This window comes from Bacillus sp. 22190, from assembly GCF_052045575.1.
Lineage (GTDB): Bacteria > Bacillota > Bacilli > Bacillales > Bacillaceae > Bacillus > Bacillus altitudinis.
In genome coordinates, this window is record NZ_JBQEPF010000003.1 from 57418 (window position 1) to 288103 (window position 230686).

Annotated in this window: 231 protein-coding genes, 1 pseudogene, 1 riboswitch and 1 other annotated feature (1 of these 234 cut by a window edge); of the genes and pseudogenes, 217 read left to right on the forward strand and 15 right to left on the reverse strand. The window is 41.6% G+C overall.

All coding sequences use genetic code 11. From position 1 onward, the window contains the following. Nucleotides 1-212: 212 nt before the first annotated feature. Entirely contained in the window at nucleotides 213-593 is a 381-nt protein-coding gene (locus tag ACTJKA_RS05020; protein ID WP_223255627.1) for a hypothetical protein, read from the reverse strand. A 317-nt stretch (nucleotides 594-910) separates the two neighbouring features. On the opposite strand from ACTJKA_RS05020, the gene ACTJKA_RS05025 reads away from it, so the two are divergent. Beyond that, a complete protein-coding gene (locus tag ACTJKA_RS05025; RefSeq protein WP_003212464.1) occupies nucleotides 911-1030 on the forward strand; it encodes a GapA-binding peptide SR1P in 120 nt (39 codons plus the stop codon). A gap of 43 nt (nucleotides 1031-1073) precedes the next feature. On the opposite strand, the gene ACTJKA_RS05030 is transcribed toward ACTJKA_RS05025, so the two are convergent. Then, a complete protein-coding gene (locus tag ACTJKA_RS05030; RefSeq protein WP_250026536.1) occupies nucleotides 1074-2546 on the reverse strand; it encodes an aminotransferase class I/II-fold pyridoxal phosphate-dependent enzyme in 1473 nt (490 codons plus the stop codon). A gap of 190 nt (nucleotides 2547-2736) precedes the next feature. Here ACTJKA_RS05030 and ACTJKA_RS05035 point away from each other — a divergent pair, with 190 nt between their 5' ends. Then, on the forward strand, nucleotides 2737-3006 hold the full coding sequence (locus ACTJKA_RS05035; protein ID WP_265154733.1) for a UPF0223 family protein: 270 nt from the start codon (nucleotides 2737-2739) through the stop codon (nucleotides 3004-3006). Between the two features lie 31 nt (nucleotides 3007-3037). On the opposite strand, the gene ACTJKA_RS05040 is transcribed toward ACTJKA_RS05035, so the two are convergent. Continuing rightward, a complete protein-coding gene (locus ACTJKA_RS05040; protein ID WP_035392176.1) occupies nucleotides 3038-3673 on the reverse strand; it encodes a DUF1054 domain-containing protein in 636 nt (211 codons plus the stop codon). Nucleotides 3674-3960: 287 nt separating this feature from the next. Here ACTJKA_RS05040 and ACTJKA_RS05045 point away from each other — a divergent pair, with 287 nt between their 5' ends. The 6 genes and pseudogenes from ACTJKA_RS05045 (at nucleotide 3961) to ACTJKA_RS05070 (ending at nucleotide 8159) form a co-directional block, all read left to right on the forward strand. After that, complete coding sequence (locus ACTJKA_RS05045) at nucleotides 3961-4149, forward strand: hypothetical protein (RefSeq protein WP_008345085.1); 189 nt, start codon at nucleotides 3961-3963, stop codon at nucleotides 4147-4149. Nucleotides 4150-4282: 133 nt separating this feature from the next. Further along, complete coding sequence (locus tag ACTJKA_RS05050) at nucleotides 4283-5089, forward strand: inositol monophosphatase family protein (RefSeq protein ID WP_035700627.1); 807 nt, start codon at nucleotides 4283-4285, stop codon at nucleotides 5087-5089. 183 nt (nucleotides 5090-5272) lie between these two features. Beyond that, complete coding sequence (locus ACTJKA_RS05055) at nucleotides 5273-7126, forward strand: hypothetical protein (RefSeq protein WP_265153976.1); 1854 nt, start codon at nucleotides 5273-5275, stop codon at nucleotides 7124-7126. Continuing rightward, nucleotides 7116-7379: a hypothetical protein gene (locus tag ACTJKA_RS05060; protein WP_336749757.1), complete on the forward strand. Its 264-nt coding sequence runs from the start codon at nucleotides 7116-7118 to the stop codon at nucleotides 7377-7379. The genes ACTJKA_RS05055 and ACTJKA_RS05060 overlap by 11 nt, the downstream gene beginning before the upstream one ends. Further along, nucleotides 7379-7899, forward strand: a pseudogene (locus ACTJKA_RS05065) (RNA polymerase sigma factor). Before ACTJKA_RS05060 ends, ACTJKA_RS05065 begins: the two are co-directional and overlap by 1 nt. Further along, nucleotides 7896-8159 carry an anti-sigma factor family protein gene (locus ACTJKA_RS05070; RefSeq protein ID WP_234703956.1) on the forward strand — a complete coding sequence of 88 codons (264 nt, stop codon included), beginning with the start codon at nucleotides 7896-7898 and terminating at the stop codon, nucleotides 8157-8159. The pseudogene ACTJKA_RS05065 and the gene ACTJKA_RS05070 overlap by 4 nt, the downstream one beginning before the upstream one ends. 58 nt (nucleotides 8160-8217) lie before the next feature. On the opposite strand, the gene ACTJKA_RS05075 is transcribed toward ACTJKA_RS05070, so the two are convergent. Next, nucleotides 8218-8853, reverse strand: coding sequence for a hypothetical protein (locus tag ACTJKA_RS05075; protein ID WP_017359387.1), 636 nt, complete (start codon nucleotides 8851-8853; stop codon nucleotides 8218-8220). Between the two features lie 273 nt (nucleotides 8854-9126). Continuing rightward, the gene (locus ACTJKA_RS05080; protein WP_008345070.1) at nucleotides 9127-9306 is read right to left on the reverse strand and encodes a DUF5325 family protein; all 180 of its coding nucleotides are present in this window, start codon (nucleotides 9304-9306) and stop codon (nucleotides 9127-9129) included. Nucleotides 9307-9419: 113 nt separating this feature from the next. Here ACTJKA_RS05080 and typA point away from each other — a divergent pair, with 113 nt between their 5' ends. Then, the gene (typA, locus tag ACTJKA_RS05085) at nucleotides 9420-11258 is read left to right on the forward strand and encodes a translational GTPase TypA (RefSeq protein WP_008345068.1); all 1839 of its coding nucleotides are present in this window, start codon (nucleotides 9420-9422) and stop codon (nucleotides 11256-11258) included. Between the two features lie 96 nt (nucleotides 11259-11354). Next, nucleotides 11355-11636, forward strand: a complete 282-nt coding sequence (locus tag ACTJKA_RS05090; protein WP_045034298.1) for a YlaH-like family protein — start codon at nucleotides 11355-11357, stop codon at nucleotides 11634-11636. Nucleotides 11637-11665: 29 nt separating this feature from the next. Here the strand turns inward: ACTJKA_RS05090 and ACTJKA_RS05095 are convergent, their stop codons facing one another. Together ACTJKA_RS05095 and ACTJKA_RS05100 are read right to left on the reverse strand one after the other, a co-directional pair. Further along, nucleotides 11666-11896 (reverse strand): YlaI family protein, encoded by a 231-nt coding sequence (locus ACTJKA_RS05095; RefSeq protein WP_008345063.1) that lies wholly within the window; start codon nucleotides 11894-11896, stop codon nucleotides 11666-11668. Nucleotides 11897-12001: 105 nt separating this feature from the next. Then, nucleotides 12002-12619 (reverse strand): YhcN/YlaJ family sporulation lipoprotein, encoded by a 618-nt coding sequence (locus ACTJKA_RS05100; RefSeq protein ID WP_019743435.1) that lies wholly within the window; start codon nucleotides 12617-12619, stop codon nucleotides 12002-12004. 140 nt (nucleotides 12620-12759) lie between these two features. On the opposite strand from ACTJKA_RS05100, the gene ACTJKA_RS05105 reads away from it, so the two are divergent. Next, nucleotides 12760-14082, forward strand: coding sequence for a PhoH family protein (locus ACTJKA_RS05105; protein ID WP_025207279.1), 1323 nt, complete (start codon nucleotides 12760-12762; stop codon nucleotides 14080-14082). 15 nt (nucleotides 14083-14097) lie between these two features. On the opposite strand, the gene ACTJKA_RS05110 is transcribed toward ACTJKA_RS05105, so the two are convergent. Beyond that, entirely contained in the window at nucleotides 14098-14580 is a 483-nt protein-coding gene (locus tag ACTJKA_RS05110; RefSeq protein WP_008345056.1) for a hypothetical protein, read from the reverse strand. A 120-nt stretch (nucleotides 14581-14700) separates the two neighbouring features. On the opposite strand from ACTJKA_RS05110, the gene glsA reads away from it, so the two are divergent. The 5 genes from glsA (at nucleotide 14701) to ACTJKA_RS05135 (ending at nucleotide 22516) form a co-directional block, all read left to right on the forward strand. After that, complete coding sequence (gene glsA / locus ACTJKA_RS05115) at nucleotides 14701-15630, forward strand: glutaminase A (protein ID WP_440607650.1); 930 nt, start codon at nucleotides 14701-14703, stop codon at nucleotides 15628-15630. A gap of 122 nt (nucleotides 15631-15752) precedes the next feature. After that, nucleotides 15753-16034 carry a YlaN family protein gene (locus ACTJKA_RS05120; protein ID WP_003212509.1) on the forward strand — a complete coding sequence of 94 codons (282 nt, stop codon included), beginning with the start codon at nucleotides 15753-15755 and terminating at the stop codon, nucleotides 16032-16034. Nucleotides 16035-16244: 210 nt separating this feature from the next. After that, nucleotides 16245-17456, forward strand: coding sequence for a putative lipid II flippase FtsW (gene ftsW, locus ACTJKA_RS05125; protein ID WP_008345051.1), 1212 nt, complete (start codon nucleotides 16245-16247; stop codon nucleotides 17454-17456). Nucleotides 17457-17535: 79 nt separating this feature from the next. Continuing rightward, on the forward strand, nucleotides 17536-20982 hold the full coding sequence (gene pyc, locus ACTJKA_RS05130; RefSeq protein ID WP_048001592.1) for a pyruvate carboxylase: 3447 nt from the start codon (nucleotides 17536-17538) through the stop codon (nucleotides 20980-20982). Nucleotides 20983-21082: 100 nt separating this feature from the next. Beyond that, a complete protein-coding gene (locus tag ACTJKA_RS05135) occupies nucleotides 21083-22516 on the forward strand; it encodes a cryptochrome/photolyase family protein (protein WP_050827234.1) in 1434 nt (477 codons plus the stop codon). 39 nt (nucleotides 22517-22555) lie between these two features. Here ACTJKA_RS05135 and ACTJKA_RS05140 read toward each other — a convergent pair whose 3' ends face one another. After that, entirely contained in the window at nucleotides 22556-23479 is a 924-nt protein-coding gene (locus tag ACTJKA_RS05140) for a COX15/CtaA family protein (protein WP_008345045.1), read from the reverse strand. A gap of 389 nt (nucleotides 23480-23868) precedes the next feature. Here ACTJKA_RS05140 and cyoE point away from each other — a divergent pair, with 389 nt between their 5' ends. The 6 genes from cyoE to ctaG all read left to right on the forward strand — a co-directional run bounded on the left by cyoE (nucleotide 23869) and on the right by ctaG (nucleotide 30053). Then, entirely contained in the window at nucleotides 23869-24786 is a 918-nt protein-coding gene (cyoE, locus tag ACTJKA_RS05145) for a heme o synthase (protein WP_024720296.1), read from the forward strand. Between the two features lie 278 nt (nucleotides 24787-25064). Next, the gene (coxB, locus tag ACTJKA_RS05150) at nucleotides 25065-26132 is read left to right on the forward strand and encodes a cytochrome c oxidase subunit II (RefSeq protein ID WP_008345042.1); all 1068 of its coding nucleotides are present in this window, start codon (nucleotides 25065-25067) and stop codon (nucleotides 26130-26132) included. Between the two features lie 188 nt (nucleotides 26133-26320). Next, entirely contained in the window at nucleotides 26321-28192 is a 1872-nt protein-coding gene (gene ctaD, locus ACTJKA_RS05155; protein WP_007499823.1) for a cytochrome c oxidase subunit I, read from the forward strand. After that, on the forward strand, nucleotides 28192-28812 hold the full coding sequence (ctaE, locus tag ACTJKA_RS05160; protein ID WP_007499822.1) for a cytochrome c oxidase subunit III: 621 nt from the start codon (nucleotides 28192-28194) through the stop codon (nucleotides 28810-28812). Before ctaD ends, ctaE begins: the two co-directional genes overlap by 1 nt. A 2-nt stretch (nucleotides 28813-28814) precedes the next feature. Next, on the forward strand, nucleotides 28815-29144 hold the full coding sequence (gene ctaF, locus ACTJKA_RS05165; RefSeq protein ID WP_003211520.1) for a cytochrome c oxidase subunit IVB: 330 nt from the start codon (nucleotides 28815-28817) through the stop codon (nucleotides 29142-29144). Between the two features lie 30 nt (nucleotides 29145-29174). Continuing rightward, on the forward strand, nucleotides 29175-30053 hold the full coding sequence (gene ctaG, locus ACTJKA_RS05170) for a cytochrome c oxidase assembly factor CtaG (protein ID WP_008345036.1): 879 nt from the start codon (nucleotides 29175-29177) through the stop codon (nucleotides 30051-30053). Between the two features lie 31 nt (nucleotides 30054-30084). On the opposite strand, the gene ACTJKA_RS05175 is transcribed toward ctaG, so the two are convergent. Next, nucleotides 30085-30450 carry a YugN family protein gene (locus ACTJKA_RS05175; protein WP_008345035.1) on the reverse strand — a complete coding sequence of 122 codons (366 nt, stop codon included), beginning with the start codon at nucleotides 30448-30450 and terminating at the stop codon, nucleotides 30085-30087. A gap of 161 nt (nucleotides 30451-30611) precedes the next feature. Between ACTJKA_RS05175 and ACTJKA_RS05180 the strand changes: the two genes are divergently transcribed. The 9 genes from ACTJKA_RS05180 to coaD all read left to right on the forward strand — a co-directional run bounded on the left by ACTJKA_RS05180 (nucleotide 30612) and on the right by coaD (nucleotide 35674). Beyond that, entirely contained in the window at nucleotides 30612-31034 is a 423-nt protein-coding gene (locus ACTJKA_RS05180) for a CBS domain-containing protein (protein WP_034646433.1), read from the forward strand. A 122-nt stretch (nucleotides 31035-31156) separates the two neighbouring features. After that, nucleotides 31157-32200, forward strand: a complete 1044-nt coding sequence (locus ACTJKA_RS05185) for a CAP domain-containing protein (RefSeq protein ID WP_008345031.1) — start codon at nucleotides 31157-31159, stop codon at nucleotides 32198-32200. Nucleotides 32201-32309: 109 nt separating this feature from the next. After that, nucleotides 32310-32723 carry a YlbD family protein gene (locus ACTJKA_RS05190; protein ID WP_046343473.1) on the forward strand — a complete coding sequence of 138 codons (414 nt, stop codon included), beginning with the start codon at nucleotides 32310-32312 and terminating at the stop codon, nucleotides 32721-32723. Between the two features lie 19 nt (nucleotides 32724-32742). Further along, nucleotides 32743-32991, forward strand: coding sequence for a YlbE-like family protein (locus tag ACTJKA_RS05195; protein ID WP_017359376.1), 249 nt, complete (start codon nucleotides 32743-32745; stop codon nucleotides 32989-32991). A 73-nt stretch (nucleotides 32992-33064) separates the two neighbouring features. Further along, on the forward strand, nucleotides 33065-33472 hold the full coding sequence (locus tag ACTJKA_RS05200) for a hypothetical protein (protein WP_116306819.1): 408 nt from the start codon (nucleotides 33065-33067) through the stop codon (nucleotides 33470-33472). 57 nt (nucleotides 33473-33529) lie between these two features. Then, on the forward strand, nucleotides 33530-33979 hold the full coding sequence (locus ACTJKA_RS05205) for a YlbF family regulator (protein WP_007499807.1): 450 nt from the start codon (nucleotides 33530-33532) through the stop codon (nucleotides 33977-33979). A gap of 65 nt (nucleotides 33980-34044) precedes the next feature. Continuing rightward, on the forward strand, nucleotides 34045-34317 hold the full coding sequence (locus ACTJKA_RS05210; protein WP_008345023.1) for a YlbG family protein: 273 nt from the start codon (nucleotides 34045-34047) through the stop codon (nucleotides 34315-34317). A 313-nt stretch (nucleotides 34318-34630) separates the two neighbouring features. Continuing rightward, a complete protein-coding gene (gene rsmD, locus ACTJKA_RS05215; RefSeq protein WP_007499805.1) occupies nucleotides 34631-35188 on the forward strand; it encodes a 16S rRNA (guanine(966)-N(2))-methyltransferase RsmD in 558 nt (185 codons plus the stop codon). Nucleotides 35189-35191: 3 nt separating this feature from the next. Further along, nucleotides 35192-35674, forward strand: coding sequence for a pantetheine-phosphate adenylyltransferase (coaD, locus tag ACTJKA_RS05220; protein WP_007499803.1), 483 nt, complete (start codon nucleotides 35192-35194; stop codon nucleotides 35672-35674). A gap of 13 nt (nucleotides 35675-35687) precedes the next feature. Here coaD and ylbJ read toward each other — a convergent pair whose 3' ends face one another. Then, nucleotides 35688-36896, reverse strand: a complete 1209-nt coding sequence (ylbJ, locus tag ACTJKA_RS05225) for a sporulation integral membrane protein YlbJ (RefSeq protein ID WP_440607651.1) — start codon at nucleotides 36894-36896, stop codon at nucleotides 35688-35690. A 156-nt stretch (nucleotides 36897-37052) separates the two neighbouring features. Here ylbJ and ACTJKA_RS05230 point away from each other — a divergent pair, with 156 nt between their 5' ends. Together ACTJKA_RS05230 and ACTJKA_RS05235 are read left to right on the forward strand one after the other, a co-directional pair. After that, entirely contained in the window at nucleotides 37053-37832 is a 780-nt protein-coding gene (locus tag ACTJKA_RS05230) for a patatin-like phospholipase family protein (protein ID WP_017367186.1), read from the forward strand. Between the two features lie 4 nt (nucleotides 37833-37836). After that, entirely contained in the window at nucleotides 37837-38865 is a 1029-nt protein-coding gene (locus tag ACTJKA_RS05235) for a SepM family pheromone-processing serine protease (RefSeq protein ID WP_017359372.1), read from the forward strand. A gap of 33 nt (nucleotides 38866-38898) precedes the next feature. Here the strand turns inward: ACTJKA_RS05235 and ACTJKA_RS05240 are convergent, their stop codons facing one another. Beyond that, on the reverse strand, nucleotides 38899-40146 hold the full coding sequence (locus ACTJKA_RS05240) for a nucleotidyltransferase (protein ID WP_419715763.1): 1248 nt from the start codon (nucleotides 40144-40146) through the stop codon (nucleotides 38899-38901). Between the two features lie 206 nt (nucleotides 40147-40352). Between ACTJKA_RS05240 and ACTJKA_RS05245 the strand changes: the two genes are divergently transcribed. The 3 genes from ACTJKA_RS05245 (at nucleotide 40353) to gerR (ending at nucleotide 41744) form a co-directional block, all read left to right on the forward strand. After that, entirely contained in the window at nucleotides 40353-40871 is a 519-nt protein-coding gene (locus tag ACTJKA_RS05245; RefSeq protein WP_008345010.1) for a YceD family protein, read from the forward strand. Nucleotides 40872-40892: 21 nt separating this feature from the next. Next, on the forward strand, nucleotides 40893-41066 hold the full coding sequence (gene rpmF / locus ACTJKA_RS05250; RefSeq protein WP_008354700.1) for a 50S ribosomal protein L32: 174 nt from the start codon (nucleotides 40893-40895) through the stop codon (nucleotides 41064-41066). 138 nt (nucleotides 41067-41204) lie between these two features. Further along, the gene (gene gerR / locus ACTJKA_RS05255; protein ID WP_017359370.1) at nucleotides 41205-41744 is read left to right on the forward strand and encodes a sporulation-specific transcriptional regulator GerR; all 540 of its coding nucleotides are present in this window, start codon (nucleotides 41205-41207) and stop codon (nucleotides 41742-41744) included. Nucleotides 41745-41797: 53 nt separating this feature from the next. Here the strand turns inward: gerR and ACTJKA_RS05260 are convergent, their stop codons facing one another. Continuing rightward, a complete protein-coding gene (locus ACTJKA_RS05260; RefSeq protein ID WP_007499784.1) occupies nucleotides 41798-42277 on the reverse strand; it encodes an N-acetyltransferase in 480 nt (159 codons plus the stop codon). 210 nt (nucleotides 42278-42487) lie between these two features. On the opposite strand from ACTJKA_RS05260, the gene ACTJKA_RS05265 reads away from it, so the two are divergent. From ACTJKA_RS05265 to ACTJKA_RS05555, 59 genes are all read left to right on the forward strand, one after another. After that, on the forward strand, nucleotides 42488-43381 hold the full coding sequence (locus ACTJKA_RS05265; RefSeq protein ID WP_336749764.1) for a 2-dehydropantoate 2-reductase: 894 nt from the start codon (nucleotides 42488-42490) through the stop codon (nucleotides 43379-43381). A 64-nt stretch (nucleotides 43382-43445) separates the two neighbouring features. After that, complete coding sequence (gene bshC, locus ACTJKA_RS05270) at nucleotides 43446-45065, forward strand: bacillithiol biosynthesis cysteine-adding enzyme BshC (protein ID WP_008345002.1); 1620 nt, start codon at nucleotides 43446-43448, stop codon at nucleotides 45063-45065. 127 nt (nucleotides 45066-45192) lie between these two features. Beyond that, entirely contained in the window at nucleotides 45193-45624 is a 432-nt protein-coding gene (gene mraZ, locus ACTJKA_RS05275) for a division/cell wall cluster transcriptional repressor MraZ (protein WP_003211163.1), read from the forward strand. Nucleotides 45625-45690: 66 nt separating this feature from the next. Continuing rightward, a complete protein-coding gene (gene rsmH, locus ACTJKA_RS05280) occupies nucleotides 45691-46623 on the forward strand; it encodes a 16S rRNA (cytosine(1402)-N(4))-methyltransferase RsmH (protein ID WP_007499781.1) in 933 nt (310 codons plus the stop codon). A gap of 36 nt (nucleotides 46624-46659) precedes the next feature. Further along, nucleotides 46660-47007, forward strand: coding sequence for a cell division protein FtsL (ftsL, locus tag ACTJKA_RS05285; protein ID WP_008344998.1), 348 nt, complete (start codon nucleotides 46660-46662; stop codon nucleotides 47005-47007). Nucleotides 47008-47014: 7 nt separating this feature from the next. Further along, nucleotides 47015-49165 carry a penicillin-binding protein gene (locus ACTJKA_RS05290; protein ID WP_336749885.1) on the forward strand — a complete coding sequence of 717 codons (2151 nt, stop codon included), beginning with the start codon at nucleotides 47015-47017 and terminating at the stop codon, nucleotides 49163-49165. Nucleotides 49166-49290: 125 nt separating this feature from the next. Continuing rightward, the gene (locus ACTJKA_RS05295) at nucleotides 49291-51210 is read left to right on the forward strand and encodes a stage V sporulation protein D (protein WP_017359366.1); all 1920 of its coding nucleotides are present in this window, start codon (nucleotides 49291-49293) and stop codon (nucleotides 51208-51210) included. A 211-nt stretch (nucleotides 51211-51421) separates the two neighbouring features. After that, nucleotides 51422-52897 (forward strand): UDP-N-acetylmuramoyl-L-alanyl-D-glutamate--2,6-diaminopimelate ligase, encoded by a 1476-nt coding sequence (locus ACTJKA_RS05300; protein ID WP_440607652.1) that lies wholly within the window; start codon nucleotides 51422-51424, stop codon nucleotides 52895-52897. 136 nt (nucleotides 52898-53033) lie between these two features. Continuing rightward, complete coding sequence (gene mraY / locus ACTJKA_RS05305; protein WP_007499771.1) at nucleotides 53034-54008, forward strand: phospho-N-acetylmuramoyl-pentapeptide-transferase; 975 nt, start codon at nucleotides 53034-53036, stop codon at nucleotides 54006-54008. 9 nt (nucleotides 54009-54017) lie between these two features. Continuing rightward, nucleotides 54018-55364 (forward strand): UDP-N-acetylmuramoyl-L-alanine--D-glutamate ligase, encoded by a 1347-nt coding sequence (murD, locus tag ACTJKA_RS05310; protein WP_440607660.1) that lies wholly within the window; start codon nucleotides 54018-54020, stop codon nucleotides 55362-55364. A gap of 59 nt (nucleotides 55365-55423) precedes the next feature. After that, nucleotides 55424-56524 (forward strand): stage V sporulation protein E, encoded by a 1101-nt coding sequence (gene spoVE, locus ACTJKA_RS05315; RefSeq protein ID WP_007499768.1) that lies wholly within the window; start codon nucleotides 55424-55426, stop codon nucleotides 56522-56524. Nucleotides 56525-56722: 198 nt separating this feature from the next. Next, nucleotides 56723-57817: an undecaprenyldiphospho-muramoylpentapeptide beta-N-acetylglucosaminyltransferase gene (murG, locus tag ACTJKA_RS05320; protein ID WP_268357801.1), complete on the forward strand. Its 1095-nt coding sequence runs from the start codon at nucleotides 56723-56725 to the stop codon at nucleotides 57815-57817. 30 nt (nucleotides 57818-57847) lie between these two features. Continuing rightward, nucleotides 57848-58759 carry a UDP-N-acetylmuramate dehydrogenase gene (gene murB, locus ACTJKA_RS05325; protein ID WP_007499764.1) on the forward strand — a complete coding sequence of 304 codons (912 nt, stop codon included), beginning with the start codon at nucleotides 57848-57850 and terminating at the stop codon, nucleotides 58757-58759. Nucleotides 58760-58895: 136 nt separating this feature from the next. Further along, a complete protein-coding gene (locus ACTJKA_RS05330; RefSeq protein WP_035392138.1) occupies nucleotides 58896-59675 on the forward strand; it encodes a cell division protein FtsQ/DivIB in 780 nt (259 codons plus the stop codon). Continuing rightward, nucleotides 59672-60361, forward strand: coding sequence for a DUF881 domain-containing protein (locus ACTJKA_RS05335; RefSeq protein WP_035392136.1), 690 nt, complete (start codon nucleotides 59672-59674; stop codon nucleotides 60359-60361). Before ACTJKA_RS05330 ends, ACTJKA_RS05335 begins: the two co-directional genes overlap by 4 nt. Nucleotides 60362-60381: 20 nt before the next feature. Next, a complete protein-coding gene (locus tag ACTJKA_RS05340; RefSeq protein WP_171465305.1) occupies nucleotides 60382-61107 on the forward strand; it encodes a DUF881 domain-containing protein in 726 nt (241 codons plus the stop codon). Continuing rightward, complete coding sequence (locus ACTJKA_RS05345; protein WP_003210988.1) at nucleotides 61107-61475, forward strand: small basic family protein; 369 nt, start codon at nucleotides 61107-61109, stop codon at nucleotides 61473-61475. Before ACTJKA_RS05340 ends, ACTJKA_RS05345 begins: the two co-directional genes overlap by 1 nt. A gap of 159 nt (nucleotides 61476-61634) precedes the next feature. Further along, entirely contained in the window at nucleotides 61635-62957 is a 1323-nt protein-coding gene (gene ftsA / locus ACTJKA_RS05350; RefSeq protein ID WP_007499754.1) for a cell division protein FtsA, read from the forward strand. Nucleotides 62958-62990: 33 nt separating this feature from the next. Continuing rightward, the gene (gene ftsZ / locus ACTJKA_RS05355; protein WP_007499752.1) at nucleotides 62991-64136 is read left to right on the forward strand and encodes a cell division protein FtsZ; all 1146 of its coding nucleotides are present in this window, start codon (nucleotides 62991-62993) and stop codon (nucleotides 64134-64136) included. Between the two features lie 300 nt (nucleotides 64137-64436). Then, nucleotides 64437-68756: a S8 family peptidase gene (locus ACTJKA_RS05360; RefSeq protein WP_171465306.1), complete on the forward strand. Its 4320-nt coding sequence runs from the start codon at nucleotides 64437-64439 to the stop codon at nucleotides 68754-68756. A gap of 248 nt (nucleotides 68757-69004) precedes the next feature. Next, nucleotides 69005-69934: a sigma-E processing peptidase SpoIIGA gene (gene spoIIGA, locus ACTJKA_RS05365; RefSeq protein ID WP_017367198.1), complete on the forward strand. Its 930-nt coding sequence runs from the start codon at nucleotides 69005-69007 to the stop codon at nucleotides 69932-69934. A 59-nt stretch (nucleotides 69935-69993) separates the two neighbouring features. After that, nucleotides 69994-70713, forward strand: coding sequence for an RNA polymerase sporulation sigma factor SigE (sigE, locus tag ACTJKA_RS05370; RefSeq protein WP_007499746.1), 720 nt, complete (start codon nucleotides 69994-69996; stop codon nucleotides 70711-70713). Nucleotides 70714-70857: 144 nt separating this feature from the next. Next, nucleotides 70858-71637, forward strand: a complete 780-nt coding sequence (gene sigG, locus ACTJKA_RS05375) for an RNA polymerase sporulation sigma factor SigG (protein ID WP_171465307.1) — start codon at nucleotides 70858-70860, stop codon at nucleotides 71635-71637. A gap of 150 nt (nucleotides 71638-71787) precedes the next feature. Further along, nucleotides 71788-72726 carry a sugar-binding transcriptional regulator gene (locus ACTJKA_RS05380; protein WP_007499742.1) on the forward strand — a complete coding sequence of 313 codons (939 nt, stop codon included), beginning with the start codon at nucleotides 71788-71790 and terminating at the stop codon, nucleotides 72724-72726. Between the two features lie 243 nt (nucleotides 72727-72969). Next, nucleotides 72970-74214, forward strand: a complete 1245-nt coding sequence (locus ACTJKA_RS05385; protein ID WP_008344966.1) for an NAD(P)H-dependent oxidoreductase — start codon at nucleotides 72970-72972, stop codon at nucleotides 74212-74214. A gap of 12 nt (nucleotides 74215-74226) precedes the next feature. Beyond that, a complete protein-coding gene (locus ACTJKA_RS05390) occupies nucleotides 74227-74658 on the forward strand; it encodes a transcriptional regulator GutM (RefSeq protein ID WP_008354650.1) in 432 nt (143 codons plus the stop codon). Between the two features lie 17 nt (nucleotides 74659-74675). Next, entirely contained in the window at nucleotides 74676-75206 is a 531-nt protein-coding gene (srlA, locus tag ACTJKA_RS05395) for a PTS glucitol/sorbitol transporter subunit IIC (RefSeq protein WP_003210918.1), read from the forward strand. Nucleotides 75207-75219: 13 nt separating this feature from the next. Further along, entirely contained in the window at nucleotides 75220-76230 is a 1011-nt protein-coding gene (gene srlE, locus ACTJKA_RS05400) for a PTS glucitol/sorbitol transporter subunit IIB (RefSeq protein ID WP_024720315.1), read from the forward strand. A gap of 26 nt (nucleotides 76231-76256) precedes the next feature. Further along, nucleotides 76257-76613 carry a PTS glucitol/sorbitol transporter subunit IIA gene (locus tag ACTJKA_RS05405; protein WP_007499733.1) on the forward strand — a complete coding sequence of 119 codons (357 nt, stop codon included), beginning with the start codon at nucleotides 76257-76259 and terminating at the stop codon, nucleotides 76611-76613. A 129-nt stretch (nucleotides 76614-76742) separates the two neighbouring features. Then, a complete protein-coding gene (locus ACTJKA_RS05410) occupies nucleotides 76743-77519 on the forward strand; it encodes an ABC transporter ATP-binding protein (protein WP_017367201.1) in 777 nt (258 codons plus the stop codon). Nucleotides 77520-77598: 79 nt separating this feature from the next. Continuing rightward, nucleotides 77599-77835 carry a YlmC/YmxH family sporulation protein gene (locus ACTJKA_RS05415; RefSeq protein ID WP_008344958.1) on the forward strand — a complete coding sequence of 79 codons (237 nt, stop codon included), beginning with the start codon at nucleotides 77599-77601 and terminating at the stop codon, nucleotides 77833-77835. A gap of 212 nt (nucleotides 77836-78047) precedes the next feature. Continuing rightward, nucleotides 78048-78911, forward strand: a complete 864-nt coding sequence (gene pgeF / locus ACTJKA_RS05420; protein WP_156060494.1) for a peptidoglycan editing factor PgeF — start codon at nucleotides 78048-78050, stop codon at nucleotides 78909-78911. 6 nt (nucleotides 78912-78917) lie between these two features. Next, nucleotides 78918-79607: a YggS family pyridoxal phosphate-dependent enzyme gene (locus ACTJKA_RS05425; RefSeq protein WP_175580589.1), complete on the forward strand. Its 690-nt coding sequence runs from the start codon at nucleotides 78918-78920 to the stop codon at nucleotides 79605-79607. A gap of 1 nt (nucleotide 79608) precedes the next feature. Continuing rightward, entirely contained in the window at nucleotides 79609-80067 is a 459-nt protein-coding gene (gene sepF, locus ACTJKA_RS05430) for a cell division protein SepF (protein WP_017359354.1), read from the forward strand. Nucleotides 80068-80073: 6 nt separating this feature from the next. After that, on the forward strand, nucleotides 80074-80355 hold the full coding sequence (locus ACTJKA_RS05435) for a YggT family protein (RefSeq protein ID WP_017367203.1): 282 nt from the start codon (nucleotides 80074-80076) through the stop codon (nucleotides 80353-80355). Nucleotides 80356-80409: 54 nt separating this feature from the next. Then, nucleotides 80410-81186 carry an RNA-binding protein gene (locus tag ACTJKA_RS05440; RefSeq protein WP_025207303.1) on the forward strand — a complete coding sequence of 259 codons (777 nt, stop codon included), beginning with the start codon at nucleotides 80410-80412 and terminating at the stop codon, nucleotides 81184-81186. Between the two features lie 26 nt (nucleotides 81187-81212). Next, a complete protein-coding gene (locus ACTJKA_RS05445; protein ID WP_008344947.1) occupies nucleotides 81213-81707 on the forward strand; it encodes a DivIVA domain-containing protein in 495 nt (164 codons plus the stop codon). 59 nt (nucleotides 81708-81766) lie between these two features. Beyond that, nucleotides 81767-82004, forward strand: a binding site (T-box leader). Nucleotides 82005-82063: 59 nt separating this feature from the next. After that, nucleotides 82064-84829 (forward strand): isoleucine--tRNA ligase, encoded by a 2766-nt coding sequence (gene ileS, locus ACTJKA_RS05450; protein WP_007499722.1) that lies wholly within the window; start codon nucleotides 82064-82066, stop codon nucleotides 84827-84829. A gap of 160 nt (nucleotides 84830-84989) precedes the next feature. Next, a complete protein-coding gene (locus tag ACTJKA_RS05455; protein WP_144610134.1) occupies nucleotides 84990-85364 on the forward strand; it encodes a TraR/DksA family transcriptional regulator in 375 nt (124 codons plus the stop codon). 94 nt (nucleotides 85365-85458) lie between these two features. Beyond that, nucleotides 85459-85926, forward strand: coding sequence for a signal peptidase II (gene lspA, locus ACTJKA_RS05460; RefSeq protein WP_008344942.1), 468 nt, complete (start codon nucleotides 85459-85461; stop codon nucleotides 85924-85926). Further along, nucleotides 85923-86837 carry an RluA family pseudouridine synthase gene (locus ACTJKA_RS05465; protein WP_074042037.1) on the forward strand — a complete coding sequence of 305 codons (915 nt, stop codon included), beginning with the start codon at nucleotides 85923-85925 and terminating at the stop codon, nucleotides 86835-86837. The genes lspA and ACTJKA_RS05465 overlap by 4 nt, the downstream gene beginning before the upstream one ends. Nucleotides 86838-87007: 170 nt before the next feature. Then, on the forward strand, nucleotides 87008-87550 hold the full coding sequence (gene pyrR / locus ACTJKA_RS05470) for a bifunctional pyr operon transcriptional regulator/uracil phosphoribosyltransferase PyrR (RefSeq protein ID WP_007499718.1): 543 nt from the start codon (nucleotides 87008-87010) through the stop codon (nucleotides 87548-87550). Between the two features lie 155 nt (nucleotides 87551-87705). Further along, nucleotides 87706-89034: a uracil-xanthine permease family protein gene (locus ACTJKA_RS05475; RefSeq protein WP_144625892.1), complete on the forward strand. Its 1329-nt coding sequence runs from the start codon at nucleotides 87706-87708 to the stop codon at nucleotides 89032-89034. A 130-nt stretch (nucleotides 89035-89164) separates the two neighbouring features. Further along, the gene (locus ACTJKA_RS05480) at nucleotides 89165-90088 is read left to right on the forward strand and encodes an aspartate carbamoyltransferase catalytic subunit (RefSeq protein ID WP_017367206.1); all 924 of its coding nucleotides are present in this window, start codon (nucleotides 89165-89167) and stop codon (nucleotides 90086-90088) included. Beyond that, entirely contained in the window at nucleotides 90072-91358 is a 1287-nt protein-coding gene (locus tag ACTJKA_RS05485) for a dihydroorotase (protein WP_008344934.1), read from the forward strand. Before ACTJKA_RS05480 ends, ACTJKA_RS05485 begins: the two co-directional genes overlap by 17 nt. Next, nucleotides 91355-92449: a carbamoyl phosphate synthase small subunit gene (locus ACTJKA_RS05490; RefSeq protein ID WP_019743288.1), complete on the forward strand. Its 1095-nt coding sequence runs from the start codon at nucleotides 91355-91357 to the stop codon at nucleotides 92447-92449. The genes ACTJKA_RS05485 and ACTJKA_RS05490 overlap by 4 nt, the downstream gene beginning before the upstream one ends. Continuing rightward, entirely contained in the window at nucleotides 92434-95649 is a 3216-nt protein-coding gene (carB, locus tag ACTJKA_RS05495) for a carbamoyl-phosphate synthase (glutamine-hydrolyzing) large subunit (protein WP_035700695.1), read from the forward strand. Before ACTJKA_RS05490 ends, carB begins: the two co-directional genes overlap by 16 nt. Next, nucleotides 95646-96422, forward strand: a complete 777-nt coding sequence (locus ACTJKA_RS05500; RefSeq protein WP_322536383.1) for a dihydroorotate dehydrogenase electron transfer subunit — start codon at nucleotides 95646-95648, stop codon at nucleotides 96420-96422. Before carB ends, ACTJKA_RS05500 begins: the two co-directional genes overlap by 4 nt. Further along, nucleotides 96416-97348 (forward strand): dihydroorotate dehydrogenase, encoded by a 933-nt coding sequence (locus tag ACTJKA_RS05505; protein WP_017359348.1) that lies wholly within the window; start codon nucleotides 96416-96418, stop codon nucleotides 97346-97348. Before ACTJKA_RS05500 ends, ACTJKA_RS05505 begins: the two co-directional genes overlap by 7 nt. After that, the gene (pyrF, locus tag ACTJKA_RS05510; protein ID WP_017367211.1) at nucleotides 97320-98024 is read left to right on the forward strand and encodes an orotidine-5'-phosphate decarboxylase; all 705 of its coding nucleotides are present in this window, start codon (nucleotides 97320-97322) and stop codon (nucleotides 98022-98024) included. Before ACTJKA_RS05505 ends, pyrF begins: the two co-directional genes overlap by 29 nt. 7 nt (nucleotides 98025-98031) lie before the next feature. Then, nucleotides 98032-98670, forward strand: a complete 639-nt coding sequence (gene pyrE / locus ACTJKA_RS05515) for an orotate phosphoribosyltransferase (protein ID WP_017359346.1) — start codon at nucleotides 98032-98034, stop codon at nucleotides 98668-98670. A gap of 159 nt (nucleotides 98671-98829) precedes the next feature. Beyond that, a riboswitch (SAM riboswitch) is annotated at nucleotides 98830-98932 on the forward strand. A gap of 74 nt (nucleotides 98933-99006) precedes the next feature. After that, a complete protein-coding gene (locus ACTJKA_RS05520) occupies nucleotides 99007-99153 on the forward strand; it encodes a YezD family protein (protein ID WP_008344920.1) in 147 nt (48 codons plus the stop codon). A 45-nt stretch (nucleotides 99154-99198) separates the two neighbouring features. Beyond that, nucleotides 99199-99900, forward strand: a complete 702-nt coding sequence (locus ACTJKA_RS05525) for a phosphoadenylyl-sulfate reductase (RefSeq protein WP_008344917.1) — start codon at nucleotides 99199-99201, stop codon at nucleotides 99898-99900. Nucleotides 99901-99913: 13 nt separating this feature from the next. Beyond that, on the forward strand, nucleotides 99914-100978 hold the full coding sequence (locus ACTJKA_RS05530) for an inorganic phosphate transporter (RefSeq protein WP_008344915.1): 1065 nt from the start codon (nucleotides 99914-99916) through the stop codon (nucleotides 100976-100978). 57 nt (nucleotides 100979-101035) lie between these two features. Beyond that, nucleotides 101036-102172: a sulfate adenylyltransferase gene (gene sat / locus ACTJKA_RS05535; RefSeq protein WP_045034247.1), complete on the forward strand. Its 1137-nt coding sequence runs from the start codon at nucleotides 101036-101038 to the stop codon at nucleotides 102170-102172. Nucleotides 102173-102185: 13 nt separating this feature from the next. Then, on the forward strand, nucleotides 102186-102779 hold the full coding sequence (cysC, locus tag ACTJKA_RS05540) for an adenylyl-sulfate kinase (RefSeq protein ID WP_345912252.1): 594 nt from the start codon (nucleotides 102186-102188) through the stop codon (nucleotides 102777-102779). A 28-nt stretch (nucleotides 102780-102807) separates the two neighbouring features. Next, on the forward strand, nucleotides 102808-103563 hold the full coding sequence (cobA, locus tag ACTJKA_RS05545; RefSeq protein ID WP_008344909.1) for a uroporphyrinogen-III C-methyltransferase: 756 nt from the start codon (nucleotides 102808-102810) through the stop codon (nucleotides 103561-103563). 76 nt (nucleotides 103564-103639) lie between these two features. Beyond that, entirely contained in the window at nucleotides 103640-104425 is a 786-nt protein-coding gene (locus ACTJKA_RS05550) for a sirohydrochlorin chelatase (protein WP_125588900.1), read from the forward strand. Next, on the forward strand, nucleotides 104406-104909 hold the full coding sequence (locus tag ACTJKA_RS05555) for a precorrin-2 dehydrogenase/sirohydrochlorin ferrochelatase family protein (RefSeq protein ID WP_345912253.1): 504 nt from the start codon (nucleotides 104406-104408) through the stop codon (nucleotides 104907-104909). Before ACTJKA_RS05550 ends, ACTJKA_RS05555 begins: the two co-directional genes overlap by 20 nt. Before the next feature lie 31 nt (nucleotides 104910-104940). Here the strand turns inward: ACTJKA_RS05555 and ACTJKA_RS05560 are convergent, their stop codons facing one another. Further along, a complete protein-coding gene (locus tag ACTJKA_RS05560; protein ID WP_100324967.1) occupies nucleotides 104941-106650 on the reverse strand; it encodes an Rqc2 family fibronectin-binding protein in 1710 nt (569 codons plus the stop codon). A 165-nt stretch (nucleotides 106651-106815) separates the two neighbouring features. On the opposite strand from ACTJKA_RS05560, the gene ACTJKA_RS05565 reads away from it, so the two are divergent. From ACTJKA_RS05565 to spoVM, 17 genes are all read left to right on the forward strand, one after another. Then, nucleotides 106816-109491 carry a calcium-translocating P-type ATPase, SERCA-type gene (locus ACTJKA_RS05565; RefSeq protein ID WP_224559773.1) on the forward strand — a complete coding sequence of 892 codons (2676 nt, stop codon included), beginning with the start codon at nucleotides 106816-106818 and terminating at the stop codon, nucleotides 109489-109491. Nucleotides 109492-109574: 83 nt separating this feature from the next. Next, the gene (locus ACTJKA_RS05570; RefSeq protein WP_007499682.1) at nucleotides 109575-110450 is read left to right on the forward strand and encodes a YicC/YloC family endoribonuclease; all 876 of its coding nucleotides are present in this window, start codon (nucleotides 109575-109577) and stop codon (nucleotides 110448-110450) included. Nucleotides 110451-110526: 76 nt separating this feature from the next. Further along, nucleotides 110527-110796, forward strand: a complete 270-nt coding sequence (remA, locus tag ACTJKA_RS05575) for an extracellular matrix/biofilm regulator RemA (RefSeq protein WP_008344898.1) — start codon at nucleotides 110527-110529, stop codon at nucleotides 110794-110796. Between the two features lie 9 nt (nucleotides 110797-110805). Continuing rightward, nucleotides 110806-111420 carry a guanylate kinase gene (gene gmk, locus ACTJKA_RS05580; protein WP_007499680.1) on the forward strand — a complete coding sequence of 205 codons (615 nt, stop codon included), beginning with the start codon at nucleotides 110806-110808 and terminating at the stop codon, nucleotides 111418-111420. 3 nt (nucleotides 111421-111423) lie between these two features. After that, nucleotides 111424-111627, forward strand: coding sequence for a DNA-directed RNA polymerase subunit omega (rpoZ, locus tag ACTJKA_RS05585; RefSeq protein ID WP_008344896.1), 204 nt, complete (start codon nucleotides 111424-111426; stop codon nucleotides 111625-111627). 115 nt (nucleotides 111628-111742) lie between these two features. Next, nucleotides 111743-112960, forward strand: coding sequence for a bifunctional phosphopantothenoylcysteine decarboxylase/phosphopantothenate--cysteine ligase CoaBC (coaBC, locus tag ACTJKA_RS05590; RefSeq protein ID WP_058213789.1), 1218 nt, complete (start codon nucleotides 111743-111745; stop codon nucleotides 112958-112960). Beyond that, nucleotides 112957-115365 carry a primosomal protein N' gene (priA, locus tag ACTJKA_RS05595; protein ID WP_171465319.1) on the forward strand — a complete coding sequence of 803 codons (2409 nt, stop codon included), beginning with the start codon at nucleotides 112957-112959 and terminating at the stop codon, nucleotides 115363-115365. The genes coaBC and priA overlap by 4 nt, the downstream gene beginning before the upstream one ends. A 15-nt stretch (nucleotides 115366-115380) precedes the next feature. Beyond that, nucleotides 115381-115863: a peptide deformylase gene (gene def, locus ACTJKA_RS05600; RefSeq protein WP_017359337.1), complete on the forward strand. Its 483-nt coding sequence runs from the start codon at nucleotides 115381-115383 to the stop codon at nucleotides 115861-115863. Between the two features lie 5 nt (nucleotides 115864-115868). Continuing rightward, nucleotides 115869-116822, forward strand: a complete 954-nt coding sequence (gene fmt / locus ACTJKA_RS05605; RefSeq protein WP_336749775.1) for a methionyl-tRNA formyltransferase — start codon at nucleotides 115869-115871, stop codon at nucleotides 116820-116822. Next, nucleotides 116809-118152 carry a 16S rRNA (cytosine(967)-C(5))-methyltransferase RsmB gene (gene rsmB / locus ACTJKA_RS05610; RefSeq protein WP_336749777.1) on the forward strand — a complete coding sequence of 448 codons (1344 nt, stop codon included), beginning with the start codon at nucleotides 116809-116811 and terminating at the stop codon, nucleotides 118150-118152. Before fmt ends, rsmB begins: the two co-directional genes overlap by 14 nt. A gap of 3 nt (nucleotides 118153-118155) precedes the next feature. After that, the gene (rlmN, locus tag ACTJKA_RS05615) at nucleotides 118156-119244 is read left to right on the forward strand and encodes a 23S rRNA (adenine(2503)-C(2))-methyltransferase RlmN (protein WP_007499669.1); all 1089 of its coding nucleotides are present in this window, start codon (nucleotides 118156-118158) and stop codon (nucleotides 119242-119244) included. 3 nt (nucleotides 119245-119247) lie between these two features. Further along, nucleotides 119248-120018 carry a Stp1/IreP family PP2C-type Ser/Thr phosphatase gene (locus ACTJKA_RS05620; protein WP_034647887.1) on the forward strand — a complete coding sequence of 257 codons (771 nt, stop codon included), beginning with the start codon at nucleotides 119248-119250 and terminating at the stop codon, nucleotides 120016-120018. Then, nucleotides 120012-121967, forward strand: coding sequence for a Stk1 family PASTA domain-containing Ser/Thr kinase (gene pknB / locus ACTJKA_RS05625; RefSeq protein WP_039963598.1), 1956 nt, complete (start codon nucleotides 120012-120014; stop codon nucleotides 121965-121967). Before ACTJKA_RS05620 ends, pknB begins: the two co-directional genes overlap by 7 nt. 12 nt (nucleotides 121968-121979) lie before the next feature. Beyond that, nucleotides 121980-122876, forward strand: coding sequence for a ribosome small subunit-dependent GTPase A (rsgA, locus tag ACTJKA_RS05630; protein WP_007499664.1), 897 nt, complete (start codon nucleotides 121980-121982; stop codon nucleotides 122874-122876). A 3-nt stretch (nucleotides 122877-122879) separates the two neighbouring features. After that, on the forward strand, nucleotides 122880-123530 hold the full coding sequence (gene rpe, locus ACTJKA_RS05635) for a ribulose-phosphate 3-epimerase (protein ID WP_007499663.1): 651 nt from the start codon (nucleotides 122880-122882) through the stop codon (nucleotides 123528-123530). A gap of 59 nt (nucleotides 123531-123589) precedes the next feature. Beyond that, complete coding sequence (locus tag ACTJKA_RS05640) at nucleotides 123590-124234, forward strand: thiamine diphosphokinase (RefSeq protein WP_440607653.1); 645 nt, start codon at nucleotides 123590-123592, stop codon at nucleotides 124232-124234. Between the two features lie 71 nt (nucleotides 124235-124305). Beyond that, on the forward strand, nucleotides 124306-124386 hold the full coding sequence (gene spoVM / locus ACTJKA_RS05645) for a stage V sporulation protein SpoVM (protein WP_008354550.1): 81 nt from the start codon (nucleotides 124306-124308) through the stop codon (nucleotides 124384-124386). A gap of 69 nt (nucleotides 124387-124455) precedes the next feature. Here the strand turns inward: spoVM and rpmB are convergent, their stop codons facing one another. Beyond that, nucleotides 124456-124644, reverse strand: coding sequence for a 50S ribosomal protein L28 (rpmB, locus tag ACTJKA_RS05650; RefSeq protein ID WP_003212514.1), 189 nt, complete (start codon nucleotides 124642-124644; stop codon nucleotides 124456-124458). A 271-nt stretch (nucleotides 124645-124915) separates the two neighbouring features. Here rpmB and ACTJKA_RS05655 point away from each other — a divergent pair, with 271 nt between their 5' ends. The 105 genes from ACTJKA_RS05655 to ACTJKA_RS06175 all read left to right on the forward strand — a co-directional run. Then, nucleotides 124916-125278 (forward strand): Asp23/Gls24 family envelope stress response protein, encoded by a 363-nt coding sequence (locus ACTJKA_RS05655; RefSeq protein ID WP_008344871.1) that lies wholly within the window; start codon nucleotides 124916-124918, stop codon nucleotides 125276-125278. Nucleotides 125279-125293: 15 nt separating this feature from the next. Further along, nucleotides 125294-126967 carry a DAK2 domain-containing protein gene (locus tag ACTJKA_RS05660; RefSeq protein WP_008344868.1) on the forward strand — a complete coding sequence of 558 codons (1674 nt, stop codon included), beginning with the start codon at nucleotides 125294-125296 and terminating at the stop codon, nucleotides 126965-126967. A gap of 149 nt (nucleotides 126968-127116) precedes the next feature. Further along, entirely contained in the window at nucleotides 127117-127779 is a 663-nt protein-coding gene (sdaAB, locus tag ACTJKA_RS05665) for an L-serine ammonia-lyase, iron-sulfur-dependent subunit beta (protein WP_008344864.1), read from the forward strand. A 20-nt stretch (nucleotides 127780-127799) separates the two neighbouring features. Further along, nucleotides 127800-128702: an L-serine ammonia-lyase, iron-sulfur-dependent, subunit alpha gene (gene sdaAA / locus ACTJKA_RS05670; RefSeq protein WP_024720342.1), complete on the forward strand. Its 903-nt coding sequence runs from the start codon at nucleotides 127800-127802 to the stop codon at nucleotides 128700-128702. After that, a complete protein-coding gene (gene recG / locus ACTJKA_RS05675) occupies nucleotides 128680-130728 on the forward strand; it encodes an ATP-dependent DNA helicase RecG (protein ID WP_336749781.1) in 2049 nt (682 codons plus the stop codon). The genes sdaAA and recG overlap by 23 nt, the downstream gene beginning before the upstream one ends. Before the next feature lie 112 nt (nucleotides 130729-130840). Further along, complete coding sequence (gene fapR, locus ACTJKA_RS05680) at nucleotides 130841-131407, forward strand: transcription factor FapR (protein WP_017359102.1); 567 nt, start codon at nucleotides 130841-130843, stop codon at nucleotides 131405-131407. Between the two features lie 15 nt (nucleotides 131408-131422). After that, entirely contained in the window at nucleotides 131423-132421 is a 999-nt protein-coding gene (gene plsX / locus ACTJKA_RS05685) for a phosphate acyltransferase PlsX (RefSeq protein WP_017359101.1), read from the forward strand. A 15-nt stretch (nucleotides 132422-132436) separates the two neighbouring features. Then, a complete protein-coding gene (gene fabD, locus ACTJKA_RS05690) occupies nucleotides 132437-133381 on the forward strand; it encodes an ACP S-malonyltransferase (protein ID WP_045034254.1) in 945 nt (314 codons plus the stop codon). Continuing rightward, complete coding sequence (fabG, locus tag ACTJKA_RS05695) at nucleotides 133381-134124, forward strand: 3-oxoacyl-[acyl-carrier-protein] reductase (RefSeq protein ID WP_008344855.1); 744 nt, start codon at nucleotides 133381-133383, stop codon at nucleotides 134122-134124. The genes fabD and fabG overlap by 1 nt, the downstream gene beginning before the upstream one ends. 81 nt (nucleotides 134125-134205) lie before the next feature. After that, nucleotides 134206-134439, forward strand: coding sequence for an acyl carrier protein (gene acpP, locus ACTJKA_RS05700; RefSeq protein WP_003212028.1), 234 nt, complete (start codon nucleotides 134206-134208; stop codon nucleotides 134437-134439). 184 nt (nucleotides 134440-134623) lie between these two features. Next, the gene (gene rnc / locus ACTJKA_RS05705) at nucleotides 134624-135367 is read left to right on the forward strand and encodes a ribonuclease III (protein WP_017367233.1); all 744 of its coding nucleotides are present in this window, start codon (nucleotides 134624-134626) and stop codon (nucleotides 135365-135367) included. A 105-nt stretch (nucleotides 135368-135472) separates the two neighbouring features. After that, nucleotides 135473-139033, forward strand: coding sequence for a chromosome segregation protein SMC (smc, locus tag ACTJKA_RS05710; protein ID WP_171465322.1), 3561 nt, complete (start codon nucleotides 135473-135475; stop codon nucleotides 139031-139033). Nucleotides 139034-139054: 21 nt separating this feature from the next. Further along, the gene (gene ftsY / locus ACTJKA_RS05715; protein WP_017359097.1) at nucleotides 139055-140041 is read left to right on the forward strand and encodes a signal recognition particle-docking protein FtsY; all 987 of its coding nucleotides are present in this window, start codon (nucleotides 139055-139057) and stop codon (nucleotides 140039-140041) included. Further along, nucleotides 140025-140306, forward strand: a complete 282-nt coding sequence (locus ACTJKA_RS05720; RefSeq protein ID WP_224559766.1) for a hypothetical protein — start codon at nucleotides 140025-140027, stop codon at nucleotides 140304-140306. The genes ftsY and ACTJKA_RS05720 overlap by 17 nt, the downstream gene beginning before the upstream one ends. 77 nt (nucleotides 140307-140383) lie before the next feature. Beyond that, the gene (locus ACTJKA_RS05725; RefSeq protein WP_008344844.1) at nucleotides 140384-140716 is read left to right on the forward strand and encodes a putative DNA-binding protein; all 333 of its coding nucleotides are present in this window, start codon (nucleotides 140384-140386) and stop codon (nucleotides 140714-140716) included. A 13-nt stretch (nucleotides 140717-140729) separates the two neighbouring features. Next, complete coding sequence (gene ffh / locus ACTJKA_RS05730) at nucleotides 140730-142070, forward strand: signal recognition particle protein (RefSeq protein WP_171465323.1); 1341 nt, start codon at nucleotides 140730-140732, stop codon at nucleotides 142068-142070. Nucleotides 142071-142175: 105 nt separating this feature from the next. After that, entirely contained in the window at nucleotides 142176-142448 is a 273-nt protein-coding gene (gene rpsP / locus ACTJKA_RS05735) for a 30S ribosomal protein S16 (protein ID WP_008344841.1), read from the forward strand. Then, nucleotides 142448-142693: a KH domain-containing protein gene (locus tag ACTJKA_RS05740; protein WP_012009937.1), complete on the forward strand. Its 246-nt coding sequence runs from the start codon at nucleotides 142448-142450 to the stop codon at nucleotides 142691-142693. The genes rpsP and ACTJKA_RS05740 overlap by 1 nt, the downstream gene beginning before the upstream one ends. Nucleotides 142694-142796: 103 nt before the next feature. After that, on the forward strand, nucleotides 142797-143183 hold the full coding sequence (locus ACTJKA_RS05745) for a YlqD family protein (protein ID WP_008344839.1): 387 nt from the start codon (nucleotides 142797-142799) through the stop codon (nucleotides 143181-143183). Nucleotides 143184-143191: 8 nt separating this feature from the next. Beyond that, entirely contained in the window at nucleotides 143192-143716 is a 525-nt protein-coding gene (gene rimM / locus ACTJKA_RS05750) for a ribosome maturation factor RimM (RefSeq protein ID WP_008344836.1), read from the forward strand. After that, nucleotides 143713-144447 carry a tRNA (guanosine(37)-N1)-methyltransferase TrmD gene (gene trmD, locus ACTJKA_RS05755; protein ID WP_007499635.1) on the forward strand — a complete coding sequence of 245 codons (735 nt, stop codon included), beginning with the start codon at nucleotides 143713-143715 and terminating at the stop codon, nucleotides 144445-144447. Before rimM ends, trmD begins: the two co-directional genes overlap by 4 nt. 137 nt (nucleotides 144448-144584) lie before the next feature. Next, nucleotides 144585-144932, forward strand: coding sequence for a 50S ribosomal protein L19 (rplS, locus tag ACTJKA_RS05760; protein ID WP_008344834.1), 348 nt, complete (start codon nucleotides 144585-144587; stop codon nucleotides 144930-144932). A 90-nt stretch (nucleotides 144933-145022) separates the two neighbouring features. Further along, nucleotides 145023-145871: a ribosome biogenesis GTPase YlqF gene (ylqF, locus tag ACTJKA_RS05765; protein ID WP_007499632.1), complete on the forward strand. Its 849-nt coding sequence runs from the start codon at nucleotides 145023-145025 to the stop codon at nucleotides 145869-145871. A 76-nt stretch (nucleotides 145872-145947) separates the two neighbouring features. Continuing rightward, nucleotides 145948-146712, forward strand: a complete 765-nt coding sequence (locus tag ACTJKA_RS05770) for a ribonuclease HII (RefSeq protein ID WP_046526651.1) — start codon at nucleotides 145948-145950, stop codon at nucleotides 146710-146712. 28 nt (nucleotides 146713-146740) lie between these two features. Next, nucleotides 146741-148477 carry a glycosyltransferase gene (locus tag ACTJKA_RS05775; protein ID WP_138825735.1) on the forward strand — a complete coding sequence of 579 codons (1737 nt, stop codon included), beginning with the start codon at nucleotides 146741-146743 and terminating at the stop codon, nucleotides 148475-148477. After that, nucleotides 148474-148749 carry a FlhB-like flagellar biosynthesis protein gene (locus tag ACTJKA_RS05780; protein ID WP_008344827.1) on the forward strand — a complete coding sequence of 92 codons (276 nt, stop codon included), beginning with the start codon at nucleotides 148474-148476 and terminating at the stop codon, nucleotides 148747-148749. Before ACTJKA_RS05775 ends, ACTJKA_RS05780 begins: the two co-directional genes overlap by 4 nt. A 176-nt stretch (nucleotides 148750-148925) precedes the next feature. Continuing rightward, a complete protein-coding gene (gene sucC, locus ACTJKA_RS05785; protein ID WP_008344824.1) occupies nucleotides 148926-150086 on the forward strand; it encodes an ADP-forming succinate--CoA ligase subunit beta in 1161 nt (386 codons plus the stop codon). A gap of 22 nt (nucleotides 150087-150108) precedes the next feature. Then, a complete protein-coding gene (gene sucD, locus ACTJKA_RS05790) occupies nucleotides 150109-151011 on the forward strand; it encodes a succinate--CoA ligase subunit alpha (RefSeq protein WP_007499624.1) in 903 nt (300 codons plus the stop codon). Between the two features lie 63 nt (nucleotides 151012-151074). Beyond that, complete coding sequence (gene dprA, locus ACTJKA_RS05795) at nucleotides 151075-151977, forward strand: DNA-processing protein DprA (protein WP_017367240.1); 903 nt, start codon at nucleotides 151075-151077, stop codon at nucleotides 151975-151977. A 194-nt stretch (nucleotides 151978-152171) separates the two neighbouring features. Then, the gene (topA, locus tag ACTJKA_RS05800; protein ID WP_008344821.1) at nucleotides 152172-154247 is read left to right on the forward strand and encodes a type I DNA topoisomerase; all 2076 of its coding nucleotides are present in this window, start codon (nucleotides 152172-152174) and stop codon (nucleotides 154245-154247) included. Nucleotides 154248-154317: 70 nt separating this feature from the next. Then, on the forward strand, nucleotides 154318-155622 hold the full coding sequence (trmFO, locus tag ACTJKA_RS05805) for an FADH(2)-oxidizing methylenetetrahydrofolate--tRNA-(uracil(54)-C(5))-methyltransferase TrmFO (RefSeq protein WP_007499618.1): 1305 nt from the start codon (nucleotides 154318-154320) through the stop codon (nucleotides 155620-155622). A 62-nt stretch (nucleotides 155623-155684) separates the two neighbouring features. After that, complete coding sequence (xerC, locus tag ACTJKA_RS05810; RefSeq protein ID WP_007499616.1) at nucleotides 155685-156602, forward strand: tyrosine recombinase XerC; 918 nt, start codon at nucleotides 155685-155687, stop codon at nucleotides 156600-156602. A gap of 14 nt (nucleotides 156603-156616) precedes the next feature. Next, on the forward strand, nucleotides 156617-157162 hold the full coding sequence (gene hslV, locus ACTJKA_RS05815) for an ATP-dependent protease subunit HslV (RefSeq protein WP_007499614.1): 546 nt from the start codon (nucleotides 156617-156619) through the stop codon (nucleotides 157160-157162). Nucleotides 157163-157178: 16 nt separating this feature from the next. Next, complete coding sequence (gene hslU, locus ACTJKA_RS05820; RefSeq protein WP_008344818.1) at nucleotides 157179-158579, forward strand: HslU--HslV peptidase ATPase subunit; 1401 nt, start codon at nucleotides 157179-157181, stop codon at nucleotides 158577-158579. A gap of 34 nt (nucleotides 158580-158613) precedes the next feature. Beyond that, on the forward strand, nucleotides 158614-159393 hold the full coding sequence (gene codY / locus ACTJKA_RS05825) for a GTP-sensing pleiotropic transcriptional regulator CodY (RefSeq protein WP_007499612.1): 780 nt from the start codon (nucleotides 158614-158616) through the stop codon (nucleotides 159391-159393). Between the two features lie 288 nt (nucleotides 159394-159681). Beyond that, on the forward strand, nucleotides 159682-160071 hold the full coding sequence (gene flgB, locus ACTJKA_RS05830) for a flagellar basal body rod protein FlgB (protein WP_017359092.1): 390 nt from the start codon (nucleotides 159682-159684) through the stop codon (nucleotides 160069-160071). Continuing rightward, nucleotides 160071-160523, forward strand: coding sequence for a flagellar basal body rod protein FlgC (gene flgC, locus ACTJKA_RS05835; protein WP_007499610.1), 453 nt, complete (start codon nucleotides 160071-160073; stop codon nucleotides 160521-160523). Before flgB ends, flgC begins: the two co-directional genes overlap by 1 nt. 11 nt (nucleotides 160524-160534) lie before the next feature. Then, nucleotides 160535-160852 (forward strand): flagellar hook-basal body complex protein FliE, encoded by a 318-nt coding sequence (gene fliE, locus ACTJKA_RS05840; RefSeq protein ID WP_007499609.1) that lies wholly within the window; start codon nucleotides 160535-160537, stop codon nucleotides 160850-160852. 50 nt (nucleotides 160853-160902) lie between these two features. Then, nucleotides 160903-162495 (forward strand): flagellar basal-body MS-ring/collar protein FliF, encoded by a 1593-nt coding sequence (gene fliF, locus ACTJKA_RS05845; RefSeq protein WP_007499608.1) that lies wholly within the window; start codon nucleotides 160903-160905, stop codon nucleotides 162493-162495. Nucleotides 162496-162506: 11 nt separating this feature from the next. After that, nucleotides 162507-163523 carry a flagellar motor switch protein FliG gene (fliG, locus tag ACTJKA_RS05850; RefSeq protein ID WP_008344808.1) on the forward strand — a complete coding sequence of 339 codons (1017 nt, stop codon included), beginning with the start codon at nucleotides 162507-162509 and terminating at the stop codon, nucleotides 163521-163523. Next, entirely contained in the window at nucleotides 163516-164280 is a 765-nt protein-coding gene (gene fliH, locus ACTJKA_RS05855; protein ID WP_017367245.1) for a flagellar assembly protein FliH, read from the forward strand. Before fliG ends, fliH begins: the two co-directional genes overlap by 8 nt. Next, nucleotides 164277-165593, forward strand: coding sequence for a flagellar protein export ATPase FliI (gene fliI, locus ACTJKA_RS05860; protein ID WP_008344803.1), 1317 nt, complete (start codon nucleotides 164277-164279; stop codon nucleotides 165591-165593). The genes fliH and fliI overlap by 4 nt, the downstream gene beginning before the upstream one ends. 8 nt (nucleotides 165594-165601) lie before the next feature. Beyond that, nucleotides 165602-166045, forward strand: a complete 444-nt coding sequence (gene fliJ / locus ACTJKA_RS05865; RefSeq protein ID WP_350386069.1) for a flagellar export protein FliJ — start codon at nucleotides 165602-165604, stop codon at nucleotides 166043-166045. Nucleotides 166046-166057: 12 nt separating this feature from the next. Next, nucleotides 166058-166744 carry a MotE family protein gene (locus ACTJKA_RS05870; protein ID WP_017359089.1) on the forward strand — a complete coding sequence of 229 codons (687 nt, stop codon included), beginning with the start codon at nucleotides 166058-166060 and terminating at the stop codon, nucleotides 166742-166744. After that, nucleotides 166745-168067 carry a flagellar hook-length control protein FliK gene (gene fliK, locus ACTJKA_RS05875; protein WP_171465325.1) on the forward strand — a complete coding sequence of 441 codons (1323 nt, stop codon included), beginning with the start codon at nucleotides 166745-166747 and terminating at the stop codon, nucleotides 168065-168067. It abuts the gene before it with no gap. Then, nucleotides 168067-168513 (forward strand): flagellar hook assembly protein FlgD, encoded by a 447-nt coding sequence (gene flgD / locus ACTJKA_RS05880; protein WP_171465326.1) that lies wholly within the window; start codon nucleotides 168067-168069, stop codon nucleotides 168511-168513. Before fliK ends, flgD begins: the two co-directional genes overlap by 1 nt. Nucleotides 168514-168530: 17 nt before the next feature. Beyond that, the gene (gene flgG, locus ACTJKA_RS05885) at nucleotides 168531-169325 is read left to right on the forward strand and encodes a flagellar basal body rod protein FlgG (protein WP_171465327.1); all 795 of its coding nucleotides are present in this window, start codon (nucleotides 168531-168533) and stop codon (nucleotides 169323-169325) included. Nucleotides 169326-169362: 37 nt separating this feature from the next. Beyond that, a complete protein-coding gene (locus ACTJKA_RS05890) occupies nucleotides 169363-169578 on the forward strand; it encodes a flagellar FlbD family protein (RefSeq protein WP_008344794.1) in 216 nt (71 codons plus the stop codon). Beyond that, complete coding sequence (gene fliL, locus ACTJKA_RS05895) at nucleotides 169575-170003, forward strand: flagellar basal body-associated protein FliL (RefSeq protein WP_007499592.1); 429 nt, start codon at nucleotides 169575-169577, stop codon at nucleotides 170001-170003. The genes ACTJKA_RS05890 and fliL overlap by 4 nt, the downstream gene beginning before the upstream one ends. Before the next feature lie 32 nt (nucleotides 170004-170035). After that, complete coding sequence (fliM, locus tag ACTJKA_RS05900; RefSeq protein WP_008354483.1) at nucleotides 170036-171034, forward strand: flagellar motor switch protein FliM; 999 nt, start codon at nucleotides 170036-170038, stop codon at nucleotides 171032-171034. Beyond that, nucleotides 171024-172145: a flagellar motor switch phosphatase FliY gene (fliY, locus tag ACTJKA_RS05905; protein WP_007499588.1), complete on the forward strand. Its 1122-nt coding sequence runs from the start codon at nucleotides 171024-171026 to the stop codon at nucleotides 172143-172145. The genes fliM and fliY overlap by 11 nt, the downstream gene beginning before the upstream one ends. A 27-nt stretch (nucleotides 172146-172172) precedes the next feature. Next, a complete protein-coding gene (locus ACTJKA_RS05910; RefSeq protein WP_007499584.1) occupies nucleotides 172173-172535 on the forward strand; it encodes a response regulator in 363 nt (120 codons plus the stop codon). 18 nt (nucleotides 172536-172553) lie between these two features. Beyond that, on the forward strand, nucleotides 172554-173213 hold the full coding sequence (fliZ, locus tag ACTJKA_RS05915; RefSeq protein ID WP_024720357.1) for a flagella biosynthesis regulatory protein FliZ: 660 nt from the start codon (nucleotides 172554-172556) through the stop codon (nucleotides 173211-173213). Further along, complete coding sequence (gene fliP, locus ACTJKA_RS05920; protein WP_007499580.1) at nucleotides 173206-173871, forward strand: flagellar type III secretion system pore protein FliP; 666 nt, start codon at nucleotides 173206-173208, stop codon at nucleotides 173869-173871. The genes fliZ and fliP overlap by 8 nt, the downstream gene beginning before the upstream one ends. Before the next feature lie 16 nt (nucleotides 173872-173887). Then, complete coding sequence (fliQ, locus tag ACTJKA_RS05925) at nucleotides 173888-174157, forward strand: flagellar biosynthesis protein FliQ (protein ID WP_003211206.1); 270 nt, start codon at nucleotides 173888-173890, stop codon at nucleotides 174155-174157. Between the two features lie 6 nt (nucleotides 174158-174163). Beyond that, nucleotides 174164-174943: a flagellar biosynthetic protein FliR gene (gene fliR / locus ACTJKA_RS05930; protein WP_007499578.1), complete on the forward strand. Its 780-nt coding sequence runs from the start codon at nucleotides 174164-174166 to the stop codon at nucleotides 174941-174943. After that, nucleotides 174940-176028 carry a flagellar biosynthesis protein FlhB gene (gene flhB / locus ACTJKA_RS05935; RefSeq protein ID WP_007499576.1) on the forward strand — a complete coding sequence of 363 codons (1089 nt, stop codon included), beginning with the start codon at nucleotides 174940-174942 and terminating at the stop codon, nucleotides 176026-176028. Before fliR ends, flhB begins: the two co-directional genes overlap by 4 nt. 29 nt (nucleotides 176029-176057) lie before the next feature. Next, nucleotides 176058-178091, forward strand: coding sequence for a flagellar biosynthesis protein FlhA (gene flhA / locus ACTJKA_RS05940; RefSeq protein ID WP_008344782.1), 2034 nt, complete (start codon nucleotides 176058-176060; stop codon nucleotides 178089-178091). After that, on the forward strand, nucleotides 178091-179209 hold the full coding sequence (gene flhF / locus ACTJKA_RS05945; protein ID WP_345912257.1) for a flagellar biosynthesis protein FlhF: 1119 nt from the start codon (nucleotides 178091-178093) through the stop codon (nucleotides 179207-179209). Before flhA ends, flhF begins: the two co-directional genes overlap by 1 nt. Continuing rightward, complete coding sequence (locus ACTJKA_RS05950; protein WP_035392057.1) at nucleotides 179206-180111, forward strand: MinD/ParA family protein; 906 nt, start codon at nucleotides 179206-179208, stop codon at nucleotides 180109-180111. Before flhF ends, ACTJKA_RS05950 begins: the two co-directional genes overlap by 4 nt. Beyond that, nucleotides 180108-181190: a protein-glutamate methylesterase/protein-glutamine glutaminase gene (locus tag ACTJKA_RS05955; RefSeq protein WP_440607654.1), complete on the forward strand. Its 1083-nt coding sequence runs from the start codon at nucleotides 180108-180110 to the stop codon at nucleotides 181188-181190. Before ACTJKA_RS05950 ends, ACTJKA_RS05955 begins: the two co-directional genes overlap by 4 nt. 5 nt (nucleotides 181191-181195) lie before the next feature. Next, entirely contained in the window at nucleotides 181196-183223 is a 2028-nt protein-coding gene (locus ACTJKA_RS05960; RefSeq protein ID WP_113747346.1) for a chemotaxis protein CheA, read from the forward strand. A 24-nt stretch (nucleotides 183224-183247) separates the two neighbouring features. Further along, nucleotides 183248-183709 carry a chemotaxis protein CheW gene (locus ACTJKA_RS05965; protein ID WP_008344771.1) on the forward strand — a complete coding sequence of 154 codons (462 nt, stop codon included), beginning with the start codon at nucleotides 183248-183250 and terminating at the stop codon, nucleotides 183707-183709. A 12-nt stretch (nucleotides 183710-183721) separates the two neighbouring features. After that, nucleotides 183722-184348 (forward strand): chemotaxis protein CheC, encoded by a 627-nt coding sequence (locus tag ACTJKA_RS05970; RefSeq protein ID WP_007499567.1) that lies wholly within the window; start codon nucleotides 183722-183724, stop codon nucleotides 184346-184348. Further along, nucleotides 184348-184848 carry a chemotaxis protein CheD gene (locus ACTJKA_RS05975; RefSeq protein WP_007499566.1) on the forward strand — a complete coding sequence of 167 codons (501 nt, stop codon included), beginning with the start codon at nucleotides 184348-184350 and terminating at the stop codon, nucleotides 184846-184848. The genes ACTJKA_RS05970 and ACTJKA_RS05975 overlap by 1 nt, the downstream gene beginning before the upstream one ends. Before the next feature lie 24 nt (nucleotides 184849-184872). Next, entirely contained in the window at nucleotides 184873-185640 is a 768-nt protein-coding gene (locus tag ACTJKA_RS05980) for a FliA/WhiG family RNA polymerase sigma factor (RefSeq protein WP_007499565.1), read from the forward strand. Nucleotides 185641-185661: 21 nt separating this feature from the next. Then, nucleotides 185662-186201 (forward strand): hypothetical protein, encoded by a 540-nt coding sequence (locus ACTJKA_RS05985; RefSeq protein WP_017367254.1) that lies wholly within the window; start codon nucleotides 185662-185664, stop codon nucleotides 186199-186201. A 154-nt stretch (nucleotides 186202-186355) separates the two neighbouring features. After that, nucleotides 186356-187090: a 30S ribosomal protein S2 gene (rpsB, locus tag ACTJKA_RS05990; RefSeq protein WP_007499561.1), complete on the forward strand. Its 735-nt coding sequence runs from the start codon at nucleotides 186356-186358 to the stop codon at nucleotides 187088-187090. A gap of 91 nt (nucleotides 187091-187181) precedes the next feature. Beyond that, nucleotides 187182-188063, forward strand: coding sequence for a translation elongation factor Ts (gene tsf, locus ACTJKA_RS05995; protein WP_007499558.1), 882 nt, complete (start codon nucleotides 187182-187184; stop codon nucleotides 188061-188063). 134 nt (nucleotides 188064-188197) lie between these two features. After that, nucleotides 188198-188920, forward strand: a complete 723-nt coding sequence (gene pyrH / locus ACTJKA_RS06000) for a UMP kinase (RefSeq protein ID WP_008344767.1) — start codon at nucleotides 188198-188200, stop codon at nucleotides 188918-188920. A 1-nt stretch (nucleotide 188921) separates the two neighbouring features. Continuing rightward, a complete protein-coding gene (frr, locus tag ACTJKA_RS06005; protein ID WP_008344764.1) occupies nucleotides 188922-189479 on the forward strand; it encodes a ribosome recycling factor in 558 nt (185 codons plus the stop codon). A 129-nt stretch (nucleotides 189480-189608) separates the two neighbouring features. Then, nucleotides 189609-190391 (forward strand): isoprenyl transferase, encoded by a 783-nt coding sequence (locus tag ACTJKA_RS06010; RefSeq protein ID WP_007499552.1) that lies wholly within the window; start codon nucleotides 189609-189611, stop codon nucleotides 190389-190391. Nucleotides 190392-190403: 12 nt separating this feature from the next. After that, a complete protein-coding gene (locus ACTJKA_RS06015; RefSeq protein ID WP_007499550.1) occupies nucleotides 190404-191198 on the forward strand; it encodes a phosphatidate cytidylyltransferase in 795 nt (264 codons plus the stop codon). A 39-nt stretch (nucleotides 191199-191237) separates the two neighbouring features. After that, entirely contained in the window at nucleotides 191238-192389 is a 1152-nt protein-coding gene (dxr, locus tag ACTJKA_RS06020; protein ID WP_017367255.1) for a 1-deoxy-D-xylulose-5-phosphate reductoisomerase, read from the forward strand. A 6-nt stretch (nucleotides 192390-192395) separates the two neighbouring features. Next, nucleotides 192396-193661: an RIP metalloprotease RseP gene (gene rseP, locus ACTJKA_RS06025; protein WP_007499546.1), complete on the forward strand. Its 1266-nt coding sequence runs from the start codon at nucleotides 192396-192398 to the stop codon at nucleotides 193659-193661. Nucleotides 193662-193741: 80 nt separating this feature from the next. Then, nucleotides 193742-195439, forward strand: coding sequence for a proline--tRNA ligase (locus ACTJKA_RS06030; RefSeq protein WP_050827265.1), 1698 nt, complete (start codon nucleotides 193742-193744; stop codon nucleotides 195437-195439). 75 nt (nucleotides 195440-195514) lie between these two features. After that, nucleotides 195515-199828 (forward strand): PolC-type DNA polymerase III, encoded by a 4314-nt coding sequence (locus ACTJKA_RS06035; protein WP_217608979.1) that lies wholly within the window; start codon nucleotides 195515-195517, stop codon nucleotides 199826-199828. Nucleotides 199829-200205: 377 nt separating this feature from the next. Next, nucleotides 200206-202098: a glycoside hydrolase family 9 protein gene (locus ACTJKA_RS06040; protein ID WP_017359075.1), complete on the forward strand. Its 1893-nt coding sequence runs from the start codon at nucleotides 200206-200208 to the stop codon at nucleotides 202096-202098. A 17-nt stretch (nucleotides 202099-202115) separates the two neighbouring features. Beyond that, nucleotides 202116-204224 (forward strand): glycoside hydrolase family 48 protein, encoded by a 2109-nt coding sequence (locus ACTJKA_RS06045; RefSeq protein WP_017359074.1) that lies wholly within the window; start codon nucleotides 202116-202118, stop codon nucleotides 204222-204224. A gap of 79 nt (nucleotides 204225-204303) precedes the next feature. Then, entirely contained in the window at nucleotides 204304-205530 is a 1227-nt protein-coding gene (locus ACTJKA_RS06050) for an endo-1,4-beta-xylanase (protein WP_046343548.1), read from the forward strand. A 20-nt stretch (nucleotides 205531-205550) separates the two neighbouring features. Next, nucleotides 205551-206681, forward strand: a complete 1131-nt coding sequence (locus tag ACTJKA_RS06055; RefSeq protein ID WP_322536393.1) for a glycoside hydrolase 5 family protein — start codon at nucleotides 205551-205553, stop codon at nucleotides 206679-206681. Between the two features lie 241 nt (nucleotides 206682-206922). Continuing rightward, nucleotides 206923-207396, forward strand: coding sequence for a ribosome maturation factor RimP (gene rimP / locus ACTJKA_RS06060; RefSeq protein ID WP_008344744.1), 474 nt, complete (start codon nucleotides 206923-206925; stop codon nucleotides 207394-207396). A 32-nt stretch (nucleotides 207397-207428) separates the two neighbouring features. Then, nucleotides 207429-208544, forward strand: a complete 1116-nt coding sequence (gene nusA, locus ACTJKA_RS06065) for a transcription termination factor NusA (RefSeq protein ID WP_003211013.1) — start codon at nucleotides 207429-207431, stop codon at nucleotides 208542-208544. 15 nt (nucleotides 208545-208559) lie between these two features. Beyond that, a complete protein-coding gene (gene rnpM / locus ACTJKA_RS06070; RefSeq protein ID WP_008344742.1) occupies nucleotides 208560-208844 on the forward strand; it encodes an RNase P modulator RnpM in 285 nt (94 codons plus the stop codon). Then, nucleotides 208837-209139, forward strand: coding sequence for a YlxQ family RNA-binding protein (locus ACTJKA_RS06075; RefSeq protein ID WP_007499528.1), 303 nt, complete (start codon nucleotides 208837-208839; stop codon nucleotides 209137-209139). The genes rnpM and ACTJKA_RS06075 overlap by 8 nt, the downstream gene beginning before the upstream one ends. Nucleotides 209140-209158: 19 nt before the next feature. Beyond that, nucleotides 209159-211279, forward strand: a complete 2121-nt coding sequence (gene infB / locus ACTJKA_RS06080; protein WP_007499526.1) for a translation initiation factor IF-2 — start codon at nucleotides 209159-209161, stop codon at nucleotides 211277-211279. Then, complete coding sequence (locus ACTJKA_RS06085; protein ID WP_017359071.1) at nucleotides 211276-211554, forward strand: DUF503 domain-containing protein; 279 nt, start codon at nucleotides 211276-211278, stop codon at nucleotides 211552-211554. Before infB ends, ACTJKA_RS06085 begins: the two co-directional genes overlap by 4 nt. 17 nt (nucleotides 211555-211571) lie before the next feature. Next, nucleotides 211572-211922 carry a 30S ribosome-binding factor RbfA gene (gene rbfA, locus ACTJKA_RS06090; protein ID WP_007499525.1) on the forward strand — a complete coding sequence of 117 codons (351 nt, stop codon included), beginning with the start codon at nucleotides 211572-211574 and terminating at the stop codon, nucleotides 211920-211922. A 68-nt stretch (nucleotides 211923-211990) separates the two neighbouring features. Continuing rightward, nucleotides 211991-212920: a tRNA pseudouridine(55) synthase TruB gene (gene truB / locus ACTJKA_RS06095; protein WP_048002817.1), complete on the forward strand. Its 930-nt coding sequence runs from the start codon at nucleotides 211991-211993 to the stop codon at nucleotides 212918-212920. 18 nt (nucleotides 212921-212938) lie between these two features. Next, nucleotides 212939-213889, forward strand: coding sequence for a bifunctional riboflavin kinase/FAD synthetase (ribF, locus tag ACTJKA_RS06100; protein WP_025207344.1), 951 nt, complete (start codon nucleotides 212939-212941; stop codon nucleotides 213887-213889). A gap of 155 nt (nucleotides 213890-214044) precedes the next feature. Then, nucleotides 214045-214314, forward strand: coding sequence for a 30S ribosomal protein S15 (gene rpsO, locus ACTJKA_RS06105; RefSeq protein ID WP_008354438.1), 270 nt, complete (start codon nucleotides 214045-214047; stop codon nucleotides 214312-214314). A 183-nt stretch (nucleotides 214315-214497) separates the two neighbouring features. Further along, on the forward strand, nucleotides 214498-216615 hold the full coding sequence (gene pnp / locus ACTJKA_RS06110; protein WP_007499522.1) for a polyribonucleotide nucleotidyltransferase: 2118 nt from the start codon (nucleotides 214498-214500) through the stop codon (nucleotides 216613-216615). Nucleotides 216616-216740: 125 nt separating this feature from the next. Next, entirely contained in the window at nucleotides 216741-217694 is a 954-nt protein-coding gene (locus tag ACTJKA_RS06115; RefSeq protein WP_017359068.1) for a polysaccharide deacetylase family protein, read from the forward strand. Between the two features lie 33 nt (nucleotides 217695-217727). Continuing rightward, nucleotides 217728-218957: a M16 family metallopeptidase gene (locus ACTJKA_RS06120; RefSeq protein ID WP_007499520.1), complete on the forward strand. Its 1230-nt coding sequence runs from the start codon at nucleotides 217728-217730 to the stop codon at nucleotides 218955-218957. 73 nt (nucleotides 218958-219030) lie between these two features. After that, a complete protein-coding gene (locus tag ACTJKA_RS06125; RefSeq protein WP_129548287.1) occupies nucleotides 219031-219951 on the forward strand; it encodes an aminoglycoside phosphotransferase family protein in 921 nt (306 codons plus the stop codon). Between the two features lie 69 nt (nucleotides 219952-220020). Further along, nucleotides 220021-220293 carry a YlmC/YmxH family sporulation protein gene (locus tag ACTJKA_RS06130; protein WP_008344726.1) on the forward strand — a complete coding sequence of 91 codons (273 nt, stop codon included), beginning with the start codon at nucleotides 220021-220023 and terminating at the stop codon, nucleotides 220291-220293. Between the two features lie 287 nt (nucleotides 220294-220580). Then, nucleotides 220581-221483, forward strand: coding sequence for a dipicolinic acid synthetase subunit A (gene dpaA / locus ACTJKA_RS06135; RefSeq protein ID WP_017359065.1), 903 nt, complete (start codon nucleotides 220581-220583; stop codon nucleotides 221481-221483). Further along, the gene (gene dpaB, locus ACTJKA_RS06140; protein ID WP_017359064.1) at nucleotides 221480-222073 is read left to right on the forward strand and encodes a dipicolinate synthase subunit B; all 594 of its coding nucleotides are present in this window, start codon (nucleotides 221480-221482) and stop codon (nucleotides 222071-222073) included. Before dpaA ends, dpaB begins: the two co-directional genes overlap by 4 nt. A gap of 139 nt (nucleotides 222074-222212) precedes the next feature. Beyond that, nucleotides 222213-223232: an aspartate-semialdehyde dehydrogenase gene (gene asd / locus ACTJKA_RS06145; RefSeq protein WP_322536394.1), complete on the forward strand. Its 1020-nt coding sequence runs from the start codon at nucleotides 222213-222215 to the stop codon at nucleotides 223230-223232. Nucleotides 223233-223324: 92 nt separating this feature from the next. Beyond that, nucleotides 223325-224539: an aspartate kinase gene (gene dapG, locus ACTJKA_RS06150; RefSeq protein WP_025207348.1), complete on the forward strand. Its 1215-nt coding sequence runs from the start codon at nucleotides 223325-223327 to the stop codon at nucleotides 224537-224539. A 30-nt stretch (nucleotides 224540-224569) separates the two neighbouring features. Then, nucleotides 224570-225436, forward strand: coding sequence for a 4-hydroxy-tetrahydrodipicolinate synthase (gene dapA / locus ACTJKA_RS06155; protein WP_008344717.1), 867 nt, complete (start codon nucleotides 224570-224572; stop codon nucleotides 225434-225436). 171 nt (nucleotides 225437-225607) lie between these two features. Then, nucleotides 225608-227275: a ribonuclease J2 gene (rnjB, locus tag ACTJKA_RS06160; RefSeq protein WP_008344715.1), complete on the forward strand. Its 1668-nt coding sequence runs from the start codon at nucleotides 225608-225610 to the stop codon at nucleotides 227273-227275. Nucleotides 227276-227600: 325 nt separating this feature from the next. After that, entirely contained in the window at nucleotides 227601-228329 is a 729-nt protein-coding gene (locus tag ACTJKA_RS06165; protein WP_008344713.1) for a ClpP family protease, read from the forward strand. Beyond that, complete coding sequence (locus tag ACTJKA_RS06170) at nucleotides 228326-228562, forward strand: YlzJ-like family protein (protein WP_048002209.1); 237 nt, start codon at nucleotides 228326-228328, stop codon at nucleotides 228560-228562. The genes ACTJKA_RS06165 and ACTJKA_RS06170 overlap by 4 nt, the downstream gene beginning before the upstream one ends. Nucleotides 228563-228672: 110 nt before the next feature. Continuing rightward, a protein-coding gene (locus ACTJKA_RS06175) for an FtsK/SpoIIIE family DNA translocase (RefSeq protein ID WP_241511905.1) crosses the window boundary here: on the forward strand, nucleotides 228673-230686 show its 5' portion. It continues 362 nt past the right edge of the window; the window shows 2014 of its 2376 coding nt (coding positions 1-2014); its start codon is at nucleotides 228673-228675; its stop codon lies beyond the right edge, outside the window.

The window sequence follows — 230686 nt, forward strand, 5'->3', positions numbered from 1 at the left end:
CCTAGGAAGGACGAGTACTGGCGCGGAGCGAATTTGACATTCGTGAGCACCAGCACGCAGGACTGACAAAGAATGCGAGGGTTTGTCTACACGCTGAACCCCTCTCCACACGGAGAGGGGTTTTTTATGTATGTGAAACGTCGCTGAAAACCAAAAGCCCTCATGAGCTGAGGGCTTTTTTCATATGGATATATAAGTGCAAAGTCGAACCGTTAATTTGTATTCACTCGATCTAATGCTTGGCATATGGGTGATAAGATATCCTCTTTACTTCGGACATTACCTTCCACCTTCACAATGACCTTTTCATTATTGACAAGTAAAATAGCCGGCAGTTCGTCTACTTCATTTTTCCAGCCTTTACGATCTTCTTTGACAATCATCTTGGACATTTCCTTCGGATATTCATTTTTTAAATCGAGCACTGCGTCATAATAAGGACTTTCTTTATCAAGATTTTCTGCATCAGTAAAAAAGAGAATTCTTGGCTTTTGAATATGACTGACCTGGTCTGTCTGATTCGGTATGATATACGCAAATGAGCATGAACTAAGTACAAAGAGCATAGGGAATATAATGAGAAGGGTCCTCATAAAATTCAATCTATTCACCTCAAAATCCTTTGGGGTTGTACCAACATTTTTAGGAGCCAGTTCCCTGTTAGTCACTCTAGTGTATCACGTCCTTTTTGACAATTTTCGATTGTTACTTAATTGTTACAGAATTGATATGAAGCAAAATACATTTGAAACGTTTCCTCAATATGATGAGAAAAAAGCATATATTTATAAAAAATGATTAAATGTGTCATACAATTAACCGTTGACAACTTAAATGTGACATCATATTATAGAGATATGAAATAGATTAAACGCTTTCAAACTTTGAGTAAAGAAAAGGGGAATGTACTGTGGGTACAATTATTTGTCAAGATTGCAATGAAACCATTGATCAATTTGAAAATGAAAAAGTGACAACACTTTATGGAACATGTGGTCACTGTCATTGCTGTGATGAAGCCTCTGAATAAATAAAAAAGCATGCAGCTCCAATGGGGGCTGCATGTTTCTTTTTTATAAAATGGCTTTTTGTTCTTTAATGACACGAATCATATCTAGTGTGGAATCTTCTGGTCCTTGAACAGGAAGACCGATTTCGATATTTTTAAAGATATAGGAGATATTTTCTTCTGTGATGATTTCTCCTGGTATAAAAATAGGAATACCAGGCGGATAAACCATGACAAATTCTGCAATGATACGGCCAGCCGCTTCTTTAAATGGAATGACTTCCGTTGTTGCGTAAAAAGCGTCACGCGGCGTCATCGCAAGCGAAGGGATCTCAGGCAGTAACACTTCTGTCACGGCTTGTTTGCCGCCTTGACGTGCAGAGATGGCCGCAATTTCCTTCATAGCCGTTACAAGCGTATCAATCGTCTCATCACAATCGCCAGGCGTCACGATACATAAAATATTGTATAGGTCAGAGAGCTCTACTTCAATTCGGTAGCTTTCTCTTAGCCATTTCTCCACATCATGGCCATTGAGACCAAGGTCTTTAATGGAGATGATTAATTTTGTTGGGTCATAATCGTAAGTAGAAGGTGAACCGAGAATTTCTTGACCAATACAAGTAATACCTTCAATTTCGTTTAAACGAGTTCTTGCTGATTCAGCTAATCGAATGGCTTCATCTGCAAGTGCCTTTCCTTCAGTCGCTAATCGCTTTCTAGCGACATCCAGGGAGGCTAAAAGCAAATAAGAAGTAGACGTAGTTGTCAGCATGCTTAAAATAGATTGTACTCGATCCTTTGAAACAAGCCCTTCTTTTATATTTAAAATCGAGCTTTGGGTGAGAGAGCCACCAAGTTTATGCACACTTGTTGCTGCCATATCAGCTCCCGCCTGCATCGCAGACAATGGAAGCTCATCGTGAAAATGAATATGCACACCATGTGCCTCATCTACAAGAACAGGTACGTCATATGAATGAGCAATGTCTACAATGGTTTTTAAATCAGCTGAAATGCCAAAATACGTTGGGTTAATCACAAGCAGCCCTTTCGCATCTGGGTGTTTAGTCAGCGCTTTTTTAGCTGACTCTGGCGTGATGCCATGAGAGATGCCAAGCTCTTTGTCAATTTCCGGGTGAATAAAAACAGGTACTGCACCAGAAAATACAATAGCAGACATAATCGACTTATGGACATTACGTGGAACAATAATTTTGTCTCCAGGACCACAGACGGTCATCACCATTGTCATGATCGCGCCGCTTGTTCCTTGTATAGAGAAAAACGTATGGTCGGCACCAAATGCTTCTGCTGCAAGCTCCTGTGCTTCTTTGATCATTCCTCGAGGCGAATGTAAATCATCAAGAGGTTCTATATTAATAAGGTCAATGCTTAATGCATTGTCTCCAATGAATGCTCTAAATTCAGGGTCCATTCCGGCTCCTTTTTTATGGCCTGGAATGTGAAATTGGACTGGATTGGTTGAAGCGTGTTTTTTTAGTCCAGTGTATAAGGGTGTATCATGTTGTGACAATTGCTTTCCCACCTTCATCGAAATACCTGCTATTATTATCCCAATAACAGCAGATTTCATTGCATAAAACAAAAGAATTATATTATGAACTGATCGGAATGTAAAGCATAAAATCAATCGGATTCTGATCAAACAGATGCTATAATAAAAGTTCAAATAAGAAATGTGGATTAAAGTGAGGGACAAGTAAATGGAATATCAATATCCAATGGACGTCGACTGGACAACTGAAGAAAAGATGGCGGTCATTTCATTTTTTCAAGCCGTTGAAAAAGCCTATGAAACAGGAATTGCGAAACAAGCGTTACTAGAGGCTTATAAACGATTTAAAGAAGTTGTACCATCAAAAGCAGAAGAAAAGACGCATTGTACGGCGTTTGAAAAGGGAAGTGGGTATTCCCCTTATCGCACAGTAAAAAGCGCAAGAGAGGCTGAAGAAACAGCTATGATACGGATGTAAAAAACGAGCCTATATAGATAGGCTCGTTTTTTTATACAGATTCTTTTTGTGTAAAGCGGTATAGATAAGTTACTGTGCGGAAGGCATCTTCAATTTTTGATAAGAATTCTTCATTATTCATTTGAACAACTTCTTCTCTAGGAAGCTGGATGCCGCAAAGGAGTTCGGCCTTTTTGACTGTTTGAACACGTTCAAATAGTGTTCTCAGCTGTTCAGCATCAAGTTCGCTGTGGCGGAGGACGTCCGGTTTCATATGATCCTTAGACCAAACAAAGTCTTGCGGTATTTTCTTTTGGATCGTGTCCAGCTCTTTTTCGAATAATTGCCCATATTCACCTTTTACTGGAGATTCATAAATGAGCGCAAACCATACAAATACATGAGTTTTCCAAAGCCCAATTTGAAAATGAGGGAGCTTTTTATACCCACGCTTACTGTTAGCGAAAGCCACCCAAGTGTCATTTGGCGGGTTGACTGATCTTCTTGCATGTTTTGCCACGTGGACAAACATTTCGTCTCCTGTAATAGAAGAAAGAAGCGGTGCAAAATGTTCACCAAGTGCTTCAAGCTTTGGACGGACTCTCTCTTTTAATACGGCCATACGTTCATCTAAACCGTCTACTGTGAATGTTTCAAAATCTTCATCTCTAAAACGCATTTCACTCATGTTATGCCTCCTGTATCTTTTCGCTGATCATATTTTATCATAGCTTGGGTCAAGCTCAAAAAAAGATGCACTTTAAAGAGAAAGATAGCAGGGATCTTGGTTCGGCGTTTAAAAACATCGATTTTGTGGTACATAACAAATAGGTAAAAACACAATTTTCAGAATGTCGTTGCGGTTATGCGATCGCTTCATACGATATAAGCAAGAACCATTTCTCTTATCGATTGTATTTTTTATCAATGAAAACTGACAAGGAATGAATCATTCTCTGGAAGGGGCGTTGACCAATGAAGCAAATCGTGAAGCATGGGTATAGACAAGAGAAGAAGAATCGCATCGCTGTGTGGAGATTAGAGGTTGATTATGAACTTTCTACGCTTCATGAAGCCATCGAGCAAAAAGATGATATCCAAGTAGAACGCAGCAAACGAAAGCTTGAGCGCCTAAGAAAAGAATGGGAGCAGCTTCAAGGGTAAAACAAGGTGAGGTAAAAACGAACCAATTTATCGGTTCGTTTTTGTATGAAGCTGCTTTTTTCTTGCTTTTACGTACATAATATCAGTATGCTAATACAAATAGGTACTACATAGAAAAGAGGTTTACAGTCCGATGACAAACTGGGTGGAAATTGACCGACTTGCAAAGCTTTGGGTAAAAGAAGCGGGTAGCCGCATTAAAGAATCCATGCAGGAAGGTCTATCAATTGAAACAAAATCAAATCCAAATGATCTTGTCACAAACATCGATAAAGAAACAGAACGTTTCTTCATTGAAAAGATACAGTCGACATTTTCAGATCATCATATTTTAGGAGAAGAGGGCCAAGGGGAAGAAGTGACCTCTCTTGATGGGATCGTATGGATCATTGATCCAATTGATGGCACCATGAACTTTGTCCATCAAAAACGAAATTTTGCCATTTCAATTGGGATATTTGAACATGGTGTGGGGAAAATCGGTCTTATTTATGACGTCATCCATGACGAGCTCTATCATGCAGTCAAAGGAGAAGGGGCGTATATGAACGATATCTTACTCCCGCCTTTAAAAGATGTCGCCATTGAAAAAGCCATTGTCGGCATTAACCCAACATGGGCGATTGAAAGCCCCCATTTTGACGCTAAGCCGTTTGCCCGTCTCGTACGCGATGTGAGAGGAACAAGAACGATTGGATCAGCTGCACTTGAACTGGCTTATATTGCAAGCGGAAGAAGCGACGCATATGTCACGTTAAGGTTAGCGCCTTGGGATTATGCTGCTGGATGTGTGTTACTTGATGAGGTAGGCGCTGTTTACTCGAATATTCACGGAGAACGCTTGACGTTTCTAGAGAAAAATAGCATTGTTGCTGGAAATCGATCCGTCTGTGAAAAAATCTTGCATGATTACATAAAGGGAAGCGGAAATAAAAAATAAACAACATCACTTCATGAGAATGAAGTGATTTTTTGTATTTGATGAAACTTTTTGACAAGTCAAATGTCTATACGAACGAGGCCTTAATTTGAAGTAAAGGATTGTGTAGCGATGTTTGATTTGTTTAGTGATTTATCCCTCCATTTTGAAAGGTTTTTTATTTTAAATGAGTACAGTATCCACATGATTCAATGGTGTGTGCTTGGACTATTTGTCCTTTTCATTACACTTCCCATATGGAAAGAAAAGAAGAGTCGTTATGTATTTTATGCTGGAATCGTATTAAGAGTAGTTCTGCTAGGGAGTATGACACTTGAGATGATCCATCAAGTGCTAGCTAGACAGTATACGATCGAAACATTTGAAGTGCTGACAGATTTCATGCAATTTCTCATCTATGGATATGTCTTGCTTGCATCACTTTTCTATGTGATTTCTCTTCCTTATTTAAAAAATAGGGGCATGTTTTTTGCGTTTGATTTATCTGTGTTACTTCTGCCCTTATGTCAAACGATATTTATTGTGTTAGTTGAAAGCAAAAAGTTCTTTCTCAGCGGTGATACGGAGCTGATATGGAGAGATTTGATCATCATTTTGCTTATGATTGGCTTTGCCGCTTTGGTACTTCACCTATTCTTTCGTTTGTTTTGGCACCAGAAGTGGAAAGAATTGCTGTTTTTCTATGGCTTGATTTTCACTGCGCTGCTGTATATTTTTTATCCTTCTATTTCGAAGTATGAGCTGCAATCTTCGTTTAAGTCCATAGTGATTTTAGTGGCGGCCGCAGGAAGCTTTATGACATTACATTTGTTATGTGCGTTAATACAAAACAAGGTAAAGTTGAGACAGTGGGGTGCTGGGGGGATTGTCGTCTTTTTTACGCTAATGCTGAACCCGATCCTAAATCTCCCACATATCATGTTTCAATTTACTAAAACGGAACTGACAGATACTTTCTCAGAAGAATATCGACCTTTATCTGAAGCAAGTGCGAAAGCATTCGCTTTAAAGTTTGTACCATCGAACACTACATTATATTCAACGACTAGTAAACAGCCGATCTCTTATAACTATGTGTTTGCAGCCGATCAATATGAAGTGAATGTTTCTGCGTTTACAGGTGAATTAAACAGCTATTTTTATCATGGTCGCTCAAAGGGTCAGCATTTGACCGATAAAGAATATAGGGAAAAAACCATTGAATTTTTTGAAAGAAGCGGCCGATCCATTGATCTAGAGCACATTCATATCGTCGTTGAAAAAGAAGACGGGGAGACAAGCGTTCTTCTTTTGCCAAAAATGTCTCAGAATAAAGATGAGAGCCTAGCGTTTGCCACATGGAAAAAAGAGACGCTTCGACAAGCGCAATATGGGAACGCCATCTTTCAATTAAAGGATATAGACGGGATCAATTTAACAAACAAAGAAATGAAAACGAAAATTAATCGTATTTATAAAAAGTTAAATTTACAGCCACCAGCTTACCAGATCACAGACGTTGATGCTTTTTATTTTGAATGGCAGCATGAAGTGGCGGTAAAGACAGCCGATCAATCTGAATTTCTGTTTAATGGTTCAACGAAAGAATTGCTGAAAATACAGCTATCAAAAGCGATTCTTCAACAGAAAAAAGGAAATATCAGTGACGAAGATTTGTTTGAAATGATAGGGGAACAGTCAAAAGACGTGAAGACAGAAACAGGAACTCGTGAACACAAACAATATACTTTTCACGGGTCATCAAATTTACTTCATGTGACGAGAGATGCCGATGGAATTGAGTTGAATTGGCAATCAGACTCTTCTTTACCGCATATGGTATCGAATCAAGAACGTGATGAAGTCTATCAGCAAGTTCTCAAAAAGTATGAACCTTATGCCATCTATAAAAAACAAATCAAGCCGGTGAGAATGATCGACAAAGAGGGGAAAATGCGCATTTCGTGGTTTGTGATCATTCAAACCTTCGGATCGAATGAGCGGAAAATATATGAAGTAAATGGACGAACAAAAGAGGTGCAACGTTTTGACAGATAAAGAAAAACAAGCCATCTTTCAAGACTTATATGAATTGTATCAGGAAGGGGAGCTTGGAGAAGAGGCTTCTAACTGGATGAAGACGCATGAAAAGAAGTTTCAGCATTCTGTTAAGGGAAATGAGTTTGCTCCTGCCCACACTGAGGATCAGAACGATTATCTCGAATTAAAACGCATGAAGGGGTTTATTTCTTCGTTATACTTCTTTTATATCGTTTTATCAATTTGGATGACTGTGTGGTTTTATTTTTGATGTCTAGACCGACCAATCAAATTGAAAAAATATATGAAGAATATTTTCAGGAAATCACCAAATATTTATATCGCAGAACGGGAAATGTCGAAACAGCCAAGGATCTTGCGCAGGATGTATTTATCAAGGCACTGCATGGATTATCCTCTTTTATAAAGGACATTCAAGCATTAAAACATGGCTTTACAACATTGCTTATCATACATTTGTCAACGACTATCGCCGAAAAGTAAAACGAACTTTTACGGATGTAGAAAAAGCAGATTTTTTAGAGCAGCAGATATTCATGACACCTGAAGACCATTTAGAAACGCAAGCTGATATTCAAAGGCTGTGGAGCCAGATCAATCAATTGAAGGATTCTTACCGAGAAGTCCTCATTTTAAGAGATATCCAGGAATTATCGTATGAAGAAGTAGCGGAAATTTTGAATTGGACCTTATCTAAAGTAAAGACAACCCTTCATCGAGCTAGATTAGAGCTGAAACGAAAGCTACATTGTGAGGAGTTCAACAAATGAGCTGTTATTTGATTGAAGAACTATTACCACTTTATATAGAAGGGGACACGAGTGAAGAAACAAATCAATTAGTGGATGAGCATTTACGTTCATGCAAAAAATGCCGTTATCTATATGAAGAAATGAAAGAACCAGTCTCTATTGCAAAGTCAACAGATTTTATACCGTTCATAGATGAAAAAGAAGAAAAAAGAAAGTTTGAAAAGCGCTACTATGGAAAAGTATCGTTTTTAGTATCGTCTATCTCATCATGCTCTTGATCTATTGGATATAAGAAAGAACCCCCATCTGGATGAACCGGATGGGGGTTTTTTGAGCTTAGTTCAATTTTTCTTTAGCAATTTGAACTGCATCATAGAACGTTTTTAATTGCTCTTGAGGAATTTTCTTAAGCAATTGGTTGAAAACAAGTAATTCAGTAGAGCTGAATCCAAGACCTTTAGCGATTTTAGAATCAATTACAACGTTTCCTTTTTTGTCTAGAACAAGTGCATCACCAGCAAGATCAGCAATTCTGATCACTGATTTGAAAAGCTTTTCGAATTTAGTTGCTTCTTCTTTAGTAAGACCAAGTTCAACAGCTTTTTCTGCATCAAAAACTAATTTTCCTTTTTCGTTTTTAGTGATGCTTTCACTGAAAACGATTGTAAGAACAGCTGCGCGATCTAAGAATTTCTCAGCAGTCGCCGCTTCTTCTTCAGTCAGACCGAGCTCAACAGCTTTTTTCACATCAAATGTGTAGTTGTTGTCTTCCTCAACAAATGAATTGATGAGAATGCTGATAACACGCTCGTTTTTCTCCAATAAATCTTTAATAATTTGTTGCTGCTCAAAAGGAATCCCTTTGAAAGTTGCAGCACTTGCTTGCCCAGGAGCTACTGTTGTGAAAGTAAAAATGATAGCTAAAGCGAAAAATACAACAGAGCTGAGCGATTTGCTCAAAAACTTCTTCATGCTTCTTTTCTCTCCCTTTTCTGTTAAATTTTGTTGCAAGAACAGCATACCATGAGAAACTTTGTGGAAGAATAGGAAAAATGTAACTTTGTGTTTGATTTTGGAGAACTATAAAAGTTCTTGTCGAAAAATGGAGGAGTTCAGATTGCTTAGATTTGCCAACACTATATGAAATTTTTAGTTGAATCATTAGTGTTACATAGGTGGTTGGTCTTGTTTTTACCCAAAATAAAAGCCTTCTACATGTAAAATGTAAAAGGCTTTTCATAAATTTTATGATTGCACGTTTAATTTTCGTTTTAATGTAAATCCTGTACCCATGAAAATCATGGCGAACACAATACTTAAGCATGTTCCCAGTATGCTTTTTTCTGCAACAGACACTCCAATAAACGCCATACTGACGACGGCAAGTAATGCACATAATAATAGAAGCCATTTGATTTGTTTCATTTGTCTCCATCCCTTTTTTTAGAGTTAATATAAGTTTACAGAAAAACGATCGGCATTTAAAGGGGATTGTGATATAATATGAAAGTTATCTAATTATTTTAGGAGATGAAAATGTGAAACTTCGAAAAGACCTTCGCAACATCGCAATTATTGCCCACGTTGACCATGGTAAAACGACGCTTGTTGACCAATTGCTCCATCAAGCTGGTACTTTCCGTGCGAATGAAAATATCGCTGAGAGAGCCATGGATTCAAATGATTTAGAGCGAGAGCGCGGTATTACGATCTTAGCTAAAAATACTGCGATCCATTATAAAGATACACGCATTAATATTTTAGATACACCAGGACACGCCGATTTCGGTGGTGAAGTTGAGCGTATCATGAAAATGGTAGATGGTGTACTTCTCGTTGTGGATGCATATGAAGGTTGTATGCCTCAAACACGATTCGTGCTAAAAAAAGCACTTGAGCAAAACTTAACACCAATTGTTGTTGTCAATAAAATTGACCGTGACTTTGCTCGTCCAGCTGAAGTAGTTGATGAAGTCATTGACTTGTTCATTGAATTGGATGCAACAGAAGAACAGCTTGAATTCCCAGTTGTATATGCATCAGCAATCAATGGTACAGCAAGTAACGATGCTAGTAAGCAAGATGAAAACATGGAATCGTTGTTTGAAGCGATTGTCAACCATATCCCATGCCCAGTCGACAACCATGAAGAGCCGCTTCAATTCCAAGTGGCGCTACTTGATTACAATGATTATGTTGGAAGAATTGGAATTGGCCGTGTATTTAGAGGAACGATGCAAGTAGGACAGCAAGTTGCTCTAATGAAAGTGGATGGCAGTGTAAAACAATTCCGCGTGACAAAGATTTTTGGTTTCCAAGGGTTAAAACGAGTGGAAATCAATGAAGCGAAAGCTGGAGATCTTGTCGCAGTATCTGGTATGGAAGACATCAACGTAGGTGAAACAGTCTGCCCGGTAGAACACCAAGAGGCTTTGCCGATCCTTCGTATTGATGAGCCGACACTTCAAATGACATTTGTTGTCAATAACAGCCCGTTTGCAGGCCGTGAAGGAAAGTACGTGACATCACGTAAAATTGAAGAGCGTTTAGAACAGCAGCTTCAAACAGACGTAAGTCTTCGTGTAGATCCAACGGATTCACCTGATGCTTGGGTCGTATCAGGACGCGGTGAGCTTCACTTATCAATTCTGATTGAGAATATGAGACGTGAAGGATTTGAACTCCAAGTATCGAAGCCAGAAGTTATTGTAAAAGAAGTAGATGGTGTTCGATGTGAGCCTGTAGAGCGTGTTCAAATTGATGTACCTGAAGAGCATACTGGCTCTGTTATGGAATCAATGGGTGCAAGAAAAGGTGAAATGATTGACATGATCAATAATGGTAACGGTCAAGTTCGCCTGATCTTTACAGTTCCATCACGTGGTTTAATCGGATATACAACTGAATTTCTTTCATTAACTCGTGGTTTTGGTATTTTGAACCATACATTTGACAGCTACCAGCCGATGCAGTCTGGTCAAGTTGGCGGACGCCGTCAAGGTGTACTTGTTTCAATGGAAACAGGTAAAGCAACTGCTTACGGAATCCAAGGCGTTGAAGAGCGCGGTGTGATTTTCGTTGAGCCGGGTGTTGAAGTATACCAAGGAATGATTGTTGGTGAGCATAACCGTGAAAACGATCTTGTTGTCAACGTGAGCCGTATGAAACAACAAACAAACGTACGTTCAGCGACAAAAGATCAAACGGTTAGCATGAAAAAACCACGTATTATGTCACTTGAGGAATCTCTTGAGTACTTAAATGAAGACGAATACTGTGAGGTTACACCGGAATCGATCCGTTTAAGAAAGAAAATTTTAGATAAAAACGAACGTGAGAAAGCTGCGAAGAAGAAAAAGCTAGCAGGATTATCTTAATTCCATGAAGAATTAAAAAGATAGAACCCTGAAAGATAAGGGGAGGGAATCTTTTTGAATGATCAGGAAGTAAGTGAGAATCTATCCTTTTTCGCGATGCTGTTTCGTGTCGATGAAAATCCGCAAACAGGGATGTGGCTCCTATATGGCACCATCCTTGTTTTAGCGATTATTGTTTTTAAACTCGGCTTTGCTAGACGTTTACCGATTTTAAAAGCACTTGTCATTTATTTGTTTTTGATTTTTGGCTGCACGTTTCTCACATTTCTAGGAATCTTCTTGCCAGTAGCAGAAGGCCTGGTTGTGGCAGCTGTCATTTTGATTATTTATAAAATACGGCTGCATCGTGCGAAAAAAGAAGGAACAGTGAGTACGTAAAAAAGACCTGAACTTGTGTCAGGTCTTTTTTATGTCTTCTGTTCTTTTTTTCCTTTTTTCTTCTTTTTCTCTTTCGTCGCAGGATCTTGATAAAGAGAGAATCTGCCAGTTTTGATGCGTGCCTCTGTCTTTACTTTAATTCTTTCTTGGCAGTCATCGCACATATATGTATGAATCGGTCGATTTCTTAACCGTTTAGCAACAAGTGTATCATCATTAATGGTTTCAAGCTTTTCACATAATGAGCACTTCACTCTCATCATTTTCACCTCACTTTGGTCATGCCTTGATTATAGCATGTTTTTTGAGCTACTTAAAATCAGCATAAAAAAGGCTTATATCACAAGAGATATAAGCCGTTCTCATTATTTCTTCTGATTCATATGATGGTTTGATTGATCGTTTTGGTTTTTTTCTAATTGCTTTTGATCTTGTTGTTTGAGCTGATGATTCGGATCATTCGTCGGATCTGTTTCGTTACGGTCGATTTCATTTCGAGGCATTTCTGGCATAACACGGCCCACAATGGCTGCTAGTTCGTCCATAATTCCGCTTACTGGTCTGCCAGCTTGAATTTCTTTGCCCATTTCCTTTAAACGGCTCACTGTATCTGGATCAGCGACGACAACAGCATTCGCACCTTCTGGGTCATTTTTCAGCGCTTTGGCGACTGAATATTTAATGGTTTCAACTTTGCTTCTATCTAAATCATCTTTTACATCAATGCCAACGACAGCGTACTTGCCGATGACGATCGCTGTTGCGTCATTTACATCTGCCACATGCTCAGTCACATTCACTAGGTGCTGCGCCACATCTGTTGATGGGCGGGCTTTGTCAGTGTTTTTCTTGGATGAGTCTGATACTCTTACTAAATGCTTGTTTCCGTCTTGATGTTCTTGTGCCAAAGGCTTCTCTTGATGCTGGCAAGCGCCTAATAAAAGAATGGTTTGAACCATGAATAACGTCAAAAATAGTCGCATGTGTATTCCCTCCTTCACAAACTGCATGATTTATTTTATTGTTGAATTAACCTTCTAACTTTATTCATGAAAACATATATTTTAACAATCGTTTTTGGAAAGACAAGGATGAATGAAACCCCGATCAGGAGGCGAAGGACCTGAGTAAAATTTATGTATTAGACACAAATGTGTTATTACAGGATCCGAATTCAATCTTTTCATTTGAAGACAACGAGGTCGTGATTCCGGCCGTAGTGTTAGAAGAAGTAGACTCGAAAAAAAGATATATGGACGAGGTTGGGCAAAACGCACGACGTGTCTCACGTTTAATCGACGGGTTGAGATCGAAAGGGAAACTGCATGAAAAAATTACGCTGGAGTCAAAAGGAACGCTGCGTATTGAGCTGAATCATCGCTCTTTCCATGAACTTCAAGAAATTTTCATTGAAAAAACAAACGATAACCGGATTTTGGCTGTTGCTAAGAATTTGAGCTTAGAGGAAGAAACAAAACCAGATGGCCGACCTGTTATTTTGGTCAGCAAAGATGTCCTAGTGCGAGTAAAGGCGGATGCCATTGGTCTGCAAGCAGAGGATTTCTTAAGCGATCGTGTGCTGCAAAATGAAGACATTGATAACGGCTATCACGAGCTCTATATTCCGACTGAGCAGCTGAATACATTTTATAAGCAAAATCAGTTACCGATAAAAGACGTCACCCAAACGCCATTAAACCCTCATCAATTTGTTATTATGAAGGGAAATGAGGGTGGTTCTGCTTTGGGGATGCTTGATCAAAAAGCAGAGCATGTGAAACGGCTTATTTATGACCAAGAACATATTTGGGGAATTCGCCCAAAAAATGTCCAGCAAACGATGGCGCTTGAGTTACTTTTACGCCGCGATATTCCGCTTGTGACACTTATCGGAAAAGCGGGAACAGGAAAGACACTGCTTGCACTTGCTGCTGGATTAATGCAGACAGAGGACCTCGGCATGTTTAAAAAGCTCATCGTGGCCCGCTCTATTGTTCCTGTCGGTAAGGACTTAGGGTATTTGCCAGGCGAAAAAGAAGAGAAGCTCAGACCGTGGATGCAGCCGATCTATGACAACCTAGAATTTTTATTTAACACAAAAAAACCTGGTGAACTCGATGCGATACTAGCGGGCATCGGTTCAATTCAAGTGGAAGCTTTAACGTATATTCGCGGGAGAAGTATCCCTGATCAATTTATCATTATCGATGAGGCGCAAAACTTAACAAAACACGAAGTAAAAACATTATTAACGCGGGTTGGTGAGGGAAGTAAAATTGTGCTGATGGGAGACCCAGAGCAGATTGATCACCCTTATTTAGACAGCTTAAATAATGGGCTCACATATGTCATTGAGCGTTTCAAAGGGCAGCAAATATCTGGACATGTCAAGCTTGTCAAAGGAGAAAGGTCTGGACTTGCACAGCTTGCAGCTGATTTATTATAGTCCAGACCCGCCATCTTATGTAATGATTAACTCTTTGACGCCTTTAATCGGCTGAGTGATGTTGGACTGATCCTCGAAATAAACGTGGATTGGTCCTTCTTCTGTTATAGGTTTTCCATTTTGGCTGAAATGGGCAATGCTATCCATCGCCTTAGAGAGCGGAACAGCAATTGTTTCTGTTTCTGTGACAAATTCACACGTCTCCGCTTGTTCGAGCGGTTCTGCATTTTTTATCATGTCGCCAAGTTTCATCCCGAAGCTGCCTGTGACAAGTCTTTCTTTTTCGTATTTTTTCTCTGTTTTTAATGTGGGTGGAAGTGTTTGACCTTCTCTTATGACCCGCTCTTGATCAAGCTCCTGATCTAGCTGCTGCTCTTCGTTTGCTGCACTTTTCTCAAAAAATGAATCCATTAAAAATTTACGGTCATCAAAAATCCATACACTCGGATCAATGGTGATCTTGTATTGTACGTTCCCCTTAATTTGAATAATGCTCATGTTCAAGACAACCCCTTTCCAACATAAATTATAGAAGTTTTCGCCCGCTTTGTCACTTTCATAAACATGCACCTCCTTGTACAAACTACGATTAGACGAAAAATAGGGAGGATTTTGGGCATGGCATGTCGTGACAATGAAGAGCTTCAGCGATTTGTAGAAGAGGCAAAAAAGGTGGCCAAAAATGGAAAGGTAGCATCCTATATTCCGGCACTCGGTAAAGCGGATCAATCGGATTTATCTGTCGCTGTTTATCATGTGAGTAATACGTGCCACTCAGCAGGAAATGTTGATAAACGATTCACCCTTCAAAGTATTTCAAAAGTATTAGCACTGGCGCTCGTGCTCTCAGAAGAAGGACCGAAAAAAGTGTTTCAATATGTTGGACAAGAACCGACTGGCGACCCGTTTAATTCGATGATTAAACTAGAGACAGCAAGCCCAAATAAGCCGCTTAACCCAATGATTAATGCAGGAGCGCTTGCCGTTACAAGTTTAATAAGAGGGGCAACGCCGCAAGATCAGCTGAACCGGCTGCTTGGTTTTATTAGAGAGCTTGCCAATGACACAACCATTACATATTGCAAAGAAACCGCTGCATCCGAATTTGAAACATCAATGATTAACCGCGCAATGTGCTATTATATGAAGCAATATCATATCATTAAAGGGAATGTAGAAGAGGTGATGGACGTCTATACGAAGCAATGCGCCGTCAGGATGAACAGCCTGGATTTGGCGAAGATCGCATGTGTTTTTTCATTAGATGGCAGGCATCCAGAGACAGGAAAGCAAATCCTTTCGAAAGATGTCGCTAGAATTTGTAAAACGTTTATGGTTACATGCGGTATGTACAATGCGAGCGGGGAATTTGCGATCAATATCGGAATCCCTGCTAAAAGTGGTGTTTCAGGCGGAATTATGGGGGCGGCGCCATACGACTTTGGGATAGGTATATTCGGACCTGCTTTGGATGAAAAAGGGAATAGTATTGCGGGTATTAAGCTGCTTGAGCTCATGAGTGAAAAATATGAGATGAGTATCTTTTAATAACGAATGGCTTCTTTTTATTTTTACAGAGCGAACTGTACAAATCTGCTTGCAATTTTGGGCGTTTCGCTTTATGATAAATAGAAGAATTAGGTACTCGCCTGGGGAACGGAGGGATACTTTTGGCGTCAGAAATTTTAGTCGATCATCGGCAAAAAGCACTGGCTTTATTAAAATTGGATGCAGATAAAATTTTAAAATTGATCCAAGTGCAAATGGACAACTTAACGATGCCGCAATGTCCTCTTTATGAAGAGGTTTTAGATACTCAAATGTTCGGATTATCGAGAGAAATTGATTTCGCTGTCCGGCTTGGATTAGTTGATCAACATGAAGGCAAAAAACTACTCGATAAACTTGAGAGAGAACTATCCGCACTTCATGATGCGTTCACAAAAAAATAATGATTGAAAACTCAAACTTCCACAACATAAGTTTGAGTTTTTTTGTCCGCCTTTTTATTTTGATTGATGCCAAACGGACTTGATTGTCTCATGAAAGACGAACAATATAAAGAGGTAAAACGGGATCAAACGGAGAAAATGTAGTAGAATAAGAACAGCTAAGAGAAGAGAATATCAAGCAGTAGAAATAGACGTTAGGAAGAGGATTATATGTTAAAGAGAATGCTAAAATCGTATGACTACTCATTATTGTTCGCCATTATATTAATTAGCGCATTCGGCTTGGTGATGGTGTATAGCTCAAGTATGATTACATCTGTGATCAGATATGATGCTGCGCCAGATAATTTTTTCAAGAAACAGCTTTTATTTATGATTGTCGGGGCGGTCATCTTGATTTTTACAGCCCTCATTCCGTATCAGCTGCTCTTAAATAAAAGATTCCAAATTGTGATGCTTTTGCTATCTGTGTTTTCTCTCATTTATGTGTACTTTGGCGGTCACATTGCAGGGAATGCTAGAAGTTGGATCAAATTTGGGCCTTTTAGTCTTCAGCCAGCGGAATTCGTGAAGATCGTTGTCATCATTTATCTTGCTGCTGTCTATGCAAAGAAGCAGCATTATATTGACCATATTTTAAGAGGGGTTACACCTCCAATTGTGGTTGTCTCCATCCTATGCGGATTTATTATTTTGCAGCCAGACTATGGGACAGCTTTTATCATTGGTATGATTGCCCTTGCGATGATTTTATGCTCAGGGTTTAGCGGTAAAACGCTGGCCAAGCTGCTCGCTTTATTTAGTGCGGTGATGGTTGTTGTGACACCGTTTATTATTCTTTTTTGGGATAAAATTTTCACGCAGAATCGTCTTGGACGTTTTGAGAGTTTCCAAGATCCATTTAAAGACGCAGGCGCTTCTGGGCATCAATTGATTAATTCATATTATGCGATTGGATCAGGCGGCTTTTTTGGTCTTGGTCTTGGAGAGAGTGTACAAAAGTATGGATACCTTCCAGAACCGCATACAGATTTTATCATGGCAATTATCTCGGAAGAGCTTGGTTTTTTCGGTGTATTTTTTGTCCTTGCTCTCCTTGGCTTTATTGTCGTGAAAGGTTTTTACATTGCGAGAAAGTGTGAAGATCCGTTTGGAAGTTTGCTTGCAATAGGAATTTCTTCAATGATTGCCATCCAAACGTGTATTAATTTGGGCGGTGTTTCAGGGCTCATTCCGATCACTGGGGTTACACTTCCGTTTATCAGCTACGGGGGATCCTCTATCATTTTACTGAGTGGATGTATGGGAATATTGCTGAATATCAGCATGTTCACTGAATATAAAGAGCGTTATAAAAAGAAAAAATCAATCAGCAAACCATCGATTCAAAAAAATGGATTGCAGAAAACTTTGAATCTTTAGAAAACAAAAGTGTACAGTTTTCATTTCTTCCTTTATTATAGAGTACATATAAAATTTTAAGGGATATGGAGGAGTGAGAATGTCACAGAGAACAATTCAAAAGGTTCTAGTTGCAAACAGAGGGGAAATCGCTATCAGAGTCTTTAGGGCCTGTACGGAGCTCAACTTACGTACAGTGGCCATTTACTCCAAAGAAGACTCGGGCTCTTATCATCGCTATAAAGCCGATGAAGCATATCTAGTTGGAGAAGGTAAAAAGCCGATTGATGCCTACCTTGATATCGAGGGGATCATCGAAATTGCAAAACGAAATGACGTGGATGCGATTCATCCAGGATACGGATTTTTATCTGAAAACATTCATTTTGCAAGACGATGCGAAGAGGAAGGCATCCAATTCATCGGCCCAACTTCTCAACATTTAGATATGTTTGGAGATAAAGTAAAAGCGAGAGATGAAGCGAAAAAAGCTGGAATTCCAGTCATTCCAGGAAGTGACGGGCCAGTTGATTCGGTCAAAGAAGTCGAAAAATTCGGTGAAGAATATGGTTACCCGTTTATTATTAAAGCTTCACTTGGAGGCGGCGGCCGAGGTATGCGGATTGTCAGATCAAAAGAGGAGCTGAACGAAGCCTATGACCGTGCAAAGTCAGAGGCGAAAGCGGCTTTTGGAAATGACGAAGTATACGTTGAAAAGCTGATTGAAAATCCGAAACATATTGAAGTGCAGGTGATTGGAGACAATCACGGCAATATCATTCATTTATATGAGCGTGACTGCTCTGTTCAAAGGCGTCATCAAAAAGTCATTGAGGTTGCACCAAGTGTGTCTCTTTCTAATCAATTGCGTGAAGACATCTGTGAAGCGGCTGTTCAGCTGGCGCAGAATGTATCGTATATCAATGCAGGGACTGTAGAATTCCTAGTGGCAAATGGGGAGTTTTATTTTATTGAAGTCAATCCTAGGGTCCAAGTGGAACACACGATCACAGAAATGATCACAGGTGTCGATATCGTCCAAACCCAAATTCTTGTCGCAAAAGGACATGACCTTCACAGCAAAGAAGTCGGGATACCAAAACAAGAAGATATCTTTACACATGGATTTGCCATTCAATCAAGGGTCACAACAGAAGATCCTTTGAATGACTTCATGCCAGATACAGGAAAAATCATGGCTTACCGTTCAGGCGGTGGTTTTGGTGTACGTCTTGATACAGGGAACAGCTTCCAAGGTGCGGTGATTACACCTTATTACGATTCACTGTTGGTCAAGCTGTCTACTTGGGCACTTACATTTGATCAAGCTGCGGCTAAAATGGTCCGAAATTTACAAGAATTCAGGATTCGCGGCATTAAAACAAATATCCCGTTTCTTGAAAACGTCGCAAAGCACGAGAAGTTTCTAAGAGGGGAATATGATACATCGTTTATTGATTCAACACCTGAGCTATTTAACTTCCCTAAGCAAAAAGACCGTGGAACGAAAATGCTTACTTATATTGGTAACGTTACCATTAATGGGTTCCCTGGTATTTCGGAAAATAAGAAGCCTCATTTTGATAAACCAAATGTGCCGAAACTTGCTGTCCATGAAACGATTCCTTCTGGAACAAAACAATTGTTAGACAAGCATGGACCTGAGGGGCTCGCCAATTGGGTGAAAGAGCAAAGCGGTGTACTTTTAACGGATACAACCTTTAGAGACGCACATCAATCCCTGCTTGCAACACGCTTTAGAACACACGACTTAAAGAAAGTTGCGCAGCCAACAGCAGGTTTATGGCCAGAGTTATTCAGTATGGAAATGTGGGGCGGCGCTACATTTGATGTGGCATATCGTTTCTTGAAAGAAGATCCTTGGGAAAGATTGAAAGAGCTTCGTCAAGAAGTGCCAAACACTTTGTTCCAAATGCTATTAAGATCATCAAACGCTGTCGGATATACAAACTATGCGGATAATGTGATTAAAGCATTTGTAAAGGAATCGGCAGAGGCAGGCATTGACGTCTTCCGTATTTTTGACAGCCTAAACTGGGTCAAAGGCATGACGCTTGCCATTGATTCTGTTCGTGAATCAGGCAAAGTGGCAGAGGCAGCGATTTGTTATACAGGTGATATTCTTGATCCATCACGTCCGAAATATGATTTGAAATATTATGTCTCTCTTGCGAAGGAGCTTGAATCCGCAGGCGCTCATATTTTAGGCATTAAAGATATGGCGGGATTATTAAAACCGCAGGCGGCTTATGAACTTGTATCTGCTCTAAAAGACGAGCTCACGATTCCAATCCATCTTCATACACACGATACGAGTGGAAATGGACTCTTCACCTATGCAAGAGCGATTGATGCAGGTGTTGATATTGTTGATGTTGCAGTCAGCTCTATGGCGGGGCTCACATCACAACCAAGTGCGAGCTCATTATATTATGCTTTAGACGGACATGAAAGAAAGCCCGAAATGAATGTTCAAGCGGTTGAACGTCTTTCTCAATATTGGGATTCCGTCAGAAAATATTACCATGAGTTTGAAAGCGGAATGAATTCACCGCATACAGAAATTTATGAGCATGAAATGCCTGGTGGCCAGTATAGTAACCTGCAACAGCAGGCGAAAGGGGTCGGCCTTGGCGACCGCTGGAATGAAGTAAAAGAAATGTACAGACGTGTAAATGACATGTTTGGTGACATTGTGAAAGTGACACCGTCTTCTAAAGTGGTCGGAGATATGGCACTTTATATGGTGCAAAACGATCTGACAGAAGAGGATGTTTATGAAAAAGGAGCAACACTGGATTTCCCAGATTCGGTTGTTGAATTGTTTAAAGGCTATTTAGGACAGCCTCATGGCGGATTCCCAGAAAAATTGCAAAAGCTGATTTTAAAAGGGGAGGAGCCGCTTACTGTCAGACCAGGTGAGAAACTGAAACCAGTGGACTTTGAAGAAATCAAAAAGCAGTTCAAAGAATCACATGACTTGACGTTAACAGAACAAGATGCCATTGCATATGCTTTATACCCGAAAGTCTTTTCTGAATTTGTTCAAACAGCAGAAAGCTATGGAGATATCTCTGTTCTTGACACACCTACCTTCTTCTACGGCATGAGACTTGGTGAAGAAATTGAGGTAGAAATTGAGAAAGGGAAAACCCTCATTGTCAAACTCGTGTCCATTGGAGAACCGAATCCGGACGCTACAAGAGTGCTTTACTTTGAACTGAATGGACAGCCGCGTGAAGTGGTCATTAAGGATGAAAGCATCAAATCCTCCGTTCAAGAAAAAATGAAGGCAGATCGCTCAAATCCAAATCACATTGCGGCATCAATGCCAGGCACTGTCATCAAAGTACTTGTTGAAAAAGGACAGAAAATTTCCCAAGGTGAGCATTTGATGATCAATGAAGCGATGAAAATGGAAACGACGGTACAAGCACCGTTCTCAGCAGTCGTGGATGAAATTCATGTCACGAATGGAGAAGGGATTCAAACTGGAGATCTGTTGATTGTCTTAAAGCCTGAATAATGAGTGAGACACATCCATTTGGATGTGTCTTTTTTTGAGCGCATTAAAATGTGCAGCCGGCCGATAGAGTGATTACACTATAGAATGAGGTGAAGAAAGAGTGGAAATTGTCGTGATTTGGTTTCGCCGAGATATGCGATTGGATGATCATATCGCCTTATCAAAAGCGATCACATATGCAAAAAAACATCAGTACCGATTATTTGCTTTTTATCATCTAGATCCGTTTTTTACAGAAATGGAACTGGATTTGAACAACGAACATTTCTTTCAAAACTTGGCCAATTTCGTCAAGGAAGCGAGAGAATCTCACATGTATGTTCATCTCATTCATGATGATATTTTGTTCGCTTTTCAAAAGCTCCTGGATGCTTATGACATCAATGCGGTCTTTTTTAATGAGGACGAAGTAGGAAATGGTCGAATACGTGATGAGCAAGTGACCCGTTTCTTAGAAGAAAAGGGCATTCATGTGTCAAAGTGGCAAGATACGCATCTGCATGGGGCGAGAGATATTTTAAAAGCGGATGGGTCTCATTATCAAGTGTTTACTCCATACTATCAAGCTTGGAGGAAGCAGGAGAAGCAGTCTGTGATAAAAGTTGACAAATCATTTCTGAGCAGCAAGCATACGATTTGTGATGAGTCACTTTCTGAAAAGGGAGATGCGAAACTAAGGGACATCATTAAGAAATGTACAAGGAAATTCGATCAGATTGGGTCAGACAAAGCGAGAAGCACGCTAGGCGGCTTTATTCAAGAAAGATTGACGCGTTATCATGAGAAACGAGATATTCCGTCTGTTTTTGGGACGAGCAAGCTGTCTCGGTTCTTAAAAACCGGGACCATTTCTATTCGCACAATCTTTCATGCGGTCAATGAGGAAGAACTTGTTAAAGATGAGGGCAAGGAAACATTTATCAAAGAGCTGGCATGGCGTGATTTTTATCATATGATCTTTGCGCATTATCCAGAGATGAAAGAAAAAGAAATCAACGCCTCCTTTCAACATATAAAATGGAATGATGATGAGACACTTTTTGAAGCTTGGTGTAAAGGACAAACAGGCTTCCCGCTCGTTGACGCTGGGATGAGACAGTTAAATGAAGAAGGGTGGATGCATAACCGTTTGAGAATGGTGACGGCTTCATTCCTGACAAAAGATTATCTCATCGATTGGAGAATGGGCGAAGCGTATTTTGCGAGAAAACTTGTCGACTATGATGAGGCTTCGAATATTGGAGGATTTCAGTGGGCAGCCTCCGTCGGAACGGATGCTGTTCCTTACTTCCGTATTTTTAACCCAACGACCCAGTCGAAACGATTTGATCCAAGCGGAGAATATATTAGAAGGTATGTGCCAGAACTTAAGCATGTGAATGAAAAATGGATTCATGAACCGAGTAAAATGCCGATAGATGATCAAATGAAATCGGGATGTGTGCTGGGGGATACATATCCTCTGCCTACAGTCGATCATCAAGAAAGACGGAAAAAAGCCATTTCGCTATTTGAAGAAGCGAAACAAACATAAAAGAAATCCCCCTTTTCGGATGAAAGGGGGATTGTATGTTTATCTGAAAGGCTCTCTATTTTCATATTTAAACCGGGCAATGAGTAAGCAGAAGTAGCATAGTACCCCAAACAAACAAGAAATAAAGAATGAATGAGCAAGCGCATAACCGAGTGCGAGCTGAGAATAAACAGACATGACACCAGAAATCGCTTGAAGTGTAATCAGAATGGCTGAAATGATCCATCCATAATACAGCTGCTTTTGTTCTTTATAATGTTTAAGGGCATGGAACATCGCAACAAATATCCAAACGAATAAAAGAAGGGCTGCTGCTCGGTGAGACATTTGAACCCATTGATTAAAATACGCTGGAAGTGCGCCGTCTTTTGAACAAAATGGGAAGACAGAGCATGCAAGACTTGATTTTGTATGTCTCACATAGGCGCCCGTATACACCACAATATACGTATATGTGATCAACCCATAAATATGGAACTGCATTCTTTTGCCGATATGAAGCGGCTTCACAAGCTTTGTTTCAGATCTGGTGGCTTCAAACACAAGCAGTGCCAGTAGTAAAATGGAAGCAAAAGAAATCAGTGAAATACCGAAGTGCAGTGCCATGACAAGTGCGTTAGAACCAAACACAACGGCGAGTGCCCCTAACAGCGCTTGAAGCAGTAAGAATATAATGGACATGATGACCAAAAATTTGGTTTCACGGAATACTGGACTGATTTTTTTCCAGCATAAGACCGCCAGTGCCAATACAAGAATGGTGGAAACTCCTGTTGACATGCGGTGGCTCCATTCGATAATGGAAGCAGGGTTCATTTCTGGAAAGAAACGACCGTGGCAAAGGGGCCACTGTCTGCCGCAGCCAAGACCGGAGCCAGTTTTCGTCACAAGCGCACCGCCAATCAGAACGATCAGCATCACAAATGTTGTGACAACGCTCAATAACCTTAAAGCAAATTTCATCAAATGATTTCACCTTCTCTAAATAACTTCTGATCTAAATGAAAACCTCACATGTTCTCAAGTTTAAGCCAAATGCGTGTTCTGTTGCAATTCATAATGACCAAAGTTCACAAAAAAATGATATGTTAGTTCACAAAGTTTACAGATTTAGAGTGCTTGATCTTTCTTTGACAGTCTGATAGAAATAGAGGAGAGAATATTTCATTTTGCACCGCCTTCTGAAACGCACATCCTAATAAATTCACGAAAAGTTCACAAATAACTTCAAGTTTGTCGTTTATTATTTAATAGGATGTTTTTTTACAGCTCTTTATCTTGTATGATAGAGTTGTAACGATTTTACGTTTTATTCGTTCGTTTGAAGGTTTGGGCAAGGGAGGTTATACACATTGGCAAATTCCAAAACAGCCGCGGAAGCAGCTATTCATGGACAAATAGAAGAAACAACCGCTTTAAAAGATTTTCTTGCTCTTATTAAAATGGGCATCGTCAATTCCAATTTCATTACAACTTTTACTGGAATGTGGCTTGCTTTTTATTTTACAGGTATGAGTTTCCTTGGGAATCTTGATATTGTGCTGTTAACAATGATTGGTTCTTCTCTTATTATTGCCGGTTCATGCGCCATTAATAATGCGTTTGACCGTGATATTGATATACTAATGGAAAGAACAAAAACAAGACCGACGGTGACAGGTAAAGTTCAGCCAGGTCAAGCGTATGCATTTGGTATTCTGCTTGTTGTACTTGGACTGATTATGCTTCTGATGACAACTGTTACATCAGCAGTGATTGGATTTATCGGTGTGTTTACTTATGCAGTTCTATACACGATGTGGTCTAAACGCCATTACACCATTAATACAGTCATTGGGAGTGTATCTGGTGCGGTTCCGCCATTAATTGGCTGGACAGCTGTTACAGGCACCATCGACACAACGGCTTGGGTCCTGTTTATGATTATGTTCATCTGGCAAATTCCACATTTCTTATCACTTGCGATTAAGAAAACGGAAGATTACCGCAAAGCAGGTATTCCAATGCTGCCAGTTGTTTACGGCTTTGAAGTCACAAAACGCCAAATCATCATTTGGACAGCATGTCTTCTTCCGCTTCCATTTTTCTTAGGTGGATTAGGATGGCCGATTGTCGCACTTGGCACATTGCTGAACATTGGATGGCTCGTCATTGGTCTTATGGGCTTTAAAATGAAAGATATCATGAAGTGGTCTACACTCATGTTCGTTTATTCATTAAACTACTTAACGATCTTTTTCGTTGCGATGATTATTATTACACTATTCTAGAGTGAAATACACTTTGATCACATCAAAACAATGGCTATATCTTATAACACAACATTTTCTTACAACTATGAAAGCCGCCTGATATTCAGTTCTATTTAGGCGGCTTTCTGTTTATACATAGATGGTATTTTGAGTAAAAACATCATTTTTTTATGAAAAGAGGAAATGTAAGTGCTTTTATAAGAGGCGGGGGTTATGGATGGGTGAAAGGTGATTTTATAAATAAGAGGTAAAACCGAAAGGCAAAGGAGATCAAGCAAAAGGGGTTGGGACAAATTATGATAAGAAAATGGCGTGTTTATTCACTGTTTCTCTTACTGACGCTCGTTTTGGCGGGCTGCGGTGAACCATACTTATCAACACTCAAGCCAGTTGGGGAAGTAGCAGATAAACAGTTTTTCCTAACGGTACTGAGTACACTTATTATGGTTCTTGTCGTTATTGTTGTATCGATCATTTTCTTTTACGTCATCATTAAATTCAAACGTTCTAAAGTGGGAGAAGATACGATTCCTAAACAGGTAGAAGGGAACCGTAACCTCGAAATTACGTGGACAGCGATTCCGATACTTCTACTCATTATTCTCGTTGTACCTGTTGTGGCATACACGCTTGAGCTAGGGGATACAAGCGCTATGGATAAGAAAAAACGAGATCCTGAAAAAACACTTGTTGTGAATGTAAGAGCCAGCTTATATTGGTGGGAATTTGAATACCCTGATTATGGGATTGTGACAAGTCAGGAATTGATTGTTCCAACTGACCAAAAGGTTTATTTTAAGCTGAAAGCATCCGATGTGAAACACTCTTTCTGGGTTCCATCGGCTGGGGGTAAAATTGATACAAATACAGACAACGAGAACAAGTTTTATTTAACATTTGACTCAAAACGAACGAAAGATGCTGGAGAATATTTCTATGGGAAATGTGCGGAGCTTTGTGGTCCATCACATGCTTTAATGGACTTTAAAGTTAAAACGCTTTCTCAAGATGAGTTTTTAGGCTGGACGAAAAAGATGGCAGATTATAAGAAGCCTGCATCTACGTCAGATCTAGCCCTTGAGGGTGAAAAACTTTTTAAAGAGAAAAACTGTTTAAGCTGTCACGCGGTAGAGCCTGGAGATGAACGGCCAGAGGCGGCAAGGACTGCACCAAACCTTGCAACCTTCGGAGAGCGGACAAAAGTAGCTGGAATTAAAGACATGAACAAAGAAAATGTCAAAGCATGGCTGAAAGATCCAGAGAGCTTTAAACCAGGTAATAAGATGACAGGGACGTACCCTAAACTAAATGACTCAGAAGCAGATGCACTCTACGAGTATTTAAAAGGTCTTAAAATACAGTAAATGCCTTGAGCAGCTTGAAGTTGCGCACATTCAAAAGGGTATACGATCTATGTGAAGTTTTTGTTAAGAGCTCCCGAATAAGTCTCTACATCCAAGAATAAGTCATCTGTCAGATATAGTCTGTTTTTAGAACGTGAAGATAGACATTGATATGAAAAGGGGCAAATGGGAGATAAGAGGGGGATTTCATGGTGAGTACAATAGCTAAAAAGCGGGGGTTTGGCGCTGTCTTATGGGATTACTTAACGACGGTTGACCACAAAAAAATTGCCATACTATATTTAGTGGCAGGGGGATTTTTCTTTTTAATTGGTGGCCTGGAAGCGATGATTATCCGTATTCAGCTAGCCATCCCTGAAAATGATTTTGTGAGTGCAGGGTTTTACAATGAAGTCATGACGATGCATGGAACAACGATGATTTTCCTTGCAGCAATGCCGCTTTTATTTGCATTAATGAATGCGGTTGTACCCATTCAAATTGGTGCACGTGACGTAGCGTTTCCATTTGTGAATTCACTTGGTTTTTGGCTGTTCTTTTTCGGTGGTATTTTCTTAAACCTTGGATGGTTTATGGGCGGGGCACCTGATGCAGGCTGGACTGCCTATGCGTCGCTCACGCTGAATTCAGAAGGGCACGGCATGGATTTCTATATTTTAGGGTTGCAGATAGCGGGTATTGGTACGCTAATTGCCGGAATCAACTTTCTTGCAACGATTATTAATATGAGAGCGCCAGGTATGACGTATATGAGAATGCCGCTCTTTACCTGGACGACGTTTGTGGCATCTGCACTAATTTTATTCGCATTCCCGCCGTTGACAGCAGGGCTTGCGATGCTGATGCTTGATCGAATGTTTGATACGAGCTTTTTTAATCCAGAGCTCGGCGGAAATACAATCATCTGGGAGCATTTGTTCTGGATTTTTGGACACCCGGAAGTGTATATCTTGATTTTGCCGGCATTTGGGATTTTCTCTGAGATCATTCCAGTGTTTGCAAGAAAAAGATTGTTTGGTTATTCGTCCATGGTGTTTGCGACTGTATTAATTGGTTTCCTTGGATTCATGGTGTGGGCGCATCACATGTTCACAACAGGACTTGGTCCAATTGCCAATGCGATCTTTGCCGTAGCCACAATGGCGATTGCGGTGCCAACTGGAATTAAAGTATTTAACTGGTTGCTCACCATATGGGGCGGTAATGTGAAGTTTACAACGCCGATGCTATATTCAGTTGCGTTCATTCCGTCATTCTTACTTGGCGGTGTAACCGGCGTCATGCTTGCAGCAGCAGCAGCGGATTATCAGTTCCATGACACGTACTTCGTTGTGGCGCATTTCCACTATGTCATTATCGGTGGTGTGGTCTTCGGTATTTTAGCAGGTGTGCATTATTGGTGGCCGAAGATGTTTGGGAAAATATTGAATGAGAAGCTTGGGAAAATTGGCTTTGTGCTGTTTTTCGTCGGTTTCCATTTAACGTTCTTTATCCAGCATTTTCTCGGTCTATGGGGCATGCCGCGCCGAGTCTTTACGTTCTTGCCAGGTCAGGGTCTAGACCTTGGGAACTTGGTCAGTACGATTGGGGCACTGTTCATGTTTGTAGCAGTTGTGATCATGCTGATTAATATCATCTGGACGACAGCAAAAGGGGAGCGTGTATCGGGCGATCCTTGGGGAGATGGTAGAACGCTTGAATGGGCAGTATCTTCACCTCCGCCAGAATATAACTTTAAGCAGCTGCCTCTTGTACGGGGACTTGATCCATTATGGATTGAGAAAATGGATGGTAAAAAAGGAATGACAGCATCTGAACCGCTCGATGATATTCACATGCCGAATAATTCCATCTTGCCTATCATAATCTCATTCGGTCTATTTGTGTCAGCGTTTGGTTTTATGTATCGTCAAGAGCACAGCTGGGGTCTACCGGTGATCTTCATTGGTCTTGGCATCACGTTTGCGACCATGCTCGTTCGCTCTCTTAAAGATGATCATGGATACCATATTCACAAAGAAGATTTGACGGATGACGATGACAAAGGGGTGAAAGCATAATGGAACCACAAAAAATGACAGCGGAAACCTTTCCGGCTTCTCCTGAGAAAGCCACGTTAGAAGGAAAGAATAAGTTCGTCGGGTTCTGGTTGTTTCTTGGGGGAGAAACGGTTCTGTTTGCATCTTTGTTTGCCACTTATTTGGCGCTGAAAAATTCAAATGCAGGCGGCGCAACAACAACTGAAATGTTTGACCTCACACTTGTCTTTATTGCCACAATGCTTCTGTTAACGAGCAGTTTAACGAGTGTGTATGCTATGTATCATATGAAAAACTTTGCCTTTAAAAAAATGCAGCTTTGGCTAGGTGTAACCGTTCTTTTAGGTGCTGGATTTTTAGGGGTAGAAATTTATGAGTTTTATCATTATGTGCATGCGTATGAATTTACCATTACGAGCTCTGCACTTGGCTCTTCCTTCTATACGCTTGTTGGAACACACGGGGCTCACGTTGCATTCGGGCTATGCTGGATCACCGCTCTGATGATTCGGAATATGAGACGCGGACTCGATTTATACAATGCACCAAAATATTATGTGGCAAGCCTTTATTGGCACTTCATTGATGTTGTGTGGGTCTTCATCTTTACCGTTGTATATTTGATGGGAATGGTGGGATAAGAATGGGAAATAAAAACACAAATCAGTCCAAAGTCGATCTTGTCTATCGGAAAAAGAAAAATGCCGAAGAAATGAAGCATCAGCTCATTTCTTTCGGCTTGATGATTGGTTTAACGTTTGTTGCCTTTTTAACAATCGCCTCTGAAGACGTCGGAAATTGGTTCGCTGTCCCTTTTATTTTACTGCTTGCAGTGATTCAGGTGGCTTTTCAGCTTTATTATTTTATGCACATGAACCAAAAAGGGCATGAAACACCCGCGTTGTTTCTTTACTCAGGTGTGTTTGTCGCGTTTATTACCGTTTTAGCCTTTTTGACCATTATTTGGTGGTAAGCTCGCTTTGCCCTTGAAGGAGGCGCAGCAATGGAAAACTTAGAGATATTTGGATTTCGTGCATTATGGAGTCCTTACTATTTGACATGTATTGTAGTAGCAGCCGCTTTTTATCTGCTTCTCGTGACGAAGGGCAAGCACCGTGCGACGGTGAAAGAGAAAACGCTATTTCTCACGGGGCTTGTGTTGCTTTATGCAGTGAAGGGGAGCCCGATTGATTTAATGGGGCATATTATGTTCAGTGCGCATATGGCGCAAATGGCAGTGCTCTATTTGGTCATCCCGCCGCTTCTTATTACAGGTTTACCTGCGGCGATTTGGGAGCGGATCATTCAAACACGGGGCATTCAGCCGATTTTCCGCTTGTTTTCTAAGCCGTTGATTGCCTTGCTCGGATTTAACGGGTTGTTTTCGCTGTATCATATTCCGCTTGTGTTCGATTTTGTCAAAACAGATCCGTTTTATCACGCATTGATGACGGTTGTCATTTTTATCGCTGCCTTTTTCATGTGGTGGCCGCTTGTCCATAAAGTGCAAAGTCAGCCGCAGATTACAGGCATTTTAAAGCTTGGATATATTATGGCAGATGGGATTTTAATGACACCTGCCTGCGCACTCATTATGTTTAGTGAAGCGCCTATCTATGCCACTTATTCAGATGCCGGCGCATGGATACAAGCACTGCACCTATGCGTACCGAGTGATATGCTTGCTGGTCTTGCGCTTACAGGACCTGACATGTTTCATACATTGCCGCTGCTAGAAGATCAGCAGCTAGGTGCTATTTTGATGAAAATCATTCAAGAGATTGTATACGGATCGATTCTTGCTGTTGTCTTCTTTGACTGGGCAAGAAAAGAAAGAGCGAAAGATGCCGTACCAGATGCGCTCATTCCGAAATATGAATAAATGAAAAGCACAGCCGCAGGGGCTGTGCTTTTTATGCTTCAGCAGTTATCGCTTCTAGTTTTTCTTTTAATTGGTTCAGCGTTTTTTTGCTTGATTGAATAAGAGATTTAGGGAAATCTTCGCCTTCTCCATATTCAACACCATGTGGATAATAGTGTTTTCCAAGTAAAGGTGTCAGCAGCTGGATGTGAGCTTTTTTGGAGCCGACATCTCCCTCAGTGGCGTAGCCAGAGATCCGTAAGTAAAACGTCCCCTCTACCATGTTATACTTCCTGTCGTACGTCACACGCTCATAATCCCATTGATCGGCTCGTACAAATCCTTCACTTTCCATAATGAAATCTAATTTATTTAAGTCAGCTGATACCTTCTCAATCCCCGTACCTTCAAACTTCACCCAAAACCCCTCCTTATAAAAATTCCCTTTACTGACAATCATAGTATGAAAGCGTTAAACTTTCAACTGTGAAAGGTATGTTCTTTTATAAGCTGGTTACAGTAATAAAGAAAATAACGGATGGAGGAATCAACGTGAAAACGAAAAAAATCAAAGATATCATGACGAAAAAAGTAGTGACGTTGCAAAAGGACGACAATGCGTATGAAGCGGCAGTCAAAATGAAAGATGCTGACATTGGTGCCATTCCAGTAGTCGACGGAGATCAGCTTGTTGGTATTGTCACAGACCGCGACCTTGTACTTAGAGGTATTGCTGAGAAAAAGCCGAACTCACAAGAGGTTGGTGCCATCATGACGAAGGAAGTATTGACAGCTGAAGAAGATGCAACCCTAGAAGAAATTGTCCGGTTGATGTCAGAACATCAGCTCCGCCGTATCCCGGTTGTCAAAAATGGGGCACTCACAGGAATCGTAGCCCTTGGGGATTTATCAGTTGAAGATTTATCAAACGATCGTGCAGGTGATGCTCTGACGGAAATCTCTCAACAAGACCAGGATCATGGCCAAGGATTTCTTCATTAGGAGGGGCATATTTTAAATTCGTGTTAAATAGGCTGTATTGTCGTTGATAAATGGAGCAAGTTTTGTTTAAATGACAGTAGAAGGTACTTTTTGTACCTTGCCAATTTAACGGAGGTGTTTATTTGAAAACTGTGCTGAAAACACTCTTCATCCTCCTGATTATATCTGGAACGTACGTTCTGTTTATTCAATATGGATCTTCACCAGAAAAAGAAAACAGCAATGAGCCGAAGGTGTCTAATGAAGAAACATCTAGCGATAAGCCGATCAACATTCCGAAAAAAGGGCTCATGTCCTTTATGGGGAAGTCTTCAAACGAAGTGCTTAAACAGCTAGGGGAACCAGATCGCATTGATCCTTCCGCATATGATTATGACTGGTGGATATACAATCAATCGAAGAAACACTATATTCAAGTAGGGGTAAAGGACAGTAAAGTGGTGACCTTGTTTGCGACAGGGGATGGGCTGAATGTTGAGCCGTTTAAAATCGGTCAAGCCACAAGTGAAGTATTTAAAAAAACACAAATCGCTCCTTACATTCATGTAGAGGACGAGGGAAATTCATATCGCTTTGAATTCTCAGAAGATGATATGAATACCAGGCCGACGGTGAAAGTGGGAGATGATGTGTATGTCCAGCTCTACATGGATAAGTTTGAAAGCACTCTTTCGAGTATTAGAGCCTTTAACGCAGATACATTTGTCAAACAAAAGCCGTATGAAGTCGTCTATCGAGGCCAATTAATTGAACCTGAGGCGATATCAGGTGAAAAATGGAAGGATATTGAAGCGTCGAGTCAAAAACAAATTTTTGATATGACCAATATTATCCGCCATAAGTACAAACTGCCGACCTTAAAGTGGGACGATGAAACCTCTGAAGTGGCATTCATGCATAGTGAGGACATGAAAGATCATCATTATTTCTCCCATGAATCTAAAAAATACGGCACGCTGAAAGACCGGTTAGAAAGAGGCGAGGTCGCATTTCAGCTTGCGGGCGAAAACATTGCATATAATTATGTTGATGGCCCTGCAGCTGTAGAAGGCTGGCTGAATAGCGAAGGTCACCGGAAGGCATTGTTAAATCAAGATTACACGCACCTTGGCGTTGGTGTGAAAGAAAAGTACTATACACAAAACTTCATTAAGAAAACGTCTTAATCCTCTAAACAGCTGCGCACAGATAGCGGCTGTTTTTTTATGAAAAGGGCTCACCAAAATAGACCCAGATGTATATAGTATAGTAGGCATTTGTATGGGGGGTGAGGATATGACAAATAAGCAAAAGCAAACATCCATTGATGAATTTAAACAGTTCGTCAGACGCCATCCGAAATTAATTCAAGAAGTGCAGACGCAAGAAAAAAGCTGGCAAAGTTTATACGAGAATTGGGTCATGTTTGGTGAGGAAGATGACATGTGGTCTCCTTACCGGCAAACACAAACGGAAGAAGCAAAAGAAGAAAAAGCCACTAAGCAAAGTGAACCGGGAAAAGCAGATTTTATGTCTAAAATGGTTTCTGCAGTGAAAAAAATGGACGCTGATCAAATGAATGAACAAATTAATAAAATGAGCCAGTCTATTTCCTCTTTACAAAGCTTACTCGGTCAATTTTCATCAAATGGCTCAAAGAAGGGTTCATCTGGAGGCAGCCAGCACCCATTCTCCTTCAGGAAAGATTAATTGAAAGGGGATGCTTTTGGTGCGGAGAGAAGTACAAGAGTTTGTCATGGCCGAAGAGGATCGAATCAAATTCATCAGGCAGCGCCCACTCTGGTATAGACAGTTAACGCGGCATCCTGAAAATGTCACTTCGTTTGAATTAGATAAAATGAACTTTTACGAAAAAACCATTCCTCATCGTGTGAGCCAGTTGAGCAATAGTGTCCAAATGGCTGAAATGATGATCCAGATGTTCCAAGCAATGCGCAATCAAAATGGAGCCGGGTGAGGCTTTTTTTGAGTTGATTAAGATGTCTATTTCATGAGCATCCTATGAAAGTAGACGAAAGGAGAATCAGAACATGAAATGGATGCTGTCGATATGCGCATTGCTTTTTCTTCTCACCGGATGTCAAAGTCAACATGATCAAGAGCAAGTAACTAGGCAAGAACCAGCAATACCAGTCATGCAGCAGACGCAAAGTGAAATGAAGCAGCAAGGCTTTTTAAAATACAAAGTGCAGGGATCTGTTGTGTATATAGAAAGTACACTTCAAGATTTTCACCTTGAACCTTCACCCCTGAAAAAGGATAAGAAGACAGGGTATTTTACTGTGTATGTAGATGGGAAACGGGCAGGAAACGAATATACTGCGGCGTTTGTGGTCAAGCACCTTTCAAAAGGAAAGCATAAAATGACCGTTGTGCTAAATTCTCGTCACCCTGAATATAAGCAGAAAAGAGAGACATGGGATGTATTTGTCACGTAAAAGCATTTTCTGATCCATAGGTTTCGTGGTAAACTATGAATTGGAGGTGCAACATTTATGTATGCGACAATCGAATCTGTGGAGCTCCAAGAGGAAGCAAATCAATTGGCTGCCATGATTCTTCAGTCGGAGGAGGCTGAACATTACCGCAACTGCTTTAAGCGTCTCCAGCAAGACGAAGAAGCCCAACAAATTATTGCCCATTTTACAAAAGTAAAAGAGCAATATGAAGATGTGCAGCGGTTCGGCAAATACCATCCGGACTATAGAACGATCTCAAAAGAAATGCGTGAGGTCAAAAGAAAGCTAGATCTTCACGATACAGTGGTTGATTTCAAAAAAGCAGAAACAGCGATTCAATCCATCTTAGATGAGATTAGTATTGAAATCGGTCAAGCTGTATCAGCATATATTAAAGTTCCAACAGGGAACCCATATTTTGATGGTCTATCATCATGCGGCGGTGGCTGTGGATCAGGAGGCAGCTGTGGCTGTAAAGTATCTTGACGAGACTTGAACGTCTCGTCTTTTACATAATGAACGGAAAGAATTGAAAAGCGGCAGGTGAAAAGATGGATACCAAACGTCAAGGGATGGTCGTTTGGCTGCATTCGTTAAAGCAGTCAAAAGCGCTAAGGAAATTTGGGAATGTTCACTATATTTCAAGGAAAATGAAATATGCAGTGATTTATTGTGATATGAATGATCTTGAGCGCCACATGGCAAAGCTCAGTTCATTACCATTTGTGAAACGTGTTGAGCCTTCCTATAAACCTTTTATTAAATTAGAGTACGAATCGAAATTGGACAAAGCAAAAGAGTATGACTATAAGGTGGGCTTTTAAAGACACAAAAAAACCCCCGCGGCATCACCCGCGGGGTCCTTCTATTCTTAATGATTCATTAAGGAGAAGGCAAAGGGAGAGGAGAAACCGGAGGAAGAACTTATGGGGAAACGTAAGTCTTCTCCGCGGTTGGCAACAGCACCACATCAGATGCTGTTAACAGTAGTATGACCCTCTCTTTTGTGATCTATACATAGAAAATGAATGGAATTCAGTGCATTGTCCCATGTGGAGTGGATATGGTAAGATAATGTTGAATTTTTTGTCATCAAACAATATTCAATAGATGCAAGCAGAAAAAGTGGTGGAAAAAATGAGAGTGATTTCTGGAACAAAAAAAGGCCGCACGCTGAAAGCCGTACCCGGCCAATCAACAAGACCAACAACAGATAAAGTAAAAGAATCCATTTTTAATATGATTGGACCGTATTTTGATGGGGGATGGGCCCTTGATTTATTTGCTGGAAGTGGTGGTTTAGGTATTGAAGCGCTTTCTAGAGGGTTCGATCATTGTATATTTGTGGATCGAGATATGAAGGCGATTCAGACGATTAAAGGCAACTTGAATCAATTGTCGCTGATGGATCAAAGTGAAGTGTTTCGAAATGATGCAAACCGTGCACTCGCTGCTGTAGTGAAGCGAGAAGAATCATTTCAAGCCATCTTCCTTGATCCGCCGTATAAAGATCAAAAGTTGAAAGCACTTCTTGATACGATTGATGAGCATTCCTTATTAGCAGATGATGGCGTCATTGTGTGTGAGCACGATAAAGATGTGACACTGCCAGAGGAAGCAGGACAGCTACATATCTCAAGGCAGGAAATGTACGGAATGACTGGCATTACGATCTATAGAAAGCGGGGAAATTAAAGCATGGGGAATATAGCCGTTTGTCCGGGTAGCTTCGATCCAGTCACATTGGGCCATTTGGATATTATCAAAAGAGGGGCAAAGATTTTTGATGAAGTATATGTGTGCGTCCTTAATAACTCGTCAAAAAAGCCGTTGTTTACTGTTGAAGAGCGATGTGAACTCATTCGTCAAGCAACAAAGGAGCTACCAAATATCAAAGTGGAATCCTTTCATGGACTGCTCGTTGATTATGCGAAACAAAAAGAGGCGAAAGTCATTTTGCGCGGACTTAGAGCGGTGACGGACTTTGAATACGAGATGCAAGGGACATCAATGAACAAAGTGTTGAATGATGACATTGAAACGTTCTTTATGATGACAAATAATCAATACTCCTTCTTAAGTTCAAGCATTGTTAAAGAAGTAGCGAAATATCATGGATCAGTCAAAGAGCTTGTACCGCAAGAGGTCGAAGCTGCGCTGAAAGAAAAATTTAATGGATGAGTGCATTGTGCACTCATCCATTTTTTAATTTCTGATAATAGAGCGCAATATACACGATCAGACTGAACAAGGTGATGAGGGGACCAGCAGATACAAGCTGATTCCATAACACGCTGCTAAACATCACGACTTGCTCGCTTGTTTCAAATGCCCCTGCTGGAAGCGCCATGTCTGCTTTAGAGACGTAAAGGGGTTTGAATAACAAAAAGGCAAAGACGGCTGCGTAAATACCGTGAAGCAAACGGGCGAAGAAAAACGGTTTAAAGCGTATATCGGTGGCTGCCAATATCCCAGCTACCTGAGCTTGAACGGAGAATCCGCTAAATCCTAAAATAAAGCTGACCACAATCGTTTTAGCGAGCAGGGAAACCTCTTGTGACCCTGTGAGTTGACTTCCTAATGTGATTTCAAATAGACCCGCAATCATGGCTAGATCTAATTCTGGCGGAAGATGCATCGTTATCAGTATATAACCGATCCCGATAGAGAGAAGATCTGTTACATGCACAACAGCGAGCATTTGACTAAAGACAGAAAATAAAATGATAAAGCCGCCAATCATAAAGAGCGTTTGAACAGATGACATGACAGCGTCACTTAATATTTGGCCAAGTGGTCTTTTTTCTGCGAGTCTTGCCGTATGAAGAGCGCTGAATGCTTCTCGAATTGGAGGCAATAAAAATCCTTTTCGGCTTCTGAGGTGCGCATCATGACGTGCTTTATATCCGCGCATCGTCACCCCAACCGCGAGATTTCCTAAATAATGTGAACAGGCTAACACAATGCCTAAAGCTGGGTGATGAAAAAATCCTACAGCCACTGCTCCAAAAATGAACAAAGGGTTTGAAGAATTGGTAAATGACACAAGGCGTTCTGCTTCAATTCTTGTCAGCTGTCCTTCCTGCCGAAGTCTTGTCGTCAATTTAGCGCCAGAAGGAAAACCAGAGGCCATTCCCATCGCCAGCACAAATCCGCCGACACCAGGCACCCGAAAGATAGGCCGCATAAATGGCTCTAATAATACGCCGACAAATCTGACAATCCCGAAACTGATTAATAGCTCGGACAAAATAAAAAAAGGTAGCAGCGATGGAAAAACCACTTCCCACCACATTGCAAGTCCATTTTTCGATGCTTGCAAAGAGGCTTGTGGATGTGTAATCACAGTGGCTGTTAAAAAGATAAAAAAAGCAGCGATGAACAGAGTGTTCCATTTTTTCATGGAGATGTCGCCCCTTGCCGTTATAATCTATTGGCGAGCTCGTGATTAAAGAAAAAGAGATGCTAGCCGAGCCTGTCTTCTATTACTATACGATGAGAAGGGGCATGTTTAGACCTATAGATTCGTATATATGCATAGAAAGAGGAGGGTGGATTCATGAAACGACCGATTATCGGGCTTGCGCTGGGCTCCGGGGGTGCCAGAGGGATGGCGCATATCGGGGTTTTATCTAGTCTTGAGAAACAAGGAATTCAGGTGGATATGATCGCAGGAAGCAGTATTGGTGCTCTTGTGGGGAGCTTTTATGCGGCAGGACAAGACGTAGAAAAAATGAAAAAACTTGCACTTGTCTTCAGAAGAAAGTATTATGCTGACTATACACTGCCAAAAATCGGTCTGTTAAAAGGAAATCGAATTTTGCAGCTGATTCACACGTTTACATATGGGAAGAATATTGAAGAAATGCGCGTGCCTCTTGCGATTGTCGCCTGTGACCTTCAGACAGGGGAGAAGGTTGTGTTCAAAGAAGGGTCTGTCTCACAAGCAGTCAGGGCAAGCATTAGCATTCCGGGTGTGTTTGTTCCGCATGAAATAGGCGGCAGGCAATTGGTGGATGGAGCGGTAGTGGACCGCATTCCTGTCTCTGTTCTCAAAGAAATGGGAGCAGATCTCATTATCGCCTCTGATGTATCAAGGGTGAAAAAAACAGAAAAGGCAACGAGATTATCGGATGTCATTATGCAAAGTTTGGACATCCTTCAAAATGAATTGGTTCGTCACCAAACCATTCATGCAGATCTCATGATTCGGCCGAAGCTCGAGACCTTTAGCTCTAGTGCGTTTACACAGGTTCAAGAAATGATTGAAGCAGGTGAACTCGCCGCCGACCAACTAAAAGGAAAACTGAAAGATGTCATTGATAAATGGGAGTGTTAATCGAATGAAAAAATTAAATATTCGCTGGCTCAGCTTTTTTGCTGTTGTTCTAGTCTTATTTGGCTTAACTTTTGTGAAACTGCCCTATTACGTCACAAAGCCAGGTGATGCAACAGAAATTGCGCCACACATTCAAGTAGACGGAGGATATGGCGAGAAGGGCAGCTTTTCTCTTATGACCATTAAAGTAGGTCCAGCCAATCCATATACGTATTTGCTTGCAAAAATGAACAAGTATGACGAAATCGTTCCAGAAGAAAATATTAAAGCGGACGGAGAGTCTGATGAGGATTATATGAAACGGCAGCTGCAGCTCATGAAAAGTTCTCAAGAAAATGCGATGATTGCCGCTTATACAAAAGCAGGGAAAAAAGTAGATTATACGTTTAATGGGGTATATGCGAGCTATGTGATGAAAGGAATGCCTGCATATGGGAAGATTGAAGTGGGCGATAAGATCAAAAGCGTCGACGGTCATACATATGAGTCAGCAGATAAAATGGTTTCGTATATCAGCAGTAAAAAAGCAGGCACGACTGTCCGTTTTGTACTTGAACGTAATGGCAAAGAAATCACGCAGAACGTGACGTTAAAACCATTTAAAGAAGAGCCAAAACGAGTGGGAATTGGCGTATCACTATTTACAGACCGTCATGTGAAAGTGTCTCCTTCTGTGAAAGTGGATATTGAAAACATCGGCGGTCCATCGGCTGGTTTAATGATGTCACTTGAAATTTACAATCAGCTGACAAAAGAAGATGAAACACATGGCTATGCGATCGCAGGAACTGGAACGATTGATGCAGATGGTACAGTCGGACCGATTGGCGGAATTGATCAAAAGGTTGTTGCAGCAGACAAAGCAGGAAAAGACATCTTCTTTGCACCGAATGATAAAGGTGACCCAAACTCTGACTACAAAAATGCAGTCAAAACAGCAAAAGATATTAAAAGTGATATGAAAATCGTTCCTGTGGATACCATGCAGGACGCACTAAACTATTTAAACAAATTAAAAGAGAAAGCATCATAAAAAAGAGCAGCCTGACTTGCAGGCTGCTTTTTTCTATCGAGATGAAAAGAGTCCGCTCTCTTCATCATATCGAATCGGTGATGTTTTAAACTCTGCTTTCGTTAATTCTGTTTGCATGGGTTCACAGATGGGAAGGCTGAACACCCTTGAAGCGCGAATATCAAGATCAAGGGCGGGATGTGAAAAGGAAGACAGTTTACTCACAAGTGGTGCATCCAACCCTTTTTTTACAAGAGACAGGTACTGTTGTCCTTTCCTTGTCATTCCAAGTAAACGAATATAGGGCGCTTTTTTCTCTTCAAGCAGCTCGTGCATCGTCTTTTTCTTCACGTTCATTAATAGATGCGTATTCATCCGCTGTAACCTTGTCCACGTATATCGTTTTGTTTTGACAAGTGATAGATACTCCTCGTAGGAAGATGCATGTGTCATGGCTTTTTGCATGCGGTGTTCAATGCCTTCTTCAATTTCATAGATGCCCTCTAGTTCATTCGTATCCATTGTATGAAAAACATGTTTCAGAAAGCGAAAATAGGCTTCTTGCGTATGTAAAAGACCATATGAAGAATGATAGTCGTGTAATTGCTTTAAAGTAGCGTCCGGGAGATAGGGCGTGACTGCTTGAAATGAGCTCTGTTCTTTTAATGCTTTTCGGATACTTGTGGCGCTTGCGATTTTTTGGTTGTCAGGCAGTTCTTCATCATGATAATCAGATGCAATTCTTTGAGACGTAAAAGGCTGCATGTGAGGAGCTCTCTCTAAGATGGCTTTAACATAATGAAAGCCTAAAATGTTATTTGGTTTGGACAAATCCAGTAAGTGTTCAGAATGAATGGCCTCTTGAAACGCACCTGCTGCGGCGGCGGGATAACTAAGACCTTCTTTCACCTTTTCTTTTGTTAAAAGATCAATCTCTGCCTTTTTTTCATACCAAGCGTGTGCTGTGCGCTCAAATGCGTTGATCTCTCCATCCTCACTGCCGAAAAAAAGAGAATGGCATTTTAATGCATCAAGGATGGACACAGCGCCATTGGCGAAGGTTTCTGCCTTTTGTACGGCATATATGTATGGAAGCTCACACACAATGTCTACGCCGTTTTGCAGTGCCATTTTTGTACGTGCCCATTTTGAGACGATGGCAGGCTCCCCGCGCTGGAGGAAAGAACCGCTCATAACGGCAATTGCAACATCTGAGGAGGTTTGTTTTTTCGCCTGATTCACATGATAGGCATGCCCATAATGAAATGGATTGTACTCGACAACGACTCCCACTGCTTTCAATAGATGTTCCGCCTTTCTTGCTATGGTTAAATGGTCTGTGCTACAGTAGCATAAGGGAAAAATGAAGTCCATTTTTTTCAGTTTAGGCATTCCGAGAACTGATGTCAAACAGCCCTTTGACGTCATGAAGGACTGTAAAGAAAAAATATTGACAAATAGCATGATGAAAGCTATAATCATGTTTGTTGCTCTTAGAGGTGATACAATTGAAATGGACAGTTTATCAGTTACATCAAAAAGCTAAAAACAGCTTCGATTTTCATGAGACGGTTGACTTAAATGAACTTACTAGCCTTCATTCAGATATACGTCGTATTTCACCAGTAGAGGTGAAAGGGACTGGAGTGATCGAATCAAAGCAAGTCGCATTTGATTTAACCATCACAGGTGAAATGACATTGCCTTGTTCAAGAACGCTTGTTGATGTAAATTATCCATTTGCGATTTCAACAAAAGAACTATTTGTACTTCATAAGACAGACGATATAGAAGATGAAGACGTATCTGTTGTAGAAGACGATATCATCGACTTAACGCCTATAGTCAAGGAAGAAATTCTTCTTGAAGTGCCCATGCAAATCTTTTGCGACCAAGCTGACGTAAAAGGTGCTGCACCACAGGAAGGGAATGACTGGGCGGTCATTTCGGAAGATGCACATCAAAACCGAATTGATCCTCGTCTGGAAGGCTTGAAGAAGCTCTTAGAAGAAAATAATGAATCTTAACTCTTTAAGGAGGTGGGAATAATGGCTGTACCTTTTAGAAGAACTTCTAAAATGAAAAAAAGATTGCGTCGTACGCATTTCAAACTACAAGTACCTGGTATGGTAGCTTGCCCAGAATGCGGTGAAATGAAAATTTCTCATCGTGTCTGCAAATCTTGCGGAACATACAAAGGCAAAGACGTAAAAAGCAACTAATGCTTGATAAAAAAACGTGAGGGAATCTTCCCTTGCGTTTTTTTATTGATCTATTTTTTAGGTTTCTCTCCTGCAAATAGTCTATCTACTCTAGTAAGCGCATATGATGTGGTATTCAGATTCAGGGGGGATGATGAGTTGACGATTACACGGCAGGACGCATGGACACAAGATGAAGATTTACTTTTAGCAGAAGTTGTCTTAAGGCATATCCGAGATGGCGGTACCCAGCTTTCAGCATTTGAAGAGGTTGGAAAAGCATTGTCAAGAACAGCAGCAGCATGTGGATTCAGGTGGAATTCTTACGTCAGAAAGCAGTACCAGGCGGGCATTGAGCTTGCCAAAAAACAGCGAAAAGAACTGCGTAAAAAAATTGGTATCCATTCTTCGGGTTTACCGCAGCATGCGTTCACCATAGAGGAGAAGGCATCTTCTGATCAGACTGAACTGACGCTTCGAGAAGTAATTCGGTTTCTAGAGCAGCTTGAGAAAGAACCATCTGGTCCAGCTTATTTACGGGAGGAGCTTAAAGATGCACAGCATCAATTAAAATCACTCACCGAAGAAAATGAACAGCTGAAACGTCAATTAAAAATGACAGAAGAAGATTACCGGGCACTTATTGGTATTGTTGAAAGAGTCAAACAGAATATCAGCTTAAAAGATTACGCAAAATAAGAAAACGCCCCTCACAGATGGAAAGAGGGGCGTTTTCTTATTGATTAAAATGATTAAGCGGACTCACCTGTGTTCTTTTGTATATGTGCAGGCTCCCAAATGAGTGGGTTTTCTCCTTTATCGCGTTCCATATCATATTTCACCGCTTCAAAGCCCATTTTATCCCAAAAACCGGCAGATTTGACGCGTGGATTCGTTCGAATTGGAAGGCCAAAAGATTTTGCGAAATCAACAAGCGCTTCGCCGTATCCTTTACGCTGATATCCTGGCAGCACTTCTAGCTTCCACAGCTCTAGATAATCATGATTATGGTCAAAATACGTCGTCGTCGAGCCATCTACTTGATAGAGGCTCATACGTGCCACAAGCTTATCTCCAAAGTAAATCCCATAAAATGGAGAGTTGCTGTCATTTTCAATCATATTACTTTCTAGGTCTTCAAGCATGGAAAGTTCTTGTATGCCATATTCCTTAAATTGTTTAAATTCCTCTAATGTTTTGTAGTTAATCAGAAGACGTTTTACTTGTGTCATGTGATCTTCCCCCTTACACACATAATGTCGACAGTGATGTCATTGAAGGCGTTTTCATCCCATCCGCCTAAAAAAGTTTTTACACTTATTATTATAGTTTTTTAATTAAAAAAATTCAATCATAGCGCGTTATCTGCTTTTTGCATCGTAGCACGAAACTGGTAAAATAGTTGATAACATGAAGTAAACAGAAAAAGGGAAGTGCGGCAATTGAAAATTGGAATCATTGGCGGTGGTGCGATTGGTCTGCTTTGTGCCAGTTATTTATCAGAGCATCATGACATTACCGTCTTTACAAGAAGAAAACAGCAGGCAGAAGAAATTCGAGCATTAGGCATCGAACGAATGGTAAGAGGGGAAACCATTCAATCAGCTGTTGGGGCCGATACGGGGGTCAAAGGAATATTTGATTTGCTGATTGTGACAGTGAAGTATCATCATCTGCAAGATGTTCTAGGGGAATTATCGGGACTGCCTCGTCAGCGGATCTTATTTTTGCAGAACGGAATGGCCCACCTCGTCGATTTAAAGAACTGGAAAACGGCACATCAGTTATATATTGGTGTAGTAGAGCATGGCGCAATGAAGGTGTCTGATCGCGCAGTAAACCATACAGGAATTGGTGTCATCAAGTGGGGAGCATTTCTGCATGAGGAAAAAGGACCTATGAGTAATGGATTGTCAAAAGGCGATTTTCAAATGATTTATACAGATGAATGGAAAAAGATACTGGAGGAAAAACTGCTCGTCAATGTGTGTATTAATCCGTTGACGGCTTTATTACATGTGAATAATGGGGAATTGGTATCGAACCCGTCATATGAACATATGATGACATGTGCATTTGAAGAAGCGGTTTCCATTCTAGGGTTGCTTGAGAAAGATCGTCTATGGGCTCATGTGAAATCAATTTGCCATCAAACGGCTGCCAATCAATCGTCGATGCTGCAAGATATCGTCAAAGGCCGCCAAACTGAAAGAAAAGCAATCATTGGCTACCTTTTAAAAAAAGCTCAAGGTCAAGGGATGACGCCGCCATTCCTCACTTTCTTGAATAGAAGCTTGGAAGTATTGGAAAAAAAGCAAACAAAATCTTTTGAGTGAGCTCATTTACATGCTATACTTTTTCGGGAAACTAACTATTTATTGAAGAAAGGAAGTTCTAAACATGCAATTGACTGAACTTTCCATCCGAAGTCAGAATTTATTCATACGTGATTATATAGAAGAAAAAAAAGAGATGACTGCTTTTTTTGATTATGATATACATTCTGAGCACACATGGAAAAAGAGATACGACGATCTCATGGAAAGGAGCTTCCCGCGCGAGGCTTTAGCGGATTATATGAGCGCATATCATGCAAAATTTGATTCGGCTGCGATGCGTGAGAATATTGAGAAGATCCGTGATGAACGGAGCGTCATGGTGGTTGGAGGACAGCAGGCAGGCTTACTGGCAGGTCCGCTTTATACCATACATAAAATCATTTCCATTATTCAGTTTGCCAAAGAAAAAGAATCAGCGCTTGGCGTTCCTGTTATTCCGGTCTTTTGGGTAGCGGGTGAAGATCACGATGTAGACGAAATTAACTTTGTGTACACGTCTGGCGAAAAAGGCCCAGTCAAACAAAAGCTTCCATTACATCATGTGAAAAAAACAGCTGCGAAAAGAACACCTCTCCACCAAGAGAAAACAGAGAGATGGCTTCGTGATGTATTTTCAACCTATGAGGAATCTGCTTACACAAATGACTTGTTTGATCAGCTTCTTCGATGTTTACGCAAATCAGAAACGTTTACTGATTTCTTTGAGTGGATTGTTTGCGATCTATTTGAAGAAGATGGACTCCTGTTATTGAATTCAGGAGACTTCGGCGTGAAGCCACTTGAACGTACGTTATTCAAGCAAATTGTGGAGTCGAGTGATGCGATCGTGGCTCGCTTAAATAACACGCAGGCTGCCATGAAACAAGCGGGGTATCAGCCGATTATTGAAGCTGGTGACCATCAAGCCAACTTGTTTTACGAATATGATGATGAGCGTTTCCTCATTGAAAAAGAGAATGGCCAATTTTCTATATCCGAAGTGGGGCTTACTTGGACAAAAGATGAGCTTTTGCAGGAAGTCGAGGAGCACCCAGAGCGGTTTAGCAATAATGTGGTGACCCGTCCATTGATGCAGGAAACTCTTCTTCCAACGCTTGCTTTTATGGCTGGACACGGTGAAGTGAACTATTGGGGTGAGCTGAAAGGCATCTTCGAGTACTTCGATGTCAAAATGGCACCCGTTCTTCCAAGACTGCACGTCACCATTCTTGAAAGGCACATTGATAAGAAGCTGCCGATAAGAGAATTGTCGGTTGAAGAAGTGCTGACAAAAGGCGTGAAAGAAAAGAAGGATGCGCACTTTCAGCAAAGTCTTCCAGACAGCTTTGTTGAATCGGTTCAACATGCCAAACGTGAATTAGCGAATGTTCATGAGGCAATGAGACAAGAAGCGCTAGAGATCGAACCAAGCTTTGAACAGCTATTAGATAAAAATGCCAAATTTATAGAAGACCAGCTTCAATTTGTTTATCAAAAGGTTGCAAAGCGTGTGGAAGAGAAGGAAGGATACATCCTTCGAGATTTTGAACGGATTGAAAATAGTTTAAAACCACTCGAAGCACCACAAGAAAGAATTTGGAATATCATGTACTTTTTAAACAAATATGGTCCAGAATTCTTCAAAACGTTCAAAAATCTGCCATTTTCATTTCAAAACAAGCAACAAATTGTCAAACTTTGAAATAAAGTTTTAATGAACCCTGACTAGTTCAGGGTTTTTTTTTATGTAGAAACAGTGTAAAATAAGTTTTGTGGAGAGAAGTGGTGGATAGTGGAGAGTATGGGTGAGAAAGTGGGGCTCTGATATCATGTTCATGGGTGAATACCAACATACGATTGATACAAAAGGGCGCATGATCATCCCTGCTAAATTTAGAGACGGTCTCGGAGAACAGTTTGTGCTGACGAGAGGGCTTGATCAATGTTTATTTGGCTACCCTATGAGTGAGTGGAAACTAATTGAAGAGAAACTCAAAGCACTGCCGCTAACGAAAAAAGATGCACGTGCGTTTACCCGGTTCTTCTTCTCCGGCGCAGTTGAATGTGATCTGGACAAGCAGGGGCGCATTAACATCGCATCCAACCTACTCCAATATGCAAAACTCGAAAAAGAATGTGTGGTCATCGGCGTTTCAAATCGAATTGAGTTGTGGAGTAAGTCGATCTGGGAACAATATACAGAAGAGCAAGAAGATTCTTTTGCTGAAATTGCTGAAAACATGATTGGATTTGATATATAATAATCCCTTGTGCAGCAAGCTTTCTACACATTCATTTCTATTTGAAAAAGGTGGGACCATATCATCATGTTTCAACATGAGACAGTATTATTAAAAGAAACAGTTGACGGTTTAAACGTCAAAGAAGACGGTACATATGTGGACTGCACGCTAGGCGGCGCAGGTCATAGCTCATATTTACTATCTCAATTATCAGAAAAAGGTACATTGATTGGGTTTGACCAAGACGATGCTGCACTGGATCATGCACGAGAGAAGCTCGCACATGTTAAAGCGAACATTCTTTTCATAAAAAGCAACTTCCGATATTTAAAAGAACGTCTGAATGAACAAGGAATTACAAGCGTAGACGGTGTGATTTTTGATCTTGGGGTTTCATCACCTCAGCTTGACACACCAGAGAGAGGCTTTAGTTATCACCATGATGCACCTCTTGACATGCGAATGGATCAAACCGCTGCTTTGTCGGCAAAACAAGTGGTGAATGAATGGCCATTTGAAGATCTAGTTCGGATTTTCTACAAATATGGGGAAGAAAAATTCAGCAAGCAAATCGCACGCAAAATTGAAGAAGCCAGAAAAAAAGCGCCAATTGAAACAACAGGTGAGCTTGTCGACATTATTAAAGAAGGAATTCCCGCACCTGCAAGACGAAAAGGCGGACATCCAGCGAAAAGAGTGTTTCAAGCGATCCGAATTGCCGTAAATGACGAATTGAAAGTATTTGAAGAAGCACTAGAACAAGCAATAGAGTTACTCAATCCGAAGGGGAGAATTTCTGTCATTACATTCCATTCACTTGAAGATCGGATTTGTAAAAGTACATTTAAAGAAATGTCTTCTCTTCCAGAACTTCCGCACGGACTACCAGTGATTCCAGAAGGACTTGAACCAAAACTGAAGCTGATCACGAGAAAACCAATCGTTGCATCAGAACAAGAGCTGGAATATAACAACCGTGCCCGTTCAGCGAAGCTCCGAATTGCAGAAAAAAAGTAAACGACACCATAGATGATGATAAAAAGGAGGTTTCTTATGAGTAATTTGGCTTACCAAAGAGAAGTAAAGCAACATCAAACCGAACAGCAGGGTCAATCGGTTGTGATTAGAAGAAGAGGTTCTATTACACTTGGTGAAAAAATCTTACTTGTCATGTTTGTCATGGCTCTCATGTGCAGCTCGATCCTCATCATTTCTAAAGCCTTTGCTGTTTATCACGCAAATATCGAAGTGCAGAAGCTAGAACAGCAAGTGTCTTTAGAATCGAAAAAGATCACTGAACTGCAAAAGGAAAAAGACTTACTAAGTGAACCAGAGAGAATCATTGAAGCCGCTAAAAAAGCGGGCTTAAGCATATCGAAAGATGTTAAGAAGGTCGATTAACATGGCGATGCCTAAAAAGAATAAAATGATGAACAGAGGCGCGGCAATTGCGAGTATTTGCTTCGCCCTGTTTTTCTTTATCATCCTTGCACGTTTTATTTATATTCAGATTACGGGAACCGTTGATGGACAAGTGTTAGCTGCAAAAGCCAATGAACAATATCAATCGAAAAAAACACTTGAAGCCAAAAGAGGGTCCATTTTAGACAGAAATGGCAATGTGATTGCGGAAGATACATCTGTGTATAAGCTAATTGCAATCATGAGCAAGAAAATGACGGTCGATCCAAAGCATCCGATGCATGTCGTTGACAAAGAAAAGACAGCAAAAGAGCTGTCAAAGGTCATTGATATGAGTGAGAGTGAAATTTTAAAGCGTCTGAATACAAAAGATGCGTTCCAAGTCGAGTTTGGTAAAGCCGGAAAGGATATTAGTTTTTCAACAAAGGAAAAAATTGAAAAGCTAAAACTTCCTGGGATCGCCTTTGAAAAAGACACAAAGAGGTATTATCCAAACGGCATGTTTGCTTCGAACTTAATCGGTTATGCTAGATTAGATGAAGCAACGAAGGACATGTCAGGCGCAATGGGTCTAGAAAAGGCTCTGAATAAATATCTGAAAGAAAAAGATGGCTATGTAACATATAACAGCGACAGAAGCGGATGGGCACTTCCGAATAGTAAAGAAGACATCGTTGCCCCGAAAGACGGGAAAAACGTCACGCTGACTATCGACCAAAAAATTCAAGCATTTCTTGAAGAAAGTATGACGCAGGTCGCTAAAAAATATAAGCCGAAGAAAATCATTGCGACAGTCGTTGATCCGAAAACTGGAAGAGTTCTTGCAATGGGACAGCGGCCAAGCTTTAATTTAAATGAACTCGACATTACGAACTATAACAACGATGTCATTTCTTACGCATTTGAACCAGGTTCAACGATGAAAATTTTTACACTCGCTGCTGCTATCCAAGAAGGGGTGTACCAAGGCAGTGACAAGTATCAGTCTGGTACTTATAAAGTAGGCGGCGGTCTTGTAAGAGACCATAACAACGGAAATGGCTGGGGGAAAATTGATTTTCATGAAGGTGTTCTACGTTCTTCAAACGTAGCTTTTGCGAAACTGGCAAAAGAAAAGCTAGGTTTCACACGCTACGAACAATACTTGCAAAAATTCCATTTCTATGACAAAACAGGCATAGACTTGCCGAACGAAGCGTCTAGTAAAATCAATTTCAGATACGAATATGACAAAGCATCGACGGCTTATGGTCAGGCGTCTGCGATTACCCCAATTCAGCAAATTGAAGCGGCGACAGCCATTGCCAACGGTGGAACGATGATGAAGCCATATGTAATTGATCATATTACAGACCCGAACACAAACAAAACAATTTTACAGCACGAACCAACCGTGGCAGGAAAACCAATTTCTTCTGATACAGCGAAGCAAGTCCGTGACATTTTAGGTGAGGTCGTTTCCTCAAAAATTGGCACAGGACAGCCATATCAAATCAAAGGTTTTGATGTCGCTGGGAAAACAGGTACAGGACAAATTGGCGGTGCTGGCGGCTACCTTCAAGGGAGAAACGATTACGTCTTTTCATTCATGGGAATGGCACCAAAAGATGATCCGAAGCTACTCGTTTATGTCGCTGTCCAACAGCCTCAGCTATCTGAAACACAAACAGGCTCTGCCCCTGTTTCAGAAATCTTTAACCCTGTGATGAAAAATAGTTTGCTCTATCTAAATATCGCACCAACAAAAACAGACGATAAAAAATCTGGCAAACAGAAAATAAAACAAGAAACAATGCCGTCATTCCTAGATTTAGAAGTGAAACAGGCAGAAACAGAAGCAAAAAACAAAAAGTTATCACCTGTTGTCATTGGTGACGGTCTATCCATTAAACGCCAATGGCCAAATGCGGGCTCTGAATTCTCTGAAAGCCAGAAAATCTTTTTGAAAACAGCAGGGAAAACCATTAAAATGCCTGATATGACAGGCTGGTCCAGAAGGGAAGTTCTTCAATATGCGTCTATTTCAGGTGTGCATATTGAAACAAATGGACAGGGATATGCTGTCAAACAAAGCGTGAAAAGTGGAGCGGAGATTTCAGATAAAGTCGTCACAGTGACCTTCAAAAGTCCAAATTAACTTGAAAACCTAGCAAATCATTTGCTAGGTTTTTTTCTTTTGCTTGAGCGATGGACGAGATCGTTCTATAAAAAGACGAGCCTGCATATGATGAAAACAAGCCATATGTAAGGAGTGAACCGGGCGTGCGAGTGTCAAGTGTAACAGTGAGAAAACGATTGCTTTTCGTGCTGCTGTTTGGGGTGATCATTTTTTTCATCATAGATACTAGATTAGGATATGTGCAGTTTATTATGGGCGAGAAGCTGACAAGTTTAGCGAAAGATTCATGGAGCCGTAACCTCCCATTTGAACCAGAACGAGGAGATATTTTGGATCGAAATGGAGTGGAGCTTGCGACGAACAAAAGTGCTCCCTCTATTTTAGTCGTGCCGCGGCAGGTGAAAGACCCAGCAGAAACAAGCAAAAAATTAGCAGCAGTGCTGAATATGTCTGAGGAGAAAGCGTACAAGCATGTCACCAAGAAAACGTCTATAGAACGAATTTCCCCAGAGGGGAGAAAAGTATCTCATGAAAAAGCAAAAGAAGTCAGAGAGCTTGATTTAGATGGAGTCTATGTAGCAGAGGACAGCATCAGACATTACCCGTTTGGAAGTTTCTTATCTCATGTATTAGGTTTTGCTGGAATTGATAATCAAGGCTTACTTGGGCTAGAAGCGTACTATGATGATGACCTAAAAGGTGAAAAAGGCTCTGTGAAATTTTATTCTGATGCAAAAGGGCAGAAAATGCCAGATGAAGCAGATGATTATACACCGCCTAAAGATGGGCTTGATATGAAATTAACCGTTGATTCAAAAGTGCAAACCATCATCGAACGAGAACTAGACAATGCTCAGGCAAAATATAACCCAGATGGCATGATTGCCATTGCCATGAATCCGAAAAATGGTGAGGTGCTGGGAATGTCGAGCAGACCTGACTTTGATCCGGCTGACTATCAATCAGTTGATTCAAAAGTATTTAACCGAAACTTACCGGTGTGGAGCACATATGAGCCAGGATCGACGTTTAAAATCATTACACTGGCAGCTGCCCTGGAAGAAAATAAAGTAAATTTAAAACGTGATCATTTTTTTGACAGCGGATCTGTGACAGTGGATGGCGCAAGACTCAGGTGCTGGAAAAAGGGAGGACATGGATCACAGTCGTTTCTAGAAGTGGTACAAAACTCTTGTAACCCAGGATTTGTCGAGCTAGGCGACCGTCTTGGAAAAGATAAACTATTTTCTTATATTAAAAATTTCGGCTTTGGTCAAAAGACAGGAATCGATCTTCAAGGAGAAGGTAGAGGAATTTTGTTCCCGCTTGATCGTGTTGGTCCTGTAGAACAGGCAACAACAGCCTTTGGTCAAGGTGTATCTGTTACGCCGATTCAACAAGTAGCTGCAGTGGCAGCCGCAGTAAATGGAGGAACGCTTTACACGCCGTATATTGCAAAAGAATGGATCGATCCAATTACAAAAGAGGTAGTGAAAAAGCAATCACCAATTGCCAAGAAGAAAGTCATTTCAGCGGAGACGTCTAAAGAAATCAGGTATGCCCTTGAAAGTGTAGTCGCTCAAGGAACTGGTCGGAATGCATTCGTTGAAGGATATCGGGTGGGCGGAAAAACAGGAACAGCACAGAAAGTAAAAGACGGAAAGTACATGGAAAATAACCACATTGTGTCATTTATCGGTTTTGCGCCTGCGGATGATCCAAGCATTGTTGTATATGTAGCAGTAGATAACCCAAAAGGCACGATTCAATTTGGTGGGACAGTAGCAGCACCTATTGTGGGCCATATTATGCGAGACAGTCTGCCTGAAATGGGCGTGAAAAAAAGAAAAGGACAAATTGAAAAGAAGTATCAATGGCTGGACACAAAAACCATTGAGGTACCGAATCTTGTAGGAGGATCTGTTTCTGACCTTGAATCACTCCTGATTAATTTAAAGATTGATGCTTCAGGAACTGGCAGTAAAGTGGTGAAGCAATCGCCTGCTGCCGGCACAAAGGTCAAAGAAGGTTCCACGATCCGATTATACTTAAATGATGAATAATAAAGAATGAACAGAGGGTAGCCGCACTCATTCGGCTGCCTCTTTTTGTTGAAAGTGAAGGGTCGCTTTAAAAAAAGAGCATAAAGTGTGTTTTTTCCAAGAGAAACTTAAGGAATACGCTGGATGTATCCTTTTTTTTACGATAAAATATAGACTGTGTGTTTTTTTCACAAGACATGCACGTGAACGAATTTGAGAGGTTTGATATGAAATGAAATTACAAGAACTCCTTACATACTTTAAAAGTGAAAACAGTGAACTGATAAACGAAAATCCGGAGATTACTTCCATTGAAATGGATTCAAGAGAAGTGAAAAAAGGGAGTCTTTTTGTCTGTATAAAAGGCTATACAGTAGATGGACATGATTACGCTGAAAAAGCTGTGAAAAGCGGGGCTGCAGCGATTGTAGCAGAACACCCACTTCACCTAACAGATGTACCAGTCATTATTGTAAAACACTCTCAAAGAGCACTTGCAAGAATAGCAGATGCTTTTTACGAACAGCCAACTCATAAACTCAATCTAATTGGTATTACAGGAACGAACGGAAAAACGTCCACAACACACATGATTGAGCAAATCATGAGAAAAGCCGATAAAAAAACAGGTTTAATCGGTACGATGTATATGAAGGTAAACGATGAAATTCTCGAAGTGAAAAACACAACACCTGAGAGTGTCACCCTTCAGAAGACCTTTAAGCAGATGCTTGATCAAGATGTAGATACGGCCATTATGGAAGTATCATCACATGCTTTGCATCTTGGGCGTGTTCATGGATGTGATTATGATATTGCCGTCTTTACAAATCTTACCCAAGATCATTTGGACTACCACAACACAATGGAAGAATATAAACATGCAAAAAGCTTGCTCTTTTCCCAGCTCGGAAGTGCCTTTCAGCATGATAAGCCGAAGCATGCCATTTTAAATGCAGATGATGAAGCGTCTAGTGATTTTGAAAAAGTCACAGCTGCTGAAATTATGACGTATGGCTTAGAGCAAGAAGCAGATGTAATGGCAAAGAACATTCAAATCAAACCAAAGGGAACACAATTTGATTTGATCACCCCAATCGGCACAAAAAATGTGACGGTTGCCCTTATTGGGAAATTCAATGTGTATAACATTTTAGCAGCTGTATCAGTAGGAATTGTATCAGGCTTAACGTTTGAAACGATCGTTAGTGCCATTGAAGAACTTGAGGGAGTCAAAGGAAGATTCGAACTTGTGAATTTTGATCAAGACTTCCCAGTCATCGTTGATTATGCGCACACACCTGACAGTTTAGAAAATGTACTGACTACGTGTAGAGAATTAACAGAAGGTAGAATTTTCTGTGTAGTTGGCTGCGGGGGCGACCGTGATAAAACCAAGCGCCCTCAGATGGCCCAAATCGCTGTGAAATATGCAGATGAGCCTGTTTTCACATCAGATAATCCAAGAAGTGAAGATCCATCAGCCATTTTGAAAGACATGGAAAATGGCGTGCCAAACGCCTATTATCACAGCTTTGTGAACCGGAAACAGGCCATCTTTTTTGCCATTGCCAATGCAAAAAAGGGCGATACAGTCTTAATAGCTGGAAAAGGCCATGAGACGTACCAAATCATTGGTGATCAAGTCTATGACTTTGATGATGCCAAGGTGGCAGCGGACGCTATTTTAGATCTAAACAAATCTTAAAAATGATGAAAAGAGTGTAATGAAATGAAGCATTTTGTACAAAAACAACATACGAAAGACACGAATGAATATCATAATAATGAATGCTATTTTCTAATGGAAAACGGCTTTGGAAATTCGGAAGGAGTAAAGAACAATGCTTGAACAGGTGATATTGTTTACAATCATAATGGGATTTTTAATCAGTGTTCTTTTATCCCCGATTTTTATTCCGTTTTTAAGAAGACTTAAATTTGGTCAAAGTATTAGAGAAGAAGGACCTCAGTCTCACCAAAAGAAATCTGGTACCCCAACAATGGGTGGAATTATGATTATCTTTTCTATTACAATTACAACGATCGTGATGATTAACAAATTCTCTGAGATTAGTCCAGAAATGTTTTTATTGTTATTTGTCACCCTTGGCTACGGATTATTAGGATTTTTAGATGATTATATTAAAGTAGCGATGAAGCGAAATCTTGGCTTAACATCGAAACAAAAACTGATCGGGCAAATTGTGATTGCTGTGATTTTCTATGCAGTCTTCCATTATTATGAGTTTGCAACGACAATTCGCATTCCAGGAACAGATGTCAGCTTTGACTTAGGATGGGCATACTTTATCCTCGTCGTTTTCATGCTTGTCGGTGGTTCTAATGCGGTAAACCTTACGGATGGACTTGATGGTTTATTATCTGGAACAGCTGCTATTGCATTCGGAGCTTTTGCCATATTGGCTTGGAATCAATCTCAGTATGATGTGGCGATCTTTTCGGTAGCAGTAGCAGGCGCTGTCCTTGGGTTCCTTGTCTTTAATGCGCATCCTGCAAAAGTATTTATGGGTGATACGGGATCGCTTGCTTTAGGCGGTGCCATAGTGGCCATTGCCATTTTAACAAAACTTGAGATTTTACTCGTCATTATTGGAGGAGTATTTGTTGTTGAAACGTTATCCGTTATCCTTCAAGTCATCTCCTTTAAAACAACTGGAAAAAGAATCTTTAAGATGAGCCCGCTTCACCACCACTATGAGTTAGTTGGCTGGTCTGAGTGGAGAGTAGTTGTCACCTTCTGGACAGCTGGTTTATTGCTTGCTGTTTTAGGAATTTACATCGAGGTGTGGTTATAATTGAATAGGATGCAAATGTTAAAAGACGAACATGTACTAGTACTAGGCCTTGCAAAAAGCGGATATGCGGCAGCCTCAATTCTTCACGAGCACGGAATAAACGTGACGGTCAATGACCAAAAAGCTTTTGAAGAAAACGAGCCTGCTCAGCTACTTTCTGAAAAGGGGATTGATGTCATTTGTGGCAGTCATCCTCTTCGTATGTTCGACGATAAAGAAATTACGATTTTAATTAAGAACCCTGGAATTCCTTATGAGAATGTGATGGTTCAAGAGGCGCTTCGCCGAAAAATTCCAGTTTGGACTGAAATAGAATTGGCGTATCATTTGACCTCGTCTCCTTTTATTGGGATTACCGGATCAAATGGAAAAACGACCACGACCACTTTGATTTATGAAATGTTGAAAAAAGACAGCCAAAAAACATTGGTAGCAGGTAATATCGGAACGGTCGCAAGTGAAGTTGCCGCGCGTGCAGCGGGCGATGAATGGATCGTAACTGAGCTCTCTTCATTTCAGTTAATGGGAACCGTTGAATTCAGACCTAAAATCAGCTTAATATTAAATATTTTTGACGCACATTTAGACTATCATCACACGCGTGAAGAATACGAAAAAGCAAAACAGAAGGTGTATGCACATCAACTGGAAGATGACATAGCTGTGGTTAACCTAGATGATCCATCTGTTGTCAAACTAGCAGAAGATTCGAAAGCGCAAAAAGTGTTTTTCTCAGTTAAAGAGCCGGTAGCACATGGAGCGTTTATTAAAGGTGATGCCATCTACTATATGAATGAACATGTCATTGACCTCAAGGATGTTGTTCTTCCTGGTGAGCATAACCAAGAAAATATTCTAGCAGCTATTTGTGTTGTAAAAAATGCAGGCTGCTCAAACGAAGCGATTGCGCAAGTTCTTACTACATTTAGTGGAGTGAAGCATCGTTTGCAATTTGTGGAGACGATTCAAAATAGAAAATTTTATAATGACAGTAAAGCGACCAATATACTGGCAACAAGTAAAGCTTTGTCTGCCTTCAAGCAGCCGACCATTTTACTAGCAGGTGGACTGGATCGTGGCAATGAATTTGATGAATTAAAACCTTTTATGAAGAATGTAAAAGGAATAATTACATTTGGTGAGACTGCGCCTAAGTTTGTGAAGCTTGGTGAAGAGCTGGGAATACATCACGTAAAACATGTCGATAATGTTGAACAAGCAGTACCTGCGGCGTTTAGCATATCTGAAGAAGAAGACGTGATTTTATTGTCTCCAGCTTGTGCAAGCTGGGATCAGTATAAAACATTTGAAGAACGTGGAGACATGTTTGTAAACGCCGTGCATATGCTTAAATAAGGGCTTGTCTCTCATATGACTGACAGCCCAAATGAAATTATGCTTGGGGTGTCGGTCTCTTGACGAATAAGAAAACTTCTCCGGATTTTTTGCTTGTTGTCATTACGTTACTTTTATTGACGATTGGTTTAATTATGGTGTACAGCGCAAGTGCTGTGTGGGCATCGTATAAATTTGATGATTCGTTTTATTTTGCAAAAAGACAGCTTTTGTTTGCCGGAATCGGAGTTATCGCAATGTTTTTCATTATGCGGGTCGATTATTGGACGTGGCGGACTTGGTCAAAGATACTGATTGCAGTGTGTTTTCTCCTCCTCGTGCTTGTCTTGATTCCTGGTATCGGTATGGAGAGAAATGGTTCAAGAAGCTGGATTGGTGTCGGTGCGTTTAGTATTCAGCCCTCTGAATTTATGAAGCTTGCGATGATTGCGTTTCTTGCAAAATTCTTATCTGAAAAGCAAAAGAATATCACATCCTTTCGTAAAGGTTTTGCCCCAGCACTAGGCATTGTGTTTTCTGCATTTGCTATCATTATGCTGCAGCCAGACCTAGGTACAGGAACGGTTATGGTTGGAACCTGTATTATTATGATATTTGTTTCAGGTGCGAGAATCGCTCACTTTATCTTTCTCGGTCTTTTAGGGCTTAGCGGATTTGCCGCACTTGTCTTATCAGCACCCTATCGAATAAAACGAATTACATCTTATTTAAATCCTTGGGAGGATCCACTTGGCAGCGGGTTTCAAATTATTCAATCCTTATACGCTGTCGGTCCAGGCGGTCTGTTTGGAATGGGGCTAGGTCAGAGTAGACAAAAATTCTTCTATTTGCCTGAGCCTCAAACAGACTTTATCTTTGCTATATTGTCTGAAGAACTTGGATTTATAGGTGGATCACTCATTTTGCTTCTCTTTAGTGTTCTATTGTGGAGAGGCATTAGAATAGCCCTCGGGGCACCAGATTTATATGGAAGTTTCTTGGCAGTGGGTATCATCTCAATGGTTGCCATTCAAGTAATGATTAATATCGCAGTTGTCACTGGTCTCATCCCTGTGACGGGCATCACACTCCCATTCTTAAGTTATGGCGGTTCATCACTGACATTAATGCTGATGGCAATTGGCGTACTTTTGAATGTAAGCAGATATGCTAGATATTAATGTGCTGATAGTTCATGAAACCATATAGACTTTTATTTTGCAAAAGTATGAAAAAATGATTTGAAGAGTGAAAATGGCAGTTTCTGTTTCGAAAACATGATGATTGACTCTTCTTTACAGGTTTTGACGGAGCCCTGTTGTTTAAAACAGGGTTTATACTTTGTTCAGAGCAGAAAAAAATTGAGGGGAAATGGTATAATGCGTATAGTTATTAGTGGAGGCGGAACAGGCGGGCATATTTATCCTGCACTAGCTTTTATTAAAGAAGTGAAAAGACTGCATCCTGATGTGGAATTTTTATATATTGGCACTGAGAATGGGCTTGAAAAGAAAATTGTAGAAAGAGAAAATATCCCTTTTAAATCAATTGAAATTTCAGGTTTTAAGAGAAAGCTTTCGTTTGATAATGTAAAAACAGTGATGAGGTTTCTAAAGGGCGTCCAAAAAAGTAAATCTTATTTAAAAGAATTTAAGCCGGATGCTGTTATTGGAACAGGTGGTTATGTGTGTGGTCCAGTTGTTTATGCTGCGTCTAAGCTAAAAATCCCAACGATCATTCACGAACAAAATAGCCTGCCAGGCATCACAAATAAGTTTCTGGCACGGTATGTGAATAAAGTAGCCATCTGTTTTTCTGAAGCAAAGGAACACTTTCCTTCAGAAAAGGTTGTTTTTACGGGAAACCCAAGGGCCTCTGAAGTCGTCTCTATTAAAGAGGGAAAATCTCTTAAAGAGTTCGGGCTGGATGAGAAGAAAAAAACGGTTCTCATTTTTGGCGGGAGCAGAGGTGCTGCTCCCATCAATCGAGCAGTGATTGACATGCAAGATGAATTAAAGACAAAGAACTATCAGCTTTTATATATTACAGGTGAGGTTCATTATGAAAAAGTGCTGAACGAATTAAAAGAAAAAGGTGAAGCACCGAATATGATCACAAAGCCTTTCTTGCATCAAATGCCGGAGTATTTAAAATCAATTGATGTCATTGTTGCAAGAGCGGGAGCCACAACGATTGCTGAAGTGACGGCACTTGGAATTCCGACCATCTTCATTCCAAGTCCATACGTGACCGCAAATCATCAAGAAATTAACGCAAGATCACTTGAAAAACATGATGCTGCGATCGTTTTAAGAGAATCAGAGCTTTCTGGAGATCGCTTGCTTCATGCAATTGATGAAATTGCTGGTAATGACGAGAAACTACATCAAATGAGCCGTTTAACAAAAGAACTCGGAGTACCAGATGCGGCCACACGTTTATATAATGTGTTAAAAGAAATTACGACTTCATGATGAATGATATGAGGTAAGGCGGAGGGTAATATGGAGAACTTGAAGAATGAATTATTAGAAGCGCAAGTTGGTAAAGTACTTGAAAATGAACCGCTTGCAAATCATACGACAATGAAAATAGGCGGACCGGCCGATCTATTAGTCATCCCTAAAGATGTCGATGCTGTCAAAACAATTATGGATCAGGTGAAAAAACATGATACTCAATGGACGGTCATTGGAAGAGGGTCCAATTTACTTGTTCTTGATAAAGGAATTCGCGGGGTCGTTTTAAAGCTGGGTGCTGGGCTTGATCACTTAACTGTCAATGATGAAGAGATTACAGTTGGCGGAGGCTATTCAGTTGTAAGACTCGCGACGTCTCTTAGTAAGCAGGGGCTGTCAGGATTGGAATTCGCAGCTGGTATTCCAGGTTCTATTGGTGGCGCTGTTTATATGAACGCAGGGGCACATGGATCTGACATCAGCAAGATTCTTGTGAAAGCGAGAGTCTTATTTGAAGATGGAACGATCGAGTGGTTAACTAATGAGCAAATGAACTTTAGCTATCGAACTTCTGTGCTTCAAAAGGAGCGCCCTGGAATTGTTCTCGAAGCAGTGTTCAAGCTTAAACAGGACGAACGTGAGAAAATCACAAAGAAAATGCAGCAAAATAAAGATTATCGCAAGGAAACACAACCGTATAATAAACCATGCGCCGGCAGTATTTTCCGAAATCCATTACCTGAATATGCAGGACAGCTTGTAGAAAAGGCGAATTTAAAAGGATATCAGATTGGCGGCGCTAGAATTTCTGATATGCACGGAAACTTTATTGTCAACGCTGGTGGGGCGAAGGCTCAAGATGTGCTCGACTTAATTCAGTACATTCAAAAGAAAATCAAAGATGACTACAATGTAGAGATGCATACAGAAGTAGAAATTATTGGTGAAGCAAATTAAAGGCTACTACTTATGAATGATGGTATCACAGGAAAACAAACGGCATTTTTTCATGCCGTTTGTTTTCTAATCAATATGAGATAAAGAATGATCCAAAGGTGCGGACAAGCAGCTTTGAATGAGGTGAAGAGTATATATGCGGCCTGATCATGAAAATGAAAAGATCGTCAATATAGAAGAGCGAATCCCTAAAATTAAAGAACAAAGGAAGCAGAAAGCGAATCGGAGATTAATCTCTTTTATTTTGCTGTTTTTTATCATGGTTTTAATTATTGTCTATTTGCAAACACCAATCAGTAAAATTTCTTCTTTAACCATTACCGGTAATGAACATGTACCAACAAAACAGCTCGTTAAACTTTCGCAAATTAAAGAAGGCGAGACAGAGTTTTGGAATTTAAATAAAGATATGACAGCAGACCATATAAAGCAAAATAAATTGATTAAAAGTGTCAATATCAAAAAACATTTCCCTAATAAAGTCAGTATTGCTGTCAAAGAGTATGCAAATATTGCGTATCTGCAAAAGGGACATTTTTATTATGAGCTTCTTGAAAACGGGACGGCTTTGCCAGATGAAGTAACGCCAAGTCACGCAGGACCTATTTTTGTCGATTGGGACAATAAAGAGAAATTGAAGCAAACAGTGAGAGCTCTGAATCAACTGCCGGCTTCTATTCAGGAACTAATCTCAGAAGTATATTACGTACCGACTAGCTCCAATCAGTGGCTCGTTAAATTTTATATGAATGATGGAAACACCGTTATTGCATCAATTAAAACATTCGCAGATAAAATGACGACGTACCCTGCCATTGTCAAAGAGCTTTCGTCCTCTGAGAAAGGTACGATTCATATGGAAGTAGCTACGTATTTTGAAGCTTTTAAATCTAAGAAAAAGGAAGATGAACGTTGAGAGGCAAAACCGTCATATTCTCAATTGTAATGCTTGTTCTTGGATTTCTGATTTCTTTTTCATACCAATATACGAAGCAGCATCAAGCAGATGTCAATCGAACCGAACAATGGAAAAAAGAATATTCTTTGAAAAGTCAGCTAACAAAACAAGAAAAGGCGAATCAAAAACTTGAAAAAGAACTTTATCGTCTTCAATCAAAAGTCCAAGAAACAGAGTTTGGTTTGAAAAATGAAAAAGAGCAGTATTTCAATGTTTTGGAAGATGTTGAGAAATACAGAATGTTTACAGGAGAAATAGGTGTAAAAGGGAAAGGGGTAAAAGTATCTCTTGAAGATGCATCTTATATCCCGAGTGGACAAAATGTCAATAATTACATTGTGCATGAGAGCCACATTTTCCATGTGATAAACGAACTATTTATATCAGGGGCATCTGCTGTAGCTATAAACGGACAAAGAATCACACACCAATCATACATACATTGTAACGGTCCAGTCGTCACGGTTGATGGTGTTCAACATCCAGCACCATTTGTCATTTCTGCTATTGGAGATCCAGCTGTTTTAATTCCTGCATTAAACATTGCAGGCGGGGTGGTTGATCAGCTGACAAGTGATCATATTTCCATGACGATTGAAAAGAAGGATATTCGTATGAATCCTCTTCTAAGAAACAAAGATTAAATGTGAAAAGGTGAGTGGTGTTGAGGAAAAAGAAGCCATTACTTAGTTTGACAGTCCTGATGGTCATATTTGGCATCATGGTCTCCATCCAGTTTAACTCTCTACAAAAGCCTAAAGTTCGCGATACTCGAGACGTTTGGGAATTAAGAGAGGATTTATCTGCATCTAAAAGTAAGGAACTGGATTTGTTGAAAGAAATTGATAAATATGATGAAATGCTAAAAAAGTATGGCAACCAAGAAGATCAATCCAAAGAATCACAATTAACAAAAACGTTGAAGGATTTGAAAGAAAAGGCTGGTTTTACAGAGGTAACGGGTGAAGGAATCGAAATAGAAATTACTCAGCTTTTTTCTAAGGAACTTACCGGAGAAGAAGTCAAAAATATACCACCTGATCTTCTGAAAAAATTAATCAACGAAGCCAATATGTTTGGGGCAAAACATATTTCCATTAATGAACACCGGGTGATTAACACCAGTGTTATTCGAGATATTAATGGTACGACGAAAATGGATGGTTACAGCATAGATGGTGATACAGTCACGATTAAGATGGTCAGCGAGCAGGCCGATAAATTATACAGCCGTTTAAATGTATCAGATATTGGTGATTTGTTTGCTCAGGAAAATTTCAGTTTGAGTATTAGACCGCCGAAGAAAAAAATTCATTTAAAAGCATTTGACGGTACAATTCAATTAAATGAATTGAAGCCTCTTGACGATGTAAAGGAGGGAAAATCTTAATGTGGCTTCCTGTACTTGGTTTAATCATAGGAGTTGCGATCGGTTTCTTAACGAATTTTACGATACCGAATGAGTATTCTAACTATCTTTCCCTCGCTGTACTTGCTGCGCTTGATACATTGATTGGTGGAATCAGAGCACATCTGCAAGGGGCATACGATGAACTAGTGTTTGTATCAGGTTTCTTCTTTAATATTATACTCGCAATAAGTTTAGCTTTTCTGGGCGTCCATCTTGGTGTAGACTTGTATTTAGTCGGAATGTTTGCATTCGGTGTTAGATTGTTTCAAAATATCGCCGTTATTCGAAGAATTCTACTAACAAAATGGACAATTTCTAGAGAAAAAAAGAAAAAAAGTGAGTCATAAAAAAGGATATACATATGATGTAACGAATATTTTCAGTAATCCTAATAAAAAATGTTGATTTTTTAAGTTTTGTTACACACTTGTAAAAACACATTCATTGTATTGTTGTTCAGCAAATAATAGAATAGAAAGTATTGATATGTGAGGAGGTGCCATAGAATGAACAACAATGAAATTTACGTCAGCCTTGACATCGGTACATCCAATATAAAAGTCATCGTCGGAGAAATGGCGGATGATTCGCTTAACATTATAGGTGTTGGAAATGTCCCTTCAGAGGGGTTAAAAAAAGGATCGATTGTTGATATAGATGAAACAGTTCATTCTATTAGACAAGCATTTGAACAGGCTGAGAGAATGGTAGGTTTTCCTTTACAAAAGGCGATAGTCGGAATTAACGGAAACCACATTCATATTCAGAATACGAGCGGCGTGGTCGCAGTGTCTAGTGAAAATAAAGAAATACATGCTGAAGATGTGAGACGTGTCTTGGATGCTGCACAGGTAGTATCTATTCCTCAAGAACATCTCGTAGTAGACGTCATTCCGAGACAATTTATCGTCGACGGAAGAGATGAGATCACAGATCCGAAAAAAATGCTAGGTGTACGGCTAGAAGTGGATGGATCGTTAATCACAGGTTCTAAAACGATTCTACATAACTGGCTCCGATGTGTAGAGCGGGCTGGTATTGAAATTATGGATATTTGCTTGCAGCCACTCGCATCGGGTTCAGCAGCGTTATCGAAAGATGAAAAAAATCTAGGGGTAGCTCTTGTCGATATTGGCGGCGGCTCTACTACGATATCCGTATTTGAAAACGGGCATCTCTATTCTACTCACAGTATCCCATTGGGCGGAGAGAACATTACAAAAGATTTGTCTATAGGACTTAGAACTTCCACTGAAGAAGCTGAACGAATCAAAAAGCAATTTGGGCATGCATTCTATGATGAGGCATCGTCTGAGGAGACATTTGAAGTTTCCGTCATCGGTACGGACCAAAAACAGACGTATACACAACTTGAAGCAGCCAATATCATCGAAGCACGATTGGAAGAGATTCTGCTTTTTGTGGCAGAGGAATTACGCAATATGGGTGTCCATGATTTGCCTGGCGGATTCGTTCTAACAGGTGGACAGGCAGCTATACCAGGTATTCTTTCTCTGGCACAAACGGTCTTACAAAACAATGTAAGAATCGCAAGTCCTAATTATATTGGGGTCAGGGAACCTCAATATATGACAGGAGTGGGCCTGATCCATTTTGCTTATCGCAATGCAAAGATTCAGGGCAGACAGGTTGGATTCCAAATGCCGGATGAAGCATTTCATGAAGTAGGCGCGTCCATGGAGCCGGTTTCTTCTACACCACAAGTAAAAGAAGCTCAGCCAAGACCGAAAGTGAAACAAAAAGCGCAACAAGAGACAAATAAAAAACCGGGCAAAATGAAAAAACTATTTAATATGTTCTGGGAATAGAACTAGATTTTCGACGGATTAGGAGGATTCAGCATGTTGGAGTTTGAAACAAATATAGACGGCCTAGCATCAATTAAAGTAATCGGTGTAGGTGGCGGTGGAAATAACGCTGTCAACCGAATGATTGAAAATGACGTACAGGGTGTCGATTTTATTGCAGTGAATACAGATGCACAGGCGTTAAACTTATCAAAAGCAGAAACAAAAATGCAAATCGGTGCTAAGCTGACAAGAGGGCTTGGAGCAGGTGCGAATCCTGAAGTCGGTAAAAAAGCTGCTGAAGAAAGCAAAGAACAAATTGAAGAAGTCCTAAAAGGCGCTGACATGGTCTTTGTGACAGCCGGTATGGGCGGTGGAACTGGTACGGGTGCTGCACCTGTCATTGCGAAAATCGCAAAAGATTCTGGAGCCTTGACAGTTGGAGTTGTGACTCGTCCTTTCACATTTGAAGGAAGAAAGCGTCAGCTTCAAGCAGTTGAAGGAATTGCTTCTATGAAAGAAGCAGTTGATACGTTAATCGTGATTCCAAACGATCGCCTGCTTGAAATTGTCGATAAAAACACGCCAATGCTTGAAGCATTCCGTGCAGCAGATAACGTGTTAAGACAAGGTGTTCAAGGGATCTCAGATCTCATTGCAACACCAGGTTTAATTAACCTTGACTTTGCTGACGTGAAAACGATCATGTCTAACAAAGGTTCAGCTCTTATGGGAATTGGTGTCGCAACAGGCGAAAACCGTGCTGCTGAAGCAGCGAAAAAAGCCATTTCTTCACCACTTCTTGAAACAGCGATTGATGGAGCACAAGGTGTTATCATGAATATTACTGGTGGTACGAACCTTAGTCTTTATGAGGTACAAGAAGCAGCGGATATTGTTGCATCAGCCTCTGATGAAGATGTCAACATGATCTTTGGATCTGTCATTAATGATAACTTGAAGGATGAAATTGTGGTCACAGTCATCGCAACCGGTTTTATTGAGCAAGAGCCCGAAGTGACAAAACCTCAAAGAAATCCATTAGGACAAGGATTAAAGCAAAATCAATCCATTCCACAAAAGCGTGAAGTAAAACGTGAAGAACATCAGCAAACATCATCACAACCAAGACAAAATACACAGTCAAGTGATGATACATTGGATATCCCAACGTTCTTACGTAACCGCAATAAACGATAAGCAAGCACGATTCAACCCCTTCCTTTGGAAGGGGTTTTTTTATGTCTGCATGGTGAGAAGATCCTGAACCTGATTGATATAAAAGTCTTATTTCCTCGTGTTATTTGGAACTATTGTATGTGTTTTGGCTTGAGTTTTTTAAGTCAAAAGAATCATTTTTAATTTCCTTTACAAAAAACGACAAAATGTTGAACTTTATTTGACTACATTAATGAGAACACCAAGAAACTTGTCATGATCAAAAAGAAGGGGGAGGGGCAGGATACACACTGTTTGACCATTTGAGGAGGAGGGATTTTATTGAAAGTGAAGTTTCGCAAAACCGCCGTCTATCGTTTCATAAGTCTTTTGGTGATTGGTACTTTAACGATGACAAGCTTTGGGATGGTTCAAGCAAAATCGACTTCTACCTCATATCAGGAGGAAGCCGTTTCCTCTAAGACAACAAAAGCCAAGATTTCTTCGAGATTAAAGAAGCAGTTTCAAAAGGAAGATAAGGTGACCTTCTTAGTCAAAATGAAGGAACAAACGAATGTACAAAAAGTAGCAAAAGAAGCTGTATCAAAAGCAAAAAAACAAAAATTAACCGCGGCTAAAACGCAGTACACAAAAAGATCAGCCGTTGTATCTGAGCTGAGAGCAACATCTGATGAAACGCAGCAAGCGCTCCTAGCGTATTTACAAAAGGAAAAAAAGAATAAGCAAGTGAAAGATATTCATTCCTACTATATTGTGAATGGTCTAGCTGTGACGGCAACAAAAGAAGTGATGGAAAAGGTTGCTTCTTTTCCAGAAGTAGCTCAAGTGCTGCCGAATGAAACACGTCAACTTCATCGTCCTGTTGATTTGAAGCATGCTAAGCCAAACAAACAAATCAAAGCAGTAGATGGAGTTGAATGGAATATTGCTCAGGTGCATGCACCAGAAGCGTGGGATTTAGGCTATGACGGGACTGGAACCGTTGTGGCAAGTATTGATACAGGTGTCGAATGGGATCATCCTGCGCTAAAAGAAAAATACCGCGGGTTTGACCCTGCTCGTCCGAACGAACCATCTCATGAACTGAATTGGTATGATGCCACGACAGGATCTGAAGTCCCTTATGATGACTTGGAGCATGGGACCCATGTGACAGGCACAATGGTTGGTTCTGAGCCAGACGGAAAAAATCAAATTGGGGTCGCACCGGGAGCAGAATGGATTGCAGTGAAAGCTTTTTCAGAAGATGGCGGTACAGATGCTGATCTGTTAGATGCCGGTGAGTGGATTTTAGCACCGAAAGATCAAAACGGAAATCCTCACCCAGAAAAGGCACCTGATGTTGTGAATAATTCGTGGGGCGGTGGCCCAGGTCTTGATGATTGGTATAAAGATGTAGTGAATGCTTGGAGAGCAGCAGACATCTTTCCAGAATTTTCAGCCGGTAATACCGATTTATTCAATCCAGGCGGCGCGGGTTCGATTGCAAATCCCGCTAACTATCAAGAAGCCTTTGCTACAGGCGCAACAGATCAGGACAACAAGTTAGGGTCTTTCTCCCTTCAGGGTCCTTCTCCATATGGCGTAATGAAACCAGATATTGCTGCTCCGGGAGTAAACATTCGTTCTTCGATCCCGGGAAAAGGATATGAGGATGGGTGGAATGGTACATCGATGGCAGGTCCGCATGTCTCGGCTGTTGCTCTTCTTCTCCGCCAAGTGCAATCAGACCTTTCTGTTGATGAAATTCAGCAAATTCTCATTGAGACAGCGAGACCACTGACAGATCAGCAATTTCCTGAATCCCCTAACAACGGCTATGGGGCAGGGTTAGTTGATGCAAGAGAGGCGATTACTGCTTTAACCAATGGAATCGGTACGATTGAAGGTCAGGTGACAAAAGAGGGAGAAGATACAGAACCACCTGTTTTTTCACATAAAGGTCCGAATGAAATTTTTACTGCAACGCCAACCCCATTGACCATCACTGCAGAAGATGGGATAGCAGTGACAAATGTTTCCTTGACTTATCGAGTAGATCAAGGTGAATGGGAGACGCTGCAAGCCAACCGCACGGATGGAAATCATTTAAAAGGAACCTATACGGTGCAGCTCCCTGAACTTGAGGGGGAATACGTGACGTACCGATGGATTGTGAAAGATTTTGGAGAAAATGAAGCGGCATCAGATCCTTATACACTTCCAATTAAAACATCCATCACCACTGGCTACTCACAAGATTTTGAAGCATGGCCAAGTGGATGGTTCAGTGGTGGAACAAAAGATCCGTGGCAGTGGGGAAAACCGTCCACAGGTCCAAAACAAGCATTTAGCGGGGAGCATGTCTACGCCACCAATTTAGACAGTCCTTATGAAAATAAAACGGACGCCAATTTGTCTATGCCGCTCATTGCTGTACCAGATTCAGGTTCTTCCTACCTGCAATATCAATACTGGCATGATCTCGAAGCCAATTATGATTATGTGCATGTCTATGTACAGCCAGAGGGTGAAGACGCCGTTCAAGCGACAGCTTATACGGGAAAAACAAATGCGTGGACAGCAGGCGAAGTTGATTTATCTGCTTATAAAGGTCAAAAAGTGAGAGTCCTGTTTCAGATAAGAACAGATGGCAGTGTCACAAAAGATGGCTTTTATTTAGATGATGTGAAAATCACAGATGAGGCTTTGTCTCAACAAGCCAAGAACCAGCTGGGTGTGATCAAAAAAGAAAAATCCACAAGCCAGAATAAAAAATCAGTTGATCCAAAAAAGGCAAAGCCTGCTAAAGTAAAAAATAAACATGTACAAATTCAAAAGCAAAACAGTCATGATGCTCCGTCTATTCAAGCTCTTCCAATGAGAGCGCAAATCAGTGTTCTAGAAAGCGGAAAATCAACTTCCACCGATGAAGCGACAGGGAAATATCAGCTGTCTCAAGGAGCAGGAGAATGGACAGTGAAAGCGGAAGCTTACGGCTTTGAATCACGGTCCCAAAAAGTCAAAGTGGCATCAAAAGAAACAGCAGAAGCGAATTTCTCCTTACAGCCGCTAGAGAAACGAACGATCTCCGGCACGGTCGTCAATGAAACAACTGGTGAAAAGGTGAAGAATGCAACTGTTTATCTTGTGGAGGACGCAAAAATTGAGCCGGTGAAAACAGATGAATCCGGTGAATTTTCTCTAGAGGCATTAAGCGGTGTCTATACAGTCAAAATTTTTGCGAAGGGGTTTAAAGGCTATACGTTTACAGCGGATGTGACGGAAAAGCCGCTTGAAAAGTCAGTGAAACTTGAGCCTTTTATCGGTTTTCCGGGAGAGATTGGCTATGATGATGGAACGGCTGAAAATGCACGGGCTTTCTACGATCCTGGCAATGGTTGGGCTGTGAAGTTTTCATTAGAAAAAGGAAAGAAACAAGCACAAGTCACAGGTGGTCTTTTCCGGTTTTGGACATCAGAATGGCCAGCTCCTGGAGGCGATGAATTTGCTGTTGAAGTATATGATGCTTCTGGGAAGGGTGGGGCACCAGGTGAGAAAATCGCAGGACCTTTAAAAGCAAATGCGCTGCGTAATGGTGAATGGACAAAAGTAGATTTAGAAGATCAAGCCATTACAGTGGATGGCGATTTCTATCTTGTTTATATTCAAACGAAAAAGAATACCGAATCTCCGGGACTTGCCACAGATGAAGATGGCCCTAATGCTGAAAGAAGCTGGCAGCTGACGAGCGGTGCTTTTTCTCCTTCTCCGAAAGAAGAGGGGAATTATATGATACGTGCGCTCGTAAACTATGAAGCAGATGTACCAGAAATCACTTCTCCAAAGGAAGGAACCATTACAAATCAAGGTGAATTGACGATTGAAGGCACAGCCTCTCCGGGACTCGATGTGGCCATTTATCAGAATGATGAAGAGGTGGCCAACGTCAAATCAGATGAGTCGGGTACTTTCAAAGAAAATGTATCTGTTCCAAGTGGAGAGCATGTCTTCACGGCGGCGACTGTAACGGATAAAGGCTCAACAAAACATTCCAAGCCAGTCAAGGTGATCATCGATCAAACAGCACCGACATTGACCATTGATACACCGAAAAAAGGCGACAAGTCTAATAGAGAATCACTCACGGTGGAAGGGAAAGTAGCGGATGATTATCTAGATCAAGTCACAGTCAATGGAAAAAAAGCGACCGTAAAGGATGGGGCATATTCTGCAAGGGTGCTGCTTGAGAACGGGAAAAATACAATCAAAGTGACAGCAAAAGATGCGGCTGGAAACAAAACGACTAAAAAGGTCGACATCGATGTACAATATGATGCACCTATCATTTCTGAATTAACGCCAAAAGACAATATGAATCTATCATCAGGTGAATCGGTTAAGATTTCATTTAAAAGCAGGGAAAAGCTAGATGCCACCTTTGTTCTTCATATGCCGCTGACAAATGCTAGATCAAAACTTCAAAACACAACCGAACTGCCGATTCGTGAAGTAGCACCGGGAACGTATGAAGGCTACTGGACGGCGACATCTATTGCAAAAGCAAAAGGTGCAGTGATTGAAGTCATTGTCAAAGATGATTATGGAAATGTCACAAGACAGAAGGCAGAAGGAACACTCACCATCAATGAGAAAGAATGACAGCGAAAAAGACACGACTCTTCGGAGCGTGTCTTTTTTGTGCAATTGATAGAGGAGACACTTGTCCAACAAATCATCCTGATGTTCTTTCTGTTTCATACGTCGACAAAAACGATAACAATCCACCAAAAGTTCTCTATCATCCCCTACAAGAATTGACAGACTTCCATCCTATGACTGTTTTATACTGGTACAAACAAGTGCAAGTACTGCTTTTGATTCTTTGTTTCAGATGAAAGGAGCAGAAGGTGGTCATTTATTTAGATGTGATTTGGCTGTTAAACTTTTGTTTTGATCTATTGCTGCTCTTACTCACGGCATTTATTCTCAAACGACAAGTGAAAAAAAGGCGATATATGTTAGGAGCTCTCATTGGATCGAGCATTGTTCTCTTGCTCTTTACGCCATTTGCAATGATTGTGTCGCACCCTTTAGGCAAACTGCTTTTTTCTGTCTTGATCGTGCTTGGAACCTTTGGCTTTCAAAGATTTCGTTCCTTTTTTCAAAACCTGTTTGCTTTTTACTTTGTCACATTTTTGATGGGAGGGGGCATGATCGGGGTTCATTCGTTTTTGCAGACAAATACAGTCATTCAAGATGGACTGCTTATTTCACAAAATGATGGATTTGGTGATCCCATTAGCTGGCTTTTTGTTCTCACTGGCTTTCCGGCCATTTGGCTGTTTTCAAAGAAACGATTAGGAGAGGTTGGTGCGAAAAAAAGACAATATGACGAACAAGTACTTGTGGAGATACACATTCAAGGAGAAACGATCCGCTTAAATGGTCTGGTCGATTCTGGAAATCAGCTGTATGATCCATTGACGAAAACACCTGTCATGATCGTCCAGCTCGATCAGCTCACATCTATTTTCGGAGAGCCATTTATAGAAAAAATGAAACAGTTTCATCCTGTTGAAGTGATGCAAAAGCTTGATGACCATTTTCCGCTGCTTGATCGTTTAAGACTCGTTCCATATCGCGCAGTCGGTCATGATCACGGGTTTCTACTATGCTTTAAACCAGATACGGTCGTCCTTTATACAAAAACGCATATGATCCAGCCAGCGAAGTGTTTTGTTGGGATGAGTCTAAGTGGATTATCAGCAGATCAGGAATTTCAATCCATCATTCATCCAGAGATGTTAGACGGAAAAATGATACAAGGGGTGTCGTAGTTTTTTTGTGATGTCTTTTATCTTACGAAGTCAACTGGACATTTAGAAGGGAGAAGAAGATGAAAAAATTAAAATTTAAACTCACTTACTACTGGTATAAACTCCTCATGAAGCTAGGGCTAAAGAGTGATGAGATTTATTATATTGGTGGAAGTGAGGCACTGCCTCCGCCGTTATCAAAGGATGAAGAACAAGAATTGCTCGTTAAATTACCAAAAGGTGATCAAACAGCACGAGCCATTTTGATCGAAAGAAACTTGCGATTGGTCGTTTATATCGCAAGAAAATTTGAAAACACAGGCATTAACATTGAGGATTTGATTAGTATCGGAACGATAGGCCTCATAAAGGCAGTAAATACGTTTAATCCAGAAAAAAAGATCAAACTGGCCACATATGCGTCTAGGTGTATTGAAAATGAGATTTTGATGTATTTACGCCGAAATAATAAAATCCGTTCAGAAGTATCCTTTGATGAACCGCTTAACATCGACTGGGACGGCAATGAATTGCTTTTATCAGATGTACTTGGGACAGATGATGATATTATCACCCGGGATATTGAAGCAAATGTCGATAAAAAATTACTGAAAAAAGCGTTAGAACAATTAAACGATCGTGAAAAACAGATCATGGAACTGAGGTTCGGTTTAGTTGGCGGTGAAGAAAAAACCCAAAAAGATGTTGCCGACATGCTTGGTATTTCTCAGTCCTATATTTCAAGGCTCGAAAAAAGAATTATTAAACGATTGCAAAAAGAATTTAATAAGATGGTCTAAAAAAAATTTTTTTGAAAGCTTTATCCCTGTACTGTCAAAGGGATCACCATTTTTTCACATCTTTCTCGTCATAGACCGTGCATATTTTTCCATCCCACGGAGATACTGAACTTTGTACAACAGCTCCTGTAGGGAGGGAAAAAAGTGTCCAGAAATAAAGTGGAAATCTGCGGAGTCGACACCTCCAAACTGCCTGTTCTGAAAAACGACGAGATGAGAAAATTATTCAGACAGCTGCAAGATGAAGGTGATGATACAGCAAGAGAAAAGCTAGTCAATGGCAATTTGCGGTTGGTTTTAAGTGTGATTCAGCGTTTTAACAACAGAGGCGAGTATGTTGATGATCTCTTCCAAGTAGGCTGTATCGGATTAATGAAATCAATTGATAATTTTGATTTAAGCCACAATGTCAGATTTTCAACTTATGCGGTCCCTATGATCATAGGAGAAATCCGTCGATACTTGCGCGATAACAACCCTATCCGGGTGTCTCGTTCACTAAGAGATATTGCCTATAAGGCGCTTCAAGTCCGTGAGAGACTAATTAGTGAGACAAGCAAGGAACCAACGGCAGAAGACATTGCCAAAGTGTTAGAAGTCCCTCATGAGGAAATTGTTTTTGCCCTAGATGCCATTCAAGATCCTGTTTCTTTGTTTGAACCGATTTATAATGACGGAGGAGATCCGATTTATGTGATGGATCAAATTAGTGATGAACGGAACAAAGATACACAATGGGTAGAAGAATTGGCCTTAAAAGAGGGAATGCGCAGATTGAATGATCGAGAAACAATGATTCTTCGTAAACGCTTTTTCCAAGGCAAAACACAAATGGAAGTGGCAGAAGAAATCGGCATTTCTCAAGCACAAGTATCAAGGCTTGAAAAAGCAGCAATCAAACAAATGAATAAAAATATTTTTTAAAGCCGCCGCTGATGTGCGGCTTTTTTCATTCTTTTTAGAGAACCCATCTCTAGTATTGACTCTGTTATTTTTTTCATTTAATCTGTTTTTAACAAATGTTATTTGAAATATCATTTGTGAGGGAATAGAGAAGCGGAAAGAAGGGTTATTATGACATTCCATGATGAAAGAAGGCTGCTCATTAAGGTTGCGCATATGTACTATGAAGAAGGCGCCACTCAATCTAAAATTGCAGAAGCTGTTGGGGTTAGCCGTTCGCTCATATCGAAATATTTGGCAAAAGCACGTGAAGCAGGAATCGTGGAAATCATTATTCATGATGAAGTAAATCAACAATATGGTTCGTTAGAAAGAAAAATAGAGCGAAAATACGGGCTGCGAGAAGTCGTGTGTGTGGAATCTCTCAGTCAAGAAACAACAAAAAGTCGAATAGGAGCTGCGGCTGCGGGCTTTTTATTAAAAGTCATGAAGGATGGACAAGTCATCGGTTTTTCATCAGGGACAACCTTGCATGAAATGGCGAAAGCGCTTACGTCTGTTCAGCATTTTCCGTCTGTGACATTTGTTCCGCTAGTCGGAGGCGTCGGAAATGAAGATGTTGATATTCATGCCAACTATATTATTGGAAGATGCTCAGAAGCACTCAAATCCAAATGTGAGTTTTTACATGTGCCTGTCATGCTTGATACGAAAGAAGCGAAAGATGTACTCATTAGACAGCCGTCGATCAAAAAAGTCATTGAATTAGGAGAATCATCAAATATCGCAGTCGTAGGAATAGGCGGGGTTCCGCAACATTCAACGATGGTGAAATCCTATATGACAAGTGGTGAGGAAGATATCCTGCAAGCGAAAGATGTCGCGGGTGACATTTGTTATAACTTTATTGATCATAAAGGTGAAGTGTATCCGCATCCGTGGAACGACCGGGTGATGGGGATCAGTCCTCAAAAATTGAAAGAGATCCCGCTTGTGATTGGTGTCGCTGGAGGAGAAGAAAAAATTGAAGCGATCAGGGCAGCGTTAGAAGGTGGATTAATTCATGTGTTAATTACAGATGAACAAACCGGAGATGCCCTATTAAAGTAACTACCTAAGCCGATTAGGTAGTTTTTTTGAGTCTTTAGACTCAAAAAGATTGAAAATTTTATCGATTTTATCTTGACACAAAGTTGACACATCATATAAACTAAGTTCATAACAAATGATAAATAAAATAACAAATGTTACAAGAAACAGATTTTTGTTAATTTTTATAACATTTGTTAAAAGTTTCAGATTATTTTTCTAGCAATCTATTGTGAAGCAAGAAAACCTGAAAGGATGATTTAGATGTCAATTTATCAACAATTGTTAGCACGAGAACGCAGCGGAGATCCAATCAAAGTTGGGATTATCGGGGCAGGCCAAATGGGCTTTGGACTCATTTCACAAATTTCTAAAATTCCAGGTATGATTGTCGCAGGTGTTTGTGATATTCATCTTAGTGCAGCTGAGAAAGCAGCGAATTTTTACAAGCAACATGCGAAACCACATCAAATGGTCGTCACAAATGATTACAGAGAAGTGATTCAATCAGATTCTGTGGAAGTCGTTGTGGATGCAACAGGTGTTCCAGAGGTCGGAGCAAACATTTCTTTGGAAGCGCTTAATTCAAAAAAACATCTCGTTCTTTTAAATGTAGAAGTCGATATTACGATCGGTTTGGTCATGCATAAATTATTCACGAATGCAGGACTTGTTTACTCTGGATCAGCTGGAGATGAACCAGCAGCAACGCTAGAACTATACGAATTTGCAAAAACAATGGGGCTTGAAGTATTGGTTGCTGGGAAAGGTAAGAACAACCCATTCTTCCCAGAAGCAAACCCAGATACGTGTAAAGCTGAAGCAGATAGTAAACATATGAGTGCCCACATGCTGGCAGCATTCCAAGACGGAACAAAAACGATGGCAGAAATGAACCTATTAAGTAATGCAACAGGACTTTTGCCTGATAAAGTCGGCATGCACGGAGTAGAAGCGAATTTAGAAAATGTAGCAGATAAATTAAATCAAAAACAGCAAGGCGGCGTACTGGATAACTTCGGAGTCGTTGAATATGTAAACGGACTGGCACCAGGTGTCTTTGTCATCGTCAAGAGTGATCTTGAGCCAGTAGATGAAGAGCTTCGTTACTTAAAAGTTGGAAAAGGTCCTCACTACACACTGTATCGTCCTTTCCACTTAGCAAGCCTTGAAACACCAGTGACGATCGCAAAAGCAGTCTTACAACACGATTCTTCAATCCATCCAATTGGTGTACCAGTATCAGAAACTGTCGCTGTGGCGAAAAGAGATATTAAAGCAGGAGAAACACTTGATGGTATTGGCGGATACTCCGTAAGAGGTGTACTTGAAACACATCAAGACATGAAAGCGAACGGCCACATCCCAATTGGCTTAATCAGCGGAAAAGTGGTAGCGAAAAAAGATATCAAATTGGGGCAATTCCTATCTCATGATGATGTAGAACTTGATTCAAACACAACGGTCTGGAAGCTGCGTTCATTACAAGATCACTTATTTCAATCATAAGGACGTGAGGCTATGGAAAAATTAGCAATCGTACTTTGCATTATTCTGATTGTGCAGTATGGTTTATCGTTTATTCAAATCAAGTACTACCGCAAAAGCATGGATTCACTGATTGACGACTATAAAGGGAAACAAGGCTATCACTTGTTTTCAGGAATGGAGCGGCGCAAATTTGGTCCTGGAGCCATTGCGCTCATCATTGTCGATGAATCATACATCATTCAAAAGTGTCATGTGCTGGGTGGCGTCTCGATTTTGTCTAAATTTAAGGAACTGCCTTCCTATGAAGGAAAACATGTGGGGGCTGTGCTTGATGAGCATCACATGATGAAACAAACATTGAAAAAGCGCAAAAGGGGACCAGCTGTCATGCAAGCACTCTCCATGGCAGCGGAGCAGGCGCTTGTCTCGATTTCTAAAAAAAATATAACAAATGTGAACTAAGAAAGGGGAGATGAAACATGGAATGGATTCAATGGTTTGGAGAGCACTTTATCGGGATGTTTGAAGCCGGCGGAAAGCAATTCATGGGTCTTGTTACAGGTATCGTTCCAACGCTTGTTGTGTTACTTACTTTCACTTATGCTGTCATGAAGTTTATTGGAGAAGAGCGAGTGAATAGAGCGATTCAGTTTGCAGCGAAATATACCATTTTGCGCTATACGTTAATGCCGATCTTATCCGTTCTTATTTTGACAAACCCAATGGCTTATACGTTTGGCCGCTTCTTACCTGAAAAACAAAAACCAGCATTCTATGATTCAGCTGTTTCATTTGTTCATCCGGTGACATCGCTGTTCCCGTATGCCAACGCAGGAGAACTGTTTGTCTACTTAGGAATTGCGAACGGGATTAAAGAAGCTGGATACTCTATGTCAGAGCTGGCTGTTCGTTACTTCTTAGTCGGGATCGTTGTCATTTTACTTCGCGGAATCATTACGGAATGGATCACAAAGTACTTAGCAGGAAAAATGAAAGCGAATTCACAATAGGGGAGGGTTAGACATGACAAACCACAAAGTATTTGTTGCAAAAGGTGCTGGCGGATGGGGAAAAGGATTAGAGCTTGAACCAACCGGTAAAAGAAGAAAGGTCGTTTCCATTACAGGAGGAGGCATTCACCCAGTTGCACGTAAAATTGCAGAAATGACAGGGACAGAAGCATGTGATGGTTTTAAAAATTCTATACCAGAAGATGAAATGATGTGTGTTGTCATTGACTGCGGAGGAACAGCGCGAATCGGACTTTATCCAATGAAACGTATTCCAACTGTCGATGTGCTGGCATCCTCTCCTTCTGGACCGCTTGCAAAACACATTACAGAGGATATCTTCGTATCAGGTGTCACAGAAAAAGATATTTCCTTTGCGGAAGCATCTGATAGTGAAGGGAATGTAGAAGGTCAAGAAAGCAGCGGCCCAATTGACAAAGAGAATTTCAAAGAAACCTATTCAAAACTGAAAGAGGAAAATATCGAACGTCAAGAAAAAGGGAATTTCCTCATGAGATTCTCAAGAGGAATCGGGAAAGTAACCGGCACATTCTATCAAGCTGGTCGTGATTCTGTTGATATGCTCCTTAAAAACATTATTCCATTCATGGCCTTTGTCAGTATGTTAATTGGAATTATCAATTATACAAAAATCGGTGATCTGATTGCCCATTTCCTTTCACCTTTGGCAGGATCTTTATGGGGGCTCTTACTGCTCGTTGTTGTCTGTACCTTACCGTTCCTATCGCCTGTCTTAGGACCTGGGGCAGTCATTGCACAAGTCATCGGTGTTCTCATTGGTAGTCAAATTGCACTAGGGAATATTCCGCCTCAATTTGCTCTTCCAGCACTGTTTGCGATCAACGGTCAAGTAGGGTGTGACTTTATCCCGGTGGGGCTATCACTTGGTGAAGCGAAGCCGGAAACGGTACAATATGGGGTACCAGCAGTTTTGTATAGCCGTCTCATTACAGGCGTTCTATCTGTTGTGATCGCATACGTTGCCAGCTTCGGTATGTATTAAACGTATTAAAGGAGGAATCGAGATACATGGTAACACAATCTGTCGTAAAAGAAATTGGGATCTTAGTCCCGCAGTTTAAAGAAGATAAGCTGATTGTTTTATTTGGACCAGCAGCGCCGCAGGAATTAAGAGATATGTCTGTCATTCATGAGTTTGAACACTTAGAAGAAGAGCCGCTGAAATTAGGCGGAACGATTCAAGTGGGCGACCAAACTTATACCATTACTGCTTTAGGCAATAAAGCAAATGACAACTTTAAGGAACTCGGCCATATTTCGATCTACTTCCAAGAGCCGTTTGATGATGTATTACCGGGAGCTGTCTTTGCATCCCCGCATACGTTTCCTGACATTAAAGAGGGCGTACGAATTGAAATTTCGTAACCATGCAAAAAAGCTGTTCCTTAATAGGGAGCAGCTTTTTTGCGTTAGGTTTACTGATTGAAACATTTGCGATATGCTGTAGACGTTATTATTTGTATATTCAGAATTTTTATTCAGGGGGAAAAGATCGTGTCGCTTGACTTGAAGGATGTTTCTTTAAAACGAAATGGAAAATGGCTGCTTCGTTCTATTGACTGGCAGGTGAAAGACCAGGAACACTGGGTGCTTTATGGTTTAAATGGTGCTGGGAAAACGGCTTTATTAAATATGCTTTGCTCATATTATTTTCCAACGTCAGGTGAGATGACGGTGTTAGGCCATGTGTTTGGCAAGGAAGCGCTTGGTGAAAAACTAAGGAAGAAAATTGGTCTCATCTCTGCTGGTCTTGAAAAGAAGCTGCACAGAGATGACAATGCATTTGAAATTGTTTTGAGCGGGGCATTTGCTTCCATCGGACTTTATGAAACACCTACAGATGAGATAAGAGAGAAGGCGATTGATTTATTAAAAACATTTGGATCGTTTCAATATGCCAATCGCACGTATGAAACCCTGTCGCAAGGAGAGAAACAAAAAGTGCTCATCGCAAGAGCTTTAATGAATGATCCGAAGCTTCTAATATTAGATGAACCTGTGACGGGTCTTGATTTTTTAGCAAGAGAACAAGTGCTGGAGACGATCTCATTGATTGCATCAAAACCAGATGCGCCCACATTGCTCTATACGACCCACCACGCAGAAGAGATTCTCCCGATTTTTCAGCACACCTTATTATTAAAAGAAGGTACTGTTTTTCATAAAGGGGAGACAAAGCAGATGATGACAAGTGACTTGCTTTCTTCCTTTTTTGAATGTCCAGTCGAAGTCATGTGGCAAAACGGCCGTCCTCACTTAAGTAAATTGTAGATAAGAGAAACTATTGGTCTGCTTCCCTGCTTTTCCATCATACATATTATAGTAGAAAACGAAAGGCGGGGAAGGACAGATGATCAGTATTTCTGAATTCCAAATCAAAGATGTTGTCGATGTGTCCAGCGGAAAAAAATTAGGTACCATTGGAGACATCGATATCAATGTCACGAGCGGTAAAATACAAGCGATTATCATAGGCGGTACAGGTAAAATGATGGGATTTTTCGGAAAAGAAGAGGAAATGATTGTCCCGTGGCGAAATATAGTAAAAATTGGCGAAGATGTGATACTTGTCCGTTTGTCTTCTTAATTCGTGTAAACTCCTCAATCAATAGATCAAATTTTCCTTGAAACAAGCTCTCCATTCTCAGCAATCAATGTCTTTTTCGGGTAAAAAGATTACGTTTTCATATCAATTTGAAAAAAAACCTGTAGAAAGGGCACATTTGAGTGTAATATTTAATGAATCCCACTAACTGTCTTTGCACGTCTTGTGGTAAAATAGGAGCGATATAAAGAGAGATGAATGAAAGGTGGGAGGCAGCTTTGATAGACAAATATGACCCCTTTCAGCAGAAATCACCTTATACAATGATGATTCATGATTGGACGAACATGACATGTTCTGGAAAAGAGATATTGGCCGGTTTTACGACAAAAAATGGCGGCTTTAGTCTTTCTCCATATCAATCAATGAACACTGGACTCCATGTAGGAGATGATGCTTCTAGTGTCCAAATGAATCGGCAAGTCATTGCAGATGCTACTGCTGTGCCGCTCTCTAATTGGGTGTTTGCTGACCAAACACACGAGGATCGCATCATGAAAGTCACAAAGGAACAAAAGGGAAGAGGAAGTCTTCAGTATGATGAAGCACTCTCTAGAACAGATGGTTTATACACCTCTGAACCAAACATCATGCTCGCTCTTTGTTTCGCTGACTGTGTTCCGCTTTATTTTCTAGCGCCGCAATCTGGGCTGATTGGAACGGCTCATGCCGGCTGGAAAGGAACCGTCAAACAAATTGGCGCCAACATGGTTGATGCATGGGTTCGCCAAGAAGGCGCTGATGCCGATCATATACAAGTCGTCATTGGACCATCCATTGGCAGCTGCTGCTACATAGTAGATGATGTTGTCATAGATCAAGTGAAACAGCTTCCTTTTTCAACAGAGGATGTGTATTCCGAGATGTCACAAGGACAATACAAAATTGACTTAAAAACACTAAACAAAAACGTATTACTTCATGCAGGATTAAAAGAAGAAAACATACATGTCAGTTCGATGTGCACAAGTTGCAATGAGCAGCATTTCTTCTCACACCGGCGTGATCAAGGGAAAACAGGACGTATGATGTCTTTTGTCGGGTTTAAGGAGGCATAAGTGCAATTGAATGTACGAGAGAATCTCAGACAAATAAATGAACAAATCAACGAAGCATGTAAAAGAGCAGGTAGACATCCAGACGATGTATCGGTTGTCGCTGTCACAAAATATGTCTCGATTGAACGAGCATTAGAAGCAAAGGATGCCGGAATTTTGCACTTTGGTGAAAATCGTGACCAAGGGTTACTTGAAAAACAGGCAGCCATAACCGATGAAAACATTAGCTGGCACTTCATCGGCAGTTTACAGACGCGAAAAGTGAAATCTGTCATTCAGACCATTGACTACTTACATTCGCTAGACAGAATGTCCCTTGCGAATGAAATTGAAAAAAGAGCGGATCACACGGTTCGCTGTTTTGTACAGGTGAACACATCACTTGAGGAGTCAAAACACGGTTTACAAAGCGAAGACGTGATTCCATTTGTCAAACAGCTGGCTGATTTCAAACATATTGAAATTGCTGGACTCATGACGATGGCTCCATTTACAGATGATTATACTGTGATACGAAACTGTTTTAAAACATTAAAAAGCCTTCAACAAGAGGTAAAACAACTGAACCAAGTAAATGCACCTTGTCAGCATTTATCGATGGGCATGTCAAACGATTTTGAAATCGCAATTGAAGAAGGTGCGACATTTGTTCGGATTGGCTCTTCACTTGTTGGAAATGAAACAGGAGGTGCGTGACATGAGCATAAAAAATAAGTTTAAAAGCTTCTTCACACTCGATGATGAAGAGTATGAGTACGAATATATTGATGAAGAAAGAGAACCAGCACAAGAAGAAAAAAACACAAAAGATAAAGCGGCATTTCAAGAGCGTCCTCAGGCAGGAAAACAAAATGTCGTCAGCTTGCAAAGCGTGCAAAAATCCTCTAAAGTGGTGTTAAGTGAGCCGCGTGTTTATGCAGAGGCTCAAGAGATTGCAGATCATATTAAAAATCGGCGTGCAGTCGTCGTCAATTTGCAGCGCATTCAGCACGATCAAGCAAAGCGAATCATCGATTTCTTAAGCGGAACGGTTTATGCAATCGGTGGAGACATTCAGCGTATTGGCTCGAATATATTCCTCTGCACTCCTGATAATGTGGATGTATCTGGCACAATATCAGAGCTATTGACAGAGGAAGAACCTCAGAGGTGGTAAACCAAAGTGATTCTATATTACATTTTTCAGTTTCTACAGACTGTATTAACGATTTACTCATTCGCGATCATTATTTACATCTTTATGTCATGGGTACCATCTGCAAGAGAAACAGCGATTGGCCGCTTCTTGACAAACATTTGCGAACCGTATTTAGAACCATTCCGTAAAATTATTCCGCCAATTGGCATGATTGACATCTCGCCAATTGTGGCATTGCTTGTGATTCGTTTCGCATCATTGTATGGACTAACTGGTCTTTATAATATGATTGTACGATTCATGTAAACAGGCTGCCGGGCTTGGCATCTGCCAGGCTCTTTTACATAAAAGGGGAACAAAATGAGCGATATTTATCAACATTTTAGAAAAGACGAACAGCCATTTGTCGACCAAGTATTAGGCTGGAAAAACATCGCACTCGATCAATATCGAATGAAATTAACAGACTTTCTTGATCCGCGTGAGCAGTTCATTACCCAGTCCGTGATTCAGCATTCTGATGAACTGGGTCTCATGTTTTTTGGCGGGTATGAGGAAGCAGAGCGAAAAAGGGCTTTGATCTATCCTGATTATTTAGCACCGTCTATACAGGATTTCGAGCTGACTTATTTTCAGGTGAACTATGCGAAAAAGTTTATTTCGATAGAACACCCCAACCTTCTCGGTTCGCTCATTGGGACAGGCCTGAAGCGTCAAAAATTCGGTGATTTGTTGTTTTCAGAGGACAATGTGCAATTTATTTGTACAAGCGATGTTGCCGATTTTGTTCGGGCTCAGCTGACGCATGTCGGCAGAGCATCTGTTTCATTAGAGGAAATTAGCAAGGCAGATCTTCAGCCAGTCATCAGCAAAACCGATATCAAAGAAGATACGATTTCTTCACTGCGGCTTGACGCTGTATGTGCTGCTGTCAGCCGTCAGTCTCGGCAAAAAGCACAACTTTTGGTCAAAAATGGTCTTGTCAAAGTAAACTGGAAAGTCACTGAAGACCCTTCCTTTACAATTGGTGAAGGTGATCAGCTCTCTGTCAGGGGATTTGGCCGCTTTAGCTTAAAAACAATTGATGGGAAGACAAAAAAAGATAAATTCAAAGTAACATTTGAGCTTCTGACATAACGAATTTGAATCTGGAGGTGGCAAGATTGCCATTAACACCTAATGATATTCATAATAAAACGTTCACAAAAAGTTTTCGCGGCTATGACGAAGATGAAGTAAATGAGTTTTTAAGCCAAGTACGTAAAGATTACGAGATCGTACTTCGCAAAAAGAACGAGCTTGAAGACAAAGTCAACGAGCTTGATGAAAGACTAGGCCATTTTGCAACAATTGAAGAAACATTAAACAAATCCATTCTTGTGGCGCAAGAAGCAGCAGAAGACGTGAAGCGTCATTCTGATAAAGAAGCGAAATTGATCATTCGTGAAGCTGAGAAAAATGCAGACCGTATTATCAACGAAGCGTTATCAAAATCAAGAAAGATTGCAATGGAAATCGAAGAGCTCAAGAAACAGTCGAAAGTCTTTAGAACTCGTTTCCAAATGCTCATCGAAGCTCAGCTTGATCTTCTGAAAAATGATGATTGGGATCATTTGCTGGAATATGAAGTTGACGCTGTCTTTGACGAAAAAGAATAAGCGCATCATCTTGACATGACGTGCTCATGTTGCATATAATACCATCATAAATTAACAAGAGATAAACGTTTGAAAGGGACACTCGCAGTTGTCACATGCGTAATTAAGCGAATCAGGGACGGTGGAAGCCTGACATTACGGGACGCTGCAATGAGATCACCCCTTTAGTTCCTTTTCTGAAATGAATGAGTAAGAAAAGGCGTCTGATCACGTTACGATTTTAGAGTGGATAAGCGGCAATTTCAAAGCGCTTGTCTAAAAGGGTGGTACCGCGAGACAAGCCTTCTCGTCCCTTATGGGATGAGAGGGCTTTTTTTATTGTTTTTTAATACGAATTTGCATGTGGAGGAATAGGTATGAACTACAAAGACACCTTATTAATGCCAAAAACAGAATTCCCGATGAGAGGGAACCTGCCGAACAAAGAGCCTGAAATCCAAGAGGAGTGGGCAGAAAAAGACATCTATCAAATGGTTTTAGAGCGGACAAAAGGACGCCCAACCTTTATTTTGCATGATGGACCTCCATATGCGAATGGTGACATTCATATGGGGCACGCACTCAATAAAATCCTCAAAGATTTTATTGTCCGTTTTAAATCAATGAATGGATTCCATGCACCGTACGTACCGGGCTGGGATACACATGGCTTACCGATTGAAACAGCCCTTACGAAAAATAAAAAAGTCAAACGCAAAGAAATGTCGACAGCAGAATTCCGTAAACTATGTGAGGAGTATGCTTGGAAACAAATCGAAGGTCAGCGCAATCAGTTTAAACGTTTGGGCGTAAGAGCAGACTGGGACAATCCATATGTGACATTGAAGCCTGAATACGAAGCGCAGCAAATTCTTGTCTTTGGTGAAATGGCGAAAAGAGGCTATATTTACAAAGGTCTTAAGCCTGTTAACTGGTCTCCATCAAGTGAATCAGCACTTGCTGAAGCAGAAATTGAATACAAGGACAAACGTTCACCATCGATTTACGTATCATTTAAAGTGAAAGATGGCAAAGGCGTACTTGAAAACGGCGAGCAGTTCATCATCTGGACAACAACACCTTGGACACTTCCTGCAAACCTTGGCATTTGTGTACATCCAAACCTAGAGTACAGTGTGCTTCAAGTGGGTGCTGAGCGATATGTCATCGCATCTGAACTAGTTGAACAAGTGGCAAAAACACTTGGCTTTGAAGAGTACGAAGTTGTGAAAACGTTAAAAGGTAAAGAATTAGATAAGGTCGTTGCAGTACATCCAATTTACGATAGAGATTCTCTTGTGATGCTTGGCGATCACGTCACAACAGATGCAGGAACAGGCTGTGTTCACACAGCGCCAGGTCACGGGGAAGATGACTTTATCGTAAGTATGAAGTACGGTCTTGATGTGCTATGTCCAGTAGATGAAAAAGGTGTGATGACAGAAGAAGCACCTGGTTTTGAAGGACTATTCTACGAGGATGCCAATAAAGCCATCACAGAACAGCTTGAAGCAAAAGGCGCATTGAAAAAACTCGACTTTATCACGCACTCCTATCCGCATGACTGGAGAACGAAAAAACCAACAATTTATCGTGCAACTGCTCAGTGGTTTGCTTCCATTAAAGATTTCAGAGAAGCGCTATTAGATAATATTAAAGAAACGAAATGGGTTCCAGCTTGGGGCGAAACGCGCCTGTTCAATATGGTGCGTGACAGAGGTGACTGGTGCATTTCAAGACAGCGTGTATGGGGCGTTCCAATCCCGGTCTTCTATGCTGAAAATGGTGAGCCAATCATCACAGATGAAACGATTCAGCACGTCTCTCAATTATTTAGAGAACATGGCTCGAATATTTGGTTTGAAAAAGAAGCAAAAGAATTATTGCCTGAAGGCTTTACACATCCAGGCAGCCCGAATGGTGAATTTACAAAAGAGCAAGATATCATGGATGTATGGTTTGATTCTGGTTCTTCTCACCAAGCGGTATTAGAAGAACGAGATGACCTTGTTCGTCCGGCAGACCTTTACCTTGAAGGTTCTGATCAATATCGCGGGTGGTTTAACTCATCTTTATCTACAGCAGTTGCTGTCACTGGAAAAGCGCCATATAAAGGTGTTCTCAGCCATGGCTTTACGCTTGATAAAGAAGGACGCAAGATGAGTAAATCATTAGGCAATACGATTGATCCGACGAAAGTGGCGAAGCAGCTTGGTGCGGAGATTCTTAGACTTTGGGTCTCTTCTGTCAACTATCAAGCCGATCATCCAGTGTCTGATGACATTTTAAAACAAGTCGCAGAAGTTTATCGTAAAATCCGTAACACGTTCCGCTTCTTGCATGGTAACCTGTTTGACTTTGATCCAGCAGTCAATGCAGTACCAGTCGAAGAGCTTCGCGAAGTGGACCAATATATCTTAATCAAATTAAACAAATTGATTGATAAAGTGAAAAAAGCTTATGATGATTACGAATTTGCGGTTGTCTATCATGCCATCCACAACTTCTGTACGATTGAGCTTAGCTCTTTCTATCTCGATTTTGCAAAAGATGTGGTATACATTGAGCATGCGGATCATCCAGACCGCCGCAGCATGCAAACGGTCTTCTACGAAACATTAATGGCGTTAGTGAAGCTGACAGCACCAATTCTTCCGCATACAGCAGATGAACTATGGAGCCACTTAAGCTTTGTTGAAGAGCCAAGTGTTCAGTTAACAGATATGCCAGAAGGTGTAGCTGTTCCTCAAGCAGAAGCGACAGAAGTGAAGTTTGACCGCTTTATGGAAGTACGTGACGATGTGCTAAAAGCGCTGGAAATTGCGCGTAATGAGAAAGTCATCGGACGTTCACTTGAAGCAAGTGTGACCCTTTATGCAACAGAGGAAGTGAAAAACCTTCTTGCATCCATTAAAGAAGATGTGAAGCAGCTCTTCATCATTTCTGAATTAACAGTAGAAGATGAGAAACATGCAGACGCATCAGCGCCTGAATACACATCAGGACGTATTGTTGTTCAAAAAGCAGAAGGCGAACTGTGCGAACGCTCCCGCATTATTTCAAAAGATGTTGGCGCAAATCCAAAATACCCAACATTGTCGCTCAAAAATGCTGAAATTGTGGAGAAATATTACCAGAATTAACAGCACAATATCACCAACTAGCGCCCCGCATATAGCGGGGCGTTTTTGATATAGAGAAAATGACAGCGTTTAGAACGAAAGGAAAAATCTTATGGCTTTAAAGTAAACAGGCGGGGCAACAATATGATTATCACGACAGGGCAGGAGTTGAAACAGCGACATGAATGGCGATCTAGAGACGATTTACATGGAACTCCTTCAAATGAGAGAAGAACTGCAATCGAAACTGTTTGAATATGCATCATTGCGTTCACCCGCTGAACATGTCACGTTCGATCAAGCAAAAACGACCACGCTTCTTTATCACATCAAAGAAGAACTGCAAGATGTTTCGCTCGCGATTGCAAAAATTGAACAAGGAACTTATGGCATATGTGAGGCGACTGGGCATACAATGCCCATTGAACAAATGAGTATTCTTCCGACTGCTCGTACGACTGACGACTTTTTATATCATAAGCAATACGAGAAAAAATCATTCACCCCTTATCCTCACGAATCAAACGATTCTCATTTTGAAGCCTTCCACATGTAGGGAGGTTTTTGTCTGTCAACTAAAGTTTCTTTACTCCATCCTGTTTTCTTGATAAAATGCTTAAAGACCAAAGTATGAAGATGGAGGAACGTGTGTGTTCTATTACATAATCGCATTCGTGATAATTTGTTTAGATCAATTAACAAAATGGCTCATTGTCAAACATATGATGCTCGGTGATTCTATTCCTGTGATTGATGGCTTCTTTTACATCACATCCCACCGAAATTCAGGAGCCGCATGGGGGATTCTCCAAGGACAAATGTGGTTTTTCTATGTGATCACACTCGTTGTTATTGCAGGAATTGTTTATTATTTGCAAAAACATGGACAAAAGGACAAGCTACTTGGCGTAGCGCTTGCCTTAATGCTTGGCGGAGCGATTGGAAACTTTATTGACCGTATTTTCCGTCAAGAAGTGGTTGATTTTGCTCATTTCGTATTTGGGGATTATCATTATCCAATCTTTAATATCGCAGATTCCTCTCTATGTGTGGGGGTCATTCTGCTCTTTATTCAAATGCTTTTAGATGGAAAGAAAAATAAGGAGTCAACTACATGAATCAAGTAAACATTGCCGTTTCAGAAGAACAAACGAGTGAACGGCTTGATAAATTTTTAAGCACAACTGAACCAGAATGGTCAAGAACCCAAGTCCAGCAGTGGGTGAAAGATGGGCTCATCGAAGTAAATGGAAAACAAGTGAAGGCCAATTATAAAGTACAAGCTGGAGATCAAATCAAAGTAGAGATTCCAGATCCAGAAGCACTAGATGTAGAAGCGGAATCAATGGATCTTGATATTTATTATGAGGATGAAGATGTACTAGTGGTCAATAAACCAAGAGGAATGGTCGTTCATCCAGCACCAGGACATGTGACAGGTACTCTTGTCAATGGCCTCATGGCTCATTGCAATGATTTGTCAGGCATTAATGGTGTGATGAGACCAGGAATTGTCCACCGGATTGATAAAGATACGTCAGGGCTTTTAATGGTCGCAAAAAATGATATGGCGCATGAATCACTCGTCAATCAGCTGGTGGCGAAAACGGTCACTAGAAAATACACAGCCGTTGTTCATGGCATCATTCAGCATGATACTGGAACGATTGATGCACCAATTGGTCGAGACAAAAAAGATCGCCAAAGCATGACGGTCACAAAAGAAAATGCAAAGCAGGCAGTCACTCATTTTGATGTGATGGAGCGCTTTAAAGACTTTACCGTTGTAGAATGCCGCCTTGAAACAGGAAGAACCCACCAAATTCGTGTTCATATGAAATACATTGGCTATCCGCTTGCCGGAGATCCAAAATATGGCCCGAGAAAAACGGTTGATTTCAATGGACAACTGCTGCATGCAGGCGTGTTAGGATTTGATCACCCTAGAACAGGAGAATATATGGAGTTTACAGCTCCAATTCCAGCTGATATGCAGGGCTTTATCGATTCATTAAGAAATAACGATTGACAGGCCGTTCTTTTTTTGAAATAATAAACGAAGAAATTGAGATTCTTTAAAACAGTCCAGAGAGGCTGAGAAGGATAACGGATCAATTTGTGCACGAGTATGCACAAATGAGCGCCCCTCTCTGCCCTTTGCAGAAGGGGCTTTTTATTTGTCAAAAAGAGGTGTAAAAGATGGAACAAAAAGCAGTCATTCTTGATGAACAAGCGATAAGACGAGCGCTTACCCGTATTGCACATGAAATGATTGAGCGCAACAAAGGGATGAAGGATGTCATCCTAGCCGGGATCAAGACAAGAGGTATTCATCTTGCAAAGCGCCTTGCAGAGCGCATCGAGCAAATTGAAGGAAACCCCGTGACTGTGGGTGAACTTGATATTACGCTATACCGTGATGACCTGACAAAAAAGACAGAGAACCAAGACCCGCTTGTCAAGGGTGCAGACATCCCAGCTGACATTAATGACAAAACACTCATTGTTGTGGATGATGTTCTGTTCACAGGCAGAACGGTGAGAGCAGCTATGGATGCGCTTGTGGATGTAGGAAGACCATCTTCCATTCAGCTGGCTGTTTTAGTCGACCGGGGACACCGGGAGCTGCCGATTCGGGCAGATTATATCGGGAAAAACATCCCGACATCAAAAGCTGAGACAGTCATGGTTCAGCTCAATGAAGTAGATCAAAACGACCTTGTCGCTATATATGAAAAATAACCTTTTTAAATGCATTCCAGAGAGTTTGCAAAGAGGGCAATAACAGAGACACCGAGCACACGGCTAAAGTGACGTGTACGGTTTTTCTAGGCCTCTTTGCGCATACTCGCAAAGAGGCTTTTTTAATGAAAAAGGACACATCTAGGAGGAAAATCATGAGTCAGCAAAAAGCCAATTTAGGCATTCGAGATATCCCAAAACCGTTCACATGGCTGTCACTCAGCCTGCAGCACTTGTTTGCCATGTTTGGTGCAACCATTCTTGTACCAAAGATCATTGAGATGAGCCCAGCCGTTGCGCTCATCTCAAGCGGGGTTGGAACCATTGTGTACTTAATCATCACAAGAGGGCAGATTCCGGCGTATCTTGGATCATCCTTTGCCTTTATCGCCCCTATCTTGAATGTAAAAGCCACCGGCGGTCCTGGAGCCGCAATGGTAGGTGCCTTTATGGCTGGTGTGGCATATGCACTCATCGCATTATTTATCAAATGGCTCGGCACAGGCTGGCTAATGAAGCTTCTGCCGCCTGTCGTTGTAGGACCCGTTATTATGGTCATCGGACTCGGACTCGCTGGAACAGCTGTTAACATGGCGATGTACGTGGATCCAAATGCAAAGGAGCTTGTTTACAGCCTGAAGCACTTAATGGTTGCAGGCTTCACGCTCGCCGTCACCATTATTAGTATGATCTTCCTAAGAGGATTCCTTAGCTTGATTCCAGTCTTAATCGGCATTATCAGCGGCTACCTCTTTGCCTTAACACAAGGCATTGTGAACTTCCAGCCGGTCATTGCTGCAAAATGGTTTGCTGTACCAGACTTTGTTGTACCATTTGTCGACTATACTCCTGCTGTGACCTTAAGCATTCTCACAGTGATGGTGCCAGTTGCCTTTGTGACCATGTCTGAGCACATCGGCCATCAAGTCGTGTTAAGCAAGGTGGTCGGGCAGGATTTTATTAAAAAACCAGGTCTTCACCGCTCCATTTTAGGAGACAGTGCAGCGACGATCTTTGCATCACTCATTGGCGGACCTCCAACAACGACTTATGGAGAAAACATTGGCGTCCTTGCCATCACAAGAGTGTTCAGTATCTTCGTCATCGGCGGAGCAGCGGTGTTTGCGATCTGCTTCGGCTTTGTTGGGAAAATTTCAGCATTAATCAGTACAGTACCGTCCGCGGTTATGGGAGGCGTTTCGTTCCTGCTCTTTGGAATCATAGCTTCAAGCGGACTGCGAATCCTGATTGATCATAAAGTGAATTTTGAAGAAAAGCGCAATCTCATTATCGCATCAGTCATCTTAGTCATTGGTATTGGCGGGGCATTCATTGAGGTGAAACAAATCAATCTGACGCTGTCAGGAATGGCACTCGCTGCTATTACTGGCGTCCTGCTAAACCTGATTCTGCCGCATCAAAAGGCAGAAGATGATGAGTCAAATGAATCGAATACCGAAAACCTTTTAAAAGAAGTCCAGTGAGGCTGACAAGGGTTCTAAACGGAGCAGAACGTGCGAAAGCACCCCTGCTTCTTTTGGAGAACCCTAAGCTGCCGAGGCTTAGGGTTTTTTTGAACCTGAAAGTGATGAAAAACTAGAGGGGGCAGAAAAAATGAATGATTTATCGACAATGAGCAGCTTGTCAAAGGAAGAAATTTTACAGCTGATTGAAGAAGCATGTGCATTGAAAAAAGGGAAACAGGAACATGGTTTAGCAGGTGAATTTGTAGCGAACCTCTTCTTTGAACCAAGTACAAGAACGCGTTTTAGCTTTGAGGTGGCAGAGAAGAAACTTGGAATGAATGTGCTGAACCTAGACGCAGCAAGTACCTCTGTTCAAAAGGGAGAGACCCTTTACGATACAGTGAAAACACTTGAATCCATCGGAGTGAAGGCATGTGTCATCAGAGACAGTACCGACGAATATTACAAAGAGCTGATTGGGAAGGTCGGGATTCCAATCATTAATGCGGGAGATGGCTGCGGACAGCACCCTACACAATCATTGCTGGATTTGATGACGATCTTTGAAGAGTTTGGCGGTTTTGAAGGCTTAACGATCTCGATTCATGGTGATATCAAACATAGCAGGGTGGCAAGGTCCAATGCTGAAGTCCTCGCAAGACTAGGAGCGACAGTGCTCTTTTCAGGACCAGCTTCCTTCCAAGATGAACAAAATCCTCATGGAACGTATGTCGAGGTGGACGAAGCCATGAAGCGGTCTGACGTGGTGATGCTGCTGAGAATTCAGCATGAAAGACACTCAGAAAAGATGGGCAACGAGGGTTACTTATCGACTTATGGATTAACAGTAGACAGGGCAAGCAAAATGAAAGAAAGAGCGATTATTATGCATCCAGCACCAGTAAATAGAGGTGTTGAAATAGATGATTCATTAGTAGAGTCAAAGCAGTCAAGGATTTTTAAACAAATGGAAAATGGTGTGTATATCCGAATGGCTGTGTTAAAAAGAGCTTTTCAAAATAGCAGACTACATCAAAAAGGGAGAGATTCTGTCTATGTCATATCTCATTAAAAACGGTTTTATCTTATCAAGCACAGGGGAAAGAGTGCAGCAGGATATTAGGGTAGAAGGAAAAGTGATTCAAGCAATGGGTCACTTAGAAAGAGAAGACGGAGAAGAAGTCATTGATGCAGCAGGGCTATTTGTATCACCAGGTTTGATTGATCTGCATGTGCATTTAAGAGAGCCAGGCGGCGAGAAAAAAGAAACCATTGAAACAGGTTCTAAGGCAGCAGCAAGGGGCGGGTATACGACCATTGCAGCGATGCCGAATACACGGCCAGTTCCAGATACAAAAGAACAAATGGAATGGCTGATGAATCGAATCAAAGAGACCTCCTCTGTAAGAGTACTGCCATACGCTTCCATCACGACGAGACAAATTGGCGAAGAGATGACAGACTTTGCAGCGTTAAAAGAAGCGGGCGCTTTTGCCTTTACGGATGACGGTGTAGGTATTCAAACCGCAGGCATGATGTACGAAGCAATGAAAAAGGCAGCAAGCCTTGATCAAGCCATAGTGGCGCACTGTGAAGATAACTCACTCATTTATGGAGGATGCGTTCATGAAGGAGACTTTTCAAAAGCAAATGGGTTAAACGGGATACCGTCAATTTGTGAATCGGTGCATATTGCAAGAGATGTCCTCTTAGCAGAAGCAGCGAATTGTCATTATCATGTATGCCATATCAGCACAAAGGAATCCGTCCGAGTGGTACGCGATGCAAAAAAAGCAGGCATTCGTGTGACGGCTGAGGTCTCGCCACATCACCTGCTCTTATGTGATGCAGACATTCCAGGTCTTGACACAAACTATAAAATGAATCCGCCGCTCAGAGGAGCAGAAGATCGCGAGGCACTGATCGAGGGGCTTTTAGATGGCACGATTGATTTTATCGCCACAGACCATGCACCGCATACAGAAGAAGAAAAGAACGAAACGATGCAGAGGGCACCTTTTGGGATTGTTGGACTTGAAACAGCGTTCCCGCTTCTGTACACACGTTTTGTGAAAACAGGGGAATGGACATTAAAAGAACTTGTTGATTATATGACCATCAAACCAGCAGAAGCCTTTGCTCTTCCATACGGAAAGCTGGAAGAAGGTCAAATCGCTGATATCACACTGATTGATTTAAACAAAGAAATGGCAATTGACAAAAAAAGCTTCTTATCTAAAGGACAAAATACACCGTTTGACAAATTGACTGTATCAGGATGGCCGGTCATGACACTTGCATCTGGGAAAGTCGTTTATGAAGAGGGGAGACTAGTAAAATGAAGAGACGCTTAGTGCTAGAAAACGGAACAGTATTCGAAGGAACAGGCTTTGGCAGCTTAGAACCGTCAGTCGGAGAAGTCGTCTTTAACACAGGGATGACAGGCTATCAAGAGATTTTGTCTGACCCGTCGTACTGCGGACAAATTGTCACACTCACTTACCCGCTGATCGGCAACTACGGCATTAACCGTGATGATTTTGAATCGATCACACCGTTTGTGAAAGGGCTGATCGTGAAAGAGCTTTGTGAAAAGCCTTCAAACTGGCGCTCTTCATACTCACTTGATGAGTATTTAAAAATGAAAAATATCCCGGGTCTTAGCGGCATTGATACACGCAAGCTCACGCGCATGATCCGAAGTGCAGGTACATTAAGAGGAGCTTTTGCAGGACCGGATGAACAAGTAGAAGACGTTGTAAGCCGCCTTCAAACGATGCAGCTACCAACAGATCAAGTAAGCCAAGTATCTGTGAAAAATGCGTATCCAAGCCCAGGAAGAGGCAAAAGAATTGTGCTTGTCGATTTCGGCATGAAGCACGGCATTTTGCGCGAGCTCAATAAGCGAGATTGTGATGTCATTGTGGTGCCATACAATATCACGGCAGATGAAGTATTACAGTTAAAACCAGACGGCATCATGCTTTCAAACGGACCTGGGGATCCAGTCGATGTGCCAGAAGCGGTTGAAATGATTCAGCAGCTGATTGGAAAGGTACCACTCTTTGGTATCTGCCTGGGACACCAGTTATTCGCGCTTGCGTGCGGCGCAAGTACAGAAAAAATGAAATTTGGGCATAGAGGATCCAATCATCCAGTCAAAGAACTAGCAACTGGCAAGGTAACTCTGACGTCTCAAAACCACGGTTACACGGTTAGCGCCATTAATGAAGACGTGCTTGAAGTCACACATATTGCGCTAAATGACAATACCATTGAAGGATTAAAACATAAAGAAGCACCAGCATTCACTGTCCAGTATCACCCAGAAGCATCACCGGGTCCAGAAGATGCGAACTACTTATTCGACGAGTTCATGGACATGATTCATACAACTGAGAAAGAAGGGGAAGAAGTATGCCAAAACGCGTAGATATCAAAAAGATTTTAGTGATCGGTTCAGGTCCAATCATCATCGGTCAGGCAGCGGAGTTTGACTATGCAGGCACACAGGCTTGCTTAGCGCTAAAAGAAGAGGGCTATGAAGTCGTTCTTGTGAACTCTAACCCTGCGACGATCATGACAGATACAGAAATGGCCGATAAGGTATACATCGAACCACTGACACCAGAATTTTTAACACGAATCATTCGAAAAGAACGTCCTGATGCGATTCTGCCGACACTTGGCGGACAAACTGGATTGAACCTTGCTGTTGAATTATCAGATCTTGGTGTACTCGCTGAATGCGGTGTTGAAGTACTAGGCACAAAGCTGTCAGCTATTCAAAAAGCAGAGGACAGAGATTTATTCCGTAATCTAATGAATGAATTAAATGAACCTGTACCAGAAAGTGAAATCATCCATAACCTTGAAGAAGCGATGGCATTCACAGATCAAATCGGTTTCCCAGTCATTGTTAGACCAGCCTATACACTAGGCGGCACAGGCGGCGGTATTTGTACAAATGAGCAAGAATTAAAAGAAATCGTCGAGAATGGACTGAAGTTAAGTCCGGTGACACAATGTTTGCTTGAAAAAAGTATCGCAGGTTTTAAAGAAATTGAATATGAGGTTATGCGTGACAGCGGAGATCATGCCATTGTGGTTTGTAACATGGAAAACTTTGATCCTGTCGGCATCCACACAGGTGACAGTATCGTTGTGGCACCAAGTCAAACGCTAAGTGATCGTGAATATCAGCTGCTTCGTAATGTGTCACTCAAGCTGATTCGTGCACTTGGCATTGAAGGCGGATGTAACGTACAGCTGGCGATTGATCCAGACAGCTTCCAATACTATATTATCGAAGTAAACCCGCGCGTGAGCCGTTCTTCTGCTCTTGCGTCTAAAGCAACTGGATATCCAATTGCAAAACTTGCAGCGAAAATCGCAGTCGGCCTAACACTTGATGAAATGATGAACCCAGTCACAGGTAAAACATATGCAGCGTTCGAACCAGCACTCGACTATATCGTTTCAAAAATCCCGCGCTGGCCGTTTGATAAGTTTGAATCTGCTAACAGACGACTTGGAACACAAATGAAAGCAACGGGTGAAGTCATGGCAATTGGCCGCACATTAGAAGAGTCTCTTTTAAAGGCTGTTCGTTCACTTGAAGCGGATGTGCATCACATTGAATTAAAAGACGAAGCGGACATTACAAACGAAGTGCTTGAAAAGCGGATTATCAAAGCAGGAGATGAACGTCTGTTTTATATCGCTGAGGCGCTAAGAAGAGGCTATACCGTCGAACAGATTCATGAATTCTCGAAAATTGATTACTTCTTCCTTCATAAACTGGAAGGCATCATCGCTTTTGAAAAGACACTAAAAGAAAACAAAGGCAATGTAGACGTTTTAAAAGAAGCGAAAGAAAAAGGTTTCTCAGATATTTATATTAGCCGCGAATGGAATATGAATGAGGCAGATGTCTATAACCTAAGAACAGAAGCAGGCATCGTTCCTGTGTATAAGATGGTGGACACATGTGCGGCAGAATTTGAATCAGAAACACCATATTTCTACAGCACATATGAAGATGAAAATGAATCCGAACGGACAGATAAGAAAAGTGTCATCGTCCTAGGCTCAGGTCCAATCAGAATCGGACAAGGGGTTGAATTTGATTATGCGACCGTTCATTCAGTGTGGGCAATCAAACAAGCAGGCTATGAAGCCATTATTATTAACAACAACCCTGAAACCGTCTCAACAGACTTTAGTATTTCAGATAAGCTCTACTTTGAACCACTCACTGTAGAAGATGTGATGCACATCATCGACCTTGAACAACCAGAAGGTGTCGTCGTTCAGTTTGGCGGACAAACAGCGATTAACTTAGCAGATGAATTATCAAATAGAGGGGTTCAGATACTTGGAACATCGCTTGAAGACCTTGACCGTGCGGAAAACCGTGACAAGTTTGAACAAACATTAGAAACTCTCGGCGTGCCGCAGCCAAAAGGTAAGACAGCAACGTCTGTGCCAGAGGCAGTAGCGATTGCGAATCAAATCGGTTACCCCGTGCTTGTCCGTCCTTCCTATGTATTAGGCGGCCGTGCAATGGAAATTGTGTATCAAGAAGCTGAGCTCCTTCACTACATGGAGAATGCGGTGAAAGTCAATCCGCAGCACCCAGTGCTCATTGACAAGTATTTGACAGGAAAAGAAATTGAAGTAGATGCTGTGTCTGACGGAGAAACGGTTGTCATACCAGGCATTATGGAACACATTGAAAGAGCCGGCGTTCACTCTGGAGACTCGATTGCGGTCTACCCGCCGCAAACTTTGTCTGAGGACATCAAAGCGAAAATCGCAGAATACACGATTAAACTCGCAAAAGGCCTTAACATCATTGGACTTTTGAACATTCAATTTGTGCTATCAAAAGGTGAAGTGTATGTACTTGAAGTGAATCCGCGTTCAAGCCGGACTGTCCCATTCTTAAGTAAAATTACAGGCATTCCAATGGCGAACTTAGCTACAAAGGTTATTTTAGGAGAAAAACTGAAAAACTATGGCTACCAAGAAGGGCTTCATGTTGAGCAAGAAGGCGTATATGTGAAAGTTCCAGTCTTCTCTTTTGCAAAACTAAGAAGAGTAGATATTACACTAGGGCCTGAAATGAAATCAACAGGTGAAGTCATGGGGAAAGATGTCACAATCGAAAAAGCCCTCTACAAAGGATTGATTGCATCAGGCATTCAAATTCCAAAAGACGGAACGGTGCTCCTGACAGTGGCTGATAAAGATAAAGAAGAAGGACTTGAGATTGCAAGAAGATTCCATTCCATCGGCTATCATATTTTAGCAACAGAAGGAACAGCGAATTACTTAAAACAAGCTTCCATTCCATCAAGTGTTGTCGGCAAAATAGGAGAAGAAGGAAAGAATCTGCTGGATGTCATTCGAAATGGTGAAGCCCAATTTGTCATCAACACCTTAACAAAAGGAAAACAGCCGGCAAGAGACGGCTTTAGAATTAGACGTGAATCTGTTGAAAATGGTGTCGCTTGCTTAACGTCACTAGATACAGCAGAAGCGATTTTAAGAGTGCTAGAGAGCATGACTTTTAGAGCAGATGAAATGCCAGAAGTGAAAACGAATGCTGAGGTGACAGTAACGATATGAAAAAAGCATACTTGACGGTCGCCTCAAACCGAGAGATCGCTGATCATATTTACGAAATGACATTAAAGGGTGATCTTGTTGAATCCTTTCAAACAGCTGGACAGTTTCTTCATATAAAGGTCAGTGAATCCATGACACCGCTGCTGAGAAGACCGATCAGTATTGCCAACATTCATGCCGAAAAGCAAGAAGCAACCATCATTTACCGCGCAGAGGGAGAGGGCACAAAGCTCCTTTCCCAAAAGCGGGCGGGAGAGTCAGTCGATGTGTTAGGACCGCTTGGAAACGGCTATGACCCTTCAGTCGTTCAGGCCGGACAGACTGCATTATTAGTCGGTGGAGGAATCGGTGTGCCTCCGTTATATGAACTGTCTAAGCGGTTAACGAAAAAAGGCGTCATCGTAAAACATGTTCTCGGTTTTCAATCGAAAAAGGATGTATTTTATGAGGAGAAGTTTCAAGCACTCGGAGATACGTTTATCGCAACCGTTGATGGGACATATGGTTCGAAAGGTTTCGTGACAAATGTCATTGAAGAGAATGAGCTGGACTTTGATGTCTTGCTTTCCTGTGGACCGACACCTATGTTAAAAGCACTAAAAGACTCTTATCCCGATAAGCCTGTCTATATTTCAATGGAAGAACGAATGGGCTGCGGAATCGGTGCATGCTTTGCTTGTGTCTGTCATACCGATCAGCACGAGAAACCGTACGTTAAAGTTTGTCTGGATGGACCTGTTTTTAAAGCGGAGGAGGTGGCGCTATCATGCTAAACATCGAATTACCCGGCTTATCTTTAAAAAATCCAATCATTCCTGCATCAGGCTGTTTTGGATTTGGAAAAGAATTCGCATCATTATATGACCTTTCCTTGCTGGGCGGCATCATGATTAAAGCCACGACCCTTGAACCGAGATTTGGCAACCCGACACCGAGGGTAGCTGAGACAGGAGCCGGTATGCTGAATGCGATTGGTCTCCAAAATCCAGGTCTAAAAGGCGTGCTTGAACATGAATTACCTTGGCTTGAGCAGTTCGATACCCCTATTATTGCCAATGTTGCTGGATCACAAGTTGATGATTATGTTGAAGTAGCAAAGCAAATTAGTCAAGCAAGCAATGTTCACGCCCTTGAACTGAATATCTCGTGTCCGAATGTGAAAACAGGCGGAATTGCCTTTGGGACCGATCCAGAAATGGCGGCTACATTGACAAAAGCTGTTAAGGAAGTTTCCTCCGTTCCTGTTTATGTGAAACTGTCACCTAATGTAGCCAATATCGTTGAGATTGCTAAAGCGATTGAATCGGCTGGAGCGGATGGACTCACCATGATCAATACCTTGATTGGGATGCGTTTAGATTTAAAAACAGGCAAACCCATTCTTGCCAATAAAACAGGCGGCTTATCAGGTCCTGCTGTAAAACCTGTTGCCATCCGAATGGTGCATGAGGTCAGTCAGGCCGTTTCTATTCCGATTATTGGGATGGGCGGGGTGCAAAGCGCTGAAGATGTACTTGAATTTTTACTAGCTGGCGCAAGTGCGGTAGCTGTTGGGACAGCCAATTTTGTGAACCCATTTATTTGCCCGGAAATCATTGATGAACTGCCGAATGTGTTAGCGGCTTATGGGTATTCATCTGTAGAGGAATGCATCGGAAGGAGCTGGAAACATGAAGCACTTGCCCATCATCGCGCTTGATTTTCCATCAGGACAGGAGGCGCACGCCTTTATAGATCGTTTTGAAGGCACTCCATTATTCGTAAAGGTCGGCATGGAGCTGTTTTACCAAGAAGGTCCTGCCATTATTGACGCACTGAAAGAAAAAAATTGCCGTATTTTCCTTGATCTGAAGCTTCATGACATTCCAACAACTGTGCAAAAAGCGATGAACAGGCTTGCTGCACTTGGTGTTGATTTGGTGAATGTGCATGCAGCCGGCGGGAAAAGAATGATGCAAGCGGCCGTAGAGGGGCTTGAAAGCGGAACCCCTGCCGGGCAAAATCGCCCAGGCATTATTGCAGTGACCCAGCTGACAAGCACGTCAGAAGATATGATGAAAAAAGAATTACTAATTGACCGCCCATTGCAAGAGGCTGTGCTTCATTATGGACAATTGGCATATGAAAGTGGACTTGATGGTGTGGTGTGCTCTGTTCATGAATCAAAACAGCTTCATGAACAAATCTCTCCTTCCTTTCTCACTGTGACGCCAGGAATTCGCTTACCAAATGATCAAACGGATGACCAAAAGCGTGTGGCGACACCTGCCTTTGCCAAAGAACAGGGTGTTTCACAGATTGTTGTGGGAAGATCGATCACAAAAGCCACAAACCCAGTGGAAGCTTATCAACAAATTTTGAAAGAGTGGGAGTGACTGCCGGATGAAAACGAAAATCGCGAAGCATTTATTACAAATCAAAGCTGTCTCTTTAAAACCAGACGAACCATTTACATGGGCGAGCGGTATCAAATCACCGATTTACTGTGACAATCGCCTCACCTTGTCTTATCCTGAGGTCAGAGGGGACATTGCGGAAGGTTTAAAAGACTTGATTCTCACTCATTTTGAAGGAGCGGAAGTTGTCGCAGGTACAGCTACAGCTGGCATTCCTCATGCGGCATTAGCAGCTGATCGTCTGAATGTACCGATGTGTTATGTAAGAAGTAAACCAAAAGCACACGGAAAAGGAAATCAAATTGAAGGAGCCGTATCACCTGGACAAAAGGTGGTTGTCGTAGAAGACCTCATCTCAACTGGAGGCAGCGTTCTTGAAGTTGTGGCTGCTCTAGAAGAAGAAGGCTGTGACGTACTCGGAGTTGTTGCGATCTTCACTTATGGACTGCCAAAAGCAGCTGCGGCTTTTCAAGAGAAAAACATTCCCTATGTCACGCTGACAGACTATGACACACTGACAGAAGTGGCACTTGAGCTAAAAGCAATCGAGCCTTCTGCTATGAATAAACTAAAACGCTGGAGACAGGATCCTTCGTCTGAATCTTGGATGGAAGAAACGGTCTAAAAAGCTTGTCCTTTTTTAAAAAAGCTGTGCTGCGCTGCACAGTTTTTTTATTTGGTTAAAAATAGTAAAATAGACTCAAATTTAAATGAAAACTAATCCTATCAATAAAGTCGGGTTGACTTTTGTTTGAATTGTGTTAATATTTAATACAAATTAAAACTCTTATCCAGAGAGGTGGAGGGACTGGCCCGATGAAGCCCGGCAACCTGCGATTTGCAAGGTGCTACTTCCTGCAAAATGATTCTATTTTGAAAGATAAGGAAATCGTGAGCTTCCTCATCTTTCTTTCGGACTGAAAGAAAGTTTTTTTATTTTAACGGTGAGGAGGAAGAGGAGATGGAACTGAAACAAAACCAGGATGAGGACTTAGTGAAGCATATGCAAGAGCTGATTGGGGATATGAAATTCGGTTCAATTACGTTGATCGTTCAGGACGGTCAAGTGATTCAAGTGGAAAAAAATGAAAAAATCAGATTAAAGTAGTGCGGAGAATAGCAATAGAAGCAGTACTCCGGAAGGGGAGAAACAATGTTAACTTATGAAAATTGGCAAGAGCCGTCCATTACATTTCAAGAGGACGATTTGTATAAAGGGGCCCTATCTGTGCTGAAATGGGCGTACGGCCACTATGGTGATCAGCTCGTTTATGCATGCAGTTTTGGCATTGAGGGCATTGTCCTAATCGATCTTATTGCAAAAGTAAAAAAAGATGCAAGAATTGTCTTTTTAGATACAGGTCTGCATTTCAAGGAAACATACGACACCATTGATGCAGTTAAGGAAAGATATCCTGGGTTAGACATCGTGCTGAAAACACCTGAGCTGACGGTGGAAGAGCAGAATGAGCAGCATGGTGATAAATTATGGGAAACGAATCCTCAAAGCTGCTGCCATATGAGAAAGGTCATTCCATTGCAAGAGGCACTATCTGGCTATCCGGCATGGCTGTCTGGTTTAAGAAGAGAGCAGTCGCCTAAACGAGCAGGTACGAACTTCTTAAATAAGGATGAAAAATTCCAATCAGTCAAAGTATGTCCGCTCATCCACTGGACGTGGAAGGACATATGGAGATATGCGTCTAGAGAGGATCTTACTTATAATCCGCTGCATGACCAAGGATATCCAAGCATCGGGTGTGCACCTTGTACACAGCCGGCATTTACTGCTGATGATTTGCGTTCTGGAAGATGGTCAGGGACAGCAAAGACTGAGTGCGGATTACATGAGTAAGGGAGCATAATGTATGGAAATCGCCGCAATTTTATTTAGCTTATTCTTTGCTTTAAATATTGGCGCAAGCGGAGCAGCCGCTTCGATGGGCATCGCATATGGTTCAGGTGCGATCAAAAAGCCAATATACGCGCTCAGCGTTTGTGCGGTTGGAATATTAGCAGGTTCAGTGATTGGCGGCGGCGAGGTCGTCAAAACGATCAGCTCCGGGATTATGCCTGAATCTGTCATCACACTTGAAATTGTGTGTATCATCATTGGCTCGGCCGCATTATCACTTTTCATAGCGAACCTCTTGGCCATTCCTTTATCCACAAGTGAGGTCACAGTAGGAGCTGTGGTCGGTGTGGCAGCCGCATATAAAGTGCTGTATGTGAAATCGATCTTAGTCATTGTCTCTTTTTGGGTGATTATTCCGATTGTTGCCTTTGTTTTTACCTTTGCTGTTGTCAAAATCATCAGATTGTTCCCTAAACGGACATTATCCAAAAAAGGTACATTGATCTTATCTGTTGTTTTGATTATCAGTGGGTTTTTAGAAGCATTTTCAGCCGGCATGAACAATGTCGCCAATGCGGTCGGCCCGCTTGTCGCGTCAGGTGTTTTATCAGTCGGGCAAGGAACCCTTTACGGCGGAATATTTGTGGCCATTGGGGCGCTGCTTCTAGGAAGAAGGGTACTAGAAACAAACGGAAAGAAAATTACACGCTATCAAACGGGTGAAGGCATTCTATTATCGAGCACCGGTGCAGGACTTGTCATCGTCAGCTCTATATTCGGACTCCCTGTTCCCCTTACTCAAATTACCTCCTCGTCCATTATTGGGCTTGGTATGGCAAAGGGTGGACCGAACATTTTTCATAAACATGTTGTGAAAAAAATGCTGAAGGTATGGGTTGTGTCACCTTTCTTATCACTTAGTCTATCTTATTTGTTGGTAAGCCTTTTCTTAAAAGGAGACTATTACTCTATCTTTATCATGATGAGTGTACTGCTTGCTTCACTAGGTGCACTGAGTCTTATGAAGGCAGTTAAAAATGAGAGCAGCTCGATTCATGAACAGGGCGGCGGGATTTAAATATAAATCCGACTATTAACATCTAATAAATATGAACATTGAGAGGAAGATGAACAAATGAGTTTAACACCACATGGTGGCGTATTAATTAATCGAGTAAATGAAGAATTTGATCTAAGCACAGCTGCGAAAGAAATTGAGCTGGATGCCATCTCTTTTGCAGACCTTGAACTCATCGCAATTGGCGGGTATAGTCCAATTGAAGGGTTTTTAACGAAAGCTGATTATGAAGCAGTTGTCAGCAGTATGCGACTAGCAAGTGGTGTCGTTTGGTCTCTTCCGATTACTTTGCCTGTCACAAAGGAAAAAGCAGCGGAGATCAATCAAGGTGACATTGTTCGTCTATCGTATAATGGAACAGTATACGGGGTCATTGAGGTGGAAGATCAATACACACCTGATAAGGAAAAAGAAGCAGTGAATGTGTATAAAACAGATGACCGCAATCACCCAGGCGTGAAAAAATTATTTGAACGCGGTGACACGTATATTGGTGGTAAAATTACACTGACGAAACGCAGTGAAAAACCTTTCCCGCAATTTACGTATGAGCCAGAAGAAACAAGAAAACAGTTTAAAGAAAACGGCTGGAAAACCATTGTCGGTTTCCAAACGAGAAATCCAGTCCATCGCGCGCATGAATACATTCAAAAGACAGCACTGGAAACAGTGGATGGTCTATTTTTAAATCCACTTGTTGGTGAAACAAAATCTGATGATATTCCAGCAGATGTAAGAATGAAAAGCTATCAAGTGTTACTGAACGGTTATTACCCGAAAGACCGCGTCTTTTTAGGTGTTTTTCCTGCTGCCATGCGTTATGCTGGACCAAAGGAAGCGATTTTTCATGCGCTTGTGCGTAAAAATTATGGCTGTACACATTTTATTGTCGGCAGAGATCATGCAGGTGTTGGTGATTATTACGGCACATACGAAGCGCAGGAGCTATTCGAACAATTTACAAGCGAAGAAATTGGGATCACACCATTAAAATTTGAACACAGCTTTTACTGCAATACATGTGAAGCCATGGCAACACCAAAAACATGCCCACATGATAAAAGCGAACATGTCATTCTTTCAGGTACAAAGGTTAGAACGATGCTGAGAAATGGTGAATTACCACCGAGCACGTTCAGCCGAAAAGAAGTCATTGAAACATTAATCGAAGGATTAAAAACGACGGTATCTTAAAGGAGGATATGACATGAGCAACGAACATATCGTGTGGCATGATTCATCTATTACTAAAAAAGAATATCAACAGAAAAACAACCATACAAGCGGGATCATTTGGCTGACAGGTCTAAGCGGTTCAGGTAAATCGACGATCGCCAACGCAACAGCTCGAGAGCTGTTTGAACAGGGGTACCAAGTGACAGTTCTTGACGGCGATAACGTACGTCATGGACTCAATAAAGACTTAGGCTTTTCAGATGACGACAGAAAAGAGAACATTCGGCGCATCGGTGAAGTGGCGAAATTATTTGTTGAGCAAGGAACGATTGTCATTACTGCTTTTATTTCACCATTTCAAGAAGACCGCCAAATCGTAAGACAGTTAGTCGAAGACGGAGAATTTCACGAAGTGTTTGTGAAATGTGATCTGAACGTGTGTGAAGAGCGTGATCCAAAGGGATTATATAAAAAAGCAAGAAACGGCGAAATTCCATTTTTCACGGGAATCGATTCACCATACGAAGAGCCAGCTGCGCCTGAGCTCGTCCTAGATACAGGTGAATTATCACGCGAGGAGTCAAAACAGCGCCTTGTTGAATATGTAAAGGATAAAACGAAATAATCGCCTGATGGCAGGGGGAGAAAGCAAGATGGGGAAAGTATACATTGTTGGTGCCGGACCGGGTGACCCAGACTTAATTACGCTAAAGGCCCATAAGGCAATACAGCAGGCAGATGTCATTTTATATGATCGTCTTGTCAATCAAGAGATTCTTGCCCATGCCAAACCGGAGGCGGAGTTGATCTATTGCGGCAAACTGCCGAATCATCATACGATGAGACAGGAAGCGATTAATGAAGCACTTGTTGCTTATGCGAAGGAAGGGAACATAGTCGTTCGTCTAAAAGGCGGTGATCCCTTTGTATTTGGCCGTGGCGGTGAAGAAATCGAATGCTTAGCTGAGCATGGTATTCCGTATGAAGTTGTCCCGGGGATTACTTCTGGCATTGCAGCCGCTGCTTATGCAGGCATTCCAGTCACGCACCGAGAATTCAGCTCAAATGTTGCGTTTGTAACAGGGCATTATCAAAAGGATGAACATTTTGAAGAAAAGTGGGAAGCGCTGGCGACGGGGATTGATACCCTTGTCATTTACATGGGCGTCAAAAACGTGGAAAGAGTCCAGCGGCTGCTTTTGAAGAATGGGCGGAATCCTGAAACCCCAGCTGCGTTTATTCACTGGGGAACGACCACAAGGCAAAAGACGACTTGCTGCACGGTGGCGACACTATCTGAAACGGTTGAAAAAGAAGGGATCGAGCATCCGAGTTTAATCGTAGTAGGAGATGTCGTTCACTTTCATCAAAAGTTGAACTGGTTTGAACCAGCACTGATTGAGAAATGAAAACAAAGATGAAAAGACACGTGTAGACATCGTGTCTTTTCGTCTGAATAAAACTAAGGTCGCAAGGAGGAGTCAAATGAAACAAGCTGTCCTTTATGTTGGGCATGGAAGCAGGGTAAAAGAAGCACAGGATAAAGCCATTTCTTTTATGAAAAGCTGTATGCCGTTAGTGGAAGCAGATATCCAAGAAATTTGTTTTTTAGAGTTGACGGACCCTTCAATCGAAGAAGGGTTTGAGACTTGTGTACAAAAAGGAGCAACCCACATTGCGATCGTCCCGCTCCTCCTTTTAACTGCCATGCATGCCAAATCAGATATTCCAGATGAGATTGTGAAAGTACAAAAACGTTTCCCACAAGTGAAGGTGACATATGGAAGACCTATAGGCGTGAACCAAGAAGTCACGAAAGCGGTTATCGCAAGGATTGAAGAAGCAGGATACAAGGGAGAGCACGCAAAAATTCTCTTAATTGGCCGCGGAAGCTCTGATCCAGATGTAAAGCGGGATGTGTTTGGCATTGCAGATGATGTCCGTAGCATGTTGCCTTGTGCAGAGGTTTTTCCGTGTTTTATTACAGCGTGTGAACCGAATTATCGTGACGTCTTAGCACAGTTAACAGTAGATGACGATACGCCTGTCTATCTCGTGCCTTATCTTTTATTTACTGGCATTTTAATGAAAGAGATTGAGAATGAAGCGAATCAGGCGAGAGAGCGGTTGCGAGATGTCCGTGTCTGCCGATATATTGGGTTTCATCCCCATGTAAAAGCAGCTTATATTGAACGTGTGCAGGAAACCATCTTAAACAAAGAGGATGCGTTTCGTTTTCAAGGAGAAAGCCATGCTTCCAGTTCATCTTGATCTAACCAATAAACATGTGCTGATTGCCGGCGGTGGAAGGATTGCGGCTAGAAGGACGAGTGCGCTATGCATGGAGCCATGCAGCATAACCATTGTAAGCCCTGACATTTGTGATGAAATGGCGAATCTCATTGAGACATATCAGCTGACTTGGAAGAAAAAGAAAGTTGATGCGGAAGATGTAAAGGATGCATTTTTGATTGTTGCTGCTACAGACGACACTTCAGTAAACGAGTGGATGACGCAATCAGCGCTTCCTCATCAGCTCGTCAACTGTGTGAGCCAGTCAGAGCTAGGCAATGTAATTGTGCCAAAGGTTGTAAGGGCAGGAAAAGTGACAATCTCCATATCTACGAGTGGTGCAAGCCCAGCCCGCACTAAACAGCTGGCTGAGGCCATTGAGACCTTGCTTGAACAAGAGGATGTAGATGCACTCGATGAGCTCTATATAGAAAGGAAAAAACGACAAAGAAAAAGCCGATAAAATCTCATCTAAAGATTTAATCGGCTCTTTTTTATTTTCTCAGCTTTAGGACAACATCCTCATCAGGCGTTACAAATAATGTTTGCTGCTGATCATACGTGACAAAGCCCGGTTTTGCTCCGTTTGGTTTTTTCACATGCCGGATTTTCGTATAATCGACAGGGACGGAGCTTGATTCTTTTGCCTTCGAGAAGTAGGCAGCAATTTGTGCCGCTTCAAGCAAGGTTTGTTCATCAGGCGCTTTGTGACGAATGACGACATGTGATCCAGGAATATCCTTTGTGTGCAGCCAAATGTCATCACGAGCTGCCGCCTTTGTGGTCAAATATTCGTTTTGCTTGTTGTTTTTTCCAACGAGAATCGGAACACCTTGAGAGGATTCATATGCTTCAAGCTGTATGGCCGATGTTTTTTTCTTTTTGGCATTGCGTTTTTGTTTGGGACGCAAATATTTTCCTTCCACCAGTTCTTCTCTTATTTCCTCTAAATCTTTTGGTGAGGCAGAGGACAGCTGCTGGATCAGCTCGTCAAAATATACAATTTCTTCATGTGTTCGCTCAATTTGTTCATTTACGGCCTCTACTGCATTTTTTGCCTTTTGGTATTTTGTAAAATACGCTTGTGCATTTTCAGAAGGGGTTTTGTTTGTTTTGAGCGGGATCGTGATCTCTCCGCCTTCTTCATCATAATAATTGATGACAGTCGCTTCTTTATCCCCTTTTTTAATCGCATATATATTGGCAGTAAGCAATTCACCATAAAGCTGATACTTATGCGCATTTTGAGATTCTTCAAGCGTTCTTGTTAGTTTTTTTAGCTTGTTTTCATTTTTCTTTTTTTCATTCACAACAAAGCGTTCAAGATCAGCCGCCTGCTGTTTGACTCTGTCTCTTTCAGCTTTTCCGAAATAAAAGCGGTCAAGTAGCTCACTAAGAGAATCAAACGTCTTCATGTCACCATCGACGTGCTGAAGTTCTAATAAATAAAAATACTCTTTCCCATCTTTTCTCGTGAGCTGAGGGGTAAAAGAATGCGCCTGAATGAGCTGAAACATCTCGAGCAATGTACTTGGAATCGTTTCCTGATTGGCAAGACCGGCCCTATGGACAGCTTCCTTAGCAAACAGCGGAGAAACCCCGGAGAATGTATCGACAATTTGATTGGCGATTTTCCCTTCTTGAAAACGTAAATGCTTTAAAATATCTTCCTTCGTCACGTCAAAAGGATTCAGCTTTTGCTGTGCCGGCGGCAGAAGATATTGATGTCCGGGCAGCACCGTTCGATAGCTGTTCACAGATGGAGAAAGATGTTTCAGTCCGTCAATGATCTGCTCCGTTTCGTCCTCCACGAGAATTAAGTTGCTGTGCCTGCCCATAATTTCAATATACAGCTTACGGGTTTGTTCATCGCCAATTTCATTTCGGCTGCGCACGTGCAGCACGATCACCCGATCTAACCCAATTTGTTCAAAACGTTCAATGAACCCACCCTCAAGATGTTTTCTGAGGAGCATACAAAACATTGGCGGTTCGCTCGGATTATCATCATGGTGCTCAGTGAGCTGTACTCTTGCATAGCTCGGGTGAGCGGATAAAAGCAGCTTATGATTCTTCCCCTTTGACCGGATATGAAAAATCAGCTCATGCTTGTATGGCTGATGTATTTTCGAAATTCTTCCGCCAGTTAATGTTTCTTGCAATTCATTTGTCATACCGTATGTAAAAATGCCGTCAAATGACATGTTGGATACACCCTCTTCTTTCACACAAATCTACTGAAAGAACCTTACGTTTTCTCGTTCTTTAGGCAGTCTTATTATTATAGCATGATTTAGGACGAGTCTGAATAAACTGGCTTATAGAACACTGCATAAGAGAGAGAACAAAAGAGGAGTGGACGAGGTCAAATGAATTGGCATGAACTGAACCAAACCGATTTATTAAAAACAATGAATACATCGATAGGTGACGGACTGTCAGAAAAAGATGTGCAAAAGCGGCTTGAAAAGCATGGGCCAAATGAATTGCAGGAAGGGAAAAAGGCGTCGGCGTTCGTTATTTTTTTAGCGCAATTTAAAGACTTTATGGTGTTAATCCTGCTTGCGGCAACGATTATTTCTGCCTTTTTAGGTGAATATATTGATGCTGTGGCGATTGTGGCGATTGTGCTGATAAATGGTGTGCTTGGCTTTTATCAGGAACGCCGTGCGGAAAAGTCCCTCCAAGCACTAAAGGAATTATCAACGCCGCATGTCTATGCAAGGAGAAACAATGAATGGGTCAAGATCCCGTCGAAGCACCTCGTGCCGGGAGATATTGTGAAGTTTTCAAGTGGGGATCGAATTGGGGCAGATATCAGATTACTAGAAACAAAGAGTTTGGAAATCGAAGAATCTGCCCTCACTGGAGAGTCCATCCCAGCGGTCAAACATGCGAGTCCGCTCTCACGAGATCATGTCTCGCTTGGAGATTTGACGAACATGGCCTTTATGGGGACGCTTGTCACAAGAGGAAGCGGTGTAGGGGTTGTCATTGGTACAGGGATGAATACGGCGATGGGACAAATTGCCGGTATGCTGGATTCAGCAGGTAATATGGAAACACCGCTGCAAAGACGCCTTGAGCAGCTGGGGAAAATTTTAATTGTGGCTGCATTATTTTTAACTGTGCTTGTGGTTGTTCTTGGTGTGGTGCAAGGTCATGATTTGTATCATATGTTCTTAGCGGGTGTATCTCTCGCTGTTGCTGCGATTCCAGAAGGACTGCCAGCGATCGTCACTGTCGCACTTTCCCTAGGTGTGCAGCGGATGATTAAACAAAAATCCATTGTCAGAAAGCTGCCGGCTGTGGAAACACTTGGCTGCGCCTCGATTATTTGCTCAGATAAAACAGGCACAATGACACAAAATAAAATGACAGTGACACATGTATGGGCAGAGGGGAAAACGTGGAATATTTCTGGCACTGGGTACGAGCCGTCAGGTGATTTTACCTTAAACGGAGAACTTGTCCATGTAGACAAACATCCAAGCCTGCAAAAGGTGCTATTATACGGAGCACTTTGTAATACATCGACCATTGTTGAAAAAGACGGTGAGATGAGACTTGATGGCGATCCGACAGAAGGAGCACTTCTAACCGCTGCGCGTAAAGCGGGTTTTACAGAGCAATTCATCGAAGCGGGATTTCGTGTGGTGGAGGAATTCCCTTTTGACTCTGAAAGAAAAATGATGTCAGTCGTCGTGGAAACGAATCAGAAGGAGCGGTATGTCATTGCCAAAGGGGCGCCAGATGTGCTGATGAACCGTTCAAGTCATATGATGCACGGCGGACGCACCGCATCATTTTCAAAGGCCCACCGGCAAGAAACAGAAGCTGCCATTCAAGGTTTAGCAAGACAAGCGCTTAGAACCATTGCGATTGCATATAAAAAAGTAAGCCTGACAGAAAAAATCACATCTGTTCAGCAGGCAGAAACTGGCCTCACATTTATCGGTCTAGAGGGCATGATTGATCCACCTCGTCCTGAAGTGAGACGAGCGATTAAAGAATGCCGGGATGCTGGCATTAAAACAGTGATGATTACAGGCGATCACGTAGAAACGGCTAAAGCGATCGCTAAAGATTTAAGTCTCTTACCGAAGCAAGGAAAGGTGCTTGATGGAAAAGCTCTGGATCAGCTAAGTGACAAAGAGCTGGAGCAAACAGCAGAAGATGTGTACGTCTTTGCTCGTGTATCACCTGAGCATAAGCTGAGAATTGTGAAGGCCTATCAAAAAAATGGACATATTGTCGCGATGACAGGTGATGGGGTGAATGATGCGCCAGCGATTAAACAGGCGGATATCGGCATATCCATGGGGATTACCGGAACAGACGTTGCCAAAGAAGCTTCTTCTCTTATTTTGCTTGATGACAACTTTGCGACCATTAAATCCGCTATTAAAGAGGGCCGGAATATTTATGAAAACATTCGCAAATTTGTCCGCTATTTGCTGGCATCGAATGTGGGAGAGATTTTGGTCATGCTGTTTGCGATGCTTCTTGCGCTTCCATTGCCTCTCGTTCCAATTCAAATTTTGTGGGTAAACCTTGTCACAGACGGCTTGCCGGCTATGGCACTTGGAATGGATAAACCAGAAGGCGATGTCATGAAGAGAAAGCCGCGGAACATGAAAGAGGGGATTTTTGCAAGAGGGCTTGGCTGGAAGGTCGTATCAAGAGGGTTTCTGATCGGGATTGCCACTTTGTTAGCCTTTATGTTTGTGTATCACCGTGATCCGAACAATCTTCAATATGCGCAGACGGTTGCATTCAGCACACTCGTTTTGGCGCAGCTCATTCATGTGTTTGACTGCCGCAGTGAACGGTCTATTTTTGAACGCAATCCATTCGGGAATATGTACTTGATCGGCGCCGTTGTGTCTTCCCTGCTGCTGATGCTTGTGGTCATTTATTATCCGCCGCTTCAGCCGATTTTCAAAACGGTGGCGGTCGCACCAGTTGATTGGCTTCTGATCATCGGTATGTCTGCATTGCCAACTTTTTTACTGGCGGGATCACTTTTGACAAGAAAAAAATAATTGGTTATGGTATAATTTTGAGGTAATAGTGTCTGCTATTACCTTTTTCATTTTATTAATATGAAAGAATTGGGTGTTTTCACATGATACGCAGTATGACGGGATTCGGCCAAGCGAGTAAAACGGATGGAGAACTGACAGTGTCAGTTGAGCTAAAATCGGTCAATCACCGTTTTAAAGAGGTTCATGCCCGTTTGCCGAGGCCGCTTTTATATTTCGAAGATACATTAAAAAAAATTATTCTTCGTCACGTGCAGCGCGGTCGAATTGAGCTGTTTGTTACGATTGAAGGCGGTAAACTTGCAAGCCGGTCTTTACAGATTGACTGGCCGCTGCTTGATGAATATATGAAAGCCGCAAAAGACCTTGAGGACCGCTATCATATTTCAGGTATTCAGCATGCACATGACTTACTGAAGCTGGAACAGGCTGTTCAGGTGGAAGAGTCAGTCAGCCGAAATGAGCAGCTGGAGCATTTGCTGATAGACACTTGTGAAGAAGCTGTCAAGGAGCTTTGCTTCATGAGAGAGCAGGAGGGAACATCACTTCAAAAAGACTGTGAACTCAGGCTGTCTGAACTCGAGGCATTTACAGAAGAAATCAAAGTGTTTGCACCAGAGGTTGTGAGTCAGTACAAAGAACGATTGAATCAAAGATTGCAAGAATGGATCGGAGAGGCGCTTGAAGAGAGTAGGCTGACCACAGAAGCGGCCATCTTTGCTGATCGCTGTGACATTACAGAAGAGATTACCAGGCTGAAAAGTCATTTTCAGCAGTTCCAGCAAATTTTGACGCAAGGCGGCGCTGCCGGACGAAAGCTTGACTTTCTTGTACAGGAGCTCAACCGTGAAGTGAACACGATTGGATCAAAAGCAAACCATCACCATTTAACAAAGCTGGTGGTTGAAATGAAAAGCGCTATTGAAAAAATAAAAGAACAAGTGCAAAATATAGAATAGTCATTGTGTATGCTGTTTACAGTGCGTCTCTTTCGGCGAGACTAGAGACGTTTATATTACAGGGGGACGAAAGAAGATGACCATAAAGTTGATCAATATCGGATTTGGAAACATCATTTCAGCGAATCGGATGATTTCGATCGTCAGTCCGGAATCAGCACCGATTAAACGAATGATACAAGACGCAAGAGATCGAGGCATGCTCATTGATGCGACATATGGAAGAAGAACCCGTGCTGTTGTCATTATGGACAGTGACCATGTCATCTTATCTGCCGTTCAGCCTGAGACTGTCGCGCAAAGACTTTCTGTAAAAGAAGAAATCATAGATGAAGGGCAGGGGTAATACGCCATTATGAAAGAAAGAGGACTTTTAATCGTTCTCTCTGGACCTTCGGGAGTTGGAAAAGGAACGGTCAGACAAGCCATTTTCTCCCAGGAAGATACGAAATTTGAATACTCTATTTCTGTGACAACCCGCAAACCGCGTGAAGGTGAAAGAAATGGTGTTGATTATTTCTTTAAAACCAGGGAAGAATTTGAACATATGATTGAAAACAAAAAGCTGTTAGAATGGGCAGAATATGTCGGGAATTACTACGGCACGCCTGTTGACTATGTAGAACAAACATTGAGCGAAGGAAAAGATGTTTTCCTTGAAATCGAAGTGCAAGGTGCACTTCAAGTAAGAGAAGCATTCCCGGAAGGTCTCTTTATTTTCCTTGCACCGCCAAGTCTTTCAGAACTTCAAAACCGCATTATTACACGCGGGACAGAATCTGAGGATCTCATCCGTAACCGAATGGCTGCTGCAAAAGAAGAAATTGAAATGATGGATGCTTATGACTATGTCGTTGAAAACGACGATGTCGAGCTTGCATGTGAAAGAATTAAAGCGATCGTCCTTGCAGAGCACCTGCGAAGAGACAGAGTCGCACCAAGATATAAAAAAATGCTGGGGGTAGAATAAACCATGTTAGATCCTTCAATTGACTCATTGATGAACAAACTTGACTCAAAATATACACTTGTCACAGTGTCTGCACGCCGTGCACGTGAAATGCAAATCCATCAAGATCAACAAATCGAAAACACAAAATCCTACAAATTTGTAGGGAAAGCTCTTGAAGAAATCGATGCTGGTCTTTTGACATTTGAAAAAGAAGAGCAAGAATAACATCGCTTCTGCTATGCAGATACGATACGTTCAAAAAAGTCAAAACTATGATTGGTTTTGACTTTTTTGAATTGTAGACGAATTTGTGAAAAAGGCCGTTAAGGGGGACAAACAAATGTTACAGTCAAAAAATATTTTACTCGGCGTCAGCGGAGGAATCGCCGTATATAAAGCAGCTGCACTCACTAGTAAACTCGTACAGGCAGGCGCAAACGTAAGAGTGATTATGACAGAATCTGCCCGTGAGTTTGTGTCTCCACTCACCTTTCAAGCCCTATCTCGGCATGAGGTGTATGTGGATACATTTAAAGAAAACAATCCAAAAGTCATTGCGCATATTGATGTAGCTGACTGGGCCGATCTCATTCTTGTTGCCCCTGCAACAGCACATACCATTGGTAAAATGGCCGCAGGGCTTGCTGATGATATGCTCACAACCACCTTGCTTGCTTCAACAGCTCCTGTATGGGTTGCACCGGCTATGAATGTGCACATGTATGACCATCCAGCTGTCAAACGGAACATCCGCACTTTATATGAAGACGGCTACCGGTTTATAGAGCCAAGTGAAGGCTATTTAGCATGTGGCTACATTGGAAAAGGACGCTTAGAGGAGCCTGAAAAAATTGTTGAACACATCCGTGCGTTTTTTGATGAGCCAGCCAGTTTGCCGCTTTCAGGTAAAAAAGTCGTGGTCACAGCTGGCCCTACACGAGAAGTGATCGACCCTGTTCGTTTTCTTTCAAATCGATCTTCTGGGAAAATGGGCTATGCCATTGCAGAAGCTGCCGAGCAAATGGGGGCTGATGTCACGCTCATTTCAGGACCTGTTTCGTTAACTGCGCCTGAGCATGTGGATGTGGTGCAAGTGGAATCGGCTGAGGAGATGTATCAAGCAGCGTTAGATGTATACGAGACAGCAGATATAGTGATTAAATCAGCAGCCGTTGCTGATTATACGCCTGTCACGACGTATTCTCATAAAATGAAAAAACAAGACGGTGAACTAGCGGTTGAATTTAAGCGGACGAAAGATATTTTAAAAGAGCTTGGGAAAAGAAAAGAACATCAGGTGCTAGTCGGCTTTGCAGCTGAGACGCAGGATGTAGAATACTATGCGAAAAAGAAAATCGAATCCAAGCACTTAGATATGATTGTCGCGAACAATGTTGCAGCAGAGGGCGCAGGCTTTGGCACAGATACGAATGTCGCAGCATTGATCAAAGCAGACGGAACAAAAAAAGAGCTGCCAATGATGAGTAAAAAAGACCTTGCCTTTGAAATCTTACAGGAGGCAAAACAGCTGCTGCCAAAAGAGCGTGATCGAGCATGATTGCTGAAGTGATCGTCGATGTCACAACGAAAGCCATTGACAGGCCATTTGACTATCGTGTGCCAGACCGCTTTAAAGGCCTTGTCAAGGCTGGTATGAGGGTAGTGGTTCCTTTTGGCCCAAGGAAGATTCAAGGGTTTGTGACAAAAATTAAAGAAGAAACAGACGTACAGTCAGGAAACATCAAGGACATTGTCGATTTATTTGATTTATCTCCTGTTCTGACAGATGAGCTATTGGAGCTTTCCCACTGGCTGACGGAAAAAACATTGTCCTATCATATTACGGCGCTTCAATCGATGCTTCCAGCAGCGATGAAAGCAAAATATGAAAAAGAAATTCAGGTGTTATCAGCTGAGGAACTTCCGCAGTCATTGAAAGAGCTTTTCGGTCAGCAAGAGAGCATCCTTTACGCTGACATTCCGCCTGAACAGCTGAAGCCTATTCAAAAGCATGTCCAAAAAGGCCATCTAGAAGTCAGATATCACGTCTCACAAAAATCCGGAAAGAAAAAGGTGCGGACACTTCAGATAGCAGTTACGAAAGAAAAACTTGAAGAAAAGCAGGAACAGTTAAAGAAAAATGCGGTGAAACAGAAGGCGCTGCTTGCCTTTTTACTTCAAACGAATGAAACGACGTTTTTAGCAAAAGATTTGCAGCAGCAAACAGGTGCTAGTTCTCAAACGATAAAAGCCTTGATTCAAGAAGGTCTGTTAACAGAAAGCTATGAAGAGATTTATCGAGATCCTTATCGGGATAGGGAGTTTACACCATCTACTCCTCTTGATCTCACAACAGAGCAAGCAGAAGCGGCAAAACCCATTCATCAAGCAGTGAGCGATGACAAACATGAAACGTTTTTACTGCACGGGGTCACAGGAAGCGGTAAAACCGAAATTTATTTACAGACGATTGATCATGTCCTCCAAAAGGGAAAAGAAGCGATCGTCCTAGTTCCTGAAATTTCATTAACGCCTCAAATGGTCCAGCGTTTTAAAGAGCGCTTCGGGTCCAATGTGGCTGTTCTTCATAGCGGCTTATCGACTGGGGAAAAATACGATGAATGGCGGAAAATCCACCGCAAGGAAGTCAAGCTTGTCGTTGGCGCAAGATCGGCTGTTTTCGCCCCGTTTGAAAATCTAGGAATGATCATTATAGATGAAGAACATGAATCGTCATATAAACAAGAAGAAATGCCTCGGTATCATGCGAAAGATGTGGCCATTGAACGAGCAGGGCGGCACCAATGTCCGGTTGTATTAGGCAGTGCAACGCCTTCACTTGAGTCATATGCGCGTGCGAAAAAGGGTGTGTATACACTGCTGACGCTCAAACGGCGCGTCAATCAGCAGCAGCTGCCGCACGTTTCGTTAATTGATATGAGAGAAGAATTAAGAAACGGCAACCGCTCCATGTTCTCAGAAGAATTAATGCTCAGGTTAAAAGAAGTACTTGAAAGGAAAGAGCAGGCGGTTTTATTTCTCAATAAAAGAGGTTATTCATCCTTTGTGATGTGCCGTGATTGCGGATATGTGGAACAATGTCCTCATTGTGAGATCTCTCTCACTTATCACCGCTTTCAAAAACGGCTGAAGTGCCATTACTGCGGTCACGAAGCTCCTGTACCTGCAGAATGTCCAGAATGCCATAGTGAGCATATTCGCTATTTTGGTACAGGCACGCAGCGTGTGGAAGAAGAGCTGACGAAGGTATTGCCAGAAGCAAGGGTCATCCGAATGGATGTAGATACAACCTCTCGGAAAGGTGCGCACGAAAAGCTTCTCACGTCCTTTGGCAACAAAGAAGCGGATATACTGCTTGGGACGCAAATGATTGCAAAAGGATTAGACTTCCCAGATGTTACACTTGTCGGTGTCCTTAGTGCGGATACGTCTCTTCACATCCCTGATTTTCGTTCAAGTGAAAAAACGTTTCAGCTTCTCACGCAAGTAAGCGGACGGGCGGGACGTCATGAAAAAGCGGGGTCAGTCATTATTCAATCATATACACCTTCGCATTATAGTATTGAATTAACCAAACAGCATGATTATGAAGCCTTTTATGAGCAGGAGATGCTGCACCGTCGTCATCAGTCCTATCCGCCATTTTATTTTTTGGCGATGGTGACTGTATCACATGAAGAAGTGACAAAGGCAGCGCATGTCACAGACAAAATTGTTCAGTTCCTGAAAATGAATTGTGCACCGAATACAAGAATTCTCGGTCCTGCTGCTTCTCCGATCGCTAAGATCAAAGATAGATATCGATATCAATGCGTGATAAAATACAAAAGGGAAAATGAACTGGCAAGTTTATTACGAAAAATACAAGATCATTATCAAAAAGAAATGGAACAAAAACAGTTGATGATATCAATCGATATGAATCCATATATGATGATGTAAAACGGAGGTCTTTTCGTGGCAATCAAACCGATCGTCTTACATCCTGCAGACGTGCTTGAACAACAAACAGAGCTTGTTGATACATTCGATAAAAAACTGAAAAAACTGCTGGATGATATGTATGATACAATGCTTGAACTAGATGGAGTCGGCCTAGCCGCACCACAAATTGGCATCTCAAAAAGAATCGCCGTGGTCGATATCGGAGAAGATTCTGGGAGGATTGATTTGGTAAATCCTGAGATTCTTGAAGTGGAAGGAAGCCAGACAGACATTGAAGGCTGCCTGAGCTTTCCATCTTTATACGGAACGGTTGAAAGACCAAATTATGTGAAGGTGAAAGCCTTTGATAAGAAAGGCAAACCATTTACAATAGAAGCAGAAGGATTTTTAGCAAGAGCTTTATTGCATGAAATTGATCACTTAGACGGTGTATTATTCACGTCGAAGATCATTCAAACCTATACAGAAAAAGAACTTGCGGAAATGGAAGGGTGAAGAAAATGGCACGTATCGTATTTATGGGAACCCCTGATTTCTCAGTACCTGTGCTGCAAACACTTATAACAGAAGGATACGAAGTGGTCGGGGTCGTCACACAGCCAGATCGCCCGAAAGGCAGAAAACGAGTACTGACGCCGCCTCCTGTGAAAGTAGAAGCCTTAAAACACGGCATTCCAGTTTTACAGCCTGAAAAGGTACGTCTTGATGAAGAAATTGATAAAGTGCTTGCGTTAAAGCCAGATTTGATCGTAACAGCAGCGTTCGGACAAATTTTGCCAAAAAGATTACTTGATGAACCTGAATTTGGCTGTATCAACGTTCATGCCTCACTGCTGCCAGAACTAAGAGGCGGTGCACCGATCCATTATGCGATCCTGCAAGGCAAAAAGAAAACAGGCGTGACGATCATGTATATGGTAGAAAAGCTTGATGCAGGTGACATGATTAGCAAAGTAGAAGTAGAAATTGATGAATTAGACAACGTCGGAACACTGCATGATAAATTAAGTGTGGCTGGTGCGGCCTTATTAAAAGACACCGTTCCAAATGTGTTAAGCAGGTCTATCTCGCCAATTCCGCAAAATGAAGAGGCAGCAACGTATGCACCAAATATTAAGCGGGAGCAGGAAAGATTAGACTGGACCAAGCCAGGAGAAGAGCTTTACAACCAAGTTCGTGGCTTAAATCCATGGCCAGTTGCCTATACTGAATGGAGCGGTGCTAACTTAAAAGTATGGGAAGCGAAAAAAGTTCCGCTTCAAGCACCAGAAGAACCTGGGAAAGTGATTGAGCTTCAAAAAGAAGGACCAGTCGTTGGAACAGGAAATCAGCAAGGCCTTTTATTAACGAGTGTACAGCCCGCTGGAAAGAAAAAAATGAGCGGTGAAAACTTCTTAAGAGGCGCAAATATCGAAATTGGACAGAAATTAGGGCTAATCAATGAAGAAAAGTAATGTGAGAGAAGTAGCGCTAGACGCTTTAATCAAACTCGAACAAAATCAAGCCTACAGTAACTTGCTTTTGCAGTCAGTGATGAAAGAGAAAGAACTCTCCGATCAAGACAAACCGCTATTAACAGAACTTGTATACGGTACACTGCAAAACAAGCTGGCACTTGATTATATGCTCACACCCTTTGTGAAAAAACCGCAAAAAGTGGCTCCATGGGTGATGCAGCTTTTGCGGATGTCTCTTTATCAGATGGTTTATCTTGAAAAAATTCCAGATCGTGCTGCCATCCATGAAGCAGTGGAACTAACGAAAAAGCGCGGACATAAAGGTATTTCTTCACTAGTCAACGGCGTTCTTCGTTCTGTGCAAAGAGAAGGCGTGCCATCATTTGATGCGATCAAAGATCCGGTAAAAAGGCTTTCGATAGAGACAAGCCATCCATTGTGGCTCGTACAAGAATGGGTGGAGGCGTACGGTTTTGAAGCAGCAGAAAGCATGTGCCGTATTCATTTAGTCCCGCCAAAGCAGACATTGCGTGTCAATCAAATGAAAAAAAACCGCACTGCACTGCAGCAAGAACTCATGGAGGCAGGAATTGAAACAGAGCTCGGCGACTTATCTGAGGATGCACTCAAACTCATGAAAGGATCTATCGTATCTACTCCTTTCTTTCAAGAGGGCTTTGTCACGATTCAAGATGAAAGTTCCATGCTTGTCGCAAGAGCGCTGGATCCTCAGCCGGGAGAAATGGTGCTTGATGCCTGTGCCGCCCCTGGTGGTAAATCAACACATATTGCAGAGCGAATGAACGATGAGGGGAACATTGTGTCTCTTGATTTACATGAGCACAAAGTAAAACTGATCAAACAGGCGGCAAAGCGTCTAAACTTAACGCATATTGAGGCAAAAGCGCTTGATGCAAGAAAAGCATCCGACCATTATGATGATGCTTCGTTTGACCGTATTCTTATTGATGCACCATGTTCAGGTTTTGGCGTCATCAGACGAAAACCAGATATGAAATATACAAAGTCCTCGGAAGACTCAGCAAGACTTGCGACAATTCAGCAATCGATCTTGCATGAAACAGCCCAGCTGCTAAAGCCAGGCGGTACCCTTGTATACAGTACATGTACAATGGATCCAACAGAAAATCAACAAGTGATTCATGCGTTTTTACAAGAACACCAAGACTTCGAACCCGATCTATCTCTTAATGAACGGCTGCCTGAGCAGGTTGCTCCGTTTGTTCAAAACGGAAGTGTACAAATACTTCCTCATTATTTCGGAACAGATGGTTTCTTTATTTGCAGCATGAGAAAGAAGGGATAAAAAATGACAGAACAAAAACAAAAAGTAAGAAAAGAACTGAAAACAGACATGCCGTCGATCTACTCGTTTGAGCTAAATGAAATCAAAGACTGGTTAAAGGAACAAGGCGAAAAGCCTTTCCGTGCAACACAAATTTTTGAGTGGCTTTATGAAAAACGCGTCACATCCTTTGATGAAATGTCTAACCTATCAAAGGAATTAAGAGAAAAATTAAAAGATCAATTCGCCATCACGACTTTAAAAACAGTGATCAAACAAACTTCTCAAGATGGAACGATCAAGTTTTTATTTGAATTACATGATGGTTATACGATTGAAACAGTGCTGATGCGCCACGAATACGGCAACTCTGTCTGCGTCACAACACAGGTTGGCTGCCGGATTGGTTGTACATTCTGTGCATCTACACTTGGCGGGTTAAAACGAAACCTTGAAGCAGGAGAAATTGTGGCCCAAGTATTGAAAGTACAACAGGCGCTTGATGAAACAGATGAACGCGTCAGCTCAGTTGTCATCATGGGTATTGGCGAACCGTTTGATAACTTTGATGAAATGCTTGCATTCCTTAAAATCATTAACCATGACAACGGTTTAAATATTGGTGCACGTCATATTACCGTTTCGACGAGCGGGATCATTCCAAAGATTTATCAATTTGCGGATGAGCAAATGCAAATCAACTTTGCTGTCTCCCTGCACGCACCAAATACTGACATTCGAAGCCGCCTCATGCCAATCAATAAGGCATACAAGCTGCCAAAATTAATGGAAGCTATTGAATATTACATTCAAAAAACAGGCAGACGCGTGAGCTTTGAATACGGTCTGTTTGGCGGAGTCAATGATCAAGTCCATCATGCAGAAGAACTTGCTGATTTATTAAAAGGAATCAAATGCCATGTAAACCTCATCCCGGTGAACTATGTACCAGAAAGAGATTACGTGAGAACACCAAGAGAACAAATCTTCCTATTTGAAAAAACGCTGAAAGAACGAGGCGTAAACGTAACGATTAGACGAGAGCAAGGCCATGATATTGATGCTGCTTGCGGTCAGCTAAGAGCGAAGGAGCGTCAGGAAGAGACGAGGTGACGAATGTTGATAAGGGCAGCCTTTCAAACCGATACAGGAAAAGTCCGTCAGCATAATGAAGATGATGCAGGTATTTTTGAAGCAAAAGAAGACACACTTCTAGCTGTTGTAGCAGATGGAATGGGAGGTCATCTTGCTGGTGATGTAGCCAGCAAGATGGCAGTTTCTTCTTTAAAAGAATACTGGCAGGAAACATCTTCAATTCCAAATAAACCAGCCGATCAAGAAAATTGGTTAATCTCAAAAATTAGCGATATTAATGACCAAGTATACGAACATGCGAAAAACAATGAGGAGTGCCAAGGAATGGGGACGACCATCGTTTGTGCGCTCGTTCATTTGCAAACGGTCACAATTGCCCATATTGGTGACAGCCGCTGCTATTTGCTAAGAGAAGGAGCACTGACCCAATTAACAGATGATCACTCACTAGTGAATGAGTTAGTGAAAACAGGAGAGATTTCAAAAGCGGATGCAGAATATCATCCAAGAAAAAATGTGCTGACCAAAGCGTTAGGAACGGATAAACACGTTCAAATTGATGCACGAACTTTTGAAGTGGACCCAGGAGATCAAATTTTGCTTTGCTCAGACGGATTATCGAATAAAGTAGAAGAAGAGCATTTGATTCAGATTTTATCGCAAACAACCGCACCAGATGAAAAAGTAACAGAGTTAGTTCAAACAGCGAATGACAACGGCGGTGAAGATAACATTACAGCAGTACTGTTAGAAATCTCCTCCCAAACAGAGGAGGGTGACAGCAAGTGTTGATCGGAAAAAGGATCAGCGGCCGTTATCAAATTCTTCGCGCAATAGGCGGAGGCGGAATGGCCAACGTTTATTTGGCGGAGGATATGATTTTAGATCGCGAAGTGGCGATTAAAATTTTACGGTTTGACTTTGCAAGTGATGATGATTTTATTAGACGGTTCCGGAGAGAAGCGCAATCAGCAGCCAGCTTAGATCATCCGAATATTGTCAGTATCTACGATGTAGGAGAAGAAGATGACATTTATTATATTGTCATGGAATATGTCGAAGGGATGACGCTCAAAGAATACATACACGCCAATGGACCGCTTCATCCAAAAGAAGCCGTTCGCATCATGGAGCAAGTCGTTGCGGCGATGGAAGAAGCCCATGCGAAACAGCTCGTCCATAGAGATATTAAGCCTCACAATATATTAATAGACAACTTGGGGAATATCAAAGTCACTGATTTTGGCATTGCCATGGCACTTAGCTCAGCGACCATTACCCATACGAATTCTGTTCTTGGCTCCGTGCATTATTTGTCCCCAGAGCAAGCGCGCGGCGGTCTTGCAACTAAAAAGTCAGACATTTATTCACTTGGTATTGTTCTTTATGAGCTGATTTCAGGACGCATGCCATTTGAAGGAGAATCCGCTGTCAGTGTCGCACTGAAGCATTTGCAATCAGAGCCGCCATCTGTGAGAAGGTGGAATCCTTCTGTACCACAAAGCGTGGAGAACATCATTTTAAAAGCGATGGCCAAAGATCCATTCTATCGATACGAAGATGCATCTGAAATGCAAAAAGACTTAAAAACGGCTTTTGACCCTGCAAGACTAAAAGAAAAGCGCTTTGTCATTGAAGAAGATCATGAAGCAACAAAAGCCATTCCTATTATAAAAGATCATCAAGTCGATCAAGACAATGAAAAAACAGCCGTCCACCCGGTTCAAAAACCAAAGAAAAAAGAGAAGCAAAAGCCGAAGAAAAAACGGAAAAAATGGCCGTGGATTGTAGCGTCGATCTTATTTGTTTTGACGGCTGCGACCATTTTAGCGATCACGGTATTCCCAGGATTACTCTTTCCAAAGGATGTAGAGGTGACCGATGTTTCTGGCATGACGGTTGAAAAAGCGGAAGACACCTTGAAGAAAGCCGGATTTACCGTCGCTTCTGAACCCATTGATATTGCCGACGAGAAGATTGAAAAAGGGCTGGTTGTCAAAACAGACCCGAAAATCGGAACGAAGGTAAAAGAAGGGACAGAAATTCAGCTTTATCAAAGTACAGGTAAAGAAAAAACCGAATTACCTGATGTAACTGGTGAAAAGGTCGAGAAAGCAAAAGAACGATTAGAGAAAAAAGGGTTTAAACAGGTTGTTGTGGAGGAAGTGAATGATAATGACACAGAATCAGGCATTGTCATGGAACAGAAACCTTCCGCAAATACAGAACTTGTCGCAGCAGATGAAGAAGTCACATTGACCGTCAGTATAGGCCCTGCCGATATTACCTTACGGGATTTAACGACGTATAGTAAACAGGCCGCATCAAATTATCTAGAGGATAATGGACTAAAGCTAGATGAAAAAGAAGCGTATTCTGACGATGTGCCAAAAGGTGAGGTCATGAAGCAGGAACCGGGAGCGGGGACAGCTGTTAAACCTGGTGATATGGTTAAAATTACGTTCTCCCTTGGACCAAAAGAGAAACCGGCCAAAACGGTGACTGAAAAGATTGCGATCCCATATGAACCAGAAACAGAAGGACAAGAAATGAATGTTCAAATATCTATTGATGACGCAGAACATAGCATTTCTGATTTATATGAAACCTTTAAAATCACTGCGCCTACTGAGCGAACGATTAAATTTAAGATAGAACCTGGTCAAAAAGGATACTATCAGGTGACTGTGGATGATAAAGTAGTAAGCTCCAAAACGATTGAATACCCTGATGATGAATAAAGGAGGGACTTTATGCCTGAGGGCAAAATTATTAAAGCATTAAGCGGATTTTATTATGTGCTGGATGAGTCTCTAGAAAGTGGCAAAGTAATTCAGTGTAGAGCAAGAGGGATTTTTCGTAAAAACAAAATAACCCCTCTTGTTGGAGATTATGTCGTCTATCAAGCAGATAACGATAAGGAAGGCTATTTGCTGGAAGTAAAAGAGCGGACCAATGAGCTGGTTCGGCCGCCTATTAGCAACGTTGATCAAGCGGTGCTCGTTTTCTCAGCAGCAGAGCCGACCTTTAGTACATCGCTGTTAGACAGATTCCTAGTGCTTGTTGAAGAGAGCCAGATTGAACCGATTATCTGCATCACAAAAATGGACTTGCTGAAAACAGACCAAGAGCGAGAAACGATTCAAGCCTATGCAGAAGACTATCGCCAAATTGGATACGACGTTCATTTAACATCGACGATCGAAGGGGATGGAATTGAAAAGCTGACCCCGTATTTCCATCACAAGATTACTGTATTTGCAGGTCAATCAGGTGTAGGGAAGTCTTCTCTCTTAAATGCGATGAGTCCTGATTTAGCACTGAAAACAAATGATATTTCCTCCCATCTTGGCAGGGGGAAACATACAACAAGACATGTGGAACTCATTCGAACGGCTGAAGGGCTCATTGCCGATACACCAGGATTCAGCTCACTTGAATTTACAGGTATCGAAGCGGAAGATTTAGGGCTCTATTTCTTAGAAATCAGAGAGAAGAGTGCAGAATGTAAATTCAGAGGCTGTTTGCACGTAAAAGAGCCTGGATGTGCGGTAAAAGAGGCAGTAGAACACGATCGCATCAGAGAGTATCGCTATCAGCATTATTTAGAGTTTTTAACTGAAATTAAAGACAGAAAGCCGAGGTACTAAATCATGGTTTATATTGCCCCATCCATTTTATCAGCCGATTTCGCAAATCTTGCGAAAGATATCCGTGATGTGGAACAAGGTGGAGCGGATTATATTCATATTGATGTGATGGACGGTCATTTTGTACCGAATATGACATTTGGACCAAATGTAGTGGAGGCGATCAGGCCGCATACAAAGCTGCCGCTCGATGTTCACTTAATGATTGAGCAGCCAGACCAGTATATCCCTGCATTTGCAAAAGCGGGCGCCGATATTATTTCTGTTCATGTCGAGGCGTGTCCACACTTACATCGCACGATTCAGCATATAAAAGAACAAGGTGTCAAAGCAGGGGTCGTTTTGAACCCGCACACACCCGTTTCTCAAATCGCGCATGTATTAGAGGATGTTGACCTAGTCTTATTCATGACGGTGAACCCTGGTTTTGGCGGACAGGCGTTTATTCCTTCTGTTCTCTCAAAGGTAAAAGAAGTAAAGACACTTAGTGAACAAAAGGGCTTAACCGATTTACTCATTGAAATAGATGGCGGTGTCAATGTAGAGACAGCAAAGAGCTGCAAAGAAGCAGGCGCTAATCTACTTGTTGCCGGCTCAGCGGTATATGGGAAAGACGACCGCGCGGCGGCCATTCAGGCCATTCGAGAAGCATAAGAAAAAGAACCAAAGTCATTGTGATCTTTGGTTCTTTTTCAATGGAGAGGAGCGTAATCATGCACATACATATCGTAGCCGGCGGTCCTTTTGCGTACATCCCGCCGCTTGATCATGAAGCATCTGAGGAGGACATTCTCTGGGTCGGCGTAGATCGGGGAACCCTTTTCTTACTAGAGCATGGCATTGTACCTGACAGAGCATTTGGTGATTTTGATAGTGTGACAGAAGAAGAGCTTCATGAACTGAAAAAGAAATTGTCTGCACTCAATTTATTTCAGGCAGAGAAAGATGAAACGGATTTAGAACTTGCGCTGAACTGGTCTTTGCGTCAGAATCCAGCACATATTCAAATTTACGGTATTACAGGCGGAAGAGCAGATCATTTTCTTGGGAATATCCATCTCCTTTACAAAGGCATTCAGCACAAACAGAGCATGACCCTTGTAGATAAACAAAATATCATTCAAATGTTTGGACCTGGTACATACGAAATCAAACAAGACCCGGATAAAAAATATGTGTCGTTTTTGCCCTTCGGTACATCGGTTGAAAAGCTGACATTAAAAGGTTTCAAATATCCTCTGAAAAATTGTCATATTGAGCCTGGTTCCACACTATGTATTAGTAACGAACTCATCCACTCAAATGGTACTTTTTCTTTTCATGAAGGCATATTAATAATGGTAAGAAGCAAAGATTGACCAACCTATCAATGTGGATGGCTGATTAAGCTCAATTGTGCTGCAAGCGGTACTTTTAGGAGGGGGACAAAATGAAATTTTATACAATCAAACTGCCTAGATTTCTTGGCGGCATTGTCCGTGCGATGCTTGGTTCATTTAAGAAAGATTAATGAGTAATCTCCTTTATTTCCACATAAAAACGCCTGCTACAGTTAAATGTAGCAGGCGTTTACTCTTGCTTATACACGCTCAACTTTACCAGATTTCAAAGCTCGAGCTGATACATATACTCTTTTAGGCTTACCGTCCACTAGAATACGAACTTTTTGAAGGTTCGCGCCCCATGTACGTTTTGTAGAGTTCATTGCGTGAGAACGGTTGTTCCCAGCTTTTGTTTTTCTGCCTGTAATAACGCATTTACGTGCCATTTGTTTCCCTCCTAACTGCGAAAACATCATCATATTCTTCATATACGTACTTAGAGATGCCTCAAGATACTTTAATAATTTACCACAGCTTCAAGGGGTTTGCAAGGATTGTTTGCTCCTCTTTCAAGAAAAATACCTTGACATCTTGATAAAAAATCAAGGCTATAGTATAAGTAGGATTGGGTCGGATTGAATGATTTCTTTTAAAAAGAAGGGTCTTATAGTAAAATAGTGATAACTCAGGGCAATTTCTCAAAAAGGGGGAACCAATGTGTCCATTGAACTTAGAACGAAATACGGACAAATTGATATATCAAATGAAGTCATTGCAATGGTGGCAGGAGGCGCTGCGATCGATTGCTATGGTATTGTTGGCATGGCGTCCAAAAATCAAATAAAGGACGGCTTGACGGATATTCTCCGCAAAGAGAACTTCAGCCGGGGTGTTCTTGTGCGTCAAAAAGAAGATCGCATTCATATTGATATGTACATCATCGTCAGCTACGGTACAAAAATATCAGAAGTCGCACATAATGTTCAAACGAAAGTCAAATATACGATTCATCACACGATTGGACTTTCAGTTGACTCAGTCAACATTTATGTACAAGGAGTAAAAGTTACGAACCCGTAGTAAGGAGGAAATATATTGTCTATTAGAAATCTGGGTGGCCGCTCATTTGCAAAAATGATTCTTGCAGGTGCTCACCATCTTTCTCAAAACGCACAAATTGTTGATGCGTTAAATGTTTTTCCAGTGCCAGACGGAGACACGGGGACAAATATGAATTTGTCAATGACTTCAGGGGCAAAAGCAGTTGAAGAAACAAATACCGATCACATTGGTAAGGTCGGGGTGGCTCTGTCGAAAGGGCTGTTAATGGGGGCAAGAGGAAACTCAGGTGTGATCCTGTCTCAGCTCTTCAGAGGTTTCAGCAAAAATATAGAACAAAAAGAAACAATTGACGCAAAAGAATTTGCGCTTGCCTTGCAGGCCGGCGTTGATACAGCATATAAAGCCGTCATGAAACCGATTGAAGGAACCATCTTAACGGTTGCAAAAGACGCTGCAAAGAAAGCGGTTGCTGTTTCAGCAACAGAAGACCAAATCGATCGTGTGCTTGAATTAACGATTGAGGAAGCAAGAGCATCACTTGACCGCACGCCAGATCTCCTTCCTGTTTTAAAAGAAGTCGGCGTTGTAGATAGCGGCGGTAAAGGGCTTCTTTGTGTATATGAAGGTTTCCTTGCTTCATTAAGAGGAGAAGAGCTTCCTCCTAAAACGGCCTCTTTGCCAACATTAAAAGAATTAGTGAGTGCAGAGCATCATAAAAGTGCACAAAGCCATATGAACACAGAAGATATTGAATTTGGCTATTGTACAGAATTTATGGTGAAATTCGAAGAAGACAAACAGTCCTTTGACGAAAATGCCTTCAGAGAAGAATTAAGCGAATTCGGAGATTCACTTCTTGTGGTATCTGATGATACGCTTGCAAAAGTTCATATTCATGCAGAGCAGCCAGGAGATGTCTTATCATATGCACAGCGCTATGGCAGCTTAATTAATATGAAAATTGAAAACATGAGAGAGCAGCATAGCTCGATCGTCAATGAAGAAAAAGATCACTCGCCTGCTACACCAAAAGCAACAGCTGCTGAAAAACAGCGTTTTGGAGTAGTGAGTGTCGCAATGGGAGAAGGGATTGCTGACTTGTTTAAAAGTATCGGAGCATCCGTCGTCATTGAAGGCGGACAGACGATGAATCCGAGCACAGAAGACATTGTCAAAGCAATTGATAGCATTCATGCCGAAACCGTCTTTATCTTACCTAATAATTCTAATATTGTCATGGCAGCTAAACAGGCGGCAACTGTCTCAAGTCGTGAGGTCGTTGTTATTCCGACAAAGACCGTTCCTCAAGGAATGTCGGCACTTCTTTCTCTCAATGAAGCAGCTTCAAATGAAGACAATGAAGCAGCGATGTTAGAAGCGATTGATCATGTGAAAAGCGGCCAAATTACCTTTGCAGTGAGAGATACCCAAATTGATGGGATCGACATTGCCAAAGGCGACTATATGGGCCTATACAATGGAAAAATCACCTTAACAGCTAAAAATCAATTAGATGCAGCAAAAGAGCTTTTGACCCAAATGGTGACAGAAGATGATGAGATTGTCACAATCATCAAAGGGGAAGATGCATCATCTGATGAGATGGAAGCTTTAGAAGCATATATTGAAGACACATTTGAAGATGTAGAAGTTGAAGTCCACGATGGAAAACAGCCGCTTTATTCATATATTTTGGCTGTTGAATAAAGAAAGAAGGGCACATGAAGCCCTTCTTCTTCTTTTGCATTTTTTTACTATGTGTTCATCGGTGAAATGAGTTGCGGGAATCGAATGAATCCATTAGTCTAAAGGGAGTAACAAACCAATCTGTGATTGGTGATGAGAGGGGAAGACCTATGAAATTTAGAAGTGTGTTTGATATTATTGGACCCGTCATGATTGGTCCATCAAGTTCGCACACGGCGGGTGCGGCTCGTATTGGAAGAGTGGCTCGCAGCTTGTTCGGAAGGGAACCGAAACGAATTGTTGTGTCGTTTTATGGCTCTTTTAAAGATACGTATAAAGGACACGGGACAGATGTAGCCATTATCGGCGGTGTTCTTGATTTTGATACATTTGATGAACGAATTAAAACAGCGATTGATATTGCAAAAAGCAAAGAAATCGACATTGAGTTTAAAGAAGAAGATGCGGTACCAGCGCATCCAAATACAGCAAAAGTAGAAATTTCAGATGCGAATGGAAGCCTTGAATTAATCGGGATTTCCATTGGCGGAGGTAAAATTGAAATCACAGAATTAAATGGCTTTGAACTGAGACTCTCAGGGAATCATCCGGCCATTCTTGTGGTTCATAACGACCGTTACGGGACGATTGCAGCAGTTGCCAATGTGTTAGCGAAATTCGCCATCAACATTGGTCATATGGAAGTGGCACGTAAAGAGGTCGGGCAAGAAGCACTCATGACGATTGAAGTGGATCAGAATATTGATCCAGCGGTTTTAACAGAGCTTGAGACGCTGCCAAACATTATTCAAGTCACACAAATTGCAGAGTAACAACAAGGAGGTTATGTATGATGTTTAAAAACGTCAAAGAACTCGTGCAGCTAACAGAAGAACGGAATACCTCCATTTCAGAAATTATGATTACTCAAGAAATGGAAGTGACAGGGAAGTCACGTGAAGACATTTTCTCGCAGATGTACCGCAACCTAGAAGTGATGGAACAGGCCGTTGAAAACGGATTGAAAGGTGTGAAATCATTATCTGGTTTAACAGGCGGGGATGCGGTGAAACTTCAAGCATATATCGCATCAGGCAAAACATTGTCTGGTCATACCATTTTAGATGCTGTCAGTAAGGCAGTGGCAACAAATGAAGTGAACGCAGCAATGGGAACGATCTGTGCAACGCCTACAGCTGGCTCAGCAGGTGTTGTGCCAGGAACGCTCTTTGCGGTGAAAGAAACATTAAAGCCAACAAAGGAACAAATGGTCAGATTCCTATTTACATCTGGTGCATTTGGTTTTGTTGTCGCCAATAACGCAAGTATCTCTGGTGCAGCAGGCGGCTGTCAGGCAGAAGTAGGATCTGCATCAGGTATGGCAGCAGCAGCCATTGTAGAAATGGCAGGCGGTACGCCGCAGCAATCCGCTGAAGCCATGGCCATCACCTTAAAAAATATGCTGGGGCTTGTTTGCGACCCAGTCGCAGGACTTGTGGAAGTGCCATGTGTGAAACGAAACGCAATGGGCGCTTCTAATGCGATGATTGCAGCAGATATGGCACTTGCCGGCATTACAAGCCGTATCCCTTGTGATGAAGTCATTGATGCGATGTACAAAATTGGTCAAACGATGCCAACCGCTCTTCGTGAGACTGCACAAGGCGGACTTGCTGCAACACCGACAGCAAGGGAGCTTGAAAAGAAGATTTTCGGAGGTGTGACCTCATCTCGTGATACAGAAATTGCAAGATAAGATCTCTGCCCTCAAAGGGATTGGAGAAGAAACAGAAAAAACACTAAATGAACTTGGAATCTACACAGTAGCCGATTTACTCGGCTACTTTCCTTATCGATATGACGACTATGAGCTTCGCAACTTAGAAGAAGTCAGACATGACGAACGTGTCACAGTTGAAGGCAAAGTGCACAGTGAGCCCGTTCTCACCTATTATGGAAAAAAACGAAGCAGGCTGACATTCAGGCTGCTTGTCGGTCGTTTTTTGATTACAGCCATATGCTTCAATCGCCCCTATTTAAAACGAAGTCTTGCTTTAGGCGATACGGTATCCGTCACAGGCAAGTGGGATAAAAACCGGCAATCCATTATGGTGCAGGAATTTAAAAAAGGAACACACGAACAAGATGGCAGTATAGAACCTGTTTATTCAGTCAAAGAAAATGTAACCGTGAAGATGATGAGACGATTTGTAAAACAAGCGTTGTCACTCTATGTAAACCATGCTGAAGATCCACTGCCAAAGCAGCTTGTAGCTGCTTATAAACTCATGTCTTATCAAGAAGCACTAAAAACCATTCATCTCCCTGAAACGAGAGACTCGCTCAAGCAAGCAAGACGACGCTTCGTGTACGAGGAATTTCTCATCTTTCAGCTGAAGATGCAGGCGATCAGAAAAAAAGAACGAGAAAAAACATCAGGCATCCAGCATTCGTTTTCAAAAGAGGCGGTCTTTGAGTTTGTTCATAGCCTGCCGTTCCCGCTGACAAAAGCACAATCAAGAGTGTTGGATGAAATTATGGCAGATATGGCATCCCCGTACCGGATGAACCGGCTTCTTCAAGGGGATGTTGGATCGGGGAAAACAGCTGTTGCAGCAATTGCCCTTTATGCCGCTCATTTATCCGGCTTTCAAGGTGCGCTGATGGTGCCAACTGAAATTTTGGCTGAACAGCATGCCGATTCACTGTATCAGCTATTTGAAAAATGGGGGCTAAATATTGCTCTTTTGACGAGTTCAGTGAAAGGAAAGCGCCGCAGAGAACTGCTTGAACGTCTGAAAGAGGGAGATATTGATATTTTAGTCGGCACGCATGCCCTTATCCAGGACGAAGTGGAATTTCAGCAGCTTGGTCTTGTTATTACAGATGAACAGCACAGGTTCGGCGTGGAACAACGGAAAAAACTGCGAAGCAAAGGGCAGGACCCAGATGTTTTGTTTATGACCGCAACGCCGATTCCAAGAACGCTTGCCATCACAGTATTTGGAGAAATGGACGTCTCAGTCATTGATGAGCTGCCAGCCGGCCGAAAGCAGATTGAAACGTATTGGGTGAAGCATGACATGCTTGAAAGGATTCTTGCTTTTGTTGATAAAGAGCTGAGAAAAGGCAGACAAGCGTATATTATTTGTCCACTTATAGAAGAATCAGACAAACTGGATGTCCAAAATGCGATAGATGTTCACAGCATGCTGACAGAGGCGTATCGCGGAAAATGGTCGATCGGCTTAATGCATGGGAAACTCGCAAGTGATGAAAAAGATCAAGTGATGAGAGATTTCACTTCCAATGAAGTACAAATCCTTGTGTCAACGACAGTTGTTGAAGTTGGCGTCAACGTGCCAAATGCGACCATCATGGTCATTTATGATGCGGACCGCTTTGGACTGTCACAGCTTCATCAGTTAAGAGGCCGGGTCGGACGCGGAGAGCATCAATCTTTTTGTATTTTAATGGCGGACCCTAAATCAGAGACCGGTAAAGAGCGCATGCGGATCATGTCTGAAACAACGGATGGCTTTGAACTGTCTGAAAAGGACTTAGAACTAAGAGGCCCTGGCGACTTCTTTGGCAAGAAACAAAGCGGAATGCCTGAATTTAAAGTGGCAGATATGGTTCATGACTATAGAGCGCTTGAAACCGCTAGAAAAGATGCGGCAGAGCTCGTGCAGTCTGAAGCCTTTTGGACAGACCCTGAATATAAAGAACTTAGGCAAACACTTGTAGACAGCGGTGTGCTTGGCGGAGATAAATTGAGCTGATCAAGTGCTGGAGGAATTTTCTTGTCTTTTTGAAACAAGGATTGATTTATCATCTATGAGATTATATACTACTATTAGTACCTAGTCATAAATGTACGGATGGTGTCTGCATATGAAACTAAATAAAAAAGAACGACAAAAGCTTCTCCAGCAAACGATCAGCTCGACTCCGTTCATTACTGATGAAGAATTGGCAAGTAAATTCGGTGTAAGCATTCAAACAGTTCGACTTGACCGTTTGGAGCTGTCAATCCCTGAATTACGCGAACGAATTAAGCACGTGGCCGAAAAGACATTAGAGGATGAAGTGAAGTCTCTTCCGCTGGATGAAGTCATTGGAGAAATGATTGATGTAGAGCTTGATGATCAAGCGATTTCCATTTTTGAAGTGAGAAAAGAGCATGTATTCAGCCGTAACCAAATTGCCAGGGGACATCATCTTTTTGCCCAGGCAAATTCGCTGGCAGTAGCCGTCATCGACGATGAACTGGCTTTGACAGCAAAAGCAAATATTAAGTTTACAAGGCAGGTCAAACAAGGCGAAAGAGTCGTCTCAAAAGCCAAAGTTGCCTCACATGATAAAGAAAAAGGCAGAACCGTAGTTGAAGTAAACAGCTATGTAGGTGAGGAAGTTGTCTTCTCAGGCGATTTCGTCATGTATCGCTCAAAACAAAAGTAAAAGGTGGCACATAACATGAGAATTGCAGTCGATGCAATGGGGGGAGATCATGCCCCTAAAGCCATTATTGACGGTGTGCAAAAAAGCTTAGAAGCATTTTCAGATATCGAGATTACACTAGTCGGCGATGAAAGCAAGATCAAATCATACATAACAAATCATGAACGCATCACGATCTTAGATGCAAAAGAAGTCATTGAACCAACGGATGAACCAGTGCGTGCAGTGAGACGTAAAAAGGATTCTTCTATGGTGAAAATGGCGCAGGAAGTTTCAGAAGGAAGAGCAGATGCCTGTATTTCAGCTGGAAATACTGGGGCACTCATGACAGCAGGCCTGTTTATCGTAGGCAGAATTGATGGCATTGACAGACCAGCACTTGCTCCGACGTTGCCAACACTTGATGGCAGCGGGTTCTTATTATTGGATGTCGGCGCAAACGTTGATGCAAAGCCAGAGCATCTTGTGCAATATGCCATGATGGGATCTATTTACGCAGAGCATGTCTTCCCGAAGAGCAATCCACGCGTTGGACTTTTAAATGTCGGGACAGAAGATAAAAAAGGCAACGATTTAACGAAAAAAACCTTTGAATTATTAAAAGCATCAGATTTGAATTTCGTAGGAAATGTAGAATCGCGTGACTTATTAGAGGGTGTAGCTGATGTCGTTGTCACAGATGGTTTCACGGGGAATATCGCCCTTAAAACGATCGAAGGCACAGCTCTTTCTGTTTTTAAAATGCTGAAAGAAACCTTAACATCCAGCTTCACAGCTAAAATAGCAGCAGGTATGATGAAGCCAAAATTAATGCAGATGAAATCTAAAATGGATTACTCCGAATATGGTGGTGCCGCATTATTTGGTTTAAAAGCACCCGTTATTAAAGCGCATGGTTCCTCTGATGAAAATGCGATTTTTCATGCCATTCGTCAGGCGCGCGACATCGTTAAAAAAGACGTTTCAGCTATCATTCATCAAGAAGTTCAAAAAGAAGACACGAATGAGTCGTAATGGAGGTAGAGCAGCATGAGTAAAATTGCTTTTTTATTCCCAGGCCAAGGCTCTCAAAAAATTGGCATGGGAAAAGATTTATTTGACCAAGAAGCAGCATCTAAAGCTGTGTTTGAAGAAGCAGATCAGACCCTTGGTTTTGATTTATCTTCAATGATTTTTGAAGGAGATGCAGAAGAACTGACGCTGACATATAATGCACAGCCAGCTCTTTTAACGACAAGCATCGCGATCTTAAAGAAATTTGAAGAGAGCGGAATCAAAGCAGATTATGCAGCAGGGCACAGCCTGGGTGAATATACAGCCCTTGTTGCAGCGGGAGCTCTTTCGTTTAAAGATGCCGTTTACGCAGTGAGAAAGCGCGGCGAATTAATGAATGAAGCCGTTCCAGCAGGAGAAGGCGCAATGGCGGCGATTCTTGGCTTAGACCAAGCAGCGCTTGTAGAAGTGACAAAAGAAGTGACAGAAAGCGGTCATCTTGTAGAACTTGCGAACTTAAACTGTCCGGGCCAAATCGTCATCTCTGGTACAGCAAAAGGTGTGGAACTTGCATCAGAGAAAGCGAAAGAAAAGGGCGCAAAACGTGCAATTCCACTTGAAGTGAGTGGACCTTTCCATTCTGCATTAATGAAACCAGCAGCTGAAAAATTCACAGATGTATTATCTAAATTAGACATTTCTGATGCCGCGACGCCAGTGATTTCAAACGTAACAGCAGACATCGTGACATCACGTAATGAAATTGAAACGAAGCTGATTGAACAATTGTATTCTCCTGTTCGATTTGAAGAAAGTGTAGAACGCTTGATTGACTTAGGCGTGACAACATTTATTGAAATTGGTCCTGGTAAAGTGCTCTCAGGTCTTGTGAAAAAAGTCAATCGCCGCCTGACGACCATTTCCGTATCAGATCAAGCAACAATTGAAGCAGCCATTCAAACACTCAAGGGGGATTCTTGATGCTTACAAATAAAACAGCCGTTGTCACAGGTGCATCACGGGGTATTGGCCGTTCGATTGCGATCGATTTGGCGAAAAAAGGTGCCAATGTTGTGGTGAACTATTCAGGCAACGAAGCAAAAGCAAATGAAGTCGTCGATGAGATCAAAGCACTTGGCCAGCAGGCTTTTGCTGTCAAAGCGGATGTGTCAAATGCAGAAGAAGTACAGGCATTAATGAAACAAGCCGTTGATACATTTGGTTCAATCGACATTCTTGTGAATAATGCTGGAATTACAAAGGACAACCTGCTCATGAGAATGAAAGAAAATGAATGGGATGATGTCATTAACATAAACTTAAAAGGTGTCTTCAACTGTACAAAAGCTGTGACACGTCAAATGATGAAACAGCGCAGTGGAAGAATCATCAATGTAGCATCTGTTGTCGGCGTTTGTGGAAACCCTGGACAAGCAAACTACGTTGCAGCAAAAGCTGGTGTGATCGGTTTAACGAAAACAACAGCGAAAGAGCTGGCAAGTCGTCATATTACAGTCAATGCCGTAGCACCAGGCTTTATTTCTACTGATATGACTGACAAGCTTGATGAGAATGTTCAAACAGAAATGCTGAAGCAAATCCCGCTCGCACGCTTTGGTGCGCCTGAAGATATAAGCAACGTTGTTGTCTTTTTAGCTTCAGAAGGAGCAGGTTATATTACAGGCCAAACCATCCAAGTAGATGGCGGAATGGTTATGTCCTAAGAAATATCAAAATTTCGTTACGTTTTCTCTAGTTTTTTAAAAACGAATCAACTATAATACTTTGAGGGGAGGTGAAAGGCAATGGCAGACGTATTAGAGCGTGTATCAAAAATTATTGTAGACCGCCTTGGCGTTGATGAGGCTGACGTGAAAATGGAAGCTTCATTTAAAGAAGATTTAGGCGCTGATTCCCTTGATGTAGTTGAGCTAGTTATGGAACTTGAAGATGAGTTCGATATGGAAATTTCTGACGAAGATGCTGAAAAAATTGCAACAGTCGGTGACGCTGTGAACTACATAAATAGCCAGCAATAAGCGTAACAAAGTCCCGTCTATTTTCATGGCGGGACTTTGAAAATTTATGTTAGTTTCAACATATTCAGCTGATCAATTGTCAGCCTTTTTCAGATGCTAAGGAGCACGGTTTCCTTGCATGTAGAAAGAGAGACTCCATATAATCAGTATCCTTAAAGGCGATGACGCCTACCTGGAGGTTGCTATGCCAAAACACTATAAAGACAAACAGAAACAGAGCAAAAAACTAGAGCAATTCAGAGAATTTCAGCAGCGCATTTCTGTACACTTTAAAAATGAAAAACTACTCTATCAAGCCTTTACACATTCCTCTTATGTGAACGAGCATCGGAAAAAACCTTATGAGGATAATGAAAGACTTGAATTTTTAGGGGACGCTGTTTTAGAATTGACGATCTCACAGTTCTTATTTGCAAAGTATCCAGCCATGAGCGAGGGAGATTTAACAAAACTGAGAGCGGCGATCGTATGTGAGCCATCACTTGTGTCATTAGCGCATGAGCTGTCCTTCGGAGACCTTGTTCTTTTAGGAAAAGGGGAAGAAATGACAGGCGGCAGAAAACGCCCAGCACTCTTAGCAGACGTATTTGAGGCGTTTATCGGAGCGCTTTATTTAGATCAAGGACTTGAGCCTGTTGAACGATTCCTAGAAGCCTATGTGTACCCGAAAATTAATGACGGGGCATTCTCACATGTCATGGACTTTAAAAGCCAGCTTCAAGAATTTGTTCAGCGAGATGGAAAAGGTGTACTTGAATACCGAATCCTGCATGAAAAAGGCCCAGCACATAACCGGGAATTTGAAGCCAATGTATCCCTTAGAGGAGAAGTGCTCGGAATTGGAAATGGCCGTTCAAAAAAAGAAGCCGAACAGCATGCTGCACAGGAAGCACTTGCTAAATTACAGAAACATCATATGAACCAATAAAATCCCCCTCGTGATTCAGGGGGATTTCACTCTGTTTTCCATCATCTTTTTTCAGTTCATATGGTAAGATAATAGTACTTTAAATACATAAGGAGGATCACTCTCATGTTCCTCAAACGTTTAGACGTGATAGGATTCAAATCTTTCGCACAGCGGGTGACTGTAGACTTTGTCAAAGGGGTTACAGCTGTTGTTGGACCAAACGGAAGCGGCAAAAGTAATATTACTGATGCGATCCGCTGGGTACTTGGAGAGCAATCAGCAAAAAGCCTCCGCGGAGGAAAAATGGAAGACATCATTTTTGCAGGAAGTGACTCAAGAAAACGAGTCAACTTAGCAGAAGTGACATTAACGCTCGATAACGAAGATCACTTTTTGCCGATCGATTTTCACGAAGTCAGTGTGACAAGAAGAGTCTATCGTTCTGGAGAAAGTGAATTTCTCATTAACAATCAATCTGTCCGCTTAAAGGATATTATTGATCTTTTCATGGATTCAGGTCTTGGAAAAGAAGCTTTTTCGATCATCAGCCAAGGTAAGGTAGAAGAGATTCTATCGAGTAAAGCTGAAGAAAGACGTAGCATCTTTGAAGAAGCAGCGGGTGTCCTGAAATATAAAACAAGAAAGAAAAAAGCCGAGAATAAACTGTTTGAAACGCAGGACAACTTAAACCGGGTAGAAGATATTCTGCATGAACTAGAAGATCAAGTAGAACCACTAAGAATGCAGGCGTCTATTGCAAAAGACTATCTGCAAAAGAAAGAAGAACTTGAAAATGTAGAAATTGCTCTCACCGTCCATGATATTGAAGCACTACACAAAAAATGGACAACACTTGGTGAAGCTGTCGAGCGGTTCAAACAAGATGAAATGAAGCAGTCTACAGACATTCAAGCGAAGGAAGCCAAAATCGAAGAATCGAGAGACCGTATTCAGGCACTTGACGATTCGATTCATGACCTCCAAGAAGTCCTCCTTTTCACAAGTGAAGAACTAGAAAAGCTTGAAGGGAAAAAAGAAGTTCTAAAAGAACGGAAAAAAAATGCGGCCGCTAACCAAGGGCAGCTAGAAGACACGCTCGTGCGTTTAACCGAAAAACAGGCGTTGTTAACGGAAAAGATTGAACAGCAGAAAGTCACACGTGACAGCCTGCAAACAGAAGTGCAACAGCTAAAAGATGAAGTGAAAACAAAACAGCATCAGCTGTCTCTTCATAGTGAAGATGTGGAAGGGCAAATTGAACAGCTGAAAAGCGATTATTTTGACCTATTAAACGAGCAAGCTTCTATCCGAAACGAACGCACATTACTAGAAGAGCAGCAGCGCCAAGCAGCCTTGCAGCTAGAGCGGTTAACGCAAAATAATCAGAAACATATCGAAGAACGGGTGTCTGTGAAGGAAAAGAAAACAGAAGCCGAGCAGCAACTTTCAGAACGAGAAGAAGACATTTTGGCTCAGGTGAAACGCTTTAGAGAAGCGGAACAAAAGCTAGAGCAGATGAAACGTCAATACGAGAAAAAAGAAACAGCTCTTTACCAAGCCTATCAATATGTACAGCAGGCAAAATCTAAAAAAGAAATGCTTGAATCCATGCAGGAAGACTTCTCAGGATTTTTCCAAGGAGTGAAAGAGGTTTTAAAGGCAAAGGATCGGTTAGGTGGCATTCACGGGGCGATTGCAGAGCTGATTCAAACAGAGCAGCAACATGAAACAGCGATTGAAATTGCACTTGGCGCAGCCACGCAGCATGTCGTTACTGAAAATGAAGCGGCTGCCAGACAGGCCATTGGATACTTAAAGCAGCATTCCTTTGGGCGTGCGACCTTCCTGCCAATGAACGTCATCAAAGAACGAACCATTCAGTTCAGAGATATTCAAACAGCTGAGCAGCATGACGCATTTATCGGCGTAGCGAGTCAGCTCGTTTCCTTTGATGAAAAGTATGAAAAAGTCATTCGGAATTTGCTTGGAACGGTCCTAATCGTGAAAGACTTAAAAGGTGCCAACGAGCTAGCGAAAATGCTTGGACATCGTTATCGTATCGTGACCCTTGATGGGGACGTGGTGAACCCAGGTGGTTCAATGACTGGAGGAGGCGTAAAGAAAAAGAACAATTCCCTCCTGTCCAGAAACCGAGAGATTGAAACATTAACAAAGCAGCTCGTTGAAATGGAAGAAAAAACAACGATCCTTGAAAAAGAAACAAAAGAAACGAAGCAATCGATTGCGGAAAGCGAAGTCCAATTAAATGAATTGCGTCAGCGCGGCGAAATGCTTCGAGAAAAGCAGCAAGAGTTAAAAGGGACATTATATGAACTGCAAGTAGCTGAAAAAAATATTAACGCTCATCTAGAGCTCTATGATCAAGAAAAAGCAGAGTTGCAGCAGCGCTCTAGCGAACTTGCGAGCAAGGATAAAGAGCAGGCAGCCCTTGAAACATCTATAGGTGAGAAACTGACCTCTCTTGACGAAGAGATCAACACGTTAACAAAACGGAAGCAGACCCAAAGCTCAACGAAAGAAACCATTTCTTCCGAATTAACAGAGCTGAAAATCTCGCTTGCCAAAAAAGAGCAGTCTTTAGCAAATGAACAAGAAAAACTGTCGAGCTTAACGGCTGAATTAGAAGAGGCTGAAAAGACGCTGACGGAAACAAAAGAAGATTTGTCCCTCTTAACAAGTGAAATGTCATCTAGCTCAAGCGGCGCAGAACAACTGGAAGAAGCGGCAAAAGAGAAACTGGAACATAAAAACAAAACGACAGCGCTTATCTCAGAGCGACGCAAACAGCGCCTGGCTCTTTCTGAAACATTAGAATTCGCAGAACGTGAACTGAAAGAGCAAAAACGCCTGTATAAACAGCTCACGACAAGCTTAAAAGATGAAGAAATCAAGCTTGGCCGCATGGAAGTTGAACTTGATAACCTCATCGCCTATTTAAACGAAGAGTATGCCCTTTCGTTTGAAGGAGCAAAAGAAATGTATCATCTGACGCTATCGCCGGATGAAGCAAGAAAACGCGTGAAATTGATCAAACTAGCCATTGAAGAGCTTGGAACAGTGAACTTAGGCAGTATTGACGAGTATGAACGTGTGAATGAACGTTTTCTCTTCTTAACTGAACAGCGCAATGATCTGACAGAAGCGAAAAATACGTTATTCCAAGTCATTGAAGAAATGGATCAGGAGATGACGAAACGTTTCTCTGAGACATTCTCTCAAATCCGCGGACATTTTGAATCTGTTTTCCAAGCATTATTTGGCGGAGGAAGAGCAGACCTTAAGCTCACAGATCCAAACGATTTACTAAACTCAGGTGTCGATATTGTGGCGCAGCCGCCGGGGAAAAAGCTGCAAAATCTAAGCCTGCTTTCAGGCGGAGAAAGAGCATTAACAGCCATTGCTTTATTATTCTCGATCTTAAAAGTGAGACCAGTTCCATTCTGTGTGCTAGATGAGGTAGAAGCAGCGCTTGATGAAGCAAATGTGTTCCGCTTTGCCCAGTATTTAAAGAAATATAGCCAAGAAACACAGTTTATTGTGATTACACACCGAAAAGGAACCATGGAAGAAGCAGATGTTCTGTACGGTGTCACGATGCAGGAGTCAGGTGTCTCAAAACTGGTATCTGTCAAACTAGAGGAAACGAAAGAGCTTGTCCAGTAATTAAAGGAGGTTTTTGAACCAATGAGCTTTTTTAAGAAATTAAAAGAAAAATTTACGCAGCAAACCGATTCAGTATCAGAAAAGTTTAAAGATGGACTTGAAAAAACGAGAAATTCGTTTCAGGGAAAAGTAAATGAACTCATTTCTCGCTATCGTAAAGTGGATGAAGACTTTTTTGAAGAACTAGAAGAAGTGTTAATCGGTGCGGATGTTGGTTTCACGACTGTGATGGAACTGATTGATGAGCTGAAAAAAGAAGTGAAATTAAGAAACATTCAAGACCCAAGTGAAGTACAAGCAGTCATCTCTGAAAAACTCGTGGAGATTTACAATAGCGGTGAGGAACAAATCTCTGAACTGAACATTGAAGACGGCCGTTTAAATATTATTTTATTCGTAGGCGTGAACGGTGTCGGTAAAACCACAACCATTGGTAAGCTGGCAAACAAGCTAAAAAATGAAGGGAAATCCGTCATTTTAGCAGCAGGTGATACGTTCCGTGCGGGGGCGATTGAGCAGCTTGAAGTATGGGGCGAGCGCTCTGGTGTTCCTGTCGTTAAACAAACAGCAGGCTCTGACCCGGCAGCGGTCATCTATGATGCCGTTCAATCAGCTAAAGCCAAAAAAGCAGATGTCTTGATCTGTGATACAGCAGGCAGACTGCAAAACAAAGTCAACTTGATGAAAGAGCTAGAGAAGGTCAAGAGAGTCATTGAACGCGAAGTGCCCGATGCACCGCACGAAGTACTGCTTGCCCTTGATGCGACAACGGGTCAAAATGCGATGGCGCAAGCGAAGGAATTTTCTAAAGCGACAAACGTGACAGGTATCGCTTTAACAAAGCTTGACGGTACTGCAAAAGGCGGGATTGTTCTTGCCATTCGCAATGAGCTCAACATCCCTGTAAAACTTGTCGGATTAGGTGAAAAAGTAGACGATCTGCAAGAGTTCGATGCTGAATCGTATGTGTACGGATTATTCTCAGACATGATTGATCAAGAAGACTAATCAAAATGCCGGCAAAATTGCCGGCATTCAGCGTGTAGACAAACCCTCGCATTCTTTGTCAGTCCTGCGTGCTGGTGCTCACGAATGTGACATTCGCTCCGCGCCAGTACTCGTCCTTCCTAAACTGCAAAGGTTTTCTATCACGCTGAAAAGAAGACAAAGGGCTAAAATCAAGTTCATTTTAGCCCTTTATCAACAATCTGGGGATGCCGGCAAAATTGCCGGCATTTTTATTTATATGTCGCCGCAGGAAGTGACAAGATAAAAACTTGACACATAGATCAGAACCGTGTAAACTTAGTTGTTGTAAAGGGAATGAACTTAACAAAGGGGAGAGAGCCCATGACGCTTGAAAAGACAACGAGAATGAACTACTTGTTTGATTTCTATCAATCGTTGTTGACCGCAAAACAAAAGAGCTACATGTCGCTTTACTACCTAGACGATTTTTCCCTCGGTGAAATTGCGGATGAATATGAAGTATCAAGACAGGCTGTTTATGATAATATTAAACGGACTGAAGCGATGCTTGAACAATATGAAGAAAAGCTGCTCTTGTTTAAGAAATTTAAAGAGCGTAAAGAACTTCTCACAAAAATGAGAGAGCTTGTAGCAGATTCCGCGCAAAAGGAAGAAGCAGAAGCTTTAATTGAATCGCTTGAGAAATTAGATTAGGAGGCGGCACAGTATGGCATTTGAAGGATTAGCCGACCGACTGCAGCAGACGATTTCAAAAATCCGCGGCAAAGGAAAAGTGTCAGAGCAAGATGTAAAAGAAATGATGCGCGAGGTACGCCTTGCCCTTCTTGAAGCTGACGTCAATTTTAAAGTAGTCAAAGACTTTGTGAAAAAAGTAAGCGAGCGGGCAGTTGGACAAGAGGTCATGCAAAGTCTTACCCCAGGACAACAGGTCATTAAAGTTGTAAAAGAAGAACTCACTGAATTAATGGGCGGGGAAGAGAGTAAAATCGCTGTAGCGAAAAAATCTCCAACTGTCATTATGATGGTTGGTCTTCAAGGGGCAGGTAAAACAACCACGACTGGGAAGCTTGCCAATTTACTTCGCAAAAAACATAATCGCAAGCCGATGATGGTGGCTGCTGATATTTACAGACCAGCAGCAATCCAGCAGCTTCAAACGCTCGGGAAACAGCTTGATATGCCAGTATTTTCATTAGGTGATCAAGTCAGCCCTGTCGAAATTGCCAAACAGGCAATTGAAAAAGCGAAAGAAGAACATCATGATTATGTCATTTTAGATACAGCAGGACGTCTTCATATTGATGAAGAATTAATGGATGAACTTCAGAAAGTAAAAGAAGTAGCGAATCCAGAAGAAATTTTCCTAGTTGTTGACTCTATGACAGGTCAAGATGCTGTCAATGTTGCGAAAAGCTTTAATGAACAGCTTGGTTTAACGGGTGTCGTTCTAACTAAACTAGACGGTGATACAAGAGGTGGTGCAGCACTTTCTATTCGAGCTGTCACCAATACGCCGATTAAATTCGCTGCACTAGGAGAAAAGCTTGATGCGATTGAACCATTCCATCCGGAGCGGATGGCATCAAGAATTCTTGGTATGGGAGATGTGCTCACGCTTATTGAAAAAGCACAGGCAAACGTCGACCAAGATAAAGCGAAAGAGCTTGAGCAAAAAATGCGGACAATGAGCTTCACGCTCGATGATTTCCTCGAGCAGCTTGGGCAAGTTCGAAATATGGGTCCTCTTGATGAACTGATTCAAATGATGCCGGGAGCCGGTAAAATGAAAGGGCTCAAAAACGTCCAAGTAGACGAAAAGCAGCTCAATCATATCGAAGCGATCATTAAATCAATGACGACCAAGGAAAAAGAACAGCCAGAGGTCATCAATGCAAGCCGAAGAAAACGGATTGCAAAAGGAAGTGGAACATCTGTACAGGAAGTCAATCGCCTTTTAAAGCAATTTGATGAAATGAAAAAGATGATGAAGCAAATGACCAACATGTCCAAAGGAAAGAAAAAGGGCTTTAAATTACCATTTATGTAATTGGTTATACATGATAAAACCGTTGTTAAGAAAAAACACTTTACAAACCCTTTTATCATTGTTAATATACTATCTTGTTGAAATATTTTCGGAGGTGCTAGTAAAATGGCAGTAAAAATTCGTTTAAAACGTATGGGAGCAAAAAAATCTCCTTTCTATCGTATTGTTGTAGCAGATTCTCGTTCACCACGTGACGGTCGTTTCATCGAAACAGTTGGAACTTACAACCCAGTGGTATCACCAGCTGAGGTGAAAATCAACGAAGAATTAGCGCTTAAATGGCTTCAAAATGGTGCGAAACCATCTGATACAGTTCGTAACCTTTTCTCAAGCCAAGGAATTCTTGAAAAATTTCATAATGCGAAAAACAGCAAATAATGAATGAGCTGTCCTTGGAAGAATTGATTGTGTCCATCGTCGAGCCACTTGTTGATTTCCCTGAAGATATTCACGTATCTTCATTAGAAAAAGATGAGCAGGTCATTTACACACTGTCTGTCAATGCTGAAGATACCGGAAAAGTGATCGGTAAGCAGGGACGTACAGCTAAAGCGATACGAACAGTCATGTTTGCAGCAAGTGCAGAGTCTTCTAAGAAAGTTCAACTTGAGATTGCTGACTAAAAAGGGAGAGGGCTTAGGACCTCCCCTTTTTTTACACGTTTAAATCTATTTTTCGTTATACTGTAGAGGACAAATGCCTTCGGATAGGGGGACAAAAAGGAAGATGCAGATCATTCAACATGTCACCGTCATGCAAGTATTAACTGAAAGCAGTAAGGACAAACTGTTAACGACTTTTTTGGAGAAAAAAGAAAGACTAGAACGTGAGTGCAATCAACTATATTTTCAACTAAAAAAGCATGAAAAAGAACCACATCAGCAAGAAGCCATCCCTCAATTTCAAAAAGCCATTGAAAAAAGACAAGAGAAAATGAGGCAAATTGATTTTCAAGTCGAGCAGCTTCATATCTTGCCTCTTGGCAGTGAAATGAAAGAAACAGAAGTGGATGCGCTGATTGAAGTAAAAATAGGTGATAAATGGGATGACAAAATGCAAGACAATGTCATCGTCGTGAAAGACGGCACCATTGTGGAAATACGTCAGGGGTGATTGAGAACATGGAGCTAGAATGGTTGAATGTCGGAAAGATCGTCAATACACATGGAGTGCGCGGAGAAGTACGTGTTGTGTCAAAGACTGATTTCCCAGAAGAACGCTACAAAAAAGGCAGCGTCCTTTATATTTTCAAACAAAATCAAAAAGAACCGCTAAAAGTGACTGTCGCATCACATAGACAGCACAAACAATTTGATTTACTGACATTTGAAGAAGTCGGCTCGTTAAATGAAGCTGAGCAATTAAAAGAGTCGATTTTAAAAGTAGAAAAAGAACATCTTGGTTCATTAGATGAAGGGGAATTCTATTTCCACGAAATCATCGGCTGTGAAGTATATGATGAAGAGGACAAACTGATTGGTCAAATCAAAGAAGTTTTAACGCCAGGGGCAAATGATGTATGGGTGGTTGGAAGAAAAGGCAAAAAAGATGCCCTCATCCCTTATATTCCATCTGTCGTCAAAACAGTTGATATTTCATCCAAGAAAGTACACATTGAAGTGATGGAAGGACTCATTGACGAATGAAAATTGACTTTTTAACACTGTTTCCTGAAATGTTTGAAGGGGTGCTTCACTCATCGATCTTAAAAAAAGCTCAGGAAAAAGATGCGGTCTCATTTGATGTCGTGAATTTTAGGGAGTATTCCGATCATAAACATAAAACAGTGGATGACTATCCGTATGGCGGCGGTGCTGGCATGGTTCTGAAAGCACAGCCAGTATTTGATGCGGTAGAAGATTTAACGAAAAAAGCAAACAAGAAGCCCCGCATTATTCTTGTCTGTCCTCAAGGAGAAAGATATACACAAAAGAAAGCAGAAGAGCTTGCAAAAGAAGAGCATCTTATGTTCATTTGCGGCCACTATGAAGGCTACGATGAGCGCATCAGGGAGCATCTTGTCACAGATGAAATCTCAATCGGAGATTTCGTTCTCACAGGCGGAGAGCTGCCGGCGATGATGATTGCAGACAGTGTGGTCAGGCTTTTGCCTCATGTGCTTGGAAAAGAAGCGTCTCATATCGAAGATTCATTTAGTACAGGTCTGCTTGAGCATCCGCACTATACAAGACCAGCTGATTATAAAGGATTGAAAGTACCAGATGTGCTTCTCTCTGGTAATCATGCCAAAATTGAAGAGTGGCGGCGTAAAGAATCGTTGAAGCGAACCTATACAAGACGGCCAGATTTGATCGATTCTTGCAAAACATTAACGGATGAAGAAAAAAGATGGCTTTGGCAGCTTCATAATGACTAGATTGTATTGCACAAGGTATACAGGTGTGGTATGATACTACTTGTGACTTGGACGGCTTGCCGATTCAAGTTTGAAAACGATGTTCCGCTGCAATGAAGAAAGAGGACATGAGCATCTGTTGGAAGGAGTTGAAAACGATGCAACAATTGATTGAAGAAATCACAAAAGAACAATTACGCACTGATCTTCCTGCGTTCCGTCCTGGTGACACTTTACGTGTACACGTGAAAGTTGTCGAGGGTACTCGTGAGCGTATCCAGATCTTTGAAGGTGTTGTAATTAAGCGTCGTGGTGGTGGAATCAGCGAAACTTTCACAGTTCGTAAGATCTCTTACGGTGTAGGCGTTGAGCGTACATTCCCTGTACACACACCAAAAATCGCTAAGATCGAAGTTGTACGTCACGGTAAGGTACGTCGTGCGAAACTTTACTACCTACGTGAACTTCGCGGTAAAGCGGCTCGTATCAAAGAAATCAGACGATAATGATATCAAAGGAAAGAGCTTGTTACCTGTAACAGGCTCTTTTTTTGTACAATGTATAGAGACAACCGTTAGAAGAGAGAAGGTGCACATATGACAATTCAATGGTTTCCAGGCCATATGGCAAAAGCAAGACGGGAAGTCACAGAAAAATTAAAGCTCATCGACATCGTATTTGAATTAACCGATGCAAGAATTCCGATGTCCTCTAGAAACCCAATGATTGAAGAAATCCTCCAAAACAAACCGAAAATTATGCTTTTGAACAAAGCAGATAAAGCAGATCCTCGTATGACAAAAGAGTGGCAGGCACACTTTGAAGCGCAAGGCGTAAGGTCACTTGCCATTAATTCTGTCGATGGACAAGGGTTAAATCAAATCATTACGACATCAAAAGAAATCTTAAAAGAAAAGTTCGATCGAATGAAAGCAAAAGGTGTTAAGCCGCGTGCCATTCGAGCTTTGATTATCGGAATTCCCAATGTCGGCAAATCAACGCTGATCAATCGGTTGGCAAAGAAAAATATTGCGAAAACAGGAGATCGACCTGGTATTACGACGTCACAACAATGGGTGAAGGTCGGAAAAGAACTTGAACTGCTCGATACCCCCGGAATTCTCTGGCCGAAATTTGAAGATGAACAAGTAGGTCTTAGGCTGGCCGTCACTGGAGCGATTAAAGACTCAATCATCAACTTGCAGGATGTCGCTGTGTATGCGCTCCGCTTTTTAGAAGAGCACTATCCAGAGCGGTTAAAAAAACGCTATGATTTAGCAGAAATACCTGAAGATACAGTTGAGCTGTTTGATGCCATTGGCACAAAACGCGGCTGTCTGATGAGTGGAGGATTCATTAATTACGACAAAACGACCGAAATCATTATTCGGGATATTCGAACGGAAAAATTTGGTCCCCTCACTTTTGAGAAGCCTGAAAGCTAAAAGACACGCAGCTCATGCGGGTCTTTATTTTTTGCGAAAAACTGCCGATATAAAGAAGGAGGCTGCGGAAAAGCCAATGTACACGGTCAAACAAATAAAAGCATTAATAGAACAACATGCTGACGACGAGTCATACATTCGTGAACTATTGAAAGACGATACAAGAAAAAGTGTCCAGAAGCTGATGGACAAATGGAACAAAGAGAGAGAAAAGCAGCAAGAACTACATGCAGCATGGAAGCAAATGCTGCAATTTGAAACCAAAGCAAAAGCGCAAGGATACACTTATATTGCAGGCATAGATGAAGCAGGAAGAGGACCACTCGCTGGCCCAGTGGTTGCGGCAGCTGTGATATTAAAAGAAGATACCGTCCTACTCGGTTTAAATGATTCAAAACAGCTATCTGAGAAAAAAAGAATGACCTATTATGAGCTCATTCAAAAGGAAGCGCTCGACATCGGCATCGGCATTGTTGATGCGGCAACGATTGACGAAATCAATATATACGAAGCATCAAGACTGGCGATGGTGAGGGCTGTAAAGCAGCTCACTCACACACCTGATTATCTACTCATAGATGCGATGACGCTCCCGCTTCCTACTCAACAGGAGAATATCATCAAAGGAGATGCTAAAAGCGCATCCATCGCAGCTGGTGCATGTATTGCCAAAGTGACAAGGGACCAAATGATGGAAGAGTATGGACGCCAGTACCCTGAGTATCAATTTGAAAAACATAAAGGGTATGGAACGAAAGAGCACCTTGCTGCCATTCAAACACATGGCGCCACACCTATCCACCGGTTATCATTTGCACCAGTGAAATCTGTTATTTCATAAATATTTTGACACAAGGAGGCTGCCTGTGATGACAAGAGTTGAAGATATACATACTGCACTGAATAGTCGGCTGAATACGGCAGAATCTGTTCCGCTTAACACGGAAGGAAAGGAAAATATTCACCGGCTCATACTTGGCAAAGTACTAAAAATGCTCGGGGATGATACAGCACTTGTTCAAATAGGTTCGACCAAAATCAAAGCGCAGCTAGCGGCTCAGCTCAAAGCCGATTCTTTCTACTGGTTCCAATTAGAACAAGAAGGTGGAGGCAGTCTGAGTAAATTAAGACCTGTTCAGCAATTTGACCAAGATCCTAAAACATTAAAGGATGCCGCAGCTAAACTACTAGAAGGTCTGTCGCTTAAAAATGGACTTGAACAAATGTTAACAGCTACAGCCTTTTTAAAAGAAAAACCGGTCATCAACGAAGCAGAGTTAAAAACGGCAGTAAAATGGATTGAACAACTTCAAGGTGCGGATATCAAAAAAGGTCTGCAAGCACTTCTTTTTGCTTTAAAGAAAGATTTGCCGATTCAACAAGGAGTGCTCCAATCAATATTAGCGATGAAATCCCCCTCTGCACTTCATCAGGATGTGACAGCACTGCTAGATCGATTAACACAGCTTCCGAAGCAATCAGAAGCCACACAGGCTCTTACACAGGCCGTTCGTACGGTTGTAAATGCTGAGACAACCGTTCATGCAGAAAAGCTCTTATCGGTGCTTCTAGGAGCAAAAGAAGGTCAAACGAAGCAAGGAGAAAGCTTGCAGCAAGTGCAGCCTCATGTCAATCCGGCTCAGCAAACAAAGCAGAGCCAGCCCACCGCTATACAACAAGGGCGACAGGCGGATACAGTGAATCAGAACAGCGTGCAGCAATTATTAAGTCCAAAACAGCTCCCGCTTCAGCAAATAGAACGCATTCTGACGAGCATCACAAAGCAAGGTACAGACGGACAGCAGCAGCTTGATGTAAAACAACTCACATCACTGGTTCAAGCAGTCCAGCAGGCAGGGCCACAGGCTGACGCAAAGGCAGCCGTGCTTCAAAGGGAATTTCCGTTTCTTTCAAAAACAGAGGCGAACGCATTGGCAAAGGCCATTCAGCAGACTGAACCAGCATTAAGCAATAAAACCGATGTACTCGATTTACTGATGACGATGAAAAAAGCGATAGGTGTACGAGATGAAATTGGGATGCTGAAATTACTGGAAAAGGGCAGCCAAGATGTCAAAAGCCAAGAGCTTCACCAATTAAAGATGGTTTTAAATGATGCAAGGCAAGCTGATGTTCCCGAGCCCGTAAAAAAAGAAGTGGATCAATTATTCCATAGATTAAATGGGCAGTTACTAGTGCATCAGGAAAACCAAACAGTTAGTCAAATGATGGTTTCTTACCCGCTTTTCTCAAAACATAGTGTTCAAGATTTAACCTTTATTCTAAAAGGGCATAAGAAAAAAGATGGCTCTATCGATATTTCTCAGTGCCGTTTAATGTTTTATTTAAACATGGAAAACTTAGAAGAAACGTTAATAGACTGTACGATTCAGCAAAAAGTGATGTCAATTACAGTCGAGACGGCTCACGAACTGCAAGGGACCATTAATCCAATGATTCCAGCTGTTCGAGAGAATTTAAATGCCCTAGGGTATAGTTTGACGGGGATTACAGCGAAAAAGAGAGAAGAGCCAATTGATCCGTCTGACTTTCTGGATGAACACTTTCATAAAATCAGCGAGAAAGGGCTGGACTTACGAGTATGAAAGATTCAAAACCGCTTAGAAGAGCGGTCGCTCTACACTATGATGAAGAAAAACAAAAAGCGCCAAAAGTCGTTGCAACAGGCAGTGGCTATGTGGCTGATCATATTATTGAAGAAGCTCAAAAAGCTGGAGTCCCTATTCAAGAAGACCGTAATTTAGTAGAACTGATGCGCCACTTAACGCTCGATGAGGAAATCCCAGAAGCGTTATACGATACTGTAGCAGAAATATTTTCATTTATCTATCGATTGGATCAAAAAATGAAAAAATAAGGTAAAATAAGTGTTTTGACTGAAAAATTTATATTTTTAATAAAATAAAAGTTTGAATGTTTAGAAGGATTTTACGATTTTACATAGAACCCTAGACATTCTCTTTTTTATTCTTTAAAATGAAAGCGCAGTCTATTTTATAATTTTTGTTTCTACATATGTTGGGAGGATGGGAAATGAATATCCATGAGTACCAAGGAAAAGAAATCCTAAGAAAATATGGGGTTTCAGTTCCAAATGGTAAAGTAGCATTTACACCTGATGAAGCAGTGAAAGCATCAGAAGAGCTAGGAAGCTCTGTATATGTCGTAAAAGCACAGATTCATGCAGGCGGCCGTGGTAAAGCTGGTGGGGTAAAAATTGCAAAAACAAAAGATGAAGTGAAAGGGTTTGCAGAGGAATTGCTCGGCAAGACACTTGTCACACATCAAACAGGGCCTGAAGGGCGCGAAATAAAACGCTTACTTATTGAAGAAGGCTGCGATATTCAAAAAGAGTACTATGTAGGACTCGTTTTGGATAGAGCGACATCAAGAATTGTTTTGATGGCTTCTGAAGAAGGCGGTACTGAAATTGAAGAAGTAGCAGAAAAAACGCCAGAAAAAATCGTGAAAGTGGTCATCGACCCAGCGATTGGTCTCCAAGCCTATCAGGCGAGAGAAGTTGCGTTTAAAATTAATATTCCAACAAAATTAGTTGGTCAAGCTGTTAAGTTTATGACAAGCCTTTACAATGCGTTTATTGAAAAGGATTGTTCAATTGCCGAGATAAATCCTCTTGTTGTAACAGGTGATGGAAAAGTCATGGCACTTGATGCAAAATTAAACTTTGATAGCAATGCCTTATATAGACAAAAAGATATATTAGAATACCGTGACCTTGATGAAGAAGATCCAAAGGAGATTGAAGCATCTAAATATGACCTAAGCTACATTTCACTAGATGGGAATATTGGCTGTATGGTGAATGGAGCAGGCCTTGCGATGTCTACAATGGATATCATCAAGCATTACGGCGGGGACCCTGCAAACTTCCTTGATGTTGGCGGCGGTGCAACTGCTGAAAAAGTAACGGAAGCATTTAAAATCATCTTATCTGATCAAAATGTCAAAGGGATTTTCGTGAACATTTTTGGCGGCATCATGAAATGTGATGTCATTGCAGAAGGTGTTGTTGAAGCGACGAAACAAGTCGGCTTAACATTACCACTCGTTGTACGTCTTGAAGGAACAAACGTTGAATTAGGGAAGAAAATCCTGAGTGATTCAGGCTTAAATATCACTTCTGCTGAGTCTATGGCTGACGGGGCAGAAAAGATTGTATCTTTAGTCAAGTAGAGCAGAAAGGCAGGGAACCTAAATGAGTGTATTTATTAATAAAAATACGAGAGTAATTGTTCAGGGGATTACCGGTTCAACCGCATTATTCCATACAAAACAAATGATTGAGTATGGAACAAATATCGTTGGCGGTGTCACACCTGGAAAAGGTGGAACTGAAGTAGAGGGAGTTCCTGTATTTAATACTGTATCTGAAGCAGTACAGACAACTGGAGCAAATGCTTCTGTTATCTATGTACCAGCACCATTTGCAGCAGACGCCATTTTAGAGGCTGTTGATGCAGAAGTGGATCTAGTGATTTGTATCACAGAACACATTCCAGTTCTGGATATGGTTAAAGTGAAACGCTATATGGAAGGTAAGAAGACAAGACTTGTTGGACCGAACTGTCCTGGTGTGATTACACCTGAAGAATGTAAAATTGGCATCATGCCTGGCTACATTCATAAAAAAGGTCATGTTGGTGTTGTGTCTCGTTCTGGAACGCTTACATATGAAGCGGTACATCAGCTTTCAGAGGCTGGTGTTGGTCAATCAACAGCTGTAGGAATTGGCGGCGACCCTGTCAATGGTACGAACTTTATTGATGTATTAAAAGCCTTCAATGAAGATCCTGAAACGCATGCTGTGATCATGATTGGTGAAATCGGCGGTACTGCTGAAGAAGAAGCAGCTGAATGGGTAAAAGCAAATATGACCAAGCCGGTTGTTGGCTTTATTGGCGGTAAAACAGCGCCTCCAGGAAAACGTATGGGACATGCTGGTGCCATTATTTCTGGTGGTAAAGGAACTGCTGATGAAAAAGTAAAAACAATGCGTGAATGTGGAATTGAAGTGGCAGAGACACCATCTGTCATGGGAGAAACCTTAATTAAAGTGTTAAAAGAGAAGAATCTCTTCGAAGCTTGTAAAACGCATTAATGACACAAGAAGACTTGTTCTTTGACAAGTCTTCTTCTTTCTATCTTAAACTGGAGGAATGGTATGTACAACGTGTCCGAAAGAATGATTTTTCACCGCTTAAAAGGCCTCATCTCACCCTCTTTGTTAACAAAATGGTGGAAAGTCGATCCTGAGCTATATATAAATGAAGAAACACATCATTTCAAACAGGATCGATCATTACAAAAGATCGACTTTACCCGCTTACAACAAGCTGAAGAAAATGAATTCCCCATTTTTCAACACATCGTTCAAGCCTATTTAAAGCAAAATATTCACATGATTCCCATCACATCACCTTTATATCCCAGCTCACTAAAACACATTTATGATCCTCCCCCAGTATTATTCCTAAAAGGAAACGTTACCTATTTAAATGAAGAAAAAAGTTTAGGTGTAGTAGGTACACGAGTGCCATCCTCTTATGGAGAAGCGTGCGTGAAGAAAATTGTTGGAGAACTTGTAGAGGAAGATTGGATGATTGTGAGCGGTTTAGCAAAAGGAATTGATGGACTTGCACACAAAGAGTGCATAAGAAAAAAAGGAAAAACGATTGGTGTTGTAGCTGGCGGCTTTCAACATGTATATCCAAAAGAACATGTGCAAATGGCTCAATATATGGGAGAACATCATTTACTGTTGTCAGAGCACCCGCCTTATATCAAACCAGAAAAATGGCATTTTCCAATGAGAAACCGATTAATTAGTGCCCTGACAAGAGGAACCATCGTGGTCCAGTGCAAAGAAAAGAGCGGTTCGCTTATTACAGCCTACCAGGCATTAGAGCAAGGAAAAGAAGTGTTTGCTGTTGCAGGATCGATCTTTGATTCTAATTCTATAGGTCCAGCTAGATTGATTCAGCAAGGTGCCAAGCTTGTTCATTCAACGAAGGATATTTTAGAGGAATTCTCCTTGAGCGGTGTTCAATATACTGAACTCACATAAAAATATCGTTTGACAAAAGACATCGGAATATTTAATAATAGTGAGGATTTAAGTTTACACTTTGTTTTTCGTGTTTATAATGATGTTCATCATAAAGAATTTTTAACGATTGCCTGTTAGATAGGTGCAATTAACATAAATATAAATTTGTGAAATGGATAAAGAGAGAACACCTCTTAAGGGGGATTTTGAGTATGGCTGATTATTTAGTCATCGTTGAGTCGCCAGCAAAGGCGAAAACGATTGAGCGTTATTTAGGAAAAAAGTATAAAGTAAAGGCTTCAATGGGGCATGTAAGGGATTTACCGAAAAGTCAGCTTGGTGTTGACACTGAGCATGACTTCGAACCGAGATATATTACGATTCGAGGAAAAGGTCCAGTCTTAAAAGAATTAAAAACAGCAGCGAAGAAAGCAAAAAAAGTATATCTCGCAGCTGACCCCGACAGAGAGGGAGAAGCGATTGCTTGGCATTTAGCCCACAGCCTTGACCTTGACCTCTCTTCAGATTGCCGCGTTGTCTTTAACGAGATTACAAAAGATGCAATTAAAGATTCCTTTAAACATCCACGTATGATCGATATGGACTTGGTTGATGCGCAGCAGGCAAGACGAATCTTAGATCGTCTCGTTGGATATAAAATCAGCCCAATTTTATGGAAGAAAGTCAAAAAGGGCTTAAGCGCCGGTCGTGTTCAATCAGTTGCACTCCGCCTGATTATTGACCGCGAGAATGAAATTAATGAATTCAAACCAGAAGAATACTGGACAATTGATGGCACCTTCCTAAAAGGGAAAGAAAGCTTTGAAGCGAGTTTCTTTGGCGTAAATGGCAAAAAACATCCGCTAAAAACAAAAGAAGATGTAAAAGAAATCCTTTCGAAATTAAAAGGAAGCAAGTTTTCTGTTGAAAAAGTGACGAAAAAAGAACGTAAACGCAACCCAGCTGTTCCGTTTACAACATCTACCTTACAACAAGAGGCAGCGAGAAAACTAAACTTCCGTGCGAAGAAAACGATGATGATTGCACAGCAATTATATGAAGGAATTGATCTTGGTAAAGAAGGTACAGTAGGTCTCATTACATATATGAGAACGGACTCAACACGTATTTCCAATACGGCAATTGAAGAAGTATCTGCTTTCATTGATCAAACGTACGGCAAGAATTTCTTGAATACAACAAAACGTACTGCCAAAAAGAACGAAAATGCACAGGATGCTCACGAAGCCATCCGTCCGACTTCTACGCTAAGAAAACCAGCAGATGTCAAACACGTGCTAAGCAGAGATCAGCTTCGTCTTTATAAATTGATCTGGGAACGTTTTGTGGCAAGCCAAATGGCACCAGCTGTTCTTGATACAATGAGTGTGGATCTTGAAAATAACGGGCTTACTTTCCGTGCAAATGGAAGTAAGGTGAAATTCCCTGGATTTATGAAAGTATATGTTGAAGGGAAGGACGACCAGTTAGAAGAAAAGGACAAAATGCTTCCTGATCTGAAAGAGGGGGATACCGTTCTTTCAAAAGATATTGAACCAGAGCAGCACTTCACGCAGCCGCCTCCACGTTACACTGAGGCAAGACTTGTCAAAACCCTTGAAGAGCTAGGTATCGGCCGCCCATCGACGTATGCACCAACATTAGATACTATTCAAAAGCGCGGCTACGTGGCACTTGATAACAAACGGTTTATTCCAACAGAGCTTGGAGAGATTGTGCTCAACTTAATTATTGAATTCTTCCCTGAAATCATTAACGTAGAATTTACTGCGAAAATGGAAAAAGAACTTGATAGCGTTGAAGAAGGTACGATTGAATGGGTACGCATTATCGACAGTTTCTATCAAGATTTTGCAAAAAGGGTAGAAAAAGCAGAAGCAGAGATGCAGGAAGTTGAGATCGAGCCTGAATACGCCGGAGTTGATTGCGAAGAGTGTGGTCATCCAATGGTGTACAAAATGGGGAGATACGGTAAGTTCATGGCATGCTCTAATTTCCCTGACTGCCGTAACACAAAACCAATTGTCAAAGATATTGGTGTCAAATGCCCGACTTGTCACGAAGGAAATATCGTTGAACGGAAATCTAAGAAGCGCCGCATTTTTTACGGTTGCGATCGTTTTCCAGAGTGTGAATTCGTCTCTTGGGACAAACCAATTGAAAGAAAGTGTCCAAAATGCGAAAATATGCTTGTAGAGAAAAAGCTGAAAAAAGGCATTCAAGTTCAATGTGTGAACTGTGATTATAAAGAGGAACAACAAAAATAGCGGTGAGCAGCCTTGTTCACCTGCTTTTTTATGTCATCAAATAGAACTTACGAAATAGGAGAGTTGTACAATGAGTCAATTTGTAAATGTGATCGGAGCAGGTTTAGCAGGAAGTGAAGCGGCATGGCAAATTGCCAAGCGCGGAATTAAAGTCCATCTGTATGAAATGAGACCTGTCAAACAAACACCAGCTCACCACACTGATAAATTTGCGGAGCTCGTATGCAGTAACTCATTGCGTGCGAACGCTTTAACAAACGCAGTAGGTGTACTAAAGGAAGAAATGCGTCATTTAGACTCAGCAATCATCGCAGCAGCAGATGAAAGCTCGGTTCCTGCTGGTGGAGCGCTTGCAGTAGATCGTCATGAATTTGCAGCGAACGTCACAGACCGCGTGAAAAATCACCCGAATGTGACGGTCTTTCAAGAAGAAGTGCAAAGCATTCCAGAAGGTCCGACGATTATCGCAACGGGTCCTCTTACATCAGAAGCACTTTCAAAAGAATTGAAATCCTTAACAGGTGAAGAGTATTTATATTTCTACGATGCAGCAGCGCCGATCCTCGAGAAAGACAGCATCGATATGGATAAAGTGTACTTGAAATCACGTTATGATAAAGGGGAAGCGGCTTATTTAAACTGTCCGATGACAGAAGAAGAATTCGATCGTTTTTATGAGGCGCTCATTTCGGCTGAAACTGTGCCGTTAAAAGAGTTTGAAAAAGAAATCTTCTTCGAAGGCTGTATGCCCATTGAAGTCATGGCCAAAAGAGGGAAAAAAACCATGCTCTTTGGACCGATGAAACCAGTTGGACTTGAAGATCCGAAAACAGGAAAAAGACCTTACGCTGTTGTTCAATTAAGACAGGATGATGCAGCAGGTACTTTATATAATATTGTTGGTTTCCAAACACATCTGAAGTGGGGCGATCAAAAGGAAGTATTCCGTTTGATCCCAGGTCTTGAAGAGGCAGAGATTGTTCGTTATGGTGTGATGCACCGTAATACATTTATTAACTCGCCAAGCCTTCTAAAACCGACGTATCAATTTAAAAATAGAGACGACTTATTCTTTGCCGGACAAATGACTGGTGTTGAAGGATATGTTGAGTCCGCGGCTTCAGGACTAGTGGCTGGAATCAACGCAGCTCGTTTTGTTAAAGGAGAAGAGCTTGTGACACTTCCAGAAGAAACAGCGATTGGCAGTATGGCTTACTACATCACATCAACAAACAAGAAAAGCTTCCAGCCGATGAATGCAAACTTTGGCTTGCTGAAAGATCTTGGCGTTCGAATTAAAAACAAACAAGAGCGCTATGCAGAGTACGCTAAACGCGCAATCGAAACTATTCAAACTATTTCGAAATCTCTGTAGTAAAACATTGCACGGGAAGCAAGATATGTGATACCATTTAAAAGCCTTAAAGAGGTGTAAAAATGACAGATAAACAGCGTCTTGTCCACTTATTCATTGAATATTTGCAGATTGAAAAGAACTATTCAGCTTTAACGATCTCAGGTTATACTGAGGCGATTGAAGAGTTTGTCAGATTTATGAACATTCAAGGAATAGACGGTTTTGAAGAGGTATCCTATCAAGATACGAGAATTTATTTAACAGAAGCTTATGAAAAAGGCCTTACAAGAAGAACGATTAGTAAGAAAGTCTCTGCACTTCGCAGCTTTTATAAATTTTTATTAAGAGAACAGCTTGTGAAAGAAAATCCTTTTTTACTCGTTAGCTTACCAAAGCAGGATAAGCGAATTCCTTCATTTTTGTATGAAGAGGAACTAAAAGAGCTATTTACAGTTTCTGATGTAAATACACCGCTTGGTCAAAGAAATCAAGCCATTTTAGAACTTCTTTATGCAACAGGTATGAGGGTCAGTGAGTTATGTTCATTAAAAGAATCTGATCTTGATTTATCGATGGATACAGTGCTTGTTCATGGGAAAGGCAGCAAACAGCGGTATGTACCTTTCGGCTCTTATGCACATGAAGCGCTCTCCACATATTTAGAGGATGGAAGGCAGAAGCTGAAAGTGAAGGGAAAGGATCGTGCTGATTCACATGTGTTTTTGAATCAGCGCGGAGCTCCTCTTACAGACAGAGGCGTTCGATTCATTCTAACTGAATTAATGAAAAAGGCATCTGGCACATTACATATCCATCCTCACATGTTAAGGCACACCTTTGCTACGCATCTTTTAAACGAGGGAGCGGATTTAAGAAGTGTTCAAGAACTTCTCGGTCACTCAAATTTATCATCAACACAGGTGTACACGCATGTATCAAAAGATTCTTTAAGAAAAACGTACATGTCTCATCACCCAAGGGCTTTTAAACGATCCTAAAAGGAGGTTTTTTCATGTCATCATTTCATGCAACCACAATCTTTGCCGTTCAACATAAAGGAAAAAGTGCGATGGCTGGAGACGGTCAAGTCACTTTTGGGCAGGCTGTCGTCATGAAACACACAGCAAAAAAAGTGCGCCGTCTTTTCGGAGGCAAAGTACTCGCAGGTTTTGCTGGTTCAGTTGCAGATGCATTTACACTCTTTGAGAAGTTTGAAACGAAGCTTGAAGAATACGGTGGTAACCTAAAACGAGCAGCTGTAGAACTGGCGAAAGAATGGAGAAGTGACAAGATGCTCAGACAGCTTGAGGCCATGCTGATCGTCATGAATAAAGAAAGCATCCTGCTCGTATCTGGAACAGGAGAGGTCATCGAGCCAGACGATGGCATTTTGGCTATCGGGTCAGGCGGTAACTACGCGCTTAGCGCCGGGAGAGCACTCAAAAAACATGCAGGTGACCATCTCTCAGCTCGAGAGATTGCAAAGGCGGCTCTTGAAACGGCCGGAGAAATCTGTGTCTACACGAACGATCAAATCACTTTAGAAGAGCTTGAATAGAAAGGACATGAGACGTATGGAGAAAAAGCCGTTCACCCCAAGAGAGATAGTTGAAAAGCTTGATCAGTACATTATTGGTCAGCTTGATGCGAAAAAAGCAGTGGCGGTGGCTTTAAGAAACCGTTACAGAAGAAGTCTTTTACATGATAAGCTAAAGGATGAAGTCGTTCCTAAAAACATCTTAATGATTGGTCCGACAGGTGTGGGGAAAACAGAAATTGCTCGCAGAATTGCAAGGATTTCTGGTGCACCTTTCATTAAAGTGGAAGCAACGAAGTTTACTGAAGTTGGATATGTCGGACGTGACGTAGAATCAATGGTCAGAGATTTAGTGGAAACAGCAATCAGACTAGTCAAAGAAGAAAAAATGAAGGATGTTCAAGAAGAAGCGGAAAAACAAGCAAACAAACGGCTTGTTCATCTACTTGTTCCTGGAAAGAAAAAAAGTCAGTCTGTGAAAAATCCTTTTGAGATGCTGTTTGGTGGTTCTGATGCTGATGAAAGTGACCGAGATCACTCAAGTGAAGAAGTAGAGCTTGAGTCGACGAGAAAACGCATTGCGCACCAGCTGGCGATGGGTGAACTTGAAGACCATTACGTCACGATTGAAGTTGAAGAGCAGCAGCCTTCCATGTTTGATATGCTTCAAGGCTCGGGTATGGAGCAAATGGGTATGAACATGCAGGATGCGCTTAGCAATCTCATGCCTAAAAAGAAAAAACGCAGAAAGCTGACCGTCAGAGAAGCGAGAAAAGCGTTAACTGCTGAGGAAGCTTCAAAACTGATTGATATGGATGAAGTCGGTCAGGAAGCCGTGCAAAAAGCAGAGCAGCAAGGAATCATCTTTATCGATGAAATCGATAAAATTGCCAAAAGCGGTGGTGCATCGTCTGCAGATGTTTCTCGTGAAGGGGTTCAACGTGATATTTTACCGATTGTAGAAGGTTCCACTGTGATGACGAAGTATGGGGCTGTGAAAACAGATCATGTTCTATTTGTAGCAGCAGGCGCTTTTCATATGGCGAAACCCTCGGATTTGATTCCAGAGCTTCAAGGGCGCTTCCCAATCCGTGTAGAATTAGATAAATTAAGTATAGAAGACTTTGTGAAAATCTTAACGGAACCAGATAACGCGTTATTAAAGCAATATAAGGCTTTACTTGAAACAGAAGGTATATCTCTTGAATTTTCTGACGATGCTATTCATAAGATTGCCGAAGTGGCTTATCACGTCAATCAGGAGACGGATAACATCGGTGCAAGAAGGCTTCACACCATACTTGAGAAACTGCTAGAAGAGCTCTCATTTGAGGCGCCTGATATTACAATGGAAACAGTGACTATTACCCCTCAGTATGTAGAAGAGAAGCTAGGAAAGATTGCAAATAACAAAGACTTAAGTCAATTTATACTTTAACAAATGAATAAAGTAATCTAGGAGGATCATTATTATGGCGTTACTACAAAAAACAAGGATTATTAACTCGATGCTGCAAGATGCAGCGGGGAAACCGGTTAATTTTAAAGAAATGGCAGAAACACTGAGAGATGTCATTGATTCAAACATTTTCGTATTAAGCAGAAGAGGGAAGCTTCTTGGCTACTCCATTAACCAGCAGATTGAAAATGCACGTATGAAAAAAATGCTGGAAGATCGTCAGTTCCCTGAAGAATATACAAAAAGCTTATTCAATGTCCCTGAAACATCTTCAAACCTTGACATCAACAGTGAGTACACAGCTTTCCCGATTGAGAACCGTGATTTATTCCAATCAGGTTTGACAACGATTGTGCCAATCATCGGAGGCGGAGACCGCTTAGGGACGTTAATCCTTTCTCGTTTGCAAGATACATTCACAGATGATGATTTAATTCTTGCTGAATACGGCGCAACAGTTGTTGGAATGGAGATTCTTCGCGAGAAAGCGGAAGAAATTGAAGAAGAAGCAAGAAGTAAAGCGGTTGTTCAAATGGCGATCAGCTCTCTTTCATACAGTGAACTTGAAGCGATTGAACATATCTTTGAAGAACTCGATGGAAACGAAGGGCTGCTTGTGGCAAGTAAGATTGCTGACCGTGTAGGAATCACTCGTTCAGTGATCGTAAACGCACTTCGTAAATTAGAAAGTGCAGGCGTTATTGAATCTCGTTCTCTTGGAATGAAGGGAACATACATCAAAGTATTAAACAACAAATTTTTAATTGAACTTGAAAATTTAAAATCTCACTAATCAAAAAACCCTTTTCGGCCGAAATAAACGCTGAAAAGGGTTTTTTTGTATAAAAAAAGAGGATTTGTCCGAAAAATGACACTCTTTTTTCCAAGAAACCCCTTACAATTCTGTAGTGCTTTGAATCTAGGTCTTTATACCTATTCGTAAAATAGATATATATTACGAGTTTTTTTTACAATTACATCATAGACTTTAATCCTATTATTTCTTACAATGAACATATGGTTTTACAAATCTCGACATGATTAAATGGAATGAAATACATATGATTGGAGGTATATGGTTTTGGATATATTTTCTGGAACGATAAGCAACCTTGAGAATGCCTTGGGCAGAGCGAATGTTAAGCAAAAAGTCATAAGCAATAATATCGCGAATATAGACACACCGAACTACAAGTCTAAAAAAGTTGCATTCCACGACATGCTAAATGATGCGTCAATCAAATTAGATGCTAAAAAAACATACCAAGGTCACATTGATTTTTCTAAAACAGGGTCTAATTATTCAGTTGTTTCGAGTAACCGTACTTCTTATCAAGAAAACGGAAATAATGTCGATATTGATCAAGAGATGAGTGAACTCGCTAAAAACCAAATTCAGTATAATGCGTTGGTTGAAAGAATGAGCGGAAAGTTCAATTCTCTTAAAACAGTTTTGACAGGAGGTAAGTGATGTCGATTTTTTCAGGCGTGAACGCTTCGGCCTCAGCATTAACAGCACAGAGGCTCAGAATGGACGTTGTATCCTCTAACCTTGCGAATATGGATACAACAAGAGCTAAACAGGTTGATGGCAAGTGGGAGCCTTATAGACGCAAGCTCGTCACATTACAGCCGTCAGGTGAATCATTTTCATCTATATTGAACTCAAGCATGAATTCGAGCGGCAAATTAGGAAACGGCGTCAAAGTAACAAAAATTACTGAAGACGAAACTCCATTCAACCTTCAATATGATCCTACAAATCCCGATGCCAATGAAAATGGATATGTTCAAACACCAAACGTTGATCCATTAAAGGAAATGGTTGATCTCATCAGCAGCTCAAGGTCATATGAAGCAAACGTGACTGCGCTGAATGCGAATAAAAGCATGCTGATGAAAGCTTTAGAAATAGGAAAGTAAGGTGAAAAGAATTGGTTAACGCAATATCTCCTTTCCAGCTTCAAACCGCTCAGCAAGCAAGTGAATTGACGAATGCATCGTCTGTGCAGGCGGCTGCACCTAAAAGTCAAACGAATTTCTCTGATGTGCTGAAGAATTCCATTGAGGCATTAAATCAATCACAGCTGAAATCAGACCAGTATACGAATGCTCTCGCACAAGGGAAAGATGTCAATCTCGATGAAGTCATGATTGCTTCACAAAAAGCGAGTGTGACACTCACAGCTGCAACCGAGTTTCGGAATAAAGCAGTCGAAGCGTACCAAGAGATTATGAGAATGCAGATGTAGGAGGTGCTGGTGGACAAAAAATAGACTGAATGGAATGACCGGGGGTTAAGATGAATCGTACTTTAATGCAATTAAGAACAAAAACAGTTGAGTTTTGGCGAAATCGATCAAAATTACAAAAAATACTCATGATTGGCGGCGTAGCTGCCCTAGCAATCATTATTACGGTTGTTAGCATCTTTGCTTCTTCTGAAAAAATGGTTCCGTTGTTTAGAGATTTGTCTGAGGCAGAAGCAGGACAAATCAAACAGGAACTGGATGGCAAAAACGTTAAATCGGAACTTGCAAATAACGGAACGACGATTTTAGTTCCAGAAAAGCAAGCAGACACTTTAAAAGTAACACTTGCATCAGAAGGACTTCCTAAAACGGGGAATATTGATTACTCCTTCTTTGCGAACAATTCCGGCTTCGGTTTAACAGACAATGAATTTGATGTTCTGAAAGTAGACGCAACTCAGACAGAACTATCCAATCTGATCAACACGATTGATGGGATTAAAGATTCAAAGGTTATGATTAACCTGCCAAAAGATTCCGTTTTTGTTGGAGAAGAGCAAAGTAATGCATCAGCATCAATTGTGCTGCAAGTTCAGCCAGGCTACACGCTTACTCAGCAACAAGTAAAAGGCCTTTATCATCTTATTTCAAAAAGTGTGCCGAACTTAAAAACAGAAAACATTGTCATTATGGACCAAGATTCCAACTACTATGACTTAAACAGCAGCTCAGATTCCTATGCAAGTGGAATGGATGCACAGCAGCAGAAAAAAGAAGAGATTGAAAAGAATCTTCAACGAAAAATTCAACAGCTGCTTGGAACGATGATGGGTCAAGAGAAAGTTGCCGTATCGGTCACTACAGACATTGATTTTACTGAAGAAAAAAGAAAAGAAGATCTTGTCGAACCAGTTGATCAAGAAAACATGCAAGGAATTGCTGTCAGCGCTGAAAAGATTGCTGAAACTTATTCAGGTAATGGCGCAGCAGCTGGAGGCACCGCTGGAACAGGTGACGATGATGTCACAAATTATCAAGGCGCTGATGGAACGAATGGAAGCGGAGATTACGAAAAGAGCGAAGATCGCATCAATTATGAAGTCAACCGCATTCATAAAGATATCAAAGAAAGTCCTTATAAAATCAGAGACGTTGGCATTCAGGCACTGGTTGAACCACCTACTGCAAACGATCCGACCTCATTAACTGCTGAAAGGCAGGATGATATCAAAAAAATTCTTTCAACCATCATCAGTACATCGATTGATAAAGAATACACAAACGGTCAAGCGCTCACTCAAGCAGACTTAGATAACAAAATCGTTTTATCTGTATCAAAATTAGACGGTAAACAGCAAACGGCAGCAGAAAACCCTTCAAACAATATTCCGATTTGGGTTTATATTGTTGGCGGTGTGCTACTACTTGCCATTATCGCTCTCATTATCCTTCTCGTACGTAAGCGAAGAAAAGATGAGGAAGAAGAGTTTGAGTTTGATGAACGTACACCAATTCATGTTCCTGATATCGATACTGAGCCAGAAACAGAAGAAATGGTGAGAAAAAATCAGCTTGAAAAAATGGCAAAAGATAAACCAGAAGACTTTGCTAAATTGCTACGCAGCTGGCTGTCCGAGGATTAGGAGGAATACACATGTCGAGAAAAGATCCAAATCGACTAACAGGCAGACAAAAAGCAGCAATCCTAATGATTTCCTTAGGGCTAGACGTGTCAGCATCTGTATACAAACATCTGTCTGAAGACGAAATAGAAAAATTAACATTAGAAATTTCAAATGTAAGAAGTGTAGATACTGCTAAAAAAGATGAGATCATCGAAGAATTTCACAGCATTGCCATCGCGCAGGACTACATATCACAAGGCGGCCTTATGTACGCAAGACAAGTGCTTGAAAAAGCGCTTGGTGAGGACAAAGCGGACAGCATCTTAAATCGCTTAACATCCTCACTTCAAGTGAAACCATTTGATTTTGCTAGAAAGGCTGACCCAGAGCAAATTTTAAACTTTATCCAGCATGAGCATCCACAAACCATTGCGCTCATTCTTTCCTACCTAGATCCAGTACAGGCTGGACAGATTTTATCTGAGTTAGGCGAGGAAGTACAAACCGAGGTTGCAAGAAGAATTGCTTTAATGGACCGCACATCTCCAGAGATCATCAATGAGGTGGAACGTATTCTTGAACAAAAGCTCTCTTCAACCTTTACGCAAGATTATACCCAAACGGGCGGAGTCGAAGCGGTAGTCGAAGTCCTGAATGGTGTAGACCGTGCAACGGAGAAAACCATTTTAGATACACTGGAAATTCAAGATCCTGAGCTTGCTGATGAAATTAAGAAACGTATGTTTGTCTTTGAAGACATTGTCACTCTTGATAGCAGAGCCATTCAGCGCGTGATTCGAGATGTTGAGAATGACGATTTACTACTTGCACTCAAAGTGGCAAGCGAAGAAGTCAAAGAAATTGTCTTCCGCAACATGTCGCAGCGTATGGTCGAAACGTTCAAAGAAGAAATGGAGTTTATGGGACCTGTCCGGCTTAGAGATGTCGAGGAAGCACAGACTCGTATTGTCAGCATCGTAAGACGACTTGAAGAGGCTGGAGAAATCGTCATAGCTCGAGGTGGAGGAGACGATATCATTGTCTAGGATTATCAAACATGAAACATCTGTTATTCCTGAACAAGGCCGTCAAACCATTCCCTTGCAGCAAGTGGAATTCAAAAGAGAACATCACGAAGAAGAGCTTGTCAACGAAACAGAAGCATCTCAACTTGTATTAAGTGATGCACAAGATGAAGCAAGCCGTATTTTAGAACAAGCAAATCGTGAGCTGGAACAAACAATGGCTGAAATCAATCAGCGGCGAGCTGATTTTGAAGCAGAAAGAGTACAGCTCATTGAAGAAGCGAAACAAACAGGATATCAAGATGGTTTTCAAAAGGGCGAAGCAGATGCGAATTTACAGTATCAATCGATTCTTGATCAAGCGAATGACATTGTCAGCCTTGCAAAGCAGGACTATGAAGCAAAAATCGAAAGCTCTGCTGAAGAAATTGTCGAACTTGCCTTTGAGCTCGCTAAACGAGTATGGAATGCAGCTGAGGACACAAAAGAACAATTTTTAACGCTAGTGAAGCAGGTCATTTCAGAAGTGAAAGAATATGACGATATTTCCATCTATGTCGACCCTGCACATTACGAACATGTGATGGAATATAAAGATGAATTAAATAGAATCCTTCAAAAGAATACACATCTTGCCATTTACTCGGATGAAAAAGCACCAAAAGGTACTTGTTACGTCGAAACAAGCTTTGGAAAAGTGGAAGCGAGTGTTGATACCCAAATGAATCAGTTAAAAGAAAAGTTATTAGAAGTCATTGATTCAGGTGATCACAAATGAACATAGATGTGCTAAAAGAAACGATTGAAACTGCCGATCCTTATAAACGTTTTGGTAAAGTCAATCGAGTTGTTGGACTGATGATCGAGTCCAAGGGGCCAGAAAGCTCAATCGGTGATGTATGTCTGATTCACAAAAAAGGGAGTAAGAATCATCCGATCAAAGCAGAAGTCGTTGGCTTTAAAGATGAAAACATTTTGCTCATGCCCTACGTAGAAGCCTCTAACATCTCACCAGGCAGTCTTGTTGAAGCAACAGGTGAGTCGTTAAAGGTCAAAGTAGGAACTGGTTTAATCGGGCAAGTTGTTGATGCTTTCGGTGATCCACTGGACGGCAGCATGCTTCCTAAAGGACTTGCACCTGTCTCAACAGAACAATCTCCTCCAAACCCGATGGACAGACCGCCTATTCGTGAAAAAATGGGCGTTGGTGTCAGAGTGATCGACAGCTTGCTCACAGTCGGCACTGGTCAAAGAATTGGCATATTCGCGGGAAGCGGTGTTGGTAAAAGTACCTTGATGGGGATGATTGCCAAGCAGACAGAAGCGGATCTCAATGTCATTGCACTTGTTGGAGAGCGTGGACGTGAAGTTCGCGAGTTTATCGAAAAAGATTTAGGAGCTGAAGGACTGAAGCGTTCGATTGTTGTTGTCGCAACTTCAGATCAGCCCGCACTGACAAGATTAAAAGCAGCCTATACTGCAACGGCTATTGCCGAATATTTCAGAGACAGAGGCAAAAATGTCATGTTCATGATGGATTCTGTCACAAGGGTCGCCATGGCACAGCGGGAAATAGGACTTGCAACTGGTGAACCGCCAACAACAAAAGGATATACGCCTTCAGTGTTCGCTATACTGCCAAAATTGCTAGAACGAACTGGTACAAATCAACTTGGTTCCATCACAGCGTTTTACACAGTGCTTGTTGATGGTGACGATATGAATGAGCCGATCGCTGATACAGTGCGGGGGATTTTAGATGGCCACATAGTACTTGATCGTGCATTGGCCAACAAAGGACAGTTTCCAGCTGTCAATATTCTGAAAAGTATCAGTCGTGTCATGAGTAATATCGCAAGTCATGATCATAAGGAAGCGGCTAACCGGTTCCGCCAGCTTTTATCCACATATCAAAACGCTGAAGACCTCATTAACATTGGAGCATATAAAAAAGGCTCCTCTAAAGATATTGATGAGGCCATGCAAGCTTACCCACAACTGATTTCATTTTTGAAGCAGGACGTTGAAGAGGCTGTATCGATTGAAGACAGCGTGAGGATATTGCTCAGTTTGATGAATAGAGAGGATTGACAAAAACAGTGAGATATCAATACAAATTTCAAAAGCTCTTAGAATTGAAAGAAAGTGAAAAAGACAAATCACTCGCAGCGTATCAACAATCCGTTTCGGCATTTGAGCAAGCCGCTGAAAAACTCTATGAAAATATGAGTAAAAAAGAGCTAATGGAAAAGAGCAAAGAAGAAAAGCTGAGAAGTGGGATGAGTGTTCAAGAAATGCGTCATTACCAGCAATTTGTGACGAACTTAGATAACACCATTCATCATTATCAGCAGCTTGTGATCATGAAACGCCATCAAATGAATGAAAGACAATCTGATTTAACTGAAAAAAATATTGAGTTTAAAAAGTTTGAAAAAATGAAAGAAAAGCAATTTGAAAAGTTCTCCCTTGAACATAAGGCAATTGAAATGAAAGAAATGGATGATATCTCTATCAGCCAATTCATGTTTCAAGGACATTAGGAGTCGAGATGAATGCCTAAGAAGGAAAAAACAAAGGAATCAAGTGGCGGCGGTAAATTTCAATGGATCTTGTTTATTGTCATTATCCCATTGGTTGTGCTTGTGATCGTGACGGGCACAATCCTTTATATGGCGGGTTATGATCTAAAGAAACCGCTCCAAAACATTCCGGGGATTAGCAGCTTGGTTGGATCAGATGACACATCAAAAACGTCATCTTCAAATAACGATCAACGTGATACAGAGTTGAAAGCGTTGAAAAAGACGATTAAAGAACAAGAGAATGAACTTGAAATTGCTCAAAAAGACTTGAAGACAAGTGATGAAGAGATTAAACGATTGAATCAAAAAATCAATTCACTTGAAAAAACATCTGATAAAGAGAACACGTCAGCAAGTGACAGTTCATCAAACAGTACATCATCAAGTAATAACGCATCAGGATCTTCCTCTGATTCGTCAGCATCTTCTAACCAGCAATCAAAAGGAAAGGTCGCCAGCATTTATGAAAGCATGGATGCAGGGAAATCTGCCAAAATTTTATCAGAGCTAAGTGATAAAGAAGCTTTGAAGATCCTTGAAGAACTGAGTAAAAATAAGCTGACGGACATATTAGCAAAACTGACACCTCAGAAGGCAGCAACGTTCACGAAGGAGCTTGCCAAAAAAGAAGAAAGTGAAAATGGGGGTGGACAATAAGTGAAGCTATTGGACATTGGAGCCTTACAGCAATCTTCCCAAAGTCTCTCGGGACTAAAGGGAGAGGGGGCAGTATCTGCTCGCGGCCTGTTTAAACAATTGTTAAATGGCGCAGGTATTCAAAGTGGTCCAGCTATTTCTCAACCAGCGGAAATCACTCTATCCATGAATGATGCGATGCAAATCATTGAAAGATGGATGCAATCACCTGAAGAAGGAATAGATGGAGATCTTCTTACGGCACTTCAGGCGCTGCAAGGTCAAAAGCTTGAAGGGGCTGACTTAAAGTCACTTGAAGAGCTATTTCAAAAGATGGAATCGGTTATCTATGGCGATCAGGATGAGAAGCCAGTTGCTGAACATAGTGAACAGCTCATACAAGTCCACTTTTTCTTATATCAAATACTGAATCAGCAGCCGGTGAGCTTTGATGCAAAACTTGTACAGGATATTCAAGCAAAAGGTGAAGATTTCATCAAGTTTCTAACGAAAAACGGAGCAGATGAAAAGCTCATTCAACAAGTAAAAGAGCAGTTCTTCTCGCAAGGATCGGCACCTAAGCTGAATAATATGTCGCAAAGCGAGCTGAAACACTTTAATCAGTTAATCGATCATATGATGGCGAATGCGAAAGGGTCAGATAAAGAATGGAAAATTTCCTTAGGAGAGTTAAAAGAAATGGTTGCTCCAAGGCAAGAATCTTCCTTCTCATCTCCAGCAAAAGGTGCTGCCTCACTTGAATGGCTTATGAAAAAAGAAGTCATCAAAGGTCAAGGCACTGCGGCACCTGCTTCTGAAAAAACAATCACCCATACGCTGCTTCCAGGGCATAAACAGTTCTTCCAACTGCAATCAGCTGCTTCTGTGCAGCAGACGCAAACAACTGACGAAAAGCCAGGCACGGTTGATCAGCAGATTTTAAATACGTGGAAACAAATGAAGTTCACACCATTTGGCAATTCAAGCGGACGGTTTACCGTACGATTAAATCCAGAAAATCTAGGGTTTATTACCATCCAGCTAACGAAACAAAACGGGATGTATGCGAGTAAAATTACAGCTTCAACTCAAGCAGCAAAAGAGCTGCTCGAGCATCATCTGCCGCAGCTCAAGCAGGCGCTACCGAATATGTCGGTTCAAGTTGACCGTTTCCATATACCGCTTCAGTCAAATCAGCAGCCGTCTTTTGGACAATTTAATGAGGAAGGCAAGCAGCAGCCATCAAAAGGACAAAGTTTCCAGCAGCCTGATGAACAGGAAGCTGAATTCCAAGATGTACTAGATGCGCTTGTTGGATCAGAAGAAGAAGAGGAGGAGATCTAATGGCAACTGTTGATGCGACGAATAGAACAGCCACACAAACAGACACTTCTTCAAAAGCAGAAAAGAAAACAGATACGCTAGGCAAAGATCAATTCTTGAAAATATTGCTCACGCAGCTTCAAAACCAAGATCCAACAAACCCACTAGATGACCGTGAGTTTGTCACTCAGCTTGCGACATTTTCATCTTTAGAACAGCAAACCAATATGAACGATTCTATCACCAAGCTGAATCAGCTCATGTCTACATTTGTTGCACACCAAGATCCGTTTACGACGTATGTAGGGTGGATCGGTAAAGAAGTATCGGGCAAATTGGATGATAAAGATATATCAGGCACTGTGAAGTCTGTTAAAAACATAGATAATGAATACTTGCTTATTTTGGAAGATGGAACGAAAATCAGCCCTTGGGATGTTACAGCAGTTGGAGAAAAAACGAAGTAATTCGAGGAGGAAAATAAATGTTACGCTCACTTTACTCAGGAATTAGTGGAATGAAAAACTTCCAATCAAAATTAGATGTTGTAGCCAACAACGTAGCCAACGTCAATACACACGGATTCAAAAAAAGCCGTATCACTTTTAAAGATATGGTCAGCCAAACGATTGCAAGTTCTGGTGGAACAACGGACAACACTGGTTCAATCAACTCAAAACAAATTGGTTTAGGATCTTCTATATCATCTATTGACAAAATAATGTCGCCAGGTTCTTCTCAAGATACAGGTGATCCATGGGACTTCTATATCAATGGAGATGGATTTTTCCAGATACAAAAGCAAGGAGAGACCCTTTATATGAGAGCAGGGAACTTCAAACCTGATACTGAAGGGAATCTGGTAACACCTGATGGGAATTATTTACTTGATGCAGCTGGTAATAAAATTAATGTGCCAATGGATGGTGTTTCAAGTGTCAGCGTTGGGCTTGATGGCACCATTACGTATGTAAAGGACAACAAAACAGAGACAGCTGGTCAGGTAGCGCTAGTCACTTTTAACAATGCAGCAGGTTTGGATAAGGTTGGAGGGAATCTTTACCGGCGTACACAAAGTTCAGGTGCTCCAAGTCAACCTGTTGCCCCTGGATCTGAAGGAACAGGTGAACTTCAAACAGGTAAACTTGAAATGTCAAACGTTGATTTAACAGACGAGTTTACAGAAATGATTATCGCACAGCGTGGATTCCAATCGAATGCAAAGACGATCACAACATCTGATGAAATTCTGCAAGAACTTGTGAATCTGAAACGATAGGAGGTAGGGGGAGCGGTTTATCGCTTCTCTGCTTAATATGATTGAAGTGACAAGATTAAATGGCAAAGGATTTATGCTCAACGCTCTCCATATCGAGCAAATCGAAAGCTTTCCAGACACGACCATAACACTCGCCAATGGAAAGAAATTCGTTGTGAAAGAAGATGAAGAGCAGCTTCAGGAGAAAATTATTTCTTTCTATAGAAAAATCCAAGTCATTTCATTGAATCAAGGAATAGAGGAGTTTGAATGAAGAAGAAATTAGTCGTAGTAATGCTAATCATGATTATTGCTATCGTCGGAATTGGAGCAGGTATTGTCTTTCTGGTGAATGGGTCAGACGAAGCAAAAGCAGAAAAAGAGCCAACAGCAGATGAAGTCGTAAAAGCTTCTGTTGAAATTCCTGAGATTGTGACCAATTTAAAATCTGAAGGAAATGCGGTTAAACTTGTACTAAATATTGAAACAGATTCAGAAAAAGCCAAAGAAGAGCTTGAAAAAAGAAGCTTCCAAGTGAAAGATGCCGTGATTGACATTTTATCAGACACGAATGCAGATGAACTTGATGGCAAAAAAGGCAGAGAACATTTTAAAACACAGGTCAAAAACAAAGTGAATAACTATTTGCAAGATGGCAAGGTGAAAGAAGTTTATATAACCTCCTTTAATCTGCAATAGAGGCGATTAATTGACACGATGGAGGTGAAGAAATGTCAGGAGAAGTGCTTTCCCAGAATGAGATCGACGCATTATTATCCGCCATATCAACAGGCGAAATGGATGCAGAAGAGCTGAAAAAAGAAGAAACGACGAAAAAAGTGAAAGTGTATGACTTTAAACGTGCACTGCGCTTTTCAAAAGACCAGATTCGAAGTTTAACAAGAATTCATGATAACTTCGCTAGACTGCTTACCACACACTTTTCAGCGCAGCTAAGATCATATATTCAAATTTCTGTCAGCTCGGTTGACCAAGTGCCATATGAAGAATTTATTCGTTCGATTCCTAATATGACATTATTAAACTTATTTTACGTCAGCCCGCTTGAAGGAAGAATCATGCTTGAAGTGAACCCAACGATTGGCTATGCCATGATGGATAGGCTGATGGGTGGGATTGGCATTAGTCATAATAAGACAGAATCACTGACAGAAATCGAAACAAAGATTATCTCAAACATGTTTGAGGGAGCTTTGGAAAACTACAGAGAAGCGTGGCAGTCCATAACCGACATCGAGCCAGAAATGGCAGATTTCGAGGTAAATCCCCAGTTTGTTCAAATGGTGTCACCAAACGAAACAGTTGTCGTCATTTCTCTTAATACACAAATTGGTGAGGTAAGCGGGGTTATTAACCTCTGTATTCCTCACGTAGTATTAGAGCCTATTATTCCGAAGCTGTCTGTACACTACTGGATGCAATCGGAACGAAATGAACCGAAACAAGAAGAAACAAAGGCCATTGAAAAACGGATTATGACGGCGAAAATACCGGTAGTCGCAGAGCTTGGACAATCGGAAATGACGGTGGAAGAGTTTTTGAATTTGGAAATTGGTGATTGTATTGCCTTGGACAAACCAGTAAATGCGCCTCTTACTGTTATGGTCGGAAATAAACCGAAATTCTTGGGACAGGCCGGCCGCGTGAATCGGAAACAGGCGATTCAAATTCTAGATCACGACATAAGAGGTGAAGAAGATGGAGAATAACGGAAGTAAATTATCACAAGATGAAATCGATGCGCTCCTTAAAGGAGGCAGCAATGACGATATAGAGCCTGATACACTCCTTTCTGCAATGGAACAAGATGCCATTGGGGAAATCGGAAATATATCATTTGGAAGCTCTGCAACAGCACTTTCAACCCTATTAAGTCAAAAAGTGGAGATTACAACTCCAACTGTCACAGTGATTCAAAAAAGCAAGCTGAATGAGGAATTTCCTCATCCGTATGTCGCGATTGAAGTGAATTATACGGAAGGCTTCAGCGCTAGTAACCTGCTTGTCATCCAACAAACCGATGCGGCAGTCATTGCGGATTTAATGATGGGCGGAGATGGAACAAATGCTGACCCGTCGTTAAGTGAAATTCACTTAAGTGCAGTACAAGAAGCGATGAACCAAATGATGGGTTCAGCAGCGACGTCCATGTCAACAGTCTTTAATAAAAAGATTGATATTTCTCCGCCTCGCGTTGAGCTGCTTGATGTGAAAGAAGGAGAAGGCACAGACCGCATTCCAGCTGAAGAGATGCTTGTTAAAGTGTCCTTTAGATTAACGATAGGTGAACTCATAGATTCAAATATTATGCAGCTTTACCCTATTACGTTTGCGAAAGATTTGATTGCAGAATTAACAGACCCAGCGGAAGAAGAGCCGGTTCAAGAAGCACCTCAGAGTGCACCTGAACCACAGCAGGCTGCTCCGCAAGCACAATCTGCTCCTATGCAGCAATCGGCACCGCCGAAAAGACAGGCGAAGCCAAAGCCGGCAGAACCTGTCAATGTGGCGCCAGTTGAATTTGAGGCATTCAGTGAGCCTCAGCATACAACAAGTCAGCTCGGTAATCTTGATATGCTGATGGATATTCCACTTTCCATTACAGTGGAGCTTGGAAGAACGCAGCGCAGTGTGAAAGAAGTACTTGAACTTTCCGCTGGAAGTATCATTGAACTGGACAAACTTGCAGGTGAGCCAGTCGACATTCTGGTCAACAAACGAATCGTCGCCAAAGGAGAAGTTGTTGTCATTGATGAGAACTTTGGTGTACGTGTGACTGACATTTTAAGTCAGTCTGAAAGACTTTCTAATTTAAAATAAACAAACATATAGGGAGAGAATAAGTAAATGGCTACTAAGGTATTAATCGTAGATGATGCAGCATTCATGAGAATGATGATTAAGGATATTCTTGTAAAAAATGGATTTGATGTAGTAGGAGAAGCAGAAAACGGCGCACAAGCTGTTGAAAAATATAAAGAAACATCTCCTGATCTAGTCACAATGGATATCACAATGCCAGAAATGGACGGGATCACAGCATTAAAAGAAATTAAACAAATCGATGCTTCGGCAAAAATCATTATGTGCTCAGCGATGGGACAACAATCAATGGTTATTGATGCCATTCAAGCAGGTGCAAAAGACTTTATCGTGAAGCCATTCCAGGCAGACCGTGTACTTGAAGCAATTAATAAAACGTTAGGCTAAAAAAGGGTGTAAGACTTGTTGAAAAAACGTTTGATATGTATAGCAATGATCAGTTTTATGCTTTTCTTGACAGCGCAGCCCGCCTCACTGTTTGCTGAAACAAAAGATCCTGAAAATGGCACAGTGAATGACTGGCTCAAAGATGAGAAAGAAAGCAAAAAGGATACAGAAAAGAAAACCACTGACAATCAAACGAATCCGGCAGAAGAAGTTCCCTCTTCTTCTGTCTCCATTATGGATTTTGTCAAAATGATTGGTGCCTTACTTTTTGTCATCCTGCTCATTTACGGATTGGTGAGATTTGTTGGAAAGCAAAACCGCTTACTCAAGCCATTTCGCTATGTTGAAAATATTGGCGGAACGACGGTTGGTCAAAATCGTTCAGTTCAGCTGATCAAAGTGGGCAAACGAGTATTAGTTGTCGGCGTAGCAGACTCAATCCAGCTGCTAAAAGAAATCGATGATGAACAAGAATGCGAAGCGATTGTGAAACAATACGAAGAAGCGATGGAAAGTAAGACTGACTTACCGAAAATGATGCAAAAATTAACATCGCAAGTGAAGAAGCACGATCAGCCGACCACTTCTTCTTTTTCAGCCAATTTAAAGGCGCAGCTAGCCGAATTGAAAAAGACCCAATCAGAAGTCAGAAAGAAAGGCCCGAAACAAAATGAATGAGTTTATCGATTTATTTAATTCCAGTGGCGCAGGGAATATTAGCACATCTGTCCGTCTCCTTTTATTGTTAACTGTATTTTCAGTTGCACCAGGCATTCTTATTTTAATGACCTGTTTTACACGGATTGTGATTGTTCTTTCGTTCGTCAGAACATCACTTGCAACCAACTCAATGCCGCCAAACCAAGTGCTTGTAGGACTTGCACTGTTTCTCACATTTTTTATTATGGCACCCACGTTCTCAGAGATTAATAAAGAGGCACTCACGCCGCTTTTAAATGATGATATTACGTTAAATCAGGCCTATGAAAAAGCCGAAGTGCCAATTAAAGAGTTTATGAGTAAACATACGAGACAGAAAGATTTGGCTTTATTTCTTAGTTACGCAAAAATGGATACCCCTGAATCGATTAAAGATATTCCTTTAACGGCGATGGTACCAGCGTTTGCAATTTCAGAATTAAAGACGGCATTTCAAATTGGTTTTATGATTTTTATTCCATTTTTAATTATTGACATGGTGGTCGCAAGTGTCCTGATGTCGATGGGGATGATGATGCTTCCGCCGGTTATGATATCGCTCCCTTTCAAAATATTGTTATTTGTATTAGTTGATGGATGGTATTTGATTGTTAAATCTTTGCTGCAAAGCTTTTAGAGTAGGTGCTTAAAACATGAGTTCAGAATTTGTCATTACGATGGCTGAAAGATCAGTGTATGTTGTATTACTTGTCAGCGGGCCGCTTCTTGCGCTCGCACTAATCGTGGGACTAATTGTCAGTGTGTTTCAGGCGACAACCCAAATCCAAGAACAGACGCTTGCGTTCATTCCAAAAATTGTTGCAGTGCTCATTGGACTTGTTGTGTTTGGTCCGTGGATGCTTTCAACAATTGTGTCATTTACAACAGAGCTGTTCTCGAATTTAGATCGATTTGCAGGTTAATCAGAGATGTCAATCATAGAATTATTTCCTGCCTTTCTTCTCGTTTTCATTCGGATCACCGCTTTTTTCGTGACAGTGCCGCTACTAGCGCATCGAACGATACCAGCAGTTCACAGAGTTGGTTTTTCACTGTTTTTGGCTGTCATTAGTTTTAGCACCATTAAAGAACCGCCAGCACTCGATATCGATGGTCTTTACATGATGCTTGCCGTGAAAGAAGCAATGGTCGGACTTCTTCTTGGACTGATTGCATATATCATGGTGTCCGCAGTTCAAATTGCCGGCTCATTCATCGACTTTCAAATGGGTTTTGCGATTGCCAATATTATTGATCCACAAACAGGGGCGCAAACGCCACTGATGGGGCAGTTTTTTTATACGGTGACCTTGCTACTAATGCTGGCAACAAATGCTCATCATTTGCTGCTTGATGGAATCTATTACAGTTTTCAATATATTCAAGTTGATCAGTATGCGCTGAACTTCGGCAGTGAATCCTTTGCGTACTTTATTGCAAAGAGCTTCAACCAAATGTTCATCATAGCATTTCAAATCTCAGCACCTGTTGTGGCTAGTTTGTTTTTAGTCGATTTGGCATTAGGAATTGTGGCACGTACAGTTCCGCAAATGAACGTATTTGTCGTTGGACTTCCCATTAAAATGGGCGTGAGTTTTATTATGATCATCATTTGTATGGGTGTCATCTTCGGGGTCGTCCAAAATACATTTGAAACGATTGTGCTCACCATGAGGAATTTCTTAGCATTGGTCGGTGGTTCGTCATGACGACAAGACTTAGACTCGACTTGCAATTTTTCGCAGGTGAAAAAACAGAAAAAGCAACACCGAAAAAGAGACGGGATTCACGTAAAAAAGGGCAGGTTGCCAAAAGTACCGACGTCAATACAGCCATCTCATTTCTACTAATCTTTTTATCATTCTTTTTTATTGGGCCTTTTATGAAAGAGCGTATTATTGCGCTCATTGAACGTTTTTATTCAACAACGATGCTAATGAAGGTTAGCACATCTAATATTCACCAGTTATTCTTGGAATTGCTTCAAGAGACAGGTCTCCTCCTCATGCCAATTCTTGGTGTTGGGATGCTGGCAGGGATCATCAGTAACTATTTACAAGTTGGGTTTCTCTTTTCAACTGAAGTGATCAAGCCCAAATTAGAAAAGCTTGATCCAATCAAAGGGTTTAAACGAATATACAGTATTCGAGCACTCGTTGAGCTATTAAAATCCATTTTAAAAATTGGTTTTGTTGGCTTTGCGACATTTATCGCTCTATGGATGCACTTTGACGAAATCTTGCGGCTCCCTCTACTCACTGCAGAGGAAACCCTTCATTTCGTGGCAAATATGACCTTGATTATGGGTCTATATGCAGCAGGTGCTCTTCTCATCTTAGCTGGGCTTGACTACATGTATCAGAAATTTGATTATGAAAAAAACTTACGGATGTCTAAACAAGACATCAAAGATGAGTATAAAAAATCAGAGGGTGACCCGCTCATAAAATCAAAAATTAAACAGCGGCAAAGGGAAATGGCCATGAGACGGATGATGCAGGAAGTCCCAAAAGCGGACGTCATCATTACAAACCCGACCCACTACGCAATTGCCTTGAAATATGACGAAGAAAAGATGGACGCGCCGTTTGTTGTGGCAAAGGGAACGGATATTTTGGCTTTGAAAATTAGAACAATTGCGAAAGAACATGATGTCATGACTGTAGAGAACCGGCCGCTCGCCCGCGCCCTCTACGATCAAGTGGATATCAACCAAGCGGTGCCTGAAGAATATTTTAAGGCGATCGCAGAAATTTTGGCTTACGTATATAAAACGAAACAAAAGATTTTATGAATTTTTGGTTTTAAAAGGAGAGAACAGGCATGTCAGCAAGAGATTTATCTGTTTTATTCAGTGTTATTTTAATCGTGGCGATGCTGGTCATACCGTTTCCGCCCATCCTATTAAGTATTTTAATCATTATTAATATTTCTCTTGCGCTTATCGTGCTTCTCACCACAATGAACATGCAAGAACCACTGCAATTTTCCATTTTTCCGTCTTTGCTTTTGCTCTTAACACTGTTTCGTTTAGGGCTTAACATCTCTACAACCCGTTCTATTTTATCAACTGGAGATGCTGGTAAGGTTGTAGAAACGTTTGGTTCATTTGTTGTTGGGGGCAATATACTCGTTGGTCTGGTTGTCTTCCTTATTCTGATCATTATTCAATTTATTGTCATCACCAAAGGGGCGGAGCGTGTATCAGAGGTTGCGGCCAGATTTACACTCGACGCGATGCCAGGTAAACAAATGAGTATTGACGCAGATTTGAATGCAGGAATGCTGACAGAAAGTGAAGCTAGAAACCGCCGTGAAAAAGTAGCAAGAGAAGCAGACTTTTATGGTGCGATGGATGGTGCAAGTAAGTTCGTTAAAGGGGATGCCATCGCAGGTATTATCATCGTTATTATCAATATTATTTTTGGCATCATTATTGGGATGATTCAGCAAGGAATGTCGATTCAAGAATCAGCTTCCCACTTTACTCTTTTAACAGTAGGGGACGGAATTGTGTCGCAAATCCCTGCACTTCTCATCTCAACAGCGACAGGGATTGTTGTCACGAGAGCGGCTTCTAACGGAAACCTTGGTTCAGACATTACGGGTCAGCTCTTTGCCTTCCCTGCCATGCTTTACGTCACAGCAGGCACGATCTTCCTGCTTGGATTGTTTACGCCAATTGGCGTACTTTTGACAGGGCCGATCGCAGGTTTACTTGCACTCGGTGCGTACATGATGTCGAAAAACAAACAGGATCAAGAAGAGATTGAAGAAGTACTGGAAGAACAGGCAGAGGTAGAAGAGATGAAAAGTCCAGAAAGTGTCATTCATCTCCTGCAAATGGATGCCATTGAATTTGAATTTGGCTACGGGTTGATTCCACTTGCAGATGCCAATCAAGGCGGAGACCTGCTAGACCGAATTGTGATGATCAGAAGGCAGCTTGCTCTTGAACTAGGTCTTGTCATTCCAGTTGTCCGTATTCGAGACAACATTGCGCTGAACCCGAATGAATACAGGCTCAAAATAAAAGGGAACGAAGTGGCAAAAGGAGAGCTGCTGCTTGATCATTACTTAGCGATGTCCCCAACGCCTGATGATGATCCGATTGAAGGAATTGAAACAATCGAACCATCCTTTGGTCTGCCGGCAAAATGGATATCAGAAGCAGAAAAAGATCAGGCTGAAATGCTTGGGTATACAGTGGTCGATCCAGCATCTGTTGTGTCTACACACATCACAGAGAAGATTAGACAAAATACCCACGAACTGCTTGGACGCCAAGAAACAAAGCAATTAATCGATCATCTGAAAGAAAGTTATCCAGTTCTAGTAGATGAGGTAACACCGAATCCACTAGCAGTCGGGGATATCCAAAAAGTACTTGCAAAACTTCTGAAAGAAAAGGTCTCCATTCGAAACCTTGTGACCATTTTTGAGACCCTTGCAGACTACGGAAAATTAACGACTGATACAGACTTGCTAACAGAGTATGTTAGACAGGCACTTGCAAGACAGATTACTGCACAGTATGCAAGAGAAAATGAATCACTGAAAGTCGTGACATGCTCAGGCCGAGTCGAAAAGGTGATTGCAGACAGTGTGCAGCAAACGGAGCATGGGAACTACTTATCGTTAGATCCAGAATCCTCTGAAAGTGTGATTCAATCAGTGGCGAGAGAAATTGAACAGCTTTCGCTTCGTCAGGAAACGCCGGTTCTATTATGCTCACCTCCTATAAGAATGTACGTCAAACAGTTGTTAGAAAGATATTTCCCAGATTTACCGGTACTATCTTATAACGAACTAGAAGCAAATGTGGAAGTACAGAGCATCGGAGTGGTGGATATCTAATGAAAATGAAAAAAATCACAGCGAATTCTATGCAGGAGGCAACGATCCAAATCAGGCAGCAGCTTGGGAAGGATGCCGTCATATTAAATTCGAAAACCGTTGTCAAACGAAAGCTGTTCGGTTTAAAGAAACAGCAAATGGTCGAAGTGATTGCAGTGCTGGATCAAGATTTTGAAGAAAGAGCCGGTAAAGGATTACAACCAGCAGCTGCGCCTATCCCGGTTTTACCGAAAAAGGAGCAGATTCAACATCTTACGCAAGAGCTGTCGGCTGCCACTCAAGCAGTTAAAGCAGCGCCTTCTCATTCTCAGCCTTTAGAATATGCAAGAAACGAGCGACATGCTGGGATCTTGCCGGATTCTCTCATGAAGATTGATCAAAAGCTAAAAGATCAAGGTCTTGATGATGAGATTCGAGATGAATGCTTAAAGGGTCTTTTAACAAAGGGTGCTGTGAAAGAAGATCAGATTGAAAAAGAACTTGAAAAACTGCTCACAGGTATGCTACCAGCTCACACTTCTGATGAGCCGATGATTCGTTCAACATACATTGTGTTGTTTGGTTCAACTGGTGCTGGTAAAACGACAACGATTGCAAAGCTTGCTGCGAAAACGGCTATTCAGCAGCAAAAGAAAATTGCTTTTATCACAACAGATACGTACCGGATTGCAGCGATTGAACAACTAAAAACATATGCTGAACTGCTAAATGCACCGCTTAAGGTTTGTTATTCAAGAGAGGACTTTGTGAAAGCACAGCAGACTTTTAAAAATTATGATCATATTTTCATCGATACAGCAGGCCGTAACTTTAAAGAAGAGGCGTACATCAAAGAGCTGACAGATATCATTCCATTTGATGAAAGCATTCAAAGTTTTCTCGTCATGAGTGCGACATCGAAATATCAAGATATGAAAGCCATGGTCAAACGTTTTGAACACGTTCCAATCGATCAATTTATTTTCACAAAAGTTGATGAAACAGACACGATGGGAACGATCTTTCAAATCATTGCAGAATCTCAAATCGGGCTCGGGTTTTTAACAAATGGCCAAAATGTGCCTGAGGATATTCTTGAGAGTTCCCCCCTTGATTTGACAAGGATGGTCTTACAATGATGAAGCCTGACCAAGCCGAAGGTTTAAGAAAGCTTGTTCAGCAGAACCAACTGATTGTACCGAACTCTCTTCGTGCGAATGGACAAGCGAAAACCATTGCTGTCATGAGCGGTAAAGGCGGAGTAGGTAAATCGAATTTGACGCTGAATATGGCACTGTCTATCGCAAGTACGGGCAAGCAAGTGCTCATCATCGACCTCGACTTTGGCATGGGGAATATTGATATTTTACTAGGGAAAACATCGACCAGCTCTATATTAGACGTGCTTGTTAGGAAAAAATCCTTCCAAGCGGCTATGACAAAAGGAACGGACAATCTGTATTACATTTCTGGCGGAAGCGGGCTTGAACAGCTATTTTCTTTAGACAAAGATCAATGGTCGTTCTTTTTAGAAGAGATGGAGAAAATATTGAATGACTTTGATTGTATATTCTTTGATATGGGTGCAGGCTTGTCAAAAGATCAACTCCCTTTTGTCTTATCGGCAGGAGAAGTGGTTGTTGTGACAACGCCAGAACCAACATCCATCATGGATGCCTACAGCGCAATTAAGCACTTAGCCATTCATCAGTTTGAACAGTCTGTTCAAATCATTGTCAACCGGTGTAAAACCCCTTCGGAAGGATCTGAAACGTACCGGAAATTAGCAGGAGTGGTGACGTCATTTCTACACCGAAAGCTTGTATTTGCTGGTGCGGTACCTGATGATCCTGCTGTTCCTAAAGCAGTCACTGAACAAATGCCATTTTATATGAAGCAGCCTCATTCAAGGCTAAGTAAAACCATTAAAATGCTGGCTGAAACACTTTATCATCAGCAGATAAGAGAGGCACAGAGAGAGCAGCATACGTTTATAGATAAGTTGTCCTCTTTTTTTAAAAGGAGGAAGGTGGACTCATGATTAGAGTGCTTGTAGTAGATGACTCGGCTTTTATGAGAAAACTCATCAGTGATTTCCTAAGTGCCGAGCAAGAAATTGAAGTCGTCGGAACGGCGCGAAATGGAGAAGATGCCTTAAAGCGGATTAAGGAATTGAATCCAGATGTTGTCACACTTGATGTGGAAATGCCTGTTCTAAATGGAACAGAAGCATTAAAACAAATTCTGGCTGAACACGACCTTGCTGTGATTATGGTGTCAAGCCAGACGAAGCAAGGGAAGGAATTAACCATCCATTGCTTAGAACTCGGTGCTTTTGACTTTGTGACAAAGCCATCAGGAAGTATTTCGCTCGATTTACACAAAGTAAGAGGTCAAATTGTAGAGCGGGTACTTGCGGCAGGCCTGTCTAGAAAACGTACTGAGAAACAAGTTTCTCCTAAGCCGTTCATGAAGCCGCCAAGTCCAATTCCAGCGGCCGCTCCCCGTCTGCAAGAAGTAAGAAGCGGCTCATCACTCCGAAAGATTATTTCAATCGGAACTTCTACGGGAGGGCCTAGGGCGCTTCAACGAGTCGTCACGAAGCTGCCAAAAGACATAGAGGCGCCGATTTTGATTGTGCAGCATATGCCGGCAGGATTTACGGCATCGCTGGCTACTAGATTAGATCATTTATCAGAAATTACAATCAAAGAAGCTCAAGATGGAGACATCGCTAAAAATGGAGTGGCTTACATAGCTCCTGGTGGATTGAATATGTCACTTCATGAACAAGGGGCAGCTTTAGTGATCAGGCTGTCCCCAGAAGACACTGACAGCCGTCACAAACCTTCTGTTAACTATTTATTTGAATCCATCAGCAACATAAAAGGTTACGAGAAAATCGCTGTCATTATGACAGGAATGGGTAGTGACGGCACAGAAGGTGTCAAAAAAATGGTCGGAAGCGGTCATACAAAAGTCATTGCAGAAAAAGAAGAATCATGTGTTGTTTTCGGAATGCCTAAATCAGTCATTAAAGCAGGCCTTGCACATGAAACAAGGCATGTGGATGACATCGCACATGCAATTATAAGCTCCATGAAAAAAGAGAGGGCGTGAACACGTTGGATGTAAACCAATACTTAGATATCTTTTTAGATGAAAGCAGAGAACACTTACAAACTTGTAATGAAAAACTTCTTGAATTAGAAAAGAACCCAACAGACTTGCAGCTAGTGAATGATATATTCAGAGCCGCTCATACACTGAAAGGCATGAGTGCAACGATGGGCTATGATGATATGGCTCAATTAACACATCATTTAGAAAACATGTTTGATGCCATCAGAAACGAACAAATGATTGTCACTCCTGAATCAATGGATACGATGTTTGAAGCACTCGATCACCTTGAAGCAATGGTTCAATCGATTGCAGAGGGCGGGGATGGAAAACGTGATGTCACGGAGATTAGTAAAAAACTAGATGTGACAGGAAGCCATGCAGAAACAGCATCTGCCGTTGAGACAGCTGAAGCATCATCAGCTGCAAGCGACCTAGACTATAACGAATTTGAACGAACAGTTCTTGATGAAGCGAGAGAACAAGGCTTTAAATGTTATGAGCTGAACGTGACATTAAGTGACGCATGCTTATTAAAAGCCGTTCGTGTCTATATGATTTTTGAAAGACTGAACGAAGCAGGAGAAGTTGTCAAAACGGTTCCGAATGCAGAACTTTTAGAATCAGAAGATTTTGAATCTGAATTCAGCATTTCTTACTTATCGAAACAGCCGATGGAAGAAGTGAAAAAAATCGTGACAGCGATCTCAGAGGTTGAACAAGTGGAGATTTCTGAAGTCTCTGCCTTTGAAGAAGCGGCTCCGGCTGAAACAAAAGCAGCGAAACCTGAGCAGAAAAATGAAGAAGCCACAGTTCCTGCCACTAAAGCGCCAGCAAACGATGCGCCAAAAGCAAATGGCAATAACGGTGCAGCTGCCGGCGGAACGAAAACGATCCGTGTCAACATCGATCGTCTAGATTCACTTATGAACCTGTTTGAAGAGCTTGTCATAGATAGAGGACGTTTAGAACAGATTGCCAAAGAACTTGAAAACAACGAACTCACGGATACAGTGGAAAGAATGTCCCGTATTTCTGGCGACCTGCAATCGATCATCTTGAACATGAGAATGGTGCCTGTAGAAACGGTGTTTAACAGATTCCCACGTATGATTCGTCAATTGACGAAAGAGCTCAATAAGAAAATTGAACTGATCATTGAAGGTGCTGAGACAGAGCTTGATCGAACAGTGATCGATGAAATTGGCGATCCGCTCTTACACTTACTTAGAAACAGTCTCGATCACGGGATTGAATCACCAGAAGAACGTGTGAAAAAAGGCAAACCAGAAAAAGGAACTGTTCTTTTAAAAGCATATCATAGCGGAAACCATGTCTTCATTGAAGTCGAAGATGATGGCGGCGGGATTAACCGTAAAAAGGTCCTTGAAAAAGCATTAGAGCGCGGGGTTATTACAGAAAGAGAAGCGGAAACACTTGAAGATCACCAAATTGATTCATTGATCTTTGCAGCAGGGTTCTCTACAGCTGATACGATTTCTGATATCTCGGGCCGAGGTGTAGGTCTTGACGTTGTGAAAAACAAGCTGGAATCATTAGGTGGTTCTGTGAGTATTAACTCAACAGAAGGTCAAGGCTCACTGTTCTCAATTCAGCTTCCACTCACATTATCGATCATTTCCGTACTTCTTGTGAAACTAGAGGAAGAAACATTTGCTATTCCGATTTCTTCTATTATAGAAACGGCTGTCATTAAGAAGAGTGACATCCTTCAAACGCATGATCGTGAAGTCATTGATTTCCGTGGATTTATCGTACCGGTTGTGTACTTGAAGAAACAGTTCAACGTACCAAATGCGAATGATTTAGAAGAAGAACTGCACATTATTGTTGTCCGTAAAGGAGACAAGCTAACAGCATTTGTGGTCGATTCGTTTATCGGTCAGCAAGAGGTTGTATTGAAATCACTTGGAGATTACCTACCAAACGTATTTGCGATATCAGGCGCAACAATCTTAGGTGACGGTCAGGTTGCACTCATCGTTGACTGTAATGCACTGATTAAGTAAAAAACAATAGAGGAGCGGTCTGAAATGAGTACAGATATCAAAACTGGCGAAAAGATGATTGTGTTTATCGTAAACAAAAAAGAATACGCCATTTCAGTATCAGAAGTAAAGTCCATTGAAAAATGGCAGCAGCCGACAAGAGTTCCTGGCGTTGCCCCTTATATATGCGGTGTCATTAATCTACGTGGTGTCGTGACACCTGTCATTGACCTTAGAGTGAGACTTGGATCAACTGACAACGAGATTACAGACGAAACAAGAATGATTATTGTACAAGTTGGTGACATTGAAGTCGGCTGGATTGTTGATGAAGCAAATGATGTCATTACTGTTCATCAGGAAGAGGTAGAATCTTCTACTGATTCAGCTGAAAAAGAAGGACTGTCATGGGTGACAGGAATTATTAAGCATGATCAGCGTCTATTCAATATCATTCATGCTGGTGCGGTCCTCGACAAGAGCGTGCAAGATGCACCTGTTCATTAAGGGGGATGTGAGATGAGCATTTTCAATGAAATTAAAGATGAACAGCTAGATATATTAAGTGAGGTTGGGAATATCGGAGCAGGCCATGCAGCGTCTGCTCTTGCCAGCCTATTGAATCGCAAAATTGATATGGCTGTTCCTTTTGTCAAAGTTCTCTCGTTTGAAGATTTAATGGATTTCTTTGGTGGAGCAGACCTTCCAGTTGCCAGTATCTTTTTGCGAATGGAGGGTGATCTTACCGGTTCAATCTTTTTCATTATGCCGTTTGAACAAGCTGAACAATTTGTAAGAGAGCTTGTTCAGGACCCAGCATTTGATATTGATACGATTCATGAACACATGCTAGGAACATCAGCGCTTCATGAGCTAGGAAATATTTTAGCAGGCTCTTATTTATCAGCACTTGCCGATTTAACAAAACTGCAGCTTCACCCAAGTGTTCCAGATGTCACGCTCGACATGTTCGGGGCTGTCATTAGTGAAGGATTAATGCAGTTTAGCCCTCTCGGCGATCAGGCGATTGTGATTGATACATCGATTTTCGATGATCAAAATCAGCAAGAGCTGAAAGGAAATATGTTTCTATTACCAGACTTTGAATCGTTTGAAAAACTGTTCAAAGCATTAGGTAACCTATAATGAACGTGCAGATTCCGGCAGTTGTAAAGGTTGGTATAGCGGATGTTCAGCTTGTGAAAACACCGGACCGTATTCGGACATCCGGTCTCGGTTCTTGCGTAGGACTTGTCCTTTTTGACCAAGAAAAAAAACTGGCAGGACTTGTCCATGTCATGCTTCCAGACTCCTCTCTTTCAAAAGGAGCTGTAGAGAACTTGGCTAAGTATGCAGATACAGGTGTCAAGCATACAATTGATCTGCTCTTAAAAGAAGGAGCGCGCAAACATGCGCTAAAAGCGAAGCTTGCTGGCGGTGCAGAAATGTTTAAATTTAAGTCAACCAATGATCTGATGAGAATTGGACCTAGAAATGTATCAGCTGTGAAAGAACATCTGTCTCTTCATCATATCCCGATCATTAGTGAGGACACGGGCGGAAACAATGGACGCACGATTGAATTCGATCCGCTTACAACAGAACTTGAGATCCGCACTGTGAAACAAGGCATTATGAAGATATAACTAAGGAAGTATAGGGGGAGAAAGATGCAATCCTTAAATTACGAAGATCAGGCGCTATGGGCTAGATGGAAAGAGTGGAAGGACCCAGCTGCTGGAGATGATCTTATGCGCCGCTATATGCCGCTCGTCACATATCATGTTGGAAGAATTTCCATCGGTCTCCCGAAGTCAGTGCACAAAGAAGACTTGATCAGTCTAGGGATGCTCGGTTTATATGATGCCCTTGAAAAATTTGACCCCGGAAGAGATCTGAAGTTTGATACATATGCATCCTTCAGAATTCGCGGGGCCATCATCGACGGTCTTCGTAAAGAGGACTGGCTGCCTCGTACATCAAGAGAAAAAACAAAAAAAGTAGAAGCGGCAATTGAAAAGCTTGAACAGCGATATTTGCGAAATGTGACACCAACAGAGGTTGCTGAAGAACTCGGCATGAGTGAACAAGATGTGGTCACAACGATGAATGAAGGGTTCTTTGCGAATTTGCTCTCAATTGATGAGAAGCTGCATGATCAAGAAGACGGAGAAAACGTTCAAGTCATGATTCGCGACGAAAAGACTGTGACACCTGAAGAGAAAATGCTAAAAGATGAATTAATTGAACAGCTTGCCGAAAAAATGACAGAGCTTTCGGAAAAAGAAAAGCTTGTGATTAGTCTTTTCTATAAAGAGGAATTGACGTTAACGGAAATCGGTCAAGTGCTTAACTTATCGACCTCCCGCATTTCGCAAATTCATTCAAAGGCATTGTTCAAGCTTAAGCATCTGCTTGATAAAGCCATTCAATCTTAAAGAGTTAGTGAGTGAAAAAATATGCTATGGCTGATTAGCTTTATGCTTCATGCTGCACTTATTTATTTTGTGATCATTTTATACACGAGAATGAATTCGCTGAAGGCAACAGAACAAAAGCAGCGAGAGCTTTTAGAAGAAACGGAAAATACCCTGGCTGCATTTTTGATGGAAGTCAAAGAAGAGAATGAAAAACTATCAAAAGCTGCAGCCACTTCCCCTGATTTTTCTGCTGAAGAGCTGAAATCGGATCTTCAGACACCAAAGCAACCACAACCACCAATTGAATCCCAGCAATCGGTAGAAAGTGAAGATCCAGTTCCAGAGCACCTGTCGGCTCTCCTTAGCGAAGTTGAGGTGCAGGAAGAGAAGGTAAACGAACCCGTTTCAAGTCTTGAAACAGAAGCTTCTGTGCCTTCTGAAAGTGAAATAGAAGAAACATTTGAGGATCAAGTAAAGGCCTTATATGATCAAGGGCTATCATTAGAAGAAATAGCGAAAGAATTAAAAACGGGCAAGACAGAAATCGAGCTTTTATTAAAATTTAGCGGAAAGCTGTAAAGGATTCTTGATTGTCAGTCCATCATGTGTTATATTATTTCTTGGTGTTAAATACACACGCTTAATGATTCGTATGAAGGTGCTGCCGTGGCGCAGTTTTATGTGAACATGACTTAAGCGGAGGAAAAAAACCATTATATTAGGAGGCAACAACATGTCAGTTATTTCTATGAAACAATTGCTAGAAGCTGGTGTTCACTTCGGTCACCAAACACGCCGTTGGAACCCAAAAATGAAGCGTTACATCTTTACAGAGCGTAACGGTATCTACATCATCGATCTTCAAAAAACGGTGAAAAAAGTAGAGGAAGCTTACAACTTCACGAAAAACCTTGCTGCTGACGGAGGAAAAATTCTTTTCGTTGGTACGAAAAAGCAAGCACAAGATTCAGTGAAAGAAGAAGCAATCCGTTCTGGTATGTTCTATGTAAACCAACGCTGGCTTGGTGGAACGTTAACAAACTTTGAAACAATCCAAAAACGTATCAAACGTTTAAAAGATATTGAAAAAATGCAAGAAAACGGTACGTTCGAAGTTCTTCCTAAGAAAGAAGTCGTTCAACTGAAAAAAGAATTAGAACGTCTTGAAAAATTCCTAGGCGGAATCAAAGACATGAAGGGTCTTCCAGATGCACTTTTCATTATCGACCCTCGTAAAGAGCGTATTGCAGTTGCAGAAGCTCGTAAATTGAATATCCCAATTATCGGTATCGTTGACACAAACTGTGATCCAGACGAAATTGATGTTGTGATCCCTGCAAACGATGATGCAATCCGTGCTGTAAAACTTCTAACTGCTAAAATGGCAGATGCGATTCTTGAGTCTAAACAAGGCGAAGAAGAAGCTGTTGTAGAAGAAACGACAGAAACTGAAACAACAACTGCGTAACCTATTCAAAAGGTGATAAGAGGGAACTGCCTTTTATCACCTTTTTTTCACCTAGTAATCCGTGTTTTAACATAGAAGGAGGAAATGTAAAATGGCAATTACTGCTCAATTAGTAAAAGAACTGCGTCAAAAAACTGGTGCAGGTATGATGGACTGTAAAAAAGCGTTAACAGAAACTGATGGTGACATCGATAAAGCAATCGATCTTCTAAGAGAAAAAGGGATCGCAAAAGCTGCGAAAAAAGCAGACCGTATTGCGGCAGAAGGATTAACTCTTATTAAAACTGACGGCAACACTGGCGTTATCCTAGAAGTGAACTCTGAGACTGATTTCGTTGCGAAAAACGAAGGATTCCAAAATCTTCTTAACGAACTTGCTGATCATTTACTTGCTGCGAAACCTGCAACAATTGAAGAAGCACATGCTTCTAAAATGGAAAATGGTTCAACAGTTGAAGAACATATTACTTCTGCAATTGCGAAAATCGGAGAAAAAATTACGCTGCGCCGTTTCTCAGTCATCACAAAAGAAGATAACGCTGCATTCGGTTCTTACTTACACATGGGCGGACGCATCGGTGTATTAGCGGTTCTTAACGGAACAACTGATGAAGAGCTTGCGAGAGACATCGCAATGCACGTTGCTGCTGTAAACCCTAAATACATTTCTCGTGACCAAGTGTCTGAAGAAGAAGCAAACCGTGAGCGTGAAGTATTAACACAACAAGCGCTACAAGAAGGAAAGCCTGAAAATATCGTTGCTAAAATGGTAGAAGGCCGTCTAAACAAATTCTTCGAAGAAATTTGCTTACTTGACCAAGCATTCGTTAAAAACCCAGATGAAAAAGTGAAACAAGTTGTAGGTGCGAAAAATGCAACTGTTCAAACTTATGTTCGCTATGAAGTGGGCGAAGGTATCGAAAAACGTCAAGACAACTTTGCTGAAGAAGTTATGAGCCAAGTGAAAAAATAATGTTTGAAAAGCTCTCTGGGGCTTTTTTAGGGAGCACAAGCACTGTGTTCCCTATTTTTTAGAGGATATTGATTTACAAAAGACGGTTTCTTACGCATAATAAGAGACGGTATAGTTTACACTTGGAGGTTATCATGAGCAAACCGAAATATAATCGCATTGTACTGAAGCTAAGTGGAGAAGCACTAGCTGGTGATGCTGGAAATGGAATTAACCCAACTGTCATTCAATCAATTGCAAAGCAAGTAAAAGAAATTGCAGAACTTGATGTTGAAGTTGCAGTCGTTGTAGGCGGAGGAAACCTTTGGCGTGGTAAGACAGGCAGTGACTTAGGAATGGACCGGGCAACAGCAGACTATATGGGAATGCTTGCAACAGTGATGAATTCATTGGCATTACAAGACAGCCTAGAAACGCTTGGCATTCAGTCTAGAGTACAAACCTCTATCGAAATGAGACAGGTTGCAGAGCCATACATAAGAAGAAAAGCGATCCGTCACCTTGAGAAGAAACGTGTCGTGATTTTTGCTGCAGGTACTGGTAACCCTTATTTCTCTACTGATACAACAGCAGCACTTCGTGCAGCTGAAATTGAAGCAGATGTCATTTTAATGGCGAAAAACAATGTAGACGGTGTCTACAGTGCTGATCCTCGTACAGATGCGGATGCAGTAAAATATGATAAGCTTTCATATCTTGATGTACTAAAAGAAGGGCTTGCTGTAATGGATTCTACTGCGTCCTCATTATGTATGGACAATGACATTCCATTAATCGTCTTCTCTATTATGGAAGAAGGAAATATTAAACGTGCCGTCAATGGCGAATCAATCGGAACGATCGTGAGGGGGAAATAACGTGTCAAAAGAAGTGTTGAACCAAACAAAAGAAAAAATGGAAAAAGCCGTTCAAGCATACGGACGTGAACTAGCAACTGTCCGTGCGGGCAGAGCTAATGCTTCCCTTTTAGACAAAGTAACAGTGGATTACTATGGTGCGCAAACACCACTAAACCAAATTGCGTCAATTACAGTGCCAGAAGCACGTATGCTGATTATCACACCTTACGATAAAACAGCGATCGGTGATATCGAAAAGGCGATCCAAAAGTCTGATCTTGGTATCACACCAACAAGTGACGGAAACGTGATCCGTATTGCGATCCCAGCACTAACAGAAGAAAGACGTAAAGAACTTGTAAAAGTTGTGAGAAAATACTCAGAAGAAGCAAAAGTAGCTGTTCGTAACGTTCGTCGTGATGCAAACGATGAATTGAAAAAGCTAGAGAAAAATGGGGAGATCACTGAAGATGAATTAAGATCATCTACAGAGGATGTTCAAAAATTGACAGATGAATATGTCGCTAAAATTGATGAAGTGACAAAAGATAAAGAAAAAGAAATCATGGAAGTTTAAGAAAAAACTATGTACAATAGATAATAGTGAAAAGACCCTCTTCATGTTTACAGGGGGTTTTTTTGTTAATACTGTTGAGGACTATATTATTAGCGGGAACGCAACCTTTTTGGGTGATGGAGGAATCTCATGCTCAATATACTCAAAAATTGGAAGAATCAGCAAACAGCAGCTTCCAACTTAGAAAGCCTGACAAAAGAAGACATATTAAATGGAGAAATTCCTGAACATATCGCCATTATCATGGATGGGAATGGAAGATGGGCGAAGAAACGTGCGCTTCCACGGGTAGCAGGACATCATGAAGGAATGAAAGTTGTCAAGCGCATGACCAAGCTTGCAAATGAGCTGAATGTCAAAGTGCTGACTTTGTATGCTTTCTCTACAGAAAATTGGAAACGTCCAAAATTAGAAGTAGACTTTTTAATGAAGCTTCCTGAAGAGTTTCTAAACATCTATCTGCCTGAACTCATCGAGGAAAATGTCCGTGTACGTTTAACAGGTGATCCAGACGGCCTCCCGCAGCATACGAAAAAAGCGGTAGAGAACGCAGTGAAGAGTACGGCGAATAATGACGGACTCATTTTAAATTTTGCGCTCAATTATGGAGGACGGACAGAAATTATTTCTGCATGCAGACAAATTTCTGAAAAAGTCAAAGAAGGCAAGCTTCGAGCAGAAGACATAACAGAAGAGATGTTTTCAGCTTATTTAATGACAGAATCTCTTCAAGATCCGGATTTGCTTATTCGTACGAGTGGAGAAATTAGATTAAGCAACTTTATGCTTTGGCAAATTGCATACAGCGAGTTTGTCTTTACGGATGTGCTTTGGCCTGACTTTTCTGATGAGCATCTCATAGGCGCTATCGGAGAGTACCAGCGCCGCGGCCGGAGGTTCGGTGGAATTTAGAGGGTGGTGCAGATGAAACAAAGAATTTTGACGGGTGTTCTGGCAGCTGCAGTGTTTTTACTTGCAGTGATTTATGGACAAATGCCATTTACCCTGCTGATTTATTTAATGGGAAGTGTCGCTCTCTTTGAGCTTCTTAGAATGAAAAAGATTTCGATTTTCAGCTTTCCTGGCATTGTCAGCTTAATATTGCTTTGGCTTTTAATGGGCGGAGAAAATAGCTTCTTCCCGAACGTAGACGCATCAAAAATGCAGATTGCTTTATTTGCAGTCTTAATCCTTTTAACTTATACAGTTCTGAGTAAAAACTCTTTCACATTCGATGAGGTTGCTTTTGTTATATTAGCCACATTATATATTGGCGTTAGTTTCTATTATTTTATTCAAATTAGAGGCTTGTATGGCATGAGTGCGATCTTCTTCGCAGCGGTGATTATTTGGTCCACTGACTCAGGTGCCTATTTTATTGGGAAATCTATGGGGAAACGAAAGCTTTGGCCAGAGATCAGCCCAAACAAAACAGTAGAAGGATTTATCGGCGGAATCGTCACAGCGGTCGTGCTGTCACTTGTGTTCCAGGCGGTTACAGGATTTTTGCCATCATATCTGCTTGTTATGTTTATTACTCTTTTGCTCAGTATTTTTGGACAGCTTGGCGACCTTGTGGAATCTGCTTTAAAGCGTCATTACCATGTGAAGGATTCAGGGACAATACTCCCAGGTCATGGCGGAATTTTGGACAGGTTTGACAGCTTTTTATTCGTTCTGCCGTTTTTATATTTATTGCTGGCCACGTTTGCTAGCTAACCTCATAGAAACTAATTGAACGAGAGAAGGAGTGGCAATTTGAAATATATTTCGCTATTAGGCGCAACAGGATCAATCGGAGAACAAACATTAGATGTGATCAGGCAGCATCCAGACAAATTCAAGTTGAAAGCGATGACGTTTGGCAGAAATATAGACAAGGCCATCCCTATCATTGAACAATTTCAGCCTGAATTTGTTGGATGTGTAGACGAAGCGACCTATCGCACGTTAAAAGGTCATTCATTTCAATACGATGTTAAAATGGCTGCGGGTGATGAAGCGAACATCGAAGCAGCGACCTATGATGCAGTGGATGTTGTGGTCAATGCACTGGTAGGAAGTGTCGGACTTGTGCCGACATTAAAAGCCATTGAACAAAAAAAGACGATCGCACTTGCAAATAAGGAAACACTTGTGACAGCTGGTCATATAGTAAAAGAGTACGCCAAAAAGTATGACGTTCCTTTACTTCCTGTCGATAGTGAACACTCCGCTATTTTTCAATCCCTGCAAGGTGAACAAGCTAAAAACATTGAACGCTTAATCGTCACAGCTTCAGGCGGCAGTTTCCGAGATAAAAAACGCACGGAGCTTGAAGGTGTAACGGTTGAAGAAGCGCTGAATCATCCGAACTGGTCCATGGGCGCAAAAATTACGATCGATTCAGCGACCATGATGAATAAGGGGCTTGAGGTGATTGAGGCGCATTGGCTGTTTGATATCCCATACAATCAAATTGATGTGCTGTTACATAAAGAGAGCATCATCCATTCCATGGTGGAATTCCATGACAAAAGTGTCATGGCTCAGTTAGGTACACCTGACATGAGGGTTCCGATTCAATACGCGCTCACTTACCCTGATAGAGCGCCATTAAAAGAAGCGAAATCATTAAACCTTTGGGAGATTGGACAATTAAATTTCCAAAAAGCGGATTTTGACAGGTATCGCTGCTTACATTTTGCTTATGAATCAGGTAAAATAGGAGGGACAATGCCTACTGTGCTTAATGCAGCCAATGAAATTGCTGTTGATGCATTTCTAAAAGGCAAAGTAACGTTCCTGCAAATTGAAGAATTGATTGAAAAGGCACTGAACAGACATCATGTGATTTCAACGCCTAGTTTGCAAGATATCCATGAAGTGGACAAAGATACACGAGACTTTGTTCAATCAATCCTCGCATAAGGTGGTATGTTCGTGAATACAGTGATTGCGTTTATTATTATTTTTGGAACGCTCGTTTTTTTCCACGAGCTTGGCCATTTAATTATGGCGCAGCGCGCAGGCATTTTATGCCGCGAGTTCGCAATTGGTTTTGGACCGAAGATTTTCTCCTTTAAACGAAAAGAAACCGTCTATACCATCAGACTTCTGCCAATCGGCGGATTTGTTAAAATGGCTGGAGAAGATCCTGAAGTCATTGAAATTAAACCGGGTCATACAGTGGGGCTCTTATTCAATGAGCAAAATGAAGTAGAAAAAATCATTTTAAATGATAAAGAGAAATATCCTGATGCACTTGTCATTGAAGTTGAACAAATTGATTTAGATCATGCGATGAGAATTTCAGGATATGAGGCTGGAAATGAAGACATTCTGACTGGCTACAATGTAAGCCAAACAAGCTTCTATATTGCAGATGGTGAAGAAATTCAAATTGCGCCATACAACCGTCAGTTTGGTTCAAAAACAGTATGGCAGCGTATTAAAGCCATTGCAGCTGGACCGATTATGAACTTTATCCTGGCATATGTGATTCTAGTGGCTTTAGGATTTATTCAAGGTGTAACCGTGGATGATCCTGTACTTGGTAAGCTGACAAAAGACGGCCGGGCAGCGCAAGCCGGGCTTATGCAGGGAGATCATATCGTTTCAATTAACGGGGATAAAATGAATTCTTGGACAGACGTTGTTCAAACGGTTCAAAAGAACCCAGATAAAAAAATGAATGTCGTCATTGACCGAGATGGCAAAGAAAGCACCATTCAAGTTGTACCGGAAGCTGTGAAGGCCGAAGGAAAAACCATTGGCCGTTTTGGCTCTTATCCGCCAACGGAAAATGGCTTTCTCAAAGTCATCTCATCCTCAGGCACGACAGTGATATCTACAGCAGGTCTCATCTTAACGAACTTGCAAAAGATTGTCACAGGACAATTTTCATTAGATATGCTTGCAGGTCCTGTTGGAATATATGACATGACAGGAGAAGTAGCGAAACAAGGTGTGTTAACATTAATGCAGTTTGCTGCGTTTCTTAGTATCAACTTAGGGATCGTGAATTTATTACCGATTCCTGCATTAGATGGAGGAAGATTACTTTTCCTATTCGTTGAAGCCATTCGCGGCAAACCAATTAATCGTGAGAAAGAGGCACTTGTTGTCTTCATTGGTGTTGCGTTCCTCATGCTATTAATGCTAGTAGTGACATGGAATGACATCCAGCGATTATTTTTATAAAAACCATTGTCTCTTGTTTCTCATTCTGGGAAACAAGAGTTTTTGTGAGAAGTCCTATTTCTTAAATGAGGTGTAACGACATGAGACAATCCCTGACTTTCATTCCAACTCTTCGAGAGGTGCCGGCAGATGCTGAGGCAAAAAGTCATCAGCTATTAGTAAGAGCTGGATTTATTAGACAAAACACGAGCGGTATCTATCATTACCTGCCTTTAGCACATAAAGTGATTCAGCACATTCAAGCCATTGTTCGCAAGGAAATGGAAAAGGCGGGAGCAGCTGAGCTGTTAATGCCAGTGCTGCAGCAAGCAGAAATGTGGCAAGAGTCAGGAAGATGGTATACATACGGTCCAGAACTCATGCGTATGAAAGATCGCCACGGCCGCGAGTTTGCACTTGGCCCAACACACGAAGAAGTGATCACATCACTCGTACGCAGTGAAGTCAAATCGTATAAAAAGCTTCCTTTGACACTGTATCAAATCCAATCTAAATTCCGTGATGAACAAAGACCTCGCTTTGGGTTATTGCGCGGACGTGAATTTATTATGAAGGACGCCTATTCATTCCACTCTTCACCAGAGAGCCTTGATGACACATACAACAAGATGTTTACAGCTTACTCGAATGTCTTTTCAAAAGTAGGTCTTAACTTTAGACCCGTCATTGCCGATTCTGGGGCAATGGGAGGAAAAGATACACATGAGTTTATGGCGCTGTCAGAAGTAGGAGAAGATACAATCGCATACTCTGACACATCTTCCTACGCTGCGAACATTGAAATGGCTGAGGCTGTGTATCACGGAGAAGAAGCAAACCCTGCGGACTTCAAAGAACTTGAGAAAGTACACACGCCGCAGGTAAAGACGATACAAGATGTTGCGGCATTCTTAGAAGTCGCTCCTTCTACATGTATCAAATCTGTCTTGTTTAAAGCGGACGATGCGTATGTACTTGTCCTGACAAGAGGCGATCATGAAGTAAATGATGTGAAAGTGAAAAACTTAGTTGGAGCACAGCTTGTTGAGCTTGCTTCACGTGAGGAAGTACTAGACGTGATCGGAACAGAACCAGGATTTGTTGGACCAGTGAAGCTTGAAGCGGAAGTAACGATTTATGCAGACCACGCTGTAAAAGGAATGACAAACGCAGTTGTAGGTGCAAATGAATCGGATTATCACTATGTCAATGTTAATCCTGCTCGTGATCTGTCAGTGAAGGAATATACAGATCTTCGCTTGATTCAAGAAGGAGACGTTTCTCCAGATGGTGAAGGCACAATCCAGTTCGCAAAAGGAATTGAAGTAGGACAAGTCTTTAAACTAGGCACGCGTTATTCAGAGGCAATGGATGCAACATACCTCGATGAAAATGGACGTGCGCAGCCAATGATCATGGGCTGCTATGGTATTGGAATTTCTAGAACCCTTTCTGCGATTGTTGAACAGCATCATGATGATAAGGGGATTATTTGGCCAGAAACAGTTGCGCCATATGATCTTCATCTACTTGCCTTAAATATGAAAAACGATGCACAAAAGGAACTGGCTGAAACGTTGTATGAGCGTTTACAGGAAGAGGGCTATGATGTCCTTTTCGATGACCGCCAAGAGCGAGCAGGCGTCAAATTTGCCGACAGTGACTTAATTGGACTGCCAATTCGCATTAGCTGCGGGAAACGTTCAGAAGAAGGTATTGTCGAAGTGAAATTCAGAAAATCAGGTGAATCACACGAAGTATCTGTTGATGAACTGATTTCATTTATACGCCAAGCATAAAAAACGAACAAAAAAATGAAGGTACCTCCTGCAAAAAAGAGGTACCTTTCTGATTTACAAAAGGAGGGTCCTGTCTTGGATGAACAATTACCGATTACCCGGCGGCAATTTCATATATTACTCAATCAGATTCAAATGACAGATGATGACCTCAGTCGTTACTTTGAAGAAGGCGAGATCGTCAAATTGACGGTGCATAAGGCGGCAAAAACATGGCATTTCCATTTTAAATTTAAGGCGCTTTTGCCTTACCAAGTATATGCAATGTTTTTAAGCAGGCTGACAAATGCATTTTCTCATATCGCACAAGTCACTTGTACGATTGAAGTCAATGATCCGCACATATCTGAAGAGCTCGTTCAATCGTATTGGTCCCATTGTGTGGAAGAGCTTCAAGGAATTTCTCCCCCAATCATCAGCTTGCTTCAACAGCAAAAACCAGCGCTGTCTGGACATAAGATCATCATCAAAACAAAAAGCGAAACTGAGGCTCTGGCCATCAAGAAGAAATATAGCCCAATGCTTCAGGCTGCATTTAAACAAGTTGGTTTTCCAGAACTTCAATTTGATACAGAAATTTTTGTATCAGATCAAGAGATTCAGAAGTTCAGAGAACAAAAACTTGCTGAAGATCAAGAAAGAGCCATGCAAGCCCTTGTTGAGATGGAGAAGAAGGAAAGTGAGGATCAAGAGGAAGCTCCTTCTGGCCCTCTGATGATTGGCTATCAAATCAAAGACAATGAAGAAATACGTACGCTTGATAGTATTATGGACGAAGAAAGACGAATCACCGTCCAAGGGTACGTGTTCGATGCAGAAACGCGCGAACTAAAAAGCGGCAGAACCCTTTGTATCTTTAAAATTACCGATTATACAAATAGTATTTTGATCAAAATGTTTGCGAGAGAAAAAGAAGATGCTCAGCTCATGAAATCCTTGAAAAAAGGGATGTGGGTTAAAGCAAGAGGAAGCATTCAAAACGATACGTTTGTGAGAGATCTTGTCATGATCGCAAATGACGTCAATGAAATGAAACCTCAGCTGAAAGAAGATACTGCACCTGAGGGAGAAAAGCGTGTTGAGCTTCATTTGCATTCGCCAATGAGCCAGATGGATGCTGTCACTGGCATCGGTAAACTTGTTGAACAAGCAAAAAAATGGGGGCATGAGGCCATTGCTCTGACAGATCACGCCGTTGTACAATCCTTTCCAGATGCGTATGCAGCAAGTAAAAAGCATGGCATCAAAATGATGTACGGGGTGGAAATCAATTTAGTCGACGACGGGGTACCGATTGCGTATAATCCAGAGCACCGCTTATTAGAAGATGCGACGTTTGTCGTATTTGATGTTGAGACAACAGGACTCTCTGCTGTGTATGATACGATCATTGAGCTTGCAGCCGTGAAAATCAAAGGCGGGGAAATCATTGACCGCTTTGAGGCATTTGCAAACCCTCATCATCCGTTATCAGCCACAACCATTGAACTAACCGGTATCACGGATGATATGGTGAGAGATGCACCAGATGTGGTCGATGTTGTTCGGGATTTCAAAGAGTGGATTGGACAAGATATCCTTGTTGCTCACAATGCGAGCTTTGATATGGGCTTTTTAAATGCAGCATATAAGCGTCTGCTAAAAACAGATAAAGCATCAAACCCTGTCATTGATACACTAGAACTCGGCCGATTCCTTTATCCAGAATTTAAAAATCACCGGCTGAACACGCTGTGTAAAAAGTTCGATATTGAACTCACGCAGCATCACCGGGCGATTTATGATGCAGAAGCAACTGGTTACCTCATGCTGAAGATGCTAAAAGATGCGGCTGAAAAAGAGATTGCTTACCACGATCAATTGAATGAAAACATGGGGCAGTCCAATGCGTATCAGCGCTCACGTCCTTACCATGCAACGGTGATTGCCCAAAATGAGACAGGTCTAAAGAATTTATTTAAGCTTGTTTCACTTTCTCATATTCATTATTTCTACCGCGTGCCGCGCATCCCGCGCTCACAGCTTGAGAAATATCGAGAAGGTTTAATTGTTGGGTCTGCTTGTGATAAGGGTGAAGTGTTTGAAGGGATGATGCAGAAGTCACCTGATGAGGTAGAAGACATTGCCGCATTTTACGACTATTTAGAAGTTCATCCGCCAGAAGTGTATCAGCATTTACTCCAGCTGGAGCTTGTTCGGGATGAACGTGCATTAAAAGAGATCATCACAAACATTGTGAAACTTGGTGAAAAACTGAATAAACCAGTCGTGGCGACTGGAAATGTGCACTACCTGCATCCAGAAGACAAAATTTATCGCAAAATCTTAATTTCATCACAAGGCGGGGCGAATCCGCTTAATCGTCATGAACTGCCAAAAGTTCATTTTAGAACAACTGATGAAATGCTAGAAGCCTTCTCTTTCCTTGGAGACGAGAAGGCGAAAGAGATTGTCGTGATGAATACGCAAAAAGTATCTGAGATGGTCGAAAGTATTAAACCAATCAAAGACGATCTTTATACACCAAAAATCGAAGGTGCAGATGAAGAAATTCGGGAAATGAGCTATAACATGGCTCGCAGCATCTACGGTGACGATTTACCGAAAATTGTAGAAGACCGGATTGAGAAAGAATTAAAGAGTATTATTGGTCACGGTTTCGCTGTTATTTATTTAATTTCTCATAAGCTTGTTAAGAAATCACTTGATGATGGATATCTAGTTGGTTCAAGGGGATCAGTTGGTTCATCTCTCGTTGCGACATTAACAGAGATTACAGAAGTGAACCCGCTTGCGCCGCACTATGTATGTCCAAGTTGCAAGCACTCCGAGTTCTTTAATGATGGATCGGTTGGCTCAGGATTTGACCTTCCTGATAAAAACTGTCCTGAATGCGGGACGCCGTATAAAAAAGACGGACACGATATTCCGTTTGAAACGTTCTTAGGTTTTAAAGGAGATAAAGTGCCCGATATCGACTTGAACTTCTCAGGAGAATATCAGCCGATTGCCCATAACTATACGAAAGAGTTGTTTGGTGAAGAGTATGTATACCGCGCAGGTACAATCGGTACCGTTGCAGAAAAAACGGCATATGGTTATGTAAAAGGCTACGCAGGAGATCATAACCTTCATATGAGAGGTGCTGAAATTGACCGGCTCGTACAGGGCTGTACGGGCGTCAAACGGACAACGGGCCAACATCCAGGCGGAATTATCGTCGTGCCGGATTATATGGACATTTACGATTTCTCACCAATTCAATATCCAGCAGATGCGACAGGTTCTGATTGGAAAACGACGCATTTTGATTTCCATTCAATCCATGATAACTTGCTGAAACTAGATATTCTTGGACACGATGATCCAACGGTTATTCGGATGCTTCAGGACTTGAGCGGAATTGATCCAAAAACGATTCCGACAGATGATCCTGAGGTCATGAAAATCTTCCAAGGAACGGAACCTCTCGGTGTCACAGAAGAACAAATTGGATGTAAAACGGGAACACTTGGGATCCCAGAGTTTGGCACAAGGTTTGTTCGTCAGATGCTTGAGGATACAAAACCGACCACCTTCTCGGAGCTTGTTCAGATCTCTGGTCTATCTCACGGTACAGATGTATGGCTCGGCAATGCCCAAGAGCTGATTCATAATAAAACGTGTGAACTAAGTGAAGTGATTGGCTGTCGTGATGATATTATGGTCTATCTGATTTATCAAGGTTTAGAGCCGTCACTTGCCTTTAAAATCATGGAATCTGTTCGTAAAGGGAAGGGACTTCCTCCTGAATGGGAAGAAGAAATGAAGAATAATAACGTACCGAACTGGTACATTGATTCTTGTAAAAAGATTAAATACATGTTCCCTAAAGCCCATGCGGCTGCTTATGTATTAATGGCCGTTCGGATTGCTTATTTCAAGGTGCACCATGCACTTCTGTACTATGCGGCTTATTTTACCGTTCGTGCTGATGATTTTGATATCGAAACGATGACAAAAGGATCAAATGCGATTCGAGCGGTCATGGACGATATTAACTCAAAAGGTCTTGATGCATCACCGAAAGAGAAGAACCTATTAACTGTACTAGAGCTTGCACTTGAAATGTGTGAAAGAGGCTATCACTTTAAAAAAGTAGACCTATACCGATCAAGTGCCACTGAGTTTATCATTGATGGAGACGGGCTAATCCCGCCATTCAACTCTATCCCTGGACTCGGAACAAACGTTGCGTTAAATATTGTACGCGCACGCCAAGATGGTGAATTCCTTTCAAAAGAAGATTTACAAAAACGAGGAAAAGTGTCTAAGACCATCCTTGAGTATTTGGATCGTCAAGGCTGCTTAGAAGCACTTCCTGATCAAAACCAGCTTTCTTTGTTCTAATGTGAAAAATGAAGAGCGCCCTTAAAGGGCGTTCTTTTTATATATACAATAAAATTATTATGTAAACTAAAATATTTTAACTGGAATTATTTTCTTGTTGGTTCATATATCTTGATTTAACGTCGTGTTTTGAGAGAAGAGATTGTATGTCATTCTTTCTACCCAAATAGAGCAAAAAAGAGAATTTAGCCGTCTGAAATGTTCTCATACGACATATGATCATTTTGGGTACAGTCACATGAAGAATCAGGAGAAAACCCTCGGTGAGCGTCAAGCTGATGGCTGTTTACTATGCACATTTTTGAAACACGCTTGATTCTTTTCAACACTGTACAAAACACGTACGGAATGACAAGGAGGTGGTCATTTCTTGTTCAATGTTTCACGTTTTAAAAAAAGAAGGGGTGAGAAGTAGGTACATGTCAGATTACAACTATGTAGAGGTGCTTCAAAAATCCATTTTGTTTTACGAAGCCCAGCGTTCCGGAAAGCTTCCTGAAAGCAATCGTCTTAACTGGCGAGGGGATTCTGGACTAGAGGATGGGAAAGATGTTGGTCATGATTTAACAGGCGGCTGGTACGATGCTGGTGATCATGTGAAGTTCGGGCTTCCGATGGCTTACTCGGCAGCCGTGCTTGCATGGACAGTCTATGAGTACCGAGAAGCTTACGAAGAAGCAGAGCTGCTTGATGATATGTTAGATCAAATCAAGTGGGCAACCGATTATTTTTTGAAAGCCCATACAGGTCCAAATGAATTTTGGGCACAAGTAGGCGATGGGAACGCGGATCATGGCTGGTGGGGTCCAGCAGAAGTGATGCCGATGAACCGGCCAGCATTTAAAATTGATGAACATTGTCCAGGAACAGAAGTAGCCGCCCAAACGGCAGCCGCTTTAGCAGCAGGTTCAATTATTTTTAAAGAAACAGACGCGCCTTATGCAGCAAAGCTTCTCACCCATGCAAAGCAGCTTTATGCATTTGCTGACCAATATCGCGGTGAGTATACAGATTGTGTCACCAATGCTCAGCCATTTTATAATTCCTGGAGCGGCTATATTGATGAGCTCATTTGGGGTGGAATATGGCTGTACTTGGCGACAAATGACCAGACCTATTTAAACAAAGCACTAAAAGCAGTAGAAGAATGGCCGAAGGATTGGGATTATACGTTTACGATGTCGTGGGACAATACCTTTTTTGCTTCGCAAATTTTACTTGCGAGAATCACAAAGGAGAAAAGGTTTATCGAATCGACGGAGCGTAATCTCGATTACTGGTCGACGGGTTTTGTTCAAAATGGAAAAGTAGAAAGAATCACTTATACGCCTGGCGGACTAGCGTGGTTAGATCAATGGGGTTCACTTCGTTATACAGCAAATGCTGCATTTTTAGCGTTTGTGTACGCAGATTGGGTCTCTGATCAAGAAAAAAAGAATCGATACCAAACGTTTGCGATCAGGCAAACACACTATATGTTAGGGGATAATCCGCAAAATAGAAGCTATGTCGTTGGGTTTGGCAAAAATCCGCCGATGCATCCACACCATCGAACTGCACATGGCTCATGGTCTAATCAGCTGACAACTCCTTCTTCTCATCGGCACACGCTTTATGGAGCGCTTGTTGGGGGGCCTAATGCACAGGATCAGTATACCGATGACATCTCTGACTATGTATCAAACGAGGTAGCAACAGACTATAATGCCGCCTTTACTGGAAATGTAGCCAAAATGGTGCAGTTGTTTGGTCAGGGGCAGTCAAAGCTGCCGAATTTTCCGCCTAAAGAAAAAGTGGAAGATGAGTTTTTTGTAGAGGCAGCTGTCATGAGTAACGATACAACATCTACTCAGATCAAAGCCATTCTATACAATCGATCAGGCTGGCCGGCAAGAAGTAGTCAATCACTTTCTTTTAGATATTATGTCAATCTAAGTGAGATATTTGCGAAGGGATTCACTGATAAAGATATTCAAGTGACAGCTGTTTACAATGAAGGCGCTTCCTTAACTCCGTTAACGGTGTATGACGCATCATCCCATATCTATTTTACAGAAATCGATTTTACTGGCGTAGCTATTTTTCCAGGAGGTGAATCGCTTCATAAGAAGGAAATACAGTTCCGGTTATCTGCGCCAAATGGTGCGAATATATGGGATGCCTCAAATGATTATTCCTTTCAAGGATTAACATCCAATATGCAGAAAACAGCGAGAATTCCTGTTTTTGATCAAGGTATTTTAGAATTTGGTACGCTTCCGAATAAATAAATATAAAGGGTGAGGACATGACAAATAAAGAACGGTTTTTAACGCTTTATCATCAAATGAAAAACGATGCGAATGGATATTTTTCAAAAGAAGGCATTCCGTATCATTCCGTTGAGACACTCATTTGTGAGGCACCTGATTACGGGCATATGACCACTTCAGAAGCTTACAGCTATTGGTTATGGCTTGAAGCATTGTATGGTCACTACACAGGCGATTGGAGCAAACTAGAAGCGGCTTGGGATAATATGGAGAAGTTTATCATTCCAGTAAACGAAGATGGACATGACGAACAGCCGCATATGAGTTCTTACAATCCATCTAGCCCAGCCACATACGCTTCAGAAAAACCATATCCAGATCAATATCCGAGCCAGTTGACGGGTGCTCGCCCTGCTGGTCAAGATCCGATTGATGGTGAACTGAAGTCAACTTACGGAACGAATGAAACGTATTTAATGCACTGGCTTCTTGATGTAGACAACTGGTATGAATATGGGAATTTGCTCAATCCATCACATACAGCCGCATATGTAAACACATTCCAGCGGGGTCCGCAAGAATCCGTATGGGAGGCCATCCCTCATCCATCACAAGATGATAAAACGGCCGGAAAGCCCAATGAAGGTTTCATGAGCTTGTTCACAAAAGAAAATCAAGCGCCAGCCGCCCAGTGGCGCTACACAAATGCGACGGATGCTGATGCACGTGCGATACAGGCAATGTATTGGGCAAAGGAACTTGGCTATAATGGGTCAGCCTATCTTGATAAAGCGAAAAAGATGGGTGATTTCCTTCGTTACGGAATGTACGATAAATATTTTCAAACAATTGGAAGCGGCAAACAAGGTAATCCGTATCCTGGAAATGGAAAAAGTGCATGTCATCACTTAATGGCATGGTACACCTCTTGGGGCGGGGGACTTGGAGAATATGCGAATTGGTCATGGCGTATCGGAGCGAGCCATTGTCATCAAGGGTATCAAAACCCAGTCGCTGCCTACGCTTTATCCTCAGATAAGGGAGGCTTAAAGCCATCGTCACCGACTGGTGCAAGTGATTGGGAAAAGACGTTAAAGAGACAGCTTGAATTTTACGTCTGGCTTCAATCAAAAGAGGGAGCGATTGCAGGAGGTGCTACCAACAGCTGGAATGGAGACTATAGCGCTTATCCAGCAGGAAGAAGCACATTTTATGATATGGCTTATGAAGATGCGCCTGTTTACCATGATCCTCCGTCCAATAACTGGTTTGGAATGCAAGCATGGCCGATTGAGCGTGTAGCAGAGCTTTATTATATCTTTGCAAAAGATGGCGACAAAACATCTGAAAATTTCCAAATGGCCAAATCTGTCATCACAAAATGGGTCAACTATTCACTAGATTATATTTTTATTGGCACTCGTCCTGTGTCGGATCAAGATGGGTATTTTTTAGATGGTCAGGGTCAAAGGATTCTAGGGGGGACAAATGTTGCTGTTGCTACGACGAGTGCACCTGGAGAGTTTTGGATTCCTGGGAATATAGAATGGAGCGGTCAGCCTGACACTTGGAGCGGATTCCAATCTGCAACAGGTAATCCAAATTTAACGGCAGTTACAAAAGATCCTACTCAAGATACTGGTGTACTGGGCAGTCTCATCAAAGCACTCACATTCTTTGCTGCTGCAACACAGAAAGAGACAGGAAACTACACAGCACTTGGCATAAGAGCAAAAGAGACAGCGGCACAGCTCCTTGAGGTTGCTTGGAATTACAATGATGGTGTAGGGATTGTGACAGAGGAAGACAGAGAAGACTACCACCGTTTCTTTAAAAAAGAAGTGTACTTCCCAAATGGCTGGAACGGAACATTTGGTCAAGGAAATCAGATCCCTGGTTCCAGCACCATTCCTTCTGACCCGCAGCGAGGAGGTAACGGAGTGTATACGAGCTTTGCAGATCTTCGTCCGAAAATCAAGCAAGACCCAGCTTGGTCAGCACTGGAGAGTAAATATCAAGCATCTTTTAATGAAGCAACAGGCAAATGGGAAAACGGAGCGCCAAGTTTCACCTATCACCGTTTCTGGTCGCAAGTTGATATGGCTACGGCTTATGCAGAATACCATCGTCTCATAAACGAATAGAACGTAGTACAGCTGCCGGCTTTTTTAGTCGGCGGTCTTCTCATAAGATAAATGAAGTGAAAGCAAAGGTGATGTCATTATGGTTAAAAAGAAAGAATTTATGAATCATTCATCGAATGGCGGATCACAGGAACAAGAAAATCAAAGCTGGAGAAAAGAAGCAAATGATCGAATCTTACAACATAGACAAAGAGAGCTTGTCATAAACGTCATCAATAAGGAAAAAAAGCCAGTTGCCGGAGTAGAGGTGGAAATAAAACAAATCAGACATGAATTTGCATTTGGTTCAGCAATGAATGACCAAGTACTATTCAATCAAAGGTATGCTGATTTTTTTGTTCAACATTTTAATTGGGCTGTGTTTGAAAATGAGGCAAAATGGTATGCAAATGAGCCTGAACGAGGGAAAATAACCTACGAAAAAGCAGATGCCATGCTGAATTTTGCCAATAGACACCAAATTCCAGTGAGGGGGCACGCCTTATTTTGGGAGGTAGAGGATGCCAATCCAAACTGGCTGAAATCATTACCGAATCATGAAGTATATGAAGCTATGAAAAGGCGGCTTGAACATGCAGGGAATCATTTTAAAGGAAAATTCCGTCATTGGGATGTAAACAACGAAATGATGCATGGTTCATTTTTTAAAGACCGGTTTGGGAAACAGATTTGGAAATGGATGTATGAAGAAACGAAGAAAATTGACCCTCAAGCCTTGTTGTTTGTCAATGATTATAATGTAATCTCATACGGCGAACATCATGCATATAAAGCACATATCAATGAACTTCGTCAGTTGGGGGCACCAGTTGAGGCTATTGGAGTTCAAGGTCACTTTGAAGATCGAGTGGATCCAGTCGTTGTAAAACAAAGACTAGATGTGCTTGCTGAGCTTGGTCTACCGATATGGGTGACAGAGTATGACTCTGTTCATCCGGATGCCAATAGACGAGCGGATAACTTAGAAGCTTTATATCGGGTAGCCTTTAGTCATCCAGCTGTAAAAGGTGTGCTGATGTGGGGATTTTGGGCGGGTGCTCATTGGAGAGGTGAGCACGCAGCCATCGTGAATCATGATTGGTCGTTAAATGAAGCAGGCAGGCGTTATGAAAAGCTACTACAGGAATGGACGACACAAAGAGTGGAAAAAACAGATGCGAATGGCCAAGTGACATGTCCAGCGTTTCACGGGACGTATGAGGTTCGAATTGGTGAAGTAAGTAAAATGTTGCAGCAGCAGACGATTGAACTTGATTCAACTAAACAAACACCGCTGCAACTAGATATCATCGTACCAGTAGAATAAGGGATTGTGAGGAGAATGGAATGAAAAAATGGGTTCAACGGGTGGCTTGTTTTATGCTGCTGATCACTTTATGGGCGGGTTGGTTCACTCTGACCGTAAAGGCCTCCTCCTATGTGCAAACATCTGGTACACATTTTGTATTGAACAACCACCCATTTTACTTTGCTGGCACAAATAATTATTATTTTCATTACAAATCAAAAAAGATGGTAGATGCTGTTTTTGACGATATGAAGGCAATGGATTTAAAGGTTATTCGTATTTGGGGATTTCACGATGGTACCCCTCAAGAAAACTCAGTCTTACAATCTCGTCCAGGTGTTTATGAAGAATCCGGTTTTCAAAAACTAGACTATGCGATTTATAAAGCAGGGCAGGAAGGAATCAAGCTGGTCATCCCATTCGTGAACAATTGGGATGACTTTGGCGGGATGAATCAATATGTGAAGTGGTTTCAGGCAGGATCACATGATCACTTTTATACAGATCCTCGGATTAAAACAGCTTACAAAAACTATGTGCGCTATGTATTAGAGAGAACCAATACGTACTCAGGTGTTCAATATAAAGATGATCCTGCTATTATGACATGGGAGCTCGCCAATGAGCCGCGCGCTCAGTCAGACCCTCCGGGAGATATACTAGTAAACTGGGCAGATGAAATGAGTGCATGGATCAAATCAATTGACTCGAATCATCTTGTTGCTGTAGGAGACGAAGGGTTCTTTCGCATGACAGGTCATGATGATTGGTTTTACAGTGGAGGAGAAGGTGTTGATTGGGATCGTTTGACTGCTCTCCCTCATATTGATTATGGAACCTATCATTTATACCCGGATCACTGGAATCAGTCTGCTGCATGGGGAGTGAAATGGATCAAAGATCATATCACCCGAGGAAACGCAATCGGAAAACCTGTTGTATTAGAAGAGTTTGGCTATCAAAATCAAGCAGCCCGTCCTGATGTATATGATAGCTGGCTGAAGACAATTGAACAGCTCGGAGGCGCAGGTAGCCAATTTTGGATTTTAACAAGCATTCAAGACGATGATTCCCTCTACCCGGATTATGATGGTTTTCGAGTTTTAAAGGAGAGCCGGGAGGCAGGAATTATTCGTGAACACGCCAAAAGAATGAATGAAAAGAACTGATGAAGAATGCCTGTTTATAAGGAACTTCATTTGCATAAAAAAATTGGATATGGTATAGTTTTTATGGAAATGCTAACGATTACCGAGACAAGAGTGGGGAAACCCGCTCTTTTGTATTGAACAGGCAATTTTTGTCTCGACATTATTCATCCGTTTTCTGCTCCCCCTGCTCACAATAAAGCAGGGTTTTTATGCAGAATGATTGATAAGAGCGTTTATCGAAAGCACAAGGAGGAAGAGAATGAGCAAAAAAGTAGTGGATATCGTAAGCGACATGGTGCAGCCAATTTTAGATGGCTTACAGCTTGAACTCGTTGATGTTGAATTTGTCAAAGAGGGTCAAAACTGGTTCCTTCGCGTATTTATTGACTCTGATAAAGGCGTCGATATCGAGGAGTGTGCCAAAGTGAGCGAAGCCTTGAGCGAAAAGCTTGATGAGGCAGATCCAATTAGCCAAAACTACTTTCTTGAAGTGTCCTCTCCTGGAGCGGAGCGCCCATTAAAGAAAAAAGCTGATTTTGAAAAAGCACTTGGAAAAAATGTTTTCATGAAAACATACGAACCAATTGATGGTGAAAAGGCATTTGAAGGTGAGCTTACAAGCTTTGATGGTGAGATTGCAACAGTGACAGTGAAGATCAAGACAAGAAAGAAAGAGATCAATATTCCATACGAAAAAATCGCTAACGCAAGATTAGCAGTTTCGTTCAATTAACCTTTTCATTGATATAAGGGGGAACCATAAAAATGAGTAGTGAGTTGTTAGATGCCCTGACTGTTCTTGAGAAAGAGAAGGGCATTAGTAAAGAAATTATTATTGAAGCGATAGAAGCTGCACTCATTTCTGCATACAAGCGTAATTTTAATCAAGCACAAAATGTGCGTGTTGATTTGAACCGTGAAACGGGAACGATTCGCGTATTCGCAAGAAAAGATGTTGTAGATGAAGTGTATGATTCTCGCCTTGAAATCTCTGTAGATGATGCAGCAAATATGAACCCGAATTACATGGTTGGTGACGTGGTTGAAATTGAAGTCACACCAAAAGATTTCGGACGCATTGCAGCTCAGACAGCGAAACAAGTCGTGACGCAGCGAGTGAGAGAAGCAGAGCGAGGTGTGATTTACACTGAGTTTATCGATCGTGAGGAAGACATCATGACGGGAATCGTTCAGCGAATTGACAGTAAATTCATTTACGTGTCACTTGGCAAAATCGAAGCCCTTCTTCCGGTAAACGAACAAATGCCAAATGAGGACTACAAACCACATGACCGCATTAAAGTGTTCATTACGAAAGTAGAAAAAACAACAAAAGGACCACAAATTTATGTATCAAGAACACACCCAGGTCTTTTAAAGCGTTTATTTGAAATCGAAGTGCCAGAAATTTATGATGGTACTGTAGAGCTTAAATCTGTCGCTAGAGAAGCAGGGGACCGTTCTAAAATATCTGTTCGTACAGATGATCCTGATGTTGATCCAGTTGGTTCTTGTGTAGGACCTAAAGGTCAGCGTGTACAAGCAATTGTCAATGAGCTGAAAGGCGAAAAAATTGACATTGTTCATTGGTCTAATGACCCTGTTGAATTTGTTGCCAATGCGTTAAGTCCATCAAAAGTTCTTGATGTCATTGTAAATGAAGAAGATAAGGCGACAACTGTCATTGTCCCTGATTATCAGCTGTCATTAGCCATTGGTAAAAGAGGTCAAAATGCGCGTCTTGCAGCGAAATTAACGAGCTGGAAGATTGACATTAAAAGCGAAACAGATGCAAGAGAACTCGGTATTTTCCCAAGAACTGAAGACTCTGAATCTCTTTTCTTAGAGGCTGAACCAGTAGCTGAGGAATCTGACGAATAAGAGGTGATATAAAAGGTGAAAAGCCGAAAAAAAATCCCGCTTAGAAAATGCGTCGTGACGGGAGAAATGAAACCAAAGAAAGAACTGATTCGCGTTGTTCGTTCAAAAGAAGGTGAAGTGTCTGTTGACGCAACCGGAAAAATGAACGGGCGCGGCGCTTACCTTTCTCTCGATAAAGAAACCATTCTTGCGGCGAAGAACAAACGTAGTTTACAGCAGCAATTTCAGACACAGATTGACGAACACATTTTTGAAGAATTACTAGAACTAGCTGAAAAGGTGAAAAAACCGAATGACTGAATCTGAATGGTATCCTTTGCTTGGTCTAGCAAATCGAGCTCGTAAAGTCGTGTCAGGAGAAGATCTGGTGATCAAAGAAATTAGACATGCGCGTGCTAAGCTGGTTCTTCTTGCAGCAGATGCCTCATCCAACACAGAGAAAAAGGTATCTGACAAATGCAAATTTTACAATGTTCCGGTTAGAAAAGTTGAAGACCGTTCCGTTCTCGGACGTTCTATAGGGAAGGAAGCTCGCGTAGTTGTCGCTGTCACTGACCAAGGCTTCGCTAAGAAGCTCATAAGCTTGCTCGATTAATTTATTTGGGGGTGAACGAATGGCTAAAGTGAGAGTATATGAATACGCAAAAGCCATAGATGTTTCAAGTAAAGATATTATAGCAGCGCTTAAGGATATGAACGTGGAAGTGAACAACCACATGGCGACGCTTGAAGACGACACTGTGAAAAAGCTAGACGCTATCTATAAAAAAGCCAAAGCAAAAGAGACAGCTAACGAGAAACCCGCAGAACAAAAAAAACAATCATCTAACAAAAACAATGATAGAAAGAAGAATGACGTGCAGAATAATCAATTTAATAAAAACAAAAAAAACAACAACCAAAACAAAAACAAAAATAAACGCGGCGGCAACAACAAGGCGCAGCATCAGCAAGCAAGACCTGTGAAGCCGAAAAAAGAGCTTCCTGAAAAAATTGAATTTACAAATTCAATGACAGTCGGCCAGCTTGCTGACGAGCTTGGCAAAGAAACTGCTGAAATCATCAAAAAACTGATGATGCTTGGTGTCATGGCTACGATCAACCAAGAGCTCGACAAAGATACAGTCGAATTAATTGCTTCTGAATATGGTGTTCCAGTAGAAGAAGTGATCATTTTAGAAGAAACTGAACTTGAAAAGTATGAAGTTGAAGATAAAGAAGAAGATATGCAAGTACGCCCTCCAGTCGTAACGATCATGGGACACGTTGACCACGGGAAAACAACGCTTCTTGACAGCATTCGTAAAACGAAAGTTGTTGAAGGCGAAGCGGGTGGAATTACGCAGCATATTGGTGCATACCAAATTGAAGAAAATGGTAAGAAAATCACGTTCCTTGATACACCAGGACACGCAGCTTTCACTACGATGCGAGCACGCGGTGCTGAAGTAACAGATACGACGATCTTGGTCGTTGCAGCAGATGACGGTGTCATGCCGCAAACGATTGAAGCGATCAACCACGCAAAAGCGGCAGAGGTGCCAATCATTGTGGCTGTCAATAAAATTGACAAACCAACAGCGAACCCTGACCGCGTGATGCAGGAATTAACTGAGCATGGTCTTGTACCTGAGGCTTGGGGCGGCGAAACCATTTTCGTTCCTTTATCTGCAAAAACAGGTGAAGGCATTGACGAATTGATCGAAATGATCCTTCTTGTCAGCGAAGTAGCAGAACTAAAAGCCAACCCAAATCGTGCGGCAAAAGGAACTGTGATCGAGGCTGAGCTTGATAAAGGAAGAGGTTCTGTTGCAACCCTTCTCGTTCAAACTGGTACACTTCAAGTAGGTGACCCAATCGTTGTCGGAAATACATTTGGCCGTGTACGTGCAATGGTCAATGACATCGGACGCCGCGTGAAAACAGCAGGACCATCTACACCTGTGGAAATCACTGGTTTAAATGATGTACCGCATGCAGGGGATCAGTTCCTCGTATTCAAAGATGAAAAAACAGCTCGTCAAGTCGGTGAGGCGCGTGCGTCTAAACAACTTGATGAACAGCGTTCAGACAAAGCGAAATTATCTCTCGATGACCTATTTGAGCAAATCAAACAAGGTGATGTGAAAGATATCAACTTAATCGTAAAAGCAGACGTACAAGGTTCTGCTGAAGCACTGACGGCAGCTCTTCAAAAAATTGAAGTAGAAGGCGTAAAAGTGAAAATCATCCATACGGGTGTTGGAGCGATTACAGAATCTGATATCATTTTAGCAAGTGCTTCTAATGCGATCGTGATTGGATTTAACGTACGTCCTGATGGCAATGCGAAGAGCACAGCTGAAACAGAAAACGTAGATATCCGCTTACACCGCATCATCTACAAAGTCATCGATGAAATTGAAGCTGCGATGAAAGGGATGCTTGACCCTGAATATGAAGAAAAAGTCATCGGTCAAGTTGAAGTTCGTCAAACGTTTAAAGTATCAAAAATCGGTACAATTGCTGGTGGCTATGTCACTGAAGGTACCATTACTAGAGACAGTGGTATCCGCTTAATTCGTGATGGCGTCGTCATCTTTGAAGGTGAAGTCGACGTATTAAAACGATTCAAAGACGATGTGAAAGAAGTTTCACAAGGCTATGAATGTGGTATTACCATTAAGAAATACAATGATATCCGTGAAGGTGATGTCATGGAATCATTCGTTATGCAAGAAATCGAAAGAAAATGATCGGTTATACCGAGTGTGAGTGTATGATCTATGATGCATCCTCACTGAAGGAAAAACGTGCGGTTCTGCAGCGTATCATGACAAGAACGCGCCATAAATTCAATGTGACCATTGCTGAAATGGACTATCAGGATACATGGCAGCGTACTTCGATCGGAATCGCCGTCATTTCCTCCTCCCGGGTTCAAGTGGAAAAGGAACTTCAGCGTGTGTTAAGCTTTATTGATTCTTTTCCTGAAATTGAACGAACGATCACGAAAACTGAGTGGTTTTAACTAGAGGTGATAAGATCATGAGTATGAGAGCAACCCGTGTGGGTGAGCAAATGAAAAAAGAATTAGGCGACATCCTTGGCAGAAAGCTAAAAGATCCAAGAATCGGCTTTTTGACTGTAACGGATGTTGAAGTATCCGGTGATTTGCAAATTGCTAAAGTCTACATTTCTGTTCTTGGCGACGAGAAGAAAAGAGAGGAAACCCTAAAAGGCCTTGCAAAGGCGAAAGGGTATATCCGCTCTGAAATTGGCAATCGAATTAGACTTCGCAAAACACCAGAGCTTCACTTTGAATTCGATGAGTCTGTAGATTACGGTAACCGAATTGAAAGCCTGATTGCTGAACTAAACACAAAAGATCACGAATAAGACGTTGGAATAAGGATAGGCGATGATCGTCTGTCCTTTTTCATCGTTTATGAAAGGAGAGAACGCAGGTGCAAAACGGTGTTCTTTTATTACATAAAGAAAGAGGCATGACCTCTCACGACTGTGTGTTTAAAGTGAGAAAGATTTTACACACAAAAAAAGTGGGACATACAGGGACACTCGATCCAGAGGTTTCAGGTGTTCTGCCTATTTGTATTGGACGAGCTACAAAAATTGTGGAGTACTTAACAGATAAATCGAAAACGTATGATGCGGAAATCACCATTGGATTTTCTACAACGACAGAAGACCAAACAGGTGAAGTAGTAGAAGAAAAAAAGGTGCCGGTACCGATGTCAGAAGATGACATTGATGCTGCGTTGAAACAATTTGAAGGAACCATTGAACAGATCCCTCCGATGTTTTCTGCTGTGAAAATTGGCGGAAAAAAGCTCTATGAATATGCAAGGCAAGGCATTGAAATTGAACGTCCAAGCCGTGAAATTACCATTCATCGCATCGAGCGGACAACATCTGTCACATTTGAAAATGGTAAGGTATCCTTTAGATTCACCGTACTGTGTTCAAAAGGCACATATGTGAGAACGTTAGCCGTCGATATCGGAAAAAAACTTGGGTTTCCAGCCCACATGTCTCACCTCATTCGCATAGGATCTGGTGACTTTACGTTAGATGAATGTATCACTCTTGATGAGTTGAGGGAGATCAGTGAGAAAGGAACGGTTGAGGAACATCTTGTGCCGATCGAGCGTGCGCTCAATCATTTGCCGAAATGGGAGATAAATGATACATTAGCAAGTAAAGTGGAAAACGGTGCAGTCCTACCTATGCCTGATGAATTTGCTCATTTTGCAGAGGAAGATCGTGTCGCTGTCTTTGCTCCTTCAGGCCGTTGTATGGCGATTTATATGAAACACCCGACCAAACAGAACCTGATGAAGCCGGCGAAGATTTTATCACAGGACAAGCAATCTTAAAGAAAAGGTGACCATCTCGTGAAGACTATACATATTTCACACCCACATACATTGAATCAAAAGGATCAAGTCCCGTCTGTGATGGCTTTAGGGTATTTTGACGGTGTTCACCTCGGACACCAAAAAGTGATTGATGCAGCGAAAAACATTGCGGAAAAAGAGGGTTTAGCTCTAGCTGTCATGACTTTTCATCCGCATCCATCACATGTTCTGCAAAAAGCACGTGAACCAAAAGACTTAATCACACCGCTTGAGGATAAGATTGATTTTATCGAACAATTAGGTGCTGACTACTTATACATTGTGCAATTCAGCGAAAGCTTTGCAGCACTGTCTCCTCAAGACTTTGTCGATCAATATTTGGACGAACTGAATGTGAAGCATGCAGTCGCTGGTTTCGATTTTACATTCGGCCGGTTTGGCGCAGGCACAATGGAAACGTTTGACGAATACGGGAAAGGGCGGATTGCTGCGACCATTGTACCTAAGCTTTCCAACCAAGACCGGAAAGTCAGCTCGACCCTGATACGTTCCGCATTGAAAAATGGAGACGTTGAATATGTGAGTGAGCTTTTAGGCAAACCGTATCAGCTGCGAGGCATTGTGATTCATGGAGATAAACGAGGACGCACGATTGGCTTTCCAACCGCCAATGTTGGTTTATCTGCTGAATACATCATCCCGCCAACAGGCGTATATGCAGTGAGAGCGGAAGTGAAAGGCAAGGTGTATGACGGTGTTTGTAACGTTGGCTACAAACCAACATTTTATGAAAAACGTCCTGATCAGCCTGCGATTGAAGTGAACCTTTTTGATTTTAACGAAGAAATTTATGGTGAACCGATTAAATTACAGTGGTACAAACGGATTCGCAGTGAACAAAAATTTAACGGTATCCAAGAATTAACGGCTCAAATTAGTCAAGATAAAGAAGAAGCGATTCAGTTTTTTCAAAATCATCTTCATTAAACAAAAAAATCGCAGAAAAACCGCTCTATCATTTGCAAAATCGGCATATTTTTAGTATGATAATTCCTGTAGCTTTAAAACCACTTACTTGGCAGGCCGACTTCACCGACGGTTGCGAGGTAGATGGGGCTAACATGATTTGGAGGTGAAACAGGATGGCTATTACTCAAGAGCGTAAAACTCAATTAATTAATGAGTTCAAAACACACGAATCTGATACTGGATCTCCAGAAGTTCAGATCGCTGTCCTAACAGAATCAATTAACAACTTGAACGAGCATTTACGTACTCATAAGAAAGATCACCACTCACGTCGCGGTCTTTTGAAAATGGTAGGTAGACGTCGTAATCTTCTTACGTATCTACGTAATAAAGACGTAACTCGTTACCGTGAGTTAATTAACAAACTAGGCTTACGTCGATAATCGTAAAAAGCGGGAGGATTCCCGCTTTTTTATCGTATAATCACTAATATTTTATGGTTAAAATGTTGAAAGAATGGCAAAAACCCTTCTACATACAGCTTTCACATTGATATGTGAAAATCATTTTGTTCATAATAAGAAATAACCTAAAAACTTTACGACAAGAGAGGAGTTTATCACAGAATGGGACAAGAGAAACAAGTCTTCACCATAGACTGGGCTGGACGTCAACTGACAGTTGAAACTGGCCAGCTTGCAAAGCAAGCAAACGGAGCGGTTCTCGTACGCTACGGAGATACGGCTGTGCTTAGCTCAGCAACAGCTTCTAAAGAACCAAAACCACTTGATTTTTTCCCGCTCACTGTAAACTACGAAGAAAGATTATATGCAGTTGGTAAAATTCCTGGTGGTTTCATTAAAAGAGAAGGCCGCCCAAGTGAAAAAGCAATCCTTGCGAGCCGCTTAATTGACAGACCGATCCGTCCACTATTTGCAGACGGATTTAGAAATGAAGTACAAGTCATTAGTATTGTCATGAGTGTGGATCAAGATTGTTCATCTGAAATGGCTGCAATGTTTGGCTCATCTTTAGCTTTATGTGTGTCTGACATTCCATTTGAGGGACCAATCGCTGGCGTGACAGTAGGACGAGTAGATGGAAAACTCATCATCAACCCAAATGTTGAGCAGCTTGAACAAAGCGATATCAACCTTGTTGTAGCTGGAACAAAAGATGCAATCAACATGGTAGAAGCTGGTGCTGATGAAGTACCAGAAGAAACAATGCTTGAAGCTATCATGTACGGCCATCAAGAGATCAAACGCTTAATCGAATTCCAAGAAGAAATTGTAAAAGCTGTCGGTAAAGAAAAAATCGATATTCCTTTATATGAAGTCGATCAAGCATTAGCAGAGGAAGTAAAACAACTTGCTGAAGCGGATCTACTGAAAGCGATTCAAGTACATGAGAAGCATGCTCGTGAAGATGCCATCAGTGCTGTGAAAAAAGCTGTTGTTCAAAAATTTGAAGAAGAAGAGCGTGACGAAGCAACGATTAAACAAGCGAAGGATGTCTTAAACAAGCTTGTGAAAAACGAAGTTCGCCGCCTTATTACTGAAGAGAAGGTACGTCCAGATGGACGCGGCGTCGATCAAATCCGTCCACTTTCTTCAGAAGTAGGACTTCTTCCAAGAACGCACGGTTCAGGATTGTTTACAAGGGGCCAAACACAGGCACTCAGTATTTGTACATTAGGTGCACTTGGTGATGTACAGATTCTTGATGGTCTTGGTGTTGAAGAGTCTAAGCGATTCATGCACCATTATAACTTCCCACAATTCAGTGTTGGTGAGACCGGCCCAATGCGTGGTCCAGGCCGTCGTGAGATTGGACATGGTGCGCTAGGCGAACGTGCATTAGAGCCAGTCATTCCATCTGAAAAAGATTTCCCTTATACGGTTCGCCTTGTGTCTGAGGTGTTAGAATCAAACGGTTCTACTTCACAAGCAAGTATTTGTGCGAGCACACTTGCGATGATGGATGCAGGTGTTCCAATTAAAGCACCAGTTGCAGGGATTGCAATGGGACTTGTTAAATCTGGTGAATACTACACAGTGCTGACAGACATTCAAGGAATGGAAGATGCACTTGGAGATATGGATTTTAAAGTAGCAGGTACATCTAAAGGTGTAACAGCGCTTCAAATGGACATCAAAATCGATGGTCTATCAAAAGACATTTTAGAAGAAGCACTTCAACAAGCGAAAAAAGGAAGAATGGAAATTTTAGATAGCATGCTGTCAACGATTCCAGCTTCTAGAGGAGAATTGTCACGTTATGCACCAAAAATCTTAACGATGACAATCAATCCAGATAAAATTCGCGATGTCATTGGACCAAGCGGTAAACAAATCAATAAAATCATTGAAGATACCGGTGTGAAAATTGATATTGAACAAGACGGTACAATCTTTATCTCTTCTACTGAAGAAGACATGAACCAAAAAGCGAAGAAAATCATTGAAGATCTTGTCAGAGAAGTTGAAGTTGGCCAACTTTACTTAGGTAAAGTGAAACGAATTGAAAAATTCGGTGCCTTCCTTGAAATCTTCAGCGGCAAAGATGGACTTGTTCATATTTCTGAGCTTGCACTTGAACGTGTTGGCAAAGTAGAAGATGTCGTGAAGATTGGTGATGAACTCCTCGTCAAAGTCACTGAGATCGATAAACAAGGCCGTGTGAACCTTTCTCGTAAAGCTGTTTTACGTGAAGAAAAGGAAAAAGAAGAAAAGCAGTCTTAATGAGAACAAATAAAATGTGTTAGAAGCCAGGTATCCGTGCCAGGCTTCTTTCTTTTCTTGCGCGTAACAATAGTTCTAGCTTGTTTCTCCCCATCATAATTTGTGGTAAAGGGGAGGGACAACCATTGAAAAAAACGATACCATTCTTTGTGTTTGTATTTTTACTGCTCGTGTCATATCAAACGATGAAGCAGCCGGCTGCTGTTACATATATGAATTCAATGAAAGAGCACGCCGAGGTAGCATCTGTTTCAAAAGATATTCTGTATCAAGAGATCGAATCGAAGTCTTCTGACTATGAAGAGAAGCCGCAAAATGCTAAGATTGATAAAGTGTGGAAAAAGATGCCTGGTTTAAATGGACAGACAGTCGATATCGATGCTTCTTACGAAAAAATGAAAAAACAGGGCTCTTTCGATGAAAAGCTGCTTGTTTTTAAAGAAACAAAACCCTCTGTCCATTTACATGAACTTGGTGCTGAACCTATCTATAAGGGACATCCAGACAAAAAGATGAATGCATTCCTGATCAATGTAGCTTGGGGCGACGAGCATTTAACAAAGATGTTGAATACACTAGAAAAGCATCAAGTGAAGGCAACCTTTTTCTTAGAAGGCAAATGGGTGAAAAACAGTCCAGACCTTGCTAAAAAAATCGTGGCAGATGGTCATGAAATTGGAAATCATTCATACAATCACCCGGATATGCGCACACTGACAAGAGAACGAGCATTAGAGCAGATGATTAAAACAAATCGCCAAATTGAAGAATCCCTTGGGAAAAAACCGATATGGTTTGCGCCTCCAAGTGGCAGCTTTAAAGAAGAAACAGTAAAGCTTGCGAAACAAGAAGGAATGGAAACCATTATGTGGACAGTAGACACGATCGACTGGCAAAAACCATCACCAGCTGTATTACAAAAACGAGTGCTTGGGAAAATTCACAATGGGGCGATGATATTAATGCATCCAACAGACGCAACAGCGAGAAGTCTTGACGCACTTATCACTCAAATCAAAGAAAGAGGATATGAATTAGGAACGGTTTCTGACCTCCTAAGTGAAAAAAGACACCCGTGATGCGATCTGTTTGTTGAATAGGAGGAGCAAAACTTGGTCAAAACGTATACATGCCAAAACGGAGTAAGAATTGTACTTGAAAACAATCCCACTGTAAGGTCTGTCGCAATTGGCGTCTGGATTGGAACAGGTTCTAGACATGAGACACCAGAAGTAAATGGGATCTCACACTTTTTAGAGCATATGTTCTTTAAAGGAACAAAGACGAGATCTGCACGTGATATCGCAGAATCCTTTGACCGCATTGGTGGTCAAGTGAATGCCTTTACGTCAAAAGAATATACTTGCTATTATGCAAAGGTACTTGATTCACATGCTGGGTATGCCCTCGATGTGTTGAGTGACATGTTTTTCAACTCTGCTTTTGACGAAGAAGAACTGAAGAAAGAAAAAAATGTGGTCTATGAAGAAATTAAAATGTATGAAGATACTCCTGATGACATCGTTCATGATTTGTTAAGTAAAGCCATTTACGGTGATCATTCATTAGGTTATCCGATTTTAGGGACAGAGGAAACACTCTCTACTTTTAACGGTGATTCCCTTAGAAAATATATGGATGAATTCTACACGCCGGATCGCGTCGTCATCTCTGTTGCAGGGAACGTCGATGACACCTTCATTCGTGAGGTCGAAACATTATTTGGCTCGTATGAAGGAAAGGGGAAAAAGCAGCCTGTCGAAGCCCCGCAATTCCACTATGACAAACTGACACGCAAAAAGGAAACAGAACAGGCGCATCTTTGCATGGGCTTTAACGGACTTCCTGCTGGAGATCAGGGCATCTATGACTTAATCGTCTTAAATAATGTTCTAGGCGGTAGCATGAGCAGCCGGTTGTTCCAAGACGTAAGAGAAGATAAAGGACTTGCGTATTCTGTATTCAGCTATCATAGTTCATTTGCAGATAATGGAATGCTGACGATCTATGGTGGAACTGGAGCGAAGCAGCTGAACCTGCTATCTGAAACCATCTTACAAACATTAGACGTCTTAAAACGTGAGGGAATTACGCAGAAAGAACTTGAAAACTCTAAGGAGCAAATGAAAGGCAACCTCATGCTTAGTCTTGAAAGCACAAACAGCAAGATGAGCCGAAATGGTAAAAATGAATTACTCCTTGGCAAACATCGTACGCTTGATGAAATTATTGATGAAATCAATCGCGTCTCATTAGACGGCGTGAACAATTTATCGAAAAGAATCTTTACAGAAGATTATGCTCTCTCGCTTATTAGTCCAACGGGTGATCAGCCATCATAATGTAAACAACACGGCAGACTTCTCAAGAGGTCTGCCGTTTATTGTATACCAAGAAGAAAGGGGCCCTGCGTTCATGAAACACGAAAAACTGAAACAGCTATCTCCGCTTCTTAAACAAGCCATCTCTTTCCAGCCGATGACATCTGGATTTTCGGGAGACCGCACCTTTTTGGTCATAACGCCTAGTGAAAAGCTAGTACTCAAGCTATCAGACATTCAGAAATATTCCAGTTTGAAAAAGAAAGCGTCCATTCAGCAGAAGTTAAAAAATCGAGGCGTTATTTGTTCTGAAGTGATGGAGGTCGGAGTGAGTGCTGAACAAAACTGTACCTTTCGTATTTTTCCATTTATCGAAGGAGAGATTGCTAGAGCATCCATTCATCTGCTCACAGAAGAAGAGCAGTATGAAATCGGAAGGCGGGCAGGCAGAGACTTGAGTATCATGCATACATGCGATGCCCCTTTTTATGCAGCCCCCTGGGATAAGAAGGTATTAGCGAAACATGAACGGTATGTACATGCCTATCAATCAAGCGGAGTGACCTTTTCCCATGATCAGTTCGTATTAGATTTTATTCAGTCACATGCTGATGCGGTAAAAGGGAGGCCAAACCAGTTCCAGCATGATGATTTTCATTTAGGGAATATCATTATACAGCGTCATCAATATGCTGGGGCGATCGACTTTGATCAATCCGACTGGGGCGATCCGATTCATGACTTTTATAAACTGTCTTTATTTAGTCGAGAAAGAAGCATTCCATTTTCAGCCGGGCAATTGGATGCCTATATAAGTACGCAGACAACACATGATTTTTGGCTTCTTTTTTCCATCTATACAGCCATGAGCTGTTTTTCTTCTATTGTTTGGACGTTATCCTATGACCCGGGGCATGTAAAAGACATGGTGAATCGAGTGGAGAGAATGCTGACAGACCATAAGCGTTTTACTCAACTGACGCCAGTTTGGTATACAGATTGGCTTCATTCGTGACGTGTAGAACGGGACGGTCTATTCCCCCTCCCTGCTGCATATATGATATGGAAGGGGAGTGATGCGATTTTGAGGCTGAGTGAGTTGTCAGGAAAAGAGATCGTCGATATTAAAAGAGCGGAGCGGCTTGGCGTGCTTGGACAAACCGACCTTGAAATAAATGAACAGGACGGTCAAATTACAGCACTCATCATACCTTCCGTCAAATGGTTTGGCTTTCGAAAACAAGGAAATGACATCCGCGTTCCGTGGAATCACATTCAAAAAATAGGATCAGATATGATCATTCTTGATGTGCCTGAAGAACTTCAGCCGCACGGAGAAAAAGAGCACCCATCATAAAAGGGTGCTCTCAGTGTGTAGACAAACTCTCGCATTCGCCAGCAGTCCTGCGTGCTGGTGCTCACGAATGACAAATTCGCTCCGCGCCAGTACTTCCTTCCTAGACTCTAAAATCAAGATCGTTTTAGCTCTTTGTCCATGATTTGAAAGGGCACCCACCATAAATGGGTGCTCTTTTTCTTTTCTCTCTCCGATTTGTTCACAGGCTGAATCCTCTCCTCATATGCTGAAAGGGAGATTCGGAAAATATTACAGACTTTTTTAAATAAAGAAGGTGAACGGTCAGTATGTTGAGCGGTTTAACGGTTGCGGTGATCGGGGGAGATGCTAGGCAGCTTGAAATCATTCGCAAGCTGTCACAGCAGCATGCCAAAGTGTTTTTGGTCGGTTTTGATCAGCTGGATCATGGATTTATTGGTGCTGAAAAGCTGAAAATGTCAGAGCTTCCATTTGAGCAGGTAGACAGTATGATCCTTCCGGTATCAGGTGCTACAGACGAAGGGGTCGTTGCCACCGTTTTTTCAAATGAGAAGGTCGTGCTAGAAGCTAAATATTTAGAAAGAACCCCTGCACATTGTACCTTGTACTCAGGTATTTCTAATATGTACTTAGACAATATGGCAAAGCAGGTGAACCGGAAGCTTGTGAAGCTGTTTGAGCGAGATGATATTGCCATATATAACTCTATTCCAACAGTTGAAGGGATTATCATGATGGCTATTCAGCAAACGGACTATACGATTCATGGGTCACATGTCGCTGTTCTCGGACTTGGTCGAACAGGGCTCACCATTGCCCGCACATTTCGGGCGCTAGGTGCGGAAGTGAAAGTTGGTGCTGCGGATACAGCCCATTTAGCGCGAGCCTTTGAGATGGGACTTGATCCATTTTCAATGGACCGTTTAAAAGATGAAGTAACGGATGTCGACATCATCATCAATACGATTCCAAGCTTAGTATTAGATTCATCTGTCATCGTCAGCATGACACCAAAGACACTCATTTTGGATATCGCCTCCCGCCCAGGTGGAACAGACTTTGACTTTGCACAAAAGCATGGAGTGAAGGCGCTTCTTGCACCAGGACTTCCAGGAATTGTGGCACCAAAGACAGCCGGGCAGATCATTGCAAAAGTGCTATCTGGTCTCTTATGTGAACTTGCGGAGGAAAAAAGGGGGATGGAATCATGACTACACTAAAAGGGAAAAGAATCGGCTTTGGTTTAACAGGTTCTCACTGCACGTACGAAGCCGTTTTTCCGCAAATCGAATCACTCGTGAAAGAAGGGGCAGAAGTGCGTCCTGTCGTGTCATATACGGTGCAAAATACGAATACGAGATTCGGAGAAGGAGCGGACTGGATTGAGCGGATTGAGAAGCTGACAGGATTTCAAGCGATTGACTCAATCGTCAAAGCAGAGCCGCTTGGACCAAAACTTCCACTTGATTGTATGGTCATTGCGCCTTTAACAGGCAATTCAATGGCGAAATTTGCAAATGCACTAACAGACAGTCCAGTCTTAATGGCTGCTAAGGCGACCATTCGTAATCATCGCCCTGTCGTTTTAGGCATTTCCACCAATGATGCATTAGGTTTAAATGGTACAAATCTCATGAGACTCATGTCGACAAAGAACATTTTCTTTATTCCATTCGGCCAAGATGATCCATTCAAAAAACCGACTTCCATGGTAGCGCATATGGATCTACTGACGAAAACAGTAGAAGAGGCGCTCCAGCATAGACAAATTCAGCCCATTTTAATTGGATCAAACGAATAATAGATTCACTAGAAAATCATGAAAGATTCAAAAAAGGTACTTCAAGCCTTGCTTTTCTATGGTAAAATAAAATGTAAAAAGTCATAGGATGGCCATCCGAAAGAAAAGAATCATGGATGGGTCGGAAGGAGTTTTACTGATGGGAAGAGGATTGCATGTAGCTGTAGTTGGAGCGACTGGAGCTGTCGGTCAACAAATGTTAAAAACACTAGCTGACAGAGATTTTGAAATGGATACACTTACTCTACTATCCTCAAAACGTTCTGCTGGAACAAAAGTGACATTCAGAGGTCAAGAGTATACCGTTCAAGAAGCAACACCTGAAAGCTTTGAAGGGGTCAATATTGCACTATTCAGTGCGGGAGGAAATGTTTCCAAAGCGCTAGCTCCTGAAGCAGTCAAACGAGGTGCAATTGTTGTCGATAATACAAGTGCTTTTCGTATGGACGAAAATACCCCTCTTGTCGTACCAGAGGTAAACGAAAAAGATTTACATGATCATCAAGGGATCATTGCAAACCCTAACTGTTCAACGATTCAAATGGTGGCGGCGCTAGAACCGCTTCGTCAAGCGTATGGCATGAAAAAAGTCATTGTGTCTACTTACCAAGCAGTATCAGGTGCAGGACATGAAGCCATTGACGAACTGTACAGCCAGTCGCAAGCCATTCTAAATAAAGAAGATGTGAAACCAGAAGTCATGCCTTATCAAATTGCCTTTAATGCGATTCCGCAAATTGATAAATTCCAAGACAATGGCTATACATTTGAAGAAATGAAAATGATCAATGAAACGAAAAAAATCATGCACTTGCCAGAGCTGCAAGTAGCGGCAACATGTGTGAGACTGCCAATTGAAACGGGTCATTCAGAATCGGTTTACGTTGAACTTGAATCAAATGACGCAACGGTTGATGACGTCAAGTCCATCCTAAAAGATGCACCAGGCATCACATTACAAGATGATCCGTCTCAGCAAATTTATCCAATGCCTGCAGATGCTGTTGGTAAAAACGACGTATTTGTCGGCCGCATTCGGAAGGATTTGGATCGTCCAAATGGCTTCCATATGTGGATTGTATCTGATAACCTGCTAAAAGGCGCTGCATGGAACTCCGTTCAAATTGCAGAAAGCTTACGAGCATTAAAATTAGTTTAACATTCAATGGATGATGAGGACGAATAGAAGAGAGTTAGGCATCTTTCGCCTACTCTCTTCTGTTACGTCAGAATGAACTTGGAGTGAAAACAGTGAAAATAATTGTCCAAAAATTTGGCGGTACATCTGTCAAAGATGATCAAGGGAGAAAAAGGGCACTTGCACATATCCTATCTGCAAAAGAGAAAGGCTATAAATCGGTCGTTGTCGTGTCTGCGATGGGACGAAAAGGCGATCCTTATGCGACAGATACGCTGCTTGGTCTGCTTTATGGCAGTGCGCAGCATATGACAAACCGAGAAAAAGATTTACTCGTGTCTTGCGGAGAAAATATTTCAGCTGTTGTTTTTTCAAGTATGCTGAATGAAAACGGGCTAAAGGCTGTTGCGATGACTGGATCACAGGCAGGCTTTGTGACGGATAAAGAACATACAAATGCGAAAATTATTGACATGAAGTGTGAACGTCTTGAGGCGGCACTTTCAGAGCATGATGTGGTTGTCGTAGCTGGATTCCAAGGCGCTGCAAAAAATGGAGACGTGACAACAATCGGACGAGGCGGCAGTGATACGTCAGCTGCTGCGTTAGGCGCTGCATTGCAGGCAGATTTCATCGATATTTTTACAGATGTAGAAGGGGTCATGACAGCAGATCCCCGTATCGTAGAAAATGCAAAACCACTGAGAGTCGTGACATACACAGAAATTTGTAACCTCGCATACCAAGGGGCAAAAGTCATTCACCCGAGAGCTGTTGAAATTGCCATGCAAGCAAAAGTACCAATGAGGGTCCGTTCAACATACTCTGATGATGAGGGCACACTCGTGACATCACACTACTCAGATAAAATGAGTCATGATGTGTACGACCGCCTGATTACGGGTATTGCACATGTCAATGATGTCACACAAATCAAAGTCCCAGCTAAAGAGGGACAGTACAGCGTACAAACAGAAGTCTTTAAAGCAATGGCAAATGCCCAAATCAGTGTCGATTTCTTCAACATTACACCGAGCGAAATCGTCTATACGGTGACAGGTGCAATGACTGAAAAAGCAACGGCGATCCTAAAAGATCTGGGCTATACGCCGATTGTCACGACAAACTGTGCAAAGGTATCAGCTGTTGGAGCAGGCATTATGGGTGTACCAGGTGTCACATCTAAAATTGTATCTGCACTATCTGAGCAAAATATTCCGATCTTACAGTCCGCTGACAGTCATACGACGATTTGGGTGTTAGTGAACGAAGAAAACATGAGAGCGGCTGTCAATGCCCTTCATGAAGTGTTTGAACTTTCAAGATAAATGTGATTGAATCATGATGAGGTGAAAAAAATGAATTTCGGAAATATCGCAACAGCTATGATTACACCTTTTGATAAAAAGGGCAACATTGATTTCCAAAAGCTATCAATTCTCATTGATTACTTGTTAAAAAACGGCAGTGACTCTTTAGTCGTTGCAGGGACAACAGGCGAATCGCCAACTTTATCGACTGAAGAAAAAGTCGCTCTTTTTCAGCAATCGGTGAAATTAGCAAATGGTCGTTGTAAAATCATTGCAGGAACAGGCAGTAATAACACAAATGCGTCTATTAAACTAACGAAAAAAGCAGAAGAAGCGGGCGTTGATGCAGTGATGCTTGTCGTACCTTACTACAACAAGCCATCACAGGAAGGCATGTATGCACACTTTAAAGCAATTGCCGAGTCTACATCTCTTCCTGTCATGCTTTACAATGTACCAGGAAGAACGGTTGCTTCATTAGCACCAGAAACAACGATTAAGCTTGCGCAAATACCGAACATTGTCGCAATCAAAGAAGCAAGCGGTGATCTAGATGCCATGACAAAAATCATTGCAGAGACACCAGAAGATTTTGACGTTTACTCTGGTGACGATAGCCTAACGCTTCCTGCGGTTGCGGTTGGTGCAAAAGGAGTCGTCTCAGTTGCTTCTCATATCGTAGGCCTAGATATGCAGCAAATGCTAAAAAGCTACGCTTCAGGACAAACAGCGAATGCGGCATTGATTCATCAAAAGCTGGTGCCGATCATGAACCAGCTATTCTCAGCGCCAAATCCAACGCCTGTCAAAACAGCTCTTCAGCTGAAAGGATTAGATGTCGGATCCGTTCGACTCCCGCTTTTACCTTTATCAGAAGAAGAAAGACTGAATTTAAGCAGCGTATTAAACAGCTGATCAAAACAAAAAAATTCGTAAGCGGTCATTCTCAGATGTCCCTGAGTATGACCGTTTTTTATACATAAACACTTTCTTAAAATGTGACTTCATCTTGTTTTCTAAAATTAGATTCAGTTATAATAGCATTAAGCGATGATGGACGGGCTTGAGACTAGGAGGATAAGAATTTTGAAAAAGAAAAATACAGAGAACGTAAGAATTATTGCACTGGGAGGCGTTGGAGAAATCGGGAAAAACTTATATGTCATTGAGATTGATTCCGACATATATGTTGTAGATGCAGGACTCATGCATCCAGAAAACGAAATGCTAGGCATTGACGTGGTCATTCCTGATATCTCTTATTTAACAGAACGAGCTGATCGGGTGAAAGCAATTTTTCTTACCCACGGACATGATGAAGCAATCGGAGGCGTATTCCATTGCTTAAGCAAATTGTCTGTACCAGTTTACGGCACGAAGCTGACCCTTGCGTTACTTCGAGAAAAGTTAAAGCAATACGGCTTCAATCAAAAAGCTGATTTGCGAGAGGTTCATGCAAAGTCAGTCATTACATTTGAAACAACAAAGGTGTCATTCTTTAGAACGAATCACAGTATTCCTGATTCAGTCGGAATCAGCTTCAAAACATCTCTTGGTTCAATCGTATGCACAGGTGATTTTAAATTTGATCAAACCCCAGCGCTTAACCAAGCCTGTGACATCGGAGAGATTGCGAAAATTGGAAACAATGGCGTTTTAGCACTTCTTTCAGACAGTGCAAATGCTGAAAAACCAGGCTATACACCTTCTGAGGCGCTCGTCCAAGACGAAATCTCAAATGCGATGTACAATGCTGAAAACCGTGTGATTGTGGCTGTATCTTCATCAAATATTAATCGTGTACAGCAAATCATTAATGCCACAAACCAAAATGGCCGTAAGCTTGCAGTAGCAGGGAAAAATATGATGACAACTCTTCAGCTTGCGATCAAACTTGGTTATGTGACAGCGGACGAAGAATTATTTGTTCCAGTCCAAGAAGTGAAAAAAATGGCGAAAAACAGTGTGGTCATTCTCACAGCAGGAAGCCACGGCGAGCCTCTCGCTGCTTTAACAAAAATGGCGAAACAAAATCACAAACAGCTTCATATTGAAAAAGATGACACGGTTGTGATTGCGTCTACACCTCTTCCAGGACAAGAACTTACCTATTCAAAAACGGTGGATTTCCTTACAAGAAGCGGAGCACAAGTGATTTTTGCTCAAAAACGTGTGCATGTATCTGGACATGGCTGTCAAGAAGAGTTAAAGCTTATGCTGAACTTACTGAAGCCAAAGTATTTAATTCCAGTAAACGGCGAATATCGCATGCAAAAAGCACATTCTCGTATTGCTGAAGAAGTGGGCATGAAACGAAGCGACATTTTCTTAATTGATAAAGGGGATGTTGTGGAATTTAGAGGTCAAAACGTCAAAATCGGTGAAAAAGTACATCAAGGGAACATTTTGATCGACGGTCTTGGTGTTGGTGATATTGGGAATATTGTCTTACGTGATAGACGCCTATTGTCTCAAGATGGCATCTTGATTGTAGTCATTACGCTCGATAAACAAAAGAAACAATTAATTTCTGGACCTGAGATCATCACAAGAGGATTTGTTTATGTAAGAGAATCCGAAGAGCTGATTGTGAAAGCAACAGAAATGGTCAAAGGGATTGTGAAAGAGCAAACGGAAAACTCAATTGTTGAATGGTCAACACTGAAACAATCCATGCGCGATGTACTAAATCAATTCCTATATGAAAAAACAAAACGTAAGCCAATGATCATTCCAATTATTATGGAAGTGTGATGAGAAAAGCCCAAAGAGCACAAGCTCTTTGGGCTTTAGATTGTTGACAAAGTGCTAAAATGAACTTTATTTTAGCACTTTGTCTTCTTTTTAGCGTGATAGAAAACCTTTGCAGTCTAGGAAGGACGAGCACCGGAGCGGAGCGAATTTGACATTCGTGAGTACCGAAGCGCAGGACTGACAACGAATGCGAGGGTTTGTCTACACGCTAAGCCCAAGGAGCACAAGCTCTTTGGGCTTTTTTGATGTGACATGATGAATGCGGATGGAATGTGACGATCTTGTTCATAATAGGAGGAGAGTTTTTAGGAAAGGATGGAGACAAATGGACGAACAGAATGAACAGCAGCCTGAGCGAAAACCAGAAGAAAAAGATAGCATTATGAGCAAAATACAACAGCTTGGTGAAACAGCCGTCCCGCAGTTGTCACAAGATACAAACATACATTGCCTGACTATTATTGGACAAATTGAAGGGCACATGCAGCTGCCGCCACAAAATAAAACAACCAAATACGAACATGTCATTCCACAAATCGTAGCAGTTGAACAAAACCCAAAAATTGAAGGACTTCTAATCATTTTAAATACAGTCGGCGGCGATGTAGAAGCAGGACTAGCCATTGCGGAAATGCTCGCTTCTTTATCCAAACCGACTGTATCCATTGTGCTTGGCGGCGGCCACTCTATTGGGGTCCCAATCGCCGTATCGTGTGATTATTCATACATTGCCGAAACAGCAACGATGACCATTCACCCTGTACGCTTAACCGGTCTAGTCATTGGTGTTCCGCAAACCTTTGAATACTTAGATAAAATGCAGGAAAGAGTCATTAATTTTGTCACGAGTCACTCAAACATTACAGAAGAGAAATTTAAAGAGCTTATGTTCTCTAAAGGCAATTTAACAAGAGACATCGGGACAAATGTCGTTGGTCATGAGGCGGCTGAATACGGACTGATGCATGAAGTCGGCGGCGTTGGACAAGCGATTAAAAAGCTGAACGAGCTTATTGGCGAACGGGCTGCACAAAACGAGGGGCTGATCCAATGATTTTATATACAACTATGCCTTATGAAGCCATTTACGCTGAGGAACAAGGAGAACGCAAACTCCAGCAGGTAAACATTCAGGGCGTGCCAGTGATGGTTGAAATGAAAGAAGATGAAGCGGAAATCGTTCAAGTAATGAGTACAAATCCAATGGACTTTTTGAATCAGGAGCTTGCACCAGGTAAGCGATTGAAGTTACATTTAGGCACCAATCAAACCGACTCATATGAATGATTCTATGCTATAATAAAGGGAAAACTTACAACAAGATGCAGCCAAAACCAGGCTGCTTTCTTTCTGATCTTTTCGTAGGTTATATTTTCTTTTGTAGTAAGGTGATGAGTATGGCGAAAAAGAGAAAACGTAAAACAAGAAAAAAACAAAATAAACAGCTAAAACTGAAATATGAACTAAATGGGTTAGTCTGTATTGCCATAGCGATCATTGCCATTTTACAGCTAGGTGTAGTTGGACAAACCTTTGTACATCTATTCCGATTCTTTGCAGGTGAATGGTTTATTCTCTGCCTTATCGGATTATTTCTTTTTGGTGTGACGATCTTTTGGAAAAAACAAATTCCTGATTTACTGACCAGAAGAAAAGCAGGTTTATACTGCATCATTGCGAGTATCTTGCTTTTGTCCCATGTGAAGCTTTTTCAGCATCTTTCAGCTGCAGGCGTGATAGGTTCTCAAAGTGTAATCAGAAATACGTTTGAGTTATTCTTAATGGATATGAAAGGTGAGACAGGCTCGCCCGATTTAGGAGGCGGTATGATCGGTGCTGTATTATTTGCGGCCTCCTATTTCTTGTTTGCACAAGCAGGGTCGCAAATCATGGCCATTGTGCTAATGCTGATCGGCATTGTGCTGATCACAAACCGGTCACTGCAAGAAATGGTCAAAAAAGTGACGCTGCCTGTATCACAATTTTTGGTGAAGCAGTGGAAAGCATTTATTGAAGATATGAAAGGCATAAGGCAGGCGAAAAAGAATGCACCTGCGCAAAAAACAAGTGAAAAGAAAAAACGTTCACGCTTGCAAGAAGAGGCCGAAGAAGATCATGATCATATCTTGATCGAGGAAGAAGAACAGGCTTCTGACAATCGTCAGCCCATTATCTCTAGTTTTGCTGATCGAGATGACATGCTCACACCGCAAGTTCAAAAAGATCAGCCGGTTAATGAGCCAGATCCTCTTCAAGAAACGGTACAAGGCACTCCGTCTCATGATACAGGAGATGAACCGAAAGAAGCTCCGCCTATGACGTTTACGGAGCTTGAAAACAAGGATTATGAGCTGCCATCGCTTGATATTTTAGCTGAGCCGCAGCATTCAGGTCAGCAAACAGATAAGAAGAATATTTATGAAAATGCAAGAAAACTTGAAAAGACCTTCCAAAGCTTCGGTGTAAAAGCAAAAGTGACACAAGTTCATTTAGGGCCGGCCGTCACAAAATATGAAGTATACCCTGATGTCGGCGTGAAGGTAAGTAAGATCGTCAACTTGAGTGATGATTTAGCCCTTGCATTAGCAGCAAAAGACATTCGAATTGAAGCGCCGATTCCTGGTAAATCCGCCATCGGAATTGAAGTTCCCAACGCAGAAATTGCAATGGTTTCTTTAAAAGAGGTTTTAGAATCGAAACAAAATGACCGCCCAAATGCCAAGCTGCTCATCGGACTGGGCCGAAATATTTCTGGTGAAGCTGTGCTGGCTGAAATGAACAAAATGCCGCATTTACTTGTGGCTGGCTCGACAGGAAGCGGAAAGAGCGTATGTATCAATGGCATTATCACAAGCATTCTCATGAGAGCAAAACCTCATGAAGTGAAGATGATGATGATTGACCCGAAAATGGTTGAATTAAATGTTTATAATGGCATCCCGCATCTGTTGGCTCCAGTTGTGACTGATCCTAAGAAAGCCTCACAGGCACTTAAAAAAGTGGTTAGTGAAATGGAGCGCCGTTATGAATTGTTTTCTCATACGGGTACAAGAAATATTGAAGGGTACAATGATTACATTAAACGAATGAATCAATCAGAAGAAGCGAAGCAGCCAGAACTACCTTATATTGTCGTCATTGTAGACGAGCTTGCTGATTTAATGATGGTTGCTTCCTCTGATGTAGAAGATTCCATTACAAGGCTTTCTCAAATGGCACGTGCTGCGGGGATTCATTTAATTATTGCTACACAAAGGCCTTCTGTTGATGTCATTACAGGTGTCATTAAAGCAAATATCCCTTCCCGCATTGCATTTAGCGTATCGTCACAAACCGATTCAAGGACCATTCTTGATATGGGAGGCGCAGAAAAATTGCTGGGAAGAGGGGATATGTTGTTCTTACCTGTCG

Coding starts and splice junctions, on each gene's coding strand:
- ACTJKA_RS05020 (WP_223255627.1), bottom strand. CDS start 593: ATGAGGACCCTTCTCATTATATTCCCTATGCTCTTTGTACTTAGTTCA.
- ACTJKA_RS05035 (WP_265154733.1), top strand. CDS start 2,737: ATGGAATATCAATATCCAATGGACGTCGACTGGACAACTGAAGAAAAG.
- ACTJKA_RS05040 (WP_035392176.1), bottom strand. CDS start 3,673: ATGAGTGAAATGCGTTTTAGAGATGAAGATTTTGAAACATTCACAGTA.
- ACTJKA_RS05045 (WP_008345085.1), top strand. CDS start 3,961: ATGAAGCAAATCGTGAAGCATGGGTATAGACAAGAGAAGAAGAATCGC.
- ACTJKA_RS05050 (WP_035700627.1), top strand. CDS start 4,283: ATGACAAACTGGGTGGAAATTGACCGACTTGCAAAGCTTTGGGTAAAA.
- ACTJKA_RS05055 (WP_265153976.1), top strand. CDS start 5,273: ATGATTCAATGGTGTGTGCTTGGACTATTTGTCCTTTTCATTACACTT.
- ACTJKA_RS05070 (WP_234703956.1), top strand. CDS start 7,896: ATGAGCTGTTATTTGATTGAAGAACTATTACCACTTTATATAGAAGGG.
- ACTJKA_RS05075 (WP_017359387.1), bottom strand. CDS start 8,853: ATGAAGAAGTTTTTGAGCAAATCGCTCAGCTCTGTTGTATTTTTCGCT.
- ACTJKA_RS05080 (WP_008345070.1), bottom strand. CDS start 9,306: ATGAAACAAATCAAATGGCTTCTATTATTATGTGCATTACTTGCCGTC.
- ACTJKA_RS05090 (WP_045034298.1), top strand. CDS start 11,355: ATGCTGTTTCGTGTCGATGAAAATCCGCAAACAGGGATGTGGCTCCTA.
- ACTJKA_RS05095 (WP_008345063.1), bottom strand. CDS start 11,896: ATGAGAGTGAAGTGCTCATTATGTGAAAAGCTTGAAACCATTAATGAT.
- ACTJKA_RS05100 (WP_019743435.1), bottom strand. CDS start 12,619: ATGCGACTATTTTTGACGTTATTCATGGTTCAAACCATTCTTTTATTA.
- ACTJKA_RS05110 (WP_008345056.1), bottom strand. CDS start 14,580: ATGAGCATTATTCAAATTAAGGGGAACGTACAATACAAGATCACCATT.
- glsA (WP_440607650.1), top strand. CDS start 14,701: ATGGCATGTCGTGACAATGAAGAGCTTCAGCGATTTGTAGAAGAGGCA.
- ftsW (WP_008345051.1), top strand. CDS start 16,245: ATGTTAAAGAGAATGCTAAAATCGTATGACTACTCATTATTGTTCGCC.
- pyc (WP_048001592.1), top strand. CDS start 17,536: ATGTCACAGAGAACAATTCAAAAGGTTCTAGTTGCAAACAGAGGGGAA.
- ACTJKA_RS05140 (WP_008345045.1), bottom strand. CDS start 23,479: ATGAAATTTGCTTTAAGGTTATTGAGCGTTGTCACAACATTTGTGATG.
- coxB (WP_008345042.1), top strand. CDS start 25,065: ATGATAAGAAAATGGCGTGTTTATTCACTGTTTCTCTTACTGACGCTC.
- ctaD (WP_007499823.1), top strand. CDS start 26,321: ATGGTGAGTACAATAGCTAAAAAGCGGGGGTTTGGCGCTGTCTTATGG.
- ctaE (WP_007499822.1), top strand. CDS start 28,192: ATGGAACCACAAAAAATGACAGCGGAAACCTTTCCGGCTTCTCCTGAG.
- ctaF (WP_003211520.1), top strand. CDS start 28,815: ATGGGAAATAAAAACACAAATCAGTCCAAAGTCGATCTTGTCTATCGG.
- ctaG (WP_008345036.1), top strand. CDS start 29,175: ATGGAAAACTTAGAGATATTTGGATTTCGTGCATTATGGAGTCCTTAC.
- ACTJKA_RS05180 (WP_034646433.1), top strand. CDS start 30,612: ATGACGAAAAAAGTAGTGACGTTGCAAAAGGACGACAATGCGTATGAA.
- ACTJKA_RS05190 (WP_046343473.1), top strand. CDS start 32,310: ATGACAAATAAGCAAAAGCAAACATCCATTGATGAATTTAAACAGTTC.
- ACTJKA_RS05200 (WP_116306819.1), top strand. CDS start 33,065: ATGAAATGGATGCTGTCGATATGCGCATTGCTTTTTCTTCTCACCGGA.
- ACTJKA_RS05205 (WP_007499807.1), top strand. CDS start 33,530: ATGTATGCGACAATCGAATCTGTGGAGCTCCAAGAGGAAGCAAATCAA.
- ACTJKA_RS05210 (WP_008345023.1), top strand. CDS start 34,045: ATGGATACCAAACGTCAAGGGATGGTCGTTTGGCTGCATTCGTTAAAG.
- rsmD (WP_007499805.1), top strand. CDS start 34,631: ATGAGAGTGATTTCTGGAACAAAAAAAGGCCGCACGCTGAAAGCCGTA.
- coaD (WP_007499803.1), top strand. CDS start 35,192: ATGGGGAATATAGCCGTTTGTCCGGGTAGCTTCGATCCAGTCACATTG.
- ylbJ (WP_440607651.1), bottom strand. CDS start 36,896: ATGAAAAAATGGAACACTCTGTTCATCGCTGCTTTTTTTATCTTTTTA.
- ACTJKA_RS05230 (WP_017367186.1), top strand. CDS start 37,053: ATGAAACGACCGATTATCGGGCTTGCGCTGGGCTCCGGGGGTGCCAGA.
- ACTJKA_RS05235 (WP_017359372.1), top strand. CDS start 37,837: ATGAAAAAATTAAATATTCGCTGGCTCAGCTTTTTTGCTGTTGTTCTA.
- rpmF (WP_008354700.1), top strand. CDS start 40,893: ATGGCTGTACCTTTTAGAAGAACTTCTAAAATGAAAAAAAGATTGCGT.
- ACTJKA_RS05260 (WP_007499784.1), bottom strand. CDS start 42,277: ATGACACAAGTAAAACGTCTTCTGATTAACTACAAAACATTAGAGGAA.
- bshC (WP_008345002.1), top strand. CDS start 43,446: ATGCAATTGACTGAACTTTCCATCCGAAGTCAGAATTTATTCATACGT.
- mraZ (WP_003211163.1), top strand. CDS start 45,193: ATGTTCATGGGTGAATACCAACATACGATTGATACAAAAGGGCGCATG.
- rsmH (WP_007499781.1), top strand. CDS start 45,691: ATGTTTCAACATGAGACAGTATTATTAAAAGAAACAGTTGACGGTTTA.
- ftsL (WP_008344998.1), top strand. CDS start 46,660: ATGAGTAATTTGGCTTACCAAAGAGAAGTAAAGCAACATCAAACCGAA.
- ACTJKA_RS05290 (WP_336749885.1), top strand. CDS start 47,015: ATGCCTAAAAAGAATAAAATGATGAACAGAGGCGCGGCAATTGCGAGT.
- ACTJKA_RS05300 (WP_440607652.1), top strand. CDS start 51,422: ATGAAATTACAAGAACTCCTTACATACTTTAAAAGTGAAAACAGTGAA.
- mraY (WP_007499771.1), top strand. CDS start 53,034: ATGCTTGAACAGGTGATATTGTTTACAATCATAATGGGATTTTTAATC.
- murD (WP_440607660.1), top strand. CDS start 54,018: ATGCAAATGTTAAAAGACGAACATGTACTAGTACTAGGCCTTGCAAAA.
- murG (WP_268357801.1), top strand. CDS start 56,723: ATGCGTATAGTTATTAGTGGAGGCGGAACAGGCGGGCATATTTATCCT.
- murB (WP_007499764.1), top strand. CDS start 57,848: ATGGAGAACTTGAAGAATGAATTATTAGAAGCGCAAGTTGGTAAAGTA.
- ACTJKA_RS05330 (WP_035392138.1), top strand. CDS start 58,896: ATGCGGCCTGATCATGAAAATGAAAAGATCGTCAATATAGAAGAGCGA.
- ACTJKA_RS05345 (WP_003210988.1), top strand. CDS start 61,107: ATGTGGCTTCCTGTACTTGGTTTAATCATAGGAGTTGCGATCGGTTTC.
- ftsA (WP_007499754.1), top strand. CDS start 61,635: ATGAACAACAATGAAATTTACGTCAGCCTTGACATCGGTACATCCAAT.
- ftsZ (WP_007499752.1), top strand. CDS start 62,991: ATGTTGGAGTTTGAAACAAATATAGACGGCCTAGCATCAATTAAAGTA.
- sigE (WP_007499746.1), top strand. CDS start 69,994: ATGAAAAAATTAAAATTTAAACTCACTTACTACTGGTATAAACTCCTC.
- ACTJKA_RS05380 (WP_007499742.1), top strand. CDS start 71,788: ATGACATTCCATGATGAAAGAAGGCTGCTCATTAAGGTTGCGCATATG.
- ACTJKA_RS05385 (WP_008344966.1), top strand. CDS start 72,970: ATGTCAATTTATCAACAATTGTTAGCACGAGAACGCAGCGGAGATCCA.
- ACTJKA_RS05390 (WP_008354650.1), top strand. CDS start 74,227: ATGGAAAAATTAGCAATCGTACTTTGCATTATTCTGATTGTGCAGTAT.
- srlA (WP_003210918.1), top strand. CDS start 74,676: ATGGAATGGATTCAATGGTTTGGAGAGCACTTTATCGGGATGTTTGAA.
- srlE (WP_024720315.1), top strand. CDS start 75,220: ATGACAAACCACAAAGTATTTGTTGCAAAAGGTGCTGGCGGATGGGGA.
- ACTJKA_RS05405 (WP_007499733.1), top strand. CDS start 76,257: ATGGTAACACAATCTGTCGTAAAAGAAATTGGGATCTTAGTCCCGCAG.
- ACTJKA_RS05415 (WP_008344958.1), top strand. CDS start 77,599: ATGATCAGTATTTCTGAATTCCAAATCAAAGATGTTGTCGATGTGTCC.
- pgeF (WP_156060494.1), top strand. CDS start 78,048: ATGAATGAAAGGTGGGAGGCAGCTTTGATAGACAAATATGACCCCTTT.
- sepF (WP_017359354.1), top strand. CDS start 79,609: ATGAGCATAAAAAATAAGTTTAAAAGCTTCTTCACACTCGATGATGAA.
- ACTJKA_RS05440 (WP_025207303.1), top strand. CDS start 80,410: ATGAGCGATATTTATCAACATTTTAGAAAAGACGAACAGCCATTTGTC.
- ileS (WP_007499722.1), top strand. CDS start 82,064: ATGAACTACAAAGACACCTTATTAATGCCAAAAACAGAATTCCCGATG.
- ACTJKA_RS05455 (WP_144610134.1), top strand. CDS start 84,990: ATGAATGGCGATCTAGAGACGATTTACATGGAACTCCTTCAAATGAGA.
- ACTJKA_RS05465 (WP_074042037.1), top strand. CDS start 85,923: ATGAATCAAGTAAACATTGCCGTTTCAGAAGAACAAACGAGTGAACGG.
- pyrR (WP_007499718.1), top strand. CDS start 87,008: ATGGAACAAAAAGCAGTCATTCTTGATGAACAAGCGATAAGACGAGCG.
- ACTJKA_RS05475 (WP_144625892.1), top strand. CDS start 87,706: ATGAGTCAGCAAAAAGCCAATTTAGGCATTCGAGATATCCCAAAACCG.
- ACTJKA_RS05480 (WP_017367206.1), top strand. CDS start 89,165: ATGAATGATTTATCGACAATGAGCAGCTTGTCAAAGGAAGAAATTTTA.
- ACTJKA_RS05485 (WP_008344934.1), top strand. CDS start 90,072: ATGTCATATCTCATTAAAAACGGTTTTATCTTATCAAGCACAGGGGAA.
- ACTJKA_RS05490 (WP_019743288.1), top strand. CDS start 91,355: ATGAAGAGACGCTTAGTGCTAGAAAACGGAACAGTATTCGAAGGAACA.
- carB (WP_035700695.1), top strand. CDS start 92,434: ATGCCAAAACGCGTAGATATCAAAAAGATTTTAGTGATCGGTTCAGGT.
- ACTJKA_RS05500 (WP_322536383.1), top strand. CDS start 95,646: ATGAAAAAAGCATACTTGACGGTCGCCTCAAACCGAGAGATCGCTGAT.
- ACTJKA_RS05505 (WP_017359348.1), top strand. CDS start 96,416: ATGCTAAACATCGAATTACCCGGCTTATCTTTAAAAAATCCAATCATT.
- pyrF (WP_017367211.1), top strand. CDS start 97,320: ATGAAGCACTTGCCCATCATCGCGCTTGATTTTCCATCAGGACAGGAG.
- pyrE (WP_017359346.1), top strand. CDS start 98,032: ATGAAAACGAAAATCGCGAAGCATTTATTACAAATCAAAGCTGTCTCT.
- ACTJKA_RS05520 (WP_008344920.1), top strand. CDS start 99,007: ATGGAACTGAAACAAAACCAGGATGAGGACTTAGTGAAGCATATGCAA.
- ACTJKA_RS05525 (WP_008344917.1), top strand. CDS start 99,199: ATGTTAACTTATGAAAATTGGCAAGAGCCGTCCATTACATTTCAAGAG.
- ACTJKA_RS05530 (WP_008344915.1), top strand. CDS start 99,914: ATGGAAATCGCCGCAATTTTATTTAGCTTATTCTTTGCTTTAAATATT.
- sat (WP_045034247.1), top strand. CDS start 101,036: ATGAGTTTAACACCACATGGTGGCGTATTAATTAATCGAGTAAATGAA.
- cysC (WP_345912252.1), top strand. CDS start 102,186: ATGAGCAACGAACATATCGTGTGGCATGATTCATCTATTACTAAAAAA.
- cobA (WP_008344909.1), top strand. CDS start 102,808: ATGGGGAAAGTATACATTGTTGGTGCCGGACCGGGTGACCCAGACTTA.
- ACTJKA_RS05550 (WP_125588900.1), top strand. CDS start 103,640: ATGAAACAAGCTGTCCTTTATGTTGGGCATGGAAGCAGGGTAAAAGAA.
- ACTJKA_RS05555 (WP_345912253.1), top strand. CDS start 104,406: ATGCTTCCAGTTCATCTTGATCTAACCAATAAACATGTGCTGATTGCC.
- ACTJKA_RS05560 (WP_100324967.1), bottom strand. CDS start 106,650: ATGTCATTTGACGGCATTTTTACATACGGTATGACAAATGAATTGCAA.
- ACTJKA_RS05565 (WP_224559773.1), top strand. CDS start 106,816: ATGAATTGGCATGAACTGAACCAAACCGATTTATTAAAAACAATGAAT.
- ACTJKA_RS05570 (WP_007499682.1), top strand. CDS start 109,575: ATGATACGCAGTATGACGGGATTCGGCCAAGCGAGTAAAACGGATGGA.
- remA (WP_008344898.1), top strand. CDS start 110,527: ATGACCATAAAGTTGATCAATATCGGATTTGGAAACATCATTTCAGCG.
- gmk (WP_007499680.1), top strand. CDS start 110,806: ATGAAAGAAAGAGGACTTTTAATCGTTCTCTCTGGACCTTCGGGAGTT.
- rpoZ (WP_008344896.1), top strand. CDS start 111,424: ATGTTAGATCCTTCAATTGACTCATTGATGAACAAACTTGACTCAAAA.
- coaBC (WP_058213789.1), top strand. CDS start 111,743: ATGTTACAGTCAAAAAATATTTTACTCGGCGTCAGCGGAGGAATCGCC.
- priA (WP_171465319.1), top strand. CDS start 112,957: ATGATTGCTGAAGTGATCGTCGATGTCACAACGAAAGCCATTGACAGG.
- fmt (WP_336749775.1), top strand. CDS start 115,869: ATGGCACGTATCGTATTTATGGGAACCCCTGATTTCTCAGTACCTGTG.
- rsmB (WP_336749777.1), top strand. CDS start 116,809: ATGAAGAAAAGTAATGTGAGAGAAGTAGCGCTAGACGCTTTAATCAAA.
- rlmN (WP_007499669.1), top strand. CDS start 118,156: ATGACAGAACAAAAACAAAAAGTAAGAAAAGAACTGAAAACAGACATG.
- ACTJKA_RS05620 (WP_034647887.1), top strand. CDS start 119,248: ATGTTGATAAGGGCAGCCTTTCAAACCGATACAGGAAAAGTCCGTCAG.
- rsgA (WP_007499664.1), top strand. CDS start 121,980: ATGCCTGAGGGCAAAATTATTAAAGCATTAAGCGGATTTTATTATGTG.
- rpe (WP_007499663.1), top strand. CDS start 122,880: ATGGTTTATATTGCCCCATCCATTTTATCAGCCGATTTCGCAAATCTT.
- ACTJKA_RS05640 (WP_440607653.1), top strand. CDS start 123,590: ATGCACATACATATCGTAGCCGGCGGTCCTTTTGCGTACATCCCGCCG.
- spoVM (WP_008354550.1), top strand. CDS start 124,306: ATGAAATTTTATACAATCAAACTGCCTAGATTTCTTGGCGGCATTGTC.
- rpmB (WP_003212514.1), bottom strand. CDS start 124,644: ATGGCACGTAAATGCGTTATTACAGGCAGAAAAACAAAAGCTGGGAAC.
- sdaAB (WP_008344864.1), top strand. CDS start 127,117: ATGAAATTTAGAAGTGTGTTTGATATTATTGGACCCGTCATGATTGGT.
- sdaAA (WP_024720342.1), top strand. CDS start 127,800: ATGTTTAAAAACGTCAAAGAACTCGTGCAGCTAACAGAAGAACGGAAT.
- fapR (WP_017359102.1), top strand. CDS start 130,841: ATGAAACTAAATAAAAAAGAACGACAAAAGCTTCTCCAGCAAACGATC.
- plsX (WP_017359101.1), top strand. CDS start 131,423: ATGAGAATTGCAGTCGATGCAATGGGGGGAGATCATGCCCCTAAAGCC.
- fabD (WP_045034254.1), top strand. CDS start 132,437: ATGAGTAAAATTGCTTTTTTATTCCCAGGCCAAGGCTCTCAAAAAATT.
- fabG (WP_008344855.1), top strand. CDS start 133,381: ATGCTTACAAATAAAACAGCCGTTGTCACAGGTGCATCACGGGGTATT.
- acpP (WP_003212028.1), top strand. CDS start 134,206: ATGGCAGACGTATTAGAGCGTGTATCAAAAATTATTGTAGACCGCCTT.
- rnc (WP_017367233.1), top strand. CDS start 134,624: ATGCCAAAACACTATAAAGACAAACAGAAACAGAGCAAAAAACTAGAG.
- smc (WP_171465322.1), top strand. CDS start 135,473: ATGTTCCTCAAACGTTTAGACGTGATAGGATTCAAATCTTTCGCACAG.
- ftsY (WP_017359097.1), top strand. CDS start 139,055: ATGAGCTTTTTTAAGAAATTAAAAGAAAAATTTACGCAGCAAACCGAT.
- ACTJKA_RS05725 (WP_008344844.1), top strand. CDS start 140,384: ATGACGCTTGAAAAGACAACGAGAATGAACTACTTGTTTGATTTCTAT.
- ffh (WP_171465323.1), top strand. CDS start 140,730: ATGGCATTTGAAGGATTAGCCGACCGACTGCAGCAGACGATTTCAAAA.
- rpsP (WP_008344841.1), top strand. CDS start 142,176: ATGGCAGTAAAAATTCGTTTAAAACGTATGGGAGCAAAAAAATCTCCT.
- ACTJKA_RS05740 (WP_012009937.1), top strand. CDS start 142,448: ATGAATGAGCTGTCCTTGGAAGAATTGATTGTGTCCATCGTCGAGCCA.
- ACTJKA_RS05745 (WP_008344839.1), top strand. CDS start 142,797: ATGCAGATCATTCAACATGTCACCGTCATGCAAGTATTAACTGAAAGC.
- rimM (WP_008344836.1), top strand. CDS start 143,192: ATGGAGCTAGAATGGTTGAATGTCGGAAAGATCGTCAATACACATGGA.
- trmD (WP_007499635.1), top strand. CDS start 143,713: ATGAAAATTGACTTTTTAACACTGTTTCCTGAAATGTTTGAAGGGGTG.
- rplS (WP_008344834.1), top strand. CDS start 144,585: ATGCAACAATTGATTGAAGAAATCACAAAAGAACAATTACGCACTGAT.
- ylqF (WP_007499632.1), top strand. CDS start 145,023: ATGACAATTCAATGGTTTCCAGGCCATATGGCAAAAGCAAGACGGGAA.
- ACTJKA_RS05770 (WP_046526651.1), top strand. CDS start 145,948: ATGTACACGGTCAAACAAATAAAAGCATTAATAGAACAACATGCTGAC.
- ACTJKA_RS05775 (WP_138825735.1), top strand. CDS start 146,741: ATGACAAGAGTTGAAGATATACATACTGCACTGAATAGTCGGCTGAAT.
- ACTJKA_RS05780 (WP_008344827.1), top strand. CDS start 148,474: ATGAAAGATTCAAAACCGCTTAGAAGAGCGGTCGCTCTACACTATGAT.
- sucC (WP_008344824.1), top strand. CDS start 148,926: ATGAATATCCATGAGTACCAAGGAAAAGAAATCCTAAGAAAATATGGG.
- sucD (WP_007499624.1), top strand. CDS start 150,109: ATGAGTGTATTTATTAATAAAAATACGAGAGTAATTGTTCAGGGGATT.
- dprA (WP_017367240.1), top strand. CDS start 151,075: ATGTACAACGTGTCCGAAAGAATGATTTTTCACCGCTTAAAAGGCCTC.
- topA (WP_008344821.1), top strand. CDS start 152,172: ATGGCTGATTATTTAGTCATCGTTGAGTCGCCAGCAAAGGCGAAAACG.
- trmFO (WP_007499618.1), top strand. CDS start 154,318: ATGAGTCAATTTGTAAATGTGATCGGAGCAGGTTTAGCAGGAAGTGAA.
- xerC (WP_007499616.1), top strand. CDS start 155,685: ATGACAGATAAACAGCGTCTTGTCCACTTATTCATTGAATATTTGCAG.
- hslV (WP_007499614.1), top strand. CDS start 156,617: ATGTCATCATTTCATGCAACCACAATCTTTGCCGTTCAACATAAAGGA.
- hslU (WP_008344818.1), top strand. CDS start 157,179: ATGGAGAAAAAGCCGTTCACCCCAAGAGAGATAGTTGAAAAGCTTGAT.
- codY (WP_007499612.1), top strand. CDS start 158,614: ATGGCGTTACTACAAAAAACAAGGATTATTAACTCGATGCTGCAAGAT.
- flgC (WP_007499610.1), top strand. CDS start 160,071: ATGTCGATTTTTTCAGGCGTGAACGCTTCGGCCTCAGCATTAACAGCA.
- fliF (WP_007499608.1), top strand. CDS start 160,903: ATGAATCGTACTTTAATGCAATTAAGAACAAAAACAGTTGAGTTTTGG.
- fliG (WP_008344808.1), top strand. CDS start 162,507: ATGTCGAGAAAAGATCCAAATCGACTAACAGGCAGACAAAAAGCAGCA.
- fliI (WP_008344803.1), top strand. CDS start 164,277: ATGAACATAGATGTGCTAAAAGAAACGATTGAAACTGCCGATCCTTAT.
- ACTJKA_RS05870 (WP_017359089.1), top strand. CDS start 166,058: ATGCCTAAGAAGGAAAAAACAAAGGAATCAAGTGGCGGCGGTAAATTT.
- flgD (WP_171465326.1), top strand. CDS start 168,067: ATGGCAACTGTTGATGCGACGAATAGAACAGCCACACAAACAGACACT.
- flgG (WP_171465327.1), top strand. CDS start 168,531: ATGTTACGCTCACTTTACTCAGGAATTAGTGGAATGAAAAACTTCCAA.
- ACTJKA_RS05890 (WP_008344794.1), top strand. CDS start 169,363: ATGATTGAAGTGACAAGATTAAATGGCAAAGGATTTATGCTCAACGCT.
- fliL (WP_007499592.1), top strand. CDS start 169,575: ATGAAGAAGAAATTAGTCGTAGTAATGCTAATCATGATTATTGCTATC.
- fliM (WP_008354483.1), top strand. CDS start 170,036: ATGTCAGGAGAAGTGCTTTCCCAGAATGAGATCGACGCATTATTATCC.
- fliY (WP_007499588.1), top strand. CDS start 171,024: ATGGAGAATAACGGAAGTAAATTATCACAAGATGAAATCGATGCGCTC.
- ACTJKA_RS05910 (WP_007499584.1), top strand. CDS start 172,173: ATGGCTACTAAGGTATTAATCGTAGATGATGCAGCATTCATGAGAATG.
- fliP (WP_007499580.1), top strand. CDS start 173,206: ATGAATGAGTTTATCGATTTATTTAATTCCAGTGGCGCAGGGAATATT.
- fliQ (WP_003211206.1), top strand. CDS start 173,888: ATGAGTTCAGAATTTGTCATTACGATGGCTGAAAGATCAGTGTATGTT.
- fliR (WP_007499578.1), top strand. CDS start 174,164: ATGTCAATCATAGAATTATTTCCTGCCTTTCTTCTCGTTTTCATTCGG.
- flhB (WP_007499576.1), top strand. CDS start 174,940: ATGACGACAAGACTTAGACTCGACTTGCAATTTTTCGCAGGTGAAAAA.
- flhA (WP_008344782.1), top strand. CDS start 176,058: ATGTCAGCAAGAGATTTATCTGTTTTATTCAGTGTTATTTTAATCGTG.
- flhF (WP_345912257.1), top strand. CDS start 178,091: ATGAAAATGAAAAAAATCACAGCGAATTCTATGCAGGAGGCAACGATC.
- ACTJKA_RS05950 (WP_035392057.1), top strand. CDS start 179,206: ATGATGAAGCCTGACCAAGCCGAAGGTTTAAGAAAGCTTGTTCAGCAG.
- ACTJKA_RS05955 (WP_440607654.1), top strand. CDS start 180,108: ATGATTAGAGTGCTTGTAGTAGATGACTCGGCTTTTATGAGAAAACTC.
- ACTJKA_RS05965 (WP_008344771.1), top strand. CDS start 183,248: ATGAGTACAGATATCAAAACTGGCGAAAAGATGATTGTGTTTATCGTA.
- ACTJKA_RS05970 (WP_007499567.1), top strand. CDS start 183,722: ATGAGCATTTTCAATGAAATTAAAGATGAACAGCTAGATATATTAAGT.
- ACTJKA_RS05975 (WP_007499566.1), top strand. CDS start 184,348: ATGAACGTGCAGATTCCGGCAGTTGTAAAGGTTGGTATAGCGGATGTT.
- ACTJKA_RS05980 (WP_007499565.1), top strand. CDS start 184,873: ATGCAATCCTTAAATTACGAAGATCAGGCGCTATGGGCTAGATGGAAA.
- ACTJKA_RS05985 (WP_017367254.1), top strand. CDS start 185,662: ATGCTATGGCTGATTAGCTTTATGCTTCATGCTGCACTTATTTATTTT.
- rpsB (WP_007499561.1), top strand. CDS start 186,356: ATGTCAGTTATTTCTATGAAACAATTGCTAGAAGCTGGTGTTCACTTC.
- tsf (WP_007499558.1), top strand. CDS start 187,182: ATGGCAATTACTGCTCAATTAGTAAAAGAACTGCGTCAAAAAACTGGT.
- pyrH (WP_008344767.1), top strand. CDS start 188,198: ATGAGCAAACCGAAATATAATCGCATTGTACTGAAGCTAAGTGGAGAA.
- ACTJKA_RS06010 (WP_007499552.1), top strand. CDS start 189,609: ATGCTCAATATACTCAAAAATTGGAAGAATCAGCAAACAGCAGCTTCC.
- ACTJKA_RS06015 (WP_007499550.1), top strand. CDS start 190,404: ATGAAACAAAGAATTTTGACGGGTGTTCTGGCAGCTGCAGTGTTTTTA.
- rseP (WP_007499546.1), top strand. CDS start 192,396: ATGTTCGTGAATACAGTGATTGCGTTTATTATTATTTTTGGAACGCTC.
- ACTJKA_RS06030 (WP_050827265.1), top strand. CDS start 193,742: ATGAGACAATCCCTGACTTTCATTCCAACTCTTCGAGAGGTGCCGGCA.
- ACTJKA_RS06040 (WP_017359075.1), top strand. CDS start 200,206: ATGTTTCACGTTTTAAAAAAAGAAGGGGTGAGAAGTAGGTACATGTCA.
- ACTJKA_RS06045 (WP_017359074.1), top strand. CDS start 202,116: ATGACAAATAAAGAACGGTTTTTAACGCTTTATCATCAAATGAAAAAC.
- ACTJKA_RS06050 (WP_046343548.1), top strand. CDS start 204,304: ATGGTTAAAAAGAAAGAATTTATGAATCATTCATCGAATGGCGGATCA.
- ACTJKA_RS06055 (WP_322536393.1), top strand. CDS start 205,551: ATGAAAAAATGGGTTCAACGGGTGGCTTGTTTTATGCTGCTGATCACT.
- rimP (WP_008344744.1), top strand. CDS start 206,923: ATGAGCAAAAAAGTAGTGGATATCGTAAGCGACATGGTGCAGCCAATT.
- nusA (WP_003211013.1), top strand. CDS start 207,429: ATGAGTAGTGAGTTGTTAGATGCCCTGACTGTTCTTGAGAAAGAGAAG.
- ACTJKA_RS06075 (WP_007499528.1), top strand. CDS start 208,837: ATGACTGAATCTGAATGGTATCCTTTGCTTGGTCTAGCAAATCGAGCT.
- infB (WP_007499526.1), top strand. CDS start 209,159: ATGGCTAAAGTGAGAGTATATGAATACGCAAAAGCCATAGATGTTTCA.
- ACTJKA_RS06085 (WP_017359071.1), top strand. CDS start 211,276: ATGATCGGTTATACCGAGTGTGAGTGTATGATCTATGATGCATCCTCA.
- rbfA (WP_007499525.1), top strand. CDS start 211,572: ATGAGTATGAGAGCAACCCGTGTGGGTGAGCAAATGAAAAAAGAATTA.
- rpsO (WP_008354438.1), top strand. CDS start 214,045: ATGGCTATTACTCAAGAGCGTAAAACTCAATTAATTAATGAGTTCAAA.
- pnp (WP_007499522.1), top strand. CDS start 214,498: ATGGGACAAGAGAAACAAGTCTTCACCATAGACTGGGCTGGACGTCAA.
- ACTJKA_RS06125 (WP_129548287.1), top strand. CDS start 219,031: ATGAAACACGAAAAACTGAAACAGCTATCTCCGCTTCTTAAACAAGCC.
- dpaA (WP_017359065.1), top strand. CDS start 220,581: ATGTTGAGCGGTTTAACGGTTGCGGTGATCGGGGGAGATGCTAGGCAG.
- dpaB (WP_017359064.1), top strand. CDS start 221,480: ATGACTACACTAAAAGGGAAAAGAATCGGCTTTGGTTTAACAGGTTCT.
- asd (WP_322536394.1), top strand. CDS start 222,213: ATGGGAAGAGGATTGCATGTAGCTGTAGTTGGAGCGACTGGAGCTGTC.
- dapA (WP_008344717.1), top strand. CDS start 224,570: ATGAATTTCGGAAATATCGCAACAGCTATGATTACACCTTTTGATAAA.
- ACTJKA_RS06165 (WP_008344713.1), top strand. CDS start 227,601: ATGGACGAACAGAATGAACAGCAGCCTGAGCGAAAACCAGAAGAAAAA.
- ACTJKA_RS06170 (WP_048002209.1), top strand. CDS start 228,326: ATGATTTTATATACAACTATGCCTTATGAAGCCATTTACGCTGAGGAA.